The organism is Streptomyces sp. R-07 (genome assembly GCF_049913175.1).
Classification (GTDB): Bacteria; Actinomycetota; Actinomycetes; order Streptomycetales; family Streptomycetaceae; genus Streptomyces.
Genome location: NZ_CP183978.1, coordinates 5756549 through 5987234, shown reverse-complemented (window position 1 = coordinate 5987234; position 230686 = coordinate 5756549). Strand labels below are relative to the sequence as shown.

Annotated in this window: 191 protein-coding genes, 1 tRNA gene, 3 rRNA genes and 2 pseudogenes (2 of these 197 cut by a window edge); 70 read left to right on the top strand and 127 right to left on the bottom strand. The window is 71.7% G+C overall.

The features are described 5' to 3' along the window. Together ACN9M0_RS27560 and ACN9M0_RS27555 are read left to right on the top strand one after the other, a co-directional pair. Nucleotides 1-468: the end of a RecQ family ATP-dependent DNA helicase gene (locus ACN9M0_RS27560; protein WP_366038530.1), read on the top strand. 1716 nt of this gene lie to the left of the window's left edge; 468 of the gene's 2184 nt are visible here — the last part of the coding sequence; its start codon lies off the left edge, out of view; the stop codon is at nucleotides 466-468. Nucleotides 469-740: 272 nt separating this feature from the next. Then, nucleotides 741-1370 carry a hypothetical protein gene (locus tag ACN9M0_RS27555; protein WP_366038529.1) on the top strand — a complete coding sequence of 210 codons (630 nt, stop codon included), beginning with the start codon at nucleotides 741-743 and terminating at the stop codon, nucleotides 1368-1370. Nucleotides 1371-1428: 58 nt separating this feature from the next. On the opposite strand, the gene ACN9M0_RS27550 is transcribed toward ACN9M0_RS27555, so the two are convergent. The 3 genes from ACN9M0_RS27550 to ACN9M0_RS27540 form a co-directional block, all read right to left on the bottom strand. Further along, entirely contained in the window at nucleotides 1429-2067 is a 639-nt protein-coding gene (locus ACN9M0_RS27550) for a hypothetical protein (RefSeq protein WP_366038528.1), read from the bottom strand. Nucleotides 2068-2173: 106 nt separating this feature from the next. After that, nucleotides 2174-2884 (bottom strand): ribonuclease HII, encoded by a 711-nt coding sequence (locus ACN9M0_RS27545; protein ID WP_366038527.1) that lies wholly within the window; start codon nucleotides 2882-2884, stop codon nucleotides 2174-2176. A 94-nt stretch (nucleotides 2885-2978) separates the two neighbouring features. Beyond that, nucleotides 2979-3596, bottom strand: a complete 618-nt coding sequence (locus tag ACN9M0_RS27540) for a TetR/AcrR family transcriptional regulator (RefSeq protein ID WP_366038555.1) — start codon at nucleotides 3594-3596, stop codon at nucleotides 2979-2981. 134 nt (nucleotides 3597-3730) lie between these two features. On the opposite strand from ACN9M0_RS27540, the gene ACN9M0_RS27535 reads away from it, so the two are divergent. Continuing rightward, nucleotides 3731-5284 carry an MFS transporter gene (locus ACN9M0_RS27535; RefSeq protein WP_399698851.1) on the top strand — a complete coding sequence of 518 codons (1554 nt, stop codon included), beginning with the start codon at nucleotides 3731-3733 and terminating at the stop codon, nucleotides 5282-5284. A gap of 145 nt (nucleotides 5285-5429) precedes the next feature. Here ACN9M0_RS27535 and ACN9M0_RS27530 read toward each other — a convergent pair whose 3' ends face one another. The 4 genes from ACN9M0_RS27530 to ACN9M0_RS27515 form a co-directional block, all read right to left on the bottom strand. Beyond that, a complete protein-coding gene (locus tag ACN9M0_RS27530; protein WP_366038525.1) occupies nucleotides 5430-6338 on the bottom strand; it encodes an ADP-ribosylglycohydrolase family protein in 909 nt (302 codons plus the stop codon). Nucleotides 6339-6350: 12 nt separating this feature from the next. Further along, entirely contained in the window at nucleotides 6351-7010 is a 660-nt protein-coding gene (locus ACN9M0_RS27525) for a histidine phosphatase family protein (RefSeq protein WP_366038523.1), read from the bottom strand. Nucleotides 7011-7142: 132 nt separating this feature from the next. After that, a complete protein-coding gene (locus ACN9M0_RS27520; RefSeq protein ID WP_366038522.1) occupies nucleotides 7143-7748 on the bottom strand; it encodes a YdbC family protein in 606 nt (201 codons plus the stop codon). A 42-nt stretch (nucleotides 7749-7790) separates the two neighbouring features. After that, nucleotides 7791-8525 (bottom strand): arylamine N-acetyltransferase family protein, encoded by a 735-nt coding sequence (locus ACN9M0_RS27515; protein ID WP_426404362.1) that lies wholly within the window; start codon nucleotides 8523-8525, stop codon nucleotides 7791-7793. A 237-nt stretch (nucleotides 8526-8762) separates the two neighbouring features. Between ACN9M0_RS27515 and ACN9M0_RS27510 the strand changes: the two genes are divergently transcribed. Then, nucleotides 8763-9293: a TerD family protein gene (locus ACN9M0_RS27510; protein WP_366038520.1), complete on the top strand. Its 531-nt coding sequence runs from the start codon at nucleotides 8763-8765 to the stop codon at nucleotides 9291-9293. A gap of 188 nt (nucleotides 9294-9481) precedes the next feature. Here the strand turns inward: ACN9M0_RS27510 and ACN9M0_RS27505 are convergent, their stop codons facing one another. Next, nucleotides 9482-10159: a nitroreductase family protein gene (locus ACN9M0_RS27505; protein WP_399698845.1), complete on the bottom strand. Its 678-nt coding sequence runs from the start codon at nucleotides 10157-10159 to the stop codon at nucleotides 9482-9484. Between the two features lie 68 nt (nucleotides 10160-10227). Here ACN9M0_RS27505 and ACN9M0_RS27500 point away from each other — a divergent pair, with 68 nt between their 5' ends. Further along, complete coding sequence (locus tag ACN9M0_RS27500) at nucleotides 10228-10623, top strand: winged helix-turn-helix transcriptional regulator (protein ID WP_366038518.1); 396 nt, start codon at nucleotides 10228-10230, stop codon at nucleotides 10621-10623. A gap of 102 nt (nucleotides 10624-10725) precedes the next feature. On the opposite strand, the gene ACN9M0_RS27495 is transcribed toward ACN9M0_RS27500, so the two are convergent. The 3 genes from ACN9M0_RS27495 to nrdR all read right to left on the bottom strand — a co-directional run bounded on the left by ACN9M0_RS27495 (nucleotide 10726) and on the right by nrdR (nucleotide 16210). Then, nucleotides 10726-11700 carry a hypothetical protein gene (locus ACN9M0_RS27495; RefSeq protein WP_426404361.1) on the bottom strand — a complete coding sequence of 325 codons (975 nt, stop codon included), beginning with the start codon at nucleotides 11698-11700 and terminating at the stop codon, nucleotides 10726-10728. Nucleotides 11701-12632: 932 nt separating this feature from the next. Next, nucleotides 12633-15527, bottom strand: a complete 2895-nt coding sequence (locus tag ACN9M0_RS27490; protein ID WP_366038515.1) for a vitamin B12-dependent ribonucleotide reductase — start codon at nucleotides 15525-15527, stop codon at nucleotides 12633-12635. Between the two features lie 173 nt (nucleotides 15528-15700). Beyond that, nucleotides 15701-16210: a transcriptional regulator NrdR gene (nrdR, locus tag ACN9M0_RS27485; RefSeq protein ID WP_366038514.1), complete on the bottom strand. Its 510-nt coding sequence runs from the start codon at nucleotides 16208-16210 to the stop codon at nucleotides 15701-15703. A gap of 438 nt (nucleotides 16211-16648) precedes the next feature. Between nrdR and lexA the strand changes: the two genes are divergently transcribed. Then, nucleotides 16649-17437 (top strand): transcriptional repressor LexA, encoded by a 789-nt coding sequence (lexA, locus tag ACN9M0_RS27480; RefSeq protein ID WP_209497163.1) that lies wholly within the window; start codon nucleotides 16649-16651, stop codon nucleotides 17435-17437. Between the two features lie 145 nt (nucleotides 17438-17582). Here lexA and ACN9M0_RS27475 read toward each other — a convergent pair whose 3' ends face one another. From ACN9M0_RS27475 to ACN9M0_RS27455, 5 genes are read right to left on the bottom strand one after another with little or no spacing between them, the layout of a single operon-like run. Beyond that, nucleotides 17583-19556 (bottom strand): ATP-dependent DNA helicase, encoded by a 1974-nt coding sequence (locus ACN9M0_RS27475; RefSeq protein WP_399698841.1) that lies wholly within the window; start codon nucleotides 19554-19556, stop codon nucleotides 17583-17585. A gap of 50 nt (nucleotides 19557-19606) precedes the next feature. Next, nucleotides 19607-21499, bottom strand: a complete 1893-nt coding sequence (locus ACN9M0_RS27470) for an IucA/IucC family protein (RefSeq protein ID WP_366038512.1) — start codon at nucleotides 21497-21499, stop codon at nucleotides 19607-19609. Between the two features lie 58 nt (nucleotides 21500-21557). Then, a complete protein-coding gene (locus tag ACN9M0_RS27465) occupies nucleotides 21558-22214 on the bottom strand; it encodes a GNAT family N-acetyltransferase (RefSeq protein WP_426404360.1) in 657 nt (218 codons plus the stop codon). Between the two features lie 56 nt (nucleotides 22215-22270). Further along, a complete protein-coding gene (locus ACN9M0_RS27460; protein ID WP_426404359.1) occupies nucleotides 22271-24409 on the bottom strand; it encodes an IucA/IucC family protein in 2139 nt (712 codons plus the stop codon). A 39-nt stretch (nucleotides 24410-24448) separates the two neighbouring features. After that, nucleotides 24449-25894, bottom strand: a complete 1446-nt coding sequence (locus tag ACN9M0_RS27455; RefSeq protein WP_366038509.1) for a diaminobutyrate--2-oxoglutarate transaminase family protein — start codon at nucleotides 25892-25894, stop codon at nucleotides 24449-24451. Between the two features lie 320 nt (nucleotides 25895-26214). Between ACN9M0_RS27455 and ACN9M0_RS27450 the strand changes: the two genes are divergently transcribed. Together ACN9M0_RS27450 and ACN9M0_RS27445 are read left to right on the top strand one after the other, a co-directional pair. Next, the gene (locus tag ACN9M0_RS27450) at nucleotides 26215-27387 is read left to right on the top strand and encodes a trypsin-like serine peptidase (protein WP_366038508.1); all 1173 of its coding nucleotides are present in this window, start codon (nucleotides 26215-26217) and stop codon (nucleotides 27385-27387) included. A 113-nt stretch (nucleotides 27388-27500) separates the two neighbouring features. Further along, nucleotides 27501-28673 (top strand): trypsin-like serine peptidase, encoded by a 1173-nt coding sequence (locus ACN9M0_RS27445; RefSeq protein WP_366038507.1) that lies wholly within the window; start codon nucleotides 27501-27503, stop codon nucleotides 28671-28673. A 77-nt stretch (nucleotides 28674-28750) separates the two neighbouring features. Here the strand turns inward: ACN9M0_RS27445 and hflX are convergent, their stop codons facing one another. The 6 genes from hflX to miaA form a co-directional block, all read right to left on the bottom strand. Continuing rightward, nucleotides 28751-30244, bottom strand: coding sequence for a GTPase HflX (gene hflX / locus ACN9M0_RS27440; protein ID WP_366038506.1), 1494 nt, complete (start codon nucleotides 30242-30244; stop codon nucleotides 28751-28753). Between the two features lie 122 nt (nucleotides 30245-30366). Next, nucleotides 30367-31857 carry a M1 family metallopeptidase gene (locus ACN9M0_RS27435; RefSeq protein ID WP_426404358.1) on the bottom strand — a complete coding sequence of 497 codons (1491 nt, stop codon included), beginning with the start codon at nucleotides 31855-31857 and terminating at the stop codon, nucleotides 30367-30369. 326 nt (nucleotides 31858-32183) lie between these two features. After that, complete coding sequence (locus ACN9M0_RS27430) at nucleotides 32184-34325, bottom strand: RelA/SpoT family protein (protein ID WP_426404357.1); 2142 nt, start codon at nucleotides 34323-34325, stop codon at nucleotides 32184-32186. Nucleotides 34326-34500: 175 nt separating this feature from the next. Further along, complete coding sequence (dapF, locus tag ACN9M0_RS27425) at nucleotides 34501-35388, bottom strand: diaminopimelate epimerase (protein WP_366038500.1); 888 nt, start codon at nucleotides 35386-35388, stop codon at nucleotides 34501-34503. A 253-nt stretch (nucleotides 35389-35641) separates the two neighbouring features. Then, complete coding sequence (locus tag ACN9M0_RS27420; protein ID WP_366038554.1) at nucleotides 35642-36154, bottom strand: hypothetical protein; 513 nt, start codon at nucleotides 36152-36154, stop codon at nucleotides 35642-35644. A 108-nt stretch (nucleotides 36155-36262) separates the two neighbouring features. Then, entirely contained in the window at nucleotides 36263-37201 is a 939-nt protein-coding gene (gene miaA, locus ACN9M0_RS27415; protein WP_366038499.1) for a tRNA (adenosine(37)-N6)-dimethylallyltransferase MiaA, read from the bottom strand. Between the two features lie 140 nt (nucleotides 37202-37341). Between miaA and ACN9M0_RS27410 the strand changes: the two genes are divergently transcribed. Both ACN9M0_RS27410 and ACN9M0_RS27405 read left to right on the top strand, forming a co-directional pair. Then, nucleotides 37342-37617: a hypothetical protein gene (locus tag ACN9M0_RS27410; protein ID WP_366038498.1), complete on the top strand. Its 276-nt coding sequence runs from the start codon at nucleotides 37342-37344 to the stop codon at nucleotides 37615-37617. Between the two features lie 84 nt (nucleotides 37618-37701). After that, complete coding sequence (locus tag ACN9M0_RS27405) at nucleotides 37702-37959, top strand: antitoxin (RefSeq protein WP_366038497.1); 258 nt, start codon at nucleotides 37702-37704, stop codon at nucleotides 37957-37959. A gap of 83 nt (nucleotides 37960-38042) precedes the next feature. Here the strand turns inward: ACN9M0_RS27405 and ACN9M0_RS27400 are convergent, their stop codons facing one another. Both ACN9M0_RS27400 and miaB read right to left on the bottom strand, forming a co-directional pair. Further along, nucleotides 38043-38759: a class III extradiol dioxygenase subunit B-like domain-containing protein gene (locus tag ACN9M0_RS27400; protein ID WP_426404356.1), complete on the bottom strand. Its 717-nt coding sequence runs from the start codon at nucleotides 38757-38759 to the stop codon at nucleotides 38043-38045. Nucleotides 38760-39257: 498 nt separating this feature from the next. Beyond that, a complete protein-coding gene (gene miaB, locus ACN9M0_RS27395) occupies nucleotides 39258-40787 on the bottom strand; it encodes a tRNA (N6-isopentenyl adenosine(37)-C2)-methylthiotransferase MiaB (protein WP_426404355.1) in 1530 nt (509 codons plus the stop codon). Between the two features lie 183 nt (nucleotides 40788-40970). Here miaB and ACN9M0_RS27390 point away from each other — a divergent pair, with 183 nt between their 5' ends. From ACN9M0_RS27390 to ACN9M0_RS27380, 3 genes are all read left to right on the top strand, one after another. Further along, nucleotides 40971-41681 (top strand): DedA family protein, encoded by a 711-nt coding sequence (locus tag ACN9M0_RS27390; RefSeq protein ID WP_366038494.1) that lies wholly within the window; start codon nucleotides 40971-40973, stop codon nucleotides 41679-41681. A 178-nt stretch (nucleotides 41682-41859) separates the two neighbouring features. Next, a complete protein-coding gene (locus tag ACN9M0_RS27385) occupies nucleotides 41860-43029 on the top strand; it encodes a sensor histidine kinase (RefSeq protein WP_366038493.1) in 1170 nt (389 codons plus the stop codon). Then, the gene (locus tag ACN9M0_RS27380; RefSeq protein ID WP_366038492.1) at nucleotides 43020-43664 is read left to right on the top strand and encodes a response regulator transcription factor; all 645 of its coding nucleotides are present in this window, start codon (nucleotides 43020-43022) and stop codon (nucleotides 43662-43664) included. Before ACN9M0_RS27385 ends, ACN9M0_RS27380 begins: the two co-directional genes overlap by 10 nt. A 188-nt stretch (nucleotides 43665-43852) precedes the next feature. Here ACN9M0_RS27380 and ACN9M0_RS27375 read toward each other — a convergent pair whose 3' ends face one another. From ACN9M0_RS27375 to ACN9M0_RS27365, 3 genes are all read right to left on the bottom strand, one after another. Next, the gene (locus ACN9M0_RS27375; RefSeq protein WP_426404354.1) at nucleotides 43853-44272 is read right to left on the bottom strand and encodes a tautomerase family protein; all 420 of its coding nucleotides are present in this window, start codon (nucleotides 44270-44272) and stop codon (nucleotides 43853-43855) included. 73 nt (nucleotides 44273-44345) lie between these two features. Next, entirely contained in the window at nucleotides 44346-45275 is a 930-nt protein-coding gene (locus ACN9M0_RS27370) for a DMT family transporter (protein ID WP_426404353.1), read from the bottom strand. 252 nt (nucleotides 45276-45527) lie between these two features. Further along, complete coding sequence (locus ACN9M0_RS27365; protein WP_426404352.1) at nucleotides 45528-46460, bottom strand: LysR family transcriptional regulator; 933 nt, start codon at nucleotides 46458-46460, stop codon at nucleotides 45528-45530. A 1089-nt stretch (nucleotides 46461-47549) separates the two neighbouring features. On the opposite strand from ACN9M0_RS27365, the gene ACN9M0_RS27360 reads away from it, so the two are divergent. Further along, complete coding sequence (locus ACN9M0_RS27360) at nucleotides 47550-47762, top strand: hypothetical protein (protein ID WP_426404351.1); 213 nt, start codon at nucleotides 47550-47552, stop codon at nucleotides 47760-47762. 257 nt (nucleotides 47763-48019) lie between these two features. Continuing rightward, nucleotides 48020-49018, top strand: a complete 999-nt coding sequence (locus ACN9M0_RS27355; protein WP_399699021.1) for a TAXI family TRAP transporter solute-binding subunit — start codon at nucleotides 48020-48022, stop codon at nucleotides 49016-49018. Nucleotides 49019-49201: 183 nt separating this feature from the next. Here ACN9M0_RS27355 and ACN9M0_RS27350 read toward each other — a convergent pair whose 3' ends face one another. After that, nucleotides 49202-50611 carry a sensor histidine kinase gene (locus tag ACN9M0_RS27350; protein WP_366038487.1) on the bottom strand — a complete coding sequence of 470 codons (1410 nt, stop codon included), beginning with the start codon at nucleotides 50609-50611 and terminating at the stop codon, nucleotides 49202-49204. A gap of 18 nt (nucleotides 50612-50629) precedes the next feature. Further along, nucleotides 50630-51343, bottom strand: coding sequence for a response regulator transcription factor (locus tag ACN9M0_RS27345; protein WP_366038486.1), 714 nt, complete (start codon nucleotides 51341-51343; stop codon nucleotides 50630-50632). Between the two features lie 275 nt (nucleotides 51344-51618). On the opposite strand from ACN9M0_RS27345, the gene ACN9M0_RS27340 reads away from it, so the two are divergent. The 8 genes from ACN9M0_RS27340 to ACN9M0_RS27305 all read left to right on the top strand — a co-directional run bounded on the left by ACN9M0_RS27340 (nucleotide 51619) and on the right by ACN9M0_RS27305 (nucleotide 58005). Further along, nucleotides 51619-52404 (top strand): amino acid ABC transporter ATP-binding protein, encoded by a 786-nt coding sequence (locus ACN9M0_RS27340; RefSeq protein ID WP_366038485.1) that lies wholly within the window; start codon nucleotides 51619-51621, stop codon nucleotides 52402-52404. A 53-nt stretch (nucleotides 52405-52457) separates the two neighbouring features. Beyond that, the gene (locus ACN9M0_RS27335; RefSeq protein WP_366038484.1) at nucleotides 52458-53279 is read left to right on the top strand and encodes a glutamate ABC transporter substrate-binding protein; all 822 of its coding nucleotides are present in this window, start codon (nucleotides 52458-52460) and stop codon (nucleotides 53277-53279) included. A 119-nt stretch (nucleotides 53280-53398) separates the two neighbouring features. Beyond that, complete coding sequence (locus ACN9M0_RS27330) at nucleotides 53399-54073, top strand: amino acid ABC transporter permease (protein ID WP_366038483.1); 675 nt, start codon at nucleotides 53399-53401, stop codon at nucleotides 54071-54073. Then, nucleotides 54070-54960: an amino acid ABC transporter permease gene (locus ACN9M0_RS27325; protein ID WP_366038482.1), complete on the top strand. Its 891-nt coding sequence runs from the start codon at nucleotides 54070-54072 to the stop codon at nucleotides 54958-54960. Before ACN9M0_RS27330 ends, ACN9M0_RS27325 begins: the two co-directional genes overlap by 4 nt. Nucleotides 54961-55152: 192 nt before the next feature. Continuing rightward, a complete protein-coding gene (locus tag ACN9M0_RS27320) occupies nucleotides 55153-56829 on the top strand; it encodes an FAD-dependent monooxygenase (protein WP_426404350.1) in 1677 nt (558 codons plus the stop codon). 71 nt (nucleotides 56830-56900) lie between these two features. Continuing rightward, nucleotides 56901-56948: a hypothetical protein gene (locus ACN9M0_RS27315; protein ID WP_309506048.1), complete on the top strand. Its 48-nt coding sequence runs from the start codon at nucleotides 56901-56903 to the stop codon at nucleotides 56946-56948. Between the two features lie 98 nt (nucleotides 56949-57046). Then, complete coding sequence (locus ACN9M0_RS27310) at nucleotides 57047-57598, top strand: cysteine dioxygenase (RefSeq protein ID WP_399698814.1); 552 nt, start codon at nucleotides 57047-57049, stop codon at nucleotides 57596-57598. Further along, a complete protein-coding gene (locus tag ACN9M0_RS27305) occupies nucleotides 57595-58005 on the top strand; it encodes a rhodanese-like domain-containing protein (protein WP_366038479.1) in 411 nt (136 codons plus the stop codon). The genes ACN9M0_RS27310 and ACN9M0_RS27305 overlap by 4 nt, the downstream gene beginning before the upstream one ends. Nucleotides 58006-58138: 133 nt before the next feature. On the opposite strand, the pseudogene recX reads toward ACN9M0_RS27305, so the two are convergent. The 3 genes and pseudogenes from recX to ACN9M0_RS27290 all read right to left on the bottom strand — a co-directional run. After that, nucleotides 58139-58831 (bottom strand): annotated as a pseudogene (recX, locus tag ACN9M0_RS27300) (recombination regulator RecX); the annotation flags it as partial. An 85-nt stretch (nucleotides 58832-58916) separates the two neighbouring features. Continuing rightward, nucleotides 58917-59840 (bottom strand): annotated as a pseudogene (gene recA / locus ACN9M0_RS27295) (recombinase RecA); the annotation flags it as partial. A gap of 258 nt (nucleotides 59841-60098) precedes the next feature. Further along, entirely contained in the window at nucleotides 60099-60884 is a 786-nt protein-coding gene (locus tag ACN9M0_RS27290) for an SGNH/GDSL hydrolase family protein (protein ID WP_399698812.1), read from the bottom strand. A 112-nt stretch (nucleotides 60885-60996) separates the two neighbouring features. Between ACN9M0_RS27290 and ACN9M0_RS27285 the strand changes: the two genes are divergently transcribed. The 4 genes from ACN9M0_RS27285 to ACN9M0_RS27270 all read left to right on the top strand — a co-directional run bounded on the left by ACN9M0_RS27285 (nucleotide 60997) and on the right by ACN9M0_RS27270 (nucleotide 65195). After that, a complete protein-coding gene (locus ACN9M0_RS27285) occupies nucleotides 60997-62244 on the top strand; it encodes a sensor histidine kinase (RefSeq protein ID WP_399698810.1) in 1248 nt (415 codons plus the stop codon). Continuing rightward, nucleotides 62241-62909, top strand: a complete 669-nt coding sequence (locus ACN9M0_RS27280) for a response regulator transcription factor (RefSeq protein WP_366038476.1) — start codon at nucleotides 62241-62243, stop codon at nucleotides 62907-62909. Before ACN9M0_RS27285 ends, ACN9M0_RS27280 begins: the two co-directional genes overlap by 4 nt. A 157-nt stretch (nucleotides 62910-63066) precedes the next feature. Beyond that, complete coding sequence (locus ACN9M0_RS27275) at nucleotides 63067-64383, top strand: cytochrome ubiquinol oxidase subunit I (protein ID WP_366038475.1); 1317 nt, start codon at nucleotides 63067-63069, stop codon at nucleotides 64381-64383. 32 nt (nucleotides 64384-64415) lie between these two features. Continuing rightward, nucleotides 64416-65195 (top strand): cytochrome d ubiquinol oxidase subunit II, encoded by a 780-nt coding sequence (locus ACN9M0_RS27270; RefSeq protein ID WP_366038474.1) that lies wholly within the window; start codon nucleotides 64416-64418, stop codon nucleotides 65193-65195. Nucleotides 65196-65207: 12 nt separating this feature from the next. Here the strand turns inward: ACN9M0_RS27270 and ACN9M0_RS27265 are convergent, their stop codons facing one another. Both ACN9M0_RS27265 and ACN9M0_RS27260 read right to left on the bottom strand, forming a co-directional pair. Next, nucleotides 65208-66338, bottom strand: a complete 1131-nt coding sequence (locus ACN9M0_RS27265) for an AI-2E family transporter (RefSeq protein WP_399699019.1) — start codon at nucleotides 66336-66338, stop codon at nucleotides 65208-65210. A 262-nt stretch (nucleotides 66339-66600) separates the two neighbouring features. Then, nucleotides 66601-66795: a DUF3046 domain-containing protein gene (locus ACN9M0_RS27260; RefSeq protein ID WP_366038473.1), complete on the bottom strand. Its 195-nt coding sequence runs from the start codon at nucleotides 66793-66795 to the stop codon at nucleotides 66601-66603. Between the two features lie 79 nt (nucleotides 66796-66874). Between ACN9M0_RS27260 and ACN9M0_RS27255 the strand changes: the two genes are divergently transcribed. Then, complete coding sequence (locus ACN9M0_RS27255; protein WP_366038472.1) at nucleotides 66875-67804, top strand: hypothetical protein; 930 nt, start codon at nucleotides 66875-66877, stop codon at nucleotides 67802-67804. A 112-nt stretch (nucleotides 67805-67916) separates the two neighbouring features. On the opposite strand, the gene ACN9M0_RS27250 is transcribed toward ACN9M0_RS27255, so the two are convergent. The 3 genes from ACN9M0_RS27250 to ACN9M0_RS27240 are packed head-to-tail and all read right to left on the bottom strand — an operon-like array spanning nucleotide 67917 to nucleotide 69878. Next, entirely contained in the window at nucleotides 67917-68225 is a 309-nt protein-coding gene (locus ACN9M0_RS27250; RefSeq protein WP_366038471.1) for an AzlD domain-containing protein, read from the bottom strand. After that, nucleotides 68222-68962 (bottom strand): AzlC family ABC transporter permease, encoded by a 741-nt coding sequence (locus tag ACN9M0_RS27245; RefSeq protein ID WP_426404349.1) that lies wholly within the window; start codon nucleotides 68960-68962, stop codon nucleotides 68222-68224. Before ACN9M0_RS27245 ends, ACN9M0_RS27250 begins: the two co-directional genes overlap by 4 nt. 10 nt (nucleotides 68963-68972) lie before the next feature. Next, on the bottom strand, nucleotides 68973-69878 hold the full coding sequence (locus tag ACN9M0_RS27240; protein ID WP_366038469.1) for an AraC family transcriptional regulator: 906 nt from the start codon (nucleotides 69876-69878) through the stop codon (nucleotides 68973-68975). Nucleotides 69879-70072: 194 nt separating this feature from the next. Between ACN9M0_RS27240 and ACN9M0_RS27235 the strand changes: the two genes are divergently transcribed. From ACN9M0_RS27235 to ACN9M0_RS27225, 3 genes are all read left to right on the top strand, one after another. Further along, nucleotides 70073-74722 carry an Lhr family ATP-dependent helicase gene (locus ACN9M0_RS27235; protein ID WP_426404348.1) on the top strand — a complete coding sequence of 1550 codons (4650 nt, stop codon included), beginning with the start codon at nucleotides 70073-70075 and terminating at the stop codon, nucleotides 74720-74722. Nucleotides 74723-74761: 39 nt separating this feature from the next. Next, nucleotides 74762-75565 carry a DNA-formamidopyrimidine glycosylase family protein gene (locus ACN9M0_RS27230; protein WP_399698802.1) on the top strand — a complete coding sequence of 268 codons (804 nt, stop codon included), beginning with the start codon at nucleotides 74762-74764 and terminating at the stop codon, nucleotides 75563-75565. A gap of 77 nt (nucleotides 75566-75642) precedes the next feature. Further along, entirely contained in the window at nucleotides 75643-76440 is a 798-nt protein-coding gene (locus tag ACN9M0_RS27225; RefSeq protein ID WP_399699017.1) for an SDR family NAD(P)-dependent oxidoreductase, read from the top strand. Here the strand turns inward: ACN9M0_RS27225 and ACN9M0_RS27220 are convergent. The 9 genes from ACN9M0_RS27220 to ACN9M0_RS27180 all read right to left on the bottom strand — a co-directional run bounded on the left by ACN9M0_RS27220 (nucleotide 76388) and on the right by ACN9M0_RS27180 (nucleotide 90768). Next, on the bottom strand, nucleotides 76388-76738 hold the full coding sequence (locus ACN9M0_RS27220; protein ID WP_366038466.1) for a hypothetical protein: 351 nt from the start codon (nucleotides 76736-76738) through the stop codon (nucleotides 76388-76390). The genes ACN9M0_RS27225 and ACN9M0_RS27220 overlap by 53 nt on opposite strands. Nucleotides 76739-76937: 199 nt before the next feature. Further along, nucleotides 76938-77321 (bottom strand): helix-turn-helix domain-containing protein, encoded by a 384-nt coding sequence (locus tag ACN9M0_RS27215; protein WP_366038464.1) that lies wholly within the window; start codon nucleotides 77319-77321, stop codon nucleotides 76938-76940. A gap of 109 nt (nucleotides 77322-77430) precedes the next feature. Beyond that, nucleotides 77431-77952 carry a CinA family protein gene (locus tag ACN9M0_RS27210; RefSeq protein ID WP_426404347.1) on the bottom strand — a complete coding sequence of 174 codons (522 nt, stop codon included), beginning with the start codon at nucleotides 77950-77952 and terminating at the stop codon, nucleotides 77431-77433. Then, nucleotides 77949-78623, bottom strand: coding sequence for a CDP-diacylglycerol--glycerol-3-phosphate 3-phosphatidyltransferase (gene pgsA / locus ACN9M0_RS27205; protein ID WP_366038462.1), 675 nt, complete (start codon nucleotides 78621-78623; stop codon nucleotides 77949-77951). Before pgsA ends, ACN9M0_RS27210 begins: the two co-directional genes overlap by 4 nt. Then, nucleotides 78620-80125 (bottom strand): 30S ribosomal protein S12 methylthiotransferase RimO, encoded by a 1506-nt coding sequence (gene rimO, locus ACN9M0_RS27200; protein WP_399698797.1) that lies wholly within the window; start codon nucleotides 80123-80125, stop codon nucleotides 78620-78622. Before rimO ends, pgsA begins: the two co-directional genes overlap by 4 nt. Nucleotides 80126-80249: 124 nt before the next feature. Further along, the gene (locus tag ACN9M0_RS27195; RefSeq protein WP_366038460.1) at nucleotides 80250-81077 is read right to left on the bottom strand and encodes a helix-turn-helix domain-containing protein; all 828 of its coding nucleotides are present in this window, start codon (nucleotides 81075-81077) and stop codon (nucleotides 80250-80252) included. 264 nt (nucleotides 81078-81341) lie between these two features. Next, nucleotides 81342-84176: a DNA translocase FtsK gene (locus ACN9M0_RS27190; RefSeq protein WP_366038459.1), complete on the bottom strand. Its 2835-nt coding sequence runs from the start codon at nucleotides 84174-84176 to the stop codon at nucleotides 81342-81344. Nucleotides 84177-84302: 126 nt separating this feature from the next. Then, nucleotides 84303-84977, bottom strand: coding sequence for a response regulator (locus ACN9M0_RS27185; RefSeq protein ID WP_093873786.1), 675 nt, complete (start codon nucleotides 84975-84977; stop codon nucleotides 84303-84305). A 304-nt stretch (nucleotides 84978-85281) separates the two neighbouring features. Continuing rightward, nucleotides 85282-90768: a HAMP domain-containing protein gene (locus ACN9M0_RS27180; RefSeq protein ID WP_366038458.1), complete on the bottom strand. Its 5487-nt coding sequence runs from the start codon at nucleotides 90766-90768 to the stop codon at nucleotides 85282-85284. A gap of 268 nt (nucleotides 90769-91036) precedes the next feature. Here ACN9M0_RS27180 and ACN9M0_RS27175 point away from each other — a divergent pair, with 268 nt between their 5' ends. After that, nucleotides 91037-93682, top strand: a complete 2646-nt coding sequence (locus tag ACN9M0_RS27175) for a SpoIIE family protein phosphatase (RefSeq protein ID WP_366038457.1) — start codon at nucleotides 91037-91039, stop codon at nucleotides 93680-93682. A 95-nt stretch (nucleotides 93683-93777) separates the two neighbouring features. Here the strand turns inward: ACN9M0_RS27175 and ACN9M0_RS27170 are convergent. From ACN9M0_RS27170 to dapA, 6 genes are all read right to left on the bottom strand, one after another. Then, nucleotides 93778-93850, bottom strand: a tRNA-Thr gene (locus tag ACN9M0_RS27170). Nucleotides 93851-93854: 4 nt separating this feature from the next. Then, nucleotides 93855-93971 (bottom strand): 5S ribosomal RNA (rrf, locus tag ACN9M0_RS27165). Between the two features lie 85 nt (nucleotides 93972-94056). Next, a 23S ribosomal RNA gene (locus tag ACN9M0_RS27160) occupies nucleotides 94057-97175 on the bottom strand. A gap of 287 nt (nucleotides 97176-97462) precedes the next feature. After that, a 16S ribosomal RNA gene (locus ACN9M0_RS27155) occupies nucleotides 97463-98988 on the bottom strand. Together the 16S, 23S and 5S rRNA genes with 1 tRNA gene alongside form the textbook arrangement of a ribosomal RNA operon. A gap of 504 nt (nucleotides 98989-99492) precedes the next feature. Continuing rightward, nucleotides 99493-101178 (bottom strand): ribonuclease J, encoded by a 1686-nt coding sequence (locus tag ACN9M0_RS27150; protein ID WP_366041842.1) that lies wholly within the window; start codon nucleotides 101176-101178, stop codon nucleotides 99493-99495. A 100-nt stretch (nucleotides 101179-101278) separates the two neighbouring features. Continuing rightward, a complete protein-coding gene (dapA, locus tag ACN9M0_RS27145; RefSeq protein ID WP_366041843.1) occupies nucleotides 101279-102178 on the bottom strand; it encodes a 4-hydroxy-tetrahydrodipicolinate synthase in 900 nt (299 codons plus the stop codon). A gap of 346 nt (nucleotides 102179-102524) precedes the next feature. On the opposite strand from dapA, the gene ACN9M0_RS27140 reads away from it, so the two are divergent. Beyond that, on the top strand, nucleotides 102525-102764 hold the full coding sequence (locus ACN9M0_RS27140; protein ID WP_366041844.1) for a hypothetical protein: 240 nt from the start codon (nucleotides 102525-102527) through the stop codon (nucleotides 102762-102764). A 54-nt stretch (nucleotides 102765-102818) separates the two neighbouring features. Next, nucleotides 102819-103379, top strand: coding sequence for a hypothetical protein (locus ACN9M0_RS27135; protein WP_366041845.1), 561 nt, complete (start codon nucleotides 102819-102821; stop codon nucleotides 103377-103379). Here ACN9M0_RS27135 and ACN9M0_RS27130 read toward each other — a convergent pair. From ACN9M0_RS27130 to eccD, 6 genes are all read right to left on the bottom strand, one after another. Beyond that, nucleotides 103369-103821, bottom strand: a complete 453-nt coding sequence (locus ACN9M0_RS27130) for a hypothetical protein (RefSeq protein WP_366041846.1) — start codon at nucleotides 103819-103821, stop codon at nucleotides 103369-103371. The two genes, ACN9M0_RS27135 and ACN9M0_RS27130, sit on opposite strands and share 11 nt — an antisense overlap. Before the next feature lie 5 nt (nucleotides 103822-103826). Beyond that, complete coding sequence (gene dapB / locus ACN9M0_RS27125; RefSeq protein ID WP_366041847.1) at nucleotides 103827-104579, bottom strand: 4-hydroxy-tetrahydrodipicolinate reductase; 753 nt, start codon at nucleotides 104577-104579, stop codon at nucleotides 103827-103829. A gap of 25 nt (nucleotides 104580-104604) precedes the next feature. Then, nucleotides 104605-105984, bottom strand: a complete 1380-nt coding sequence (locus tag ACN9M0_RS27120) for a M16 family metallopeptidase (protein WP_399695965.1) — start codon at nucleotides 105982-105984, stop codon at nucleotides 104605-104607. Next, the gene (locus tag ACN9M0_RS27115; RefSeq protein ID WP_366041849.1) at nucleotides 105981-108197 is read right to left on the bottom strand and encodes a polyribonucleotide nucleotidyltransferase; all 2217 of its coding nucleotides are present in this window, start codon (nucleotides 108195-108197) and stop codon (nucleotides 105981-105983) included. The genes ACN9M0_RS27120 and ACN9M0_RS27115 overlap by 4 nt, the downstream gene beginning before the upstream one ends. Before the next feature lie 282 nt (nucleotides 108198-108479). After that, the gene (gene rpsO, locus ACN9M0_RS27110; protein WP_056565800.1) at nucleotides 108480-108770 is read right to left on the bottom strand and encodes a 30S ribosomal protein S15; all 291 of its coding nucleotides are present in this window, start codon (nucleotides 108768-108770) and stop codon (nucleotides 108480-108482) included. A gap of 204 nt (nucleotides 108771-108974) precedes the next feature. After that, nucleotides 108975-110447 carry a type VII secretion integral membrane protein EccD gene (eccD, locus tag ACN9M0_RS27105; protein WP_366041850.1) on the bottom strand — a complete coding sequence of 491 codons (1473 nt, stop codon included), beginning with the start codon at nucleotides 110445-110447 and terminating at the stop codon, nucleotides 108975-108977. Nucleotides 110448-110630: 183 nt separating this feature from the next. On the opposite strand from eccD, the gene eccCa reads away from it, so the two are divergent. Together eccCa and ACN9M0_RS27095 are read left to right on the top strand one after the other, a co-directional pair. Continuing rightward, nucleotides 110631-114584, top strand: a complete 3954-nt coding sequence (gene eccCa, locus ACN9M0_RS27100) for a type VII secretion protein EccCa (RefSeq protein ID WP_366041851.1) — start codon at nucleotides 110631-110633, stop codon at nucleotides 114582-114584. Between the two features lie 63 nt (nucleotides 114585-114647). Further along, nucleotides 114648-114932, top strand: a complete 285-nt coding sequence (locus ACN9M0_RS27095; RefSeq protein ID WP_366041852.1) for a DUF397 domain-containing protein — start codon at nucleotides 114648-114650, stop codon at nucleotides 114930-114932. A gap of 66 nt (nucleotides 114933-114998) precedes the next feature. Here the strand turns inward: ACN9M0_RS27095 and ACN9M0_RS27090 are convergent, their stop codons facing one another. The 4 genes from ACN9M0_RS27090 to eccB all read right to left on the bottom strand — a co-directional run bounded on the left by ACN9M0_RS27090 (nucleotide 114999) and on the right by eccB (nucleotide 118691). Then, on the bottom strand, nucleotides 114999-115289 hold the full coding sequence (locus ACN9M0_RS27090) for a WXG100 family type VII secretion target (protein ID WP_366041853.1): 291 nt from the start codon (nucleotides 115287-115289) through the stop codon (nucleotides 114999-115001). 53 nt (nucleotides 115290-115342) lie between these two features. Further along, the gene (locus ACN9M0_RS27085; RefSeq protein WP_366041854.1) at nucleotides 115343-115681 is read right to left on the bottom strand and encodes a WXG100 family type VII secretion target; all 339 of its coding nucleotides are present in this window, start codon (nucleotides 115679-115681) and stop codon (nucleotides 115343-115345) included. A 190-nt stretch (nucleotides 115682-115871) separates the two neighbouring features. Then, nucleotides 115872-117134, bottom strand: a complete 1263-nt coding sequence (gene mycP / locus ACN9M0_RS27080) for a type VII secretion-associated serine protease mycosin (RefSeq protein WP_426404346.1) — start codon at nucleotides 117132-117134, stop codon at nucleotides 115872-115874. Between the two features lie 12 nt (nucleotides 117135-117146). Further along, entirely contained in the window at nucleotides 117147-118691 is a 1545-nt protein-coding gene (gene eccB, locus ACN9M0_RS27075) for a type VII secretion protein EccB (protein WP_426404345.1), read from the bottom strand. Between the two features lie 189 nt (nucleotides 118692-118880). On the opposite strand from eccB, the gene eccE reads away from it, so the two are divergent. The 9 genes from eccE (at nucleotide 118881) to ACN9M0_RS27030 (ending at nucleotide 130535) form a co-directional block, all read left to right on the top strand. Next, nucleotides 118881-120185: a type VII secretion protein EccE gene (eccE, locus tag ACN9M0_RS27070; protein WP_366041857.1), complete on the top strand. Its 1305-nt coding sequence runs from the start codon at nucleotides 118881-118883 to the stop codon at nucleotides 120183-120185. Next, nucleotides 120185-120958, top strand: coding sequence for a hypothetical protein (locus ACN9M0_RS27065; RefSeq protein WP_366041858.1), 774 nt, complete (start codon nucleotides 120185-120187; stop codon nucleotides 120956-120958). Before eccE ends, ACN9M0_RS27065 begins: the two co-directional genes overlap by 1 nt. Before the next feature lie 227 nt (nucleotides 120959-121185). Continuing rightward, nucleotides 121186-121506: an SCO5717 family growth-regulating ATPase gene (locus ACN9M0_RS27060; protein ID WP_426404344.1), complete on the top strand. Its 321-nt coding sequence runs from the start codon at nucleotides 121186-121188 to the stop codon at nucleotides 121504-121506. Between the two features lie 191 nt (nucleotides 121507-121697). Next, complete coding sequence (locus tag ACN9M0_RS27055) at nucleotides 121698-124577, top strand: AAA family ATPase (protein ID WP_426404343.1); 2880 nt, start codon at nucleotides 121698-121700, stop codon at nucleotides 124575-124577. A 192-nt stretch (nucleotides 124578-124769) separates the two neighbouring features. Beyond that, nucleotides 124770-126602: an ABC transporter substrate-binding protein gene (locus tag ACN9M0_RS27050; protein WP_426405330.1), complete on the top strand. Its 1833-nt coding sequence runs from the start codon at nucleotides 124770-124772 to the stop codon at nucleotides 126600-126602. Between the two features lie 3 nt (nucleotides 126603-126605). Next, nucleotides 126606-127667, top strand: a complete 1062-nt coding sequence (locus ACN9M0_RS27045; protein WP_366041860.1) for an ABC transporter permease — start codon at nucleotides 126606-126608, stop codon at nucleotides 127665-127667. Continuing rightward, entirely contained in the window at nucleotides 127664-128572 is a 909-nt protein-coding gene (locus ACN9M0_RS27040; RefSeq protein ID WP_366041861.1) for an ABC transporter permease, read from the top strand. The genes ACN9M0_RS27045 and ACN9M0_RS27040 overlap by 4 nt, the downstream gene beginning before the upstream one ends. Next, a complete protein-coding gene (locus tag ACN9M0_RS27035) occupies nucleotides 128569-129534 on the top strand; it encodes an ABC transporter ATP-binding protein (RefSeq protein ID WP_366041862.1) in 966 nt (321 codons plus the stop codon). Before ACN9M0_RS27040 ends, ACN9M0_RS27035 begins: the two co-directional genes overlap by 4 nt. After that, nucleotides 129531-130535 (top strand): ABC transporter ATP-binding protein, encoded by a 1005-nt coding sequence (locus tag ACN9M0_RS27030; RefSeq protein WP_366041863.1) that lies wholly within the window; start codon nucleotides 129531-129533, stop codon nucleotides 130533-130535. Before ACN9M0_RS27035 ends, ACN9M0_RS27030 begins: the two co-directional genes overlap by 4 nt. A gap of 195 nt (nucleotides 130536-130730) precedes the next feature. On the opposite strand, the gene ACN9M0_RS27025 is transcribed toward ACN9M0_RS27030, so the two are convergent. From ACN9M0_RS27025 to rimP, 9 genes are all read right to left on the bottom strand, one after another. Continuing rightward, nucleotides 130731-131684 (bottom strand): bifunctional riboflavin kinase/FAD synthetase, encoded by a 954-nt coding sequence (locus ACN9M0_RS27025; protein WP_366041864.1) that lies wholly within the window; start codon nucleotides 131682-131684, stop codon nucleotides 130731-130733. 39 nt (nucleotides 131685-131723) lie between these two features. Continuing rightward, nucleotides 131724-135407 (bottom strand): trypsin-like peptidase domain-containing protein, encoded by a 3684-nt coding sequence (locus tag ACN9M0_RS27020; RefSeq protein WP_426404342.1) that lies wholly within the window; start codon nucleotides 135405-135407, stop codon nucleotides 131724-131726. Nucleotides 135408-135639: 232 nt separating this feature from the next. Beyond that, on the bottom strand, nucleotides 135640-136539 hold the full coding sequence (gene truB, locus ACN9M0_RS27015; protein ID WP_366038648.1) for a tRNA pseudouridine(55) synthase TruB: 900 nt from the start codon (nucleotides 136537-136539) through the stop codon (nucleotides 135640-135642). Continuing rightward, a complete protein-coding gene (rbfA, locus tag ACN9M0_RS27010) occupies nucleotides 136536-136976 on the bottom strand; it encodes a 30S ribosome-binding factor RbfA (RefSeq protein ID WP_329850685.1) in 441 nt (146 codons plus the stop codon). The genes truB and rbfA overlap by 4 nt, the downstream gene beginning before the upstream one ends. A gap of 29 nt (nucleotides 136977-137005) precedes the next feature. Continuing rightward, nucleotides 137006-137299, bottom strand: a complete 294-nt coding sequence (locus tag ACN9M0_RS27005; RefSeq protein ID WP_019889861.1) for a DUF503 domain-containing protein — start codon at nucleotides 137297-137299, stop codon at nucleotides 137006-137008. A gap of 147 nt (nucleotides 137300-137446) precedes the next feature. Then, complete coding sequence (infB, locus tag ACN9M0_RS27000) at nucleotides 137447-140545, bottom strand: translation initiation factor IF-2 (protein WP_366038649.1); 3099 nt, start codon at nucleotides 140543-140545, stop codon at nucleotides 137447-137449. Between the two features lie 151 nt (nucleotides 140546-140696). Beyond that, nucleotides 140697-140978, bottom strand: a complete 282-nt coding sequence (locus ACN9M0_RS26995) for a YlxR family protein (protein WP_366038650.1) — start codon at nucleotides 140976-140978, stop codon at nucleotides 140697-140699. Nucleotides 140979-141052: 74 nt separating this feature from the next. Beyond that, entirely contained in the window at nucleotides 141053-142048 is a 996-nt protein-coding gene (gene nusA / locus ACN9M0_RS26990) for a transcription termination factor NusA (RefSeq protein WP_366038651.1), read from the bottom strand. Nucleotides 142049-142050: 2 nt separating this feature from the next. Further along, nucleotides 142051-142548: a ribosome maturation factor RimP gene (rimP, locus tag ACN9M0_RS26985; protein WP_366038652.1), complete on the bottom strand. Its 498-nt coding sequence runs from the start codon at nucleotides 142546-142548 to the stop codon at nucleotides 142051-142053. Between the two features lie 168 nt (nucleotides 142549-142716). Between rimP and ACN9M0_RS26980 the strand changes: the two genes are divergently transcribed. From ACN9M0_RS26980 to ACN9M0_RS26965, 4 genes are read left to right on the top strand one after another with little or no spacing between them, the layout of a single operon-like run. Further along, on the top strand, nucleotides 142717-143295 hold the full coding sequence (locus ACN9M0_RS26980) for a hypothetical protein (protein ID WP_426404341.1): 579 nt from the start codon (nucleotides 142717-142719) through the stop codon (nucleotides 143293-143295). Next, nucleotides 143292-143708: a ferritin-like domain-containing protein gene (locus ACN9M0_RS26975; protein ID WP_426404340.1), complete on the top strand. Its 417-nt coding sequence runs from the start codon at nucleotides 143292-143294 to the stop codon at nucleotides 143706-143708. Before ACN9M0_RS26980 ends, ACN9M0_RS26975 begins: the two co-directional genes overlap by 4 nt. A 30-nt stretch (nucleotides 143709-143738) precedes the next feature. Further along, nucleotides 143739-144638, top strand: a complete 900-nt coding sequence (locus ACN9M0_RS26970) for an aminoglycoside phosphotransferase family protein (protein WP_366038655.1) — start codon at nucleotides 143739-143741, stop codon at nucleotides 144636-144638. Nucleotides 144639-144684: 46 nt separating this feature from the next. Next, complete coding sequence (locus ACN9M0_RS26965; protein ID WP_366038656.1) at nucleotides 144685-145578, top strand: slipin family protein; 894 nt, start codon at nucleotides 144685-144687, stop codon at nucleotides 145576-145578. Between the two features lie 516 nt (nucleotides 145579-146094). Here the strand turns inward: ACN9M0_RS26965 and ACN9M0_RS26960 are convergent. The 8 genes from ACN9M0_RS26960 to ACN9M0_RS26925 all read right to left on the bottom strand — a co-directional run bounded on the left by ACN9M0_RS26960 (nucleotide 146095) and on the right by ACN9M0_RS26925 (nucleotide 156838). Further along, a complete protein-coding gene (locus tag ACN9M0_RS26960) occupies nucleotides 146095-147798 on the bottom strand; it encodes a proline--tRNA ligase (RefSeq protein ID WP_366038657.1) in 1704 nt (567 codons plus the stop codon). A 71-nt stretch (nucleotides 147799-147869) separates the two neighbouring features. Further along, nucleotides 147870-148415 carry a GNAT family N-acetyltransferase gene (locus ACN9M0_RS26955; RefSeq protein WP_399695972.1) on the bottom strand — a complete coding sequence of 182 codons (546 nt, stop codon included), beginning with the start codon at nucleotides 148413-148415 and terminating at the stop codon, nucleotides 147870-147872. A 43-nt stretch (nucleotides 148416-148458) separates the two neighbouring features. Then, nucleotides 148459-149304 (bottom strand): GNAT family N-acetyltransferase, encoded by an 846-nt coding sequence (locus tag ACN9M0_RS26950; protein WP_366038660.1) that lies wholly within the window; start codon nucleotides 149302-149304, stop codon nucleotides 148459-148461. Nucleotides 149305-149467: 163 nt separating this feature from the next. Then, nucleotides 149468-150625, bottom strand: a complete 1158-nt coding sequence (ispG, locus tag ACN9M0_RS26945) for a flavodoxin-dependent (E)-4-hydroxy-3-methylbut-2-enyl-diphosphate synthase (protein ID WP_366038661.1) — start codon at nucleotides 150623-150625, stop codon at nucleotides 149468-149470. Between the two features lie 103 nt (nucleotides 150626-150728). Next, complete coding sequence (locus ACN9M0_RS26940) at nucleotides 150729-152036, bottom strand: M50 family metallopeptidase (RefSeq protein ID WP_366038662.1); 1308 nt, start codon at nucleotides 152034-152036, stop codon at nucleotides 150729-150731. Further along, a complete protein-coding gene (gene dxr, locus ACN9M0_RS26935) occupies nucleotides 152033-153283 on the bottom strand; it encodes a 1-deoxy-D-xylulose-5-phosphate reductoisomerase (protein WP_366038663.1) in 1251 nt (416 codons plus the stop codon). The genes ACN9M0_RS26940 and dxr overlap by 4 nt, the downstream gene beginning before the upstream one ends. Nucleotides 153284-153317: 34 nt before the next feature. Further along, entirely contained in the window at nucleotides 153318-154553 is a 1236-nt protein-coding gene (aroA, locus tag ACN9M0_RS26930) for a 3-phosphoshikimate 1-carboxyvinyltransferase (RefSeq protein WP_366038664.1), read from the bottom strand. 362 nt (nucleotides 154554-154915) lie between these two features. Then, nucleotides 154916-156838 (bottom strand): acyl-CoA dehydrogenase family protein, encoded by a 1923-nt coding sequence (locus tag ACN9M0_RS26925; RefSeq protein WP_366038665.1) that lies wholly within the window; start codon nucleotides 156836-156838, stop codon nucleotides 154916-154918. Between the two features lie 134 nt (nucleotides 156839-156972). Between ACN9M0_RS26925 and ACN9M0_RS26920 the strand changes: the two genes are divergently transcribed. After that, nucleotides 156973-157275 (top strand): putative quinol monooxygenase, encoded by a 303-nt coding sequence (locus tag ACN9M0_RS26920; RefSeq protein WP_366038666.1) that lies wholly within the window; start codon nucleotides 156973-156975, stop codon nucleotides 157273-157275. Nucleotides 157276-157350: 75 nt separating this feature from the next. Here ACN9M0_RS26920 and ACN9M0_RS26915 read toward each other — a convergent pair whose 3' ends face one another. Together ACN9M0_RS26915 and ACN9M0_RS26910 are read right to left on the bottom strand one after the other, a co-directional pair. Next, nucleotides 157351-158796 (bottom strand): aldehyde dehydrogenase family protein, encoded by a 1446-nt coding sequence (locus tag ACN9M0_RS26915; protein ID WP_366038667.1) that lies wholly within the window; start codon nucleotides 158794-158796, stop codon nucleotides 157351-157353. 221 nt (nucleotides 158797-159017) lie between these two features. Continuing rightward, on the bottom strand, nucleotides 159018-160001 hold the full coding sequence (locus tag ACN9M0_RS26910; protein ID WP_366038668.1) for an EamA family transporter: 984 nt from the start codon (nucleotides 159999-160001) through the stop codon (nucleotides 159018-159020). A gap of 152 nt (nucleotides 160002-160153) precedes the next feature. Here ACN9M0_RS26910 and ACN9M0_RS26905 point away from each other — a divergent pair, with 152 nt between their 5' ends. Continuing rightward, nucleotides 160154-160363, top strand: coding sequence for a hypothetical protein (locus tag ACN9M0_RS26905; protein ID WP_426404339.1), 210 nt, complete (start codon nucleotides 160154-160156; stop codon nucleotides 160361-160363). A gap of 90 nt (nucleotides 160364-160453) precedes the next feature. Here ACN9M0_RS26905 and ACN9M0_RS26900 read toward each other — a convergent pair whose 3' ends face one another. Then, nucleotides 160454-162007 carry a PucR family transcriptional regulator gene (locus ACN9M0_RS26900; protein ID WP_366038670.1) on the bottom strand — a complete coding sequence of 518 codons (1554 nt, stop codon included), beginning with the start codon at nucleotides 162005-162007 and terminating at the stop codon, nucleotides 160454-160456. Nucleotides 162008-162151: 144 nt separating this feature from the next. Next, entirely contained in the window at nucleotides 162152-164443 is a 2292-nt protein-coding gene (locus ACN9M0_RS26895; protein ID WP_399695975.1) for an ATP/GTP-binding protein, read from the bottom strand. A gap of 920 nt (nucleotides 164444-165363) precedes the next feature. Between ACN9M0_RS26895 and gabT the strand changes: the two genes are divergently transcribed. The 4 genes from gabT to ACN9M0_RS26875 all read left to right on the top strand — a co-directional run bounded on the left by gabT (nucleotide 165364) and on the right by ACN9M0_RS26875 (nucleotide 171361). Further along, complete coding sequence (gabT, locus tag ACN9M0_RS26890) at nucleotides 165364-166698, top strand: 4-aminobutyrate--2-oxoglutarate transaminase (protein WP_366038672.1); 1335 nt, start codon at nucleotides 165364-165366, stop codon at nucleotides 166696-166698. Between the two features lie 160 nt (nucleotides 166699-166858). Beyond that, complete coding sequence (locus tag ACN9M0_RS26885; RefSeq protein ID WP_399695976.1) at nucleotides 166859-167677, top strand: phosphatase PAP2 family protein; 819 nt, start codon at nucleotides 166859-166861, stop codon at nucleotides 167675-167677. After that, nucleotides 167620-170082: an AAA family ATPase gene (locus tag ACN9M0_RS26880; protein WP_426404338.1), complete on the top strand. Its 2463-nt coding sequence runs from the start codon at nucleotides 167620-167622 to the stop codon at nucleotides 170080-170082. The genes ACN9M0_RS26885 and ACN9M0_RS26880 overlap by 58 nt, the downstream gene beginning before the upstream one ends. Nucleotides 170083-170086: 4 nt before the next feature. Next, nucleotides 170087-171361: an McrC family protein gene (locus tag ACN9M0_RS26875; RefSeq protein ID WP_366038675.1), complete on the top strand. Its 1275-nt coding sequence runs from the start codon at nucleotides 170087-170089 to the stop codon at nucleotides 171359-171361. A gap of 9 nt (nucleotides 171362-171370) precedes the next feature. On the opposite strand, the gene ACN9M0_RS26870 is transcribed toward ACN9M0_RS26875, so the two are convergent. From ACN9M0_RS26870 to ACN9M0_RS26835, 8 genes are all read right to left on the bottom strand, one after another. Then, the gene (locus tag ACN9M0_RS26870; RefSeq protein WP_426404337.1) at nucleotides 171371-173188 is read right to left on the bottom strand and encodes a chitinase; all 1818 of its coding nucleotides are present in this window, start codon (nucleotides 173186-173188) and stop codon (nucleotides 171371-171373) included. Nucleotides 173189-173330: 142 nt separating this feature from the next. Beyond that, a complete protein-coding gene (locus ACN9M0_RS26865; RefSeq protein WP_426404336.1) occupies nucleotides 173331-173810 on the bottom strand; it encodes a hypothetical protein in 480 nt (159 codons plus the stop codon). Between the two features lie 123 nt (nucleotides 173811-173933). Beyond that, nucleotides 173934-175352 carry an NAD(P)/FAD-dependent oxidoreductase gene (locus ACN9M0_RS26860; RefSeq protein ID WP_366038679.1) on the bottom strand — a complete coding sequence of 473 codons (1419 nt, stop codon included), beginning with the start codon at nucleotides 175350-175352 and terminating at the stop codon, nucleotides 173934-173936. 37 nt (nucleotides 175353-175389) lie between these two features. Next, nucleotides 175390-176184, bottom strand: a complete 795-nt coding sequence (locus ACN9M0_RS26855; RefSeq protein ID WP_366038680.1) for an ABC transporter permease — start codon at nucleotides 176182-176184, stop codon at nucleotides 175390-175392. Continuing rightward, nucleotides 176184-177116: an ABC transporter permease gene (locus ACN9M0_RS26850; protein ID WP_366038681.1), complete on the bottom strand. Its 933-nt coding sequence runs from the start codon at nucleotides 177114-177116 to the stop codon at nucleotides 176184-176186. Before ACN9M0_RS26850 ends, ACN9M0_RS26855 begins: the two co-directional genes overlap by 1 nt. Further along, the gene (locus ACN9M0_RS26845) at nucleotides 177113-178261 is read right to left on the bottom strand and encodes an ABC transporter ATP-binding protein (protein WP_366038682.1); all 1149 of its coding nucleotides are present in this window, start codon (nucleotides 178259-178261) and stop codon (nucleotides 177113-177115) included. The genes ACN9M0_RS26850 and ACN9M0_RS26845 overlap by 4 nt, the downstream gene beginning before the upstream one ends. Nucleotides 178262-178304: 43 nt before the next feature. Next, on the bottom strand, nucleotides 178305-179552 hold the full coding sequence (locus ACN9M0_RS26840; RefSeq protein WP_366038683.1) for an ABC transporter substrate-binding protein: 1248 nt from the start codon (nucleotides 179550-179552) through the stop codon (nucleotides 178305-178307). Nucleotides 179553-179601: 49 nt separating this feature from the next. After that, complete coding sequence (locus ACN9M0_RS26835; RefSeq protein ID WP_366038684.1) at nucleotides 179602-181116, bottom strand: gamma-aminobutyraldehyde dehydrogenase; 1515 nt, start codon at nucleotides 181114-181116, stop codon at nucleotides 179602-179604. Between the two features lie 175 nt (nucleotides 181117-181291). On the opposite strand from ACN9M0_RS26835, the gene ACN9M0_RS26830 reads away from it, so the two are divergent. Beyond that, a complete protein-coding gene (locus tag ACN9M0_RS26830; RefSeq protein ID WP_366038685.1) occupies nucleotides 181292-181879 on the top strand; it encodes an NADAR family protein in 588 nt (195 codons plus the stop codon). A 61-nt stretch (nucleotides 181880-181940) separates the two neighbouring features. Here ACN9M0_RS26830 and ACN9M0_RS26825 read toward each other — a convergent pair whose 3' ends face one another. Continuing rightward, on the bottom strand, nucleotides 181941-182642 hold the full coding sequence (locus ACN9M0_RS26825) for a DUF4190 domain-containing protein (protein ID WP_366038688.1): 702 nt from the start codon (nucleotides 182640-182642) through the stop codon (nucleotides 181941-181943). Nucleotides 182643-182755: 113 nt separating this feature from the next. Beyond that, nucleotides 182756-183952, bottom strand: a complete 1197-nt coding sequence (locus ACN9M0_RS26820) for an RNA-guided endonuclease InsQ/TnpB family protein (protein WP_366038689.1) — start codon at nucleotides 183950-183952, stop codon at nucleotides 182756-182758. 117 nt (nucleotides 183953-184069) lie between these two features. Between ACN9M0_RS26820 and ACN9M0_RS26815 the strand changes: the two genes are divergently transcribed. The 6 genes from ACN9M0_RS26815 (at nucleotide 184070) to ACN9M0_RS26790 (ending at nucleotide 189707) form a co-directional block, all read left to right on the top strand. Continuing rightward, nucleotides 184070-185101, top strand: coding sequence for an adenosine deaminase (locus ACN9M0_RS26815; protein WP_366038690.1), 1032 nt, complete (start codon nucleotides 184070-184072; stop codon nucleotides 185099-185101). A gap of 19 nt (nucleotides 185102-185120) precedes the next feature. After that, nucleotides 185121-185810, top strand: coding sequence for a glycerophosphodiester phosphodiesterase (locus tag ACN9M0_RS26810; protein WP_426404335.1), 690 nt, complete (start codon nucleotides 185121-185123; stop codon nucleotides 185808-185810). Next, nucleotides 185807-186586 carry an SAM-dependent methyltransferase gene (locus ACN9M0_RS26805; protein ID WP_366038692.1) on the top strand — a complete coding sequence of 260 codons (780 nt, stop codon included), beginning with the start codon at nucleotides 185807-185809 and terminating at the stop codon, nucleotides 186584-186586. The genes ACN9M0_RS26810 and ACN9M0_RS26805 overlap by 4 nt, the downstream gene beginning before the upstream one ends. Then, complete coding sequence (locus tag ACN9M0_RS26800; RefSeq protein WP_366038693.1) at nucleotides 186586-187743, top strand: sensor histidine kinase; 1158 nt, start codon at nucleotides 186586-186588, stop codon at nucleotides 187741-187743. The genes ACN9M0_RS26805 and ACN9M0_RS26800 overlap by 1 nt, the downstream gene beginning before the upstream one ends. Continuing rightward, a complete protein-coding gene (locus ACN9M0_RS26795; protein WP_366038695.1) occupies nucleotides 187740-188444 on the top strand; it encodes a response regulator transcription factor in 705 nt (234 codons plus the stop codon). Before ACN9M0_RS26800 ends, ACN9M0_RS26795 begins: the two co-directional genes overlap by 4 nt. Nucleotides 188445-188540: 96 nt before the next feature. Next, nucleotides 188541-189707, top strand: coding sequence for a serine hydrolase domain-containing protein (locus ACN9M0_RS26790; RefSeq protein WP_426404334.1), 1167 nt, complete (start codon nucleotides 188541-188543; stop codon nucleotides 189705-189707). Here ACN9M0_RS26790 and ACN9M0_RS26785 read toward each other — a convergent pair. The 4 genes from ACN9M0_RS26785 to ACN9M0_RS26770 form a co-directional block, all read right to left on the bottom strand. Further along, the gene (locus ACN9M0_RS26785; protein ID WP_426404333.1) at nucleotides 189673-190209 is read right to left on the bottom strand and encodes a hypothetical protein; all 537 of its coding nucleotides are present in this window, start codon (nucleotides 190207-190209) and stop codon (nucleotides 189673-189675) included. The genes ACN9M0_RS26790 and ACN9M0_RS26785 overlap by 35 nt on opposite strands. A gap of 63 nt (nucleotides 190210-190272) precedes the next feature. After that, nucleotides 190273-190803: an HXXEE domain-containing protein gene (locus tag ACN9M0_RS26780; protein ID WP_426404332.1), complete on the bottom strand. Its 531-nt coding sequence runs from the start codon at nucleotides 190801-190803 to the stop codon at nucleotides 190273-190275. Between the two features lie 12 nt (nucleotides 190804-190815). Beyond that, nucleotides 190816-191979, bottom strand: coding sequence for an ABC transporter substrate-binding protein (locus tag ACN9M0_RS26775; protein WP_366038700.1), 1164 nt, complete (start codon nucleotides 191977-191979; stop codon nucleotides 190816-190818). Nucleotides 191980-192120: 141 nt separating this feature from the next. Next, the gene (locus ACN9M0_RS26770; RefSeq protein WP_366038701.1) at nucleotides 192121-193557 is read right to left on the bottom strand and encodes a gamma-aminobutyraldehyde dehydrogenase; all 1437 of its coding nucleotides are present in this window, start codon (nucleotides 193555-193557) and stop codon (nucleotides 192121-192123) included. Between the two features lie 190 nt (nucleotides 193558-193747). Between ACN9M0_RS26770 and ACN9M0_RS26765 the strand changes: the two genes are divergently transcribed. From ACN9M0_RS26765 to ACN9M0_RS26740, 6 genes are all read left to right on the top strand, one after another. Next, complete coding sequence (locus ACN9M0_RS26765) at nucleotides 193748-194254, top strand: Lrp/AsnC family transcriptional regulator (RefSeq protein ID WP_366038703.1); 507 nt, start codon at nucleotides 193748-193750, stop codon at nucleotides 194252-194254. Then, complete coding sequence (locus tag ACN9M0_RS26760) at nucleotides 194239-195618, top strand: aspartate aminotransferase family protein (RefSeq protein WP_426404331.1); 1380 nt, start codon at nucleotides 194239-194241, stop codon at nucleotides 195616-195618. Before ACN9M0_RS26765 ends, ACN9M0_RS26760 begins: the two co-directional genes overlap by 16 nt. A 203-nt stretch (nucleotides 195619-195821) precedes the next feature. Then, entirely contained in the window at nucleotides 195822-196550 is a 729-nt protein-coding gene (locus ACN9M0_RS26755; protein WP_366038706.1) for an ABC transporter ATP-binding protein, read from the top strand. Further along, nucleotides 196532-197683, top strand: coding sequence for a hypothetical protein (locus ACN9M0_RS26750; protein ID WP_366038707.1), 1152 nt, complete (start codon nucleotides 196532-196534; stop codon nucleotides 197681-197683). Before ACN9M0_RS26755 ends, ACN9M0_RS26750 begins: the two co-directional genes overlap by 19 nt. Nucleotides 197684-197732: 49 nt before the next feature. Then, nucleotides 197733-198869 carry an LOG family protein gene (locus ACN9M0_RS26745; RefSeq protein WP_366038708.1) on the top strand — a complete coding sequence of 379 codons (1137 nt, stop codon included), beginning with the start codon at nucleotides 197733-197735 and terminating at the stop codon, nucleotides 198867-198869. A gap of 78 nt (nucleotides 198870-198947) precedes the next feature. Next, nucleotides 198948-199922 (top strand): hypothetical protein, encoded by a 975-nt coding sequence (locus ACN9M0_RS26740; protein WP_366038709.1) that lies wholly within the window; start codon nucleotides 198948-198950, stop codon nucleotides 199920-199922. A gap of 7 nt (nucleotides 199923-199929) precedes the next feature. Here the strand turns inward: ACN9M0_RS26740 and ACN9M0_RS26735 are convergent, their stop codons facing one another. The 10 genes from ACN9M0_RS26735 to rpsB form a co-directional block, all read right to left on the bottom strand. Next, the gene (locus ACN9M0_RS26735; RefSeq protein WP_399695984.1) at nucleotides 199930-200577 is read right to left on the bottom strand and encodes a dihydrofolate reductase family protein; all 648 of its coding nucleotides are present in this window, start codon (nucleotides 200575-200577) and stop codon (nucleotides 199930-199932) included. A gap of 91 nt (nucleotides 200578-200668) precedes the next feature. Further along, entirely contained in the window at nucleotides 200669-201691 is a 1023-nt protein-coding gene (locus ACN9M0_RS26730; protein ID WP_366038711.1) for an ABC transporter ATP-binding protein, read from the bottom strand. Next, nucleotides 201691-203304 carry an ABC transporter permease gene (locus ACN9M0_RS26725; protein ID WP_426405329.1) on the bottom strand — a complete coding sequence of 538 codons (1614 nt, stop codon included), beginning with the start codon at nucleotides 203302-203304 and terminating at the stop codon, nucleotides 201691-201693. The genes ACN9M0_RS26730 and ACN9M0_RS26725 overlap by 1 nt, the downstream gene beginning before the upstream one ends. Nucleotides 203305-203342: 38 nt before the next feature. Then, nucleotides 203343-204440, bottom strand: a complete 1098-nt coding sequence (locus tag ACN9M0_RS26720) for a thiamine ABC transporter substrate-binding protein (protein WP_366038712.1) — start codon at nucleotides 204438-204440, stop codon at nucleotides 203343-203345. Between the two features lie 210 nt (nucleotides 204441-204650). Further along, nucleotides 204651-205763 (bottom strand): 23S rRNA (adenine(2503)-C(2))-methyltransferase RlmN, encoded by a 1113-nt coding sequence (gene rlmN / locus ACN9M0_RS26715; RefSeq protein ID WP_366038713.1) that lies wholly within the window; start codon nucleotides 205761-205763, stop codon nucleotides 204651-204653. A gap of 172 nt (nucleotides 205764-205935) precedes the next feature. After that, a complete protein-coding gene (locus ACN9M0_RS26710) occupies nucleotides 205936-207039 on the bottom strand; it encodes a phosphatidate cytidylyltransferase (RefSeq protein ID WP_366038715.1) in 1104 nt (367 codons plus the stop codon). After that, nucleotides 207039-207596, bottom strand: coding sequence for a ribosome recycling factor (gene frr / locus ACN9M0_RS26705; protein ID WP_317874017.1), 558 nt, complete (start codon nucleotides 207594-207596; stop codon nucleotides 207039-207041). The genes ACN9M0_RS26710 and frr overlap by 1 nt, the downstream gene beginning before the upstream one ends. 94 nt (nucleotides 207597-207690) lie before the next feature. Continuing rightward, on the bottom strand, nucleotides 207691-208455 hold the full coding sequence (pyrH, locus tag ACN9M0_RS26700; protein WP_366038717.1) for a UMP kinase: 765 nt from the start codon (nucleotides 208453-208455) through the stop codon (nucleotides 207691-207693). Nucleotides 208456-208620: 165 nt separating this feature from the next. Next, nucleotides 208621-209457 carry a translation elongation factor Ts gene (gene tsf, locus ACN9M0_RS26695; protein WP_366038719.1) on the bottom strand — a complete coding sequence of 279 codons (837 nt, stop codon included), beginning with the start codon at nucleotides 209455-209457 and terminating at the stop codon, nucleotides 208621-208623. Nucleotides 209458-209559: 102 nt separating this feature from the next. Next, nucleotides 209560-210462 carry a 30S ribosomal protein S2 gene (rpsB, locus tag ACN9M0_RS26690; RefSeq protein WP_366038720.1) on the bottom strand — a complete coding sequence of 301 codons (903 nt, stop codon included), beginning with the start codon at nucleotides 210460-210462 and terminating at the stop codon, nucleotides 209560-209562. A gap of 255 nt (nucleotides 210463-210717) precedes the next feature. On the opposite strand from rpsB, the gene ACN9M0_RS26685 reads away from it, so the two are divergent. Continuing rightward, complete coding sequence (locus ACN9M0_RS26685) at nucleotides 210718-211167, top strand: murein hydrolase activator EnvC family protein (RefSeq protein ID WP_366038721.1); 450 nt, start codon at nucleotides 210718-210720, stop codon at nucleotides 211165-211167. Between the two features lie 90 nt (nucleotides 211168-211257). Here the strand turns inward: ACN9M0_RS26685 and ACN9M0_RS26680 are convergent, their stop codons facing one another. From ACN9M0_RS26680 to ACN9M0_RS26600, 17 genes are all read right to left on the bottom strand, one after another. Continuing rightward, the gene (locus ACN9M0_RS26680) at nucleotides 211258-211806 is read right to left on the bottom strand and encodes a TetR/AcrR family transcriptional regulator (RefSeq protein WP_366038757.1); all 549 of its coding nucleotides are present in this window, start codon (nucleotides 211804-211806) and stop codon (nucleotides 211258-211260) included. Between the two features lie 72 nt (nucleotides 211807-211878). Next, nucleotides 211879-212715 (bottom strand): RNA polymerase sigma factor WhiG, encoded by an 837-nt coding sequence (whiG, locus tag ACN9M0_RS26675; protein WP_366038722.1) that lies wholly within the window; start codon nucleotides 212713-212715, stop codon nucleotides 211879-211881. 239 nt (nucleotides 212716-212954) lie between these two features. Beyond that, a complete protein-coding gene (gene dprA, locus ACN9M0_RS26670) occupies nucleotides 212955-214124 on the bottom strand; it encodes a DNA-processing protein DprA (RefSeq protein WP_366038723.1) in 1170 nt (389 codons plus the stop codon). Further along, complete coding sequence (locus ACN9M0_RS26665; RefSeq protein ID WP_426404330.1) at nucleotides 214121-215734, bottom strand: YifB family Mg chelatase-like AAA ATPase; 1614 nt, start codon at nucleotides 215732-215734, stop codon at nucleotides 214121-214123. Before ACN9M0_RS26665 ends, dprA begins: the two co-directional genes overlap by 4 nt. Next, entirely contained in the window at nucleotides 215734-216099 is a 366-nt protein-coding gene (locus tag ACN9M0_RS26660; protein WP_399695986.1) for a YraN family protein, read from the bottom strand. The genes ACN9M0_RS26665 and ACN9M0_RS26660 overlap by 1 nt, the downstream gene beginning before the upstream one ends. Before the next feature lie 147 nt (nucleotides 216100-216246). Continuing rightward, a complete protein-coding gene (locus ACN9M0_RS26655; protein ID WP_005311352.1) occupies nucleotides 216247-216555 on the bottom strand; it encodes a DUF2469 domain-containing protein in 309 nt (102 codons plus the stop codon). A 55-nt stretch (nucleotides 216556-216610) separates the two neighbouring features. Then, nucleotides 216611-217138, bottom strand: coding sequence for an NUDIX hydrolase (locus ACN9M0_RS26650; protein ID WP_426404329.1), 528 nt, complete (start codon nucleotides 217136-217138; stop codon nucleotides 216611-216613). Next, nucleotides 217135-217902, bottom strand: coding sequence for a signal peptidase I (gene lepB / locus ACN9M0_RS26645; protein ID WP_426404328.1), 768 nt, complete (start codon nucleotides 217900-217902; stop codon nucleotides 217135-217137). Before lepB (ACN9M0_RS26645) ends, ACN9M0_RS26650 begins: the two co-directional genes overlap by 4 nt. Nucleotides 217903-217976: 74 nt before the next feature. Then, a complete protein-coding gene (lepB, locus tag ACN9M0_RS26640; RefSeq protein ID WP_366038758.1) occupies nucleotides 217977-218906 on the bottom strand; it encodes a signal peptidase I in 930 nt (309 codons plus the stop codon). Further along, a complete protein-coding gene (lepB, locus tag ACN9M0_RS26635; protein ID WP_399695987.1) occupies nucleotides 218875-219864 on the bottom strand; it encodes a signal peptidase I in 990 nt (329 codons plus the stop codon). Before lepB (ACN9M0_RS26635) ends, lepB (ACN9M0_RS26640) begins: the two co-directional genes overlap by 32 nt. Next, a complete protein-coding gene (lepB, locus tag ACN9M0_RS26630) occupies nucleotides 219857-220717 on the bottom strand; it encodes a signal peptidase I (RefSeq protein ID WP_426404327.1) in 861 nt (286 codons plus the stop codon). The genes lepB (ACN9M0_RS26635) and lepB (ACN9M0_RS26630) overlap by 8 nt, the downstream gene beginning before the upstream one ends. 69 nt (nucleotides 220718-220786) lie before the next feature. Beyond that, a complete protein-coding gene (gene rplS, locus ACN9M0_RS26625) occupies nucleotides 220787-221137 on the bottom strand; it encodes a 50S ribosomal protein L19 (RefSeq protein WP_015036473.1) in 351 nt (116 codons plus the stop codon). A gap of 127 nt (nucleotides 221138-221264) precedes the next feature. After that, on the bottom strand, nucleotides 221265-222086 hold the full coding sequence (gene trmD / locus ACN9M0_RS26620; protein ID WP_426404326.1) for a tRNA (guanosine(37)-N1)-methyltransferase TrmD: 822 nt from the start codon (nucleotides 222084-222086) through the stop codon (nucleotides 221265-221267). Then, nucleotides 222083-222649, bottom strand: coding sequence for a ribosome maturation factor RimM (gene rimM / locus ACN9M0_RS26615; protein ID WP_366038732.1), 567 nt, complete (start codon nucleotides 222647-222649; stop codon nucleotides 222083-222085). The genes trmD and rimM overlap by 4 nt, the downstream gene beginning before the upstream one ends. 111 nt (nucleotides 222650-222760) lie before the next feature. Next, nucleotides 222761-223000, bottom strand: a complete 240-nt coding sequence (locus ACN9M0_RS26610; protein WP_020868149.1) for an RNA-binding protein — start codon at nucleotides 222998-223000, stop codon at nucleotides 222761-222763. Nucleotides 223001-223002: 2 nt separating this feature from the next. After that, a complete protein-coding gene (gene rpsP / locus ACN9M0_RS26605) occupies nucleotides 223003-223446 on the bottom strand; it encodes a 30S ribosomal protein S16 (RefSeq protein ID WP_053644511.1) in 444 nt (147 codons plus the stop codon). 154 nt (nucleotides 223447-223600) lie between these two features. Then, nucleotides 223601-224194, bottom strand: coding sequence for a hypothetical protein (locus tag ACN9M0_RS26600; RefSeq protein WP_030690647.1), 594 nt, complete (start codon nucleotides 224192-224194; stop codon nucleotides 223601-223603). A gap of 376 nt (nucleotides 224195-224570) precedes the next feature. Here ACN9M0_RS26600 and ACN9M0_RS26595 point away from each other — a divergent pair, with 376 nt between their 5' ends. Continuing rightward, nucleotides 224571-225296 (top strand): methyltransferase domain-containing protein, encoded by a 726-nt coding sequence (locus tag ACN9M0_RS26595; RefSeq protein WP_426404325.1) that lies wholly within the window; start codon nucleotides 224571-224573, stop codon nucleotides 225294-225296. A 56-nt stretch (nucleotides 225297-225352) separates the two neighbouring features. Here the strand turns inward: ACN9M0_RS26595 and ftsH are convergent, their stop codons facing one another. From ftsH to ACN9M0_RS26580, 3 genes are all read right to left on the bottom strand, one after another. Beyond that, a complete protein-coding gene (gene ftsH / locus ACN9M0_RS26590; RefSeq protein WP_426404324.1) occupies nucleotides 225353-227272 on the bottom strand; it encodes an ATP-dependent zinc metalloprotease FtsH in 1920 nt (639 codons plus the stop codon). A gap of 176 nt (nucleotides 227273-227448) precedes the next feature. Beyond that, nucleotides 227449-229002, bottom strand: coding sequence for a signal recognition particle protein (gene ffh, locus ACN9M0_RS26585; protein ID WP_366038735.1), 1554 nt, complete (start codon nucleotides 229000-229002; stop codon nucleotides 227449-227451). A 118-nt stretch (nucleotides 229003-229120) separates the two neighbouring features. After that, nucleotides 229121-230686, bottom strand: partial view of a [protein-PII] uridylyltransferase gene (locus ACN9M0_RS26580; protein ID WP_426404323.1) — the 3' portion only. It continues 900 nt past the right edge of the window; only the last 1566 of its 2466 coding nucleotides appear in the window; its start codon lies off the right edge, out of view — the gene reads right to left on this strand; the stop codon is at nucleotides 229121-229123.

The window sequence follows — 230686 nt, the reverse complement described above, 5'->3', positions numbered from 1 at the left end:
GGCACACCGGACGGGCCCGTGCCGGACGATGTCGTGCAGGCCGTGGTGCACGTGCTGGCCGACTGGGCCAAGGGGCCCGGCGGATGGGCCTCCGGGGCGCCGGACGCGCCGGCCAGGCCCGCCGGCGTGGTCACGGTCGCCTCCCACCGCAAGCCGCGCCTGGTGGGTTCGCTCGGGCAGCGGATCGCCGAGATCGGCAGGATGCCCCTCCTCGGCATGGTGGAGTACGCGCCGGAGGCGGAGGAGCTCCGGCTCTCGCGGACCAACAGCGCCCAGCGGGTCGTCGGTCTGCAGCGGACGCTGACGGTCCCTCCGGAGCTGGCCGGGCGGCTGGCGGGCGCCGGCGGGCCGGTTCTCCTCGTGGACGATCTCTCCGACACCGGCTGGACGTTGGCGGTGGCGGCCCGGCTGCTGCGGCGGGCCGGAGCGGAAGGGGTGTTGCCGCTGGTGCTCGCCGTCCAGGGGTGAGAGGGGAAAGGGTGTTTCCGCTGGTGCTCGCCGTCCAGGGGTGAGACAGGAGTGGAAACGGGGAGTGAACAATGGGCAACTGGGCAGGGATATGAGTGGCATACCGACTCATTCCCGTCAGCGGCCTCAATTGCTCGTTGCCGCTCGCGCACGGGCCAGCAAGAATTGGGAAACCGCCCCGCACGGCCCGTCAGCGGCCCGGAAGGACTGTGCCGTGGTGCGCCCTCACCCGACCTTGCCCGCCCAGCGGGCGCGTATCCGAAGGGAGGACCGTGACCCTCGGATTCGCTCCGCCCACAGCCACCTCGCTCAGATCGTCGTCCGAGTCCGCCAGCCGCCTCGCTCGGATGCTCGAACCCTCCGAGTGGGCCGCGGCGGGAATTCCCTTGCTGCGCAACCCGCGTGAGGTCGTCAGCGGCCTCCATTCGCGCCACGCGCCCACACCCTCGACGGCGGTCCTCGCCGTCCTGGACCACGAGGAACGGCTCGCGGCCAGCGCCTCGTTCGTCCGCCGCCCCGTGGCGGCGGACGGCTGGGAGTTCCGCAACGCGCTCCTGGCGCACCTGCGGCGGGTCATTCCGCACGACCTGCGGAGACGGACTCCCGTGCGGACCGCGGTCCTGCTGTACTGCCGCGAGGGCGACGAGCGCTGGACGGAGGAGGACGGAGCCTGGATGTGGGGGCTCCGGGACGCCTGCACACTGCACGGGCTCCGCTGTGGCGCGTACATCACGCTGACCGGGGGCGGCTGGCAGGTGCTCGGCGAGGGCCGGGGAGGCCGTCGGCCGAGCTCCGACTCGCTGCCCCTCCCGCTGGGTGAGGGGCCGGCCGAGCTCGGCCGGCTCACACCGAGAACCGCGAGTGGCGCGACAGAACCCCTGCGCCGGGCCGCCGCACGCTGATCGGGCGGGCGGCGCCGGACCCCGCCGGACCCGGTGGGTCCGGCGGAGGAGTGGTCGGTCAGACGCCGGCGCCTGCTCCGAGGAGTGCCGTGACGCGCTGCGGGTCACCGCAGACGACGAGCAGCGCGCCCGCGCGGGTCATCGCCGCCGGAAGGGCCCGGGCGGACGCCTCCTCGTCTCCGCCGTTGACGGCGACGATCACCACGGGGCGGGCGGTGGCCCGCTCCACGGCGGAGGTGTGGGCGAAGAACACGTCGTCGCCGTTGTCCTGCTGGGCCCAGTAGGCGGCCTCGCCGAAGGACAGCTCGTGAGCCGCCCACGGGTGTGGGTCGCCGGTGGTGAGCACCAGGATCTCGCCGGGCGCTCGGCCGCTCTCCAGGAGCAGGTCGAGGGCCTCCTCGGCGGCGTCGAGCGCGCCGTCGACGGGGGCGGGGATCAGCTGGAGCTGCGGGGTGGACCGCTGGTCGGAACGATTCTCCGGGCGCTCGGCCGGAGACTGCTCGGCACCGGGGTTCGGCTGCGGCGCCGGCGCGGCGGGCCTGACCGGACCGGGGCCGGGACGTCCGGGACGCGGAGAGGCCGCGGAACGCGGGCCGGGTACGGGACGGGGGGTCGACGCGGGGCGGCCGGCGGCCGCGGTGGCGCGGGGACCCTGGGCGCTCTCGTGAATCTGAGGCTCCTCGGGGATGAGAGGCATGAATGGATGTCTATCAAACGCCGCTGCGCTGAGCACCGGCGGGTGGGCACACATGTGCACCCCGGCCGCGTGGAAGGCCCCTGAGCAGGGCCCCGTGACCGGAAGTTCAGAAGTCGAAGCCGAGTTGGCCCCCGCTTTCCAGCGCGGCCGCCTCGGCGGAGAGGCGGACCTTTTTGAGGTGGCGCCATTGGGGCAGCGCGTCCAGGTACGACCAGGAGAGTCGGTGGTACGGGGTGGGCCCCAGCTCTTCGAGCGCCGCCTTGTGGACCGGCGAAGGGTAGCCCGCGTTGGCACCGAAGGCGTACGCCGCGTACGCGCCGCCCTCGGCCTCGAGCTCCGCCATGAGGGCGTCGCGCCGGACCTTCGCGATGACGGAGGCGGCCGAGACGGCGATGCAGGACTGGTCGCCCTTGATCACCGTGCGCACCCGCCAGGGGCTACCGAGGTAGTCGTGCTTGCCGTCCAGGATCACCGCGTCGGGCCGCACGGGAAGGCCTTCGAGGGCCCGGACGGCCGCGAGCCGCAGGGCCGCCGTCATCCCGAGCTCGTCGATCTCCTGCGGAGAGGCGTCGCCCAGCGCGTACGCGGTGACCCATCCCTCCAGCTCCGCGGCCAGCGCGTTCCGGCGCTTGGGGGTGAGCAGTTTCGAGTCGGTGAGCCCCTCGGGGGGCCGGCGGAGGCCGGTGACGGCCGCGCACACCGTGACGGGGCCGGCCCACGCTCCGCGTCCGACCTCGTCGACCCCGGCGACGATCTTGGCGCCGGTGGTGGCTCGGAGCGACCGCTCGACGGTGTGGGTGGGAGGTTCGTACGGCATGGCGCCAGACAGGTTACGCCGCCTGACGCCACCCGCGATACCCGGATTCGCCACAGACGTCCACGGGCCCGTCCACCCAGGCCTCCGACCCCCGTCAGGCGCGCAGCAGGGGCACCATGATCCGGTCGATCACGTCGGCGATCTCATTGTCCGGCCATTCGCTTCCGCACACCTTGGAGCGGTACATCATCATGGCGGGCATGACATCGAGGACGAGGTCGTCGATCGCGTCGGGCCGTACCTCTCCGCGCGAGATTCCGCGCTCCAGCACGTCCCGGAAGAGGCGCTTCGACGGTTCGATCACCCCGGTGACGATCAGCCCGTGGAAGCGCTCGGAGGACTCGGCGTCGCATTCGTGAAGGACCGCACGGAGGGCGAAGCCGGGCTTGGAGAACATCACGTCCCGGACCCGGAGACACAGCTCGTACAGGTCCTGACGCACAGAGCCACCGTCCGGGGCCTCGTCGAGCGTCGGCAGTCCGGCCCGGAGGGCGTCCGCGACGAGGTCTTCCTTCGACTGCCACCGCCGGTACACCGCGGCTTTGCCCGTCTGCGCGCCGACCGCGACACCCTCCATCGTGAGGCCGTTCCAGCCGACGCTGCCCAACTGGTCGAGCGCGGCTTCCAGAATCGCCTGCTCGAGGACGGGCCCGCGGCGCCGCAGCGCCGCCCCCTCCGGCCGGGCGGCGGCCGTGGAGCGCGAAGTAACCATCAGGATCTCTCCGTTGACGCGATGTCGATTCTTCGGCAGCGCCCAGTGAACGGTTGCGTTCACTGAGGGGGACTCACTACCGTGACGAACAGTGAACGGGTGCGTTCACTAATTCTTTCCGTGGGGGATCCATAGTGACAACTTCTCCGGTGGACACACAGACCAAGGACGAGCCGGCGCGCTCCGGGGGTCGGCCGGGCATCGCCCTGGCCGTCATCGCCGCATGCCAGCTGATGGTCGTCCTCGACGCCACCATCGTGAACATCGCGCTGCCGCACATCCAGGACGCGCTCTCCTTCTCCACCACCGACCTGTCGTGGGTGCTCAGCGCCTACACGCTCACCTTCGGCGGACTCCTGCTCCTCGGCGGCCGGGCCGGCGACATCCTGGGCCGCCGCCGGGTGTTCATGGCCGGCATCCTGCTCTTCACGTTCGCCTCGCTGCTCGGGGGCTTCGCCCAGGAGCCGTGGCAGCTGCTCGCGGCGCGGGCCCTCCAGGGCGTGGGCGGCGCGATCGCCTCACCCACCTCGCTCGCGCTCATCACCACGACGTTCCCCGAAGGACCGGAGCGCAACCGGGCGTTCGGCGTGTTCGCCGCCGTCTCCGCCGGCGGTGGCGCGATCGGTCTGCTCGCCGGCGGAGCGCTCACGGAGTGGCTCGACTGGCGATGGGTCCTCTTCGTCAACGTGCCGATCGGCCTGCTGATCGCCTTCCTCACCCCGCGCTACATCGCCGAGTCGGAGCGCCACCCGGGACGGTTCGACATAGCGGGCGCGGCGACGTCGACGCTGGGCATGGCGGCACTGGTCTACGGATTCATCCGCGCGTCCGAGAAGGGGTGGAAGGACGGGCTGACCATCGGCTCCTTCGCCGCGGCCGTGGTGCTCCTCGTGGCGTTCGCCGTGGTGGAGTCGCGGGCCAAGGAACCGATCACCCCGCTCCGCATGTTCGCGGACCGCAACCGCTCGGGCACGTACGTCATCATGCTCAGCCTGTCGGCCGCCATGTTCGGCATGTTCTTCTTCATCGTGCTGTGGGTGCAGAACGTCCTGGGCTACAGCCCGGTCCAGTCCGGACTGGCCTTCCTTCCGGTGACCGTCGCGATCGGCGGCGGCGCGGGACTGGCCCAGCGGCTTCTGCCGGTCCTCGGCCCCAAGCCGTTCATGGTGGCGGGCTCGACGCTCACCGGCGTGGGCCTCTTCTGGCTGACGTTCATCTCGTCGGACAGCAGTTACGTCGGCGGGGTCCTCGGCCCGATGGTCGTGTTCGGCTTCGGCATGGGCCTCAACTTCGTGACGCTCACGCTCACGGCCGTCTCCGGAGTGGCCCAGCACGAGGCGGGCGCCGCCTCGGGTCTGCTCAACGCGACGCAGCAGGTCGGCGGCTCACTGGGGCTCTCCATCCTCGTCACCGTCTTCGGCACGGCCAGCCGCGAGGAGGGCGAGAAGCAGCTGCCGGACTTCCTCGCGCACTCGACGCCCGAGCAGCAGGCCGAGGCCCTGAAGGCGAAGGAACTGCCCGCGCCCTGGGGCCACGAGGTCCTGACCTCCGGCATCTCCTCGGCCTTCACGGCCGCCGTCGGCATGGTGCTGATCGCGCTGGTCACGGCCGTCCTGGTGATCCGGGTCCGCAAGAGCGACCTGGAAGCACTGAGCGGCCGCGCCGAGGCCGCGGGACCGGTGGCCTGATCACGCCACCCGACAAGGCCTGCACACGCACTGGCGCGCCCTGCACACATGCCGACGCACCCTGCGCACGCGCCGATGTCCCCTGGACCCGAACAGGATCCAGGGGACATCGCGCTGTGTCACGCCACAGGGAGGTCGCGGTGCCTCAGGCCGTCCCGTCCGGGACCCACTCCGGAAGGTCCTCGGTCTGCCGCAGCCAGTCCGCCGGCGGCGTGCCGGCCGCCGTGGAGGCGACCACTCCCCCGGCGATGGCGCAGGTCGTGTCGACGTCGCCACCGACCTGCGCGGTCGTCCAGAACACCCGCTCGAAGTCGCCGAGCCCGCGCGCGGCCGACCAGAGCGCGAAGGGGACGGTGTCGTGGGCGCTCGTCCGGCGTCCGCTGCCGAGCACCGCGGCGACCGTGCTCGCGTCGCCGTAGTCGAGCATGTCGCGGGCCCTGCGCAGGCCCGCCCCGACCGCGCTCCGCGGCACCAGCGCGATGACCCCGTCGAGCAGCGCCTCGGGCGTGGGCGGTCCGGCCGGGTCGGCGGCGATCGCGGCCGCGGCGGCGACGGCCATGGCTCCCACGACGGCTTCCCGGTGCTGGTGGGTCGTGTACGCGGAGATCTCGGCCTGGTGTGTCGCCTGCTCGGGGTCGTCGGCGTACCAGGCGCCCAGCGGGGCGATCCGCATCGCGGCGCCGTTGCCCCAGGAGCCCTGCCCCTTGAAGAGCGCGGCGGCCAGTTCCCGCCAGTCGCCGCCCTCCCGGATGAGCCGGAGCATCCGGTTGACCGCCGGGCCGTAGCCCCGGTCGAAGTCGTGGTGGTGTGCGAAGGACAGGGCCAGGGCGTCCTGGTCGATCCGGTCGTGGTGGACGAGGACGGCCAGGACGGAGCAGGCCATCTCGGTGTCATCGGTCCACTGCCAGGGGCCGGCGGGCAGCTCACGCCGCTTCAGCAGGGGGTAGTGGGCGGGTACGAAGAACTGGGAGCCCAGGGCGTCTCCCACGGACAGCCCGCGCAGGCTGGCCAGGGCGCGGTCGAAGCGCCGGTCGGGTGAGGAGTCAGCGGTCATCGGTCTGCCACTCTATCCGGTAGGGCCGTACGGTTCCGGGGTACGCCAGCGTTCGAACGGCCTGTCCAGGCGGTATCTGCCGTCCTCGCCGAGCAGGAGCGTGCGGGTCTCGGCGTTGCCGGGATTCGACAGCGACTCGAAGTCGGCGACCGTCCAGTGGAACCAGCGCATGCAGAACAGCCGCATGGTCAGCCCGTGGGTGACGAGGAGGACGTTCGGCGGATGGTCGGGCGCCTCGAAGCTGCGGTACAGGCTCTCCAGGAAGGCGCCGACGCGGTCGTAGACGTCGGCACCCGACTCGCCCTGGGCGAAGCGGTAGAAGAAGTGCCCGTACGCGTCCCGATAGGCCTTCTGCAGGCGCACGTCCTCCCGCTCCTGCCAGTTGCCCCAGTCCTGCTCCCGCAGCCGCGGCTCCTCCCGCACCCGGACCTGCTCCGCGGGGAGCCGGAAGGCCCGGAGGGTCTCGTGGGTGCGGCGGTACGGCGACACGTAGACGCTGACCGGCTCCTCCCCGAAGAGCTCCCGCAGCCGCTCCCCCGTCTCCTCCGCCTGCCGCCACCCGGTCTCGGTCAGCCGCAGGGCGTGGTCGGGCTCCCGTTCGTACACCGTGTCATCGGCATTGCCCTCGGACTCTCCGTGCCGTACGAGAACGATGCGCCGCGGTCGTGCCATACCCCGACCCTAGATCGCCGCTCTCCGGCAGGCGCAGCCGAGGCGGCGCCCGGAGTCCATCCGGGGTAGCTGCCCGGCCCGCGGCGACGCCGACGGACTCGCACCACCCAGGCCCGTCGAGCGCGGTGGGACTCAGACCGTCCAGGCCGATTCGAGCTGCACCACGTCCCCGTTCAGGGCCGCCACGTCGGCCGCGGTACGGGCCCGCAGCCCGAGCCGCTCCACGCGCTCGACCCGGTACTTCCCGTGCTCGGCCGCGGACTGCCACATCGACAGCACCAGGAACTCGCTGCCGGGCGCTTCGCCGAACAGGCCCCGCAGCATGCCGGGAGACCCGGCCATGGCCGGGTTCCACACCTTCTCCTGCATGAGCGCGAAGTGCTCGGCACGGTCCTCGTGGACACGGCAGTGCGCCACCCGTGCCACGTCGGCGTCGGCGAACCGGGGCTCGAAGCCCGTCTTCACGTCGAAGCGGTGGTCGAAGAGCTTGACCTGGACGTCCTTGAACGTGCCCACCTGCGCGGCCGCCAGACGATCGTGCGACCGCGCCATGAACGAGTCGTAGAAGGCCCGGCTCTCCCAGAACGCGAAGATATGGGCGACGTCCGGGCGACCCCGGCTCCACCCGCCGCCCTGTCCCCGGAATCCCGGCTCACCGAGCAGCCCCGCCCATTTCCGCTGTCCCCGCTCGAACCCTCGACGGTCCACCACGGTGCAGCGAATCCACTTGACCAGCACCGCGCCATCGTACGGGGCCGGAGACCACCCCGGCAGACCTCGTCAGACTCCCGCGGCCTGCAGTCGCTCCAGTCCCGCGCGCTCCTCGGCGTCCAGTTCGATCCCGAACTCGGCCTCCAGGGTCGCCGCCAACTCGGCGACGCCAACGATCCGTTCTCCGGTGGATCCGTCCGTTCGCACCGTCGAGAGGCTGTCACGCAGCAGGGCCCTGCGCACGCCCGCGGAGGGCTGCTGGACCACGACCTGGCCGAGGAATCGTGACTGCGGATGGCTGGAGCTGTAGTGGTTCATGACGGTGAAGTCACCGGGGTAGAGGCTCTGCGGCGCGAACGCGTACAGATCCTGCCAGCCCTCCGGCCGCAGCGAGCGGAGCACGTGAACGCCTTCTTCCTCGACGCCGATACCGAACGTCCAGCCGCCCTGTTCCACGCGGGCACCGTCCCGCAGTGGCACGGGCTCCAGCGGCCCCTGCCAACCGAACCCGACGTCGGCGAGCCACTGTTCGCCCTCGACCGTGACGGCCAGGAGCGCGTGCGTGACCGGCGGCAGCGTCGTGCCCCGCGAGCGGTTGCGCGCGCCGCGGCCGGCCACCTGGAAGCCGATCTGTTCGAGGGCCGCCGCGAACAGGGAGTTCTGCTCGTAGCAGTAGCCTCCGCGGCGCCGCTCGACGAGCTTGGCCTGAAGGCTCTTCAGATCCAGCGGGATCTGCCTTCCGAGGGCGACGTCGAGGTTCTCGAAGGGAACGGCCGCGACGTGCGCCCGGTGAAGGGCCGTCAAGGTCCGTAGGTCAGCGGCGAGTTCTCCGTCCTGCCCGATGTCGTATCCGATTCGAGCCAGATATGCGTCGAGATCCAGCTCGTCACCGCTCCACAAACCGCTCTCCCCCTCAGCGCCGGGTCCTCTGTCGTAGGCACATGACACCATGAGTGATCGGCCCACGACCACGGGCTTTTGAACGGGTCGACGGTACGAGACGAGGTGTGCGCGGGGGCGCACGCGGAGAGGGGAAGCACCATGAGCGGACTCAACAAAGGAGTGCGACGCGTCGAGGTCACGCTCAGGTGGGACCCCGCCCCGGCCGGCGCCCCGGCCCACGACCTGGATATCGTCGCCGGGGTCTTCGCCGCGGGCGACCCGCACGGCGCTCCGGTCCATCTGGTGCACTTCGGCAGCCGCTCCCCCGACGGCACGATCACGCTCCACCGCGACAGCCGCACGGGGCAGGGATTCGGCTACGACGAGGCCATGACGCTGGAGCTGGACCGGCTGGACCCGCGGTACGCGCGCGTGGTGGTGGGCGTCGCCATTCAGCAGGGCGGCGGGCGGCTGACCTTCGGGGCCATAGCGAACACGGGCATACGGGTCCGCGAGGGCTACACCGACCTGCTGACCCACGACTTCGCGGACGTCTCCGGGGCCCGTGCGGCGACGGTCGTGGAATTCACCCGTGACGGAGCGGACGGCTGGTCCTTCCGCGCGATCAGCCGCGGCTTCGACGCCGATCCGCAGGCCTTCGGCGCGCTCCTGGGCTCCGCGGTGTCCTGAGGTCCGACGGCGCAGGCGAAAGGGTGGCGAAGGTCCGCCTCCGGCGCACACGAAAGGGTGGCGAAGGTCCGCCTCCGGCGTACGCGAAAGGGGCGCCGACCGGTGGTCGGCGCCCCCTCACGGGCGATCCGGCGGGCTCAACGGCTTCCGCCGCTCAGCCCGCCGGCCGGTGTATTGGTGGAGATCAGTTATTCCTGGCGTGCGGTATTCCCCGCGTCGCGGGTCCCGTGCGATCCGCGGAAGACGTTGCGCTCCACGGCACGCCGGCCTGGATGGCGCCGTTCCTCCGCCGGGTAGCCGACCGAGACCAACAGGGCGATGGCCAGATCGTCACGGCCGTCGATCCCGATCACCTTCTTCACCTTGGCCTCGTCCCACCCGTTCATGGGCGAGGTCGCCAGACCCATCTCCGTAGCAGCGAGCATCAGGAATGAGGCCGCGATCATGGCGTCCTTGACCGCGTACTCCCGAAGCAGACCGCGCCGATCGAGATCCTCCTGGAAGGCCCTCGACGCGGCGGAGAACATCGCGATGAACTCGTCGTTCCATGCTCCGCCGCGCCGCGCCTGCTCATAGACGTCGCTGTGGTCCTCGCGCCAGGACTGCGGCTCGGCGACGAAGACCAGTACGACCGGCGCCTCTTGGGGCTGGGGCTGGCCTCCGGTAGCCCATGCCAGCCCCGCACGGCCTTCTTCTCCGGACACCACGACGATCGACCGGTCCTGCAGGTTCCAGCTGGTGGGCGCCTCGACCGCGAGATCAAGGAGCGCTTCGAGCGTGCTCGGCGGAATCGGGTCGGGCCGGTAGTGGCGGACGGTGCGGCGGGTGCGGATCGCTTCTGCGACAGACATCGTGTGGCTCGTCATGTCACTCACTATTGGAGAGTGACTCTCCATCGGGAAGAGGGCACCTTTTTGTGCGCTACTCTCCCGGCATGAAGACCACGGTGGAAGCATCCGGACTACCTGCCGACGTCTACTCCGCAAAGTGCCCGACGCGCCAGGTCCTCGACCACATCTCCGGCAAGTGGACGATCCTCGTCGTGGACGCCCTCCTCGAAGGGACCCTGCGCTACACCGACTTGATGCGGCGCATCGAGGGTGTCTCACAGAAGATGCTCACCCAGACGCTGCGCGGCCTGGAGGCCGACGGGTTCGTCACCCGCACCGTGTACCCCACCATCCCGCCCCGGGTCGAATACGACCTGACGGAGCTCGGCCGCAGTCTGGCGGAGCCGATCACTGCACTCCGCCACTGGACCGAAACCCATATCAACGAGATCGAGCGGGCCCGGGCCCGGAGCACCTCGGAGGCGGCGGAAGCCACCTGAGCAGTTGCATCGGATGCAACGGGCAATGCCGCCGACGGGGAGCCGGCGTTTCGCCGACTCCCCCGCTTTGACCAGGCACGTCATGCTTGGTGGGCGCCTACTTTACTGGCGGAGGGTAGGCGTTCCTGGCGTGCGCCATTCCCCGCCGGGTGTCGGCCGGTCGGCGAACGCCCGCAGCTGACGGCCTGACACCGTCTCTACGAGCCGGACGATCCCGGGGTCCCTGGCCGTGAGGGCATCCCTTGCCACCTCGCACCAGTCATCACGCTCGAGAAGAGCCAGGTAGTCGTCCCTATAGGGCTGCCATCGCTGAACAGGCCCGATCGAACCTGCGTCACCGTGTTCCCCCAGGCTGCTCGCCAACCACGCGGCGATGCAGTAGCGGCTGGCGGAAGGCCCCAAACGCTCGAGGTGGCGAAGATGCGCAGCCAGCACCGCCTCGGCATGGGGATAGCGCGAGAGGGTCGTTCCCATGCCTTGGCTGTAGGTCATCACCAGGAGCAGCCGTCCGGTGTGGTCGGTGACCTCGTCATCCACGATGGGCTCGGCGAGGGCTTCGTGAAGGCCGGCAGTCTGGGCCACGCTGCCGACGAAGTACGCGTTGAGGAAATCGCCATCGCATGCTCTGCGGAGGAGCCAGGGCCGAGCAACGGGATCGTCGAGTCGACAGAGGGCTTCGACGACGTAGACCCGTCCCCAGCCGGTGACTCGATCAGCCAGCCAAATGAGGGCGTCGGTGCCTCGAGGCAGTCTTTCCAAGGCGTGTGCTGCAAGGGGACCGAAATGGTCGGACAGCAGGCCGATAGTTTGGATCAGCGGGATATCGTCGACGGTTCCCACGGCGGCGACCAGGGCGAGCCCCACGGTGACCGAGCAACGATCGGTTCCGTGCCGGACCAGCCACCGGCCCGTCTCGCGAACGCGGCGCCTATTCGCCCGCTCCGCCGCGGAAGCGATGTGTTCGTTGGGGTGAATCGGAACGTAGATGTCGCGGAAGGCACCGACCAGTTCGCTTGGAAGGGCAGAGGTACGGGCGAAATGCGCGTCCAGGACGAGCGCGGCGTCCTTGCCGGCCAAGCACCGATCCTTCGGCGCCTTCGGCTGAGGCCAGCGACGGTGCAATGCATCGTCGGGGTACGGCTCCCCGTCCCGCGGTAGCGGCTCGCCCGGCGCCTGCTGGTGCAGTTGTAGCGCGTGTTCGAACAGGGTTGTCTGTGATCCGGGCAGTTGCATCCCGGCCGTCTCGCTCATCGGCGGACGCAGGACTCGATTCTCTTGATCATGTCGGGGAGCATGACAGGGCCCGTCGCCGCCTGCAAGGCTTCTCACCGGCCGCATCTCATGGCCGTGGGGCTTCCGCACCTCCTTCAGCCAACCGACTCTCGATGGAGGCCGTCCAGTCTCGTGCTGTGTTCTTGGACGCGCGAACGGGACTTCCGTGAGTGCTGACCGACTGGCCAACGGGGTGGCGCCGGTCGGTCTTCCCGCTAAGTTCCCTGGAAAGAGCCACCGTTGCCCTCCCACCGCTCGCCCCACACTGATCGTGGCTGGCCGGCACGCTTGTTCCTTCACAAGCGCCGCAAAAGCCGGTGACATCAGGACGGACTGTGTCCCCAGGGAAAGACAGGTGCCGTCCCTGCGCTCACCCACGTGGTCCAAGGTCCGTTGTGCAATACGGCTGACTGGGACTCCGTACAGCAGCACCAGCACCCCTGCAACCCGAACATTCACAGGAAGATCGACCCCCGCACATGGGCCGCAGCACCGACCGCTCTCAGCAACACCGATGAGAGGGCGCACGCTTCGGCACAACGGACACTCGGCCGCCCTGCCTCGAACTCGTTCGTAACAGGTGATGCGAACCGGCCCAACCGGCCAACGGGCCGTTACGCCCTGGTCACAGACGCGACGAAGGGGATCGACCCATGGTCGATCCCCTTCGTGAGCTGCCGGTCAGCTACGTGTGCGGGCTACGTCGGTTGTTGCATCCGACGCGATTCCGCCCAGTTTCAGCTGCAGCCGCTGGTCGAGCCGCAGCCCTCGCAGATGTAGCAGGAGCCGGCCCGCTGCATCTTCGTACCGCAGGAGAAGCAGAGCGGGGCGTCGGCGCTGATGCCGAGCTGCATCTCGACGAGCTCCGCGGAGGTGTGGGCCTGCTTCGGGGCCGGGACCTCGGCCTTGGGGGCCGGGGCGGCGACGGCCTTCAGCTCCTGGGTGCGGGGCGCGGACTGGGCCAGCGCCTCGACGTCGACGTCCTCGTCCTCGGGCTGCTCGTACGAGCCGGTGTCCAGGTGACGCTGGCGCTCCTCGGCCGAGTGGATGCCGAGGGCGGACCGGGTCTCGAAGGGCAGGAAGTCGAGCGCCAGGCGGCGGAAGATGTAGTCGACGATCGACTGCGCCATCCGCACGTCCGGGTCGTCCGTCATGCCGGCCGGCTCGAAGCGCATGTTGGTGAACTTCGAGACGTAGGTCTCCAGCGGGACGCCGTACTGCAGGCCGACCGAGACGGCGATGGAGAAGGCGTCCATCATGCCGGCGAGGGTGGAGCCCTGCTTGGACATCTTCAGGAAGACCTCGCCGAGACCGTCGTCCGGGTAGGAGTTGGCGGTCATGTAGCCCTCGGCGCCACCGACGGTGAACGAGGTGGTGATCCCCGGACGGCCCTTGGGCAGACGCTTGCGGACCGGGCGGTACTCGACGACCTTCTCGACGGCCTCGCGGATCGTCGCCTCGGACTTCGCGGTGACCTCGGCCTTCTCGCTCTCCTTCTTCTTGGCGGAGAGCGGCTGGCCGACCTTGCAGTTGTCGCGGTAGATCGCGAGCGCCTTCACGCCCATCTTCCAGGCCTCGAAGTAGACCTCCTCGACGTCCTCGACCGTGGCCGTCTCCGGCAGGTTCACGGTCTTGGAGAGGGCGCCCGAGATCCACGGCTGGATGGCGGCCATCATGCGGACGTGGCCCATCGCGGAGATGGAGCGCTCGCCCATGGCGCAGTCGAAGACCTCGTAGTGCTCGGTCTTCAGGCCGGGGGCGTCGATCACATTGCCGTGCTCGGCGATGTGGGCGACGATCGCCTCGATCTGCTCCTCCTGGTAGCCCAGGCGGCGCAGGGCCTGCGGGACGGTGCCGTTGACGATCTGCATCGAGCCGCCGCCGACGAGCTTCTTGAACTTGACCAGGGCGAGGTCGGGCTCGAGGCCGGTGGTGTCGCAGGACATCGCGAGACCGATGGTGCCGGTGGGGGCGATGACCGAGGCCTGGGCGTTGCGGAAGCCGTTCTTGGCGCCGAGGCGGATCACGTCCTGCCAGGCCTCCGTGGCGGCGGCCCAGATCGGCGAGTCCAGGTCGTCCATGCGGACGGCCTTGGTGTTCTCGTCGGCGTGCTGCTGCATGACGCGCTGGTGCGGCGCGGCGTTGCGGGCGTAGCCGTCGTACGCGCCGACGACCGCGGCGAGCTCGGCGGAGCGCTTGTACGAGGTGCCGGTCATCAGGGAGGTGATGGCACCGGCGAGGGCTCGGCCGCCGTCGGAGTCGTACGCGTGGCCGGTCGCCATCAGCAGGGCGCCGAGGTTGGCGTAGCCGATGCCGAGCTGGCGGTAGGCGCGGGTGTTCTCGCCGATCTTCTCGGTGGGGAAGTCGGCGAAGCAGATGGAGATGTCCATCGCGGTGATGACGAGCTCGACGACCTTGGCGAAGCGCTCGACGTCGAAGGACTGGTTGCCCTTGCCGTCGTCCTTGAGGAACTTCATCAGGTTCAGCGAGGCGAGGTTGCAGGACGTGTTGTCCAGGTGCATGTACTCGCTGCACGGGTTCGAGCCGTTGATGCGGCCGGACTCGGGGCAGGTGTGCCAGTGGTTGATCGTGTCGTCGTACTGGATGCCCGGGTCGGCGCAGGCCCACGCGGCCTCGGCCATCTTGCGGAAGAGCGACTTGGCGTCGACCTCCTCGATGACCTCGCCGGTCATGCGCGAGGTGAGGCCGAACTTCCCGCCGGACTCGACGGCCTTCATGAACGTGTCGTTCACGCGGACGGAGTTGTTGGCGTTCTGGTACTGGACGGACGTGATGTCGTCGCCGCCCAGGTCCATGTCGAAGCCCGCGTCACGGAGGGCGCGGATCTTCTCCTCCTCCTTGACCTTGGTCTCGATGAAGTCCTCGATGTCGGGGTGGTCGACGTCGAGGATGACCATCTTGGCCGCGCGACGGGTGGCGCCGCCCGACTTGATCGTTCCCGCGGAGGCGTCTGCGCCGCGCATGAAGGAGACCGGACCGGAGGCGTTGCCGCCGGAGGAGAGCAGCTCCTTGGAGGAGCGGATACGGGAGAGGTTCAGGCCGGCGCCGGAGCCGCCCTTGAAGATCATGCCCTCTTCCTTGTACCAGTCGAGGATCGACTCCATGGAGTCGTCGACGGACAGGATGAAGCAGGCGGAGACCTGCTGGGGCTGCGGCGTGCCGACGTTGAACCAGACCGGCGAGTTGAAGCTGAAGATCTGGTGCAGGAGGGCGTAGGCCAGCTCGTGCTCGAAGATCTCGGTGTCGGCGGGCGAGGCGAAGTAGCCGTACTCCTCGCCGGCCTTCGTGTACGTCTTCACGATCCGGTCGATGAGCTGCTTGAGACCGGTCTCGCGCTGCGGGGTGCCGACGGCGCCCCGGAAGTACTTGCTGGTGACGATGTTGACCGCGTTCACCGACCAGAAGTCGGGGAACTCGACGCCACGCTGCTCGAAGTTGATCGAGCCGTCGCGCCAGTTGGTCATGACGACGTCACGGCGCTCCCACGCCACCTCGTCGTACGGATGCACGCCAGGGGTGGTGTGGATGCGCTCGATACGCAGGCCCTTGCTCGCCGACTTGGCTCCCTTGGTGCGGGAACCACGTGCCGGGCCGCTCGCCGTCTCTGTCATGCCGCCTCCCATATACGGGCAAAACACACTTTGGCACCCAGATAGTCCCAGGGCACCGTCTTCTGTACGTCGTTCTGTACTGCTGCCACAGGGACCACAGGGGTCGCCCGGGGCACGTCTGCCGGGCCGCACGGCGGCCGGTCGCCGGGCCGTCGAGCGGCCCGGACCGCCGATCAGTCGGCGGCGGTGGCGGGAACGGGGACCTCAGGGGTCGCACCGGTCCCGCGGTTCTCAGCGGGAGGCCGCACACGGAGTTCCGTGATGGCGGCCTCGAAGTCTTCGAGGCTGTCGAAAGCCTTGTACACGGACGCGAAGCGCAGGTACGCGACGAGGTCGAGCTCCTGCAAGGGGCCGAGGATGGCCAGGCCCACATCGTGGGTGGTCAGCTCGGCACTCCCGGTGGCGCGCACCGCCTCCTCGACCCGCTGGCCGAGCTTGGCGAGGGCGTCCTCGGTGACCGGTCGCCCCTGGCACGCCTTGCGGACGCCGGAGATGACCTTGGTACGGCTGAAGGGCTCGGTGACGCCGGAGCGCTTCACCACCATGAGCGAGCACGTCTCCACCGTCGTGAAACGACGGGAGCAGTCGGGGCACTGGCGACGACGTCGGATCGACGTCCCGTCGTCGGTGGTGCGACTGTCGACGACACGGCTGTCAGGGTGCCTGCAGAAGGGGCAGTGCATTGGTTCCGACCCTCCTCATGGCACGACTGACGAGCCTCACCAGGCCCGTCAAGGCCCTGCGAAGCGACCACCAGCATAGGCGATACGGGCACCTCCGGCAGACCGGGGACCACTACCCCTGGGTGGCCGATGCCATCCAACCACTAGATCTTGGGTTGGGGGGACTTCCGGGCCCTCCGCGTGTCGCAGGGCGGGCGCTCCCGCGGATCCACGCCTCCGGGTGCGACACTGGGGCGGTGCACCGGGTGCTCGCGGCCCAGCGGCGAAGGCTACCGCAGCGACCGATTCGGGGCGGCGACGTGAGCGTGCTCATACACCCCCGCACATACACGCGTAAGGCAATCTGCGAATTTTCACTCGAACGTGTGTTTGGCGCAACCTTTCGAAAGCCACTACCGTTGTGCCAGCCAGGGAGACCATTCGAGAGGGGCCGACGACGTGACCACCACCGCAGACAGTGCCACCATCACCGCCCAGGACCGCTCCCAGGGCCGACTCGAGCCGGTGCACGCCATGAATGACACAAGCATGAACGGTGAGGAGCCCGGGCGACCTGCCCGCGCCCTCCCCGGGCGACCTCCAGGCATCCGAGCCGACAGCTCCGGTCTCACCGACCGGCAGCGCAGGGTCATCGAAGTCATCCGCGACTCGGTCCAGCGGCGCGGCTACCCGCCGTCGATGCGGGAGATCGGGCAGGCGGTCGGCCTCTCCAGCACCTCCTCGGTGGCGCACCAGCTCATGGCGCTGGAGCGCAAGGGCTTCCTCCGCCGCGACCCGCACCGGCCCCGCGCCTACGAGGTCCGCGGCTCCGACCAGCCGAGCACCCAGCCGACGGACACGACCGGCAAGCCGGCCGCGTCGTACGTCCCGCTGGTCGGCCGGATCGCGGCCGGTGGCCCGATCCTGGCCGAGGAATCCGTCGAGGACGTCTTCCCGCTTCCCCGCCAGCTGGTCGGCGACGGCGAGCTGTTCGTCCTGAAGGTCGTCGGCGACTCGATGATCGAGGCCGCCATCTGTGACGGCGACTGGGTCACCGTCCGCCGCCAGCCCGTCGCGGAGAACGGCGACATCGTCGCCGCGATGCTCGACGGCGAGGCCACCGTGAAGCGCTTCAAGCGCGAGGACGGCCACGTCTGGCTGCTCCCGCACAACGCGGCGTACCAGCCCATCCCCGGCGACGAGGCCACGATCCTCGGCAAGGTCGTGGCGGTGCTGCGGCGGGTGTGACACTCCCCGCCGGCTCTGACCGGGCCCCGGGACCCACTGCGCCGGTCCCGGGGCCCTGCCACGTCGTGACGTGACCCGCTGGGTCCTGTCCGGCCGGATCAAGGCCTGTCCGGCCCCTGATCCGGCCGGACCGGCAGGGCACCCCCTAGGCGTCCGCCGTCTTCGAGGCGGCGTCGATGGCGGCGAGGGACCTCCGCACCTGGTTGCGGTCCGTCGTGTACCAGAAGTCGGGCAGCGAGGCCTTCAGATAGCTGCCGTACCGGGCGGTGGCCAGCCGGGGATCGAGGACCGCCACGACGCCCCGGTCACCGGTGGCCCGCACCAGCCGGCCGGCGCCCTGGGCCATCAGCAGGGCCGCGTGGGTAGCCGCGACCGCCATGAAGCCGTTCCCGCCGGCCTCCTCGACGGCCTTCTGCCGTGCGCTCATCAGCGGGTCGTCCGGGCGCGGGAACGGGATCTTGTCCATGACGACCAGCTGACAGCTGGGCCCCGGGACGTCCACGCCCTGCCAGAGCGAGAGCGTGCCGAAGAGGCAGGTCTTCGGGTCGGCGGCGAAGTTCTTGATCAGCTCGCCCAGCGTGTCCTCGCCCTGGAGCAGGATCGGCAGCTCCGGGATCCGGGTCCGCAGCTCCTCCGCCGCCTGCTGCGCGGCACGCATGGAGGAGAAGAGACCGAGGGTCCGCCCGCCGGCCGCCTGGATCAGTTCGGTGAGCTCGTCGAGCATGTCGCCCCGCTCCCCGTCGCGCGCGGGACGCGAGAGGTGCTTGGCGACGTACAGGATGCCCTGCTTCGGGTAGTCGAACGGGGAGCCGACGTCGATGCCCTTCCAGACGGGCAGGTCGTCCCCCGTGGTGCCCTCGGGAGCCAGTCCGAGGGAGGCCCCGACCCCGTTGAAGTCGCCGCCCAGCTTGAGCGTGGCCGAGGCGAGCACCACGGAACGCTCCGTGAACAGCTTCTCCCGCAGCAGGCCCGAGACGGTCAGCGGCGCGACCCGCAGCGAGGCTCCGAACCGGTCGTGACGCTCGTACCAGACGACGTCGTACTCCGAGCCGTGGGTGATCCGCTCCGCGACGCCGTGCACGGTCTCCACGGAGGCCATGGCCTGCTTGCGCACCGCGTCCTCGTCCTGCACCGCCCGGTCCCGGGTGTTGCCCAGAGCCGTGATCACGGCGCGGGCCGCGTCCCGCAGCGCCATCAACGCGTACGCCAGGTCCTCCGGGATCTCCTCCAGGCGGCCCGGCAGCGCCAGCTCCATGACGCGCTCGAAGCCCTCCGCAGCGGTCTGCAGCTGGTCGGCCGTCTTCTCGTCCACGAGCTTCGCGGACCGGCGCACGGCACGGTTGACCTGGCCGGGCGTGAGCTCGCCGGTGGCCACACCTGTGACCCGGGAGACCAGCTCGTGGGCCTCGTCGACGATCAGCACCTCGTGCTGCGGAAGCACCGGGGCGCCCTCGATGGCGTCGATGGCGAGCAGCGCGTGGTTGGTGACGACGACGTCCGCGAGCTTGGCGCGCTCACGTGCCGCCTCGGCGAAGCACTCCGGCCCGTACGCGCACTTGCTCGCGCCGAGGCACTCCCGGGAGGAGACCGAGACCTGGGCCCAGGCCTTGTCGGAGACGCCCGGCGTCAGGTCGTCCCGGTCGCCGGTCTCCGTCTCGTCCGACCAGTCCCGCAGCCGCAGCAGGTCCTGGCCCAGCTTGCTCGTGGGCGCGGCCGCCTCGAAGGGGTCGAAGAGGCCGTCCTCCTCGTCCTGCGGGACGCCTTCGTGGAGCCGGTGCAGACAGAGGTAGTTCGACCGGCCCTTGAGCATGGCGAACTGCGGCCGGCGTCGCAGCTGCGGATGCAGCGCGTCGACCGTCCGGGGAAGATCGCGCTCGACGAGCTGGCGCTGGAGCGCCAGGGTGGCCGTGGCCACCACCACCCGCTCGCCCTGGGCCAGCGCCGGCACGAGGTAGCCGAGCGACTTGCCCGTGCCGGTGCCGGCCTGGACGAGGAGGTGGGAGTTGTCGTCGATGGCCTCGGCCACGGCCTCGGCCATGGTGACCTGGCCGGGCCGCTCCGTGCCGCCGACGGCGGAGACGGCGGCGTGGAGGAGGTCGGGGAGGGATGGCTTCGTCATAGCCCTTCCACCCTACGGGGCGCCACTGACAGCCGGGGCACGCGAGCACCTCACGCGAGCGGGTTGGGGACGGTGCCGTGGACGGCCGCGTGCGGACGCTCGGAACGGTCCCGGTAGCCGTCCAGGTGCAGACGGTTGCGGTTGAGACAGAGCCGCTCGATGCGCGGTGTCAGGAGGTCGAAGAGCTCGAAGCGTTCCTTCAGCTCGGGGAAGCGTGCCTGGTGCCGCAGGATCTCCGCCCGGACGAGATCCCAGAAGTCTTTTTCGGGCACTCCGAGTTGTTCCTCGCAGAGCGGCGCCAGGTAGCGGAAGACGCCGACGAAGAGCCCCGAATGGATGAATTGGATCAGGAATTCGGGTTCCTCGGTGAGGAGGACGTCGCGGACGTCGTCGGGGAGCGTCTCGTGCTCGGGGAGCGGCTGCGCGCTGATGTTCACGTCGTCGACGAAATCCTTGATCGCGAGACGGACGGGGACGTCCTCGCCGTCGTAGACGACGATGGCGTTCTCGCCGTGCGGGGAGAAGACCGTGCCGTAGCGGTAGAGGAAGTGCAGCAGCGGGGGCAGCAGGGCGGCGAAGAGGCGCTGGAGCCAGACGGCGGGGGCGAGGCCGGAGCGCTCGACGAGCTCGGCGACGAACGCCCGCCCGTCGGGGTCGGTGTGGAGGAGGGAGGCGAGGGTGCGGGCCCGCTCGCCCGGGGGCAGCCTCAGCGGCTCGCGCCAGATCGCGCCGAGGAGTTCCTTGTACTGGTACGGGACTTCCGGCAGCCGGTCGTACAGGGGGTGCTCGACCGTGACGGAGGCGACCTCGCCGAGGAGGATCACCCCGCACTCGTCCCGCAGGAACGGGTCGGATGCGCGCAGGCCGTGGACCCAGGCCGTCACGGCGGGCGCGGCGAGGGTTCGTTCTGTGGGCAGTCCGCGCCAGACGAGGGTGTTGAGCACCGACAGCGGCAGCTTGACGGTGTGCCGGTCCGGGCGGCTGGTGTTGAGGAAGGTACGGACGGACTGCTGCGGCAGACGGAGGTCGCCGTCGGCGGGGAGCGGGACGACGGTCCCGGCGGCGATGGCCGGGGCGTAGAGCGGCAGCAGGATCTCGTCCCACTGCCAGGGGTGGACGGGCAGCAGGAGGTAGCCGTCGGGCTCGTGGCCGCGGGCGGACAGCGCCGAGCGGAACGCGGCGTGCACCTCGGGGTCGAGCTCCCGGGCGTACAGCCGGTCGGGGGTGTCGAGGCCGGCCACGCCCCGGTAGGCGGCGAGGCGGTTGCTGACGGCGATCCAGGGCAGGCGGGTCGCGCGGCGGGCCTCGGGGGCCCAGCGGGCGGCGTCGGTGGCGGAGAAGCCGATGCGGCCCTTGTTGAGGACGAGCCAGGGGTGGCCGGTCTGGTGTCCTTCGAGTTCCGCGTAGGAGAGCTCGGCGAGCCGGTCGGCGGTGACGGCCGTGTGGTCGAGGCGGGCGTCCGCGGCGAGGGTGGTGGAGAGCTCGCGGATGAGGTGGCCGAGGGTGGCTCCGTCGAGCCCGAGGAGGTGGCGGGCGCGGACCAGGAAGTCGAGGGGGTCGGTGAGGGGCCGGCCCTCGTGGGTGACCGAGCCGGCGGTGACGTGCCAGCTGCCGTAGGCGCCGCGTCGGGCACGGAAGGTGAGCGTGGTGCCGTCGTCGAGTCGCAGCTCGTGGCGGTCGGGGTCGCCGTCGTCCACGGGCACGGGCTCGATGATCTCCTCGTAGGCGAACTCGGAGAGGGCCTTGGCGAGGAGACGCGCGGACGCCCTGGTCCAGGCGGCGGCGTTCAGCTCGGGGGGCGCGAGCAGTTCGGGCGCCGGGGCCGGGCCGGTGGTGTGAGCCTGGACAGGGCCGGTGGTGTGAGCCGGGCCGGAGCCGGTGGTGGTTGCCGGGGCTGCGGGCGTGGGTCGTGCGGAGTCGTGAGGTGCAGGGGACGTCGACACGAGGACTCCTCGGGGTGGGAACCGCTGTGGGTGGAGCGGCGTTTACAAGGCAGGGTGTTCACAGAACGTGACGAAGGGCCCGGTCACGGATCATGAGCGCGGCTCTCTTTTCGGGGAGGTCGACTTCCGCCGCGTAGCGGAAGCCGCCACTGAGGAACGCGGAGACGGAGGGGGTGTTGAGGATGTCGGGTTCGGCGACGACGCGGGTACAGCGGGGACGGTGGTTGAGGACCAGATCGGCGACGGCGCGCAGCAGCGTGGTACCGACGCCGCGGCCCCGATCGGTGACGCCCCCGATCAGCAGGTGGATACCCGTGTCGTGGGGAAGCGCCGGGTAGTACCGGGCGAGCGGGTCGAGATCGGCACGGTAGATCTCGAAGTAGCTCATGGGCGTTCCGTCGAGGTGGCCGAGACAGGGGACGCTCCGGCCGTCGCCCTCGAGTTGGGCGCGGACATGCTCGGCGGTGACGCTGTCGGGTCCGGCGAGCTCCCAGAAGGCGGCGACGGCAGGGTCGTTCATCCAGCGGGCGAGCAGCGGCAGATCCCGTTCGAGTCGCACGGGTGCGAGTCGGAAGGAGCCCAAAGGGGTTTCGGTGGCCCCCCAGGCGGCGACGGAGTCGAGCAGATCGCCGTCGAGGAGGGCGACGAGGTCGTCGACCCTCAGGTCCAGGGTGTCGTCCCCGGGCGGGTCGACCGGTGGGCTGGTCGGTGACACGGTGTCGCTCTCCTCTCGGCGGTGGGGTCGGTGCGGGCGTGGGGCGGCGCCGCGGGTCAGGTACGGAGGGGGTTGGTGACGGTGACGTAGACGGACTGGGTGTCGACGGGCCCGACGAGCTCGTCCAGGCCGTGCAGACGGGTGAGGAGATTGGCCTTGCTGCGCAGGGTCGCGGCTTCCAGGAGCCGGTGCGGAAGAGGGGAGCCCAGGGTGGTGGCGGAGCTGAGGAAGCTGCGGAAGGCGGCGAGCAGGACGCGTTCGTCGGCGAGGTGCTGGGCGCCGAAGGCGCCGATCAGACCGAGGACGTTGTTGATGCCGAGGTAGTAGGCGAAGCGCTCGTCGGTGACCTGGTCGGAGACGAAGGTGTCGCTGTCGGCGCCGATGCCGGGGAGGCGGCTCTCCAGCTCGCCCCGGTGGGACTCGCGGAAGTAGTAGCCCTGGTTGTCGCGGTAGCGGCCGCCGACCGGCCAGCCGTCCGGGTCCAGGAGCACCAGGGTGTTCTGCTGGTGCGCCTCCAGGGCGATGCCGGCGTGGCCGTCGAGCCAGAGGACGGGGCGGACGACCTGGTCGAGGTACCGGAGGAACCACTCGGCGGAGACGGCGGTGCTGGGACGGCCGGTGCGGGCGGAGAGGCGGCCGATCACGTCGGCGAGCCGGGAGCGCATGGTAGTGGCTCCTGGCCAGGGGCGGGGGGCCGTCAGGGAGGCGATGCAGACGGCGTCGTCGCCGGGGCCGAAGGGGTTGTGGCGGATCATGACGTCGAGGCCGGGGACGGGGGCGCCGTCCGGGGCGTCGACGGCGAGCCAGGCGGGGTCGCGGACGATGTCGAAGCCGGGGTGGGCGGCCTGCCACTCGTCGACGAGGCCGGTGCGGAGCAGCCGGTGGACCTCGACGCCGCGGTGGAGTTCCTTGCGGAGGTTCTCGCGGCGGGAGTTGGTGATGCGCAGGCCGAGGGAGAGCTTGAGCATGGCCCGGGCGCCGGGGCGGTGCACGGTGCGGACGGAGGAGGTGGGGTGCCAGGGGCTGCCGTGGAGGCCGAGGTCGTGGAGGAGGCCGTCGTCGAGGAGGGCCCGGACGTCGGGGCGGTGCAGGAGTTCGCGGGCCTGCCAGGGGTGCAGGGGCAGGGGCGCTGTGCCGGTGGGGAGGGTGAGTCCTTCGGCGAGGCCGGAGGCGAGTTGTTCGGCGGTGACGGGCCGGCCTTGTTCGGTCCAGGCGGAGTCGGTGGCCAGGAGGGTCTGGTCGACGGCGATCCAGTGGAGGGGGAAGGAGCCGTGGAGTTCGGGTGAGTAGAGCCGGCCCTCGGCCTCGGAGAGTCCTTCGCGGCTCTTGGGGGTGGGGTGGAGCGGGTGGCCGAGCAGCAGGGACTGTTCGGCGGCGAGGAAGAGGTCGGCGTCCGGGTGCGGCTGGGGCCGGCGGCGGCGCTCGGTGAGGAAGTCGGCGGTGCGGCGGGCGGAGTCGGCGACCCTGCCGACCAGGTCGGCGCCCTCGGAGCGGCCGGACTCACGGCTGAGCAGGGCGGCCACCGTGACGGCGTCGGCGGCCGGCGCGGAGGCCGGGAGTCCTTCGAGGGCGGGGGCGCCGAAGCGGTGCCAGCCGGTGGGCGACCAGTAGCGGACGGGAACGAGGAGGGCGGTGCCGCTGGAGTCGAGAGGGATGCGCAGGGTGGTGGAGCCGGGGGCCTGGAGGTTCTTCTCGCGGACCCAGCAGCGGAGGAGGTTCTCGACGGCTGCGGCGTCGGCGGCGCGCTGCGGGTCGGGGTCGTCCAGCGGGTCGGGGGTGCCGGCCGGGCGAGGCGTCCGGGGCTCGTACGGGCCGGTGTGCTGGCGCGGGACGGTGGGTTCCTCGGGGCCGAGCGGATCCGGGCCGAGCTCCTCGGGCCGGAGCGCCTCCGGGAGGAGGTCCTGGCTGCCCCGGTGCTCGACGCGACGGGCCTCGGAGCGACGGGCCTCGACGTGGAGGACCTCCGGGCGGAGGGCGTCCGAGTGGAGGGCCTCCGGGTGGAAGGAGTCCGAGTGGAGGGCCTCCGGGTGGAGGGAGTCCGAGTGGAGGGCCTCCGGGTGAAGGGCGTCGGCGCGGAAGGCATCGGGGCGGAGGGCCTCGGCGTGGAGGGACTCCTGGTGGAAGGAGTTGGGGGTGTGGAGGTGGTCGGTGGCGGGGGGCGGGGAGGTGGGGGTGGGGGTGGGGGTGGCGTTCACGGGGGCTTCCTTGGGGGTGGGGCCGGGGCGTTCCGGGGGTCAGTGGGACGGGCCGGAGGCGTTCCGGGGGGCCGTGGCCCGGCGGGAGGCGGGCGGGTGGGGGGTGTGGGCCCGTTCGGCCGCGGCCAGGGCGTCGGCGAAGCGGTCCAGGACGGCGGCGGCCTGCTCGTCGGTGAGGGTGAGCGGGGGCAGGAGCCGGACCACCGCGGAGTGGCGGCCGCCGAGTTCGACGATGAGTCCGCGGGCGAGGCACTCCTGCTGGACGGCGAGGGCCAGGGCGGGGGCGGGGGGCGGGACGGGGTCGTCCGGTCCGGCCGCGTCGGGATCGACGAGTTCGACGCCGATCATCAGGCCCCGGCCGCGGACGTCGCCGACGCAGGGGTGGGCGGCGGCGAGGCCCTGGAGTCGGCCGAGGATACGGGCGCCGAGGGTGCCGGCCCGTTCGGCGAGCTTGTTCTCGCGGACGTAGGCGAGGGTGGCCGTGCCGGCGGCCATGGCGAGCTGGTTGCCGCGGAAGGTGCCGGCGTGGGCGCCGGGTTCCCAGGCGTCGAGCTCCGACCTGTAGACGATGACCGCGAGCGGGAGGGAGCCGCCGATGGCTTTGGACAGCACCATCACGTCGGGCACGACGCCGCTGTGCTCGACGGCCCAGAAGGTGCCGGTGCGGCCGACCCCGGTCTGGACCTCGTCGACGATCAGCGGGACGGAGCGGTCGGCGGTGATGCGGCGCAGGCGGCGCATCCAGTCGTCGGGGGCGGGCATGACCCCGCCCTCGCCCTGGACGGCCTCGACGATCATTCCGGCGGGCGTGGTGACGCCGCTCTTGGGGTCGTCGAGGAGGTTCTCGGTCCAGCGGGCGGCCAGTTCGGCGCCGCGCTCGCCGCCGACGCCGAAGGGGCAGCGGTACTGCTGCGGATAGGGCAGCCGGGTCACGCGGACGTCGGTCGCTCCTCCGGAGGCGTCGAGGGCTCCGGCGGTCATGCCGTGGTAGGCGCCGGTGAAGGCGAGGAGCCCGCTGCGGCCGGTGGCCGTCCGGACGAGTTTGAGGGCCGCCTCGACGGCGTCCGTGCCCGCCGGTCCGCAGAACTGGATGCGGGCGTCGTCCGCGAGTTCGCCGGGAAGGGTGGCGAACAGTTCGGAGGTGAAGGCGTCCTTGACGGGGGTGGCGAGGTCGAGGACGTGGAGGGGCGCCCCTGAGTCGAGGACCTTCCTGATGGCTTCCAGGACCACGGGGTGGTTGTGGCCGAGAGCGAGCGTCCCGGCTCCGGACAGGCAGTCCAGGTAGCGGCGGCCGTCGGCGCCCTCGATGGTCAGTCCCCTGGCCCGTACGGGGACGATCGGCAGGGAGCGGGCGTAGGTGCGCGCGGCGGACTCGCGCTGGGACTGGCGGCGCAGGATGCCCTCGTACTCGCCCCCTCGGTCCGTCGGCCTGGTCTGCGTGCGCGCGGCCGGTGGGACGGCCGGAGCTGATTCGGTCACGGCCACGGCTCGGTGTCCTCCCGCGGTAACAGTTGCGTTGCACATCGGGGCGTCGCGGAGCCGCCGCAAGGGCCGCCCTGAACGCCACCGTTGTGTCCCCCGTACGTACCAACGACGGGAACTGCCGGGGATCACGGGCCGGAGGGCAGGAAGTTGGCGTGTCCCGGATCACGGCACGACAACGGCTGAACGATGTCCGGAACCGCCGGCGGGGCGCGTACCGTCCCCTCCGGCACCGGCATAGTGGGGGCGGTCGGCCGTGTCCGCGAGGACACGGCCGCTGTTCGCCCATGCACAAGTTGACGTAGTCCCAGGGGGATCACGAGATGCGATCGATTCGTCCGCTGCTGATGGCGGCTTCCGCCGTCGCGGCGCTGACGCTCACCGTCACGGCCTGCGGTCCGAGCGAGGAGAACGCGGGAGACAAGCCCGTCGCGCCCGTAAGCCTGGACCCGGACAAGATCAAGATTCCGGAGGACCTGAAGGACCGCCTGAAGGAACACGGGATCGACCTCGACAAGTGGCGGGGTGGCGAGTGGAAGAACTGGGACCGCGCCAAGTGGCTGCGTGAGGCCAAGGACTTCGTCAACCCGATCATCGAGGACCTCTGGGACCCGGACCGGATGCGCGAGGCCGAGCGGCCCGACAAGCCGGTCGAGGAGGAGGACATCTCGGGCGACAAGGGTGTCACCGACCCGACTCCGGCCCCGGTGCGGGCGAAGGCGGTGGCGGCGAAGTACCACGACAACGCCGCCGAGTCCGGCAAGGTCTTCTTCGACGGTCCCGAGGGCTCGATGGTCTGCTCGGCCACGGTCGTGAAGGACCCGGCGCACCCGGGCAAGTCCAACCTGGTCTGGACGGCCGGGCACTGCGTGCACAAGGGCAAGCAGGGCGGCTGGTACCGCAACATCGCCTTCGTGCCCTCGTACAACGACGCGGCGCTGGCGACCTCGGACCTGGAGAAGGCGACGCGGGAGCAGATCGCCCCGTACGGCGTCTGGTGGGCGGACTGGGTCAAGACCTCCGACCAGTGGATCTCCGAGGGCGCTTCCACCGGCGGTGCCGGCGCTCCCTACGACTTCGCGGTCATCAAGGTGACCCCGGAGAAGGGCGCTTCGGGCAAGTCGCTGGAGGAGACGGTCGGTTCGGCGCTCCCGGTGGAGTTCAACGCTCCCGCGGTGCCGAAGATCGCGAGCCTGACGGCGACCGGCTACCCGGCGGCGCCGCCGTTCGACGGCCAGAAGATGTTCCAGTGCACGGACAAGCCGGGCCGGCTGTCCCTGAAGGCGGAGCAGCCGACGATGTACCGGATCGGCTGCACGATGACCGGTGGTTCCTCCGGCGGCGGCTGGGTCGCCGAGGGCAGTGACGGCAAGCCGGCGCTGGTGTCGAACACCTCGATCGGCCCGTCGACGGCCGGCTGGCTCGCCGGCCCGCGCTTCGGTCCCGAGGCCAAGGCCATCTTCGAAGAGGTCAGCAAGAAGTACGCCGGCCAGTAGGCACGGTTCGGAGGCGGGGCCCCCGGGTCCCGCCTCCCCCCATGTCCGGCCCGACCGGCATACTGTGCACCGCTTATGACACGTCCATGGCAATACCAACGGGGAATACATTCATGCGTTCCGTACGGCTCATACCCGCCGCTCTCGGCCTGGTCACCGCGCTCGCGCTGACCGCCACGGCCTGCGGCCCCACCGAGACCCCGGCCGACGGCAAGCCGGCCGCCGGGGCGAGCAGCTCCGCGCCCGCCGCGGACGGCGGCGACGCCGGCGCCGACCTGACCAAGGACCTCGCCGACAAGCTCAAGAAGCACGGCGTCGACCTGGACAAGTGGAAGAGCGGCGAGTGGAAGAACTGGGACCAGGACACCTGGCTCCGTGAGGCCGAGGACTTCGTCAACCCGGTCATCGAAGGACTCTGGGACCCGGCGCGCATGCAGTCGGCGAAGAGCCCGGACCAGACGATCACCGCGCAGGCCGGCAGCGGCGGCACCGACCCGACGCCCCGGCCCGTCAAGGCGCAGCGTGAGAAGACGCCGTACCACCGCAACGCGGCCCCGGTCGGCAAGATCTTCTTCGACTCGCCCGAGGGCCACATGGTCTGCTCCGGCACCATCGTGAAGGACCCGCGCCGCCCCGGGAAGTCGAACCTGGTCTGGACGGCCGGCCACTGCGTCCACGCGGGCAAGAAGGGCGGCTGGTACCGCAACATCACCTTCGTCCCGGCCTTCAACGACCTGGGCAAGTCCCCCGCCGCGCTGCAGAACGCGCAGCCGCAGGAGGTGTACCCGTACGGCCAGTTCTGGGCCGACTGGGCCGTCACCTCGGGCGAGTGGATCAACGCGGGCGGCACCAACCAGGCCTGGCCGTACGACTACGCCGTGCTGCACGTGCAGCCGGAGCGCGGCGCGAAGTCCCTGGAGGAGACCGTCGGCGTCGCCCTGCCGGTCGACTTCTCCGCCCCGTCGGCCGCGCAGTCCGGGACGATGGGCGCCTGGGGCTACCCGGCGGCGCCGCCGTACAACGGCATGATCATGCACAAGTGCCTCGACCGTCCGACCCGACTCACCACGGCTCCGGCCACGCCGACGATGTACCGGATCGGGTGCACGATGACCGGTGGCTCCTCGGGCGGCGGCTGGTTCCGCGTCCTGCCGAACGGCACGACGGCCCTCGTGTCGAACACCTCGATCGGCCCGGCCGGCAGCAACGGCTGGCTCGCCGGACCGCAGCTGGGTCGCGGCGGCAAGGCCGTCCACGAGATGGTCAGCAAGAAGTTCGCCCGCTGACGCTCTGAGCAGCTCGGACACAGCAGAAGGCGCCGGGCTCCTCCCGAAGGGGAGGAGCCCGGCGCCTTCGCCTTTCGTCAGTGCGCGGCGGGCACGTACGGCGCGAGCATCGCCGCCAGTTCCTCGTGGACCCGGGCCTTGAGCAGGGTGCCTTCCGGGGTGTGCTCCTCGGACTCCACCTCGCCCTCGGCGTGCACCCGCGAGACGAGACCGCCGTGCGTGTAGGGCACGAGGGCCTCCAGCTCGACCTGCGGACGCGGCAGCTCGCTGTCGATGAGCGCGAGCAGCTGGTCCATGCCCTGGCCCGACCGGGCCGAGACCACGATGGAGTGCTTCTCCATCCGCAGCAGGCGCTGGAGCACCAGCGGGTCCGCCGCGTCGGCCTTGTTGACGACGACGATCTCCGGCACGTTCACCGCGCCGACGTCGCGGAAGACCTCGCGCACGGCGGCCAGCTGCTCCTCCGGGGCCGGGTGCGAGCCGTCCACCACGTGCAGGATGAGGTCGGACTCGGCGACCTCCTCCATGGTGGAGCGGAACGCCTCGACCAGGTGGTGCGGCAGGTGCCGGACGAAGCCGACGGTGTCGGCCAGGGTGTAGACCCGGCCGGTGGGCGTCTCGGCCCGGCGAACCGTCGGGTCGAGGGTGGCGAACAGCGCGTTCTCCACGAGGACGCCCGCGCCGGTGAGCCGGTTGAGCAGGGAGGACTTGCCGGCGTTGGTGTATCCGGCGATGGCGACCGACGGCACCTTGTTCCGGCGGCGCTCCTGCCGCTTGATGTCACGGCCGGTCTTCATCTCCGCGATCTCCCGGCGCATCTTCGCCATCTTCTCGCGGATGCGGCGCCGGTCGGTCTCGATCTTGGTCTCACCGGGACCACGGGTGGCCATGCCGCCACCGCCGCCGCCACCCATCTGACGGGAGAGCGACTGACCCCAGCCGCGCAGCCGCGGCAGCATGTACTGCATCTGCGCGAGCGCGACCTGTGCCTTGCCCTCTCGGGACTTGGCGTGCTGGGCGAAGATGTCGAGGATGAGGGCGGTCCGGTCGACCACCTTCACCTTGACGACGTCTTCGAGGGCGATGAGCTGGCCGGGGCTGAGCTCGCCGTCGCAGACCACGGTGTCGGCACCGGTCTCGAGCACGATGTCGCGCAGCTCGCGCGCCTTGCCCGAGCCGATGAACGTGGCCGGGTCCGGCTTGTCGCGGCGCTGGATCACGCCGTCGAGCACGAGGGCGCCCGCCGTCTCGGCGAGGGCCGCGAGCTCCGCGAGGGAGTTCTCCGCGTCCTGCACCGTCCCCGAGGTCCAGACACCGACCAGCACGACGCGCTCCAGACGCAGCTGTCGGTACTCGACCTCGGTGACGTCCTCGAGCTCGGTGGAGAGGCCGGCGACACGGCGCAGGGCCGCACGCTCGGAGCGGTCGAACTGCTCGCCGTCCCGCTCTCCGTCGATCTCGTGGCTCCAGGCGACGTCCTCTTCCATCAGGGCATCAGCCCGAAGGCTCTCGGTACGGTTCGTCTCCGCGAAGCTCTGCTCGTCCTGGGAAGGGGAAGAAGAGGAGGTCATTGGATCCTTACGTCGATGAAGAGATATGTCTCTGCCGGTCACAACGCCTGCGGACGCCGGAAGATTCCCGGCCGCGGCCGCGTCGCCGACCTGAAGATGGTGACACGGCCCCGCCGGGCCCGTCACCCGGGTTTCGGCGCGGTCCTCGCGGCCTCGACGGGACGGCTGCGCCAGTCCGGGTGCCCGGGCATCGCCGGGGTCTTCGCCTCGTACAGCCAGCCGCGGAAGAAGGCGGTGAGGTCCCGTCCGGCGACCTCGCCGGCGAGCGCGACGAAGTCGGCGGTGGTGGCGGTCCCGTCCCGGTGTTCGGCGACCCAGCGGCGCTCCAGGGTCCGGAAGGCATCGGTGCCGATCGTCCGGCGGAGCGCGTAGAGGACGAGGGCGCTGCCGTCGTAGACCACGGGCCGGAAGAGGCTGATCTTGTGGGTCGGCGAGGGGGGCTCGGGGGCGGCCGGCGGCCCGCCGTCGGCCCGCCACCCGTCGGAGGCCGCGTAGGCGGCCTTCATGCGCCGCTCCATGGACTTACCGGCGGTCTCCTCGGCGTACAGCGCCTCGTACCAGCTGGCGTGCCCCTCGTTGAGCCACAGGTCTGACCAGGCGCGGGGCGAGACGCTGTCGCCGAACCACTGGTGGGCCAGTTCGTGGACCATGACGGAGTCGACGTACCACTCCGGGTAGGCGGGCTCGGTGAAGAGGCCGCGCTCGAAGAGCGAGAGGGTCTGGGTCTCCAGCTCGAAACCGGTGTCCGCGTCGGCGATGAGCACGCCGTACGTCTCGAAGGGGTACGGGCCGACCTGCCGCTCCATCCATTCCAGGTGGCCGGGGGTGCGGCGCAGCCAGGGCTCCATGCGCTCCCGGTCGGCGGTGGCCACCACGTCCCGGACGGGCAGCCCGTGGGGGCCGTCGCGGTGGACGACGGTGGAGCGGCCGATGGAGATCTGGGCGAGCTCCGTGGCCATGGGGTGTCGGCTGCGGTACGTCCAGGTGGTGGTGGCGCCGTGGTCGACGCGGCCCGCGGGGAGCCCGTTGGCGACGACGGTGAGCTCGCTGGGGGCGGTGATCCGGAAGGTGAACCAGGCCTTGTCCGACGGGTGGTCGTTGGAGGGGAAGACCCGGTGGCCGGCGTCGGCCTGGTTGGCCATGGCGAGGCCGTCGCCGGTGCGGACCCAGCCGCCGGTCTCGGCGGGGCCGGCGGGGTCGCTGGTGTGGGTGACGGTGATCTCGACCTCCTCGCCCGCGTCGATCGGGACGGCGGGGGTGACGACCAGGTCCTCGCCGCTGCCGGTGTACTCGGCGGGCAGGCCGTCGACGGTGACGGCGGAGACCGTGCCGTGGGTGAAGTCGAGGTTGAGCCGCTCCAGGTCGGCGGTGGCGCGCGCGTCGATCCGGGTCACGGCGGCGAGGGGCTTGGTGTTGACCCCCGGATAGGTGAAGTCGAGCGTGTACGCGAGGACGTCGTAGCCGGGGTTGCCGAGGTGCGGGAAGAGCGGGTCCCCGATGCCGAGCGGCGCCGGGGCGGGCAGCGCGGCGGCGACGAGCCCGGCCGAGGCGGCGACCAGGACGGCGGAGCGGAGCCACCGCGCGCGGGGCAGGGGGGTTCGGACGAGCGGCATGGGCCAGGGCCTTTCCGGAGGACTGGCCCTACGGCTACCAGGGAGGCCGCCGCTCACCGGGGCGGCGCGCGCGCCGGCCACCCGAAGGGGGTCGTCGGCTCAGGCCGCGCGAGTGGCGGGCGCGGGTGTCGTCCCAAACCCCGGGGCGCCGCGACTCACGCCGTTCACCCCAAAGGGCCTCGTCGACTCAGGCCGCGCGAGTGGCGGGCGCGGGTGTCGTCCCAAACCCCGGGGCTCCGCGACTCACGCCGTTCACCCCCAGGGCGTCGTCGGCTCAGGCCGCGCGAGTGGCGGGCATCGCTGTCGCCTTACACGTCAGGGCGCCGTCAGCCCAGGCCGCCGGCGTGGCGGGCGCGGCTCACGTCGTACACACCGGGGACGTCCCGCATGGCCTTCATGAGGACGGTGAGGCCGGCCACGTCGGGCAGGTGGAGGGTGTACGTGTGGCGGACCCGCTGCTCGCTGGGCGGCTCGACGTTCGCGGAGACCACGGCGGCGCCGAAGGCGGCGATGGCTTCGGTGAGGTCGGCGAGCAGCCCGGGCCGTCCGAAGGACTCGGCGACGAGGGTGACCCGGCCCTGGGGGGTGTCGCCCCAGCGGACGGTGACGGGCTCGCGGCCGAGACCGCGCATGGCGTCGGCGGCCGAGCAGCGGGCGCGGTGGACGGTGACCGATCCGCCGCGCACCCGGAAGCCGGTGATCTCGTCGGGCGGTACGGGGGTGCAGCAGCCCGCCGGGCGGACGGCCGCGGGCGGCTCGCCGTCCAGGTCGGCGTGGAGTTCGGCGCCGGAGCGGCGGTCGGCGGCGACGCTGACCTGCGGCCGGGGGTCGGTGGGGGCGGCGGGGGCCGCGGCGCTCTCGGGATGGGCCGTGAGCCAGCCGGTGATCGCGATCCGGGCGGCGGGGGTACGGGCGTGGTCCAGCCATTCGGGGGACGGCCCGGACACGGTGTCCTGGGCGAGCAGCAGCTGGACGGTGTCCCCGTCGCCGAGGACGGTGCTGAGCGGGGCGAGGCGGCCGTTGACGCGGGCGCCGAGGCAGGCGTGGGCGCCCTCGCCGTGCTGCGCGTAGGCCGCGTCGACGCAGCTGGCGCCGGCGGGCAGGCTGATCGTGCCGGGGGCGCTGCCGTCGGCGCGGAAGACGGTGATCTCGTCGTCCTCGGCGAGGTCGGCGCGGAGCGAGGTCCAGAAGGTGTCGGGGTCGGGGGCGGACTGCTGCCAGTCGAGGAGCCGGGAGAGCCAGCCGGGGCGGGTGGGGTCGACGCGCTCGCCGTCGTCGGTCTGCGGGACGGCGGCGTCCGGCTCCTGGCCCACGTGCGGGTTGCCGAGGGCGACGACTCCGGCCTCGGCGACCTTGTGCATGCGGTGGGTCCGGATGAGGACCTCGGCGACGGCGCCGTCGGGGGCCGCGATCGCGGTGTGCAGCGACTGGTAGAGGTTGAACTTGGGGGCCGCGATGAAGTCCTTGAACTCGGAGATCACCGGGGTGAAACAGGTGTGGAGCTCGCCGAGGACCGCGTAGCAGTCGGCGTCCTCGGCGACGAGGACGAGGAGCCGCCCGAAGTCGCAGCCGCGCAGGTCGCCGCGCTTGAGGCGGACCCGGTGGACGGAGACGAAGTGCCGGGGGCGGACGAGGACCTCGGCACCGATGTCCGCCTCGCGCAGGACGGCGGTGACCTGCTCGGCGACGGAGCCGAGCGCATCCGTGGCACCCGGGTTGCCGGCGATGAGCGCGCGGGTGGTCTCGTACTCCTCGGGGTGGAGGATCGCGAAGACCAGGTCCTCCAGCTCGGTCTTGAGGGCCTGGACGCCGAGCCGCTCGGCGAGCGGGATGAGGACGTCCCGGGTGACCTTGGCGATCCTGGCCTGTTTCTCGGGGCGCATCACGCCGAGGGTGCGCATGTTGTGGAGGCGGTCGGCGAGTTTGATCGACATGACCCGGACGTCGCTGCCGGTGGCGACGAGCATCTTGCGGAAGGTCTCGGGCTCGGCGGCGGCGCCGTAGTCGATCTTCTCGACCTTGGTGACGCCGTCGACGAGGTAGGCGACCTCGTCGCCGAACTCGCGGCGCACCTGATCGAGCGTCACCTCGGTGTCCTCGACGGTGTCGTGGAGGAGGGAGGCGGTCAGGGTGGTGGTCTCCGCGCCGAGTTCGGCGAGGATGAGGGTGACCGCGAGCGGGTGGGTGATGTACGCCTCGCCGCTCTTGCGGAACTGGCCGCGATGCGAGGACTCGGCGAGGACGTACGCCCGGCCGAGCACCGTCAGGTCGGCCTCGGGATGGTGGGCGCGGTGCGCCTCCGCCACATGGCCGATGGCGTCGGGCAGGCGGTCACGGGGTGCCGGTCCGGCGGTGGCGTTCAGCAGGGCGGCGCGGCCGAGGCGGCGCAGGTCGATCCGGGCGCGTCCGCGTCTGCGGACGGCCACGTCGGTGGGGGCGGCCTCGGGGTTGGTGGCCTCTGCGCTCATGGGGCACCTCCGGCAACATGGACCGGCGGTGGGCGGGCCAGGCGTGCCCGGGGGGCCGGTGCTTGATGCTACCGACCCCACCACGCGGCGCAGTCACGCTCTCGCTCAGCGTGAACCGGATCACCCATTCGAGCGACAAATCAGTCGTTGACAGTTTCGATTCCGTCGCTCGCGATCACGTGGTCGCGGTCAGCCACGCCGGGTCGACGGCGCCCTCGGCGACGATGACCGCGGGTCCCGTCATGTCGATCCGGCCGTCGGGGTGCTCGGTGATCACCAGGGTCCCGCCGAGCACGTCGACGGTGTACGTGACGGGGGTGCCGCTCTCGGCGGGGTCGACGCCGTCCCGGCGGGCGGTGGCGACGGCGACGGCGCACGCGCCGGTGCCGCAGGAGCGGGTCTCGGCGGCACCGCGCTCGTGGACCCGCATGGCGACGTGGCGGGGGCCGCGGTCGGCGACGAACTCGATGTTCACCCCGTCCGGGTAGACCGCGGCGGGCTCGTACGGCGGCTCGGTGAACAGGTTCCCGGCGTGGTCGAGGTCCTCGACGAAGGCGACCGCGTGCGGGTTGCCCATGTTCACGTTCCGCGCGGGCCAGCTGCGGCCGTCGACGGTGACGGTGACCCCGGCCTCGGCGAGCACGGCGCGGCCCATGGCGACGGTGACGGAGCCGTCCTTGTCCAGGTGGACGTGCTTGACCCCGCCCCGGGTGGCGACCGCGACCTCGCCGGCGCTGACGTGCCCGGCGTGCTCCAGGTAACGGGCGAAGACCCGGACCCCGTTCCCGCACATCTCGGCGACCGAGCCGTCGGCGTTGCGGTAGTCCATGAACCACTCGGCCTCGTCGGCCAGGTGGCGCGCCTCGGGATGCGCGGTGCTGCGCACGACGTGCAGCAGCCCGTCGCCCCCGATGCCGGCCCGCCGGTCGCAGAGCCGCGCGACGACGGTGGGGGGCAGGTCGACGGCGTTCTCCGCGTCGGGGACGATCACGAAGTCGTTCTCGGTGCCGTGGCCCTTGAGGAAGGGGAGCGGCGAGGTCGGCGAGGTCTGCGTGCTGGTCACGCGATCAACTGTACGGGGCGGGCCCGACAGGCGACTCGACCTGTCCACAGGGCGGCCCTGCGGGTACGGCCGCGCTCGGCTCTCATCCGCCCGGGCCCCGTTCCGTACGGGGCCGGGCCGGGCCGCGTACAAGGCGAGGCCACGTCACATACGGGCGCGGCCGCTTTCGCAGTGGCAGTCGCGGGTCGCAGTCGCAGTCGCAGAAGGAGAGACCACGTCCCGCTCCGGCGCCTCGGCCGGCTTCGTACGGGGCTCAGCGCAGGCGGGCGACGCGCCAGACGGCGAGGGCCACCAGGGCCGCGATCGTCGACACGTACAGCGCGAGGACGCGCCAGTTCGGGCGCTCCCCCGAGCCTCGCGGCGGAAGTCCCGGCCAGGTGTAGCCGACCTTGCGGGCGGCCATCATGCCCCAGCCCGCCGCGCAGGAGCTGATGAGCAGTCCGAGCATCGCGACGACGGCGCCGCCGTCCCCCGAGCCGAAGGCGAGCGGGAAGGCGAACATCAGCGAGCCCACGGCGGCCAGGCCCACGATCGGGGCGAGCTGCCAGATCCTCAGGCGGCGCTGCGGACGCAGCTCGACCTGGACCTCGTCGGCGTCGACCTCGACGGCGGTGCCCACGGCGTCGTCGGGACCGTCCGGGGTCAGGCCCGGGGCGCCGACGGGAGCGTCGTCCGTCGGATGGCCCGGAGTGTCGCCCGACGGATCCGCCGTCGGGTCACCCAGGGCCGCCTCGTGCTGTTCTCTGTCGCGAGGGCCGGCCTCCATCGCCACGCGCCCTCCCCACTCGGACTCCACTTGGTCGATCGATGCTCGATGATGGCACGCTCATGACCGCCGAAATGACGGGCAGTGCGTCCCGATGCCATCACGTGATCAGGCTGTAACCGCTCGTTCGACCAACGACAGCGCCTCCCGCGGGAGTTCCCCGCGGTGATCTGCGGCTCCACTGAGCCAGTGCACCCGCGGGTCACGGCGGAACCACGAGTCCTGGCGGCGGGCGAAGCGCTTCGTGGCGCGCACGGTCTCGGCGCGCGCCTCGTCCTCGGTGCACTCCCCCGCGAGCGCCGCGAGGACCTGCTGGTAGCCGAGCGCGCGGGCCGCAGTGCGCCCTTCGCGCAGGCCACGCGCCTCCAGGGCGCGCACCTCGTCGACGAGGCCGGCCTCCCACATGCGGTCCACGCGCGTGGTGATGCGTTCGTCGAGCTCGGGGCGGGCCACGTCGACGCCGATCTGGACCGTGTCGTAGACGGAGTCGGGGCCGGGGAGGTTGGCGGTGAAGGGCTTGCCGGTGATCTCGATCACCTCCAGGGCCCGGACGATGCGGCGTCCGTTGCTGGGCAGGATCGCGCGGGCCGCGTCGGGGTCGGCGGCGGCGAGCCGGGCGTGCAGGACGCCGGAGCCGCGCTCCTCCAGTTCCGCCTCCAGGCGGGCCCGGACGGCGGGGTCGGTGCCGGGGAACTCGAGGGCGTCCACGGCCCCCCGTACGTACAGCCCGGAACCGCCGACGAGGACCGGGGTGCGGCCGGCGGCGAGCAGGCGGTCGATCTCGGCGCGGGCGAGGCGCTGGTACTCGGCGACGCTGGCGGCCTCCGTCACGTCCCAGATGTCGAGGAGGTGGTGCGGGATGCCGCCGCGCTCCTCCGGCGTCAGTTTGGCGGTCCCGATATCCATCCCCCGGTAGAGCTGCATCGAGTCGGCGTTGACGACCTCGCCGCCGAGCTGCTGGGCCAGGAATACACCCAGATCGGACTTTCCGGCCGCCGTGGGGCCGACAACGGCGATGACCCGCGGGGCGGGAGCTGCGCTTCTCACTGTCCCAGTCTCGCAAACCTCCCGGCCCGTCCCCGAATGAGCTACGTGACGGGGCCTCATCCGGCTTCGTTGCCTGTTGCGAGGTTCCGGCCGTCGTTCACCGCCGAGCCCCTCCCATCCGAGTACGCTATGGAGTGAATATGGGCGTTTTCGCAATGTTTCGCCGTAAGAAGCAGGACGCGATCGAGGCCTCCCCGGAGGAGACCGAGGCCGTTGCTCCGGCGGAGGACGGGGTCGAGGCCCTGACCGCTCAGGCGGCTCCGGCGGCCGACGAGGCCGGGAGTGCGGACGGTGCCGAGGGCGTCGAGAAGGACGAGGTGACGGCCGGAGCGGTCCCCGAGGCCGTGGAGATCCCGAAGCAGCAGTCGGCCGAGGCCGCCGCCGACAACGAGGCGGGCGAAGGCGCCCGCAGGTAGGCCCCCGGGGTCCTGGGGGCGGCAGGACACGGAAGCACGACACGGAACACGGACCCCCGAGGGTCCGCGGAGGGAAGGTGCCCCATGGGTCTCCTGGATTCGTTGAAGGCCAAGCTCGCCCCGGCCAAGGACAAGGTCGCCGACCTCGCGCAGCAGCACGGGGAGAAGATCGACCATGGTCTGGACAAGGCCGCGAAGCTGGTCGACGAGAAGACCAAGGGCAAGTACAGCGACAAGATCCATTCCGGTACGGGCAAGGCGAAGAACGCCATCGACCGGATGGGTCACAAGGACGACGGCACGCCCGGGAGCGGTGCCGCGACGCCGCCGCCGGCCGCCTGACGAGCGGCGTCACCCGACAGTCCCTCCGCACGGCGGACGGCCGCGGAGCATCACGCTCCGCGGCCGTCCGCCGTTCTGTCTCCTCAGGACCAGGCGGCCACGAAGTACCCCACGCCGTACGGGGCGTCCTCGAAGAGCAGCCGGCCGTCGAGGCCGGCGCCCTCGGCGGCGCCCGCGAGGATCTGCCAGGGGGCGCGGCCGGCCGCCTTCAGCTCCGACGCGAGCCTTGCGTCGAGGGCCAGCAGCGCGGCCACGTCGGCCGTGCCCAGCGCCCGGGCGGCCTCCGCGTCGAAGCCGGCGGCCCGCTCGTCCAGGTAGCCGGGGGCCTTCACCGTCCGGCAGGCGCTGCCGTCGCCCAGTACGAGGAGGGCGACGCGCTCGGCGGAGGCCGCGAGTTCCCGTCCCGTCCCGGCGCAGTCGTCCGCCGTCGTCGCCTCGGCCACGCCCAGGCCCTCGATGGGCGCGTCGGCCCAGCCGGCCCGGGCCAGGAGCCAGGCGCCGACGGCGAGGGAGGTCGGGAGAGGGCGGCGGGCGGCGCTCACGGTCGGGGCTTCGCCGAGTCGTACGGAGAGGTCGACGCCGAAGCCGGCGAAGGAGCCCGTCGCGCCGGCCGGGTAGGCGCCGTGCGCGCCCTCGTCGGCCGGGCCGACGACGTACAGCCGGTCGGGGCGGGCGGCGGCGAGCAGCCCGACGGCGTCCGCGCAGGCCGTCCGCGCGGCGTCCAGCTCGGGGGCGGCGCCGGTCGCGACCTCGGGCACGAGGAGGGGCGGGCAGGGGCAGACGGCTGCGGCGACAAGCATGATCCGCAGCCTACTGCCCTACCGGGACGCGCCTCCGGCACCGCCGCCCCCGCCCACGCCCGTTGTGGGCATTCGTTCCGCTGGGGCGTTGGGGGTGCCTTCTGCTCGAGCGAAGCCGAGAGCTCGGGGGAGGGTGGGCACAACGGACGGCGCCCTCTGCCGGGCCCAGGCTCCCGCGCCCGAACCCGCGCCGCAGGTACGGCGCGCAACGTGGTGCGGGTCAAGGCGCAGAGGGCGGAGGCGCCCGCAAGGGCGACGTCCCGTGTGCCCACCCTCCCCCAAGCTCTCGGCTTCGCTCGAGCAGGGGGGACCCCCATCGCCCCAGCGGGACGATTGCCCACACGGGCGGTGGGCGGAGGCGGGAACCCGGAGCGGGCTCGGCGCCCCGCGGGCACGGCCCCCGCGCCCCGGCGGGCGGCGAGCCCGCAGACGGGTGCGGGCCCGCGCCGGGGGCCGTTCGGCCGGGTTCCGCGGAGGCCGGGTCCCGGCCGTGGTGCGTCAGTGAGTGCCGCAGGCCGGGGCGTCGGACGGCGGGAGGGGGGCCGGGGCGCCGATGGTCGGGAGGCCCAGGAGGACACCCGCCGGCTTCGCGGTGGCCGCGTTCGTGCGCTTCTCCCAGGCGTCGCCCGCACGAGTGCGGCGTACCGATGCGACGGGCCCCTCGGCGAGCAGGTGGTGCGGGGCGGCGTAGGTGATCTCGACGGTCACCACGTCGCCGGGGCGGACGTCCTCGTCCGGCTTGGTGAAGTGGACGAGCCGGTTGTCGGGGGCGCGGCCCGAGAGGCGGTCGGTGGCGCCGTCCTTGCGGCCCTCGCCCTCGGCGACCATGACCTCCAGGGTGCGGCCGACCTGCTTCTTGTTCTCCTCCCAGGAGATCTCCTCCTGGAGCGCGACGAGCCGCATGTAGCGCTCCTGCACGACCTCCTTGGGGATCTGGCCCTCCATGTCGGCGGCCGGGGTGCCGGGGCGCTTGGAGTACTGGAAGGTGAAGGCGTTCGCGAAGCGGGCCTCGCGGACGGCGTGCATCGTCTGCTCGAAGTCCTCCTCGGTCTCGCCGGGGAAGCCCACGATGATGTCGGTGGAGATGGCGGCGTGCGGAATGGCCGCGCGGACCTTCTCGAGGATCCCGAGGAAACGCTCCTGCCGGTAGGAGCGGCGCATCGCCCGGAGGATCGAGTCCGAGCCGGACTGCATCGGCATGTGCAGCTGCGGCATGACGTTCGGCGTCTCGGCCATGGCCGCGATCACGTCGTCCGTGAAGTCACGCGGGTGCGGGGAGGTGAAGCGGACGCGCTCCAGGCCCTCGATCTGCCCGCAGGCGCGCAGCAGCTTGCTGAAGGCCTCGCGGTCGCCCAGGTCGGAGCCGTACGCGTTGACGTTCTGGCCGAGCAGGGTGATCTCGCAGACGCCCTCGGCGACCAGCGCCTCGATCTCGGCGAGGATGTCGCCGGGGCGGCGGTCCTCCTCCTTGCCGCGCAGGGCGGGGACGATACAGAAGGTGCAGGTGTTGTTGCAGCCGACGGAGATCGAGACCCAGGCGGCGTACGCGGACTCGCGGCGGGTGGGCAGCGTGGAGGGGAAGGCCTCCAGGGACTCGGCGATCTCGATCTGCGCCTCTTCCTGGACGCGGGCGCGCTCCAGGAGGACGGGCAGCTTGCCGATGTTGTGCGTGCCGAAGACCACGTCGACCCAGGGGGCCTTCTTGACGATGGTGTCGCGGTCCTTCTGGGCGAGACAGCCGCCGACGGCGATCTGCATGCCGGGGCGCGTGGTCTTCATCGGGGCGAGCCGGCCGAGGTTGCCGTACAGCTTGTTGTCGGCGTTCTCGCGGACCGCGCAGGTGTTGAAGACGACGACGTCGGCGTCGCCGTCCGCGCCCTTGGGGGCCCGGACGTAACCGGCCTCTTCCAGCAGACCGGAGAGCCGCTCGGAGTCGTGGACGTTCATCTGGCACCCGTAGGTCCGGATTTCGTAGGTCTTGGATCCGTCAACGCTCACTGCGGTGCTCCGGTCGCTGCTGCTCGTCATGCGTCCAAGGGTAGGCGGTCCGGGGAGAGGCCCTGTCCCACGCGGGAGCCCGTCCCGCCCCTGCGGTTTTCCGCAGGGAGGCCGGGCGGGAAGCCTCGTACCGGGGGCGAGCTGGGATTTCTAGCGTGAAGGGGTGCCGGGGCGAGGGCCCCGGGAAGCCGCTCGTCACCCTGGAGACCCACCGTGCCGATCACCGCGCTCGTCTCTCACCCCACCCTTCCCCTGGCCCTGGCGGGGGAGCCCGCCGGCGGATTCGCCGGGTGGGCCGCGGGGCTCGTCGACACGATGGGCGGGCCCGGCGCCGGGCTCGCCATCGCGCTCGAGAACCTGTTCCCGCCGCTGCCCAGCGAGGTGATCCTGCCCCTGACGGGCTTCGCCGCCGGGCAGGGGGTGCTCAGCCTCGCCTCGGCGCTGTTCTGGACGACGCTGGGTTCGGTGGTCGGGGCGGTGGCCCTCTACTGGATCGGCGCGCTGTTCGGGCAGCGGCGGATGCACGCGCTCTGGGCCCGGCTGCCCCTGGTGAAGGTCTCCGATCTGGAGCGCACCGAGCGGTGGTTCGCGCGGCACGGCACGAAGGCCGTGTTCCTGGGCCGGATGGTGCCGATCTTCCGCAGTCTCATCTCCGTCCCGGCGGGGGTCGAGCGCATGCCCATGCGTGTCTTCCTCACGCTGACGACGCTGGGCAGCCTGATCTGGAACAGCGTGCTCGTGCTGGCCGGCTACTGGCTCGGGGACCGCTGGGACCTGGTCGAGGGGTATGTGGGCGTGCTGTCCAAGGTCGTCCTGGTCCTGGTCGTCGTGGCCCTGGCCGCGTTCCTCGCCGTACGGCTCCGGGGGCGCGGGCGGGTCGCCGAGCACGCCCGGGGCCGCGCCCAGCACCGGCGCAGCTCGTGACGGGGAGTGGGGCCCGTACCGTACCGACGCCCATGACCGGCGAGCCGGCGACCGTACGGACGCGCGTGGCCGGGAAACCGGCCCCCGTACCGTACCGACGCTCATGACCGGCGGGCCGGCGCCCGTCCCGTACAAACGATCTTGTACGGGTACGGAGCCGGCACTAGGCTCCGGGAGCGTGCGAGGCGACGAAGAGGACGGCGTGGGCGCCCGGTTGACGGGCCGGAGCCTCGCCGGTGTCCTGCTCGGCTGCCTGACCGCTCTCCTCGGCGCGCTCTTCTTCCTGGTCGCCGGAGCCGTCCTCGGCCCCTTCCTCCTCCGGCCCCGCACCCGGTCCCGCGCGCGGCGCGTCCTGGTGGCCGGGGCCCGGCGGCTCGCGGCCCTGGAGCGGGGGCGCCGCTCGGCCTTCTTCGGCGACCGGTTCCCCGGTCCGTACGAGGTCCCCGACCGGCGGCTCCTGCGCTACCTCGCGGCCCGTGTGGGGGCGGGCCTGGTGTCCGGGATCGTCCTCGGGCTCCTCGGTTTCGGCGTCGTCCTCGCGGTCCTGCTCGTCCGGGGTGTGGTCCGGGGCTCGCTCGACTGGTCCGAGCTCCTCGGTCAGCTGCTGCTCGGCGGCGTTCTGCTCTTCCTCGACGTCCAGGGCCTGTACGCGCTGACCGCGCTCGACGCCCGCCTCGCGCGTGCGTGCTTCGGGCCGTCCGAGCAGGAGCTGCTGCGGCGGCGGATCCACGAACTCGCCGTCAGCCGGGCCGCCGTGGTCCAGGCCGTGGACACCGAGCGCCGGCGGATCGAGCGCGATCTCCACGACGGCGTCCAGCAGCGGCTCGTGGCCCTGGCCATGCTGCTGGGCCGGGCGCGCCGGGGCCGGGAACGCGACCCGGAACAGGCCGATGCCCTGCTGCTGCAAGCACATCGGGAGGCCCGGGACGTGCTGGCCGAGCTGCGGGACGTGGCCTGGCGGGTGTACCCCGCCGCGCTGGACAGTCTCGGCCTCGAAGAGGCGCTCGGCGGGGTGGCGCAGCGCTGCGGGATCCCGCTGCGCGTCCGCTTCGAGGCGGGGGACGCGCCGCTGCCCCGGCCGGTGGAGACCGCCGCCTACTTCGTGGTGTCGGAGGCCGTCACCAACGCCGCCAAGCATTCCGCCGCCTCCGCCGTCTCCGTGCGCGTGACGCGGGTCGGCCCGCTGCTCACCGTGCGGGTCGAGGACGACGGCAGGGGTGGCGCGGACCCGGCCGGCAGCGGTCTGACCGGGCTGCGCAGCCGGGTCGCCGCGCTCGACGGGACCCTGCGCGTCGACAGCCCCCTCGGGGGACCCACCACTCTTGTCGCGGAGCTGCCGTGCGCGTGATCCTGGCCGAGGACTCGACCCTGCTGCGGGAGGGCCTGGTGCGGCTGCTCGTCGAGGAGGGCCACGAGGTCCTCGCGGCGTTCGGCGACGCGGAGAGCCTCGTCGCCGAGGTGGAGGCGCGGCGCCCGGACGTCGTGGTCGCCGACATCCGGATGCCGCCGACCCACACCGACGAGGGGCTGCGGGCCGCCGTGGAGATCCGCGAGCGGCTGCCGGAGACGGGGGTGCTCGTGCTCTCGCAGTACGTCGAGCGCAGCTACGCGGCCCGGCTCCTGGCCGCCGGCGCGGAGCGGGTCGGCTACCTCCTCAAGGACCGGGTCGCCCAGGTCGAGGAGTTCCTCGACGCGTTGGAACGGATCCACGCGGGCGGGGCGGCGATCGACCCGGAGGTCGTGCACCAGCTCGTCGTACGCAGCGCCCACGCCGATCCGCTGGCCCGGCTCACCCCGCGCGAGCGGGAGGTCCTGGAGGTGCTGGCCCAGGGGTACACGAACGCGGCCATCGCCCGGCAGCTGCACCTCTCGCTCAGCGCGGTGGAGAAGTACCTCAACGCCGTCTTCGACAAGCTGGAGCTCCACCGGACCGACGGCTACAGCCGACGGATCCTGGCCGTGCTGCGCTACCTGGAGGCCTGAACCCATTCGGTCAGCACCTCGCCGGTGAGCCGTTCTCCAGGGGCCGACCGGCGTTCGGGGCGGTCGCGGCGGCGGGCGTCCTGTCGGCCCTTACAACATCGGGCGCACGCCGCGTGGGGACGGAAATGCAACGGCGCCCCCACCGTGAATGCGCGGTGCTGCACCGTTCGCCGACAGGGATACGGAGTTCAGCTCTCCAGGGCTGCCTCGGCGACGAGTTCGCCGATCTTCGCGCGGCGGGTCAGTCCGCCGTTCACGGCCCAGTTCCCCTCCGGGATCTCGTTGACGACGAGCCAGACGAGGGTGTCGGGCCCCGTCGCCTCGCGTACGTGCCGGGTGACCTCGACGGACAGCGCCTCGTTCCGCTCGGGCGTGAGGAAGCCCTCCAGGGGCGTGACCTCGACCAGGACGCCCGGGGGCCGGCCGGCGCCGGTGGTCGCGAGCCCCTTGGCGGCCTCGCGGACGTACAGCCAGGTGGCGGCGGCGAAGAACTCGGTACGGGGCAGCTCCATGGCCGTCAGCACGGCGTCGGCGACCTGCTGCTGCAGGACCTCCGCGGCGGCCTCGGAGAGGGTGCCCTCGGGAACGGTTATCTCGACCAGCGGCATGACGACTCCCCAGCGTGTGGTGGACAAGTGCGGGTAGGGCGGACGGATCAGCAGGCCGGCGCAACGCGTGCGGCTAATCGGCGGCGGCCGGTACGGGTACGGGTGCGGCCTCGGGCGCCGGTTCGGCCGCCGGGCGGGGCTTGCGGCGGAGCAGACCGGTGGCGGTGAGCACGGCCACCGCGCCCAGCCACACGGTCCAGCCGAGCGGCTCGCGGAGCACGACGGCGCCGAGCACCACGGCCACGGCGGTCATCAGGTAGGCGACGGTGGAGGCCACGGTGGGCCCGTCCTTGGTGATCAGCTCGAAGTTGAGCAGCGCGGCGAAGCCGGTGCAGACCACGCCGAGGACGAGGACCGAGACCACCGAGTCGACCCGCCAGGTCACGGCCTGGAGCCCCAGGAACGGGAACGCCGCGAGCAGGAGCACGGTCGCCGCACCGAGCTGCCCGCCCGCCAGCATCAGCGGCGGAATGCCCTTGCCCACGAGGAACTTGCCCATGTACGCGAAGCTGGCGCCGAAGCTGATCGAGCCGAGGACGAAGCAGAGGATGCTCCCGCCGGTGCCCGCCGAGACCGCGTTCCACGGAGAGGCGATGAGCGCGGTGCCGCCGAGGCCGAGCAGCACCCCGCCCGCCTTGAAGGCGGAGACCCGCTTCTCCTGGCCGAGGAGCAGTGCGGCCGCGAGGGTCCAGATGGGCGCGCTGCCGTTGACGACGGCGGCGACGCTGCTGGAGCCGGCGATCTCCCCCTCGGCGTACAGGGTCCACGGGACGGCGTTGCCGAGGAGCGCGGCGACGGTCAGATGACCCCAGACGGCCGGGGCCTTGGGCAGCCGCAGCCCCTTCGCGTATCCGATGGCGAGGATGACGACGGCGCCGAGGGCGAGCCGGATGAGGACCATCTGCACGGGCGAGAAGCCGTATCCGGCGATCTTGATCCACAGGAAGACGGAGCCCCAGATGAGGCTCAGCGCGGCCAGCCGCGTGTACGTGGCTTTGGACATGGGTGAACCCGATCCAGGAGGAGAGAAGTCGGCGGAGGAGGGGCGCGGGAAGTGGTCCGCGGCACGGGATCGAGCCTCGCAGCGGCGGCCGGACGGGTCCAGCAACGGCTCGTGGACGGTACCTTCCACGAGCCGTGGCGAATCGTGTCCGCCGGCGGTGGCGAATCGCGCTCCACCGGCCGTGGGGACTTATGCTCCGCCGGCCGTGGCGGACCATGTCCCGCCGGCCGTGGCGAATCGTGTTCCGCCAGGTCAGACTGCGACGGCCGCCCTGGCCACCGTGCGGAGCGCGTCCAGGACGGCGGCGATCTCCGGGGAGGTCTGGCTGCCCTCCCGTACGGCCGCGAAGACCGTGCGGGACGGGGCGTGTTCGCTGAACGCGCGGATCGTCACCTCGGGCCGTGGCGCCGGCTTGGCCATCCGCGGGACGAGCGCGACCCCGAGGCCGAGCCGCACCGCCGTGAGCGTGGCGTCCCAGTCACCGATGGTGTGGGAGGCCCGCGGGGCGAACCCGGCGGCCGTACAGGCGGCGACGCCGATGTCGTGGCACATGCCCGTGGTCGCGAAGATCCAGGTCTCCTCGGCGAGGTCGGCGAGGAGCAGCCGGGAGCTGCCGAGAAGCCGGTGGCCCTCCGGCAGGGCGATGTCGAAGGGGTCTTCGCAGAGCGCGACCCGGTGGAACCGCGCGTCGAAGCGCCCGTCCTCGCCCACCGCTCCGGGGCGGTGCGCGGTGTCCGTGGAGATGACGACGTCGGTCTCCCCGCGGTGCAGCAGGGAGAAGCTCTCCGGCGGGTCGACCTCGGCGAGCGAGGTCCGCAGCAGCGGCCGGGTCTCCCGCAGGCTCGCGACGGCGGGCAGGATCAGCGCCGAGAGGGTGGTGGAGAAACCGGCCACCGCCACCTCGCCGCGCTCGCCGCTCTGGTGCGCGGCGAGCTCCGCGCGCATCTGCTCGACCTGGGTGAAGACGGCGTCGGCGTGCCGGAGCACGATCCGCGCGGCGCCGGTGAGGCGCAGCCGGCGTCCGGACGGTTCGGTGAGTGGGACGCCCAACTCCCGTCCCAGGGCGCTGATCTGCTGCGAGACGGCCTGCGGGGTGAGGTGGAGCGCCTCGGCGGCCGCGCTGACGGTGCCGCGCTCGCTGAGCTCCCTGAGCACGCGCAGCTTCCGCAGGTCCGGATCGGCCACGTTCCGCACCCCCTCCCCCTCACCGTCTCGTCATCGTACGCAGCCGGTGTCCACGTCGATGGCCTCCTTGACGAGTGCCTCCAGGACGTCGAGGTCCCATGCGGTGCGGCCCTCCTCCCGACAGCCGCCCGGACAGGTGGGGTCGAGGACGACGGCGCCGTCCCCGCGCGGACTCCGCGGAGCCGCTGCCGGAGGGTGTTGCCGTCCTTCTGGAGCCGGTCCGGTCGGCGCCCCCTCCTCGACGGCGCCGGAGACGGTGGACGGGGCGAGGGGGGCCGTGAGGCCGAGGCTCAGGGCGCGCGCGGGCGGCAGGGCGCGGGGAGTCGGGCTTGCACTCCTCGCCGCACGCGACCGGGGCCAGGGGGGTGACAGGGACAGCAGCCGTCGGCACACGACGTGCCGATGCCTTCACTGCCGGCATGGAAACTCCCTTGGGACAGGGGTGAGTTGGTGAGCTCGGATGGGGACGCCAGGGGCGGACAGGGGACTGTCCTCAAGATCACCGAGCGGGATTCGACGCTAGCCGCCGGGGCCCCTGCGGCCCGGCACGACACACGGCGCGGCGCGCTCCGACGGGCCCGCTCACCGCTTCGGCGGAGCGCACTCGGGGCCACCCCGAGCGGGCGGATCCGGTGTGTCCGCGGACCGCTCCCGGGGCCCGCGGGTCCACCCGTTCGTAGGGAATCCGGAACACGGAGGAGAGGGCGGGCGACCGTGCGCGACGGGGCGCTCACTCCCCCGGCCGCCGCCGTACGGCCGCCCGCCGGGCCCGGCCACGAGGACCCCTTCGGGGCGCGGCCGGAGCGCGAAACACGCCCCCTGGACGCGACCCTGAACGGGCGTCCGTCAGACGGGTGTTTCAGCGGTGCCGGCTCGCCGCGGTGATCATTCTCGGCCAGTCCGATCTTGTGCCCGGCGGCCCGTCCCGGTCGCCGCACCCGCCGTGGGCGCCCCATGCCCACGCGCCCCGGCACGGCCTGTCCGCATGCCCCACGCCCCCGGCCCGCGCGCACCTCCGCCCTGCCCGCGGAGCCGCCGTCCGACCGGGCGGAGCGCTCCCGCAGGTCCCCGCCGAAGGAGAGCAGAGCCATGTCCCGTACACGCCGCGGTCCCCTGCGTACGCCCTTCCGCGGCCTACCGCTCGCCGCCGCCGTCCTCATGGCCGCCGCCGCAATCGCCGCCGCGCCGGCGCTCGCCCCGGCCGCGAACGCCGACGAGGGCAATCCGACCGTCCTGAGCCGGGGCGCGGGCCGCACCGGCCGGCTCGGCAACGGAACGACGGTCTCCGGTTCGAGTCGGTGAAGATCATCGACGAGGGCTGGGCGATCAGGGACGTCGCCGTCTCCCTGGGCGGCAGCACGACGTACGCGTACTGAGGCCGGCGCCGGGGGCACCCGCCCGGGGCCCCTTACCCCCAGGCCGGGGCCTCACCGCCGGGCCAGGCGGACCTCTCTCCGGGGACCGCGCGGGCCCCTCGGCGGGGGCGACGCGGCCCCTCGGCGGCGGCCTGGGACCGGCGATCCTGGCCAGGGGCGGCGGTGAGCTGGCAGGATCGCTGCATGTTCGCCTCGCTCTCCCGTGCCGCCCGCCGCCGTGTCCTCGCGGTCTCGGCCGCGCTGCTCGCGCTGTGCGGAGTCCTTGCGTGGTGGCTGATTCCCTTCGGTTCCTCCGTACCCAGCGGCTCGGTCACCTTCAGTACGGGGGTCCCCACCGGCGTGTACCAGAGGTACGGGCGGCTCCTCAAGAACGCCCTGGCGCAGGACCTGCCCGAGGTGTCGATAAAGCTCAAGGACAGCGAGGGCTCCCAGCAGAACCTGGCCAGGGTCGCGACGGGCGAGGCCGACTTCACGATCGCGACGGCCGACGCGGTCGCCCAGTACCAGCGCGAGCGCAGGCCCGGCTTCGAGCGGCTGCGCGGCTGCGCACGGCTCTACGACGACTACGTACAGCTCGTCGTGCGCAAGGGTTCCTCGGTGCATAAGGTCCAGGACCTGCGCGGGCTGCGGGTCGGCGTGGGCCAGGACGGGTCCGGCGTACGGCTGATCGCCGACCGGGTCCTCGCGGCCGCGGGCCTGACCCCCGACCGGGACGTCGTACCGGTCTCGGCGGGCATCAACACGATGCCGGGGCTCCTGGAGCGGGACCAGCTCGACGCCTTCTTCTGGTCGGGCGGACTGCCCACCCAGGCCGTGCAGGAGCTGTCCGAGCGCTTCCCGGTCCGGTTGATCCCGCTGGACGCGCACCTGGTCGACCGGCTGCACGACGTCGGCGACTCGACCCGGCACTACCGGTCGGCGGCGATCCCGGCGGACACGTACGCGAAGGCCCAGGACGGGCGGCCGATCGAGACCCTGGCGGTGGCGAACCTCCTGGTCACCACGGTGGACGCCGACGAGGACCTGGTGGAGGGCTTCACCCGTACGGTGATCAGGAGCCGGGACGGGATCGGTCGCCAGGTCCACCCGGCCCAGCTGGTGGACCTGCGCACCGCGGTCTACACCGAGCCCCTGAAACTCCACGACGGCGCCCGCCGCTACTACCGCTCGGTGAAGCCCTGACGGCTGTCTCGTACACCGCTCGGTGAAGCCTGACGGCTGTCTCGTACACCGCTCGGTGAAGCCCTGACGGGGCTGTCTCGTACCACCGCCCGGTGAAGCACTGACGGCCCTCCCGTGGCCACCGCCCGGTGAAGCCCTGACGGCTCCCCCGTACCACCGCCCGGTGAAGCCCTGGCACCGCTCTCAGTGGAGCGTCTCGCGCTCCGCGGGCGCGTGCCGGGGCACCGTGACCGTCACCCGGAGGCCGTGCGGCTCGTTCGGGGCGAAGGTCACTCCTCCCCCTCCCGCCGTGAGCAGCACGCGCGCGATGGAGAGGCCGAGCCCCGAACCCTTGATGTTCTGGTGCCGGCCGGAGCGCCAGAAGCGGTCACCGACCCGGCCGAGCTCCTCCTCGGTGAGGCCGGGCCCCTGGTCGGCGACGACGACGGCGACGGTCGACCGGCCGGGGACGACCGTGACCGTGACCTCTTCCCCGGCGGGGGTGAACTTCAGCGCGTTGTCGATCACCGCGTCGAGGGCGCTGGAGAGGGCCACCGGATCCGCCCAGGCGGTGACCGCCCCGCACTCGCCGGTCAGCGTGACGCCCTTGTCCTCGGCGACGGGACGCCAGGAGGCGACCCGCTCGGCGGTGAGCGCGCCGACGTCGGTGAGCCGCAGCTCGGCCTCCGCGTGCTCGGCGAGGGCCAGGTCGAGAAGGTCGTCGAGGACCTGGGCGAGGCGCTTGCCCTCGGTCCGTACGGAGGCGATCTCCTCGTTGCCCTCGGGGAGCTCCAGGGCGAGGAGCTCGATGCGCAGGAGCAGCGCGGCCAGCGGGTTGCGCAGCTGGTGGGAGGCGTCGGCGACGAAGGCCCGCTGCTGTTCGAGCGCGTCCTCGACGTTGTCGGCCATCTCGTTGAACGAATGGGCGAGGCGGCGCAGTTCGGGCGGCCCGCCGGTGGCGGCGACGCGGGAGTTCATCCGTCCGGTGGCGATGTCGTGGGTGACGGCGTCGAGGACGCGGACGGGTCGCAGCACCCAGCCGGTGAGCCGGAAGGCGGCGCCGACGGCGAGGAGCATCGCGGCGGCCTCGCCCGCGAAGATCAGCAGCCAGCCGCGCAGGATGCGGGAGCGGAGCTGTCCGGTGGGCGAGTCGGTGACGACGACGGCGACGACGTCCCCGTCGCGGACGACGGGGGAGGCGATGGTGAGCCGTGCGTCCGGATGCCAGGGCCAGACCTGGGGCGGGTCGTGACTGCGGCGTCCGAGCAGGGCCTCGTTGAACGCGCGCCGGCTCTCCCCTTCGTACGGGACGACCCAGTCCTCGGGGGCGGCGGCCATGGCGCGGTTGTCGCGGTAGAAGATCCCGGCGCGGATGCCGTACACGTCGTGGTAGCTGGCGAGTTCGCCGCTGAGGGTGGTGCTCCGCTCGTCGGTGCCGGGGCTGCTCTCGCTGACGAACTGGGCGAGGGCGGCGAAGCGCGCGGCGTCGTCGAGCCGGTCGACGACGACCCGCTGCTGCTCGGAGGCGGCGAGGCTGGCGGCGAGCGGGAAGCCGAGGGCGAGCAGGACGCCGGCCATCAGGACGATGAGCAGCGGGAGGAGTCGGGTGCGCACGAAGGGGCCGTCCGGCGGTTACGCGGCGGGGACGACGAGGCGGTAGCCGACGCCGCGCACGGTCTCGATCAGGGCGGGCATCCGCAGCTTGGAGCGCAGGGAGGCGACGTGCACCTCCAGGGTGCGGCCGGTCCCCTCCCAACTGGTGTGCCAGACCTCGCTGATGATCTGCTCGCGGCGGAAGACGACTCCGGGGCGCTGGGCGAGGAGGGCGAGCAGGTCGAACTCCTTGCGGGTGAGCGGGACGCTCTCGCCGTCGACGCTGACCCGGCGGGTGGGCAGCTCGACGGTGACGGCGCCGAGCCGCAGCAGGGTCCCGTCGGCGGCGCCCGCGGTGCCGGTGGTCTCCTCGGTGCCGGCGTTGCGGCGGCTGACGGCGTGGATGCGCGCGAGGAGCTCGCCGGGGTCGTAGGGCTTGACGACGTAGTCGTCGGCGCCGAGGTTGAGCCCGTGGATCCGGGAGCGCACGTCTCCGCGCGCGGTCACCATGATCACCGGGGTGGTGGTGAGCTTCCGGATGCGGCCGCAGACCTGGTAGCCGTCCTGGTCGGGCAGGCCGAGGTCGAGCAGGATCACCCCGTACGAGGGCCGCTCGCCCTGGGCGGTGGGCAGGACGGCCTGGAGGGCCTCCTCGCCGTTGCGGGCGTGGGTGACCGTGAAGCCGTGCTTCGCGAGGATCGCGGAGAGGGCGGCGGCGACGTGGTCGTCGTCCTCGACGAGCAGCAGTCGCATGCGTACCTCCTCCGTGATGGTTGTTCCTGATGGCGGCTCTCTGTGTACCAGGTGGTACCAGGGCATGAACACCGAACATGGGTGTCACAGTCAAGTGTCCCCCTGTTACGCCGCCGTTTCCGTTATGGACCCGGTACGGCCCGGGGAGTCGGCTTCACACACTGTGTCCGGTTGCGGCCGTATCGTTATCCTCAATTTCCGCTCAGATGTGATGACGCTCATCACATCGGGTCTCTAGTGTCCTCCCCAACCGAGGAGGACGGAGCAAGAGGCCGATGAGCGGAGAGTCAGTGTCCAAGGGTCCCGAGGACACCCCGCGCGTCGCAGACGACCTGGTCGTACTGTCCGACGTGAACAAGCACTTCGGCGCACTGCATGTCCTCCAGGACATCGATCTGACGATCACCCGCGGCGAGGTCGTGGTCGTCATCGGACCGTCCGGGTCCGGCAAGTCGACGCTGTGCCGCACGATCAACCGGCTGGAGAGCATCGACTCCGGCACCATCACCATCGACGGCAAGCCGCTGCCGGCGGAGGGCAAGGAGCTCGCCCGGCTGCGTTCCGACGTCGGCATGGTCTTCCAGTCCTTCAACCTCTTCGCGCACAAGACGGTGCTCGAGAACGTGATGCTGGGCCAGATCAAGGTCCGCAAGACGGAGAAGAAGGCCGCCGAGGCGAAGGCCCGTGCCCTGCTCGACCGGGTCGGGGTCGGCACCCAGGCGGACAAGTACCCCGCTCAGCTCTCCGGTGGCCAGCAGCAGCGCGTGGCGATCGCCCGCGCGCTCGCGATGGGCCCGAAGGTCATGCTCTTCGACGAGCCGACCTCGGCCCTGGACCCGGAGATGATCAACGAGGTCCTGGAGGTCATGCAGCAACTGGCACGGGACGGCATGACGATGGTGGTCGTGACCCACGAGATGGGCTTCGCGCGCTCCGCCGCCAACCGGGTCGTCTTCATGGCCGACGGAAAGATCGTCGAGCAGGCCACCCCCGAGGAGTTCTTCAGCAACCCGCGCAGCGACCGGGCCAAGGACTTCCTCTCCAAGATCCTTCACCACTGAGCGAGTTCGGACCTATTCTTCCGAACTCACGCCTACTCAAGGGACTTTCCTCCATGAAGCTTCGCAACGCCTCCGCCGCCGCCGCGGCCGCCGTCGTCCTCGCCCTGACCGCCACCGCCTGTGGCAGCGGCTCGGACTCCGGCAGCAACGGCGACAAGATCAACGTCGGCATCAAGTTCGACCAGCCGGGCCTCGGCCTGAAGACCCCGGACGGCACGTACGCCGGTTTCGACGTCGACGTCGCCAAGTACGTGGCCAAGGAGCTCGGTTACTCCGAAGACAAGATCAACTGGAAGCAGGCGCCGAGCGCCGAGCGCGAGAACCTGATCAAGAACGGTGACGTGAAGTTCGTCGTCGCCAGCTACTCGATCAACGACAAGCGCAAGAAGGAGGTCGACTTCGCGGGCCCGTACTTCCTGACCCACCAGGACCTCCTCGTCCGCGCCGGCGACAACTCGATCACCAAGGTCGAGGACCTCAACTCCAAGAAGCTCTGCTCGGTCACCGGCTCGACCTCCGCGCAGAACGTCAAGGAGAAGCTCGCCCCGAAGGCCGACCTCCAGCAGCTCGGCGGCTACTCCGAGTGCCTCACCGGCCTGGAGAACAAGGCCGTCGACGCCCTGACCACGGACGCCTCCATCCTCGCGGGCTACGCCTCGCAGAAGGAGCACCAGGGCAAGTTCAAGCTCGTCGGCCTGAAGATGAGCGACGAGAACTACGGCATCGGCCTGAAGAAGGGCGATGAGGAGCTGCGCGGCAAGATCAACAAGGCGCTGGAGAAGATGGTCTCCGACGGCACCTGGGAGAAGCTCGTCAAGCAGCACTTCGGCCCCTCGGGCTACAAGTACGAGCCCGCGCCGGCGATCCAGAAGTAACCCGCCCGCCTCCGCCGTGACGGCCGCCCCACGTGCGGGCGGCCGTCGCACCGGCACCGGCCGCCGCCCACACGGCGGCCTCCACACCGACCGACCACCAGGGGAGAGCGCGGGGCATCGTGTTCGACTTTCTTGATTCCGGGCAGTACGACCTGCTCGGCGCCTTCTGGGTGACGGCTCAGCTCGCCCTCTACTCGGCGATCGGCTCACTGGTCTGGGGCACCGCCCTGGTCGCCATGCGGGTCAGCCCGGTCCCGCTCATGCGGGGCTTCGCCACCGCGTACGTCAACATCGTCCGGAACACTCCGCTGACGGTGGTCCTCGTCGCCTGCCTGCTGGGCCTCAACCAGACCCTGCTCGTCACGCTCGGCGGGAAGGGCTCCGAGGGCATCGGCTTCCGGCTCGCCGTCCTCGGCCTCGTCGCGTACACCGGCACCTTCGTCTGCGAGGCGCTGCGCTCGGGCATCAACACCGTCCCGCCGGGCCAGGCCGAGGCCGCCCGCGCGCTGGGCATGACCTTCACCCAGGTCCTGACCGTGGTGGTCCTTCCGCAGGCCTTCCGCGGCGCGGTGACCCCGCTCGCCAACGTCCTGATCGCCCTCACCAAGAACACCACCGTGGCGGCGGCGATCGGCGCCGCCGACGCGGCGTTCCTGATGAAGGAGATGATCGAGAACGAGGCCGACGCGCTCTTCACGGTCTTCGCCATCTTCGCCTTCGGCTTCATCGTCCTCACCCTCCCCACCGGCCTCATCCTGGGCTGGGCGGCCAAGCGACTGGCGGTGAAGCGATGAGCTCCGTCCTGTACGACACTCCCGGCCCGCGCGCCAAGCGGCGCAATGTCGTCTACACGATCGCCTTCCTGGCGGTCCTGGCCCTGGTGGCCTGGTGGGTGCTGGCCGCCCTGGCCGAGAAGCACCAGCTGGACGCCGCCAAGTGGAGCCCGTTCGTCACCGACTCCCGGGTCTGGACGACGTATCTGCTGCCCGGCCTGACGGAGACCCTCAAGGCCGCCGCGCTCGCCATCGTGATCGCCCTGCCGCTCGGCGCGGCCCTCGGCATCGGCCGGCTCTCCGACCACCGCTGGGTGCGTGTGCCCGTCGGCGCGGTCGTGGAGTTCTTCCGCGCCATCCCGGTGCTGCTGCTGATGATGTTCGCGAGCCAGGTGTACGCGCAGTTCACGACCGTCAGCTCCGACTTCCGCCCGCTGTACGCGGTCGTCACCGGCCTGGTGCTCTACAACGCCTCCGTGATCGCCGAGGTCGTCCGGGCCGGCGTGCTCTCGCTGCCCCGGGGGCAGGGCGACGCGGCCGTGGCGCTCGGCATGCGCAAGGGCCAGACCATGCTGTACGTCCTGCTGCCGCAGGCCGTGACCGTCATGCTCCCGGCCCTGGTCAGCCAGCTCGTCGTGATCGTCAAGGACACCGCGCTCGGCGGCGCCCTGCTCGGCTTCGGAGAGCTGCTCAGCCAGAACCGGCAGATCACGGCCAACTACGGTGCCAACACGATCGCCACGTTCGTCGTGATCGCGCTGATCTACATCACCCTCAACTTCCTCCTCACCACCTTCGCCGGCCGCCTGGAGAGGCGGCTGCGCCAGGGCAGGAAGTCCCCCTCGGTGACCCTCCCGGCCCAGGCCGGACCCACCGAGGTGAAGTCGGACGCCGTCAGCGGCGCCTGACCCCGAAGGGGTCCCCGGGACAACAGGGGTGGGCCGGAGCGGTACTGACTTGAGGTCAGCCGCACCGCGCCCACCCCGTCGCTTGACGCGGGCACCCTCAGTGGGTTGCATACGGTCTGTGATCAACCACCGGGCTCGTGCCACACTCAGCTGTGCTGCCCCCATGACCGTCCGGCCTTCAGGAGCCGCGCCGTGGACCCGGTGATCATCGTGGGCGCGGGGCCGGTCGGCCTCGCGCTGTCCCTCGCGCTCGCCGCGCAGGGAGTGCCCAGCGTCGTCCTCGACGAGGGTGCCGGCAAGGAGGAGTCCCGCCCGGCGCGCAGCGTCGTCCTGCGCGCCGACATGGCCGCGATGGTCGAGCGGCTCGGCTGCACGACCCTCCGTGACGAAGGCGTCCGCTGGATCGGCTGGCGCGGGATGCGCCGCCGCCAGGAGGTGCGCCGCCTGACCCTCGACCTGGGGCTCGGCGGTACGGAGGAGTGGTCCGAGGACCCCGACGCGCCCGCCTCCCCGGCCGCCCCGCTGCACATCCCCCAGCACGCCCTGGCCCGCGGACTGCGCGACGCCATCTCCCGCCAGAAGCTGATCCGGCTCGTCACCGAGGCCCGGCTCGACACCATCGAGCAGGACCGGGACGGGGTCGTCGCCCACACCCGCGGCCCGGCGGGCACCTGGTGGCGCGGCAGCCACCTCGTCGGCTGCGACGGGGCCCGTTCGACCGTACGCAAGCTGCTCGGGATCCGCTTCCCCGGCCGCACGGCGGTGGAGCGGCACGCCGTCGCCGCGCTGCGCACCGAACTCCCCTGGCCCGGTGAGGCCCTGTTGCACCGTCAGCCCCCGTGGCGCGGCGCCGCCGAGGAGATCACCGCCCGCCCGCTGCCCGACGGGGTGTGGCGGATCGACTGGCTGCTGCCGCCCCGCGGCGACCTGGTCACCCCGGACGCGCTGGTCGCCCGGATCCGCGAGACCCTGGCCGGCTGGTGCGACGGGGTGACACCCCCGTACGAGCTGATCGACACCGGCGTCCACACCCTGCACCACAGGCTCGCGCGCCGCTGGCGGGTGGACCGGGTCCTCCTCGCCGGGGACGCGGCGCACCTGCTCGGCGCGGTCGGCACCCAGGGCCTCGACGAGGGGCTGAGGGACGTGGACAACCTCGCGTGGAAGCTCGCCCACACCTGGCACCACGGCGGCTCGGACCGGCTGCTCGACAGCTACCAGAGCGAGCGGCGGACGGCCGTCGCGACCCGGCTGCGCGCCGCGGACCAGTCGCTGCCGGTGCTGCGCGGCGGCGGGGGCCTGCGGACGTACCTCCCCGGGGCCGCCCGCGGCCACGACGCCCTGCTGACCGACGGCCACGTGGGGCGCGGCCCGCTCGGCGCGCCCCCGGCGTACCCCCACTCCCCCCTCGCACCCCCGTACACCGAGGGGCAGACTCCCGTGGGCACCCCGGCGGGTGCCCCGGTCGAGGACGTCCGCGTGACCGCCCCCGACGGCACGACCGTACGGCTCCGGGACCGGCTCGGCCAGGGCCGCCTCCTGGTCCTCCTGGTCGCACCCGGCACCGGGGTGTGGGACCGGCGCCACTGGCGGAGCGCGGGAGTGATGCCCCGGCTCGAAGAGGCGGTCCAGGCACTCCCGGTGAAGGCCGAGGTCCTGGTGACGGAGGCCTATCCGGGCGCTCCGGCCCACACCGTCCTGCTCGTACGGCCCGACGGGCACCTCGTCGCCTCCTTCTCCGGGGTCCGTCCGGAGGAGCTGTACGCGGCGGCGGACGCGGCCCGCGGCGGCCCGGCCGCCGAGGAGACGCCCGCGGAGGAGGCCCCGGACGTGCCCGCGGAGAGCGACCGCACGGCGGACATGCATTGATTCCCGCGGGCGCGCATGGTGTACTCCGGAGCGTGACCGACACCGATGTGCGCCTGTGGCGGAGGGTCCATATGGACCTCGTCCGCTATGCGGGCTGCGTGTGTCGCCCGTCCTGCTGATCTCGCCCCTTTCCCCGCGCGCGCCCCACCACCGCCACTGACGCACGTCCGTGTGCCGTGTGCCGCCGCGCCCTTCGCGAACCTCAGGACGGTCACCCGTGCCACTTCCCCCTGCCCTCCCCTCCGACCTCCCCGCCCCTGCCGCCGCCCACGTCTCCGCCCCGACCTCGGCGGAACTCCTCGACTTCGTCCGGCGTACGGCTGCCGACCGGGAACTGGTCGACTCCCTGCCGCTCGACCCCGAGGGCCGTACCTGGGTACGGCTCGACGGTCCCGGCGGCAGCGAGGCCTGGCTCATCGGCTGGCCTCCCGGCACCGGTACCGGCTGGCACGACCACGCCGAGTCGCAGGGCGCCTTCGCGACCGCGCGCGGCACGCTGACCGAGAACGCGCTCGCGGTGCGGCTGCCGGCGGACGGCTGGAAGACCCTGGAACTGGCCGACGGCCTCGACCGCTCCCGGCGACTGCCGGAGGGCACCGCCCGGACCTTCGGCCGCCACCACGTCCACGAGGTGCTCAACGAGTCCACGGACACCCACGCGGTGTCGGTGCACGCCTACTATCCGCCGCTCCCGCTGATCCGGCGGTTCAGCCGGACGGGCGCGGTGCTGCGTCTGGAGCAGGTCGAGCGTCCGGAGGACTGGCAGTGAGCGAGGAGCGGGTGGGCATCGACGAGCTCCTGGAGCGGGTCAGGTCGGGCTTCGACCGGATCGAGCCCCGGGCCGCCCACGAGGCGTACGAGGCGGGTGACGCGCTCCTGGTGGACACGCGCTACGCGGCCCTGCGGGATCGGGACGGCCTGATCCCGGGCGCGCTGATCGTGGAGCGCAACGAACTGGAGTGGCGGCTCGACCCCCTGGGCAGCCACCGCGCGGCGGAGGCCGACAGCCACGACCTGCGGGTGGTGGTCCTCTGCAACGAGGGCTACGCCTCCTCCCTCGCGGCCGAGTCCCTGCGCCGCCTGGGCCTGCACCGGGCGACGGACGTCATCGGCGGCTTCCAGGCCTGGAAGGCGGCCGGCCTCCCGGTCCTCCTCCCGGCCACCCGCACCCCCTGACGGCCGGCCACTCCGGCCGCGCCCCCGCGCCGGGCCACGGGTCCCCCGACCCGTACCTGACGAGACGAGTCCTTCTGTCCCCCCGCGTCAGAAGGGCTCGTCCCGGAAAAGCTCGTCCTCCGACGAGGTCGCCTCAGAAGGGCTCGTCCAGCCCGTCCGTGTCCTCGCCCTCGGCCTCCAGGGCCTGGCGGACGACGCGGAGGGCCATGCCCTCGGGGTATCCCTTGCGGGCGAGCATCCCCGCGAGCCGTCTCAGGCGCCGGTCGCGGTCGAGACCGCGGGTGGCCCGCAGCTTGCGGTCCACGAGCTCGCGCGCCGTGGCCTCCTCCTGCTCGGAGTCGAGCCGCTCCACCGCCTCCTGGATGAGGGTCGGCTCGACGCCCTTGGTGCGCAGCTCCCTGGCGAGGGCCCGCCGGGCTAGGCCCCGGCCGTGGTGGCGGGACTCCACCCAGGCCCCCGCGAAGGCGGCGTCGTCGATGAGACCGACGTCCTCGAAGCGGGAGAGGACCTCCTCCGCCACCTCGTCGGGGATCTCCCGCTTGCGCAGCGCGTCGGCCAGCTGCTTGCGCGTGCGGGGGTTCCCGGTGAGCAGGCGCAGGCAGATCGCGCGCGCCCGCTCAGCCGGATCCTGGGGTGACAGCTCCTTCTCGGCCCTCGACGAGTCGGGGCTGTCACCCGGCCATTCGGTGCGACCGGTCACCGGTTCAGCTCTTGACCGCGGTGGCCTTGGTCGCCTTCGCGGTCTTGCTCGCGGGAGCCGGGACGCTCTTGGCGGCGTCGTCCGTCGCGTCGGCGGCGCCCGCCGCGTCCGCGCCGGGCTCGGCCGACGGCGCCTCGGGCCGGACGCCGACGCCCAGCTTCTCCTTGATCTTCTTCTCGATCTCGTTGGCGAGGTCGGGGTTGTCCTTCAGGAAGTTGCGGGCGTTCTCCTTGCCCTGGCCGAGCTGGTCGCCCTCGTACGTGTACCAGGCACCCGCCTTGCGGACGAAGCCGTGCTCCACGCCCATGTCGATCAGGCCGCCCTCGCGGCTGATGCCCTGGCCGTAGAGGATGTCGAACTCGGCCTGCTTGAACGGCGGCGCGACCTTGTTCTTGACGACCTTGACGCGGGTGCGGTTGCCGACCGCGTCCGTGCCGTCCTTGAGGGTCTCGATGCGACGGATGTCGAGGCGCACCGAGGCGTAGAACTTCAGGGCGCGACCACCGGTCGTGGTCTCCGGCGAGCCGAACATCACGCCGATCTTCTCGCGGAGCTGGTTGATGAAGATCGCGGTGGTCTTGGACTGGTTCAGCGCGCTGGTGATCTTCCGGAGGGCCTGGCTCATCAGGCGGGCCTGGAGACCCACGTGCGAGTCGCCCATCTCGCCCTCGATCTCCGCACGCGGGACGAGCGCGGCGACGGAGTCGATGACGATCAGGTCGAGGGCGCCGGAGCGGACCAGCATGTCGACGATCTCGAGGGCCTGCTCGCCGTTGTCCGGCTGGGACAGGATGAGGTTGTCGATGTCGACGCCGAGCTTCTTGGCGTACTCGGGGTCGAGGGCGTGCTCGGCGTCCACGAAGGCGACCTGGCCGCCGGCCTTCTGTGCGTTGGCCACGGCGTGCAGGGTCAGGGTCGTCTTGCCGGAGGACTCCGGTCCGTAGACCTCCACGACACGGCCGCGCGGCAGACCGCCGACGCCGAGCGCGATGTCGAGGGCGGTCGATCCGGTGGAGATCACCTCGATCGGCTCCTGGACGCGGTCACCCATGCGCATCACGGCGCCCTTGCCGAATTGGCGTTCAATCTGTGCGAGCGCGGCGTCGAGCGCCTTCTCGCGGTCGGTTCCTGCCATGGGTTCCACCCGGTTTGCTTGAGTCGATCGCTTCATGTGAAAGACGCTAACCCCTGCCACTGACAATGGGCCCCGACGTCCCCTCCGGCCTGTGGACAACTCGGCGACAAGCCCGTGTTTCCAAGGGTCGGACTCCCATGAGAATGGATGTTCGATTTTAGTGTCAAGCGCACCACGCGGCCTCCCGAGGAGCACTCTGAAGCGTCAGAGGTGCCGGGCAGGGGGCCCGTGGGACCCGTCCCGGTCGGAGCGGATCTCCTACCGGGGGACCCGGGCCACCGGCAGCAGTTCCGGCCGCTTGGCGCGGCGGGCGTCGCCGGACGAGCGGCCGCGCAGGCGCCTGCCGAGCCAGGGGCCGAGGAAGGACCCGGCCCAGCGGAGTTCGGCGGTCACCGCGCCCCACCCCGCGGGGAGGGCCTGCGGGGGCAGGGGGCGGGTCCAGGAGTCGTCGGAACCGGGCAGTGCGAGCGCCTGGGCGACGGCGGCGGCGATCCGCGCGTGGCCGATCGGCCCGGCGTGCAGCCGGTCGGGGCTCCACAGCCGGGGGTCGGTGACGACGGGATGGTGGGAGGTCTCGACGACGGTGACGCCGTGCCGGCGCGAGGCGGCGCGGATCCGCTCGTTGAGGGCCTCGACGCGGGGCCCGAGCGGCCGGGCCAGCGGGGTGATCCGGCCGACGTCGGGGAAGGTGAGGGTGGCGACGCGCGCCCCCTGCCCGGTCAGCGCGGCGAACATCGCCTCCAGGTGGCCGGCCGTCGCGTCCACGTCGAAGCGGGGCCGCAGCAGGTCGTTGACGCCGGCGACGACCGTGGCGAGGTCCGGCCGGAGCGCGAGCGCGGGACCGAGCTGTTCGGCGCGCACCTGGCCGGAGAGACGGCCCCGAACGGCCAGGTTGGCGTAGAGCACGTCGGGGCACTCGCGCGCGAGCAGCTCCGCGAGCCGGTCCGCCCACCCGCGCAGCCCGACGGCGTCGTCACCGTCACCGAGCCCTTCCGTCTGACTGTCCCCCAGGGCGACGTACCGCAGAAACGTGCCGTCCGACATGGACCCCGCCTTCCCTCGACCCTCTGCGCACCATCCCCATCATAGTCACTTCCTTTACTAACCAACTTGACTACAAGGGTCCGGAGGCGCCCTCCGGCCTATCCTTCGACCCATGCCCCTCCCCCTCCACGCCCCCGCCGGCGGCCGCCTGTCACCCAGGGCCGCCGACGCCGTCGTGGCGGGTGTCGTGCTGCTCGTCGTGGCGGTCTGGACGCTCGTCTCGGCGCAGTACACGAGCGAGCCCGCGCTCCGCACGGCGCTCGGCTGGGCGCTGATCCTGACCGGCTGCGGGGCGCTGTACTTCCGGCGGCGGCAGCCGGTCGCCGTGGCCGTGGTCACGCTGCTCGCCTGCGTCGTCTACTACCCGCTGTCCACCCAGGACGGCCCGCTCATGATCGCCTTCGCCCTCGCGCTGTACACGACCGCCGCCGAGGGCCGGTTCGCCGCCGCCGTCGCGCTCGCGGCCGTCACGCTGCTCGCGGTCGGCTTCGGCGAGATCCGGCAGCAGCCCGGCCACCGGCAGATCGACGACACCTCGCTCGCCATGCTGGCCGGCTGGCTGATCAGCCTCGTCGCCGTGGGCCGGGCCCAGCGCACCCGGCTCGCCTACCTCCACGAGGTGGAGCAGCGGGCGCTCGCCGCCGAGCGGGAACAGGAAGCCCGCGCCCGGCAGTCCGCCACCGAGGAGCGGCTGCGGATCGCCCGGGAGGTGCACGACGTGCTCGGGCACAGCATCTCGCTGATCAACGTCCAGTCCGGCGCGGCCCTGCACCGGCTCGGCAAGAAGCCGGCCCCCGAGGTCGGTCTCGTCATCGCCACCGAGGCCCTGGAGGCGGTGAAGGCGACCAGCAAGGACGCGCTGCGCGAGCTGCGGGCGACCCTCGGGGTGCTGCGCCGGGCCGACGAGGCCACACCGACCACGCCCTCCTCCGGTCTGGCGCTCCTCGGCGACCTCGCGGAGCGCGCCCGGAGCGCGGGCCTCGACGTCCGTACGCGCACCACAGGCACGCCCGTACCGCTGCCGCCGCCCGTCGACCTCGCCGCGTACCGGATCGTCCAGGAGTCGCTGACGAACGTCACCCGCCACGCGGGCGCGAGGACCGTGTCGATCACCCTGGACTGGGGCTCCGACGCGGTACGGCTGCGGATCGCGGACGACGGCGAGGGCGCGCCGGAGGGCCGGCCGACGGGCAGCGGCATCCGGGGCATGGCGGAGCGGGCCCGCGCGTTCGGCGGGGAGCTCACCGCCCGGAACGAGGACGGCGGCGGTTTCCTGGTGGACGCCCGCCTGCCCCTGGCCACACCCACCGCGTCGACCGAACCCACCGATCCCACCACGTCCGAGAGGGACTCCCGATGATCCGTGTCGTGCTCGCCGACGACCAGACCCTGGTCCGGGCCGGCTTCCGGTCGATCCTCTCCGACGAGGAGGACATCGAGGTCGTCGGCGAGGCCGGGGACGGGGAGGACGCGATCGGGCTCGCCCGCGAACTGCGCCCGGACGTCGTCCTGATGGACATCCGCATGCCGGTGCTCGACGGCCTCGAAGCCACCCGCCGCATCACCGCCGACGCGCGGCTCGAAGGGGTGCGGGTGGTCATCCTGACCACGTTCGACGCGGACGACCACGTGTACGGGGCGCTGCGCGCCGGCGCCTCGGGCTTCCTCGTCAAGGACACCGAGCCGATGGAACTGCTGCACGCGGTACGGGTCGTGGCGCGCGGCGACGCCCTGATCTCCCCGGCCGTGACCCGCCGTCTGATCTCCGAGTTCGCCGGGCTCGCCGGCCGGCAGCCGGACCCGAGCCCCCGGCTCAACGCCCTCACCGAGCGGGAGCGCGAGGTGCTCGGCCTGGTGGGCGCCGGGCTCTCCAACGACGAGATCGCAGGCCGGCTCGTGCTCTCCCCCGCCACCGCCAAGACCCATGTCAGCCGCATCATGACCAAGCTGGCCGTGCGCGACCGGGCGCAGCTGGTGATCCTGGCGTACGAGTCCGGGATGATCACCCCGGGCTGGCTGGCCTGACACGGCCGTCACCGGCCCGGCACGTCCCTTAGGGGACGGAGCACCACGGGGACAACTCAGGGGGTACGCCCGCGTGGGGCGGCGCAACCTCCGGGGTACGGCCGGTGTCCACCCCGGGGGGACGCCGGCCCCCTGACCGTACGCCCACGCTGACCGGGTGAATCAGGACGTACTCGATCTCGCGCGGCTGCAGTTCGCCCTCACCGCGGGCGGCCACTTCCTCTTCGTGGCCCTCACCCTGGGGCTCGCGACCGTCGTGGCCGTGCTCCAGACCCGGGCGACGTTCAGCCGGAAGCCGCTGGACGCGCGCATGGTGCGGTTCTGGGGCCAGCTGTACGTGATCAACTACGCGGTCGGGATCGTCACCGGCCTCGTGATGGAGTTCCAGTTCGGCATGGCCTGGAGCGGGCTCACCCACGAGGCGGGCAATGTCCTCGGGGCATCGCTCGCCGTCGAGACGATCGTCGCCTTCTTCGTCGAGTCGACCTTCCTCGGCCTGTGGATCTTCGGCTGGAACCGGCTCAACCGCTGGGCCCATCTGGCCGCGATCTGGATCGTCGTCCTGACCGCCTACGTCTCGGCGTACTGGATCCTCGTCTCCAACGGCTTCCTCAACCACCCCGTGGGGTACGGCTCCGAGGACGGCGAGCTCGTCCTCGACGACCCGCTCGCGGTGCTGACCAACCCCTCCGCGCTCCTCGCCTTCGGGCACGTCCTGGCGGGCGCGCTGCTCACCGCGGGCTTCTTCATGGCCGGGGTGAGCGCGTACCACCTCTTCCGGCGCACCCCGGAGTGGGAGTTCTTCGGCCGCAGCCTGCGCATCGGAGTCTTCCTGTCGGCGCCCGCGCTGATGGCGGCGGCGGTCTTCGGCGGGCTGCAGTTCGGCGCCCTCACCACCTTCCAGCCCATGAAGTCGGCCGTCTTCAGCGGGAAGGCGGCCGAGATCGCGCGGATCCAGGCGGAGATGACGGACCGCTTCGGGCCGGGCGACTACGTGCCCTCGGAGGCGTGGACGCGGGGCGGCGGTCTGGTGATGCTCATCTGCTTCGCGCTGATGATGTACCTGTGCTTCGCCGGGGTGATCCTGGCCTGCTTCAAGAAGGTCGTCTTCCGGTTCCGGCTCTGGCACCTCGTCCTGATGGCGGCCGTGCCACTGCCGTACCTCGCGATGATCAGCGGCTGGGTGTTCCGGGAGGCGGGACGGCAGCCGTGGGTGGTCTACGGGCTCCTCAGGACGGAGGACGCGGTCTCGGACCTCTCCCCCGGCACCATGCGCCTCTCCCTCACCGTCTTCACCACCGTCTTCGTCCTGCTCGCCCTCCTCAACGCCTGGCTCCTCGCCCGGCACGCCCGCCGCGGCCCCGTCGAGGCAGGCCTCGGCCACGACGAGCGCCGGTCCGCCGGGGCGGCCGGCGGAGAGGAAGAGGCGCCGCCGGCCGACCCGGCGGACTCGCTGCCCGCTCCCCGCTACTGAACAGCCCGCACCACCGATACCGAGGAGCCCTCGTGGAGACCCTGGCCATCGCCCTGCTCGCCTTCTTCACCGTGGGCTGGTTCGTCCTCGCCGGAGCGGACATCGGCACCGGCATGCTCACCCCCTGGCTCGGCCGGAACGACCGCGAGCGGCGCCTCGTCCTCGCCTCCTTCGCCCCCTTCTTCCTGGGCAACGAGGTCTGGCTGGTCGCCGCCGCCGGCGTCCTCGTCGGCTGCTTCCCCGCCCTTGAGGGGGAGCTCCTGAGCGGCCAGTTCCCGGTCCTCGTGGCCCTCCTCACCGGCTGGATCCTCCGGGACGCGGGGCTCTGGTCGCGCGGCCGGGGCCCCGGGCCCCGCTGGCGCGCGGGCTGCGACGCCGCCGTGGCGTGCGGCAGCTGGACCGTCGCGCTCTCCTGGGGATGGCTGCTCGCGGCCCTGCTGACCGGGCATCCGTACGCCCCGGCGACGGGCCCCACGGCGGTGCTCACCGCGCTCGCGGTGGCCGCGCTGTTCGCCGCGCACGGGCTCGGATTCGCCGCGCTGCGCCTCACGGACGTGCCGTACGAGCGGGCCCGCCGGCTCGTCGGACGCGCCGGGCGCCCCTGGCAGTCCTTCGCGCTCACCGGCGCCCTGCTCGCCGGGCTGCCGCTCTGGGCGGGGACGGCGCTGCCGCTGGCCGGGCGGACGGCCTCCGCCGCCACGCTCGTCCTGCTGGTGCCCGCCCTCCTGGTCGTCACCCCGCTCCTGGTGGCCGTCCAGGCGTGGATCTGGCACGCCTTCCGGCACCGGGTGACCGGCCCTTCGTACCTCTGAGTCCGCGAAGGCTCAGGACTCCCCCTGCGAGGACTCCTTCTTGTGGTGCAGGGCCTTCTGCAGCCGGGCCACGACCGCCTCGCCGTATCTCCGGTGGCCGTGCACGCGCGGGTCGTCCGTGACGTCGTACCGCTTCACGTACGCGCCGAGGAAGGCCTGGAGGGTGGCGACGGCCGGAATGGCGATCAGCGCGCCGACGGCCCCGAGCAGCGCCGTGCCCGCGATGACCGAGCCGAAGGCCACCGCCGGGTGGATGTCCACGGTCTTCGAGGTGAGCTTCGGCTGCAGCACGTAGTTCTCGAACTGCTGGTAGACCACGACGAAGCCGAGCACCCACAGGGCGTACCAGGGGTTGACCGTGAAGGCGATCAGCATCGGCAGGGCACCCGCCAGATAGGTGCCGATGGTCGGGATGAACTGCGAGACCAGGCCGACCCACACGGCGAGCGCCGGGGCGTACGGCACGCCCAGGATCTCGAAGAGCACGAAGTGCGCGATGCCCGAGATGAGGGCCATCAGGCCGCGCGAGTAGAGGTAGCCGCCGGTCTTGTCGACGGCGATCTCCCACGCCCGCAGGACCTCGGTCTGCCGGGCCGGCGGCAGGACGGAGCAGAGCGCGCGCCGCAGCCGGGGCCCGTCGGCCGCGAAGTAGAACGAGAACAGGAAGATCGTGAGGAGCCGGAAGAGTCCGCCGAGGACGGTGGCGGAGACGTCGAGGACGCCGGACGCGCTGTTCTGCACGTACTTCTGCAGCCAGTCGGAGCTCAGCACGCTGTCCTGGACCTCGACGCGGGAGAGCTCCGTGTGGAAGTTCTGGTTGATCCAGTTGATCAGCGAGTCGAGGTACTTGGGGAAGTTCTCGACCATGTCCACGATCTGGCCGGCGAGCATCGAGCCGAGGAGCACGACGAAGCCGACGCCGAAGACCGTGACGGCGAAGAAGACGAGGAAGGTGGCGAGGCCGCGGCGCATCCCGCGCGCCGCCATGCGCCCGACCGCCGGTTCGATGGCGAGGGCGAGGAAGAAGGCGAGCAGGATGTTGACGAGGAGGCCGACGAGCTGGTGGAAGGCCCAGTTGCCCAGCTGGAAGACGGCGTAGAGCGCGAGGGCGAGCACGATCGCGCGGGGCAGCCAGCGCGGCATCCGCGCGGCCCCGGCGGCCGGCGCGGTCGCCGGGGCCGCCGGCACGGCCGCCGGAGCGGCGGGCACGGCGACCGCGACGCTCCCTCCGGCCGCGGCTCCGGCGGCCGGAGACGCCGTCGCGTCGGTCACATCGGGCACATCGTCGGGTTCGGTCTTGTCGGTGTCGTCAGTCGGGGCCACCCCGCCAGTCTCGCGCACCGCTCGGACATTCCGCCCGGGCCCCCGCACATCCCCTCCGGTCACCCCGCGGTTCGCCTTCCGGTCACCGCTTGTCGGCCGGTACGTCGAGGGCCGCGCAGACGGCACGCCACACGTCCTTCGCCTCCCAGCCGGCGTCCAGCGCCTCCCGTACCGTCCGGCCTCCGAGCTCGGCCATCACATGGTCGCGCGCGAAGGACTCGGCGTAGGACCCGCCGAAGTGGTCGGACATCCGCTCCCAGAAAATCGTCAACCGCATGACCCCAGTATCCCGCTCCCAAGAGTGCAGCCCGCTCCTCAGGCCTTGTCACCGCGCTTTTCCGCCCTACCGTCGGAGCATGGCCGAAAACCCCCTCCCCTCCCCGCCCTCGACTCCCCTGGCGCGCGCCGAGCGTTTCGTCTGGCTGACGGCCCGCGTCCTCGAACAGCGCCGGTTCGCCTACCACTTCCTGCGCGGTGGCGCGGACCACGTCGAGACGGCCCTCATGGCGTACCTCAACGAGGACGGCGGCTACGGACACGCGCTGGAACCGGATCTGCGCGGCCCGGTGAGCCAGCCGCTGCACACCGCGCACGGGCTGCGGGTCCTGGACTCCATCGGCCGCTGCGGCGGACTGCGCGTGGAGCGGATCTGCCGCTACCTCACGGACGTGTCGACGCACGAGGGGGCGCTCCCGGCGATCCACCCGTCCCAGCGCGGCTACCCCTCGGCGCCCTTCGTCCCGGTCGTCGACTCCCCCCCGAGCGCCCTGCTCTCGACCGGCCCGGTGGTCGGGGTGCTGCACCGCAACCAGGTGTGGCACGCGTGGCTGTTCCGGGCCACCGAGTTCTGCTGGTCGGCCGTGGAGTCGCTGGAGAAGTCCCATCCGTACGAGATCCAGGCCGCCGTCGCCTTCCTGGACGGGGCCCCCGACCGGCCGCGCGCGGAGGCGGCCGCCGACCGGCTCGGACGGCTCGTCCGCGAGCAGCGGCTCGCCGTCCTGGACCCCGACCGGCCGGAGGACTACCCGGTCGCGGACGGGTACGCGCCCGGCGAGCACCACTACCCGCACGACTACGCGCGCGTGCCGGACTCCCTGGCCGGGCGCTGGTTCACGGACGAGGAGATGGCCCGGTCGCTCGACCACCTCGAAGCCGAGCAGCAGGAGGACGGCGGCTGGCCCATCCACTGGCGTGCCTGGGCGCCGGGCTCGGCCCTGGAGTGGCGCCCGATCGTCACCGTCGAGGCACTGCGCACCCTCCGGGCACACGGCCGCGCCATCGGCTGAGCCGACCGGCACCGAGGTCCCGGGGCAGGCCGTGGGCCGCCGCCCCCGGGACCCCCGCCTGACCGGCAGCGAGGTCCCCGGGCCCGCCCTGGCCCACCCCGGGACCCGCCCGTCACCAGCCCAGGGCCCGTACCCCCGCCGTGACGGCGACGGCCGCGCCCACGACGACCAGGAACGGCGCGCGCAGGACGAGGGCGACGGCGGCCGCGGCGAGCCCTGCGGCGCGGGCGTCCAGGACGAGGTCGCCGCCCGTGCTGAAGGTCTGCTGGGCGGTGAGCGCGGCGAGCAGCGCGACGGGGAGCAGGGCGGCGAGCCGCTGGACGAGCGGGCGCTCCAGCGCTCCGGCGGGCACGAGCAGGCCGATCAGCTTGACGAGGTAGCACCCGGCGGCGGTGAGGGCGATCGCGATCCACACGTTCATCGGGAGTCCTTCTCTCGTCCGGTGGGAGCCGTGCGCCGGCCCTGGGCCCAGAGCACGGCGGGCGCGGCGAGGGCGGCGGCGAGGACGGGGACGCCGGCGGGCAGGACGGGCAGCAGCCCGAGGCCGAGCAGCACGGCGATCCCGGCGGTGGCGCGCTCGGTCGCGGACTTCAGCATGGGGGCGAGCAGGGCCAGGAAGACGGCGGGCCCGGCCGCGTCCAGCCCCCAGGCCGCGGTGTCGCCGATCGCCTCGGCCCCGAGGGCCCCCAGGAACGTGGTCAGGTTCCACAGGACGTACAGGGTGAGCCCGGTGACGGTGAAGCCGAGCCGGGCGGTCCGGCGGGACGGCTGGGCGAGCGCGACGGCCGTGGTCTCGTCGATCACCCAGTGCGCGGCGAAGGGCCGGACGGACCTCGGCAGGGCGAGGAGCTGGGAGAGCCGCAGCCCGTAGAAGGCGTTGCGGGTGCCCAGGAAGAAGGCGCCGGCGGCGGCCGTGAAGGGGTTGCCGCCCGCGGCGAGCGCTCCGACCAGGGCGAACTGCGAGGCGCCGGTGAAGACGAGCAGGCTGAGGACGCAGGTCTGGAGGAGGCTGAGGCCGGAGCCGGCCGAGGTCACGCCGAAGGCGAAGCCGGAGAGCCCGACGGCGACGCCGACGCCGAGCGCGTCGCGGACGACGGCCGCGTCGGGCTTGGCCGGGGTGCCGTCGCGTATGACGGGAGGTGCTGTCTGTTCTGCCACGTCAAGGACGTTACGGAACGGGTTGCGCCCCGGTCTTGTACGTTCTTGCGCCGGCCTGCGGGCCCGGGCGTCCGGCACCCCGCGCGCGCTGGTAGGCGCCCGGGGGCACCCCGACGCTGCGGGTGAAGTGCCGGCTGAGGTGCGACTGGTCGGTGAAGCCGACGGCGGCGGCCGCCTCCGCCGGGGCCGTCCCGGTGTCGAGGAGCTGCCTGGCCCGCCGTACGCGCGCGTCGGTGAGCCAGGTGTGGGGAGGCATCCCGTACGCCTCGCGGAAGGCGCGCAGCAGGGCGAACGGGCTGGTGCCGAGGTCGGCGGCGAGCCGCTCCAGGGTGGGCGGCTCGACCATCGCGGCCTCCAGGACGTCACGCGCGCGTGCCGCGTTCCTGGCACCGGCCGAGCGGGGCGGGAGCGGGGTGACGAGGCCGCCGTGGCTGCGCAGCATCCGGGCCGTGACCAGCCGCAGGAGGCTGTCCGCGGCGAGCGCGTTGCCCTCCTCGGCGGCCCGGTGGACGCCGACGACGAGCCGTGCGGCGTACGGGTCGTCGACGACGGGCGAGGTGAAGCCGGCCGCGCCGCGCAGGCCGAAGGAGTCGGCGGCGATCGACCGGACGATCTCCGCGTCGGGGTAGATCGTCCGGTAGGTCCAGCCCTCGGGCACGCCCGCGTGCCCGGTGTGCGGGGTGTCCGGGTTGACCAGGGCGATCTGTCCGGGCCCGGCGTGGACGAGCTCGTCGCGGTAGTGGAAGGCCTCGACGCCCTCGGTGATCGCGGCGAAGACGAAGGTCTCGTGGGTGTGCCGGGAGAAGGCCTTGCGGATGTAGTGGGCGTGCAGCAGGTCGACCCCGGGCAGCTCGGCGTACTGCCAGTACCGTGCCCGCTCCCCGCTCGCGCCGTCCCTCTCCGTGCCCCTCGCCATTCCCCCATTCTGCGCCCCTCCCGCGCCCGGCGACGATCGGGATTCCCCAGGTCCGGGCGGTCGCCCGCGGTCGGGCGCACCCGGTCGTCGCGGTCAGGTCCGGGCGGTCGCCCGCGGTCGGGCGCACCCGGTCCCGGACGGTCGTCGCGGTCGGGTGCGCACGGTTGTCAGTGGCCGGGTGCACGATGGGGGGCATGGTCAGGTCCGCGCTCGACTCGTTCTCCCCCGCGACCCGTGGTTGGTTCACCGGGGCCTTCACCGCGCCCACGGCGGCGCAGGAGGGCGCCTGGCAGGCCATCGGCGCGGGCTCCGACGTGCTCGTCGTCGCGCCGACCGGCTCCGGCAAGACCCTGGCGGCGTTCCTCGCCTCCCTGGACCGGCTCGCGTCGGCCCCGCCGCCCGCCGAGGCGAAGAAGCGCTGCCGCGTGCTGTACGTGTCGCCGCTGAAGGCCCTGGCCGTGGACGTCGAGCGGAACCTGCGCTCGCCGCTGACCGGCATCCGCCAGGAGTCGGTCCGGCTCGGCCTGCCCGAGCCGGACGTCCGGGTCGGGATCCGGTCCGGTGACACCCCGCCCGCCGAGCGCCGGGCGCTCGCGACCCGGCCGCCGGACATCCTGATCACCACCCCCGAGTCCCTGTTCCTGATGCTGACCTCCGCCACCCGCGAGGCCCTGTCGGGCGTGGAGACGGTCATCCTGGACGAGGTGCACGCGGTCGCGGGCACGAAGCGGGGCGCGCACCTGGCCCTGTCCCTGGAGCGGCTCGACGAGATCCTGCCCCGCCCCGCGCGCCGGATCGGCCTGTCGGCCACGGTCCGCCCGGTCGACGAGGTGGCCCGCTATCTCTCGCCGGGGCGCGCCGTGGAGATCGTGCAGCCGCCTTCGGGCAAGGAGTTCGACCTCTCCGTCGTCGTCCCCGTCGAGGACATGGGCGAGCTGGGCGGCTCCCCGGCCTCCGAGGGCAAGGACGGCGGGGACAAGCCGTCGATCTGGCCGCACGTCGAGGAGCGGATCGCCGACCTCGTCCAGTCGCACCGCTCCACGATCGTCTTCGCGAACTCCCGCCGGCTCGCCGAGCGCCTGTGCAACCGGCTCAACGAGATCGCCTACGAGCGGGCGACCGGCGAACCGCTCCCGGAGGGGGCTCCGCCGGCCCAGGTCATGGCCCAGTCGGGGGCGGCGCAGGGCGCCCCGCCGCTGCTCGCCCGGGCCCACCACGGCTCGGTGTCGAAGGAGCAGCGCGCCCAGGTGGAGGAGGACCTGAAGGCGGGCCGGCTGCCCGCCGTGGTGGCCACCTCCAGTCTGGAGCTGGGCATCGACATGGGCGCGGTCGACCTGGTCGTGCAGGTCGAGTCGCCGCCCTCGGTCGCCTCCGGGCTCCAGCGCGTGGGCCGGGCCGGGCACCAGGTCGGCGCCGTCTCGACGGGCGTGGTCTTCCCCAAGTACCGGGGCGATCTGGTGCAGGCGGCCGTGGTCACCGAGCGGATGCGTTCGGGTGCGATCGAGTCCATGCGGATTCCCTCGAACCCGCTGGACGTCCTCGCGCAGCAGCTGGTCGCGATGGTCGCGCTCGACACCTGGCAGGTGGACGACCTGCTCGCGACGGTCCGCCGGGCGGCGCCCTTCGCCTCGCTGCCCGAGTCGGCGTTCACCGGCGTCCTCGACATGCTGGCCGGCCGCTACCCCTCGGACGCCTTCGCCGAGCTGCGCCCGCGCGTGGTGTGGGACCGGGTCGCCGGGACGGTCACGGGCCGCCCGGGCGCGCAGCGCCTCGCCGTCACCTCGGGCGGCACGATCCCCGACCGCGGCCTGTTCGGCGTCTTCCTGGCGGGCTCGGACCCCAAGAAGGGCGGGGGCCGGGTGGGCGAGCTCGACGAGGAGATGGTGTACGAGTCGCGGGTCGGCGACGTCTTCACGCTCGGCACCACCTCCTGGCGGATCGAGGACATCACCCGGGACCGGGTGCTCGTCTCCCCCGCACCCGGCGTGCCGGGCCGACTGCCGTTCTGGAAGGGCGACCAGCTGGGCCGGCCCCTCGAACTGGGCCGTGCGGTCGGCGCGTTCCTCCGCGAGGTCGGCGCCCTCGGGGACGAGGACGCGCGCCTGCGGCTGCTCGCCGCGGGCCTGGACGCCTGGGCCGCGGAGAACGTCCTGGCGTACCTCAAGGAGCAGCGCGAGGCCTGCGGCCACGTGCCGGACGACCGGACGATCCTGGTCGAGCGCTTCCGCGACGAGCTCGGGGACTGGCGGGTCGTCATCCACTCCCCGTTCGGGGCGCAGGTCCATGCCCCGTGGGCGCTGGCGCTCGGCGCGCGGCTCGCCGAGCGGTACGGCATGGACGCGCAGGTGATGCACGCGGACGACGGCATCGTGCTGCGCCTGCCGGACGCCGACCTGATGGGCCTGGACATGGGCCTGGACCTCCTCGACCACGAGCCGGTCGATCCGGGCCGGCACCTGGACACGACGTACGACGCGGACAAGGCGCCGGTCGGCGCGGCCGACGCCCTGTTCGACAAGGCCGAGATCGGGCAGATCGTCACCGACCAGGTGGGCGGCTCCGCGCTGTTCGCCTCCCGCTTCCGCGAGTGCGCCGCCCGCGCCCTGCTGCTCCCCAAGCGCAACCCCGGCAAGCGCACCCCGCTGTGGCAGCAGCGGCAGCGCGCGGCCCAGCTCCTCCAGGTGGCGAGCGAGTTCGGCTCGTTCCCGATCGTCCTGGAAGCGGTCCGCGAGTGCCTCCAGGACGTCTTCGACCTTCCCGGCCTGACGGAGCTGATGGGGGACATCGAGGCCCGCCGGGTCCGGCTCGTCGAGGTCACCACCCCCGAGCCCTCGCCCTTCGCCCGCTCGCTGCTCTTCGGTTACGTGGCGCAGTTCCTGTACGAGGGCGACTCCCCGCTCGCCGAGCGGCGGGCGGCGGCGCTGTCCCTGGACTCCCGGCTGCTCGCGGAGCTCCTCGGCCAGGCGGAGCTGCGCGAACTGCTCGACCCCGAGGTCCTGACGGAGCTGGAGCGGGAGCTCCAATGGCTGACCGAGGACCGTCGGATCAAGGACGTGGAGGGCGTCGCCGACCTGCTGCGGGTCCTGGGTCCGCTGACGGACGCGGAGCTGGCCGAGCGCGGCGCCGAGGCCCACTGGGCGCCCGAGCTCGGGGCCGCCCGGCGCGCGATCCGGGTGCGGATCGGCGGCGTGGACCACTGGGCGGCGATCGAGGACGCGGGCCGGCTCCGGGATGCCCTGGGCACGGCCCTGCCGGTCGGCGTGCCCGAGGCCTTCACCGAGCCGGTCAAGGAGCCGCTGGGCGACCTGCTCGCGCGGTACGCGCGCACGCACGGCCCGTTCACCTCCTCCCAGGCCGCCGCCCGCTTCGGCCTCGGCGCGGCCGTCACCGACGGCGGCCTCCAGCGCCTCGCCGCCTCGGGGAGGGTCGTGCAGGGCGAGTTCCACCCCTCCGGCATCGGCCAGGAGTGGTGCGACGCGACCGTCCTGCGCCGGCTGCGGCGCCGCTCCCTGGCGGCCCTGCGGCAGGAACTGGAGCCGGTGCCCCCGGCGGCCCTCGCCACCTTCCTGCCGCAGTGGCAGCACGTGGGGAGCAACGGTCTGCGCGGCATCGACGGCCTCGCGCGCGCGATCGAGCAGCTCCAGGGCGCTCCGGTCCCGGCCTCGGCCCTGGAGAAGCTGATCCTGCCGTCGCGGGTCCGGGACTACTCCCCTGCCCTGCTCGACGAGCTGACGACCACCGGTGAGGTGGTCTGGGCGGGCGCGGGTTCGCTGCCCGGCAAGGACGGCTGGGTCTCGCTCTACCTGGCGGACGCGGCCCCCCTGCTCCTCCACGCACCGCACCCGCTGGAGCTCTCCGCCCTCCACGAGTCGGTCCTCCAGACCCTCTCCGGCGGGTACGGCCTGTTCTTCCGGCAGATCGCCGACCAGATCCGGGCCACCACCCACCCGGACGCCACCGATCCGCAGCTCGCCGACGCCCTCTGGGACCTGGCCTGGTCGGGCCGGCTCACCAACGACACCCTGGCCCCGCTGCGCGCGCTCCTCGGCTCGGGCCGGACGGCGGGCTCGACCGCCCACCGCGCGCGGCGCACGGTCCCGCGCGGCCGGTACGGCACGCTGACCGCCGCGGCCCGCCCCGTCTCCCGTACGGGTCCGCCGACGGTCTCCGGCCGCTGGTCCCTGCTTCCGCCCGCCGAGCCGGAGCCGACGCACCGGGCGCACGCCCTGGCCCGCACCCTCCTGGACCGGCACGGCGTGGTCACCCGCGGGGCGGTGGCCGCCGAGGGCGTGGAGGGCGGCTTCTCGGCCACGTACCGGATCCTGGCCGCCTTCGAGGACAGCGGGCAGGCCCGGCGCGGCTACGTCGTGGAGGGGCTCGGTGCGGCCCAGTTCGCGATGGACGGCGCCGTGGACCGGCTGCGGGCGGCGGCGACCGCCCGCGACCGCGGCGCCGAGGCGGCGGCAGGACCCCGCGCCCTGGTCCTCGCGGCGGCCGACCCGGCGAACGCCTACGGTGCGGCGCTGTCCTGGCCGGAGCCGCCGACGGACGCCGGGCACAAGCCGGGCCGCAAGGCGGGCGCGATGGTCGTCCTGGTCGACGGCGAGCTCACGCTGTACATGGAGCGCGGCGGCAAGACGCTCCTCTCCTGGCCGACGGACCCGGACGACCCGGCCCTGGGGGCGGCGGCGGACGCGCTGGCCGCGTCGGCGAAGGCGGGCGCGCTGGGCACGGTCACGGTGGAACGCGTCAACGGCACCCCGGCCCTGACGTCCCCGCTGTCCCGCCCCCTGGAAGCAGCCGGCTTCGTGGCCACCCCCAGAGGCCTCCGCCTCCGCCCCTGACGCCCGGCGGCGGCGCCGCCCACCCGCCACAATGGACCCGTGCCCGAAGGAGACACCGTCTGGCAGGTCGCCCACCGCCTGCACACCGCGCTCGCCGGCCGGGTCCTCACCCGCGCGGACCTCCGCGTGCCCCGGTTCGCGACCGCCGACCTCACCGGCCGTACGCTCCTCGACGTCACGCCACGCGGCAAGCACCTGCTGGCCCGGATCGAGGGCGGGCTCACGCTCCACTCGCATCTGCGGATGGACGGCGCCTGGCGGGTGTACGCCACCGGGGAGCGCCCGCACGGAGGCCCGGAGCACCAGATCCGGGCGATCCTCGGGAACGCCGAGTCCACCGCGTACGGCTACCGCCTCCCCGTCCTTGAGCTCCTCCGTACCGCCGAGGAGTCCCGCGTCGTCGGCCACCTGGGCCCGGATCTGCTCGGCCCGGACTGGGATCCCGAGGAGGCCGTGCGGCGGCTCGGCGCCGACCCGGAGCGCCCCCTCGGCGACGCCCTGCTGGACCAGCGCAACCTGGCCGGCATCGGCAACGTGTACAAGTCGGAGCTGGCCTTCCTCGCCGCCGTCACCCCCTGGCTCCCGGTCGGCGAGCTCGCCCCGGAGGTCCCGGCCCGCCTGGTCGCCACGGCCCGTCGCCTGCTGGAAGCGAACAAGGACCGTCCGGACCGGCGCACCACGACCACGCGCCGACCCGGCACCCCGCTCCATGTCTACGGCCGCGAGGGCCGGCCCTGTCTCCGCTGCGGCGCCCCGATCCGCAAGGCGGAGCTCGGCGACCGGGTCACGTACTGGTGCCCGGGCTGCCAACGCGGTCCCGAAGGAGACCCCCACACCAATTGACGGTCCGTCAGATCCAGTCGTACGGTCCGGACATGACGAACACGCCGAGCACGCCGGACCTGACGAACCCGACGAACATGCCGAGCACGCCGGACACATCAAGCAGAACGCCAACCCTCCCGGCTTACGACCTGACCGGCCGCACCGCGTTCGTCACCGGCGCCGCGAGCGGCATCGGCCGCGCCAGCGCGGCCCTTCTCGCCCAGGCCGGCGCCACCGTCCACTGCGCCGACCGGGACGAGGACGGTCTCAAAGAGACCGCGGCCCTCATCGCCCGGCAGGGCGGCACCGCGCACACCCACCCCCTGGACGTCACCGACCGCCGCGCGCTGGCGGCGGCCGTCCGCGCCGCCGGCCCGCTCCATGTGATGGCCGCCATCGCCGGGATCATGCACACGAGCACGGTCCTGGACACCCGGGACGAGGACCTGGACCGCGTCCTCGCCGTCAACTTCAAGGGCGTGCTCTACGCGTGCCAGGAGGCGGCCCGTTCGATGATCGCCTCCGGTGTCCCCGGTTCCATCGTGACGATGGCGTCAGGTGCGATGGACACCGCGAGCCCCGGCCTGCTCTGCTACAGCGTCACCAAGGCGGCCGTCGTCCAGCTGACGAAGACCCTGGCGACGGAGGCGGGTCCGCACGGCATCCGGGTGAACGCGATCGCCCCGGGCTGGATCCGCACCCCGATGACGGACCGCCACGAGCCGGCCGCCCAGGAGCAGGCCGAGGCCGCGATGGTCCGTCACTCGCCGCTCCGTCGGGTCGGTGAGGCCGGGGACATCGCGCACGCGGTCCTGCACCTGGCGTCCGACGCCTCAGCGTTCACGACCGGCCAGATCCTCCGCCCCAACGGCGGCGTCGCGATGCCCTGGTGACGCCCCGCTCACCCCCACCGAATCGCCCCACGGAACCCACCACGCCCGACCGCCCCACGGAACGCACCACGCCCGACTGCCCCACCGAACGCACCACGCCCCGCCGCCCCGCCGAAGCCGCCACATGCACCGGCAGCAGGCTCAGCCCCCAGCCGCCCGCGGCCACCGCCCCCTCGACCGGCCCGGCCTCCCCCGGCAGGAGCAGCAGGCGCAGCACCGCCCACCACCAGAGCGCTCCGGCCGCGAGGCCGCACGCCAGCAGCGCGAGCGTCACGAGCGGAACCCGTCGCCGTACCATGGCCGCCTCCTGCGGTCGACGCTAGACCGGCAGGATCACCCTGCGGGAGGGCGCACCGGTGGCAAACCCGGCGCACACGGCCCAGTCGTACGTCCCCCCCACCATGGCACGCCACCCCGGAACCCGGCATCTCCACAGAACAAAGCCCCGGTCAGCGCCCCATGAAAGGGCACCGACCGGGGCTTGGCCCCACTTCGGTTCAGGCAGCGACGACGTCCACCGCTTCGGCGGGCGCCTTGATGGTCACCCGCCCGGTGGTCACACCGGCCACCGACGTCACCGACACCGAATTGAGCATCGGGCGTACCGGCGTCGGCACCGGTGGGCTCGCCGCTGCCGACTCGGCCAGTTCGGCCAGCGACAGCTCGTCGCTCACTTCGCGCATGAGCTCGGACATCCGTACGTCCAGCGCGTCGCAGATCGCGGAGAGCAGCTCGGAGGAAGCCTCCTTCTGCCCCCGCTCCACCTCGGAGAGATAGCCGAGCGAGACTCGGGCCGACGAGGAGACTTCGCGCAGAGTACGGCCCTGGCGCTGGCGCTGCCGACGCAGCACGTCACCCAGCAGGCGACGGAGCAGAATCATCGGTGGCTCCCTCCTCGGACCGCGTAGCCGCATCCTTCACGCCCCACCGTACCGCCTCGCGCTGCGGCCGTGCGGGGAGCGATGTCGTGTTCTCTCAGGGCTGCAAACATCAATTCCCCCCGTTGTGTTCCGTATCCTGTGCCCGCGCATTTCCCGAGAGTTCCTCATGGAGCAGCTCCAGCACGCTCCGTACGCTCTCTCTACGGATGTCCGTACGGTCGCCGTTCAACCTCAACGACACCACTTTCCCGGCCCGGGCGCTCGTCGCGGCCGGTCCGGCGACCGCCACGTAGACGGTTCCGACGGGCTGCCCGTCCTGCGGGGCGGGTCCCGCGACCCCGGTCGTCGAGATGCCCCAGTCGGCACCGAGCCGGTCCCGCACACCGGCCGCCATCTGCAGCGCGACCTCGGGATCCACCGCTCCGCGCTCCGCGAGGAGGGCACCGTCGACACCGAGGAGCCCGCACTTGAGGGCCGTGGCGTAGGCCGTGACCGACCCCAGGAAGGACGCCGAGGCGCCCGGTACGCCGGTGAGCTCGGCGGCCACCAGACCACCCGTGAGCGACTCCGCCACGGCCAGCGTCTGATCACGCTCCGCGAGCAGCGCCAGCACCCGGGCGGCCTCGGTCATCGCGTCGCCGTCTCCGACCGTGCCGCCGCCCGCTCCGCCGCGAGCCCCTGGCGCCGCAGGACGACCGCCTGTCGGACGTAGTCCAGACCGGTGACGACCGTCAGCACGACGGCCACCGCCATCACCCAGAAGCGGAGGGTGGCCAGCGGCCCGGTGAGCATGAGGACGTACATGCCCACGGCGGTGCCCTGGGCGAGCGTCTTCACCTTTCCGCCGCGGCTGGCGGGGATGACCCCGTGCCGGATGACCCAGAACCGCATCAGGGTGATGCCGAGCTCCCGGGCCAGGATGACCGAGGTCACCCACCACGGCAGGTCACCGAGCAAGGACAGCGAGATGAGGCCGGCCGCCATGATCGCCTTGTCGGCGATCGGGTCGGCGATCTTCCCGAAGTCGGTGACCAGGTTGTACGTACGGGCGAGGTGCCCGTCGAAGACGTCCGTGATCATGGCCACCGCGAACGCCGCCCACGCCCAGGCCCGCCACGCCGGGTCGTGCCCGCCGTCCTGGAACAGCAGGATCACGAAGCCCGGCACGAGCACGAGCCGGATCATGGTGAGGATGTTGGCGATGTTCCAGAGGCTGGCCTGGTTGACGGCCGCCGCGCCCAGCTTGCCGCGGGGCGCCGGCCTACCGGTCCCGCCCGTCGCGGATGCCGGGACTCCGGTCATCTGCCTGCCTCCTCGAAAAGACACTCGGCCACCAGGTCGACGCCCTCCGTGCCGACGACCTTCGCCCTGACCATACGGCCCGGAGCCAGGTCGGGGCCCGCACCGCCGTCCGCGGTGAGCAGCAGCACCTGTCCGTCGGTCTCGGGCGCCTGGTGGGCCGCGCGGCCGATCCAGCCGCCCTCCTCGTCCTCGTCGTCCGACTCGGACTCGACGAGTACTTCCAGGATCTCTCCGATCCGCTCCTCCGCGCGCTGCGCGGTGAGCTCCTCGGCGAGCCGGGAGAGGTGGGCGAGCCGCTCGTCGACGACGTCCTGGTCGAGCTTGTGCTCGTAGGTGGCGGCCTCGGTGCCGTCCTCGTCGGAGTAGCCGAAGACGCCGATGGCGTCGAGGCGGGCGTGGGTGATGAAGCGTTCCAGCTCGGCGAAGTCGGCCTCGGTCTCGCCGGGGAAGCCGACGATGAAGTTGGACCGGGCACCGGCCGTGGGGGCCTTGGAGCGGATGGTCTCCAGGAGCTCCAGGAAGCGGTCGGTGTCGCCGAAGCGGCGCATGGCCCGCAGCACGTCCGGGGCGCTGTGCTGGAAGGACAGGTCGAAGTAGGGCACGACCTTCTCGGTCGACGTGAGGACGTCGATCAGGCCCGGGCGCATCTCGGCGGGCTGGAGGTAGCTGACGCGGACGCGCTCGATGCCGTCCACCGAGGCCAGCTCGGGCAGCAGGCTCTCCAGGAGCCGGATGTCGCCGAGGTCCTTGCCGTAGGAGGTGTTGTTCTCGGAGACCAGCATGACCTCCTTCACGCCCTGCTCGGCGAGCCAGCGCGTCTCGTTCAGCACGTCGGAGGGACGGCGCGAGACGAAGGAGCCGCGGAAGGAGGGGATGGCGCAGAAGGAGCAGCGGCGGTCGCAGCCGGAGGCCAGCTTGACGGAGGCGACGGGGCTGGTGTCCAGACGGCGGCGGAGAGGCGCGCGAGGCCCGGAGGCGGGCGCGAGGCCGTCGGGCAGGTCGCTCGGCACGTTCTCGGGGGCGTCCACGACGCCGTGTCCCGGCAGGGCCACGGCCGCGGCGGCCTCCTGGCGCTCCACGGGGGACAGCGGCAGCAGCTTGCGCCGGTCACGCGGGGTGTGGGCCTCGACACTGCCACCGTTGAGGATGGTCTGGAGGCGGTTGGAGATGTCGGCGTAGTCGTCGAAGCCCAGGACGCCGTCGGCCTCCGGGAGGGCCTCGGCGAGCTCCTTGCCGTACCGCTCGGCCATGCAGCCGACGGCGACGACGGCCTGGGTCCGGCCGTGGTCCTTCAGATCATTGGCTTCGAGGAGGGCGTCGACGGAGTCCTTCTTGGCTGCTTCGACGAATCCGCAGGTGTTGACGACGGCGACGTCCGCTTCCTCGGCGTTCTCGACGAGCTCCCAGCCGTCCGCTGCCAAGCGGCCTGCGAGCTCCTCCGAGTCCACCTCGTTACGGGCGCAGCCAAGAGTGACAAGGGCGACGGTACGGCGTTCGGGCATGGGCTCAAGACTACTTCGTCCCGGCCGTTCCCCCGTCGCGCAGGGTTCACCTGCGCGACAGAGGTCACATCACGGCCTGGGGACGATCACCGGGCGGCGGCGCGGGCCGCCGTCCGGTGCGGGCTCATCCGGCCTCGGGGTCGCCCTTGGTGTAGCTGAGCCGCTCGACCTGGCCGGATTCGAACTTGTCCGCGAGCTTCTTGCCGTTCACGTAGAGCTCGATCGCTCCGGCGTTGCCGAGGACGAGGTCGACGCGCTCGTCGTCCTGGAAGGTCTTGGACTCGCCCTTGAGGAGGAGACCGTCGAAGAGGAGCTTGCCGTCGTGCGCCTTGGCCGAGATCCAGCTCTTGTCGTCGATCGCGGAGAGCTTGACCGTGACCTTGTCCTGCGGGACCGCGGCGATCGCGCTCTCGGTGGGCTTGGGCGGGGCGGGCTTGACCGGCTTCGGCTTGCCGGCGGAGCTCGCCTTGTCGGGCGCGGGGGCCGGGCCGCCGTCGGCCACGGCGGTCCCCTTCGGGGCCTCGTTCCCGTTGAACATCGTGAAGCCGACGAAACCGACGACGGCGACGATGGCCGCGACCATCGCGGCGGTCCAGTTGGGCCGCCGCGGCTCGGGGCGGATACGTTCCGCCTCGAAGAGCGGAGCGGCGGGGGTGGGCGCGGGACGGCCACCGTGCTCGGCGTCGTACTGCTCGATCAGCGGAGCCGGATCGAGCCCGACGGCGCGCGCGACGGTACGGATGTGGCCGCGTGCGTAGACGTCGCCGCCACAGCGCGAGAAGTCGTCCTCCTCGATCGCGTGCACGATCGGAATCCGGACACGGGTGGAGGCACTGACCTCTTCGACGGTGAGACCGGCGGCGATTCGGGCCTGCTGGAGAGCGCGACCGATCGAGTCCCGGTCGTCTGCCGGGAAGGTCCGGTCGTCTTCGGGGGAGTTGCCGATGGACACGAGAGCGCCTTTCGAGCGTGTAGCCACCTGCTGGACGTTCAGTCTATGGGTGGTACGAAAGGGTGGGGCAACCGGGCGGGTGCTGTTTGTACGCCATGAGGCTGGGACATCCTTCTGTCCCTCCCTCCAACTTGACGTACGGCCAGGGGAAACGGTTGCCCACCGTTCCCTTACGAGTGAGTCTCGACCCGGTCTCGAACGTGCAGCCCCGCCCCTCCCGGAGACGGCTCGAACGGGCGGCCCCGCCCCTCTCGGGAGCGGGCGCTACGCCCCCGACTCCCCCCGGATCACGGCGAGGACCCCGTCCAGCTCGTCCGGCTTCACGAGCACGTCCCGCGCCTTCGACCCCTCGCTCGGCCCGACGATGTTCCGCGACTCCATCAGGTCCATCAGCCGGCCGGCCTTCGCGAAGCCCACGCGCAGCTTCCGCTGGAGCATCGAGGTGGAGCCGAACTGGGTCGAGACGACCAGTTCGGCGGCCTGGCACAGCAGGTCGAGGTCGTCGCCGATGTCCTCGTCGATCTCCTTCTTCTGCCGCTGGCCGACGGTGACGTCCTCCCGGAAGACCGGGGTCATCTGGTCCTTGCAGTGCTGCACCACGGCCGCGACCTCGGCCTCGGTGACGAACGCGCCCTGCATGCGGACGGGCTTGTTGGCGCCCATCGGCAGGAAGAGGCCGTCGCCCTTGCCGATCAGCTTCTCGGCGCCGGGCTGGTCGAGGATGACCCGGCTGTCGGCGAGCGAGGAGGTGGCGAACGCGAGCCGCGAGGGCACGTTCGCCTTGATCAGACCGGTGACGACGTCCACGGACGGCCGCTGGGTGGCGAGCACGAGATGGATGCCGGCCGCGCGGGCCAACTGGGTGATCCGGACGATCGAGTCCTCGACGTCCCGCGGCGCGACCATCATCAGGTCGGCCAGCTCGTCGACGATCACCAGCAGGTACGGGTACGGGTTGAGCTCGCGCTCACTGCCCTCGGGCAGCTTGATCTTCCCGTCCCGGATGGCCTGGTTGAAGTCGTCGATGTGCCGGTAGCCGAAGGCGGCCAGGTCGTCGTAGCGGAGGTCCATCTCCTTCACCACCCACTGGAGCGCCTCTGCGGCCCGCTTGGGGTTGGTGATGATCGGCGTGATCAGGTGCGGGATGCCCTCGTAGGCGGTGAGCTCGACCCGCTTGGGGTCGACCAGCACCATCCGGACGTCCTCGGGGGTCGCTCTTATCATGATCGACGTGATCAGGCAGTTGATGCACGAGGACTTTCCGGAGCCCGTGGCACCGGCGACCAGGACGTGCGGCATCTTCGCCAGGTTGGCCATCTCGTAGCCGCCCTCGACGTTCTTGCCGAGCGCGACCAGCATCGGATGGTCGTCCTCCGCCGCGGCGGCGAGCCGCAGCACGTCGCCGAGGTTGACCATCTCGCGGTCGCTGTTGGGGATCTCGATGCCGACCGCGGACTTTCCGGGGATCGGCGAGATGATCCGCACGTCGGGCGAGGCCACGGCGTAGGCGATGTTCTTGGTGAGGGCCGTGATCTTCTCGACCTTCACGGCGGGGCCGAGCTCGACCTCGTACCGCGTGACCGTCGGACCGCGTGTGAAGCCGGTGACGGCCGCGTCGACCTTGAACTCGGTGAAGACGTTGGAGAGCGCGTCGACGACCGCGTCGTTGGCGGCGCTGCGTGTCTTGCCCGGGCCGCCGCGCTCCAGGAGGTCGAGCGAGGGCAGGGAGTACGTGATGTCGCCCGCGAGCTGGAGCTGCTCGGCGCGGGGCGGCAGGTCGGTCGGCTCGGGCGCCGGCTTCGTCAGATCGGGTACGCCCCCGCCGGCGCGGTCTCCCCCACGGGCAGGCGGTACGGGCGCGGCCGGAGCCGACTTCCCGGCGGCACCGGCGGCTCCTGTCCCGACGGCTTCGGACGCGGCCACGGCGGCGTTCCGCTCGGCGGTGACGTCCTTGGTCAGGTCGGCGACGATCGGCGAGGGCGGCATGCCGTTCAGCACGGCGCCGTCGAGCGCGGCGGCGGCCGCCGCGGCGACGTCCACCGGGTCCAGGCCGGAGTCGAAGTCCTCGCGCCCGGAGGTCCGGCGGGCCGAGCGGCCGCGCCGCTCCAGCATCTCCGCCTCGGCCCGGTCCACGTCGTACGGCTCCGCGGGCCCGCCCGAGCGGCGCCGGACGGGCCGCGCGGGTCGCGGTCCCGCCTCCCGCCAGTCCTCGTCGTACCCCTCGTGCTCCGGCCGTTCCGCGTACCCCTCGGCTTCCGCCGGGTCGTACGGGGGCTCGACGATGCCCAGCCTGGCGCCGAGCGTGCGCAGCCGCTGCGGGATCGCGTTGACCGGGGTGGCGGTGACCACGAGGAGCCCGAAGACGGTGAGCAGCACCAGCATCGGGACGGCGAGGACCTCGCCCATCATGAAGACGAGGGGCTGGGAAGCGGCCCAGCCGATGAGCCCGCCGGCGTCCTGCATGGCCGCGCTGCCGTCGCCGCGCCCCGGCGAACCGCAGGCGATGTGCACCTGGCCGAGGACGCCGATGACGAGTGCGGACAGGCCGATGCTGATCCGGCCGTTGGCCTCGGGCTTCTCCGGGTAGAGGATGAGCCGGATGCCGATCGCGCCGAGGAGCAGCGGTACGAGCAGGTCGAGCCGGCCGAAGGAGCCGGTCACCAGCATCTCGACGAGGTCGCCGACCGGGCCGCGCAGGTTGGACCAGGTGCCGGCGGCGACGATCAGCGCGAGGCCGAGGAGGAGCAGCGCGAGCCCGTCCTTGCGGTGTGCGGGGTCGAGCCCCTTGGCGCCGCGCCCTATCCCCCGGAACATCGCCCCGATGGCGTGGGCGAGGCCGAGCCAGGCGCCGCGGGCGAGCCGGTAGACGCCGCCGGTCGGGGACGGGGCGGGGCGGGGCGCGGCCTTCTTCGCGGCGGTCTTCCGCGCGGGCGCGCGCTTGGCTGGCGCGGCCTTCTTGGCCGGCGCCTTCTTCGCGGGCGGCTTGGCGGGGGACTTCGCGGGCGCCGCTTTCTTCGCGGCGCCCGTCGTCCGGCCGGCGCGCGGCTTTGCGGTGCCCGCCGTGCCCTGGGAACCCTTGCCGGACGTACGTGAAGCCATGATGCCGAGGTTACCGGTGTGGGGACCGGCTGTCCGCCTCACCCGTTCGTGTCGTCCGCGCCGGGGCGCGCTGCTGACGCCGCATCACGCCGATCCCCACCGCGCGGACAGGGCGATGACGGTACGTCAGCTCTGCGCGGGCAGCGTCGGCGCGGCGCCCGTCCCCGGCTCCAGCGCGTCCAGGGCCCGGCGCAGCCCGGTGAGCTTGCGCTCCAGGTGCGCGGCGGTGGCGACGGCGGCCGCGTCCGCGGAGTCGTCGTCGAGCTGCTTCGACAGGGCCTCGGCCTGCTCCTCGACGGCCGCGAGCCGGGCGGAGAGCTCGGCGAGCAGCCCTGCGGACTCCTTGCCGTGACCGCCCTCGCCGCCGCCCTCCAACTGCAGCCGCAGCAGGGCGGCCTGCTCGCGCAGCTTGCAGTTCTTCATGTAGAGCTCGACGAAGACGGAGACCTTCGCGCGCAGCACCCACGGGTCGAAAGGCTTGGAGATGTAGTCGACCGCCCCCGCCGCGTACCCCCGGAAGGTGTGGTGGGGGCCGTGGTTGATCGCGGTGAGGAAGATGATCGGGATGTCCCGGGTCCGCTCCCGCCGCTTGATGTGGGCGGCGGTCTCGAAACCGTCCATGCCCGGCATCTGGACGTCGAGCAGGATGACCGCGAAGTCGTCCGTCAACAGCGCCTTGAGCGCTTCCTCCCCGGACGATGCCCGCACCAGCGTCTGATCGAGCGCGGAGAGAATGGCCTCCAGCGCCAGCAGATTCTCCGGCCGGTCATCGACCAGGAGGATCTTGGCCTTCTGCACCATGCCCCGTCCTCCTCGTCCCGGCAACGGCTCTCCCCGGACCCCCGAACCGGGGGAAGCACCGGGCGCCGCCCCAGAAGACGACTCCCTAGCGCCGTCCGTCCTTGTGCCGGTCATCGTAGCCGCACCCCGCCCGTCGCCACACCCTGTCACCGCGATGTCACTGTGCACGTAGCAGAAACGCGGTGGGAGACCAGAAGGTTCCCCGTATCCCGCCCTCTCACACGCCCCTGGCGACAGTCCGTCAGTGGGCGCCGGCGGAGCCCGGGGATCCGCGCCGCGCACGGCACGGACCCCCGGCGCGGAGTCACGCCCCCCGCATCCACTGCTCCATCACGGACAGCAGGTGATCGGGGTCGACCGGCTTGGTCACGTAGTCCGAGGCACCCGACTCGATCGCCTTCTCCCGGTCGCCCTTCATCGCCTTCGCCGTCAGCGCGATGATCGGCAGCCCGGCGAACTGCGGCATGCGCCGGATCGCGGTCGTCGTCGCGTACCCGTCCATCTCCGGCATCATGATGTCCATCAGGACGACCGTCACGTCGTCGTGCTGCTCCAGGACCTCGATGCCCTCCCGCCCGTTCTCGGCGTAGAGCACCGCGAGCCCGTGCTGCTCCAGGACGCTGGTGAGCGCGAAGACGTTCCGGATGTCGTCGTCGACGATGAGCACCTTCTCGCCGGAGAAGCTGAAGGTACGACGCGGCTCGGGCTCCGCCCCGTGCTCCTCCCGGTCCGCCGCGCTCTGCTGGCCGGACTGCCCGGGGACCGCGCCCCGCATTCCGGTCGCCTCCGCCGCGGCCTTCCGCCGGTGCCGGAAGAGCGCCCCGGCCCCGGACCGCGCCTCCGTCCGTACGGGCGGCGGCGGGAAGTGCGGGAACGAGTTGACGGCCCCGGCCGAACCCTCCTCGGCGCCCTGCTGCGGATCGTCGGCGTCCTGTGCGCCCTGCCCGTAGCCGCTCGACGGCAGCTCCGTGGGGCTCAGCGGCAGGTAGAGCGTGAACGTGGAACCGCGGCTCGGCTCGCTCGCGGCGAAGATCTCGCCGCCGAGCAGCCGCGCGATCTCCCGGCTGATCGACAGCCCCAGGCCCGTACCGCCGTACTTCCGGCTGGTCGTGCCGTCGGCCTGCTTGAACGCCTCGAAGATGACCCGCATCTTGCTCGCCGCGATCCCGATCCCGGTGTCGGTGACCGAGAAGGCGATCAGGTCGGCCTCCGGATCGCGCAGCGAACCGGCCTCCAGGAGCTGCTCGCGGATCGACTGCGGCACGTCCGCGCCCGCCGGGCGGATCACCAGCTCCACCGCGCCCGTGTCGGTGAACTTCACCGCGTTGGACAGCAGGTTGCGCAGGACCTGGAGCAGCCGCTGCTCGTCGGTGTGGAGCGTGGCCGGCAGCTCGGGCGAGACCCGCACCGAGAAGTCGAGCCCCTTCTCCGCCGTGAGCGGCCGGAACGTCGCCTCCACGTAGTCGACGAGCTGGACCAGCGCGATACGGGTCGGCGAGACGTCCATCTTGCCCGCCTCGACCTTCGACAGGTCGAGGATGTCGTTGATCAGCTGGAGCAGGTCGGAACCGGCGCCGTGGATGGTCTCCGCGAACTCGACCTGCTTCGGCGTCAGGTTCGTCTCGGCGTTGTCCGCGAGCAACTTGGCGAGGATCAGCAACGAGTTGAGCGGCGTGCGCAGCTCGTGCGACATGTTGGCGAGGAACTCCGACTTGTACCGCATGGAGACGGCGAGCTGTTCCGCCCGCTCCTCCAGGACCTGCCGGGCCTCCTCGATCTCGGTGTTCTTCACCTCGATGTCGCGGTTCTGCCGGGCGAGGAGCTCGGCCTTCTCCTCCAGCTCCAGGTTGGAGCCCTGGAGCTCCTTCTGCCGGTGCTCCAGCTCGGCCGACCGCTCCTTGAGCTGCTCGGTGAGCTCCTGCGACTGCTGGAGCAGCACCTCGGTCTTGGTGTTGACGCTGATGGTGTTGACCGTGGTCGCGATCAGCTCGGCGATCTGGTTGAGGAAGTCCCGCTGGATCTGCGTGAACGGCTGGAACGAGGCCAGCTCGATCACCCCGAGGACCTTGCCCTCGAACAGGACCGGCAGGACGATCACATGCGCCGGCGAGGCCTCGCCGAGCCCGGAGGAGATCTTCAGATAGCCGGGCGGCACGCTGAGCTGGATGGTCCGCTTCTCGTCGGCCGCCGTCCCGATGAGGGTCTCACCGGGCCGGAACGAGGTCGGCATGGACCCGGCGGAGTATCCGTAACTCCCCCGCATCCGCAGCTCGTACGAGCCGTCGCCCTCACCGACGAGTTCGGCGTCGCTGTGGGCGGACCCGGTGGGCATGGCCACGAAGAAGGCACCGTGCTGGGCCGAGACGACCGGGGTCAGCTCGCTCATGATGAGCGAGGCCACGTCGTCCAGGTCCCGGCGCCCCTGCATGAGGCCGGAGATGCGGGCCAGGTTGCTCTTGAGCCAGTCCTGCTCGTCGTTGGCGAGGGTGGTGTCGCGCAGGTTGGCGATCATCGTGTTGATGTTGTCCTGGAGCGCCTGGATCTCGCCGGCCGCGTCCACTCCGTCGATCTTGACGTTGAGGTCGCCGCGCGTCACCGCGGTGGCGACGGCCGCGATGGCCCGCACCTGACGGGTGAGGTTCCCGGCCATCTCGTTCACGGACTCGGTGAGATCGCTCCAGGTGCCCTCCACGTCCCGGACCCGGGCCTGGCCGCCGAGCTGACCGTCGGTGCCCACCTCGCGGGCCACACGCGTGACCTCCTCGGCGAAGTTCGACAGCTGGTCGACCATCGTGTTGATGGTGTTCTTCAGCTCCTGGATCTCACCGCGCGCGTCGATGTCGATCTTCTTGGTGAGGTCGCCCTTGGCGATGGCGGTGGTGACGGCCGCGATCTGCCGCACCTGACCGGTGAGGTTGTCGGCCATCGAGTTCACCGACTCGGTGAGGTCCTTCCAGGTGCCCGAGACACCGGGAACCCGTGCCTGGCCACCCAGTTCGCCCTCCGTGCCCACCTCGCGGGCCACCCGGGTCACCTCGTCGGCGAACGACGACAGGGTCGTCACCATGGTGTTGACGGTGTCGGCGAGCTCGGCGACCTCGCCGCGCGCCTCGACCGTCACCTTCTTCGTCAGGTCGCCGTTGGCGACGGCCGCCGAGACCCGGGAGATGTTCCGCACCTGACTGGTCAGGTTGTTGGCCATCAGGTTGACGTTGTCGCTGAGGTCCTTCCACGTGCCGGTGACACCGCGCACGCGTGCCTGGCCGCCGAGGATGCCCTCCGTACCCACCTCGCGGGCCACACGCGTGACCTCGTCGGCGAAGTTCGACAGCTGGTCGACCATGGTGTTGACGGTCGTCACCAGCTCCAGGATCTCGCCCCGGGCGTCGACCGTGATCTTCTTCGACAGGTCGCCCATGGCGACCGCCGTCGTGACCTCGGCGATGTTCCGCACCTGGATGGTGAGGTTGTTCGCCATGAAGTTCACCGACTGGGTGAGGTCCTTCCAGGTGCCGGAGACCCCCTGCACCTCGGCCTGGCCGCCCAGGATGCCCTCGGTGCCCACCTCGCGGGCCACCCGGGTCACCTGCTCCGCGAAGTTCGAGAGCTGGTCCACCATCGTGTTGAGGGTGTTCTTCAGCTCCAGGATCTCGCCCCGCGCGTCCACGTCGATCTTCTGCGACAGGTCACCGCGCGCCACCGCGGTGGCGACCTGCGCGATGTTGCGGACCTGGGTGGTGAGGTTGCCGGCCATGCCGTTCACCGAGTCCGTCAGGTCCCGCCACACGCCGGCCACGCCCGGCACCTGCGCCTGACCGCCGAGCCGCCCGTCGGTGCCCACCTCGCGGGCCACCCGGGTCACCTGGTCCGCGAAGGCGGAGAGCTGGTCCACCATCGTGTTGATGGTGTTCTTCAGCTCCAGGATCTCGCCCCGCGCGTCCACGTCGATCTTCTGCGACAGGTCACCGCGGGCCACGGCCGTCGTCACCTGTGCGATCTGCCGCACCTGCGAGGTCAGGTTGCCGGCCATGAAGTTCACGGAGTCCGTGAGCTCCCGCCAGCGTCCGGAGACCCCGTCCACCCGCGCCTGACCGCCGAGCCGGCCCTCGGTGCCCACGTCCCGGGCCATCCGGGTCACCTGGTCCGCGAAGGACGACAGCTGCGACACCATCGTGTTGACGGTGTTCTTCAGTTCCAGCATCTCGCCGGCCACGTCGACCGTGACCTTCTGCGACAGGTCGCCGTTGGCGACCGCCGTCGTCACCTGCGCGATGTCCCGCACCTGACCGGTCAGGTTGCGGAAGGCCGTGTTCACCGAGTCGGTGAGGTCCTTCCACGTCCCCGCCGCACCCGGCACCTCGGCCTGACCGCCGAGAAGACCCTCGACGCCGACCTCCCGGGCCACCCGGGTCACCTCGGAACCGAAGGCCGAGAGCTGGTCCACCATCGTGTTGACGGTGTTCTTCAGCTCCAGCATCTCCCCGGCCACGTCGACCGTGACCTTCTGCGACAGATCGCCGTTGGCGACCGCCGTCGTCACCTGCGCGATGTCCCGCACCTGCGTGGTGATGTTCCGGAAGACCGTGTTGACGGAGTCCGTGAGGTCCTTCCACGTCCCCGCCGCACCCGGCACCTGCGCCTGACCGCCGAGCAGACCCTGCGCGCCGACCTCGCCCGACACGCGGGTCACCTCGTCGGCGAACGTCCGCAGGGTCTCGGTCATCTGGTTGATGGTGTCCGCGAGTTGAGCGATCTCACCGCGCGCGGAGACCCGCACCTTCTGCGACAGGTCGCCGTTGGCGACCGCCGTCGTCACCTCGGCGATGCCTCTCACCTGATTGGTGAGATTTCCCGCCATCGTGTTGACGGAGTCGGTGAGGTCCTTCCACACACCGGCGACCCCGGCCACCTCGGCCTGACCGCCGAGCTCGCCCTCCGTGCCCACCTCGCGCGCGACGCGGGTCACCTCGGAGGAGAACGACGACAGCTGGTCCACCATCCGGTTGACGGTGTTCTTCAGCTCCAGCATCTCGCCGGCCACGTTCGCCGTGACCTTCTGCGACAGATCGCCGTCCGCGACCGCCGTCGTCACGAGCGCGATGTCCCGCACCTGGGCCGTCAGCCGGTTCGCCATGGTGTTGACGGAGTCCGTGAGGTCCTTCCACGAACCGGACACCCCGCGCACCTGCGCCTGCCCGCCCAGCTTGCCGTCGGTGCCCACCTCGACGGCGACCCGGGTCACCTCGGAGGCGAACACCGACAGCTGGTCGACGAGGTTGTTGGCGGTACGGGCGACCTTCAGGAACTCCCCGCGCAGCGGCCGCACCGCCCCGTCGGAACCCTCCGAACGCAGGTCCATCCGCTGGTCCAGATCGCCCTCGGCCACCGCCGACAGGACCCGGCCCACCTCGGACACCGGCCGGGCAAGGTCGTCGACGAGCGCGTTCGCGGCCTCGATCGCCGCCGCCCACGCCCCCTCGCTGGCCCCCGCCTCGAGCCGCTCGGACAGCTTGCCCTCACGGCCGACCACCCGCCGGACCCGCGACAGCTCTCCCGTCACGTGCATCTGCCGGTCGGCGACCTCGTTGAACACGGCGGAGATCTCCGCCATGACCCCGTCGCCGGAGACCGTCAGCCGCCGACGGAAGTTCCCGTCCCGCATCGACACCAGCGCGGCCAGCAACCGCTCCATTGCCGCCGCGTCCACCTGGACCGTCCCCCCACGGGAACGTCCGCCCCTCGCGCGCGTGCCACTGCCTCCGCCGCGCCGCGCCGCCGTGCCAGACTCCACCGTGTCCCTCCCGAAAGGGGTCGACCGTACCGCTCCGGCTCTCGCCGTCAGCCTGCCCAGTGTTTCACCGTGACCGAACCAGGCGATAACAGTTCGGCAGCTTCGCACAGCGTCTCTACCCCGAGGGACGGAATCAGCGGTGACCGGCATCCGCTCGGACAGCGAAGGTAAGTAACCTGGCATCCGGCTGTCCAACCGCCCCGGTCCGCCCGGCGGGGGCGGTCTGGTGCGCGCACGACCACCGGGCAGTGGGAGGGACAGACCGAGCATGGCAGAGCCGGGCGTCGAGACGCGTACGAGGAGTGCTGTGATCACCGCGCGGGCGACTGCCAGCTTCGAGCCCGTCGGGCGGTCCGTCGCGGCCGCACGCGCGTTCGTCCGGGACACCCTCCAGGGCTGGGGACACCCCGAACTCGTCGACGACGCCGTCGTCCTCACCAGCGAGCTCGTCACCAACGCCGTCATCCACGCCGGCACCTCCGCCGAGGTCCTCTGCCTCCGCTCCGACGACAGCGTCCGCGTCGAGGTCGCCGACCGCTACCCCGAGCGCGAGATCCCCGTCCAGAGCGGCCGCTCCCTCGGCAATCCGGACCGCGAGAACGGCCGCGGCCTGCTGCTCTGCGCCGCCCTCGCCCACCGCTGGGGCGTCGACTACTCCCCCACCCGCAAGCACGTCTGGTTCCACCTCGACCTCCCCCAGCGCCCCGTCGGCACCCGCTCCGCCGGTCCGGTCCTTCCCGAGGCCCTCCTCCCGGTCGCCGAGAGCCGTGTCCGCGTCGCCGTCGTCCAGATCGACCGCGGCGGCCAGATCACCGCGTGGAACGAGGACGCCGAGGAACTCTTCGGATACGGCTCCGAGCAGGTCACCGGCAAACCCCTGGGCGACTTCGCCGCCTGGCCCCACACCCCCGGCATCGGCACCGGCCTCGCCGAGGCCCTCCGGCTCTCCCGCTGGGAGGGCAGCTACGGCATCCGCTGCGCCGACGGCCGCGTCATCCCCGTCTACGCCTCGCACCTCCGGGTCCGCGACACCCAGGGCGAACCCTCCACGGTCTGCCTCCTGGTACGGGAGCACGAGCGCGCCGTCCTCCAGACCCCCCAGCGCCCCGTCGCCGAACCGGGCTCCGAGAGCCGTGCCGCCGACCCTTTCGAGGTCTTCATCGGCTCCCCGGCCCCCGACGACCTCGACGGCCTCCTGCAGCGCACGGTCGAGCGCGCCCGCGACATGCTCGACGGCGACGCCGCCTTCCTCCTGCTCGCCACCGACGACGAGACGGAACTGGAGGTACGGGCCACCACCGGACTCCCGGCCGCCCGCCAGCGCTTCGCCCGCGTCCCCGTGGAGACCGGCGCCAGCCGTTACGGCTCCGCCCGCATGCCCGCCGTCCACGAGGACCTGGCCGCCGTCCCCGGCGCCGTCCCCCTCCTCGAAGGCACCGGCATGCGCTCGGTCGTCACCGTCCCGCTCAAGGTCGAGGGCCGGCTCACCGGCTCCCTCGGCGTGGCCGCCGAGACCGCGAACCGCTACTCCAACGAGGAGGCGCTCCGCCTCCAGTTCGCCGCCGACCGCATCGCCCTCGCCGTGGAGTCCGCCCGCCTCGGCGAACTGGAGCGCCTGCGCCGCGGCTCCCTCAGTTTCCTGGTCGAGGCCTCCGACCTCCTGGCGGGCACCCTCGACCGCGACCAGACCCTGGCCCTGATGGCCCAGATGACGGTCCCCACCCTCGCCACCTGGTGTGCGGTCTACACGATCGCCGACCAGGCCTCCGACCCGTACCTCTCGTACGTGCTCCACGAGGACGAGGACCGCATCGACGGCCTCAAGGCCCTGCTCTCCTCCATCGCCCCGCCCGACCCGGTGCCGACCCCCGGCGCCCGCGTCTGGTCCGCCCCGGGCGACGCCGCGCACCGCGCCGCGCTGACGGCCTCGGTGCGCGCCCTCGACCACCCCGCGAGCCCGCTCTCCTCCGGCATCGACACCACCCTGGCCACCGCGAGCACGGTCGCCGGCGAGACGGTCGTCCTGCCGCTGGTCGCCCGCAACCGGGTCATCGGCATGCTGACCCTCGGCAGGCCCTCGGAGGACCACTTCCGCCAGGAGATCCTGGAACTGGCCGAGGACCTCTCGCGCCGGGCCGCCCTGGCCCTGGACAACGCGCGCCTCTACTCGGAGCGCGTGGCGATCAGCCAGTCCCTCCAGCGCAGCCTCCTCCCGCCCGGCCTCCCCACGATCCCGGGCGTCGAGGTCGACGTCATCTACCGCGCGGCCGGCGAGGGCAACGAGGTCGGAGGCGACTTCTACGACGTCTTCCCCATCAGGGACGACGTCTACGGATTCGCCATCGGCGACGTCTGCGGTACGGGACCGGAGGCGGCCGCCGTCACCGGCCTGGCCCGCCATGCCCTGCGTCTCCTGGCCCGCGAGGGCTTCGGCGGCCCCGCCGTCCTGGAGCGGCTGAACGCGGCGATCCTGGACGAAGGCGCCCGCAGCCGCTTCCTGACCCTCCTGTACGGCGAGATGCGCCCGCAGGAGGACGGCTCGGCGATCCTCAAGGTCGTCTGCGCCGGCCACCCCCTCCCACTGCGCCTCCGCCCGGACGGCACGGTCGAGTCCGCGGCCGAGCCCCAGCCGCTCCTGGGCGTCATGGAGGACCTGGAGCTGTACGAGCAGACGATCACGCTCGACCCCGGCGACGTCCTCCTCTGCGTCACGGACGGCGTGACGGAACGCCGCGAGGGCACCCGCATGCTGGGCGACGACGGCCTCGCCGAGGTCCTCAGGACCTGCACGGGCCTCACGGCCGGCGCGGTCGCCTCCCGCGTCCTGCGCGCGGTCGAGCGCTTCGCACAGGCCCCCGCCTCCGACGACATGGCCATCCTCGCGATGCGCCTCCGCGAACCGGACCCCAGCTGACGGACCCCGGCGCCTCCCTTCGGGGAGGCGCCGGCTCCACAGACACCGGAAACACAAAAAGGCCCCCGCCAAGAGGCGGGGGCCTTTTCATTATGAGCCCTTTAACGGAATCGAACCGTTGACCTTCTCCTTACCATGGAGACGCTCTACCGACTGAGCTAAAAGGGCAGGTGTTCGGCGGTGTCCTACTCTCCCACAGGGTCCCCCCTGCAGTACCATCGGCGCTGAAAGGCTTAGCTTCCGGGTTCGGAATGTAACCGGGCGTTTCCCTAACGCTATGACCACCGAAACTCTATGAAGATATGAACCGCCGCACCACCCGAAAGGGGGGCGTGTTCGTTACTTCAGAACTAACACAGTGGACGCGAGCAACTGAGGACAAGCCCTCGGCCTATTAGTACCGGTCAGCTCCACCCATTACTGGGCTTCCACATCCGGCCTATCAACCCAGTCGTCTACTGGGAGCCTTACCCTCTCAAGGAGGTGGGAATACTCATCTCGAAGCAGGCTTCCCGCTTAGATGCTTTCAGCGGTTATCCCTCCCGAACGTAGCCAACCAGCCATGCCCTTGGCAGGACAACTGGCACACCAGAGGTTCGTCCGTCCCGGTCCTCTCGTACTAGGGACAGCCCTTCTCAATATTCCTGCGCGCGCAGCGGATAGGGACCGAACTGTCTCACGACGTTCTAAACCCAGCTCGCGTACCGCTTTAATGGGCGAACAGCCCAACCCTTGGGACCGACTCCAGCCCCAGGATGCGACGAGCCGACATCGAGGTGCCAAACCATCCCGTCGATATGGACTCTTGGGGAAGATCAGCCTGTTATCCCCGGGGTACCTTTTATCCGTTGAGCGACGGCGCTTCCACAAGCCACCGCCGGATCACTAGTCCCGACTTTCGTCCCTGCTCGACCCGTCGGTCTCACAGTCAAGCTCCCTTGTGCACTTACACTCAACACCTGATTACCAACCAGGCTGAGGGAACCTTTGGGCGCCTCCGTTACCCTTTGGGAGGCAACCGCCCCAGTTAAACTACCCATCAGACACTGTCCCTGATCCGGATCACGGACCGAGGTTAGACATCCAGCACGACCAGAGTGGTATTTCAACGGCGACTCCACCATGACTGGCGTCACGGCTTCAAAGTCTCCCACCTATCCTACACAAGCCGAACCGAACACCAATATCAAACTGTAGTAAAGGTCCCGGGGTCTTTCCGTCCTGCTGCGCGAAACGAGCATCTTTACTCGTAGTGCAATTTCACCGGGCCTATGGTTGAGACAGTCGAGAAGTCGTTACGCCATTCGTGCAGGTCGGAACTTACCCGACAAGGAATTTCGCTACCTTAGGATGGTTATAGTTACCACCGCCGTTTACTGGCGCTTAAGTTCTCAGCTTCGCCACACCGAAATGTGACTAACCGGTCCCCTTAACGTTCCAGCACCGGGCAGGCGTCAGTCCGTATACATCGCCTTACGGCTTCGCACGGACCTGTGTTTTTAGTAAACAGTCGCTTCTCGCTGGTCTCTGCGGCCACCCCCAGCTCAGGAGGAAAACTCCATCACCAGACGTGGCCCCCCTTCTCCCGAAGTTACGGGGGCATTTTGCCGAGTTCCTTAACCATAGTTCACCCGAACGCCTCGGTATTCTCTACCTGACCACCTGAGTCGGTTTAGGGTACGGGCCGCCATGAAACTCGCTAGAGGCTTTTCTCGACAGCATAGGATCATCCACTTCACCACAATCGGCTCGGCATCAGGTCTCAGGCTTCATGTGTGACGGATTTGCCTATCACACGCCCTACACCCTTACCCCGGGACAACCACCGCCCGGGCTGGACTACCTTCCTGCGTCACCCCATCGCTTACCTACTACCACCTTGGGTCGACGGCTCCACCACTCCCCTTTGCCCGAAGGCTCCGGGGCGGCTTCACGGCCTTAGCATTAATGGGCTCGATATTGGGCGTTTCAAAGCGGGTACCGGAATATCAACCGGTTGTCCATCGACTACGCCTGTCGGCCTCGCCTTAGGTCCCGACTTACCCTGGGCAGATCAGCTTGACCCAGGAACCCTTAGTCAATCGGCGCACACGTTTCTCACGTGTGTATCGCTACTCATGCCTGCATTCTCACTCGTGAACCGTCCACAACTCGCTTCCGCGGCTGCTTCACCCGGCACACGACGCTCCCCTACCCATCACAGCGGGCGTTGGCCCTATTGCTGCAATGACACGACTTCGGCGGTACGCTTGAGCCCCGCTACATTGTCGGCGCGGAATCACTTGACCAGTGAGCTATTACGCACTCTTTCAAGGGTGGCTGCTTCTAAGCCAACCTCCTGGTTGTCTCTGCGACTCCACATCCTTTCCCACTTAGCGTACGCTTAGGGGCCTTAGTCGATGCTCTGGGCTGTTTCCCTCTCGACCATGGAGCTTATCCCCCACAGTCTCACTGCCGTGCTCTCACTTACCGGCATTCGGAGTTTGGCTAAGGTCAGTAACCCGGTAGGGCCCATCGCCTATCCAGTGCTCTACCTCCGGCAAGAAACACACGACGCTGCACCTAAATGCATTTCGGGGAGAACCAGCTATCACGGAGTTTGATTGGCCTTTCACCCCTAACCACAGGTCATCCCCCAGGTTTTCAACCCTGGTGGGTTCGGTCCTCCACGAAGTCTTACCTCCGCTTCAACCTGCCCATGGCTAGATCACTCCGCTTCGGGTCTTGAGCGTGCTACTGAATCGCCCTATTCGGACTCGCTTTCGCTACGGCTTCCCCACACGGGTTAACCTCGCAACACACCGCAAACTCGCAGGCTCATTCTTCAAAAGGCACGCAGTCACGAGACATAGCAAGCTATGTCCGACGCTCCCACGGCTTGTAGGCACACGGTTTCAGGTACTATTTCACTCCGCTCCCGCGGTACTTTTCACCATTCCCTCACGGTACTATCCGCTATCGGTCACCAGGGAATATTTAGGCTTAGCGGGTGGTCCCGCCAGATTCACACGGGATTTCTCGGGCCCCGTGCTACTTGGGTGTCTCTCAAACGAGCCGTCAATGTTTCAGCTACGGGGGTCTTACCCTCTACGCCGGACCTTTCGCATGTCCTTCGCCTACATCAACGGTTTCTGACTCGTCTCACAGCCGGCAGACTGTGAAAGAGAGATCCCACAACCCCGCATGCGCAACCCCTGCCGGGTATCACACGCATACGGTTTGGCCTCATCCGGTTTCGCTCGCCACTACTCCCGGAATCACGGTTGTTTTCTCTTCCTGAGGGTACTGAGATGTTTCACTTCCCCTCGTTCCCTCCACATGCCCTATGTGTTCAGGCATGGGTGACAGCCCATGACGACTGCCGGGTTTCCCCATTCGGAAACCCCCGGATCAAAGCCTGGTTGACGGCTCCCCGGGGACTATCGTGGCCTCCCACGTCCTTCATCGGTTCCTGGTGCCAAGGCATCCACCGTGCGCCCTTAAAAACTTGGCCACAGATGCTCGCGTCCACTGTGTAGTTCTCAAACAACGACCAGCCACCCATCACCCTGCCGCATAAGCAACAAGTTCACTGGGGCCGGCATCCTCGAAGGCATGACCATGACGGCCGTACCCTCAGACACCCAACAACGTGCCAAGCGTGAGCTGCCCTCCGTATCTTCTTTCCACGCCGAAGCAGTACTCGAAGACCATCAGGATCGCTCACGCCAACTAATCAACGTTCCACCCATGAGCTGACCGTGCAGAACATTTGCCTGCAATCGGTACTGTGCTCCTTAGAAAGGAGGTGATCCAGCCGCACCTTCCGGTACGGCTACCTTGTTACGACTTCGTCCCAATCGCCAGTCCCACCTTCGACAGCTCCCTCCCACAAGGGGTTGGGCCACCGGCTTCGGGTGTTACCGACTTTCGTGACGTGACGGGCGGTGTGTACAAGGCCCGGGAACGTATTCACCGCAGCAATGCTGATCTGCGATTACTAGCAACTCCGACTTCATGGGGTCGAGTTGCAGACCCCAATCCGAACTGAGACCGGCTTTTTGAGATTCGCTCCGCCTCACGGCATCGCAGCTCTTTGTACCGGCCATTGTAGCACGTGTGCAGCCCAAGACATAAGGGGCATGATGACTTGACGTCGTCCCCACCTTCCTCCGAGTTGACCCCGGCGGTCTCCTGTGAGTCCCCATCACCCCGAAGGGCATGCTGGCAACACAGGACAAGGGTTGCGCTCGTTGCGGGACTTAACCCAACATCTCACGACACGAGCTGACGACAGCCATGCACCACCTGTATACCGACCACAAGGGGGGCACTATCTCTAATGCTTTCCGGTATATGTCAAGCCTTGGTAAGGTTCTTCGCGTTGCGTCGAATTAAGCCACATGCTCCGCTGCTTGTGCGGGCCCCCGTCAATTCCTTTGAGTTTTAGCCTTGCGGCCGTACTCCCCAGGCGGGGAACTTAATGCGTTAGCTGCGGCACCGACGACGTGGAATGTCGCCAACACCTAGTTCCCAACGTTTACGGCGTGGACTACCAGGGTATCTAATCCTGTTCGCTCCCCACGCTTTCGCTCCTCAGCGTCAGTAATGGCCCAGAGATCCGCCTTCGCCACCGGTGTTCCTCCTGATATCTGCGCATTTCACCGCTACACCAGGAATTCCGATCTCCCCTACCACACTCTAGCCTGCCCGTATCGGATGCAGACCCGGGGTTAAGCCCCGGGCTTTCACACCCGACGTGACAAGCCGCCTACGAGCTCTTTACGCCCAATAATTCCGGACAACGCTTGCGCCCTACGTATTACCGCGGCTGCTGGCACGTAGTTAGCCGGCGCTTCTTCTGCAGGTACCGTCACTTTCGCTTCTTCCCTGCTGAAAGAGGTTTACAACCCGAAGGCCGTCATCCCTCACGCGGCGTCGCTGCATCAGGCTTTCGCCCATTGTGCAATATTCCCCACTGCTGCCTCCCGTAGGAGTCTGGGCCGTGTCTCAGTCCCAGTGTGGCCGGTCGCCCTCTCAGGCCGGCTACCCGTCGTCGCCTTGGTAGGCCATTACCCCACCAACAAGCTGATAGGCCGCGGGCTCATCCTTCACCGCCGGAGCTTTTAACCAGCCCCCATGCAGGAGCCGGTGTTATCCGGTATTAGACCCCGTTTCCAGGGCTTGTCCCAGAGTGAAGGGCAGATTGCCCACGTGTTACTCACCCGTTCGCCACTAATCCACCCCGAAGGGCTTCATCGTTCGACTTGCATGTGTTAAGCACGCCGCCAGCGTTCGTCCTGAGCCAGGATCAAACTCTCCGTGAATGTTTACCGGTAATCCGGTGAGACACTCGCGTTGAGCGGGACAGTCATGCCGGAATATGGCCGACCGTCCACAGCGTCCTCGCTGTAGTGTGCCACCCCGAGGGGTGGACTTTTTCAAAGGAACCTCGACCATCCGAAGATGGACGGGGTATCAACTAATCTGGCGTTGATTTTTGGCACGCTGTTGAGTTCTCAAGGTGCGGACGCTTCCTTCGTTCCTGTTTCCAGGCCCTCCGGGCGCTTCCTTCGTTTCCGACTCTATCAGATCTTTCCGATCCGATTTCCTCGGTGCTTTCCGGTCCCGAATTTGTTTTCTTCGAGGCCTTCCGGCGTGTTCCGACTTTATCAGAAGTTCTGAGTCGGATTTCCCGCCTACCGGTTCATCCTCCTGGCGCACGGCGGCGCCGGGGGCTTCCCGATCTGGCGGAGCCGTAAACGTACTGGAGCGGGGCGCCCCGATGCAAATCGAGGGGCCCCGCTCCGGTGGTGCGCTGGTCAGGCGTCTCAGACCTCGACGACGACCGGGAGGATCATCGGCCGGCGGCGGTAGGTGTCGGAGACCCACTTGCCGACGGAGCGGCGGATCAGCTGCTGAAGCTGGTGGGGTTCCACGACGCCGTCCTGGAACGACTTGTTGAGCGCCTGGTCGATCTTCGGGATCACCGCGTCGAACGCGGCGTCGTCGATCCCGGAGCCGCGGGCGTGGACGTTCGGGCCGCCCACGATCTTGCCGGTCGACGAGTCGACCACGACGAAGACCGAGATGATGCCCTCCTCGCCGAGGATCCGGCGGTCCTTGAGGTGCACCTCGGTGACGTCGCCGACCGAGAGGCCGTCGACGTACACGTAACCCGCCTGGACCTTGCCGGTGATGCGGGCGCGGCCGTCGACCAGGTCGACGACGACGCCGTCCTCGGCGATGACGATGTGGTCCTTGGGGATACCCGTCATCGCGCCGAGCTCGGCGTTGGCACGCAGGTGGCGCCATTCGCCGTGGACCGGCATGAGGTTCTTCGGCTTGCAGATGTTGTAGAAGTACAGCAGCTCGCCGGCCGAGGCGTGGCCCGAGACGTGGACCTTGGCGTTGCCCTTGTGGACCACGTTCGCGCCCCAGCGGGTCAGGCCGTTGATCACGCGGTAGACCGCGTTCTCGTTGCCCGGGATGAGCGAGGACGCGAGGATCACCGTGTCGCCGGGGACGATGCGGATCTGGTGGTCGCGGTTGGCCATGCGGGACAGGGCCGCCATGGGCTCGCCCTGGGAACCCGTGCAGACGAGCACGACCTCGTCGTCCGGCAGGTCGTCGAGGGTCTTCACGTCCACGACGAGGCCGGCCGGGACCCGGAGGTAGCCCAGGTCACGGGCGATGCCCATGTTGCGGACCATCGAGCGGCCGACGAAGGCGACCCGGCGGCCGTACTCGTGGGCGGCGTCGAGGATCTGCTGGATGCGGTGCACGTGGCTGGCGAAGCTGGCCACGATGATGCGCTTCGGGGCGTTCGCGAAGACGTTCCGCAGGACGTTGGAGATGTCCTTCTCCGGCGGGACGAAGCCCGGGACCTCGGCGTTCGTCGAGTCGGACAGCAGGAGGTCGATGCCCTCCTCGCTGAGCCGCGCGAACGCGTGGAGGTCCGTGAGACGGCCGTCCATCGGGAGCTGGTCCATCTTGAAGTCGCCGGTGGCGACGACCATGCCCGCGGGGGTGCGCACGGCGACCGCGAGGGCGTCCGGGATGGAGTGGTTGACCGCGATGAACTCGCAGTCGAACGGGCCGAGGCCCTCCCGGTCTCCCTCCTTCACCTCGAGGGTGTAGGGGCGGATGCGGTGCTCCTGGAGCTTGGCCTCGATCAGCGCGAGGGTCAGCTTGGAGCCGATCAGCGGGATGTCCGGCTTCAGGCGGAGCAGGTAGGGGACGGCACCGATGTGGTCCTCGTGGCCGTGCGTGAGCACGATGCCTTCGATGTCGTCGAGACGGTCCCGGATGATGGTGAAGTCCGGCAGGATCAGGTCGACGCCGGGCTGCTCCTCCTCGGGGAAGAGGACGCCGCAGTCGACGATCAGCAGGCGGCCCTCGTACTCGAAGACCGTCATGTTGCGGCCGATCTCGCCGAGCCCGCCGAGCGGGATGACGCGCAGGGCGCCCTTCGGCAGCTTCGGCGGCGCGCCGAGTTCAGGATGCGGATGACTCAAAAGACTCTCCTCACCACGCACGCCACGTACCGGTCGGGCACGTGGCGTGCATGACATTCGTGCACTTGCTGTTGTCAGTGTTCAGTTGTGAAGTCCGATGTCAGAGTTCTACCCCGCCGGCCGCCAGGTCGACCTTGAGCTGCGCCGTCTCCTCCGGGGAGAGCTCGACGAGCGGGGGTCGCAGCGGGCCGGCCGGGAGGCCCTGGAGGGCGAGGGCGGCCTTGGTGGTCATGACGCCCTGGGTGCGGAACATGCCGGTGTAGACCGGGAGCAGCTTCTGGTGGATCTCGGTGGCCTTCTGGACCTCGCCGCCGAGGTGGGCGTCGAGGAGGGCGCGGAGCTCCGGGGTGACGACGTGGCCCACGACGGAGACGAAGCCGCAGGCGCCGACGGAGAGCAGCGGCAGGTTGAGCATGTCGTCGCCGGAGTACCAGGCGAGGCCGGAGCGGGCGATGGCCCAGCTGGCGCGGCCGAGGTCGCCCTTGGCGTCCTTGTTGGCGACGATGCGCGGGTGCTCGGCGAGGCGGACGATCGTCTCGGTGTCGATCGGGACGCCGCTGCGGCCGGGGATGTCGTACAGCATCACGGGGAGGCCGGTGGCGTCGGCGATGGCCGAGAAGTGCCGGTACAGGCCCTCCTGCGGGGGCTTGTTGTAGTACGGCGTCACGGCGAGGAGGCCGTGGGCGCCGTCGCGCTCGGCGGTGCGGGCGAGTTCGATCGAGTGGCGGGTGTCGTTGGTGCCGATGCCGGCGACGACGTGGGCGCGGTCGCCGACCGCCTCCAGTACCGCTCGTACGAGCTCCGATTTCTCCGCGTCGCTGGTGGTCGGGGACTCGCCGGTGGTCCCGTTGATGACGAGGCCGTCGTTGCCTGCGTCCACCAGGTGGGTGGCCAGTCGCTGGGCACCGTCGAGGTCGAGTGCGCCGTCCGCCGCGAAGGGCGTGACCATGGCGGTGAGGACCCGCCCGAAGGGGGTCTGCGGAGTGGAGATCGGAGCCATGGGTAACACGCTACTCGTTGCTCAGCGCCGGGTGCCCCTGAGGGGGACAGGTGAAAGGGAGCCCGGCGCTGTCTGCTCGGGGGTTCAGGCAGCGCCGGGTCCGTTTGATCAGCCTAGATGAACTTCGTGAAACGTCGCAATACGGACACTTCCCATGGTGTGTTCGGACATGTGTGCCCTGTGGGGCCACATGGCCGCTCCCGCCGGAGGCGGCGGGGGCGAATCCGCACCGATGGGGTCCTACTGGAGGATGAGATTCGGCCGCTTTGATGAAAAAGGGCACCAAAACGTCGGTTCCGTCGTCTGTACCTGTGACGCAGCACGACGAAGAAGGAGAGTGGCTCTGATGTTCCGCCGGGGAGAGGCCGTACCGTTCGCGTTCGTCGCGGAGGCCGACCATTTCCGCAGTAACGTCACTCCACCGCCCCGGGAGCGCCTCAGCGCCTCGCAGATCGTGGGCCGCACCCTGCTCGGGCTGACCGTCGTGGCCGGCCTCGCCGGGTCCCTCGTCTTCGGGATGCCCTCGCTCCAGTCGGGGGACTCGGCCACTCGACAGCAGCAGTCCGAGGCCTCCGACAACCGCTGAGGTAGCCTCACCGGGCACTGCCCCTTCGAGCGTGCTTGTGAGTGAGGACCTGTCGTGCCCCTGCCCTTTCTGACGGCCGACCGTGCTTTTGACACGACCGACCATGTCGCCCTGCCGTTCGACGACCACGATCAGTGGCGTCGTCCGTACCGGCCGGGGTCGTGGCGGGTGGGGTCGGCGGCGCTCGCGCTGCTGCTCGCCTCTTTCGTCCTGCTCGCCGCCGTGATCATCGGGGTCGCCGGAGCCTTCGGCGGCGCGGGTGTCACGCTCGGCATCGCCGTGCTCGTGATCGTGGCCGCCCTGCGGACGCTGCGCATGGGCACCTGGGTGAGCCGCGCCGGAGTGCGGCGCGTGGGCTTCTTGTCGACCGTCACCGTGCCCTGGGCCAAGGTGACTTCCGTACGGACCGTCCAGCAGCCGGTGCGCTGGCTGGGGCTCCCCCGCACCGTCCAAGGCCAGGCCCTGGTGCTCGACCGGCAGGGTGGTGAGCAGCTGCAGCTGCTCACCGACCACAACGCCGACTTCCTCTCCCGTGTCGAGGCCTTCGACCGGGCGGCCGACACGGTCGAGGCCTGGAACGCCGAGTACGGCACGGCCCCGGCCGCTACACGCTGACCGGACGCCCCTCGTGGAGCGCGATGGCCCGCTGCATCGCCTTGCGGGCCCGGGGGGTGTCCCGGGCGTCGTGGTAGGCCACCGCGAGCCGGAACCAGCAGCGCCAGTCCTGGGGTGAGTCCTCCGTCTCGGCCTTGCGCCGGGCGAAGACCTCGTCGGCCGAGTCCCGGTCGATCCGGCCGCCCTCGGTGCGCTTCAGCTCGTCGACCGGCAGGCCGCCCTCGGCCTCCAGCTCCGCGGCCAGCCGGTTGGCCCGGCGCGCGAAGCCGGTGTTCTTCCAGAGGAACCAGCCGCCGACGGCGGGGAGCAGGAACGCGACCGCGCCCATGCCCATGGCGGCCGGCTCGCCCGTGAGGAGGAGCAGGACGCCCTCCATCGCCACCACGCCGAAGACGAGCACCAGCACGGTGGCCAGGAAGACGTACGTGATCTTTCCGCCCATGACCGTCAGCCCAGGTCCAGGAAGTGCTCAAGGCCGAAGGTCAGGCCCGGAGTCGTGGTCACGCGGCGCGCGCCCAGCAGGATGCCCGGCATGAAGCTGGAGTGGTGCAGGGAGTCGTGCCGGACGGTGAGGGTCTCGCCCTCGCCGCCGAGCAGCACCTCCTGGTGGGCCAGGAGCCCCGCCAGGCGTACGGAGTGGACGCGGACGCCGTCGACGTCTGCCCCGCGCGCTCCGTCCAGGGCGGTGGTCGTGGCGTCGGGCTGCGGGGCGCAGCCTGCCTTCGACCGGGCCTCGGCGATCAGCTGGGCGGTGCGGGTGGCCGTGCCCGAGGGGGCGTCCACCTTGTGCGGGTGGTGCAGTTCGACGACCTCGACCGACTCGAAGTAGGGGGCCGCGATCTGCGCGAACTTCATGGTGAGGACAGCGCCGATGGAGAAGTTCGGAGCGATGAGGACGCCGGTCTCCGGGGAGGCGGCGAGCCAGCCGTTCAGCTGCGCGAGGCGCTCCTCGGTCCAGCCGGTGGTGCCGACGACCGCGTGGATGCCGTGGCGCACGCAGAAGTCGAGGTTCTCCATCACGGACGCCGGGGTGGTCAGCTCGACGACGACCTGGGCGCCCGCCTCGGTGAGCGTGTCCAGCTTGTCGCCGCGGCCGAGGGCCGCGACCAGTTCCATGTCCTCGGCGGCCTCGACGGCCCTGACCGCCTCGGAGCCGATGCGGCCCTTGGCTCCGAGGACCGCCACGCGCAGCTTGCTCATTGCTCTTCCTTAGGAGACTTGTGGGTCAGGAGACCGCTTGGTGGAGGCGGTCCGCCTGCTTGTCCTTCAGCGGGCCGATCACCGAGAGCGAGGGCCGCTGCTCCAGTACATCGCGGGCGACCTCGCGGACCTCGTCCGGGGTGACCGCCGCGATGCGCGTGAGCATGTCGTCGACCGACATCTGGGTGCCCCAGCACAGCTCGCTCTTGCCGATGCGGTTCATCAGCGCGCCGGTGTCCTCCAGGCCGAGCACGGTCGAGCCGGAGAGCTGGCCGACGGCGCGGGTGATCTCCTCGTCCGTGAGGCCGTCGGAGGCGACCTTGTCGAGCTCGTCGCGGCAGATCTTCAGGACGTCGTGGACCTGGCCCGGCCGGCAGCCCGCGTACACCCCGAAGAGGCCGCAGTCGGCGAAGCCCGAGGTGTACGAGTACACGCTGTAGGCCAGGCCGCGCTTCTCGCGGACCTCCTGGAAGAGGCGGGAGGACATGCCGCCGCCGAGGGCGGTGTTCAGCACGCCGAGGGCCCAGCGACGCTCGTCGGTGCGGGCCAGGCCCGGCATGCCGAGGACCACGTGGGCCTGCTCGGTCTTGCGGTTCAGGAGCTCGACGCGGCCCGCCGTGCGCAGGGTGCGCGCGCCGTCGCGGGGGGCGACGGGGACGGCGTCGGTACGGGTGAGGGCGCCGGCCTTCTCGAAGGCGCGGCGGACCTGGCGTACCACCGTGGCGTGGTCGACGTTGCCGGCGGCGGCGACGACCAGGTGGGTCGGGTCGTAGTGCTTCTTGTAGAAGCGGGCGATCTGGCCGCGGCTGAGCGCGTTGATGGTGTCGACGGTGCCGAGGACCGGGCGGCCCAGCGGGGTGTCGCCGAACATCGTCTGCGCGAACAGCTCGTGCACGACGTCACCGGGGTCGTCCTCGGTCATCGCGATCTCTTCGAGGATGACACCGCGCTCGGCGTCCACGTCCTCTTCGCGGATGAGCGAGTCGGTGAGCATGTCGCAGACGACGTCGATCGCCAGCGGCAGGTCGGTGTCGAGGACCCGGGCGTAGTAGCAGGTGTACTCCTTCGCCGTGAAGGCGTTCATCTCGCCGCCGACCGCGTCGATCGCGGCGGAGATGTCGAGGGCGGACCGCTTGCGGGTGCCCTTGAAGAGGAGGTGCTCCAGGTAATGGGTCGCGCCGTTGAGCGTCGGGGTCTCGTCGCGGGAGCCGACGTGCGCCCAGATGCCGAAGGTGGCGGAGCGCACGGAGGGGAGCGTCTCGGTGACGATCCGCAGGCCGCCGGGGAGGGTCGTGCGGCGGACCGTGCCGATGCCGTCCTTGCCCGGGAGAAGCGTTTGGGTACGGGCGACGGCCCGCCCCTCCGAAGAGGGGCGGGCCGTCGCGCGGGAACTACGGGACGTCACTTGGCAGCGTCGTCCTTGTCACCCTCGGCGTCCTCGTCCGCGACCACGGGGATCAGGGAGAGCTTGCCGCGCTGGTCGATCTCGGCGATCTCGACCTGGACCTTGGAGCCGATCGCCAGCACGTCCTCGACGTTCTCCACGCGCTTGCCACCGGCGAGCTTGCGGATCTGCGAGATGTGCAGCAGGCCGTCCTTGCCCGGGAGCAGGGAGACGAAGGCACCGAAGGTGGTGGTCTTGACGACCGTACCCAGGTAGCGCTCGCCGACCTCCGGCATGGTCGGGTTGGCGATGCCGTTGATCGTGGCGCGGGCGGCCTCGGCCTGCGAGCCCTGCTGGGCACCGATGTAGATGGTGCCGTCGTCCTCGATCGTGATCTCGGCGCCGGTGTCCTCCTGGATCTGGTTGATCATCTTGCCCTTGGGGCCGATGACCTCACCGATCTTGTCCACCGGGATCTTGACGGTGATGATGCGCGGCGCGTTCGGGGACATCTCGTCCGGAACGTCGATCGCCTCGTTCATCACGTCGAGGATGTGCAGACGCGCGTCGCGGGCCTGCTTCAGCGCGGCGGCCAGGACCGAGGCGGGGATGCCGTCGAGCTTGGTGTCGAGCTGGAGGGCGGTCACGAACTGCTTCGTGCCGGCGACCTTGAAGTCCATGTCGCCGAAGGCGTCCTCCGCACCGAGGATGTCGGTGAGGGCGACGTAGTGCGTCTGGCCGTCGATCTCCTCGGAGATCAGACCCATGGCGATACCGGCGACGGCGGCCTTGAGCGGCACACCGGCGTTCAGCAGCGACATGGTGGAGGCGCAGACCGAGCCCATGGACGTCGAGCCGTTGGAGCCGAGGGCCTCGGACACCTGACGGATCGCGTAGGGGAACTCCTCGCGCGTCGGCAGCACCGGCACGATGGCGCGCTCGGCGAGCGCGCCGTGGCCGATCTCGCGGCGCTTGGGCGAGCCCACGCGGCCGGTCTCACCGACGGAGTACGGCGGGAAGTTGTAGTTGTGCATGTAGCGCTTGCGGGTCACCGGGGAGAGGGTGTCCAGCTGCTGCTCCATGCGGAGCATGTTGAGGGTGGTGACGCCCAGGATCTGGGTCTCGCCACGCTCGAACAGCGCGGAACCGTGCACGCGCGGGATGGCCTCGACCTCGGCCGCGAGCGTACGGATGTCCGTGAGGCCACGGCCGTCGATGCGGACCTTGTCCTTGATGACGCGCTCGCGGACGAGCTTCTTCGTCAGCGCGCGGTAGGCGCCCGAGATCTCCTTCTCGCGGCCCTCGAAGGCCGGGAGGAGCTTCTCGGCGGCGAGCTCCTTGATGCGGTCGAGCTCGGCCTCGCGCTCCTGCTTGCCGGCGATGGTGAGCGCCTTGGCGAGCTCACCCTTCACGGCGGCGGTGAGCGCCTCCAGGACGTCGTCCTGGTAGTCGAGGAAGACCGGGAACTCGCCGGTGGGCTTGGCGGCCTTGGCGGCGAGGTCCGACTGGGCCTTGCAGAGGACCTTGATGAAGGGCTTCGCGGCCTCGAGACCGGCGGCGACGACCTCCTCGGTCGGCGCCTCGGCGCCGCCCTTGACGAGCTCGATGGTCTTCTCGGTGGCCTCGGCCTCGACCATCATGATCGCGACGTCGCCGTCCTCGAGGACGCGACCGGCGACCACCATGTCGAAGACGGCGTCCTCGAGCTCGGTGTGCGTCGGGAACGCGACCCACTGGCCCTTGATCAGGGCGACGCGGGTGGCGCCGATGGGGCCGGAGAAGGGCAGGCCCGCCAGGATCGTGGAAGCGGAGGCGGCGTTGATCGCGACCACGTCGTACAGGTGGTCGGGGTTGAGCGCCATGATCGTCTCGACGATCTGGATCTCGTTGCGCAGGCCCTTCTTGAAGGAGGGGCGCAGCGGCCGGTCGATCAGGCGGCAGGTGAGGATCGCGTCCTCGGAGGGGCGGCCCTCCCGGCGGAAGAAGGAGCCGGGGATCTTGCCGGCGGCGTACTGCCGCTCCTCGACGTCCACCGTGAGGGGGAAGAAGTCGAGCTGGTCCTTGGGGCGCTTCGAGGCGGTGGTCGCAGAGAGGACCATCGTGTCGTCGTCCAGGTAGGCGACGGCGGAGCCGGCGGCCTGCTTGGCCAGACGGCCGGTCTCGAAGCGGATCGTGCGGGTACCGAAGGTGCCATTGTCGATGACGGCCTCGGCGTAGTGGGTCTCGTTCTCCACTATGGGTTTCTCCTACGTGTTCGTCTTTGCGTCCATCGACCCGTGTGGCCGGGGACGGTGTGCGACGGGGGCGGAGAGCTCGCCTCAGGTGCGGGCCGGTCTTCGATCGAAGCACCCGGGAATTCGGTTCCGGGGGCCACTACCGAGGACCGGCGGCTGGCCGGCGGCTTCACGCTCGTCGTATGGGGTTGTGCGACCAGACTAAGTGCCGATGCGCACTTTGTGCACGTACAGCAAAGGGAGCGGCCCCCTGAAAGTGGGAACCGCTCCCTTCACGGCGTCTTACTTGGCGCCGCCGGCCGCACCGCGGCGGATGCCGAGGCGGTCGACCAGCGCACGGAAGCGCTGGATGTCCTTCTTGGCCAGGTACTGCAGCAGGCGGCGGCGCTGGCCGACCAGGATCAGCAGACCACGACGGGAGTGGTGGTCGTGCTTGTGCTGCTTGAGGTGCTCGGTCAGGTCCGAGATGCGACGCGACAGCATCGCGACCTGAACCTCGGGAGAGCCGGTGTCGCCCTCCTTGGTGCCGAACTCGGTCATGATCTGCTTCTTGACAGCGGCGTCGAGAGCCACGCGGATCTCCTCATAGGTGTTCGTGCGCCCGCGAGTGCCCCTGGTCTAGGTCTCAGGGGAAGCTTCCGTGACTCGACGGGCGAAGGTCCGATGGGCGCAGCTTCCAGAGGCTTCCGAGTGATCTCGGGGGCTTTCCGGGAGCGCGTACACAAACGGCCGTCACACAGCGTACCAGGGCGGCGGAGGGGCCCGTCGCCCGGTCCCTCATTTGCTGGTGAGGGAGCGGACCTGGGTGAAGACGTCGAGCACCGCGAGGCTGAGCGGGACGAGGGAGAGCAGGACGAAGCCCTCGGCCAGGTCGAGGAGCCGGCCCCAGAAGGGCGAGAGGCCCTTCCTCGGGATGATCAGGCCGATCGCGGTGATCAGCGCGGCGCCGGCGGCGACGGCGGCGGTGAGCCAGACCGTCCGGATGTCGAGGCCGCCCCGGTCCCCGTACATCAGGAAGTCCTTGATCAGGTCGGCCGGCGGGTTGAGGGAGAGGCCGAGGACGAGCAGCGCGATGGCGGCGATGCCGGCGACGAGGACGCAGACGACCTGCGAGGTGTACCGGAAGAGGCGGGCGCGCAGCAGCATCGCGAGGCCGGCGGCGAGGGCGAGGAGCTGGCCCCAGACGTTCCCGGCGAAGCCGAGGACGGCGGCGGAGCCGACGACGACGGCCGCGCAGCCGCCGACCAGGCCGAGGAGCATCTCGTGGCCGCGGCGGGCCTGGAGCGCGATGCGCTCGCCGTCGACGGGCTGGGCCTCCTCGCCCTGCTGCGGGTCGGTGGCGAACTCGTCGTCGGCGGCGCTGCGCGGGGCGGCGTAGCCGATGGGGAGGCGGGCGAAGCGGGCGGAGAGGCCGGGCAGGAAGGCGACGAGGCCGATGGCGACGGGCGCGCAGACGGCGGCGGTCTCGGTGGCCGAGGTGTCGGTGAGGATCTCCAGGAAGGTGGCGAGGGTGCCGACGCCGGCGAGGAAGGTGGCCGCGACGAACGGCGCGTCGCCGCTGGGCGTGAGCGCGACGAGGGCCACGGAGGCGACCAGGACGGTCACGCTGCCCAGCAGGAACTGCAGCCGGCCGGGGCCCTGGCCCGGGTCGGCGGCGATGATGCCGGAGCCGGCGATGAGCAGCAGCGGCAGGGCGCCGAGGCCGAGGGCGACGGCGGTCGCCCGGTCCGCGTAGACGCGGGCGCGGACGCCGGCGAAGGCGGTGAGGAGGAAGCCGGCGGCGCCCGCGATGATCCCGGGGAGGCTGTGCATGTCGTGGCGGACCGGGTCGGCGAACCAGAGGACGAAGCCCATGAGGACGAGGAGCAGCACGCCGCCGAGGAGTCCGGCGCCGCGCAGCAGCTCGTCGCTCCACAGGTGCCGGTCGCGGGTGACGGCGGAGGCGACGGCGTCGGAGACGTCGTCGTAGACGGCCGGCGGCAGGGACTGGGCGAAGGGGCGCAGGGAGAGCACCTCGCCGTCGAGGACCTGCTGGGCGGCGAGGGTGCGGGCGCCGTCGAGGACGGATCCGTCGCGGCGGACGAGGTGGTAGCCGGTCGGGGTGCCCGCCGCCTGGGTCTGCCCGGTGAGGCGCAGGATCTCCGGGTAGACGTCGGCGACGGCGATGTCCTCGGGGAGCGCGACGTCGATGCGGCTGTCCGGCGCCACGACGGTGACGCGGCAGAAGCCGGTCGCTGCGGTCGTACTCACGTGTGTGGACCCCCTGATTCGCGGTTGCGCACGATGCGCGCGCCACCCTACCGGGGACGGCCGGTGGGGGCTGCAAGTAGGATCGCCGTCCCATGGGGGAAGTCCGCGCACTCGGCTGCCGACAGGGGTGGCGTGCGGATGCTCCCGCCACGAGCCCGCCTCCAACGAGGGATTGATGCGCCGGTGAGCCAGATCGTCGTCAAACGCCCGCCGAGGTCTCTTCCTCCGGAAGTGCCCGGTGAGGAACTGGTCCTGGAGTCTCCGCCGGAACTTCCGCGGGGACAGCAGGAGTCGGCGTTGATGCAGCTCCTGCCGATGCTCGGCATGGGCTCTTCGGTCGTCTTCTTCTTCATGACGCCGTCGCCGATCATGCGGATCATGGGCACGCTGATGCTCGCGTCGACGGTCGGCATGGCCATCGCCCAGTTCGTGAGATTCCGTCGCGGTACGCAGGGGCAAATGGCCGATGTCCGCCGCGACTACCTCAAATACCTCGCGCAGACCCGGCGTACGGTCCGGCGGACGGCGCGCAAGCAGCGGGACGCCCAGCTGTTCCTGCACCCCTCCCCCGAGCAGCTGTGGTCGGTGGTGGCCGAGGGCTCGCGGGTGTGGGAGCGCCGGGTCGGCGACCACGACTTCGGGCAGGCGCGGGTCGGGCTCGGAGCACAGCAGTTGTCGACCCCGCTCGTGGCGCCGGACACGGCTCCGGTGGACGAGTTGGAGCCGCTGTGTGCGGGTGCGATGCAGCAGTTCCTGGCGGTGCACGGCACGCTGGACGGGCTGCCGATGGCGGTCTCGATGCGCGCCTTCTACCACGTGACGGTGTCGGGCGACCCGGAGTCGGCGCAGGCGGCGGCACGGGCGCTCGTGGCGCAGCTGGTGACGCTGCATTCCCCCGAGGACCTGATGCTCGCGGTGGTGGCCGCGCGGCCCGCGCAGGAGCGCTGGGACTGGACGAAGTGGCTGCCGCACACCCAGGTGCCGGGGCAGGTCGACGGGGCGGGCACGAAGCGCCTGTTCGGCGACGACCTCGGTGACCTGGAGCAGCTCGTGCGCTCCCGGCTGGACGGGCGGCCGCGGTTCTCCCGGGAGAACCAGCCGGTGCTCGACCAGCCGCACGTGGTGGTGGTCCTGGACGGCGGGATGGTGCCGCCGGACTCGCTGCTCGCGGCCCCCGAGGGCCTCCAGGGCGTGACGATCGTGGAGGTCGTCTCCGGCGAGCTCGACGAGCCGCGCGGTGGTCTCTCGGTGGTGGTACGGCCGGGCCGGCTGCGCCTGGAGTCGGGCGGCGGCTTCGCGTACGAGGGGCTGCCGGACGGCATCTCGCTGCCGGCGGCCGAGGCGCTCGCCCGGCAGCTGGCGCCGCTGCGGATGGGCGGCGGGGACGACGACGAACCGCTGCTCGCCAACCTGGACTTCACGGATCTGCTGAACCTGGGCGACGCGGCCTCGGTGGACGTGACGCGGACCTGGCGGCCCCGCTCGGTGGCCGAGCGCCTGCGGGTGCCGATCGGTGTCGGCGAGGACGGCCAGCCGGTCATGCTGGACCTGAAGGAGGCCGCGCAGGAGGGCATGGGCCCGCACGGTCTGTGCGTCGGCGCGACGGGTTCCGGCAAGTCGGAGCTGCTGCGCACGCTGGTGCTCGGTCTGGCGGTGACGCACTCCTCGGAGACGCTGAACTTCGTCCTCGCGGACTTCAAGGGCGGCGCGACCTTCGCCGGCATGTCGCAGATGCCGCACGTGGCGGCGGTCATCACCAACCTCTCCGACGACCTGACGCTCGTCGACCGCATGGGCGACGCGATCCGCGGCGAGCTCCAGCGGCGGCAGGAGCTGCTGCGCTCGGCGGGCAACTACGCGAACATCCACGACTACGAGAAGGCGCGGGCGGCTGGTGCTCCCCTGGAGCCGCTGGCCTCGCTGGTCCTTGTGATCGACGAGTTCTCCGAACTCCTCACCGCCAAGCCTGACTTCATCGACATGTTCATCCAGATCGGCCGCATCGGCCGATCGCTCGGCGTGCACCTGCTGCTCGCCTCGCAGCGCCTGGAGGAGGGCAAGCTGCGCGGCCTGGACACGTACCTCTCGTACCGGATCGGTCTGCGGACCTTCTCGGCCGCGGAGTCGCGGACGGCGATCGGCGTGCCGGACGCGTACCACCTGCCCTCGGTGCCCGGTTCCGGCTATCTGAAGTTCGGTACGGACGAGATGACCCGCTTCAAGGCGGCGTACGTCTCGGGGACGTACCGGACGGGCGGGCCGCGTCTGGAGATCGGGCAGCTGCCGGTGGAGCGGCGGCCCGCGCTGTTCACGGCGGCGCCGGTGCCGGTGGTGTACGCGGCGCCGGACCCGGCCTATCTGACGGCGCAGCGCGCCGAGGAGGACGACGCGCTCGCGGACACGGTCCTCGACGTGATCGTGCGGCGCCTGGAGGGCCAGGGCGTGCCGGCGCACCAGGTGTGGCTGCCGCCGCTCGACCAGGCGCCCTCGCTCGACCAGCTGCTTCCCGGCCTGGCGCAGACGGCGGACCGGGGGCTCACGGCGACGGAGTACACGCGTCAGGGCGGGCTCACGGTGCCGCTGGGGCTCATCGACAAGCCGTTCGAGCAGCGGCGCGAGGTGCTGTACCGGGACTTCTCGGGCGCGGCCGGTCACATGATGGTGGTCGGCGGTCCGCAGTCCGGCAAGTCGACGATCATGCGGACGCTGGTCTCCTCGTTCGCGCTCACCCACACCCCGGCCGAAGTGCAGTTCTACTGCCTGGACTTCGGTGGCGGCGGCATGATCTCGCTGGCCGATCTGCCGCACGTCGGCGGGGTGGCGTCCCGGCTCGACCCGGAGCGGGTGCGCCGGACGGTCGCCGAGGTCATGGGCGTCCTGAACCGGCGGGAGGAGTTCTTCCGCTCGCACTCCATCGACTCGATCGCGACCTACCGGCGCAAGCGGGCGGCGGGCGAACTGCCGGGCGAGGCCTGGGGCGACGTCTTCCTGATCGTGGACGGCTGGGGCGGCTTCCGCAACGACTACGACACCCTGGAGCCGATCGTCGCCGACATCGCGGCGCGCGGTCTGGGCTACGGCATCCACGTGGTGATCACCGCAGCCCGGTACATGGAGGTGCGGGCGGCACTCAAGGACCAGATGCTGGGCCGGCTCGAACTGCGGCTCGGTGACGTCATGGACTCCGAGTTCGACCGGAAGGTCGCGGCGAACGTGCCGACCGGCGTGCCGGGGCGCGGCCAGGTGCCGGAGAAGCTGCACTTCATGGGGGCACTGCCGCGCATCGACGGGTCGAGCTCGGCGGCCGACCTGGCGGACGGCACGGCGGCGTTCGTCCAGGCGGTGAAGGCGAGCTGGACCGGGGCGCCGGCCCCGGCGGTGCGGCTGCTGCCGCGCAGGCTGCCGGCGGAGCAGCTGCCGAAGGGCTTCGAGTACCCGCAGCACGGCATCGCGATCGGCATCGACGAGACGAACCTGGAGCCGGTGTTCGTCGACTTCGAGTCGGATCCGTTCTTCCTGGTCTTCGGCGAGAGCGAGTCTGGCAAGACGGCGCTGCTCCGGCTGATCGCCAAGCAGCTGTGCGAGCGGTACTCGCCGGACCAGGCGCGGATCGTGGTGGGTGACTACCGGCGGACGATGCTGGAGGCCGTGGCGCCCTCGCACCTCCTGGAGTACGCGCCGATGGCCTCGGCCATGCAGATGCACATGGACGCGATCAACACGGTGATGACGAAGCGGGCGCCGAAGCCCGACATCACGCCGCAGCAGCTGCGGGACCGCAGCTGGTGGTCGGGTCCGCAACTGTTCGTCATCGTCGACGACTTCGAGCTGGTGGCCACCAACTCGGGGAACCCGCTGGCGGTCCTGGTGGAGAACCTGCCGTTCGCGCGGGACGTCGGCATCCGGTTCATCGTGGCGCGCAGCCAGGCGGGTGCCTCCCGGGCGATGTACGAGCCGTTCATGCAGCGGGTGCGGGAGCTGGGCGCGCAGGGCGTGATCCTCTCCGGCGATCCGCAGGAGGGCGACATCCTGGGCAGCGTCCGGGCGCGGCCGATGCCTCCGGGCCGGGGCACGTTCGTGTCGCGGAAGCGCGGGACGCCGCTGGTGCAGCTGGGCTGGCTGCCGGAACAGCACTGAGCGGAGCGGTCCCTCCCACTACTGTGGGAGGGACCGCCGTACCACCGCGAAGGGAACGCGCCGATGACCGACGCCCACGAGACCATCACCGAGAGCGCGGACGCCGCTCTGGCCGCTGAGAAGCAGCGCCAGAAGGAGGAGCTGTACGCGCTCGACATCTCCGGCGTCGAGTGGGAGGGCGCCCCGGGGACGAGCCCGGACGAGGAGCGCGTGGAGATCGCGCGGCTGCCCGAGGGCGCGGTGGCGATGCGCTCGTCCCTCGACAAGGAGACGGTGCTGCGCTACACGAAGGCCGAGTGGGACGCGTTCGTGCTGGGGGCCCGTGACGGCGAGTTCGACCTGCGCTGACCGCGGGTACGCGTGAGGGGGTGGCCCGTCGGAACGGGCCACCCCCTCACGCGCGTTCGCGGGGACTCACATCATGCGGAAGCGAGCCGCGTTGCCCTTGTCGGTGTCCTGGTAGCCGGAGACCGACTCGTCGAGGAGCCGGGCGATGCGCGCCAGGTCCTGGTTCATGCCGGCCATGTCGCGGGTCAGGCGGTCCTGGCTCTCGCGGTAGGCGATCTTCGCTTCACCTTCCCAGTTGGAGGCGACGCGGTTGACCTCGGCCATGAGGTCGTCGAGCTTCTGGCTCAGCGTGCTGGAGGTGAGGCGGGTGTCGGCCGCCGCCTGCGTCACGGTGTCGTAATTGACCGCAGTGGTCATGGTGATGACTCCTGGAGTGAGAGTGGCGCGGAGGACTGGTCGGGTCGGACGGCTCAGGCCATGCCGAGGATGGCGCTCTGGCCGCCCGAGCTGTTGTCCATCTGACGGAAGGACCGCAGACGGTCCTCCTCCTCCTGCGTGAACCCGTCGGCGCTCATGCGCATGATCTCCTCGAGCTTCGAGAGCTCGGCACGCATGTTGCGCAGGCGCTGGTTCAGGTCGTTCTGGACCCGGTCGTACTCCTTGCTCGCAGCGCCCTGCCAGCCCGCCTGGATGCGGTCCACCACGCCGTTGAGGGAGGTGATGCGGGCCTGGAGCTCGTCGGAGAAGTCCTGGATCCGGCCGGCGAGCTTGACTTGTTCGGCACTGGTTACGTTCAGGTCTTTCGACATCTTGCCCCTTCTTCCTTCGGTGGCTGCGACGGACGGGCCGTCGGGCCTTCCGGTCGTGATGCGGACGGGAATCTTCTGATGCCGCCCCCGTGCTGGGTTCGCACTGCCGTGCCCCCAGCGGTCACTGTAGCCATTGACGGCGACAGTTCCAACTGCAAAGGAAGGTCCCGATACTTGACCGATACGCGCGTCACCGGGCCTCCCTCCTGCGGCGGCTGTCGCGGATCACGGTGGCCGTCCCGGCGACGACGGCCACCAGGACACCTCCGATCCCCAACGTGTAGGTGGCGAGCCGTTCGGAGCGCTCCTGGGGCGTCTCCGACAGCGCCAGACGGGCCGGCTCGGGAGCCGGCGGCTTGGGCGGGCCCGGGTCGGGCACGGGCGAGGAGGGCGGCGTCCCGGGGAAGTCGGCGAGCGCCCTGACCGGGTCGACGACACCCCAACCGACGTGGTCGTCCCGGCCGTTGATCGAGCGGACGGCGGTCTGCTCGATCCGGGCGACGATCTGGGCCGCGGTCCACTTCGGGTACTTGGCGCGGAGCAGGGTGGCGACGCCGGCGACGTACGGGGCGGAGAAGCTGGTGCCGTTGTCGACGCACTGGCCGCCGCCGGGGACGGTGGAGACGATGTCGACGCCGGGCGCGGCGACGCCCACCATGGGGCCGGACTGGGAGAAGACGGCGCGTTCGTTGTTGCGGTCCGAGGAGGCGACGGCGAGGACGCCGGGGAAGGCGGCCGGGTAGGTCTTCTTGCGGGCGCCGTCGATGCCGTCGTTGCCGGCGGAGGCGACGACGACGACGTCGTTCCCGATCGCGCGGGCCACGGCCTTGGCCATGGGCGAGTCGGGGCCCAGCGGCTGGGTGGTGTCCTGCGAGATGTTGATGACCTTCGCGCCCTCCAGGACGGCGTGGTCGATCGCCAGGGCCATCGTGTCGGACTTGCCGCTGTTCTTCTCGTCGTTCTGCCGGATCGGGATGATCTTGGCCTCGGGGGCCAGGCCGACGAACCCGGTGCCGTTGCGGGGGCGGGCGGCGATGATGCCGGCGACCTTGGTGCCGTGACCGACCTCGTCGACGGTGCCGTCGGTCTTGCCGCGCTTCTCGTCGCCGTAGGACGGGTTCTTCTTGTCGGGCTTGAGGTAGTCCTTGCCCGCCTTGGCGTCGACGGCTTCGCGCAGCTGCGGATTGACGTCGTCGACTCCGGTGTCGATGACGGCGACCCGGACGCCCTTGCCCTTGGTGTCCTGCCACAGCTCGTCCAGGAGGACCCGCTGGAGCGGCCAGGGGGTGCCCTCGATCTGCTTCTTCATGGGGAAGGTGCACTCGCCGCTGCCGTCGAGGGCCGGGCCGTCGTGGCCCGCCCGATCGGGGGCGGCGGCCGCGGCGGGAGCGGTCAGCAGGGCCGTGAGGGTGCCCGCGGCGAGCAGGGCGACCGTACGGTACGTCGTCGTCACCGGTGCCACCCCCTAGGAACCCTGCGGCTGACGCGCGCTGTTGGTGTCGAGCCGGGGGCCCTTCGACAGGAACTCCGACCATTCGATCGGGACGAGGACCGGCACGACCTTCTCGTACCCGAGACGCTTCTGGGCGTCGCTGGGTTCCGGCCGGTCGTCGGTCTGCTTCTGCCCGCCGGCGCCGATCTCGGAGCGGGCGGAGTCGCTGTCGCCGTTGGCCTGGACGGCGTACCGCAGACCGGTGTCGGTGACCAGGAAGAGGGAGCCGTCGGGCGTCTTCTGCCGGCCCTGGATCTGCGTGTAGAGGAGGCCGGTGCCGGGGGTGACGTACGTGCTGGTGCCGCCGGCCGTGATGTCGGCGGGGTACTCGGTGCCGGCCCAGGTGGTGACCTTGGTGTTCCCCTTCTCGTCGACGTCGTCGAGGACGCTGCAGACGGTGTCGCGGGCGCCCACGCCGGTGGTCGCATTGACCTGTTGGGGCTTCCACGCCGTCGGCCAGTGGGCGCCGGCGTGGAAGAAGGTGGGGTCGGGGACGAAGGAGGAGGCGTCGACGGTGGTGGGCTCGCCGTCCATGTCGAGGCTGCCGGAGTCAGGGGAGCTGATGAGCAGCCAGGCGATGAAGGGGGTGACCGGCTGGACCTTGCCGGGCAGCACCACGTAGTACTGGGGGCCGGAGCCGGTCTGGGCGAGGAGGACCAGGCCGACGCGGTTCTCGGTCCCGTTGAGGTTGCTGCCGGGGATGTCGGTGGCGGAGCCGACGGTCCCCTCGATCTTCGGGAAGTCGATCTCGTCGCCGGTCTTCAGGGTGGCGAGCCAGTCGTCGGTGACGGCCTGCGGCTTGCCGAGACCGACGAGGGCGTTGAGGAGCCCGGGGCGGTCGGCCTTCACCGGGTACTTGGTGCCGGTGTGGTCGACGAGGAACTGGGCGTTCCCCTTCTGTCCCTTGACGTAAAGGATCTTGCCGTTCTTCAGCTCGTGGCCGTCCTCGGTCCGCTTCATGTCGCGCCGGGCGAAGAGGAACGTCGCCTTCTGGACACTGGCGCCCTTGCCGCCCCCGGGCTGCTCGCAGACGGCCCAGCGCTTCTTCGTGCCCGCGTCGTCCGCGACGGGCAGCCGGTCGGGGGCGTACGGGATGCCGAGGATGGGGCCGCGCGGCGGCGTGCCCTCGTCGAGCTTCTTGTCGTCGACCTGGATGACCTGGAACTGGTCCGGGTTGAGCAGGAGCCGGGCGGAGGCGAGGTTGAGGACGGGGTGGAGCAGGGCCTTCGCGTCCTTGCCCTTGCCGGTCTCCAGGACGACGTACCGGGTCGTCGACTGCTTGCCGACGATGACCCGGGTGCCGGGGGTGTCCCAGCCCTTGGGTGCGGTGGGCTTGAACATGCCCCAGGCGCCGAATCCGGCGACCACGAGCGCGGAGACGATCAGACCCGGGATGACCGCCTTCAGCGGCTTCGGCGCCCCCTCCTCCGTACCGGAGGGCGAGGGTTGGAGGAATGCCGCCACCGTGCGCTTCTTCGCAAAGGTGTACGCGTTGAGCTCGTCCCGCCGCGATGCCATGAGTCCCCATTCTCGTCAGGCGCGATCTTCGCGCGGGGCTCCTGGGGTGTGCACCCGGGCCCCGGCCTTCGGACCGGCCCCCTACTATGCCTGCTGTCCCGTGGGGTTCGTGGGGCGGGTAGGGTGATCCGGCCGCCAAAGCCCTGGCGGGCCAGGGTCATCGGGACGAATTGAGGGGGATTCTCCATCATGGCTTCCGCGAGGCGGAGGCGGTCGGCCGCGGCCGCTGCCTCCACACCCCCGTCCACGGGGCCCGTCCCCGCGGTCTCACCGAGACTCCAGGCACGCCCTGGACACTTCGGTTCGTTCCGATTGCAACAGCTCGTACTGATCGAGGTGGCGGCGGCGCTGCTGCTGCTCGCCTGGGTCGTCGAGCCGATGCTGCTCGTGCCCGCGGGCGTGGTCGCCGTCGTGCTCGTTCTGCTCGCCGTGGTGCGCCGGCACCGGCGTTCGCTGCCCGAGTGGCTGGGCACCTTCCTCGCGCTGCGCGCCCGCTCGCGCCGGGCCTCCTCGCTCGCGGTGCCGGAGGGCACCGAGCCGGGGCTCGCGCCGCTCGTGGAGTGCGATCCGGCGCTGCGGACCTACGCGTACAGCGACCGTGACCGGCGCCCGGTCGGGATGGTCGGTGACGGCACCTTCCTGACCGCGGTCCTGCGGGTCGAGTCGGACGGCACGGCGCTGCGCCCGGAGCGGGCGGCGAAGCCGCTGCCCGTCGGGCTCGTCCGCGACGTGCTGAGCGTGGACGGCATCCGCCTGGAGTCGGCGCAGATCGTGCAGCACACGCAGCCGGCGCCCGCGCCGCACCTGCCCGCGCAGTCGATGGCCGCCCGCAACTACGGGCCGCTCCAGGCGCAGACGGGTTCGCCCGCGGTGCGCATCACCTGGATCGCGCTCAAGCTCGACCCCGAGCTCTGCCCGGAGGCGGTCGCCGCGCGCGGCGGCGGCATGACCGGCGCCCAGAAGTGCGTGGTGCGGGCGGCGGACCAGCTGGCGAGCCGGCTCGCGGGCGCCGGGTTCCGGGCGAGCGTGCTGACGGAGCAGGAGCTGACCTCGGCGCTCGCCACGTCGAGCTGCGCGAGCCCGATGGCGATCGCGCAGGCGGGCCGGGGGCAGGCGCAGGGGCGCCGGACCCAGGAGACCGCGCGGACCTGGCGGGTCGACGACCGGCGGCACACGACGTACTGGGTGGGGCGCTGGCCCCAGTTGGGCGGCCGGAGCGGCGGCGCGGGCGCGTCGATGCCGCAGCTGGTGGCCCTGCTGACCTCGCTGCCCGCGCTCGCGACGACGTTCAGCCTGACGCTGAGCGGCGGGGACCGGCAGGAGGTGACGGTGACCGGACACGTACGGATCACCGGACGCAGTGACGAGGAACTGGTGGCCGCGCGGCACGAACTGGAGCGTGCGGCGCGCGGAGTGAGGACGGGTCTGGTGCGCCTCGACCGCGAACAGGTGCCCGGCATCCTGGCGACGCTTCCGCTGGGGGGTGCGCGCTGATGTCCACCGCCTCCTTCGGTACGTCACCGGCCTCGGGCGCGCCTTCCTCCCGGCGTGCGGGGCGGGTCACGCGGCCCCGGTTCGGATTCGGGCTCGTCGGGCCGCGCCGCGACCGGCACTCCGTACCTCTGGAACAGCTGGAGGCGCTGGCCCTGCCGGTCGGCGACGACGGCATGGTGATCGGCGTGGACGCCGAGGGCCGCCCGGCCGTGCTCGGCATCAACCGGCCCGTCCCGTACGACGTCACGCTCATCGGCGGTCTGTGGACCGCCCAGGTGCTGGCCCTGCGGGCGGCCGCGACGGGCGCCCGGGTGGCGGTCGAGACCGGCCGCGCTCAGGCGTGGACGGCCCTCGCGCAGGCCGCGGGCGGCGGGCAGCCGTGCATCACGCTGCACGACGTGGGCCGGGTGCCGCCGCAGGGCGCGTCGGCGGGCAGTCCGGTGGTCGTGGTGCGCGACTGCGGCATGCGGCCGCCGCGCGGCCGTGTCGTGTCGGCGCCCTGGCAGTCGGTGGTGACGCTGCTGCCTTACCTGAGCCCGGTGGCACCCCGGCTCCTGGAGAAGTCCTCCCTGGTCGGGGTCCAGCGGGTGTCCCCCGACGAGGCGGCCCAGATCGGCCGCATCATGAGCCTGCCGCAGCACGAGTACGAGGCGCTGTCCACGCTCGCCGACGGGGTGACCCTCTGGTGCACGCCGAGCGACCGCCAGTTCGTCATGACACAGGCGACGGACGCCGAGACCGGATTGTTGGGCGGCGCGCGCCGGATGGACTGAGCGGCCTCGCCAGGCACGAGTTCGCTCAAGTGCGTCCGTTTTTGCATCGTTTTGAACGGTGGGGGTTCTCACTCTGCGGCGCGGCCGGACCACTTGGGGCCCGGACCGGGTCGCGGGGGCGGGCGCGGAGGGGCCGTCGGCCCTGCCCGGGGGCGGCCCGTGGCGATTAGGGTGGAAGGGCCCCGCCCACAACGGCACAAGGGTGCTCGACCACACCAGGAGGCATAGTGAACAGCGATCGCGACGAGATCCACGGGGGTTGGAATCCGCCCGCCGACGATCAGTCCGACGCGGATCCCGCCGAGATGACGGGTGAGTTCACCATCGACTACACCCCGCCCGCCTGGTACACGCAGAACGCGTCGGGCGGTACGGGGGCGGGCGGTGCCACTCCCCCGCCGCCGAGCGGAGCGCCGGTCGCCGTGCCGGGGCTCCCGGCGGGGAGCGGCTTCGAGCCCAGCTGGAACATCGCGCCGCCGGCCCGCCGGCGGCGCCCGCCGCCGTTCCCCCGGCCGCCGCTCCCCCGGTGTCGCCCGTTCCTCCGGTGACGCCCGTCGCGCCGGCGCCCGTTCCTGCTCCGGCGGTCGAGCCGGTCGCGCCCTTCACTCCCGCTCCGGTACCGCCGGCCGCCGCTATGCCTCCGGTCGGGGTCCCCCCGGTCGGCGCGCCGGGCGCGCCTGTGGCGGGTGCCTCGCTGCCTGGTGGTGCGGTGCCTGGTGGTGCCGTGCCTGGTGGTGCCGTGCCGCCCGCTTCCCTGCCGTCCGTCCCGGCGCCCGCGCCGGAGACGACCGCGCCCGCGGCCTCGCTCGGGGGCCGGGACGTCGAGAGCGGCGCCACGATGCGCTTCTCACCCGCCGCCCTCCAGCGCGAGGTCGAGGAGCGCGCCGCGGAGAACGCGAAGAACTCCGCCGGGTCCACGACGTCCGGCACCGCCGAAGAGGCGGACGCCGCCGAGCCGTCCGGTGCGACGACGGATGCCGGCCAGGACTCCCCCGCGGCCCCTGACGAGTTCGCCGCCACGGAAGCGGCCGAGACCGGGACCGCCGCCGAACTCTCTGACGAGCCTTCCACGAGCGCCGACGACGAGGCCGTGGCCGTCGACGCGACCGAGCCGACCGCGTCGGACACCTCGGGCGGCGAAGAGACGACCGAGGCCACCGACGACACCACGAGCCCGGAGGTCGAGCCGGCCGCACCCGTCGCGGAGACGGAGACGGAGACGGGCACGGACACGGACACGGACCCGAGTGCGGAGACCGGCCCCGAGGCCGGCGCCGAGACCGCGGCCGCCGCTCCCGGCGCCGTCCCCCTCCCCGCCGCGTACCCGGCCGCCGACGCGCCGCAGGGCTTCGGTCCCGGTCCGGTTCCCGGTCCGTACGACACCGCCGGACAGCAGGCGGGCGGCCCGGCCACCGCTCCGGGTCCCTTCCCCGGCGCCCCGTACCCGGACGCCGCCGCCGCTCCCGGGCCGTACTCCGCGCCGTACCCGCCCGCGGGCCCGCACGCCGGAGCCGCGGCCGGAGCGGGGCTGCCTCCGCTGCCCCCGTCGTTCCAGCCGGCCGCCCCCGAGCCCGCGCAGCAGTGGCCCGCGCAGCCCGCCCCGGGGGCCCAGCCGGTGCCGCCGGCCGCGCCGCTGCCGCCCACCGCCGCCTGGCCGGCCCAGGCGCCCGGCACGCCCGGTCCCGTACCGCCGCAGGCTCAGCCCCAGGCACCGGGCGCCTACGGCTACCCGCAGGCGCCGCAGGAGTCCCAGGCCCCGCAGCCCCCCCAGCCCCCGGCCCCGGCCCCGCAGGGCGGTTACGGCTTCCCGCAGCCCGGGACGCCTCCGCAGCAGGCCGGTTACGGCTATCCGCAGCAGCCCGGGGCGCCCGGCGGTGTGCCGCCGCAGGCGCAGGGCGGCTACGGCTACCCGCACCCCGGAGCCGTACCCCCGCAGGCCGCTCAGGCCCCGCAGCCGATGTACGACGGTCAGCCGCCCGTGGATCCCCGGACCGGCGGTGCCTGGCCCTCGCCGGTGACGCACGACCAGCGGGAGCGGTCCGTGCCGGGCGCTCCGCTCGGCTACAACGCGGCCGTCGAGCTCTCCTCGGACCGGCTGCTTCGCAACAACAAGCAGAAGCCCAAGTCCAGCCGGAACCCCGGGGCCGCCAACCGCTTCAAGCTCGGCGGCAAGAAGGAGGAGGCGGAGCGGCAGCGGAAGCTGGACCTGATCCGGACGCCGGTCCTCTCCTGCTACCGGATCGCGGTCATCTCGCTCAAGGGCGGCGTCGGCAAGACCACGACGACCACCGCGCTGGGCGCGACCCTGGCGACCGAGCGGCAGGACAAGATCCTGGCGATCGACGCCAACCCGGACGCCGGCACGCTCGGCCGACGCGTGCGGCGCGAGACCGGGGCGACCATCCGCGACCTGGTGCAGGCGATCCCGTACCTGAACTCGTACATGGACATCCGCCGGTTCACCTCGCAGGCGCCGTCCGGTCTGGAGATCCTCGCCAACGACGTGGACCCGGCCGTCTCGACGACCTTCAACGACGAGGACTACCGGCGGGCGATCGACGTCCTCGGCAAGCAGTACCCGATCATCCTCACCGACTCGGGTACGGGTCTGCTCTACAGCGCCATGCGCGGGGTCCTCGACCTCGCCGACCAGCTGATCATCATCTCCACGCCCTCCGTGGACGGCGCCTCCAGCGCCTCGACCACCCTGGACTGGCTCTCCGCGCACGGCTACGCGGACCTGGTGCAGCGCTCCATCACGGTCATCTCGGGTGTCCGTGAGACCGGCAAGATGATCAAGGTCGAGGACATCGTGCAGCACTTCCAGACCCGCTGCCGCGGTGTCGTGGTCGTGCCCTTCGACGAGCACCTGTCGGCCGGCGCCGAGGTGGACCTCGACATGATGCGGCCGAAGACCCGGGAGGCGTACTTCCACCTCTCGGCGATGGTGGCCGAGGACTTCGTACGGGCGCAGCAGGCGCAGGGGCTGTGGACCGGTGACGGCCAGGGGGCGATGCCTCCGCACATGGCCCCGCCGATGCCGGGCCAGGCGATGCCGGAGCAGTACGGGCCGGGTCAGCCGATGCCGGGTCAGCCCATGCCCGGCCAGCCGGTGCCGGGGCAGTTCGCCCCCGGTCAGCCGATGCCGGGTCAGATGCCCGGTCAGGCGCCCGGCCCGATGCCCGGCCAGCCCGGGCCCGGTCAGCCCCTGCCCGGCCAGTTCGCGCCGGGCCAGCCGGTGCCCGGTCAGTTCGCGCCCGGGCAGCCGGTTCCCGGGCAGCCGTACGCGCCCCAGCCGCCGCAGCCCGGTCAGCCGTACCCGCCGCAGCCGCAGGCGGGGCAGCAGCCCTACCCGCCGCAGGCGTACCCGCCGCCCGGTCAGCCGATGCCGGGTCAGATGCCCGGTCAGGCACCCGGCCCGATGCCGGGTCAGTTCGCGCCCGGCCAGCCCGCCCCCGGTCAGCCGTACGACCCCCAGGCGGGTCAGCCGTACCCGTCGCAGCCGGGTCAGCCGGGCATCCCGCAGAACTGGCAGCAGCAGCCCCGGACGCACGACGAGGGCGAGGCCCAGCCGGGCCAGGCGCTGCCTCCGCAGGCGCCGCCAGCCCCTCAGCAGTAGGGCGTCACAGGATTAGACCAATGAGGCTCCGTATCGGCTCACCGATACGGAGCCTCTTGGCGTTCCCGCAGTCCACAAGGGGTTTGAGGGATCGTTGACGACGGCAGACCACCGCTGATACACCTTCGCTTCACCCATCGTCAGCCCAAGATCCACGACAGTAACTCCGACGCGAGGTCACGTCCCATGGTCATGGTCACGAAGGTTCCACCCCGCCCCACCCCTGCCCGAAGAGCCCTCCGACTGCTGCTCGCCACCGGTCTCGCCGCGGGCTCCCTCGTCGTCGTCCCCGGCACCGCGCAGGCGGAGGACGAGAAGTCCGGCGGCACCACCCTCACGGTCGCCGTCTCCCAGAGCATCGACTCGCTGAGCCCGTTCCTCGCCCAGAAGCTCACCTCGACCAGCATCCACCGGCTGGCGTACGAGTACCTCACGAACTACGACCCGAAGGACGCCCATACGGTCCCGGGTCTGGCGACGGCGTGGACGTCCTCGGCCGACAAGCTGACGTGGACGTACACGATCCGCAAGGACTCGACCTGGTCCGACGGGCAGCAGGCCACCGCCGAGGACGCGGCCTGGACCTTCAACAAGATGATGACCGACCCGAACGCCGCCACCGCCAACGGCAGCTTCACGGCCAACTTCGCGCAGGTCTCCGCACCCGACCCGCAGACGCTGGTCATCCGGCTGAAGAAGCCGCAGGCGACGATGACGGCCCTCGACGTGCCGATCGTGCCGAAGCACGTCTGGGAGAAGGTCACCGACTTCTCGAAGTTCAACAACGACAAGACCTTCCCGATCGTCGGGAACGGCCCCTTCGTCATCACGGACTTCAAGGTCGACCAGTACATCAAGCTCAAGCCGAACAAGAAGTTCTGGCGGGGCGCGCCCAAGTTCGACGAGCTGGTCTTCAAGTACTACAAGGACGGGGACGCCGCCGTCGCGGCCCTGCAGAAGGGCGAGGTGTCCTTCGTACCGAACCTGACGCCGGCCCAGGCCGCCGCGCTGAAGACCCAGAAGGACATCAAGGTCAACGACGCCCCCGGCCGCCGCTTCTACGCCCTCGCCACCAACCCCGGCGCGAAGGCCCAGGACGGCAAGACCTTCGGCAACGGCAACAAGGCGCTGCTCGACCCCGAGGTGCGCAAGGCGCTCTTCCTCGCCGTCGACCGCGCCACCCTCGTCGACAAGGTCTTCCAGGGCCACGCCGTCGAGGGCGAGGGGTACATCCCGCCGCGCTTCGGCTCGTACTTCTGGAAGCCGGAGACCGCGCAGAAGCGCGCGTACGACCCGGCCGCGGCGGAGAAGGTCCTCGACGCCGCCGGATACCGGAAGAACGCCGACGGCAAGCGGGTCGGCAAGGACGGCAGACCGCTGGAGCTCCGGATCCTCTGTCACGCCACCGACCCGAACGACAAGGCCGTCGGCAAGTACCTCCAGGAGTGGTGGGGCAAGCTCGGCATCGGCCTGAAGGTCGAATGCCTGGACAGCGTCTCCGACCCCTGGGTCAAGGGCGACTACGACCTCGCGTTCGACGGCTGGTCGGTCAACCCCGACCCGGACTACGTCCTGTCCATCCACACCTGCGGGACGCTCCCGGCGACCCCGAAGGACTCCGGCGCCACCGACAACTTCATCTGCGACAAGCAGTTCGACGGGCTCTACGCGCAGCAGGCGGTGGAGTACGACGCCGCCAAGCGGGCGGATCTGGTGAAGCGGATGCAGTCCCGGCTGTACGACACGGGGTACATGAACGTCATGGCCTACCCGAACGCCCTGGAGGCGTACCGCACGGACCAGATCAGGTCCATCACGACCATGCCCGAGGCCGCCGGAAACCTCTGGGGCCAGGACGGCTACTGGAGCTGGTGGTCGGCCGTGCCCACGGCACAGGCCGAGGACTCCGGCGGCGGCTCGTCCACCGGGGTGATCGTCGGCATCGGCGCGGCCGTGGTGGTCGTGGTCGGCCTCGGCGTCTTCCTCGGTCTGCGCCGCCGCTCCACCGCCGACGACCGCGAGTAGTACGTGACGACGGCAAGCACCCCCGCCGACGTGGCGCGGGCCGAGAAGGCCCGCGCCACGGACGGCGCACCTCGCACCGGTTCCTCCCTCGGCTATCTCCGCCACGCGGCGGGGAAGCTGGGCGGCGCGCTCGTCTCGCTCTTCGCCGTACTGGTCACCAGCTTCTTCCTCTTCCGGATCATCCCCGGTGACCCGGTGAAGGCGATGACCCACGGCGTGCCCACCTCGGCCGAACAACTCGCCACGCTGCGACGCCAGTTCGGGCTCGACCTGCCGTTGTGGCAGCAGTTCACCGACTACTGCGCCAAGGCGCTGAGCGGTGACCTCGGCACCTCGTTCCAGTTCCGCGCCCCCGTCGGGGACCTGATCGCGGAGAAGCTCCCGGCGACACTGCTGCTCACGGGGGTCGCCGTGGTGATCTACTCGGCGCTCGGGCTGTGGCTCGGCACCCGCTCGGCCTGGCGGCACGGCGGTCTCGGCGACAGGCTGAACACCGGGATCGCGCTGACCCTGTGGTCGGTGCCCTCCTTCTGGCTCGGACTGCTCCTCATCATCGTCTTCTCCGTGGGCATGGGGCCGATCCCCGGAATGTTCCCGACCGGCGGCATGGAGTCGGGCACGGGCGAGACCGGCTTCGCGTACGTCCTGGACGTCGCCCACCACCTGGTCCTGCCCGTGGTCACGCTCGTCGCGGTCGGCTACGCGCAGACCCTGCTCGTGATGCGCTCCTCGCTCCTCGACGAGATGGGCGGCGACTACCTGACGACGGCGCGGGCGAAGGGGCTGCGGGACGACGCCGTGCGGCGCCGGCACGCCGTGCCGAACGCGCTGCTCCCGACCGTCACCATGATCTTCATCAACCTGGGCCATGTGGCGGCCGGCTCGATCCTGGTGGAGACGGTGTTCTCCTGGCCGGGGCTCGGCGGGCTCTTCTACCAGGCGCTCAGCGTGCCCGATCTGCCGCTCGTGCAGGGCCTGTTCGTGGTCTTCGCCGGAGCGATGATCCTGATGAACCTGATCGCCGACCTGCTCTATCCGCTGCTCGACCCCCGGGTGGGCCGATGACCTCTCCGACGACTTCTCCGAAGACCTCTCTGGCCTGGGAACGCCGCAAGAGCTCCGTGTCCCGCTTCTGGCGCGGCTACCGCACGCACCGGGCCGGGCTCTACGGTCTCGCCGGCCTCGCCCTGATCGCCCTGCTCGCGCTCGCCGCCCCACTGATCGTCGGCTCCGACGTGCAGTCGGTGACGGAGGCGCCGGGTACGGCCCTGGAGCCGCCGAGCGCCGAGTTCCCGCTCGGCACCGACCAGTTCGGGCGCTCGCTGCTCGGCCTGCTGATCTGGGGCGCCCGGATCTCGCTGCTCGTCGGCCTGCTCGCGGCGGCCCTCTCCGTCGCCATCGGGACCCTGGTGGGCATCATCGCCGGCCACTACGGCGGCTGGTTCTCGACCGTCGTCATGCGGATCACCGACTGGTTCCTGGTGATGCCGACGCTGGTGCTCGCGATCGTGCTCGCCACGGTCATGTCCCGGTCGATGTGGACGGTGGTCCTGGCGATCGGCGTGACCTCCTGGCCGACCACGGCCCGCCTGGTGCGGGCGCAGACGATCGCGGTGGAGTCCCGCCCGTACATCGAGCGGGCGACGGCACTCGGCGGTGGCCACCGGCACGTCATGACCCGGCACGTGCTGCCCAACGTGATGCCGCTGGTGCTCGCGCAGACCACCCTCGGCATCTCGACCGCCATCCTCACCGAGGCGACCCTCGCCTTCCTCGGGCTCGGCGACCCGACGGTCGTCTCCTGGGGCGGGATGCTCCAGGACGCCCGTGAGGCGGGCGCCGTCTCCTCCGGGCACTGGTGGTACCTGGCCCCGCCCGGCATCGCGATCGCCCTGGTCGCGCTCGCGTTCACGCTCTGCGGCCGGGCCGTGGAGTCCGTACTGAACCCGAAGCTGGGGGTGGGGCGATGAGCCTCCTGGAGGTACGGGACCTGAAGGTGACGTACGGCTCCGGCGCGAGCGCCGTGCCCGCCGTGCGCGGGGTCGACCTGACCCTGGAGCCGGGGACCAAGCTGGGCGTGGCCGGCGAGTCGGGCTGCGGCAAGTCCACGCTCGCCCTCGCGCTGCTGCGGCTGCTTCCGGCCTCGGCACGGATCGAGGGCGAGATCCTGCTCGACGGCGACGACGTCCTCGCCATGGCGTGGGGGCGCCTGCGGGCCGTCCGCTGGGCGGGCGCCTCGATCGTCTTCCAGGGCGCGATGCACTCGCTGAACGCGGTGCACCGCATCGGGGACCAGATCGCCGAACCGCTGCTCGTGCACGGCCGGGCGACCCCGGGGGCGGCCCGCAGGAGGGTCGGCGAGCTGCTCGAACACGTCGGGCTTCCGGCGGCCCGTGCCGCCGCCTATCCGCACGAGCTGTCCGGCGGGCAGCGGCAGCGCGTGATGATCGCGATGGCGCTCGCCTGCGACCCCCGCCTGATCGTCGCGGACGAGCCGACGACCGCGCTCGACGTGATGATCCAGGCGCAGATCCTGCGGCTGATCGAGCGGCTCGTCGCCGAGCAGTCCATCAGCCTCCTGATGATCAGCCACGACCTGGCGGTCCTCGCCGACACCTGCGACCGGCTCGCCGTGATGTACGCGGGCCGGGTCGTCGAGGAGGGACCGGCGCGGGCGGTGTACGAGGCGGCCGAGCACCCGTACGGGCGGGCGCTGTCCTCGGCCTTCCCGCGCATCGGTGACCCGGCGTCCCGGCGGGCGCCGCGCGGTCTGCCGGGCGACCCGCCGGACCCGGCCGACCTGCCCGGCGGCTGCACCTTCCATCCACGCTGCCCGGTGGCGGTGGACGCCTGCGCGGAGCACGACCAGGAACTGCGGGAGGCGGGCGCGGGGCGCCGGGCCGCCTGCGTACACGTGGGGAGCACGTCATGAGTGACCTCGTGGGCGACGTCATCAGCACCGAGGCCCCCGCGCGCCCCCTCCTGTCGGCGCGCGGACTGCACGTCACCTTCCCCGGGCGGCGGGGCGCACCGCCCGCGCGCGCGGTGGACGGCGTGGACCTGGACATCGGTGCGGGCGAGATCGTGGCCCTGGTCGGCGAGTCGGGCTGCGGCAAGACGACGCTCGCCCGCTCGCTGCTCGGCCTGGTCCGGCCGACCTCGGGGGCGGTCGCCTTCGACGGGAAGCCGCTCACCTACTCCTCCGGGGCGCTCAGGGCCTACCGGAAGCGGGCGCAGCTGGTCCTCCAGGACCCGAGCGGGTCGCTGAACCCCCGGCACACCGTGTACGACGCGGTGGCGGAGGGGCTGCGGATCCACGGCTACGAGGGGGACGAGCGGGCGGCCGTCGCCGGGGCCCTCGCGCGGGCGGGTCTGCGGCCCCCCGAGCGGTTCTTCCTCCGGTACCCGCACGAGCTGTCCGGCGGCCAGCGGCAGCGCGTGGTCATCGCGGGCGCGCTCGTCCTGGAACCCGAACTGATCGTCGCCGACGAGCCGGTGGCGTCCCTTGACGCGTCCGTACGGGGCGAGATCCTGGCGCTGCTGCTGCGGCTGCGCGACGAACTGGGCCTGTCCGCGCTGGTGGTGACGCACGACCTGGGGCTCGCGTGGAACATCGCGGACCGGGTGGCGGTGATGTACCTGGGCCGGGTCGTGGAGACCGGCACGGTGGAGTCCGTCCTGACGAACCCTCAGCACCCGTACACGCGGGCGCTGTTGTCGGTGCTCCCGGAGTCGGAGGGCGCCCCGGTGGTCCTGACCGGCGAACCGCCGGACCCGTCCCGGATCCCCTCGGGCTGCCGCTTCCACGCCCGCTGCCAGCTCCTCGCTTCGGGCGAGGCGGCGGCGGTGGCGTCCCGCTGTCGCGGCGAGGACCTACCCGTCCTCCCCGGCGACGGGGCACAGGCGGTGGCCTGCCACTGGGTAACGCGCTGAGCCCCCGCGTTGTGGGCCCGCGCCCCGAGGCTCCCGAGCCTGGACCCGCACCGCGAGTGACGGGGCACTGGTGGTGCGGGTCAGGGCGCGGAACGCGGAGGCGCCGCTGAAGGGCGCCGTCCCGTGTGCCCACCCGTCCCGCCCTGCGGGACGATTGCCCACACGGGCGGGGGCGCGGGCCCACACGGGCGGGGGTCAGGCGCGGTCGTACTCCTCCGTCAGTTCGCGGCAGCGCTTCACGTCGCCCGCCATCGCCTGCAGCAGATCGTCCAGCGTGTCGAACTTGAGCATGCCGCGCACGTACGCCAGGAAGTCCACGGCCACGTGCAGCCCGTACAGGTCGAGCCCCTCACGGTCGATCGCGTACGCCTCGACCGTCCGCTCCGTACCGTCGAACTGCGGGTTCGTGCCGACCGAGATCGCCGCCGGCATCCGCTCCCCCGCGGCCGTCAGCCAGCCCGCGTAGACGCCGTCCGCCGGGATCGCCGTGTGCGGCAGGGTCTCGACGTTGGCCGTCGGGAAGCCGAGCTCGCGGCCGCGCTGCGCGCCGCGGACGACGATGCCCTCGACCCGGTGCGGGCGGCCGAGGATCTCGGCCGCGCCGGTCATGTCGCCCTCGGAGACGAGGCGGCGGGTGAGGGTGGAGGAGAAGGGCTGACCGCCGCCGGCGGCCCCGCTGACGTACAGGTCGATGACCTCGACCTCGTAGTCGTAGGTGGCGCCCAGCTCGGTCAGGAAGGCGACGTTGCCGGCGGCCCGGTGCCCGAAGCGGAAGTTGGGGCCCTCGATGACGGCCTTCGCGTGCAGCTTGTCGACGAGCACCTTGACGATGAAGTCGGCCGGGGACAGCTGGGAGAACTCCGCCGTGAACGGCAGCACCAGCACCGCGTCCACGCCGAGCTCCGCGATCAGCTCGGCGCGCCGGTGGTGCGGGGCGAGCAGCGGCGGGTGGCTGCCGGGGCGCACGACCTCGGAGGGGTGCGGGTCGAAGGTGACGAGGACGGAGGGAACGCCCAGCTCACGGGCGCGCTCGACGGCACGCCCGATGATCAGCTGGTGCCCGCGGTGCACCCCGTCGTAGGAGCCGATGGTGACGACGCTGCGTCCCCAGTCCTGGGGAATGTCCTCCAAGCCACGCCAGCGCTGCACTGTGACCGCTCCTCGTCCGCCTGTTCGCCCTGTTCGCCTTTACGCAGGTCTAAGACTGCCATGTCCACGGCCGTCGGTACGCATCGGCATGGCAGTGCCGGGACTTCGCAGCGCCCGGAGGGTCTCCGGGCCGAGCAGCGGGGCCCACTCACCGGGGGCGGCGACCGTCCAGGCGGCGAGGAGCACGGCGAAGGCGGGCAGCTCGCGGACGGCTCCGGCCAGCGTCCGGTCGAGTCGCCAGGCCCCCTCGGGCGTACGGACGCACAGGGCGCCGGCCCGGTGGGCGAGCTCCCGGGTGCGCGGCGCGCTGCGGCGCTCGGCGCCCTCCGCGGCGGCCCGCAGGAGCGCCTCCAGGACGGAGAGCTCCCCGGTCTCGGCCTCGTACCGCTCGTGTTCCAGGAGTACGTCGAGCAGCTCGCCCCGCAGATGACGGGAGGCCCCGGTGCCGGGGGCGGCGAGGACGGGGGCGAGGGCGCGCCGGAGCGGCGCGGGGCGACCTCGGATCAGGCCCGTGACCAGCGGGAAGAGGATCGCCCTGGCCGCCGGGCCGTCCTCCAGACGACGGTCGACGAAGGCGGCGACGAGCGGCGCTCCCTCGGGGTGCCGGGCGGCGTAGTCGCGGACGAGGGCGGCGATCCGGCGGGCCAGGGCGGGCGTGTCGACCTCCGCGAGGGCCCGCAGGGCGCCGGCCGGCGCCTCGCCGGTGCCGATCAGCCGGGCCCGGAAGGCGGCGAGGACCCCGTCGGGGTGGGTGGCGAGGGCCTCGACGAGCGCTGCCGCGGGCACCCGGGGCTCGGCGAGGGCGCGCGGCAGGTGGCGGGCGCGGCTGTGCGGGTCGCGGACGAGGAGTCCGAGTGCGGCGCCGTGGAGGGTCTGGTCGCCGGGGCGGGCCAGCAGGGCGAGGGCGGCGTAGCGGAGGAGCTCGCGGTCGGCGGAGGTGGTGGCGTGCCCCGCGGCCAGGTGTCCGTACGCGGCGGCCGCGACGCGCCGCTCCGGGCGTCCGTCGTCGTGGGCCCAGCGGTCGACGGCCCGGCAGAGGGCGGAGGGCTCGTCCTCGGCCAGTGCGGCGAGGAGGCCGTCGGCGAGGGGGTGGGCGGTGGCGACGAGCGCCTCGCACAGGTCGTCGACGGCGAGCCCCCGGTGGGTGTGCAGGAGGGCCTGGGCTGCGGTGGCGACGGTCGCGTGGGGGGCGGCGGGGAGGGGCCGGTCGTCGCCGAACCAGCGGCAGAGGAGCGGCTGGACGCCGCGGGGGTCGGCGGCCAGCGCCGCCGCGACGGCGTCGAGGCTCCGGTCGCCGCCGTCCCGCTCCGCGCCCGGGATCGGGTCAGCCGGGACGAGCCGCCGCAGCAGGTCGATCCGCTCGTCCTCGCCGAGCGGCAGGCCCAGCCAGAACGCGGACCCGAAGGCGGCGAAGACCGGGTGCCGCTCGGGGCGGGCCCCGATCAGATCGGCGAGCAGCCGCAGCACGGGCAGGTACGGCCTCGGGTCCGGCAGCCGACGCACGCTCTCGCCGAGGAGCCGCGCGGCCCACCAGGCCCCGTCCCCGCCCCGCCCCTCACCGGCGAACCGCCCGAGCGCCTCGGCGAGCCCCCCGAGCCGCGGCGCGAGCCCGGCGGGCCCGCGCTCCCGGTGCAGCAGGAGCAAGGCCTGCAGCACGGGCCCGATCCGATGCCGGGGCACGGGCAACTGCCCACCCCCTCCCTCGCCCCCACGGCCCCGCTGCCGGGGAACGTCGACGAGGGGGCTCGCGCCGGAGGAGGCGGAGGTGCCGGAGGAGGCGGAGGTGCCGGACGAGGCGGGCGTGCCGGGTGCGGCGGCCGCATCGAGCTCGCCGGGCGGACCCGGCTCGGGTGCACGAGGGCCCGCCGTCGCCGGGCCCTCGTCGCGGCCGTGGACCAGGGCGTGCAGGGCCGTGTCCAGGTCGAGGTGGGCCGCCTGGACCCAGTCGGCGAGTTCTTCGTGGGCGAAGCGGTAGCCCGCGCCCGCCGGGACCAGCAGGCCCTCGGTGAGGACGGCCGAGGCCCAGCCCTCCCGCCAGGGGAACAGCTCCTCGAAGGAGGCCCGGTCGAGGACGCCGTGCCCGGGGCCGAGGCACCGGCGGGCCGCCTCGTGCAGCCGGCCGGTCACGCGCGCGGCGAGCCGGCGGACGGCGGTCCCCCGGGGCAGCGGCCGGGAGCCCGCGGCGATCCGGACGGCGGCCCGCAGGCACATCAGGTCCAGGTAGGCGGTGAAGATCTCCTCGCGCCCGGGCCGCCCGGGCACGTCCCCCGGCAGCGCGGCCCGCACCTCGGCGAGCAGCCGCAGGGCGAGCGGGTGCCGGGCGTCCGCCTCGGCAAGGTCCGTCTCCCCGATCCCGTACCCCTCGCGTACGGCACGGGCCTCCGTCGCGGAGTACGGCCCGAGGACGACGGCGGCGGGCAGCCCGGGACCGGTCGCGGCAGCGGACGGCCCGGAGCCGGTCGCGGCAGCGGACGGCCCGGAGCCAGTCGCGGCAGCGGACGGCCCGTCGCCTGGGTCCGGCGCGGGGCGGTGCAGGGCGCCGGGGGTGTAGAGCGCGCCGGCCTGTTCCCAGTGCTCGGGGCGGCAGGCGGTGACGAGGTGGACCTCGTGGGTGCGGAGCCACCGTTCGGTGGCCGTCGTCCAGTCGGCGAGCCGGTGGGCGAGGAGCGGCGGCATCTCCTCGGGGCCGTCGAGGACGACGAGGAGCGGGCGGCCGGCGTCCCGGGCGAGGGCGGCGGCCCGCTCCGGGGTGGCGGTGGTGGTGTCGCCGAGCGCCCCGGAGGCGGCGACGATCCGGCCGGCCTGGTGCAGGGCGCGGCCGACGGCGTCGGCGAGGGAGTGGTCCTCGGCGCGCAGGTCGGCGCCGCGCAGCCGGACGGTGGGGGCGGGGGCGACGCCCCGGGCGCGGCGGGCGCAGAGCGCGGCGAGGGCGGTGGTGCGGCCGGTGCCGGGGGCACCGACGAGGGCGAGGACGGGTACGCGGCCGGCCGTGAAGCGGGCGAACTCACGGACGCAGTCGGGCCGTTCGACGGGTTCGGGCCAGGGGTCGGGCTCACGGACGGGCGCGGTGGAGGTGGCGGTGAGCTCCAGGATCGCGGCGAGGTTGAGGTCGGGGCCGTACGCGGGGACGGTCGCGGCGTTGCGGCGCAGCAGGGCGGTGAGCGGGCCGGTGGGCCGGAGCGGCACGGCGTACCCGGCGGCCGGGCGGTCGCCGTGCAGGGCGGTGCCGAGGACGGCGAGGACGGTGCCGGTGACGGTGTCGAGGACGGGGCCGCCGGCGGCCTGTCCGCCGCGGCGGAGCGCCTCGGCGCCCTCGGTGCCGATGGCGAGTTCGAGTGCGTCGGCGAGGGCGTGGAGGCGATCGGCGGCGGTGTACGTGACGGCGGCGGGTCCGAGGACGCGGGCCTCGCGCCAGCCCTGGGCGGCGATCCGTACGTACGTGCCGGGTTCGATCTCGGGCCGGGTCGCGAGCGGCAGCGGGCGGCCGCCGAGCCCTTCCGTGCGGACGAGCGCGAGGCCGCTCTCGGGCAGCGGGGTGACGGCCTCGGCCTCGGCGAGCCAGGTCCGGTCGCCGGGGGCGTGCAGGACGACACGGCTGAGTCCGTCGACGGCTTCGTGGCTGGTGACGACCGTTCCGTGGTGGTCGGCGAGGAAACCGGTGCCGCGTGGCCGGCCCGCCAGATCGCAGATCCGTACCAGCGTCGCCAGGTCCCCGCGTCCCATGGTGTCGACGGTAGGCGGCCGGTGATCACCCGGAGGTGCCTGCGGGGAAACACGCCCCCCGGCACTCCCCCGTTCACTCCGAGCGCCTCCCTGATGGGGTGAATTTCCGCGGTTCCGCCGGACAGACACTCCACTGGGGAACCCGAGGGGGAAAGCCGTGGGGCGGGCACGCGTGCGCGTGCCCGCCCCACGATGGGCGCAGAGGAACCGGCCCCGGCCGGAGGAACCACCCTCAGCCGAAGACGGCGAGGCTCTTGGCCTTGCCCCGCTGGTCCTCGACGAGCGCCAGCAGCCCGCCCTCGGGGCCGTAGACCGCGACGGGCCCCTTCGGGTACTCCGGCATCTCCAGGCGGACGCCGTTGAGCAGCAGCTTGGCCCGCTTCTCGTCGACGTCCCAGCGCGGGAACGCCGCCGCGGCCGCATCGGCGACCGGCATGACCGTGAGGTCCTCCTGGAGCTGGTCCAGGGTCCTGGCCGAGTCCAGCTTGTACGGGCCGACGCGGGTGCGGCGCAGCGCGGTCAGGTGACCGCCCACGCCGAGGCCGGCGCCGAGGTCCCGGGCGAGCGCCCGGATGTACGTACCGGAGGAGCAGACCACCGAGACGACCAGGTCGACGACGGGGGTGCCGTCCTCGGCGGTCGCCTCGCGGACGTCGTACACCTGGAAGGAGGAGACGGTGACCGGGCGGGCCGGGATCTCGAACTCCTCGCCGCCGCGCACGCGCGCGTACGACCGCTTGCCGTCGATCTTGATCGCGGAGACCTTCGACGGCACCTGCATGATGGCGCCGGTCAGTTCGGCGACGCCCGCGTCGATCTGCTCCCGGGTGACCTTCGAAGCGTCGACCGACGCCGTGATCTCGCCCTCGGCGTCGTCGGTGATCGTCGTCTGGCCCAGGCGGATGGTGCCCAGGTACTCCTTCTCGGTCAGCGCGAGGTGACCGAGGAGCTTGGTCGCCCGCTCCACGCCGAGGACGAGGACGCCCGTGGCCATGGGGTCGAGCGTGCCGGCGTGGCCGACACGACGGGTCTTGGCGATCCCGCGCATCTTGGCCACGACGTCGTGCGAAGTGAAGCCCGACGGCTTGTCGACGATGACAAGCCCGTCGGGCGTCTTTCCCGAGGTGCTCATTCGGCGGCTTCGTCCTCGCCCGGCTTCTTGTAGGGGTCGGCTTCGCCCGCGAAGGCGGCGCCCGAGGACGCCTCCCGCACCTGGGCGTCCGAGGCCCGCGCCTTGTCGAGGAGGTCCTCGATCGTCTTGGCGTTCTCCGGGAGGGCGTCGGCCACGAAGGTCAGGGTCGGGGTGAACTTGGTCCCCGCCGCCCGGCCCACGGCCGAACGGAGGATGCCCTTGGCGCTCTCCAGGCCGGCCGCGGCGCTCGCGCGCTCCTCGTCGTCGCCGTAGACCGTGTAGAAGACCGTGGCCTCCCGCAGGTCACCGGTGACGCGGGTGTCCGTGATGGTCACGTGCGTACCCAGGCGGGGGTCCTTGATGCCGCGCTGCAGCTTCTCGGCGACCACCTCCCGGATGAGGTCTGCCAGCTTCTTCGCCCGCGCGTTGTCGGCCACTGGTCCTTCTCCTTCTTTGCCTTGCTCAATCAGTCTTCATCAGTGTGGAGCCTGCGGCGCACCGACAGCAGCTCCACCTCCGGACGTGCGGCGACGAGCCGCTCGCAGCGGTCGAGCACGTCCGATACGAACCCCGGGTCCCCGGACACCAGCGCGACGCCCAGCCGGGCCCTGCGGTGGAGGTCCTGGTCGCCCACCTCGGCCGCGCTCACGGAGAACTTGCGCTGGAGCTCGGCGACGATGGGCCGGACGACGGAGCGTTTCTCCTTCAACGAATGAACGTCGCCGAGGAGCAGATCGAAGGACAGAGTCCCCACATACATGTGTATCCGGATGTCCCGCCGGTTCGGGGTCAGTGGCCCCGCCGTTCACCCGGCGGGGACACCAGAACCGTACACGCAACGGCCGGGGCCGATCGACGGAATAACTTCCGCCGACCGGCCCCGACTCAGTGCTGCGATCGGACGCGATCAGGCGCGCGGCTTCTCGCGCATCTCGTACGTCGCGATGACGTCGTCGATCTTGATGTCGTTGTAGTTTCCGAGGTTGATACCGCCCTCGAAGCCTTCACGAATCTCGGTGACGTCGTCCTTGAAGCGGCGCAGACCGTGGATGGTGAGATCCTCGGCGATGACCTTGCCGTCGCGGAGCAGTCGCGCCTTGGTGTTGCGCTTGACCTCGCCGGAGCGGATGAGAACACCGGCGATGTTGCCCAGCTTGGACGAGCGGAAGACCTCGCGGATCTCCGCCGTACCGAGCTCGACCTCTTCGTACTCCGGCTTGAGGAGGCCCTTGAGCGCCGCCTCGATCTCCTCGATCGCCTGGTAGATGACCGAGTAGTACCGGACGTCGACGCCCTCGCGCTCCGCCATCTGCGCGGCACGGCCGGCCGCACGGACGTTGTAGCCGATGACGATGGCGTCGGAGCCCATGGCCAGGTCGATGTCCGACTCGGTGACCGCACCCACACCGCGGTGCAGGACACGGATGTCGACCTCTTCGCCGACGTCGAGCTGGAGCAGCGAGGCCTCGAGGGCCTCGACCGCACCGGACGCGTCGCCCTTGATGATGAGGTTGAGTTCCTGGACGAGACCGGCCTTGAGCACCTTGTCGAGGTCCTCGAGGGACACCCGGCGGACGCGCTTGGCGAAGGCGGCGTTGCGCTCACGCGCAGCGCGCTTCTCGGCGATCTGACGGGCCGTACGGTCCTCGTCGACAACCAGGAGGTTGTCGCCGGCACCCGGGACGTTGGTGAGACCCAGGACCAGGACGGGAGTCGACGGGGTCGCCTCCTCGACGTTGTTGCCCTTGTCGTCGAGCATCGCCCGGACACGGCCGTACGCGTCGCCGACCACCACGGTGTCGCCGATGCGCAGCGTTCCGCGCTGGACCAGGACGGTCGAGACGGCACCGCGACCACGGTCGAGGTGGGACTCGATCGCAATACCCTGCGCGTCCTGGTTCGGGTTGGCCCGCAGGTCGAGCGAGGCGTCGGCGGTGAGGACGACGGCCTCGAGCAGGGAGTCGATGTGCAGACCCTGCTTGGCGGAGATGTCGACGAACATCGTGTCGCCGCCGTACTCCTCGGCCACCAGACCGAACTCGGTCAGCTGACCGCGGACCTTGGTCGGGTCGGCACCCTCGACGTCGATCTTGTTGACCGCGACGACGATCGGGACGCCGGCGGCCTTGGCGTGGTTGAGCGCCTCGATCGTCTGCGGCATGACGCCGTCGTTGGCCGCGACCACGAGGATCGCGATGTCGGTCGACTTCGCACCACGGGCACGCATGGCGGTGAACGCCTCGTGACCCGGGGTGTCGATGAAGGTGATGCGACGCTCTTCGCCGTTGACCTCGGTACCCACCTGGTAGGCACCGATGTGCTGGGTGATGCCACCGGCCTCGCCCGCGACGACGTTCGTCTTGCGGATGGCGTCGAGCAGTCGGGTCTTACCGTGGTCGACGTGACCCATGACGGTGACGACCGGCGGACGGGAGACCAGAGCCTCTTCGCCACCCTCGTCCTCGCCGAACTCGATGTCGAAGGACTCGAGCAGCTCGCGGTCCTCCTCCTCGGGCGAGACGATCTGAACCTGGTAGTTCATCTCGTCGCCGAGCATCTGCAGCGTGTCGTCGGAGACGGACTGCGTCGCCGTGACCATCTCGCCGAGGTTCATCATCACCGCGACGAGCGACGCCGGGTTGGCGCCGATCTTCTCGGCGAAGTCGGTGAGGGAGGCACCGCGCGACAGACGAATGACCTCGCCGCCACCGCGGGGAAGCATCACGCCGCCCACGGACGGGGCCTGCATGGCCTCGTACTCCTGACGCCTCTGACGCTTCGACTTGCGACCACGACGCGCGGGACCGCCGGGACGACCGAAGGCGCCCTGCGTGCCACCACGGCCACCCGGACCGCCGGGACGGCCACCGAAGCCACCGGGACGACCGCCGAAGCCGCCGCCACCGCCGCCGGGACCACCCGGACGACCGCCGCCGCCACCGGGACCACCGGGACGACCGGCGAAGCCGCCGCCGCCACCGCCGGGACCGGCCGGACGACCGGCGAAGCCGGGACGACCGCCGCCGCCACCGCCGGGACCACCCGGACGGCCGCCGGGGCCACCGGGACCACGGCCACCGCCGCCAGGACCGGGACGCGGACCGGCAGCGGGACGCTGCGGCATCATGCCCGGGTTCGGACGGTTACCGCCGGGCGCGCCGCCCGGACGGGGAGCCTGCGGGCGAGGCATGCCACCGGGGGTGGGACGGGCACCGCCCTGACCCTGCGGACGCGGGGCGCCACCGGGGCCACCCTGCGGACGCGGGGCGCCCGGAGCGGCACCGGGGCCGCCGGGACGGGGAGCGCCGCCACCCGGACGGGGCGTCTGCGGACGCGCCATGCCGGTGGAGCCACCCGAGGTGAAGGGGTTGTTGCCCGGACGGGGACCGGCCGGACGGGCACCGCCCGGACGGGGAGCGCCCTGGCCCTGCGGACGCGGGGCACCCTGGCCCTGCGGACGCGGAGCGCCCTGACCCGGACGGGCGGGACGCTCGCCGGCGGGACGGGGGCCCGAGGGGGCGCCACCGGGGCGCTGACCGGCGGCGGGAGCCGACGGGGGCGCGGTGAACTCCGGGGCGGCCGGAGCCGGGGTGACCGGCTTGGGCGCGGGCTTCGGGCCCGGGCGGGGGCCCGAGGCGGCCGGAGCCGGAGAGGGGGTGCTGCTCGCGGGCGCGGCCGGAGTGACCGGAGCCGGCGCCGCAGGCGCGGCGGGGGCCGGCTTGGGGGCCGGGGCGCCGGGCTTCGGAGCAGCGGGACGAGCCGCGGCGGCCGGAGACGGCGCCGCGGGGGAGGGCGCCGCCTTGCGGGGCGCGCCGGGCTTGGCAGCGGTCTTGCCGGCGTTGCCGCCGGGACCCTGCAAAGCGTCAGTCAACTTGCGCACGACCGGCGCCTCGATCGTCGAGGACGCCGAACGGACGAATTCACCGAGTTCTTGGAGCTTGGCCATGACGACCTTGCTCTCCACGCCGAACTCCTTGGCGAGTTCGTATACCCGGACCTTAGCCACTTTGCTCCTTTGTGAGGTCCGGGTTACCGCCGGACCGTCGCTACTTCATGGGCGTACTCATCGCGTACTCATCGAGTGCTCATCGCAATCTCGACCTACTTCCAACTCGCGAGGTACCTGACCGCACGGTGTTCCGTGCCGTACTCCTTGTTCACTGCGGTGCCGGCTGTTCGATGTGATGACGTAGTTCCGCTGTTTCGAGCGGCCCCTGGACCTTGAAGGCCCTCGGGAACGCTCGGCGGCGGACCGCCAGATCGAGACAAGCCACAGCGGGGTGCAGGTACGCACCCCGGCCGGGCAGCGTACCGCGATGATCAGGAACGCACTCGTCCTTGTTCACCACGATCCGCAGCAGATCGCTCTTGGCCGCTCGCTCCCGGCATCCCACACAGGTTCGCTCAGGGCACGCGCAGGCATGCGTCCGGCCAGACACGATTAAGTCTACCTCCCCGTACCGACCTCACCTGTTCGGGGCAAGAATCGAACACTTGTTGGCCAAAAACGGTCTCAGTCCCGGGGCTCGGCCGGCTCGGTGTCCGGGCGGATGTCGATCCGCCAGCCGGTGAGACGCGCGGCCAGGCGGGCGTTCTGGCCCTCCTTGCCGATCGCCAGCGACAGCTGGTAGTCCGGCACCGTCACCCGCGCGGAGCGGGCGGCCATGTCGACGACCTCGACCTTGGAGACCCGCGCCGGCGAGAGCGCGTTCGCCACCATCTCGGCCGGGTCGTCCGACCAGTCGACGATGTCGATCTTCTCGCCCAGCAGCTCCGCCATCACGTTGCGGACGCGGCTGCCCATGGGGCCGATGCAGGCGCCCTTGGGGTTCAGGCCCGAACGGGTGGCGCGGACGGCGATCTTGGTGCGGTGACCGGCCTCACGGGCGATGGCCGCGATCTCGACCGAGCCGTCGGCGATCTCCGGCACCTCCAGGGCGAAGAGCTTCTTCACCAGATTGGGGTGGGTGCGCGAGAGGGTGACGGACGGACCGCGGACACCCTTCGCCACCCGGACGACGTACGTGCGCAGCCGCAGACCGTGCGTGTAGTCCTCGCCCGGCACCTGCTCCTGCACCGGGAGGATGGCCTCCAGCTTGTCGTCGAGCCGGACGAGGACGTTCTTCGGGTCCTTGCCCTGCTGCACCACACCGGCGACGACATCGCCCTCGCGGCGCGCGTACTCGCCGAAGGTCACGTCGTTCTCGGCGTCCCGCAGACGCTGCTGGATGACCTGGCGGGCGGTGCTCGCCGCGATCCGGCCGAAGTCCGACGGGGTGTCGTCGAAGTCCTTGGGCTCCTGGCCCTCCTCCAGGTCGGAGGGGTCCTCCTTCGCCCACACCGTCACGTGGCCGGTGGCCCGGTTCAGCTCCACGCGCGCGTGGCGGCGGGCGTCGGGAGTCCGGTGGTACGCGATGAGGAGGGCCGACTCGATCGCCTCGACCAGCATCTCGAAGGAGATGTCCTTCTCCTGCGCCAAGCCCTTCAGAAGCTTCACATCGATGTCCACGGCTACGCCTCCTCTTCCTTCTTGTCCTTGCGGTTGAACTCGATCTCGACACGCGCCTTGACGATGTCGGCGAACGCGACCCGGCGGGCGGTGGGCTTGCGCCCCTTCACGCCCGGGACCTCCATGTCGAGGCCGTCCTCGTCCACGGCGAGGATGCGCGCGACCAGCTCCCCGTCCTCGGCCAGCTGGAGCTTCGCCAGGCGGCCGGTGGCGCGCACGTAGTGGCGGTGCTCGGTGAGGGGGCGGTCGGCGCCGGGGGAGCTGACTTCGAGGACGTACTCGCCCTCGCCCATCGCGTCGGTCTCGTCGAGCTTCTCGGAGATCGCGCGGCTCAGCTCGGCGCAGACGTCCAGCTCCACGCCCTCGTCCGAGTCGACGACGATCCGCAGCAGTCCGCGGCGGCCGGCCCGGGACACCTCGATCTCTTCCAGATCCAGGTCCTTCGCGGCGACGAGCGGCTCCACGAGTCCGCGCAGCCTGTCGCTCTGGGTGGTGCTCATCCGGGTGACTCCTCGGCCGCGTGTGCTGTTGTGGGTTCGTCGCGTGTCAGACCAAAGGGTATCCGGTCCGGGAGGGTGTTGCCGTCCATGCCCCCGGGGCCCGCGGGTACGCTCGCCTGCGGTGATCTCGACGATCTTCGACGACGGACGGCAGCCGAGGGAGAAGGCGTGACGACGACGGGCAGGCGCGCACTCCTCGTGGCGGGTGCGGCGGCGGGAGCGAGCGCCCTCGCGGGCTGCACCTCCCCTTCCGGCGAACAGCCCCGGCGGCCGAGCGCCGCCGAGCTGGAGGCCGAACGGGTGGCGCGCACCGAGGCGGCCCTGCGGCTGCGGTCGGTGACCGCCGCGCGCGGCCTGCTGGAACGTTACGACGCGGCGCTCGCCGCCCACCCCGTCCTCGCGCCCCGGCTGAACCCGCTGCGGCGCGCGGTGGCGGCGCACACGAAGGCCCTCGGCGAGGGCGGCACGACGGTGAGCCCCGCCACGACCGCCACCGCCTCCACCTCCCCGTCCGCCTCCGCCTCCGCCTCCGCCTCCGGGAAGCCCACGGCCTCCCCCACCCCCGTACGGGTGGCGACCGACCCCGGGGCCGCCCTCAGGGAGCTCGCCGCCGCCGAACGCACGGCCTCCGAAGGACACACGGCCGCGCTGCTCACCGCCCCGCCCGAGTACGCCCGGCTGCTCGCCTCGGTGGCGGCCTCCGGCGCCGCCCACGCCTACCTGCTGACCGAAGGAGCACGGGCATGAGCGCCCTCGACGCGACCCAGGCCGCACTGGCCGCCGAGCACGCCGCGGTGTACGGGTACGGGGTCGTCGGCGGCCGGATCGGCACGGAGCGGCGGGCCGAGGCCACCGCCGCGTACGAGGCGCACCGGGCCCGGCGGGACGCGCTGCGCCGGACCGTACGGGACCTCGGCGGGACGCCGGTGGCGGCGGAGGCCGCGTACGAGCTGCCCTTCCGGGTCACGGACCCGGCCGGCGCGGTGCGGCTCGCGGCGGTCCTGGAGGGCCGGGTGGCCGGGGTCTACTCCGACCTCGTCCGGGCCACCGAGGGCCCCGCGCGGGGCGAGGCGGCCGTCGCGCTCCGGGAGGCGGCGGTACGCGCCGTCCGCTGGCGCGGCAGCGACGTAACCTTTCCTGGGCTCGCCGAGCGGCTGTAGTCCCGCCCCGACCGAAGGAACAACGTACGCATGGGTTTCGAACCGCCGCAGCGACTGGCCAGGACGCTCGGTGAGACGTACGGGGACGCCGCGGCGGCCGCATGGCTCGGGAAGCTGCCCGAGCTCGCCGGCCAGGCGCTCGCCCACGCGTCCCTGGACGCCGAACGGGTGCTGGCCCCCGGCGGACGGAGCAGCCTGGTCGCACTCGTCCGGCGCTCCGACGGCTCCCCCGCCGCGCTCAAGATCGCGCCCCCCTTCACCCGGCCCGACCTGGAGCGGGACGCGCTGGCGCACTGGAACGGCTGGGGCGCGGTCCAGCTCCTCGACGAGGCCGGGGAGGGCGCGCTCGTCCTCGAACGGCTCCACTCCGAGGTCTCCCTGCGCTCCCTGCCCGAGGCGAAGTCGCTCCTGGAGGCGGCGGGCACCGTACGGAAGCTGTGGGTCGAGCCCCCGGCCGGGCACGGCTTCGAGACGGTGGCGGAGCGGACGGCGGCGCAGGCCTCCGCCATGGAGTATCACCGGGCCGACGCCGCCGCCGGGGAGCTGGCGGCGGCGGCGCTCGCGGCCCGCGAGGAGCTGGTGGCGGCCGACACCGAGACCCTGCTCCTGCACGGGAACTTCCGGCAGGGCAAGGTGCTCGCCGGCGACCGGGCGCCCTGGCTGGCCGTCGGCCCCGAGCCGCTGGTCGGCGAGCGGGCCTACGACCTCGCCCGGCTCGTACGCGACCGGGTCGAGGACCTGGTGGCCGCGTCCTCCGGCGCCTCCGCGGCCCGGCGACGGGTCAACAAACTGGCGGACTCCCTGGACCTGGACCGGGAGCGGCTGCTCGGCTGGACCCTGTTCCGCGCGGTCGAGTCGGGGACGCGGGCACTGACCGCGGGGCGTCGGCAGGATGCCGAGCTGCTCCTGGAGTTCGCGAGCTGGCTGTAGGGGAATACCCTTTTTGTAGCTTTCGGCTCGATTCCAGGGGGCCGTGATGATCCAAGAGCTTCTGACGGTAGCGGCCGGCGCGGCTGCGGCACTCGCGGTGTACGCGGGCGCGGCGGCGCGGGTCGTGAAGCAGTACGAACGCGGCGTCGTCTTCCGCTTCGGCCGGCTGCGCGACGACATACGGGCGCCCGGCTTCACGATGATCGTTCCGGTCGTCGACCGCCTGCACAAGGTGAACATGCAGATCGTCACGATGCCCGTGCCCGCACAGGAGGGCATCACCCGGGACAACGTGACGGTGCGGGTCGACGCGGTCGTGTACTTCAAGGTGGTCGACGCGGCGGACGCGGTGGTACGGGTCGAGGACTACAAGTTCGCCGTCTCGCAGATGGCGCAGACCTCGCTGCGGTCGATCATCGGCAAGAGCGACCTCGACGACCTGCTCTCCAACCGCGAGAAGCTCAACCAGGGCCTGGAACTGATGCTCGACAGCCCCGCGATGGGCTGGGGCGTCGCGATCGACCGGGTCGAGATCAAGGACGTGTCCCTACCGGAGACCATGAAGCGCTCGATGGCCCGGCAGGCGGAGGCGGACCGTGAGCGACGGGCGCGGGTCATCAACGCGGACGCCGAACTCCAGGCCTCGAAGAAGCTGGCGGAGGCGGCGGGAGTGATGTCGGCGCAGCCGGCGGCGCTGCAGCTGCGGCTGCTGCAGACGGTGATGGCGGTGTCGGCGGAGAAGAACTCGACGCTGGTCCTGCCGATCCCGGTGGAACTGCTGCGGTTCCTGGAGCGGGCGGCGCCGGAGCACGGGGCGGCATCGCTGCCGGTGGCGCCGCTGAGCGAGGCGTATCTGAAGGGCCGGGCGGCGGCGGAGGAGTCGATCGAGGACCTGACGGGCTCCTCGGTGGACCCGACGCCCCAGGAGAACACCCCCTGACCCCACGAAGCCCGTGCCGGGGCGGGTTGCGGGCCGCGCCCTGCCGGGCCGCCGGGTCGTGGGCCGCGCCCTCGCCGCACCGGGTTGTGGGCAGGCGTTCCGCCGGGGCGATGGTGGTCCCCCCTGCTCGAGCGAAGCCGAGAGCTCGGGGAAGGGTGGGCACAACCCACGACGGCGCCGCACGCCGGGCGCGGGTCCAGGCCCGGAAGCCTGGGCCCGGCACGGGGCGCCGTCCCGTGTGCCCACCCGTCCAGCCCTGGGGGTCCCCCGGACGAAGTCTGGGGGAGGGACGATTGCCCACACGGCGGTGGCGGGGGCGCCGCCCCCGCGGGGCGCGAACCCCGGAGCGGGGCAGCCCACGCGAGGTCACCACGTGCGCGGGCCCGCACCGGAGGTGGGCCGAGGGCACCGCCCCGCAGGCGCGGCCCGCACAGCGGTGGGCACCGTCCACGCAGGCGCGCGGTGGCGGGTGGCCGCGCAGGGGTGCGGGGCCCCGTGGGCCCCGCGTGGTGCGGGTTACGCCGTCAGGCGGGCGAGCGCCTCGTCGACCGTCAGTTCCTCGCGCTCGCCCGTGCGGCGGTCCTTCAGCTCCACGACGCCCTCGCCCGCGCGGCGGCCCGCGACGAGGATCTTCGGGACGCCCATGAGCTCCGAGTCGGTGAACTTGACGCCCGGGGAGACGCCCGCGCGGTCGTCGACCAGGACGCGGAGGCCGGCCGCGGAGAGCTTCTCCGAGACTTCGAGGGCCAGCTCGGTCTGGAGCGCCTTGCCGGCGGCGACGACGTGGACGTCGGCCGGGGCGACCTCGGAAGGCCAGCACAGGCCCTTCTCGTCGGCGGTCTGCTCGGCGAGGGCGGCCACCGCGCGGGAGACGCCGATGCCGTACGAGCCCATGGTGACGCGGACGGGCTTGCCGTTCTGGCCGAGGACGTCGAGCTTGAGGGCGTCGGCGTACTTGCGGCCCAGCTGGAAGATGTGGCCGATCTCGATGGCGCGGTCCAGCTTCAGGCCGGTGCCGCACTTGGGGCACGGGTCGCCCTCCTGGACGACGACGACGTCGACGTACTCGGCGACCTCGAAGTCACGGCCCGCGACGACGTTCTTCGCGTGCATGCCCTCCTTGTTGGCGCCCGTGATCCACGCGGTGCCGGGCGCCACGCGCGGGTCGGCGATGTAGGTGACCTTCTCCAGGCCCTGGGGGCCGACGTAGCCGCGGACGAGGTCGGCGCGCTGCGCGAAGTCCTCCTCCGTCACCAGCTCGACCGTGGCGGTCGGGCCGAAGTGCTCCTCGACCTTGCCCATGTCGACCTCGCGGTCGCCGGGGACGCCGATGGCGACGATCTCGCCGTCGACCTTCACCAGGAGGTTCTTCAGGGTCGCGGAGGCGGGCACGCCCAGCGAGGCGGCGAGCGTCTCGATGGTGGGGGTGTCGGGGGTCGGGATCTCCTCGGCGGCGGGGACCGCGGCGCCGTCGACCGGCTTCACCGTCTGGTGCACCGCTTCGGTGTTCGCGGCGAAGTCGCAGTTCGGGCAGTCGGCGAAGGTGTCCTCGCCGGCCTCGGCCGGGGCGAGGAACTCCTCGGACTTGGAGCCGCCCATGGCGCCGGCGGTGGCGGCGACGATGCGGTAGTCGAGGCCGAGGCGCTCGAAGACGCGCTGGTAGGCCTGGCGGTGCCGGGCGTAGGACTGGGCGAGGCCCTCGTCCTCCGTGTCGAAGGAGTACGAGTCCTTCATCAGGAACTCGCGGCCGCGCAGGATGCCGGCGCGGGGGCGGGCCTCGTCGCGGAACTTGGTCTGGATCTGGTACAGGATGACCGGCAGGTCCTTGTAGGACGAGCACTGGTCCTTGACCAGGAGGGTGAAGATCTCCTCGTGGGTGGGGCCGAGGAGGTAGTCGCCGCCCTTGCGGTCCTGGAGGCGGAAGAGCTCGGCGCCGTACTCGTCCCAGCGGCCGGTCGCCTCGTACGGCTCGCGGGGCAGCAGCGCGGGCAGGGAGACCTCCTGCGCGCCGATGGCGTCCATCTCCTCGCGGACGATCCGCTCGACGTTGGAGAGGACCTTCTTGCCCAGGGGCAGCCAGCTCCAGATGCCGGCGGCGGTGCGGCGGACGTAGCCGGCGCGGACGAGGAGCTTGTGGCTGAGGACCTCGGCGTCCGCCGGGTCGTCGCGCAGCGTCTTCGCCATCAACTGGGACATGCGCTGGACCGGTGCGTTGGCCATGGTTCTCGTACTCCTGAGGGGACGGACGGTGATGGCCCCGAGGTTAGCCGGGCCGCCCCTGGCAGGAGAAATCAGTTCCGGCGCTTGAGCGGCAGCGGGGCGCCCATCACCGCGTACGGGCGGGGGGCGCTCGGGAAGTGCACCTGGCGGGCGAGGTCCTCGTAGCCGAGGGCCCGGTAGAGGCCGCGGGCGGGGCTGTCGGTGTCGATCGCGGAGAGGATGGAGCGCGGTTCTGCGGCGCCGTCGGTGAGGGTGGTGATCAGCTCGCGGCCCACGCCCCGGCCCTGGAAGTCGGGGTGGACGTGGAGTTCGGTGATGACGAAGGAGTCGTCGAGCCAGTCGGCGGTGCCGGTGGCCCGCAGGTACGTCTCGACGACGGTGGACCACCAGTGGGTGCGGTCGTTGGGCATCCCGTACACGAATCCGACGAGCCGTCCGTCGGGGGTGGTGGCTCCGTGGGCGCGGGCGCCGGGGCTGAGGAGGTGGCGCAGCACGATGTGGCGGCGTACGGCGACCTCGCCGGCGTCCAGGCCGAAGGCGAGCGCCTGCACGGCGAGGGCCTCGTCCACCCGGGCGGCGAGATTGACCGGACCGATCACGACCTCTGCGTCATCCATGCGGCGCACCCTACAAGCGCCCGCCCGCCTCAGGACAGCACGTTCAGAAGAGCACGCTCATGAAGGCACCGGTCTCGCGGAAGCCGACCCGGCGGTACGCGGCCCTCGCCGGGGTGTTGTAGTCGTTCACGTACAGGCTGACGACGGGGGCGATGTCGGCCAGGGCGTACTGGAGGACGGCGGCCATGCCCGTCTCGGAGAGGCCCTTGCCGCGGTGTTCGGGGGCGACCCAGACGCCCTGGATCTGGCAGGCCTGGCGGGTGGCGGCGCCGATCTCGGCCTTGAAGACGACCTTGCCGTCCTCGATGCGGGCGAAGGAGCGCCCGGCGCCGACGAGTTCGGCGACGCGGGCCTGGTAGAGCAGTCCGCCGTCGTTGGCGAGCGGGGAGACGCCGACCTCCTCGGTGAACATGGCGACGCAGGCGGGCATGATCGCCTCCATCTCGTCCTTGCGGACGCGGCGCACCAGCGGATCGGGCGCGACGGTGGCGGAGGGCGCCTCGGCGACCATCAGCGGCTGTCGGGCGCGGACGTCCCTGGCCGGGCCCCAGCTGGGCTCCAGGAGCCGCCACAGCTGCGTGGTGGGCTCGACGGGGCCGACGATCGAGGAGCAGCGGCGGCCGACCCTGCGGGCCCGGTCGGCGAAGGCGCGGACGGCCTCGGGGGTGGCGCAGAGGGGGACCAGGTTGGCGCCGGAGTAGCAGAGCGAGCGCAGCCGGCCCTCGGTGTACCAGCCCCACATCTCGCCGCCGAGGCGCCAGGGGTCGAGCCCGGCGACCTGGACGCGGGCGGTCACGAAGGCGTTCTCGACGGGGGCGCTCTCCAGGACGGCGAGTGCGGCGCCGAGGTCGGCGGGTTCGAGGACCCGAGTGGTGGTCTCTGTCAGCACGAGGGGGCCTCACGGTACGGATCTGCTGGTCTCCGCACTGTACCCCCGTGCCCTGTGGCGGGTCCCGTCACCGGCGCGAAGCCCCTCCACCGGGTGGGGTGGAGGGGCTTCGCGGGAGTTCCGGGAGGGATCCGGGCGGCGTCCCGAGGGATTCCGGGCCGGGTCAGCCGGCGATGGCGACCGTCGGCTCGCCGCTGGCGACGCCGTCCTTCTCCATCTGCTCGGCGATCTTGAGCGCCTCTTCGATGAGGGTCTCGACGATCTTCGACTCGGGGACGGTCTTGATGACCTCGCCCTTCACGAAGATCTGGCCCTTGCCGTTGCCGGAGGCGACGCCGAGGTCGGCCTCGCGGGCCTCGCCGGGGCCGTTGACGACGCAGCCCATGACGGCGACGCGCAGCGGGACGGTCATGCCGTCGAGGCCGGCGGTGACCTCCTCGGCGAGCTTGTAGACGTCTACCTGGGCGCGGCCGCAGGACGGGCAGGAGACGATCTCCAGGCGGCGCTGGCGCAGGTTCAGCGACTCCAGGATCTGCATGCCGACCTTGATCTCCTCGACCGGCGGCGCGGAGAGCGAGACGCGGATGGTGTCGCCGATGCCCTGGGAGAGGAGGGCGCCGAAGGCGACGGCCGACTTGATGGTGCCCTGGAAGGCCGGGCCCGCCTCGGTGACGCCGAGGTGCAGCGGGTAGTCGCACTGGGCGGCGAGCTGGCGGTAGGCCTCGACCATGACGACCGGGTCGTTGTGCTTGACCGAGATCTTGATGTCGCGGAAGCCGTGCTCCTCGAAGAGGGAGGCCTCCCAGAGGGCGGACTCGACGAGCGCCTCGGGCGTGGCCTTGCCGTACTTCTTCAGCAGGCGGGCGTCGAGCGAGCCGGCGTTGACGCCGATCCGGATCGGGGTGCCGGCGTCGGAGGCCGCCTTGGCGATCTCCTTGACCTTGTCGTCGAACTGCTTGATGTTGCCCGGGTTGACGCGGACGGCCGCGCATCCGGCGTCGATCGCGGCGAACACGTACTTCGGCTGGAAGTGGATGTCGGCGATGACCGGGATGGAGGACTTCCGGGCGATCGTGGCGAGCGCGTCGGCGTCGTCCTGGGTCGGGCAGGCCACGCGCACGATCTGGCAGCCGGAGGCGGTCAGCTCGGCGATCTGCTGGAGCGTGGCGCCGATGTCGGAGGTGCGGGTCGTCGTCATCGACTGGACGGAGACGGGCGCGTCACCGCCGACGGCCACGCTGCCGACCTGGATCTGGCGGCTCTTGCGCCGCTCGGCGAGCCGGGTCGGAACGGTCGGGATACCGAGAGAAATCGCGGTCATCTTTTGTGCAACCTCAAGGTTGTGCGTCGGCGGGCTCAGGTCTCCGAGGTTACCGCCCCGGGGGCGGAGGGCCGGACACCACAGGGTCCGGCCCCCCAGGGAGCTACGTGATCTTCACCGGGTTGACGATGTCGGCGGCGAGCACGAGCAGCGTGAAGCAGACGAAGACGCCGGCCACCACGTAGGCGGCGGGCATCAGCTTGGCCACGTCGAACGGGCCCGGGTCGGGGCGCTTGAAGATCCGGGCCATGTGGCGGCGGACGGACTCCCACAGGGCGCCCGCGATGTGGCCGCCGTCGAGCGGCAGCAGCGGGAGCATGTTGAACAGGAACAGCGAGACGTTGAACATGACCAGCAGGTTCATGAACATCACGAGGATCGTCGTCGGCGGCGCCTCGACGGTCATCAGCTCGCCGGTGATCCGGGCGGCGCCGAGCACGCCGACCGGGGAGTCCTCGGCGCGCTCGCCGTCGCCGAAGGTGGCGTCCCAGAGGCCGGGGATCTTGCCCGGGAGGGCGATGACCGAGTGGACGCCGTTCTGCAGGAGATCGGTCATCCGGTCGGTGGTCTCGCCGAAGGAGAGCGGCGCGACCTCGGTCTTGGAGGCGAAGCCGAGGTATCCGGCGTCGATGTAGGTCACGGGCTGGACGACCTTGCCGTCCTCGTCCTTCTTCGGGACCTTGTTCGACACCAGGGTGGGGTGCAGGTCCACGCGCTGACCGGCCCGCTCGACCGTGACCGTCGCCGGGCCGATGGTGTCGCGGATGCGGTCGGAGAGGGTGTCCCAGTCGGCGACCGGGGTGCCGTTGAAGGCGACGATCCTGTCGCCGTCCTTCAGACCGGCCTTGAACGCCGGGGACACCGGGTCGCCCGCGGCGCACTTCTCGCGCTTCTCGCTCTGCTTGATGACGCACTTCTGGACGCCGGCGACCTGGGTCGTCTGGCCCTCGATGCCCAGGGTCATCATCGAGCCGAAGAACAGCGCCGCCGCCAGGACCAGGTTCATGAACGGTCCGGCGAACATCACGATCACGCGCTTCCACGGCTTGCGCGTGTAGAAGAGCCGCGTCTCGTCGCCCTCCTGGAGCTCCTCGTACGAGGCCTCGCGGGCGTCCTCGATCATGGAGCGCCAGGGCGAGGTGGAGCGGGCCTCGATCTTGCCGTCGTCGCCCGGCGGGAACATGCCGATCATGCGGATGTAGCCGCCGGCCGGGATGGCCTTGATGCCGTACTCGGTGTCGCCGCGCTTCCTCGACCAGATGGTGGGGCCGAAGCCGACCATGTACTGCGGCACGCGGATGCCGAAGAGCTTGGCCGTGGAGAGGTGGCCGAGCTCGTGCCACGCGATGGAGACGAGGAGGCCGAGGGCGAACAGCACGATGCCCAGGGCGTACAGGAGCATTTCGGTCATGCGCGGGCCTCCGCTGTTGCCTTCGCTGCGAGCTCTCGGGCCCGGGCGCGCGCCCAGGTCTCCGCTTCGAGGACGTCCGACACCGTGAGCAGGGTTCCCGCGGTGGGCTTTCCGTGCTCGGTGACGACCGCAGTGACCGTATCCATGATTCCGTTGAACGGCAGCCGTCCGGCGAGAAACGCCTCGACGCACTCCTCGTTCGCCGCGTTGAAGACGGCGGGGGCCGTGCCGCCCAGTCCGCCGACGTGCCGGGCCAGGCCGACCGACGGGAAGGCCTCCGTGTCGAGCGGGAAGAACTCCCAGGTGGAGGCCTTGGTCCAGTCGAAGGCGGGGGCCGCGTCCGGAACACGCTCGGGCCAGCCGATGCCGATGGCGATCGGGCCGCGCATGTCCGGCGGGGTGGCCTGGGCGAGCGTGGAGCCGTCAGTGAACTCGACCATCGAGTGGACGTACGACTGCGGGTGGACGACGACCTCGATGCGGTCGAACGGGATGTCGTAGAGCAGGTGGGCCTCGATGACCTCCAGGCCCTTGTTCACCAGGGTCGCGCTGTTCACCGTGATCACCGGGCCCATCGCCCAGGTCGGGTGGGCGAGCGCGTCCTCGCGGGTGACATGCGCAAGCTCCGCGCGCGTACGGCCGCGGAAGGGGCCGCCGGAGGCCGTGACGACCAGCTTGCGGACGTCGGCGCGGGTGCCGGCGGCGAGCGCCTGGAAGAGCGCCGCGTGCTCGGAGTCGACCGGGATGATCTGGCCCGGCTTGGCGAGCGCCTTGACCAGGGGGCCGCCGACGATCAGCGACTCCTTGTTGGCGAGGGCGAGGGTGCGGCCGGCTTCGAGGGCGGCGAGCGTCGGCGCGAGGCCGATGGAGCCGGTGATGCCGTTGAGGACGGTGTGACACGGGGAGGCAGCCAGCTGGGCGGCGGCGTCCGGCCCCGCCAGGAGCTCGGGCAGGGGCTCGGAGCCGTACAGCGCCTTCAGCGCCTCCCGCAGCTCGGGCAGCGCCTCCTCGCGGGCCACGGCGACCGCGGCGACCCGGAGGCGGTGCGCCTGCTCGGCGAGCAGTCCGATCCGGCCGCCGGAGGCCGCGAGGGCGGTGACCCGGAAGCGGTCGGGGTTGCGCAGCACCAGATCGATGGCCTGGGTGCCGATGGACCCGGTCGAGCCGAGGACGACGATGTCCCGGCGTCCTTCGGAGACGTCGAAGGCGATATGGGGGTCGGCGAGAGGAGAGGGGCGGTCGCTCATGCCCCCCATTCTTGCCGCAAACGCTGTGCGGTCTTCACGGGGTGTGGACGAACGCGTCGAACACCCGGTGGAAGTCGGGGAACGTCTTCTTGACGCAGCCGGGGTCGTCGAAGGTGATCCCGGGGGTGCGCAGCGCCGTGACCGCGAAGGACATGACGATCCGGTGGTCGCCGTGCGTGGCGATCTCGACGGGTCCGGCCGGGGCGCCGGGGTGGATCTCGATCCAGTCGGGGCCGGTCTCGACGGTGATGCCGAGGCGGCGGAGGTTCTCGGCGCAGGCGTCGAGGCGGTCGCACTCCTTGACCCGGGTGTTGGCGACGTCCTCGATGCGGACGGGTCCGTCGGCGAAGGGCGCGATCGCGGCGAGGGTCGGCATGGTGTCCGAGATGTCCCGCATGTTGACGGTGAGGCCGCGCAGGGTGCCGGTGGAGCGGACGGTCGTCCCGGCCTCGGTGATCTCGACCTCGGCGCCCATGCGGCGCAGCACGTCGACGAAGGCCAGATCGCCCTGGAGCGCGCCGGTGCCGAGTCCGGGGACGGTGACGGAGCGGCCCTTCTGCAGGGCCGCGGCGGCGAAGAAGTAGCTGGCGGTGGAGGCGTCGGGCTCGATGCCGTAGGTCAGCGCCCGGTAGCCGGTGGGGGCGACCCGGTACGTACGTCCCTCCTGCCGGATCTCGGCGCCGAAGCTCCGCATCATGGCGAGGGTGATCTCGACGTACGGCTCCGAGACCAGGTCCGTGACGGTGATGTCGAGGCCCTCGGCGGTGAGCGGGCCCAGCATGAGCAGGGCGGTCAGGTACTGGGAGGACTGCCCGGCGTCGAGGGTGAGCGCGCCGCCCTTCACGCCGTGGGCGTGGACGCTGAGGGGGTGGTGGCCGTCGCGCTCGCCGTGCCGCAGGTCGACGCCGAGGTCACGGAGGGCGGTGCTGAGCGGGCCGAGGGGGCGGCGGCGCATCTGCGCGGAGGCGTCGAAGCGGTACGTGCCGTGGCCGGCGGCGACGAGGGTCGGCAGGAAGCGGGCGGTGGTGGCGCCGTCCCGGCAGTACACGTCGGCCTCGGCAGCCCCGGGCCCGGCGGGCCGGCCCTCGATGTGCCAGGCGCCTGACTCGCGGCGGACCGCGTACCCGAGGGCGGCGAGCCCCTCGGCGAAGCCCTCGGTGTCGTCGGAGACGAGCGGGCGCAGGAGGGTGGTGGTGCCCTCCGCGGCGGCGGCGAGGAAGAGCGCGCGGGCGGTGACGGACTTGGAGCCGGGGATGTCGATGACGGTCACGGGGCCATCCTGCCGCCCCGGACGCCACGACCGCGGCCTGGTCCGCCACGTGGACGGCACCTGTGCGGCCGCGTGCGCCCACGCAGGGGGCGCCGGTGCGGGGCTCCCCGCCCGTGTGGGCAATCGTCCCGCAGGGCGGGACGGGTGGGCACACGGGACGGCGCCCTCGGCGGCGCCTCCGCGCTCCACGCCTGGACCCGCACCACCAGGGTGCCGCACACAGGGGTGCGCGTCAGGGCGCGGAAGCCTCTGGCGCCGGCAAGGGCGCCGTCCGTTGTGCCCACCCGTTCCGCCCCGGCGGAACGCATGCCCACAACGGGGGTGGGTGCGGCGAAGCCGTGGGGGGCGGAGGTGTCGCGTTGTCAGTCGATCTTGCGGTGGACGTTTCGCTCCCGGGACGGGCCCGGTGTGGCGTCCGCGATCCACGCTCCCTCGCCGCTCGGGTCGACGATGCCCGCCTCCAGCCAGGTGTAGCGGCCCGCCAGTACCCCGTCGACGATCCGCCGGTCGAGGTCGTCCGTGTTGGACCAGAGGCGGTCGAAGAGCTCCTCGATCCGGAGCCGCGCCTGGTGGCAGAAGGCGTCGGCGAGTTCATGGGCCTCGCCGCCGTGGTCGGTCGTGGTGCGGAGCAGCTCGGCCCGTACGCACGCCGCGCTCATCGCGAAGAGCTCCGCCCCGATGTCGACGATCCGCCCGAGGAAGGCCTGCTTGAGCTCCATGCGGCCCTGCCAGCGGGACATCGCGTAGAAGGTGGACCGGGCGAGCTTGCGGGAGGTCCGTTCGACGTACCGGAGGTGGCCGGCGAGGCCGCCGAACTCTCCGTACGCCCCCGGCAGCTGCCCCGGTCCCGTGACGAGTCCCGGCAGCCAGCGGGCGTAGAAGCCGCCGGCCCGGGCGCCCGCCCTGGCCTTGTCCGCGAGGGACTTGTCCGGGTCGATGAGGTCCCCGGCGACGGAGAGGTGGGCGTCGACGGCCTCGCGGGCGATCAGCAGGTGCATGATCTCGGTGGAGCCCTCGAAGATGCGGTTGATGCGGAGGTCGCGGAGCAACTGCTCGGCGGGGACGGCCCGTTCGCCGCGGGCGGCGAGCGAGTCGGCGGTCTCGTAGCCGCGCCCGCCCCGGATCTGGACGAGTTCGTCGGCGATCAGCCAGGCCTTCTCGGAGCCGTACAGCTTGGCGAGGGCGGCCTCGATGCGGATGTCGTTGCGGTCCTCGTCGGCCAGCTGGGAGGCGAGGTCGACGACGGCCTCCAGGGCGAAGGCGGTGGCCGCGATGAAGGAGATCTTGGTCGAGACGGCTTCGTGGCGGGCGATCGGCCTGCCCCACTGCTCGCGCTCGCCCGACCACTCCCGGGCGATCTTCAGGCACCACTTGCCGGCGCCCGCGCAGGCGGCGGGGAGCGAGAGCCGGCCGGTGTTGAGGGTGGTGAGGGCGATCTTGAGGCCGGCGCCCTCGGGGCCGATGCGGTGGGCGGCGGGGACGCGGACGCGGTGGAAGCGGGTGACGCCGTTCTCCAGGCCGCGCAGGCCCATGAAGGCGTTGCGGTGCTCGACGGTGATGCCGGGCGCGTCGGCCTCGACGACGAAGGCGGTGATGCCACCCGGGTGCCCGTCCGAGGCGGGCACCCGGGCCATGACGACGAGCAGGTCGGCGACGACGCCGTTGGTGGTCCAGAGCTTCACGCCGTCGAGGACGTACTCGTCGCCCTCGGGCACGGCGGTGGTCGCGAGGCGGGCCGGGTCGGAGCCGACGTCGGGCTCGGTGAGCAGGAAGGCGGAGAGGTCGGTGCGGGCGAGCCGGGGCAGGAAGGCGTCCTTCTGCTCCTGGGTGCCGAAGAGTTTCAGGGGCTGCGGTACGCCGATCGACTGATGCGCGGAGAGCAGGGCGCCGACGGCGGGGCTGGCGGAGCCGACGAGGGCGAGGGCCCGGTTGTAGTACAGCTGGGTGAGGCCGAGCCCGCCGTACGCGGGGTCGATCTTCATCCCGAGCGCGCCGAGTTCCTTGAGTCCGGTGATCGTCTCGTCGGGGATGCGGGCCTCGCGTTCGATGCGCGCGCCGTCGATCCGGGTCTCGCAGAACTCGCGGAGGACGGCGAGGAAGGCCTCGCCGCGGCGGACGTCCTCGGCGGCGGGGAGCGGGTGCGGATGGACGAGGTCGAGGCGGAAGCGGCCGAGGAAGAGCTCCTTGGCGAAGCTGGGTTTGCGCCAGTCCTGCTCGCGCGCGGCCTCGGCGACCTGCCGGGCCTCGCGCTCGGTGACCTTGGGCCGCTGGGCGGGTGCGGACATGGACACCTCCTTGGGCTTCCTGTCCGTCGTACCCGATTCCGGCGGGTCCGGAAAGAGGAGGCGATCCCTCCGGGTATGTCCTTCTGGTGAGACGCCCCGACCGTACGCAAGGGGCCGCGCGTAGGGTCCGCGGCATGTCTCAGCCGATCAAGCTCATCGTCCTCGTCGCCACCCTGCCCGGCCGTGGCGCGGAACAGGTCGCCGCCTTCGAGGCGCTCGCACCCCTCGTACGGGCCGAGGAGGGCTGCCTGCAGTACGACCTCCACCGGGTGGCCGACGACCCCGACCGCTTCGCCCTGGTCGAGCGCTGGGCCTCGGCGGAGGCCCTCGCCGCGCACGACGTCGCCCCGCACATGCTCGCGGCCGACGTCACGAACAAGGCCTTCCGGGCGGGGCCCGCCGAGGTCGTCCGGCTGGTCGACACTCCCGTGGCATGACGCGTCGCACGACGAAAGACGGCCCGAGCCCCCGCACAGTGGGCTCGGACCGCCTGGTCTCGTGAGGCGTACGCCTTACAGGGCGAGGCCCGTCAGGACGAGCACGCGCTCGTAGGTGTAGTCGTCCATCGCGAACTTGACGCCCTCGCGGCCCACGCCGGAGCGCTTGGCGCCGCCGTACGGCATCTGGTCGGCGCGGTAGGAGGGGACGTCGCCGACGATCACGCCGCCGACCTCCAGGGCGCGGTGCGCGCGGAAGGCGGTCTGCAGGTCGTGGGTGAAGACGCCCGCCTGGAGGCCGAAGTCCGAGTCGTTGACCGCGGCGAAGGCCTCGGCCTCGCCGTCCACCTTGGCGATGGTCAGGACCGGGCCGAAGACCTCGGCGCGGGCCAGGGTGACGTCGGCCGGGAGGTCGGCGAGGACGGTCGGGGCGTAGGTGGCGCCCTCGCGCTTGCCGCCGGCGAGGAGCTTCGCGCCGGCCGCGACGGCCTCGTCGACCCAGGACTCGACGCGCTTGGCGGCGGCCTCGTCGACGAGCGGGCCGACGTCGGTGGCGGCGTCGGACGGGTCACCGGTGACCTGGGCCTCGACGGCCGCGACGATCTTCGGCACCAGGCGGTCGTAGACCGAGGCGTCGGCGATCACGCGCTGCACGGAGATGCAGGACTGGCCGCCCTGGTAGTTGGAGAAGGTGGCGATGCGGGTCGCCGCCCAGTCCAGGTCGGCCTCGGAGGACCAGTCGGGCAGGACGACGGCCGCGGCGTTGCCGCCGAGCTCCAGGGTGCAGTGCTTGTGGGGCACCGACTGCTGGATGGCGTAGCCGACCTTGTCCGAGCCGGTGAAGGAGATGACCGGGAGGCGCTCGTCCTGGACCAGGGCGGGCATGCGGTCGTTCGGCACGGTCAGGATCGACCAGGAGCCGGCCGGCAGGTCGGTCTCGGCCAGGATCTCGCCCAGGATCAGGGAGGAGATCGGGGTCGACGGGGCCGGCTTGAGGATGATCGGGGCGCCGACGGCGATGGCCGGGGCGACCTTGTGGGCGCTGAGGTTCAGCGGGAAGTTGAACGGCGCGATGCCGAGGACGACGCCCGTGGGGATGCGGCGGGTGAGGGCGAGGCGGCCCGCGCCGCCGGCCTCGGTGTCCAGGCGCTGGGCCTCGCCGGCGTTCCAGCGGCGGGCCTCCTCGGCGGCGAAACGGAAGACGGAGACGGCACGGCCGACCTCGCCGCGGGCCCACTTGATGGGCTTGCCGTTCTCGGCGGAGATCAGGAGGGCGATCTCCTCGGTGCGCTCGGCGAGCCGCTTCGACACGTGGTCGAGGGCGGCGGCGCGGACGTGCGCCGGGGTCGCGGCGAACTCGTCGACGACGGCGTGCGCGGCGGCGACGGCCTCCTCGACCTGGGCCTCGGTGGGCACGCTGACCTTGCCGACCAGACGTCCGTCGTACGAGTTCGTGACGTCGAAGGTGGCGTCGCCGGTGGCCTCGCGGCCGGCGAGCCAGAAGGCGTGGGTGGTCGTCATTGCGTCCCGGCCCTTTCCGTTTCGGGGAGCGAGCGATTGCTCTGGTGACACGTTAGGGCCGGGACGGCGGCCGCGGGCTTGTCCGGTATGGAGTAGTGGGGGTGGCGGCCCTGTCCGCTTCGGCCGAAGCGGACAGGGCACCGGCGTCACGTACTCCGGTTACGGGTGATCATCCGCCCCGCTGGGTCGAGACGGTCAGCCCCGCCGCTCGGCTGGGACGGTCAGCCCCGCCGCTCGGTCGAGACGATCAGGCAGACGCCGCCGACGACGATCGCGCCGCCGAGCAGGATGGGCCACGTCAGGGCCTCGTTCAGGACGAGGGCGCCGAGCAGGACGGCGACGACCGGGTTGACGTAGGCGTAGGTGGCGGCGAGGGAGACCGGTGCGGCCTGGAGGAGCCAGGCGTACGCGGTGAAGGCGACGAGCGAGCCGAAGACGATCAGGTAGGCGAGGGCGGCCCAGGAGCGGCCGGAGACGGCACCCAGGTCGAGGCCGTGCTGTTCGCCGCGCACGAGGCCGAGGGTGAGCGCGGCGAGGCCGCCGGCCAGCATCTCGTACGCGCTCGCGGTGAAGGGATTGGCGGGCATGGGCAGCCGGGCGGAGGAGACGGAGCCGACGGACCACAGCAGGGCCGCGACGAGGACGAGCAGCACGCCTCCGATCTTCACCTCGCCGCTCAGGCCGGGGACGGTGAGGACGCCGAGGCCCGCGAAGCCGAGCAGGACGCCGCCGAAGGCGCCGAGGCCGGGGCGGTCGCCGAAGGCCGTACGGAGCAGGACGACCCAGACCGGGACTGCGGCGACGAGGAGCGCGGCGAGGCCGGAGGGGATGGAGGTCTCGGCGAGGACGACGAGGCCGTTGCCGCCGAGGATGAGGAGCAGGCCGACGAGGGCGGCGGAGCCGAGTTCCCGGCGGGTGACCTTGAGGGCGGCGGGGCCCTGGCGCCAGGCGACGATCGCGGCGAGGAGCAGGCCGGCGGTGACGAAGCGGGTGCCGCCGGAGAGGAAGGGCGGGAGGGTCTCGACCACGATCCGGATCCCGAGGTACGTGGACCCCCAGACGACGTACACGATGCCGAGCGCGGCCCAGACGGCGCCGGTGATCCGGCGGGTGGAGGCGGCGGGGGCGGTGGCCTTGTCGGCGGTACGGGGTTCGGGGGCGGCCGGGGGCGCCTCGGGGGCCGGGTCGACGGCGGGTCTTGTCATGAGCAGGAGAGTATGGAGTGCGGGCCCCGACGACCAAGAGAATTGCCCGAATCCGGGCAGGGTCAGCGGAATTCGGACGGATCGAGGGTGCCCGGGGGCCTTGCGGAGGGGTGGGAGGATGGCCGGGACCGCACGACCCCAGGGGGAACAGCATGATCTTTTACGTACTGATCGGAGTCCTGGTCCTCACCGTCGCCGGGTGCGGCGCCGTGGTGTGGGCGTCGCGCGGCGGCCCCCGCTGGGTCCGCGCGGTGGCCACCGTGACCCTGCTGGGCGGCGAGGTGGTCCGCGACGGACGGCGCCGGAGCGTCCGGGGGTCCGGCGGGGGCGACGACGCCGGAGGCGACGGCGGCTCGGACTAGATCGTCCCGCTCGCCAGAACGTCCCACCACGACGCCCCACCACCCAGGACGCCCCAGCACCCAGGACGCCCCACTCCCCGGGACATCCCGCTACTGCTCGCCCTCGCCCGTCGCCTTCAGCGCCAGCCACAGCTCCATCCGGACGTCCGGATCGTCCAGGGAACGGCCGAGGATCTCCTCCACCCGGCGCATCCGGTAGCGCAGCGTGTGCCGGTGGACGCCCAGGTCCGCCGCCGCCGCGTCCCACTGGCCGTGCCGCGAGAGCCAGGCGCGCAGCGAGGCCACCAGGTCGCCGCGGCCGGTCGCGTCGTGGTCCCGGAGCGCGCGGAGCATCCCGTCGGCGAAGGCGCGGACGGCGTCGTCGGCGAGGAGTGGAAGCACCGAGCCCGCCGCCAGGTCCTGGTGCTCGACGAGCGCCCTGCCCCGCCGCCGGGCGACCGAGAGGGCCTGCTCCGCCTGCTTGTACGCGGCTGCCGCACCGCTCGGGCCGGCCGGGGCCGAGAGGCCCACGACGACACCCGCGTCCTCCGCCTCCCGCTCCGCGTACCCCTCGCAGGCGGCGACGACCGCGCCCCCGTCCCCGGCGAGGACGACGAGCCGCTGCCCGCTCTCGGCGACGGTGAGGACCGCCTCGCCCGCGCGGGCGGCGGCGGCCTCCAGGGCCTCGGCGAGCACCGGCAGCGGCGGCTCACCGGTCGGTTCTCCCCCGGCGGGCTCGGCGACGAGCAGCCGGTACGGGGCGCCGAGCAGTCCTCCGTAGAGGTCGCCGGCCACCGACTGGGCGGGCTCCGGCTGGCCCGCGAGCATCAGGCGCAGGACCGCCGCGCCGAGCCGCTGCTCCGCCGCCTGGAGCGAACGGGAACGTTCCGTCGTGAGCGTGAGCAGGGCGATCGCCGAGTGCACCGCGTACCGCTCGGCCGTGCCGAGGGGCGCGCCCGTGCCGACGGCGAGGGCGCCCCGGACCCGGCGCCCGGTGCCGAGCGACTGGAGTTCGACGCGGTCGTCCGTACCGCCGACGACCGCGCTGGCGGGCGCGGGCCGATCGCGCAGCCGCTCCACGTCGGGGGTGAGCCGGGCGGCCCGGCGCGCCGCCCATTCGGGCGAGACGGCGATGACGGCGCCGGAGGTGTCGTACAGCGCGGCCCAGCCGTCGACGTGCGCGGCGAGCCGGGCGACGACGGCCTCGGGTCCCTCGGCGAGCGCGGCGCGGGTCATTTCGCGCTGGGCCTCGAAACCGGCCGTGACGGCCCGGTACTGGTCGGCGGAGATGGCCGCCGACACCGCCTTGCTGATGGCCAGGAACGGGGTCCTGCGCGGCACCTCCAGGAGCGGCAGGTGCTCCTCGCGCGCCGCGTCGAGGAGGGCCGGCGGGATCTCCTCGTAGTTGACGCCGACGGCGAAGCCGAGCCCGACCACCCCGGCACCGAGCAGCCGCCGCGCGTAGCGGCGCATCGCCTCCAGGTCCTCCGCGTCGAGCGTGAGCGCGGTGGTGAGGAGGAGTTCACCGCCCTCCATGTACGGCACGGGGTCGGCGAGCTCGCTGACGTGGGCCCAGCGGACGGGGGTGTCGAGGCGGTCCTCACCGGCGCGGACGATGAGCTTGAGGGCGGAGTGCTGCACGAGCGAGGCGAGGGTGGGCGGCATTGGGGACCGTCGGACCTTTGAGCGAGGACCGCGCGCGGGGGGAGCCGTACGCGGCGGCGGGGGGACGCCGCTCAGCCGAGCGGCGTCCCCGATTGTGCCAGGGCGGCCGGGTGGCCGCTCAGGCACGAGGGCCGACGGGGCCGCTCAGCCGCGCAGATCCACCAGGAGCGGCGGGGTGTGCGCGCCCTGGGCCGTGGTCAGGGACACGACGGCGTGGCCGGGCGGCACGGAGTGCGCGAGTTCGGAGGCGGACCACCGCTCGCGTTCGACCTTCCGGGTCGTGACGGCGTCGGTGGTGACGGCCTGGCCGGTGACCTTCTTGCGCAGGAAATGGATGAACCGGGTCATCGGCTGGTGCGCGAAGACCGTGTGGTGCGCCACCTCGGTGGTCTCCACCCACTCCTTGCCCCACGTCTCGGCGAAGCCCCGGCCGTCCCACGTGGTGATGCCGGAGAGCGCCACCCGGCAGCCGACGGCGCCGAGCAGCGGGCCGTGCAGGGCCTCGGGCACCTCGCCGAGGGTACGGAGCCCCAGGACGACCCCGGCGTTGTGCGGGCGCAGCCGCTGGAGGGAGCGGACGGTGCCGGTGGTGAGCGCCCCGGTGGCGTCGTCGAGGACGAGGGAGACGAAGTGCGGGCGCCTGGCGCCTGTCCGGGCCGCCGCCAGGAACTGGGCGAGGACCAGCCGGGTGAGGAGCCGCGAGGCCTCTTCGTGGCCGCGCTCGGGCAGCTTGATGCGGACCCGCAGCGGGTGGTGGACGACGGACTTCAGCGAGAAGGGCCGCACGTCGCTCCCGTCGGCGCCGAAGAACTCGGCGAAGGCCGGCCGGTCGAGGGGCGACAGGCGGTCCGCGAGGAGCGGCCCGGCGTCGGCGGCGGTGCCGGCCTGCCGGATCCGGGCCTCCAGCTCGCGTCGCATGGCCGCGGCGTCGGCCGGGAGCCGGTCGAGGAGCGCCGTCAGCGTCTCCGGGCCCGCTTCGAGGAGTTCGCGGAGCGTCCGTACGGAGGGGAAGCGGCCGTGCGCCGCCCGGTAGGGGCCGATGAGCTGGGCGAGGACGGTGGCGGCCCGCCGGGTGTCGAGGTTCTCGACGTCGCCCACGAGGCCCTCCGCGAGCAGCTCCGCCGCCTCGTCGGGGTCGGTGAGACCCGCGTACAGGTCGAGGTCGTACGGCGAGGCCGGGTCGCCGGGACGGACGACGACGTCGTAGGCGGCGTCAGGGCCGAGCGACGCGTCCGCCGTGCCCACGGCGACGACCGCGCAGGCGCCGGTGAGGGCCTGCAGGGTGAGCGACTCGACGACCGGGCCGGTCAGGCGCGCGGTCTTCCCGGCGCCGGAGGGGCCGACGACGAGCAGCGAGGTGGCGAGCGCGGCCGGGTCGAGGGCGAGGCCCACGCCCCGGTAGGCGGCCGGATTCCGCTGTTCGGCGGCGCAGCGGCCGATGCGGACCTGACCGAGGAGGAGGTCGTGGGTGGCGGCGCGGCCCGGCAGGTCGCGGTCGCCCGAGGGGTGCGCCCCGGTCGCGGCGCCCTGCCGGAGGACGGTGTCGACGAAGGAGGCGAGGCCGGCCGCGTGCGTCCGTCCCGGCTCCAGGCTCCGGCGGACCCGGGCGCAGTCCACGTCGTTCATGCGTCCGGCGAACAGCTCGGCGGCGAGCAGGTCGGCCGCCCGCCGTTCCCCGGCGGCCCGCAGTTCGGGCCACTGCGAGAGGGGTACGGGGGCTGCCGGGTCGAGCGGCGGCGGTGTGCCGTCCGCCGTGGCGGCGGCGCGGGCCCTGAGCCATCCGCGGACCAGGCCGGGCCAGCCGCCGAGGCGCGCGAAGGGCCAGAGCACGGCGGCCGTGATCAGGGCGTACAGGGTGTAGACGAGGACCGGGGAGGCGAGGACGTCGTACCCGCCGCCGACGAGCACCACGAGGGAGAGCAGCGGGGCGACGACCGGCAGCGCGTCCCAGCCGACACCGGGGAAGGCGTCCGGCCAGACGAACGTCAGGGCGATCAGCGCGGCGCCCGCGGTGAGCGCGGCGCGGACGGGCGGGCGGCGGTCGGCGAGGAGGTGGCGGGCGAGTTCGGCCCAGGCTCCGAGGCGGGCGATCGTGTAGAGCAGGACGGCGAAGAAGAGCCCGTCGTAGACGACGTGGGCCTCGGCGCCGTGCCAGTCGCGGGGCGAGGTGCCTCCGGCGTACCACCAGTCGGCGGGGGTGAAGGTGGCGAGCGGGATCCACTCGTAGGGGACGGCGCCGCGCCGCCAGGCCGACCAGAGCAGCAGCCCCACGACGAGCGGGATCAGCAGCCCGGCCACGGTGACGGGCGCGAGCTTCCGCGCCTCCCGGGGCGGTGGCGGCGGCACGTGCCGGAACCGCCAGATGCCGGGCTCGGCCTCGGGCCGCGGGGCGTCGAGCCAGGCCACGACGGGGGCGCCGGGAGCGGGCGCGGGCACGGCTGCCGGTGCCCCCGCGGGCGGAGGGCCTACGTCCGGGGCACCCGGCCCCGCCGCCCCGGGCGCCGCCACCGGCCTCGGCGGCACGCGCGGGGGCGCGGGCAGGCGCGCGGAACCGCCGGCGTCCGCCGGCCGGCTGTGGGAGGGCACGGCCCGACCGTCAGGGTGGGCAGCCCGACCGTCAGGGTGGGCAGCCCGACCGTCAGGGTGGGCAGCCCGACCGTCAGGGTGGGCAGCCCGACCGTCAGGGTGGGCAGCCCGACCGTCAGGGGCCGCCGTCAGCCCGCCGGTAGGCACGCCCGGGCCGTCGGAGTAGGCGGTCCGGCCGTCAGGATCCGCCGCCCGACCGTCGGTAGGCACGCCCCGGCCGTCGGAGTAGGCGGCCCGACCGTCAGGATCCGCCGCCCGACCGTCGGAAGGCACGCCCCGGCCGTCGGAGTAGGCGGCCCGACCGTCAGGATCCGCCGCCCGACCGCCGGAAGGCACGCCCCGGCCCTCAGGATCCGCCGCCCGACCGTCGGCCGGCGGCACGGACGGCGGCACGGACGGCGGGGCCGCCGGGCGCGGGACCGCGCCCCCCTTGGTGTCGCGTGACTCGTACGTGCCGTCGGTCTCCATGAACCCCTGCCCCCTGACCAGCCAGGTCGCCGCGTCTGTGCCACCGTCAATCTAGTGGGCCCGGAGCCACCGGGAGGGGATTCGACCACCCGTACGGCCGATGACCTGCCGGACTCGTCGGGCGACCCGCCGGGGGACCCGCCCGCCGCCCCGCCTGCGTGTGGAACCGGAGCCGCCATGTCCATCCCGGACAACGACACACCCGCCACCACTCCCGATCGGCGCATGCCTCTCCCCCTCCCCCGCGCCTAGCCTGCGGAGGAAACCCGCAAGTGCGTCCAGAACACCCCCAGGAGCCCCGCATGAACGCTGTCCCGCAGGAGCGGCGCGTCGTCACCGCCATCCCCGGTCCGAAGTCGCAGGAGCTTCAGGCCCGCCGTCTCGACACGGTCGCCGGTGGCGTCGGCTCCACGCTGCCCGTCTTCACCAAGCGGGCCGGTGGCGGCATCATCGAGGACGTCGACGGCAACCGTCTGATCGACTTCGGCTCCGGCATCGCCGTGACCTCGGTCGGCGCCTCCGCCGAGGCCGTCGTGCGCCGCGCCTCCGCGCAGCTCCAGGACTTCACCCACACCTGTTTCATGGTGACGCCGTACGAGGGTTACGTGGAGGTCTGCGAGGCGCTGGCCGAGCTGACCCCGGGCGACCACGCCAAGAAGTCCGCGCTGTTCAACTCGGGCGCCGAGGCCGTCGAGAACGCGGTGAAGATCGCCCGCTCGTACACCAAGCGCCAGGCCGTCGTCGTCTTCGACCACGGCTACCACGGCCGTACCAACCTCACCATGGGCATGACGGCGAAGAACATGCCGTACAAGCAGGGCTTCGGCCCGTTCGCCCCCGAGGTCTACCGCGTGCCGGTCGCCTACGGCTACCGCTGGCCCACGGGTGCCGAGAACTGCGGCCCCGAGGCCGCCGCCCAGGCGATCGACAACATCACCAAGCAGATCGGCGCCGAGAACGTCGCCGCGATCGTCATCGAGCCGGTCCTCGGCGAGGGCGGCTTCATCGAGCCGGCCAAGGGCTTCCTGCCGGCGCTCGTGAAGTTCGCCAACGACAACGGCATCGTCTTCGTCGCGGACGAGATCCAGGCCGGCTTCTGCCGTACCGGCCAGTGGTTCGCCTGCGAGGACGAGGGCATCGTCCCGGACCTCATCACCACCGCCAAGGGCATCGCGGGCGGTCTGCCGCTCGCCGCCGTCACCGGCCGCGCCGAGATCATGGACTCCGTCCACGGCGGCGGTCTGGGCGGCACCTACGGCGGCAACCCGGTGGCGTGCGCCGGTGCGCTCGGCTCCATCGAGACGATGAAGGAGCTCGACCTCAACGGCAAGGCCAAGCGCATCGAGGAGGTCATGAAGGCCCGCCTCACCGCCATGCAGGAGAAGTTCCCGGTCATCGGTGACATCCGCGGCCGCGGCGCCATGATCGCCATCGAGCTGGTGAAGGACCCGGCGACGAAGGAGCCGCACGCGGAGGCCGCCGGCGCGCTCGCCAAGTACTGCCACAACGAGGGCGTCCTGGTCCTCACCTGCGGCACCTACGGCAACGTGCTGCGCTTCCTGCCGCCGCTGGTCATCGGGGAGGACCTGCTGAACGAGGGTCTGGACGTCATCGAGGCCGCGCTCGCCACGATCTGACACCGGATCCGGCACCAGATCCGGCATCAGCTCCGAGGCCAGGTCAGGCACCGGATCTGACAGCGGTTCTGACACACCGTGTGAAGACTGTGTGGGGGGCCGATGGCGGGATGCGTTTCCCGCTGTCGGTCCCCTCTTCTCTGACGTACGGTTTCCGCAGATGAGAGAAACACCCCGGGCGGAGCCTCCCCAGCCCCGTCCACACCGTGCCTTCGCGCACACCCCTGGAGCTTCATGCTCCGGAACTCCTCACCGATCGGATGGCCGCCCGCCCCACACCCCCCGGGGCGCGCGGCAGCCCGATCCCCTCGGCCGCCCTGGAACCACCCCCCCTGTTCCAGGGCGGCCGGCTCTCTTCTCGGCGCTCGTCGCCCTCGTCGTCGTGACCTGGCAGGTGCTCGTCCACGGCCCCTTGGCCAGGCTCGACGAGCGGGTGTCCCGGTCCCTGGTGGACACGGTCCCCCGGCCTCTGAGCGAGCTCGCCTCCGACCTCGGCAACATGACCGTCGCCCTTCCCGTCCTCGCCTGTGCGATGGCGTACGCGGTGTGGCACGGCCGACGGCTCGCCGCCCTGTACGCGGGACTCGCGATGGCCGCGGTCCCGCTCCTGGTGATCCCCCTGAAGGAGTGGACGGCCCGCCCCGGCCCTCTGGAGCCCTGGGCCCACGGCTACTACCCCTCGGGCCACACGGCCACCGCGGCGGTCGCCTACTTCGGCGCGGCCTTCCTCGTCTCGAACCGCCTGATCCCCGTCGCCGCCGTACTGACGGCGGCGACGGGAACCGGTCTGATCCTGCGGGGTTTCCACTGGCCGCTGGACGTTCTGGCGTCGGTCGCCCTGTCCGTGGTTCTTCTGCGGTGGCCCGTCCTGGCGACACGGTACGGTCGACCTTCACCGGGCGGTGGCAAGGGGGAGGACGTATGGGAGACGGAGCACTGCGGTTCGCCGTCACGGTCGGAGGACGGGCGTTCGAGCTGATCCCGTCGGGCGGAGAGGTCATCCTCCCCACCCACGGCAGCAAGATCCATCACGACGCGGGCTGTACGCATCTGACGGACCCCGACCGGCTCCCGCGCCACCCCGATCCGGACGGGCTCCTATGGCGGCGGCTGCTCGACGCGGAGGACCCCGCCGCCCACGCGCTCTCCATCGGACTGCGCAACCAGCGGGGCCGACCGGTCACGGGCGTCTGCTCCTGCGCTCTGCGGCCGGTCGCCGAGAGCCATGCGGAGACCCTTCCGTACTGGCCGATCGACGATGCGCTGCGCGTCTTCGATCCCTCGCGCCACCAGGCGGCCGTCGAGGCGGCGGACCGCGAGGCGGAGGAGATCCGGGCCGCCTTCCCCTGGGAGGAGTGGCCCACGCTGTCCCTCGACCGCTACGCCTTGGGACAGCCGGACAGCCCGGGCCAGGTGTACAGCCATGCGCTCGAGTTCGGCAGCAAGGCGCTGGGCAGCATTACAGGCGGCACCGCGAAGAAGCACTTCGTGTACCGGCAGAACCACGGCACCTGGTGGCACGACAAGCGGTACGGGAACGTCACCGAGGCATGGGAGCAGGTGCGAGCGGGGATCGTCGCCGCCGTGACGGCGGCCCGCGAGGGCCGGGTGCGGGACATCGACGACATCGTCGCGGTGCGTTCCGGGATCATGGTCGTGGCGAAGACCCTGCGTGTGTACGCGCCCGAGGCGACGCTGCCGGTGTACTCGGACAGCTTCGCTCATCACTACCTGGACCGGCTCTCGCCCGGATCGGCGGCGAAGCTCCAGCCGTTCGCACGCAAGGAGCTGCTCAAGTCCCTCGTCGACGCCGACCCGCGGTTCGAGGGCTGGCCGCCCCAGCTCGTCTGGCACTTCCTCGACTGGTGGGCGCCCGCACGGCGGACGGCCGCCCAGGTGGTCAGGATCGGCACGTCCGATGTCCGGGGTGACTGGGACCACTTCGTTGCCGGCGAGATCGCCGCTGTCGACATGGACCGCGTCGGCGATCTGCACGGGTACGCCGACCAGGAGGAGTTCACCTCCGCCTATGTCGAGGCGTACGCGGACACCGGCCTGTCCGGGCAGAAGCTCTCGGCGCGGGCAGCGGAGATCTGGCGCCTGCTCGACCTGCGGGTCGGCGACCGTGTGGTCGCGACCACCGGCAGAAGCGAGGTCCTAGGCGTCGGTCGGGTCGTTGGCGACGGCTACGCGTGGCTCGCCCACCTCGACTCCGAGCGCCCTCCGTGGCACGCGGTCACGGTGCGGTGGGACGAGGAGTACGCGGGCAAACTGGACGAGCCGGTGGCCGACTGGGGCACGAGCGTCGTGACGGACGTCCCCTCGGCTCTCTGGCGGAAGATCCAACGCCTTCCGCTCGCCCGGCATGTCGGGGCCTCGGGCGAAGCACCCGAGGACTCCGGTGAGACGGTGGAGATCCCGGCCCTCGACGAAGACCTCCAGCTCATCGACGACGCCTTGGAGCGGCGTGGCCAGACCGTTCTGTTCGGCCCGCCGGGAACCGGGAAGACGTTCCACGCCCTCCGCTACGCCGTGCGACGGCTGGGCGAGCTGTCCGAGGACCTGCCCGGGGTCGACCCCCTCGCGGAGCCGGGCAGCAAGGAGTTCGGCGCGACCCTTGAGTCGCTGAGCGAGTCCGGGCGCCTGACCGTGGTCACCTTCCATCCGAGCTACGGCTACGAGGACTTCGTCGAGGGTCTGCGGCCGGTCAAGGGCACCACCGGACTCAGCCTGGAACCCACCGCGGGCGTCTTCAAGCGGGTCTGCGAGACCGCGGCCGGCCACCCCGGCCAGTTGTACCTGGTGATCGTCGACGAACTGAACCGGGGCAACCTCCCCCGCATCCTCGGCGAGCTGATCACCGTCCTCGAGAAGGACAAGCGCGGGCTGCCCGTCACGCTGCCGCTGACCGGTGACATCTTCCGCGTTCCTCCGAACGTCCGCCTCCTCGGCACGATGAACACCGCCGACCGTTCGGTACGGATGCTCGACTCGGCCGTCCGCCGACGGTTCGCCTTCGTCGAGCTCCTCCCCGACTCGCGGCCGCTGCGGGACCGCAGGGTGGACCAGCTGCACCTCGCGGACTTCCTCGACGAACTCAACCGGCGCATCAGGACCCACCTCGACCGGGAGAAGCAGATAGGCCACGCCTTCTTCCTGCCGGAAGGCACGGCCGTCTCCACCGCCGCCGAGTTCGCCGCGATCATCCGGGGCGAGATCCTTCCGCTGCTCCAGGAGTACGCCTACGACGACTACGGTCTTCTCGCCGCCTTCCTGGGCGAGGGCCTCGTCGACACCGTCGCCCACACGCTGCGGGACGTCTCCGACGAGACGCTGGTCACCCTGCTGTACGAGGAGCTCCAGGTCGGCACCGGTGCGGAGTGACGGCGTGCTCGAACTCGTCGAGTACGACACCGAGGTCTTCAGAGACGTCAGCCTCACGGACACCGACCGGTGTCTCCTGACCGACACCCCGCTCCGTTCGCGCCTGCGGGTGCGCGAACTCTCCGGCGGCCGGGTGGAAGTGACCGCTTACCAGTACGTGGGAACCGTCCGGCTGGAGAGCTGCGAGATCCGTGTCCTCCCGAAGTACCTGGGGACCGACCTCGACGTGCTGCGGATGCTGGACCACGCGTGGGGAGGTGCGCGCGACCTGCTGCCCACGGCCCAGAGCTTCGTGGGCGGCGCGCCGAACCTGCGCGACCTGGTGTGCCTCATGGTCACCGAGCACGGTGAGCGGCTGCTGCGCCACGGGGTGCGGCGCGACTATCTGACCGTGGAGGACGATCTGCGGGTGGTCCGCGGCAGGCTTCTGCCCGATCGCCAGGTGCTGCGCCACCACAGCCGGCTGGACCGGCTGGCCTGCCGGTTCGAGGAGCACGACGCCGACATCACTGACAACCGTCTCTGCGCCGCCGCGCTGGCCGTGGCCGCGCGGACCGCGCGTTCCCCCGAGGTCCGGGCCCGTGCCCGTCGTGCCGCGGGCCGGTTCGCCCAGCACGCGCCGACCTCGCCGGGAGACGTCCGGGCGGTGATGTCGGCCTTGGAGTACCACCGTCACAACGAGCACTACCGGCCGGCGCACCTCTGGTCCGGCCTGCTCCTGTCGGGTGGCGGCATGGACGATCTGTTCACGTCCGGGCCGCTGGCCTCACAGGCGTTCCTCGTGGACATGAACCGGCTGTTCGAGGCATTCACGACCCGGCTCCTCGAGCAGGGCTCGGCCGGATCGGGGCTGCGGGTGGACAGCCAGTCCCGGCAGTCGAAGGTGCTGTACGACGAGCACACGGGCCTGAGCCACGGCACCGTGCGGCCGGACGTGCTGATCTCCGGTCAGCGGGCCGACGGGCCGTACCGGCTGCCGGTGGACGTGAAGTACAAGCTCTACGACGAGAAGAGGCTCTCTCCCGGGGACCTGTACCAGGCGTTCTTCTACGCCCACGCGCTCGGCCGGCTGGGCGACGCGGAGGCTCCCGTCTGTGTGCTGCTCCACCCCGGTGAGGCCTCGGCGGATCGGGGGCGGGTCGCCGTGCGCACGATCGACGGACCGGTGACGGCCCGGGTCCGCTCGGTCCCGCTGGACCTCCGCTCGGTTCTGGCGGAACTGGCCGGGCCGGAACCCCATCGGGTTCCGGCCCGACTGTTCCAGGACGTTCTGCCCTAGGGCGGCAGGTCAGCTCAAGCCGGCAGCGTTCCCGAAATACGAATCGAAGTTCTGCGAGAACTGCCACTGGTTGTACCGGTCCCAGTTGACCGACCAGGTCATCAGGCCGCGCAGGGCAGGCCAGGTGCCGTGGGTCTGGTAGGTGCCGCAGTTCGTCTTCTTCGTCAGGCAGTCCAGGGCCTTGTTCACCTCGGCCGGGGCGGTGTGGCCGTTGCCCGCCTGGGTGGAGGCGGGGAGGCCGATGGCGATCTGTTCGGGGCGGAGGGGCGGGAAGATGCGGTCCGTGTTGCCGGCGACCGGGAAGCCGGTGAGGAGCATGTCGGTCATGGCGATGTGGAAGTCGGCGCCGCCCATCGAGTGGTACTGGTTGTCGAGGCCCATGATGGAGCCCGAGTTGTAGTCCTGGACGTGGAGCAGGGTCAGGTCGTCGCGCAGGGCGTGGATGACGGGCAGGTAGGCGCCGGCGCGCGGGTCCTGGCCGCCCCAGGGGCCGGAGCCGTAGTACTGGTAGCCGAGCTGGACGAAGAAGGTCTCCGGGGCCATCGTGAGGACGAAACCGGAACCGTACTTGGCCTTGAGGGTCTTGACCGCCTGGATCAGGTTGACGACGACCGGGCTGGTCGGGTTCCGGAAGTCGGTGTCGCCGGTCTGGAGCGAGAGGGAGTGGCCCTCGAAGTCGATGTCCAGGCCGTCGAGACCGTACTCGTCGATGATCTTCGACACCGAGGTGACGAAGGTGTCGCGGGCCGCGGTGGTGGCGAGCTGGACCTGGCCGTTCTGGCCGCCGATGGAGATGAGGACCTTCTTGCCGGCGGCCTGCTTGGCCTTGATCGCCGCCTTGAAGTCCGCGGGTGATTCGACGTTCGGGCATTCCGTCGCCGGGCAGAGGCTGAAGCGGATGTCGCCCGAGGTCACCGAGGTCGGTTCCCCGAAGGCGAGGTCGATGACGTCCCAGGAGTCGGGGACGTCGGCCATGCGGGTGTAGCCGGAGCCGTTGGCGAAGCTCGCGTGGAGGTAGCCGACGAGGGCGTGCGCGGGCAGGCCGCCGCCTCCGCCTCCGCCGCCGGAGGTCGTGGTCGCGGTGACGGCGGTCGACTTCGGGGACTCACCGGCGCTGTTCACGGCCGTGACCTGGAAGGTGTACGGGGTGGAGGCCGTGAGTCCGGTCGCGGTGGCCGTGGTGCCGGTGACCGTCTGGATCCGCGTGGCGCCCTGGTAGAGGTTGTACGAGGTGGCGCCGGGGACCGCGGTCCAGCTCAGCGGCACGGAGGTGGAGTTCGGGGAGCCGGCCGTGAGGCCGGTGGGGGCGGCCGGGAGCTGGACCGGGTCGCCGCCGGGGCCGTACAGGGAGAGGTCGTCGGCCTGGTAGGCGGGGGTGCCGTACCAGCCGTGGGTGTAGATCGTGACCGAGCTGGTGGAGGCGCCCGTCGTGAACGTGGTGGTGAGCTTCTGCCAGTCGGGGGCGGAGGCCGTCCAGGTGGAGACGTCGGTGGTGCCGGTGCCGGAGGCGCCGAGGTAGACGTAGCTGCCGCGCACCCAGCCGCTCAGCGTGTACGAGGAGTTGGGCTTCACGGTGACGGTCTGGGAGCACTTGGCGTTGTCGCTGCCGGCCGGGGTCGCCTGGAGTGCCTTCGTCCCGCCGTGCACGGGTGACGGGACGACGGCGCCGCTGCCCGCCGTACAGGTCCAGCCGTCGAGGCCGGCCTCGAAGCCGCCGTTGCGGGCGAGTTCGGTGTCGGCGGCCTGGGCCGCGGGGGTGAGCGCGAGGAGCCCGCCGGCGGCGAGGGAGCCCGCCAACAGCAGGGTGAGGGGTCTGGTGCGGTCCACAACTGCCTCCGGGGGTGGGGGAATCGAGGTGGAGCGCGCCACAGCATGGTCCAGACCAATCAAGTGGTCAAGACCTCTGTCCGGGATCGCGGCTCCGCTCGGATCGGCCCGGAGTTCCGCTCCGATCGGCTCCCGGCTCCGCTCAGATCCCGCCCTCCCCCCTTCCCCCCCTGGCCAGTTGACCCGCCGCCTCGTGCATCGCCAGCTCCAGGAGCGAGGCGTCGGTGAGGGTGCCCAGGCCGTCCGGCGCCACCAGCCAGCGCACCCGGCCGGTGACCCGCCCCGGGTACGGGACCACGATCCAGGTGCCGGAGCCCGCGCCTCGTACGCCGGTGCCGAGCCAGCGGGCGGCGGTTCCCGGCGGGACGAGGAAGCCCATCCGGGCCTCGCCGAAGTCGGCCAGGACCGGGCCGGGCCGGTCGACCAGCCGGGTCAGCACGTCGAGCGTGGGGTAGCCGAGCTCCCCCGGCAGGATCAGCACGTCCCAGCGCCGGCCGGCGGGCAGCAGCGCGACCCCGTGGGGGTTGCGCTCCCACTCCCACCGGCAGGCGTCGGGATCCGGTGCGACCGAGGCGAGCCACTCCACCGCGGCCTTGACGCCAGAAGCCCCCGTACCAGTCATCGCGACGATCTCCTCTCCGTGCGGACACGGTGGACACGGTGTCCACACGGAGAGAGCGGGTGCGGGGGCTTCTCTTACGCGGTTTCACCTACTCGTCGATTGTGACCTGCATCACATCGGGCGTCAGCTGTCGAAGCCGAGGCCGAGCCGGTCCATGGCCTTCAGCCACAGGTTGCGCCGGCCGCCGTTCTCGTCGGCGCGCGCGAGCGACCACTTGGTGATGCCGATGCCGGCCCAGGCGACCGGCTCGGGCGGGAACGGCAGCGGCTTGGAGCGGACCATCTCCAGGTCGGTGCGCTCGGTGCGCTCCCCCGCGAGCAGGTCGAGCATCACGTCGCCGCCGAAGCGGGTGGCGCCGACACCGAGGCCGGTGAACCCGGCCGCGTACGCCACCTTCCCCTGGTGCGCCGTGCCGAAGAAGGCCGAGAAGCGCGAGCAGGTGTCGATCGCGCCGCCCCAGGCGTGGCTGAAGCGGAGCCCTTCCAGCTGCGGGAAGCAGCGGAAGAAGTGCTCGGCGAGCTTGAGGTACGTCTCCGGGCGGTGGTCCATCTCGGCGCTGACCTTGCCGCCGTACGGGTAGATCGCGTCGTAGCCGCCCCACAGGATGCGGTGGTCGGCGGTGATCCGGAAGTAGTGGAACTGGTTGGCGGAGTCGCCGAGTCCCTGCCGGTTCTTCCAGCCGATCGAGGCGAGCTGCTCGGGGCTGAGCGGCTCGGTCATCAGGGCGTAGTCGTAGACCGGGACCGTGTACGCCCGGACGCGCTTGACCAGCGACGGGAAGACGTTGGTGCCGAGCGCGACCCGGCGGGCGAGCACCTTGCCGTACGGGGTGTGGACGCCCATGCCGGCGCCCACCGAGGCCATCCGCAGACCCGGGGTGTTCTCGTAGATCCGTACGCCCAGGTCGAGGCAGGCCCGCTTCAGGCCCCAGGCCAGCTTGGCGGGGTGGAGCATGGCGACCCCGCGCTTGTCCCACATGCCGCCGAGGAAGGTCGGCGAGTCGACCTCGGCCCGTACGGCGTCCCGGTCGAGGAGTTCCACGCCGTCCGCGAGTCCGAGCCGGTCGAGCTCCGCGTACGCCTCGGCCAGTTCCTCGACCTGGTACGGCTCGGTCGCGACGTCGATCTCGCCGGTGCGCTCGAAGTCGCAGTCCAGGGAGTAGCGGGCGACCGCCTCCTCGATGCCGTCGAGGTTGCGCTCGCCGAGCCGCTCCAGCTTCGGCAGCTCGCCCGGCCAGCGGGCGAGCCCGTTGCCGAAGCCGTGGGTCAGGGAGGCCGCGCAGAAGCCTCCGTTGCGGCCCGAGGCGGCCCAGCCCACCTCGCGGCCTTCGATCAGTACGACATCCCGGGAGGGATCGCGCTCCTTGGCGAGGAGCGCGGTCCACAGTCCGCTGTATCCGCCGCCGACCACGAGGAGATCGCACTTCTCGGTGCCGGTGAGGGCGGGCAGGGCTCCGGGCTTGCCGGGGTCTTCCAGCCAGAAGGGGACGGGCTGGGCGTCGGAGAGAGATCGTGCAGCGAGACGCATGGCGACTGGGGCCATGGTTTCCAACTCCTTCGGTGCCTGAGCTGCCTATTGCTCAGGCCGTTGCTGTCTTCTTGCGCCGGTTCGTAATCATTTGCCCGGCCACGACCATCAGTACCGCGAGGACGAACATCGCGGTGCCGATGACGTTGATCTGGACGGGGGTTCCACGCTGCGCCGAGCCCCAGACGAACATGGGGAAGGTGACCGTGGAGCCCGCGTTGAAGTTGGTGATGATGAAGTCGTCGAACGAGAGCGCGAAGGCGAGCAGCGCGCCTGCGGCGATGCCGGGCGCGGCGATCGGCAGGGTCACGCGCAGGAAGGTCTGCGTGGGCCCGGCGTAGAGGTCGCGCGCGGCTTCCTCCAGGCGCGGGTCCATGGACATGACCCGGGCCTTGACCGCAGTCACGACGAACGACAGACAGAACATGATGTGGGCGATCAGGACCGTCCAGAAGCCCAGCTCGATCCCCATGTTGAGGAAGAGCGTGAGCAGCGAGGCGGCCATGACGACCTCGGGCATCGCCATCGGCAGGAAGATCAGCGAGTTGATCGAGCCGCGCGCCCGGAAGCGGTAGCGGACCAGCGCGAAGGCGATCATCGTGCCGAGGAGGACGGCGCCGAGCGTCGCCCAGGCGGCGAGCTGGAGCGAGAGCGAGAGCGACTCGCACATGTCGGCGACGCCGCAGGGGTCCTTCCAGGCGTCGAGCGAGAACTCCTGCCAGGAGTAGTTGAAGCGTCCCTTCGGCCTGTTGAAGGAGAACGCCATCACGACGAGGTTGGGCAGGATCATGTACGCGAGCGTCAGCAGGCCCGCGATGACGACGAGGTTCTTCCGCAGCCAGCGCATCAGACCAGGTCCTCCGTTCCGGCACGGCGGATGTACACGGTGACCATGCCGAGCACGATCGCCATGAGGATGAAGGAGAGCGCGGCCGCCGTCGGGTAGTCGAGCACCCGCAGGAACTGCGACTGGATGACGTTGCCGACCATCTTGGTGTCGGTCGAGCCGAGCAGTTCGGCGTTGACGTAGTCGCCGCTCGCCGGGATGAAGGTGAGCAGGGTGCCGGAGACGACGCCGGGCATCGACAGCGGGAAGGTCACCTTGCGGAAGGTGGTGGCCGGGGAGGCGTACAGGTCCTGCGCGGCCTCGTGCAGCCGGCCGTCGATCCGCTCCAGGGAGGTGTAGAGGGGCAGGATCATGAAGGGCAGGAAGTTGTACGTGAGACCGCAGACCACCGCCATCGGGGTGGCGAGGACGCGGTCGCCCTCGGTCCAGCCGAGCCAGCTGGTGACGTCCAGGAAGTGCAGCGCGTTCAGGGCGTCTACCACGATGCTGTCGTCGGCCAGGATCGTCTTCCAGGCCAGCGTCCGGATGAGGAAGCTGGTGAAGAAGGGCGCGATGACGAGGACGAGGAGCAGGTTCCGCCAGCGGCCGGCCTTGAAGGCGATCAGGTACGCCAGCGGGTAGCCGAGCAGCAGGCAGAGCAGGGTCGCGGTCCCGGCGTACAGCAGGGAGCGGACGAACTGCGGCCAGTACTCCTGGAAGGCGTCCCAGTAGGTCTGGAAGTGCCAGGTGACCTCGAAGCCCTTCTCCAGGGAGCCGGTCTGCACCGAGGTCGAGGCCTGGTAGACCATCGGCAGCGCGAAGAAGACGAGCAGCCAGATGATGCCGGGCAGCAGCAGCCAGTACGGGACGAGGCGCTTGCGGGTGGAGGGCTTGCGCAGAACCGGTTCCTCTATCGGGTCCGCCGCCTCTTTCGTGAGCGTGGAAGTACTCATCCGGCGTCCTCCACCGTCTCCACGCCCGCGTCGATGTCCTGCGCCGCGTCGAGCCCGAAGGTGTGCGCCGGGTTCCAGTGCAGGACGACCTCGGCACCCGGGACGAGCCGGGTGTCGCGCTCGATGTTCTGCTCGTAGACCTGGAGCTCCGCGCCGGCCGGCGAGTTCACCACGTACTGGGTGGAGACGCCGATGAAGGAGGAGTCGACGATCCGGCCGGTGACCCGGTTGCGGCCGTCGGCGATCGAGCCCGCGTCGTCGGCGTGCGCGAGCGAGATCTTCTCGGGGCGGACGCCCACGAGCACCTTGCCGCCCTGGCGGACGGCGGAGGTACAGCGGTCGCCGGGCACCCGGAGCTTGCCGCCGCCGGCCGTGACGAGCACGTCGCCGCCGGTCTCCAGGACCTCCGCCTCGATCAGGTTCGAGGTGCCGAGGAAGTTGGCGACGAAGGTGGTCTGCGGGTTCTCGTACAGGTCGGCGGGGTTGCCGAGCTGCTCGACGCGGCCGCCGTTCATCACCGCGACCTGGTCGGCCATCGTCATGGCCTCCTCCTGGTCGTGGGTGACGTGCACGAAGGTGATGCCGACCTCGGTCTGGATCCGCTTGAGCTCCAGCTGCATCTGGCGGCGCAGCTTGAGGTCGAGGGCGCCGAGGGGCTCGTCGAGGAGCAGCACCTGCGGGTGGTTGATGAGCGCGCGGGCCACGGCGACGCGCTGCTGCTGGCCGCCGGAGAGCTGGTGCGGCTTGTGGCGGGCCTTGTCGCCGAGCTGGACGAGCTCCAGCATGTCGTCGACCTGCTTCTTCACCGACTTGATGCCGCGGCGGCGCAGGCCGAAGGCGATGTTCTCGGAGACGTCCATGTGCGGGAAGAGCGCGTAGGACTGGAAGACGGTGTTGACCGGCCGCTTGTACGGCGGCAGGTCGGTGACGTCCTTGTCGCCGAGGAAGACGGTGCCGGTGCTCGGGTCCTCCAGGCCGGCGATCATGCGCAGCGTGGTGGTCTTTCCGCAGCCGGAGGCGCCGAGCAGGGCGAAGAAGGAGCCCTGCGGGACGGTCAGGTCCAGCGGGTGGACGGCCGTGAAGGAGCCGTACGACTTGCTGATCCCGGTGAGACGGACGTCGCCGCCGGTGTTCTTGTCAGTCATGGGTTCTGGTCCCAGGGAGTGAGAGAGGTGGACGAGGGCGGACTCAGGCGCCGATGAGCTTGGCGAACTTCTCCTCGTACGCCGTCTCCTCCGCGCTGCTGAGCGAGCGGAAGGCGTGCGACTTCTTGGCCATGGCCTTGTCCGGGAGGATCAGCGTGTTGCTCGCGAGCTCGGGGTCGATCTTGGCGAGCTCGTCCTTCACCCCGTCGACGGGGCAGACGTAGTTGATGTACGCGGCGAGCTGGGCGGCGACGGGAAGCTCGTAGTAGTAGTCGATGAGCTTCTCGGCGTTCGTCTTGTGCCGGGCCTGCGCGGGGACGAGCAGGTTGTCGCTGGACGTGATGTAACCGGCGGACGGGATGGCGTACTTGATGTCCGGGTTGTCCGCCTGGAGCTGGATGATGTCGCCGGCCCAGGCGAGGCAGGCCGCGATGTCGCCCTTGTCCAGGTCGGAGGTGTAGTCGTTGCCGGTGAAGCGGCGGATCTGCTTCTTGTCGACGCCCTTCTGGAGGCGCCCGATGGCCGCGTCGTAGTCGGCGTCCGTGAACTTCCCCGGGTCCTTGCCCATGTCGAGCAGGGTCATGCCGACGGAGTCGCGCATCTCGGTGAGGAAGCCGACCCGGCCCTTGAGCGAGGGGTCGTCGAGGAGCTGGCTGACCGAGTCGACCTTCTTGCCGCCGGTCGCCTTGACGTTGTACGCGATGACGGTCGATATGCCCGTCCACGGGTACGAGTAGGACCGGCCCGGGTCCCAGTCGGGACGACGGAACTGGGCGGACAGGTTCGCGTACGCGTTGGGCAGGTTGGCCGGGTCGAGCTTCTGGGCCCAGCCGAGCCGGATGATGCGGGCGGCCAGCCAGTCGGTGACGCAGATCAGGTCGCGGCCGGTGTCCTGGCCGGCCGCGAGCTGCGGCTTGATCTTGCCGAAGAACTCGACGTTGTCGTTGATGTCCTCGGTGTACTTGACCTTGATCCCCGTGCGTTTGGCGAACGCCTCCAGGGTCGGACGGGACTTCTCGTCCTCGCTGACGTCCATGTACTCGGTCCAGTTGGAGAAGGCGACGCTCTTCTCCTTGGCCGAGACGTCGGTGGAGGCGGGACCCTGGCCCTCCCGCTTCGCCGGCGGGATGCCACACGCGCTCAGACCGGCGAGACCGCCGATCGTGAGTGCGCCGACGCCGCCCGCGCGCAGCATCGAACGGCGGCTGAGGGCGCCCCGGCCGCTCGTCATGCTGCGCCGTATCGCCGCCAGCTGCGCGGCGGACAGGCTGTCGGGCTCGTACTGCTCCATGCGCTGTGCCCTTTCGGGATGGGTGGGCCGCTGGTCGGGCGGCGAATTGCTATCGGTCCCCGAAGATCGTGCGGTGCCAGTCCTTGGCCGCCACCGCGGTGTTGTCGAACATCACGTGCTTGACCTGCGTGTACTCCTCGAAGGAGTAGGCCGACATGTCCTTTCCGTAGCCGGAGGCCTTGGTGCCGCCGTGGGGCATCTCGCTGATGATCGGGATGTGGTCGTTGACCCACACACAGCCCGCCTTGATCTCCCGGGTGGCACGGTTGGCCCGGTAGACGTCACGGCTCCACGCGGAGGCGGCGAGGCCGTAGGGGGTGTCGTTGGCGAGCCGGATGCCCTCGTCGTCACCGTCGAAGGGCAGGGCCACCAGGACCGGACCGAAGATCTCCGACTGCACGACCTCGCTGTCCTGCGCGGCGCCGGTGATCAGGGTGGGACGGTAGTATGCGCCGTTCTTCAGCTCTCCACCAGGGGCTTCGCCTCCGGTGACGACGGTGGCGTAGCCGCGGGCGCGCTCGACGAAAGCGGCGACGCTGTCGCGGTGGCGGTGGCTGACGAGCGGACCGAGGTCGGTGTCCGGTGCGAAGGGGTCGCCGACGCGGACGGTCTCCATGAGCTCGGCGACCCGGGCGACGAAGGCGTCGAAGAGCGGGCGCTGGACGTACGCGCGCGTGGCGGCGGTGCAGTCCTGGCCGCTGTTGATGAGGGAGGCGGCGACGGCGCCCCGGGCGGCGGCCTCCAGGTCGGCGTCGTCGAAGACGAGGAACGGGGCCTTGCCGCCGAGTTCGAGGTGGAGCCGCTTCACGGTGGCGGTGGCGACCTCGGCGACCCGCTTGCCGACCGGGGTGGAGCCGGTGAAGGACGTCATGACGACGTCGGGGTGGCCGACGAGGTGCTCGCCGACGACCCGTCCGGCGCCGCTGACGATGTTGATGACACCGTCGGGGATGCCGGCCTCCTTCGCCGCCTGCGCGAACATCAGCGAGGTCAGCGGGGTCAGCTCGGCGGGCTTCAGGACGATCGTGTTGCCTGCGGCGATCGCCGGGAGGATCTTCCAGGCGGCCATCTGGAGCGGGTAGTTCCAGGGGGCGATGGAGCCGACCACGCCGATCGGCTCGCGCCGGATGTACGAGGTGTGGTCGCCGGAGTACTCGGCGGCCGACTGGCCCTGGAGGTGGCGGGCGGCCCCCGCGAAGAAGGCCGTGTTGTCGATCGTGCCGGGCACGTCGAACTCGGTGGTGAGCTTGAGGGGCTTGCCGCACTGGAGCGACTCGACCCGGGCGATGTCCTCCGCCCAGTCGGCGAGCACGCCGGCGAGGCGGTGCAGCGCGTCGGAGCGCTCGCCCGGGGTGGCTCCCGCCCAGCCCGGGAAGGCGGCCTTGGCGGCGGCGACGGCCTCGTCCACGTCGGCGGTGGAGGCGAGGGTGTAGGTGTACACGCTCTCGCCCGTCGCCGGGTCGATCACGCTGTGTTCCCGATCTGAGGTTCCGGCGCGAAGCCTTCCGCCGATGTACTGCGCGCCGTCCGCGAAGCGGTCCGTCACCTGGAAGCGGTTGGTCATGACGCTCTCCGTTGTCCCAGCTCGAATTGAGTGCCGATCCTGACAGAGAGAGAACCCTCCAACAAGGGATTCCGTTGTTGCCTTTTGGTTACGCGACGGAATCGGTCGACCATGTGTCGAGACTGCCGGAAAATCTCCGTACGGAGTGTCCGTGGCGGATGCCAGACTCGCATGTATGAGCAAGATCGAAGAGCTGACGCAGCAGGTCAACAGGGGTGAGCGCAGCGAAATGGGGGTCCCCCCGGCCGGAGGCCGGGGGAGGGTCAAGTGGCTGCACTTCTGGGGGCACCGTCCACACCCGGACGGGCGGCTCTCGGCGAGCTGTCTGAGCCAGTGGTGGCCGGCCCCCTTCACGGTGGACGGAGTGCCGTACGCGACCGCGGAGCACTGGATGATGGCCGCCAAGGCCCGCCTCTTCGGGGACGCGGACGCCGAGCGGGCCGCGCTGACCGCCCCTACCCCCGCTCAGGCCAAGAACGCGGGACGGCTCGTGCGGGGCTTCGACGACGCGGTCTGGGAGCGGGAGCGCTTCGGGATCGTCGTCGAGGGCAGCGTCCACAAGTTCTCCTCGGACGAGGCCCTGCGCGCGTACCTCCTGGGCACGGGCGAGCGAGTCCTGGTGGAGGCCAGCCCGCTGGACCGCGTCTGGGGCATCGGGCTCGCCGCGGACGCCCCCGGCGCCCACGACCCGGCCCGCTGGCGCGGCCTGAACCTGCTGGGCTTCGCGCTCATGGAGGCCCGGGAGCGGCTGCGCGCCGCCTGACACGCGCGAGGGCCCCGCACCCCCTCGGGGAGGTGCGGGGCCCTCGCGGTGCGTACGGGCGTCAGCGGGCGCTCTGCTCGATCTGCAGGCTCGACGCGAACGGGTCCTCGTCGGTCCCCGAGTCGTCGAAGGACGTGGAGTCCTGGGAGATCGCCCAGATCATGAAGCCGAGGAAGACGGCGCTGACCAGGATGCCGATCGAGCCGAGGATGACGCCGGCCAGCGCCATGCCCCGGTTGGTCGCCTCGCCCCGGCCCGCCTTCTTCATGCCGATGATGCCGAAGATCAGCGCCAGGATGCCGAGGATCACCCCCAGTCCGTACATGCAGAAGCCCGCGACCGCGATGATGCCGAGCACCATCGCCGTCGTGCCCATGCCGTTGGACGGGGACTGCTGCCAGCCGGGCTGGCCGTATCCCGGATACCCGGGGTAGCCGTATCCCGAGGCGGTCGGCGGGGCCGGAGCCGCCGCCGGATAGCCGTAGCCGCCGGACGTGTCGGCCGGATAGCCGTAGCCGCCGGACGTGTCCGCAGGGTAGCCGTACCCGGGCGTGGCCGCCGGGCCGCCCGGGGCGACCGGCGGCGGCGGGAGCTGGCCGCCGGGCTCGGGCGTGAGCGGCATGGACGTGACGGTCTGCTGGTCGTGCACCGGCGCGGGCGACGGCGACGCCGGCTTGCTGAGTTCCACCCCGTCGCGGTTCGGCGGAGCCCACGGGTCCGTCGGGTCGTACCCGCCCCGCGACTGGTCTCGGTTGTCAGACATGGGCCTCCCCCATTGTGGTCACGTCATGTTACGGCCTCACCCCTACGGGGGATCCGCCCGCCCGGCCTACGATGATCGGTTGGCTTGCTTCCCCTCGTGAACGAGGGGGATTCCTACGGCTCGCGCCGTGGGGGTTTCTGCTTCGTCGCCGACCGCCCGCCCGGAGTTCTCCGTTGGGGTCTTACACCGGCTCCACAGACCGACACCGCCAGCCCGGCGGCCTTGAGGTTCTTCGCCGCGTTCACGTCCCGGTCGTGGGTCGTGCCGCAGCCCTCGCACGTCCAGGCGCGGACGTTCAGCGGCATGCGCTCGGCGAGCCTGCCGCAGTGGGAGCACAGCTTGGAGGAGGGGAAGAAGCGGTCGACCGCGATCACTTCCCGCCCGTACCAAGCGGCCTTGTACTCCAGCATGCTCCGGAACTCCGACCAGGCCGCGTCACTGATGGCGCGGGCCAGGCTCCGGTTCTTGACCATGTTGCGGACGGTCAGGTCCTCGATCACGAGCGTTTGGTTCTCACGCACGAGTCGAGTGGTCAGCTTGTGCAGCCCGTCGCGCCGCCGGTCCGCGATACGGGCATGGATCCTCGCGACCCTCCGCCGGGCCTTGACCCTGTTGGCACCCTCACCCGGAGCCTTGCGGGCAAGGTTCCGCTGGGCCCTGGCCAGAGCGGTACGGTCGCGGCGCTCGTGCCGCGGGTTGGAGATCTTCTCGCCAGTGGACAGGGTCAGTAGGTGGTCCAGGCCGACATCGATCCCGACCGCCGTGTCCGTGACGGGAAGCGACCGCACGGAGGCGTCCTCGCACAGCATCGACACGAACCAGCGCCCCGCCGCGTCCTGCGACACCGTCACCGTGGACGGAGACACGCCCTCCGGCAGAGACCGGGACCAAACGATGTCCAGCGGCTCTGCCATCTTCGCCAGAGTGAGCCGACCGTCCTGGTACCGGAACGCGCTGGTGGTGTACTCCGCGCTCCTGCGGGACGTCTTCCGCGACTTGAAACGCGGATACCTCGCCCTCTTCCCGAAGAAGTTGGCGAATGCCAGCTGCAAGTGCCTCAGTGCCTGCTGGAGAGGAACCGAGGACACCTCGTTCAAGTAGGCCAGTTCCTCAGTCTTCTTCCAGTCCGTCAGCATCGCCGAGGTCTGGTTGTAGTTGACCCGCTCCTGACGAGCCCACGCCTCTGTACGTGCGGCGAGCGCCATGTTGTAGACCTTGCGCACGCACCCGAACGTGCGCGACAGCTCCGCAGCCTGCGCATCCGTCGGTTTGAAACGGTACTTGAAAGCCCGCTTCACGTGATTCGACACAGCTCACAAACTACCATCTCAATTCGTGACCACCTCCGGGTGGTCGCGGCCGAGCCGGCTCCACCCGAGCTCCCTTCCCTCCCATCGCAAGGTGGGGCCATCCACCGAGGAGTCCCGATGACCGACCTCCACCCCTTCATCGCCGGCCTGCCCAAAGCCGAGCTGCACGTCCACCACGTCGGCTCCGCCTCCCCCCGCATCGTCGCCGAGCTCGCGGCCCGGCACCCGGACTCCAAGGTCCCCACGGACCCGGAGGCGCTGACCGACTACTTCACGTTCACGGACTTCGCGCACTTCATCGACGTCTACCTGTCGGTGGTCGACCTGGTCCGCACCCCCGAGGACGTGCGGCTGCTGACCTTCGAGATCGCCCGTGACATGGCCCGGCAGAACATCCGCTACGCCGAGCTGACCATCACCCCGTACTCCTCCACCCGCCGCGGCATCGACGAGCGCGCCTTCATGGCGGCGATCGAGGACGCCCGCAAGGCGGCCGAGGCCGAGTTCGGCACGATCCTGCGCTGGTGCTTCGACATTCCCGGCGAGGCAGGCCTCGTCTCCGCCGAGGAGACCGCGCGGCTCGCCACCACCGAGGGGCTGCGCCCGGAGGGCCTGGTCTCCTTCGGTCTCGGCGGCCCGGAGATCGGGGTCCCGCGCCCGCAGTTCAAGCCGTACTTCGACCTGGCCCGCGCGGCCGGCCTGCACTCCGTCCCGCACGCGGGCGAGACGACCGGCCCGGAGACCGTCTGGGACGCGATCCGCGAGCTGGGCGCCGAGCGCATCGGGCACGGCACCAGCTCCGCCCAGGACCCCGAGCTCCTCGCGTACCTGGCCGAGCACCGGATCGCCCTGGAGGTCTGCCCGACCTCGAACATCGCGACCCGGGCCGTGGCGACCTTCGAGGAGCACCCGATCCGGCAGTTCGTCGACGCGGGCGTCCTGGTCACCATCAACAGCGACGACCCGCCGATGTTCGGCTCGGACCTCAACAACGAGTACGCCGTCGCCGCCCGTCTCCTCGGCCTCGACGAGCGCGGTGTCGCCGCCCTCGCCAAGAACGCGGTGGAGGCCTCCTTCCTCGACGCGGCCGGCAAGGCCCGCATCGCCGCCGAGATCGACACGTACACGAACGACTGGCTGGCGCGCTGACGGCGACGAGAATGGGGCCATGCGCCCTGTCACTGTCGTAGCCCATCGCGGCGACCCGTACCGCGTCCGTGAGAACACGCTCCCCTCGATCGCCTCGGCGATCGAGCGGGGCGCGGACGCGGTCGAGATCGACGTCCGGCTGACGAAGGACGGGGTGCCCGTCCTCCTCCACGACGACACCCTGAAGCGCCTGTGGGGCCACGACCGGCCGCTCTCCGGTTTCTCGCACGAGCAGCTGCGCGAGCTGACCCTTGACGGGGTGCCGACCCTCCGGGACGCGCTGATCACCGCCGGGGACCACCGGCTGATGCTGGACCTGCCGGGCGGGAACGAGGACTCGGTCCGCTCGATCGTCCGCACGGTCCGCGAGTGCGGCGCCGGGGAGCGGGTCTACTACTGCGCGGGCGCCGTCGCGATGCTCCAGGTACGGGCCGCGGACCCGGACGCCGAGATCGCCCTGACGTGGACCAGCCTCGCCCCGCCCCGGCCGGTGCTGCTCGACGTCGTGCGGCCCCGGTGGCTCAACTACCGTTTCGGTCTGGTGAGTCGGGGACTGACCGAGCGGGTGCACCGGGACGGGCTGCTCGTCTCGGCCTGGACGGCGGACACGAAACACACCATGCGTAAGCTGATCTTGAACGGGGTGGACTCGGTCACCACGAACCGGGTCGACGCCCTCGCCGCCCTGCTGCGAAAGGCTCGCGAATGAACGACCGGATCCGGACCGACATCGCCCACAACGCCCGCGTGTGGAACTACTGGCTGGGCGGCAAGGACAACTATCCGGTGGACCGCGCGGTCGGCTCCCAGGTCACCGGCTTCTATCCGAGCATCGGCGAAGTGGCGCGCGCGGACCGGGCGTTCCTCGGCCGTGCGGTGACCCATCTGGCCGCCGAGGCGGGCGTCCGCCAGTTCCTGGACATCGGTACGGGCCTGCCGACCGCGGACAACACCCACGAGGTGGCGCAGCGGATCGCCCCCGACGCCCGGATCGTCTACGTCGACAACGACCCGATCGTCCTCACGCACGCCCGCGCGCTCCTGACGAGCGCGCCGGAGGGGGTCACCGAGTACGTCGACGCCGACGCCCACGACCCGGAGAAGATCGTCGCGGCGGCCGCCGGGACCCTCGACCTCTCCCGCCCGGTCGCGGTGATGATGCTCGGCATCCTCAACTTCGTCCTGGACACCGACGAGGCCCGGACGATCGTGCGGACCCTGATGGCCGCCGTCCCCTCCGGCAGCCACCTGGTGCTGACCCACCCGACCCTGGAACCGGCACTCGGCGGCGAGGGCAACAAGGCCGCGATGGCCTTCTGGAACGAGAACGCGACCCCGCCGATCACCGCCCGCACCCGGGAGGAGTTCACCTCCTTCCTCGACGGCCTCGACCTCCTGGAGCCGGGCGTCGTCTCCTGCGCGCGCTGGCGCTCCGAGGAGGGCGACGTGGTGGCGCAGTTCGGCGCGGTGGGCCGCAAGCCGTAATGGGCATACGGGGGGACGTACGGAACGGCTGGGAGCGGGCGCGGACCTGGGGCGCCGCCAACCCGTGGGCGGTGGACCTCGGGATCGCGCTGCTCGTCCAGGCGGCGATGACGATGCCGTTCGTGGTGCCGCGCGGGCCCGAGCTCGAACCGGCGACCTGGCCGGCGTACGGGCTGACGACGCTGACGGTGCTGCCGCTGGTCTGGCGGCGGCGCGCGCCGCTCGCGGTGCTGCTCGCGATCCTGGCGGCGAGCGCGCTGTACAAGCTGGCCCTGGAGGGGCCGGGGCAGCCGCTGCCGTACACCGGTCTCGTCGGCGTCTACACGATCGCCGCGCTGTCACCGACCTGGAAGCGGCTCACGACGGCGGGGCTCCTGCTGGTCGCGGTGCCGGCCTCGGTGTGGCTCAACACCCAGTCGGCGCGCGAACTCACCTTCTCCCTCTTCGTGTTCGGCGCCGCCTATGTCTTCGGTCGGCTCACGGACGCGCGGCAGCGGGCGCAGCGGGTGGAGGCCGAGCGGGCGGCCGCGCGCGAACGGGCCAGGATCGCCCGGGAGATGCACGACATCCTGTCGCATGCGGTGAGCCTGATGGTCGTGCAGGCCGAGGCGGGCCCGGTCGCGGTGCGGGCGGCGCCGGAGCGCGCGGAGGCCGCGTTCGAGGCGATCTCGGAGACGGGCCGGGAGGCGATGGTCCAGCTGCGGCAGATGCTGGGACTGCTGCGCGAGGGCGGCGAGACGGCCGCCCCGAGGGAGCCGCAGCCCGATCTCGCGGACGTCCCGGCCCTCCTGGAGCGGGTGCGGGCCGGAGGTCTGGCCGTCGGGTACGCGACGGAGGGCGGGGTGCGGGCGCTGCCCGCGGCGACGGGCGCGAGCGTCTACCGGATCGTCCAGGAGGCCCTGACGAACGTGGTGAAGCACGCGCGGGCCCGTACGGTCGACGTCCGGCTCGCCCACGCCGACGGCGTCCTGCGGGTCACGGTGACCGACGACGGGCGCGGCCCGCAGGGCGGCCCGGGCGGGCACGGCCTGCTGGGCATCCGGGAGCGGGCCGCCGCGCACGGCGGTACGGCGCAGACGGGCCCCGGCCCGGGCGGCCGGGGGTTCGAGGTGCGGGTCCTGCTGCCCGTACAGGCCACCAAGGAGGGGGAGAGATGACGATCCGGGTGGTGGTCGCGGACGACCAGGAACTGGTCCGCAGCGGCTTCGCGATGATCCTGGACGCGCAGCCGGACATCGAGGTGGTGGCGGAGGCCGGGGACGGCACGGAGGCCGTCGAGGCGGTGCGCCGGCTCGCACCGGACGTGGCGCTGCTCGACATCCGGATGCCCCGGACGGACGGCATCGAGGCCTGCCGGACGATCAGCGCGGAGTCCGCCTGCCGGACGGTGATGCTGACGACCTTCGACACCGACGCGTACGTGTACGAGGCGCTGCACGCGGGCGCGAGCGGTTTCCTCCTGAAGGATGTGCGGCGGGACGACCTGGTGCACGCGGTACGGGTGGTGGCGGCGGGCGACTCGCTGCTCGCGCCGTCCGTGGCGCGGCGGCTCGTGGAGCAGTACACGGCGGGCGGCCCGCGCAGGACCGATCCCCGCCTCGACGTCCTCACCGGACGGGAGCGCGAGACGCTCCTGCTGCTCGCCAGGGGGCTGTCGAACGCGGAGATCGCGGCGGAACTGGTGGTCAGCGACCACACGGTGAAGACGCACGTGGGGAACGTGCTCGCCAAGCTGGGGCTGCGGGACCGCATCCAGGCGGTGATCTGCGCGTACGAGTCGGGTCTGGTCGCGGCGGGCTCTCCCCCGCCCGGGGGAGCCGCGGGCCCCGGCCTCTCCCCCGCGCCGGGGAGGAACTGACCCGCCGAAGACCGCCGGTGCGGGCGATCCGCCGATCGCCGCTGGTCAGCAGGATGGAGCCATCGAGAACAACGGCCCACACCACTGGAGTTGACCATGAGGAAGTCCACCCGCACCCTGCTCGCCGCCGCCCTGGTCCTGGGCGTCGCCGCCGGACCGGCGCTCACCCCCGCCTTCGCGGCGTCGCAGCCGGCGGCCACCGCCGAGGCCTCTACGCCCGATCTGTCCGCGGTGATCGCGGGGCTCCCCCGGGCCGACGCGACGGCCGCGCTGGTCCGGGTCGGCGGCACCGAGGGTTCCTGGCAGGGCAGCGCCGGCGTCCACGACCTGGAGTCGAACGCCCCGGCGGACCCGGCCGCCCGCTTCCGGGCGGGGTCGGTGACGAAGGTGTTCACGGCGGCGACCGTCCTCCAGCTGGCCGCCGAGGGCCGGATCGATCTGGACCGGCCGGCCCGCGCGTACCTCCCGGACCTGATCCCCGGCCGCTACGCCCGGGTGACCGTGCGTCAGCTCCTGAACCACACCCACGGCATCCCGGCCGCCGACATGCCGGGCGAGACGGTCGAGGAGTGGTACGCGAACCGTTTCGCGGTCCACAGCCCCGAGGAGCTGGTCCGCTCGGCGACGGCGCAGCCGCGCGAGTTCCGGCCGGGCACGAAGCAGCACTACCTGAACATCGGGTACACGATCGCCGGCCTGATCGTGGAGCGGGTCACGGGCGACTCGTACGAGCACCAGGTGGAGCGGCGGATCCTGCGGCCGCTCGGGCTGCGGGACACGTACTTCCCCGGCGCGGACCCGGAGATCCGCGGGCCGTACAACCACGGCTACCAGACGATGAGGCTCGACGACGGCTCGACCGGGCTGCGCGACGTGTCGGTGTGGGGGACGACGGACGGCTGGGCGGCGGGGGACCTGATCTCGACCACGGCCGACCTGGAGCGCTTCACTCAGGTCCTGTTCAAGGGCGGTGTGGTGCGCGGTCCGCTCCTGGAGGAGATGTTCACGCTTCCGAAGGTCCCGGACTTCGCGTCCGGCGCCCCGGCCGCGTACTCCGCCGGTCTGTCGATGAAGAAGCTCGGCGGCCGCGAGGTCTGGGGGAAGACGGGCGGCCGCTGGGGCTACAACACGGCCATCGCGTCGACCCGTGACGGCGCCCGCACCCTCGTCTACAGCGTCAACTCCACCGACGCCAAGGGGCAGGACATGCCCCGGACGGCCCTCGGCCTCATGCTGGCGACGTTCGGAACGCCGTCGGAGTGAGCGCCTCCAGGCGCTTGATCATGCGGCGTACGCGGAGCAGCGGCAGGATGCCGATGACGCCGAAGGACATGTCGATGACCGACCACCAGAAGGGGATGCCCCGGACGGGGCCGCAGATCAGGGCGAGCGGGATGATGCCGACGCAGGCGATCATGCCGAACTCGACGACCCAGACGTTGCGGACGGGGTCGCGGTACGGGCCGTAGAAGGCGACCGCGATGACGAGGTGCGCGAAGGCCAGCCAGTCGGTGCCGTAGAGCAGGTACGGGGCCTGGTCGTCGGCGGCCGCGACTCCCTCCCGTACCCGGTGGATCCAATCGGCGAGCCCGGGGAGAAGATCGGCCACGGGCGAGGCCCAGCCGGCCAGGGCGGAGTCGAGGAGCCGGAGTTCGGTGACGAGCGGGAAGGCGGTGGCCCCGCTCAGGACCAGGCAGACGACGAAGACGATCAGCCAGACGCGGATGTGCGTGAGAAGGGCTCTCGGCCCGTTCGTGTCGCTCATGGGAACAACGTACACCCCTATTGAACGTGTTCAGAAAAGTGGGGTGGTTGTTTTTGAGCACGTTCAGAAGCGGGCGGCGACCCTGCGGCCCACGGCGTGCGAGACCACCGTCGCCCCCGCCGCCACCGCGAGCCCCGCCACCACTTCTCCGGCCCCGACCGGCCGCAGCACCCCGGCCCGCCGCAGCCGGGCCCTGGCCCACAGGGAGAAGGGGATGACGACGAGCGGCGAGGTCGCCGCGCCGGGCGTCACGTCCCGCGCCACGGCGGCCTGCGCGAGGTGGACGAGGCCGTGGAGGCCGAAGCCGGTCACCGCTCCCTGGTAGAAGCCGGACCGGCCGCCGGAGCGCGCGCCCGACACGGCTGCTGAAGCGACGATCACCGCCATCACCCCGACCGCGGCGGCGAATTCACGCTCGTCGACGGACTCCATCGCCTTCCACACCCGCTCCGGAACTCCGGGGAAGCGTTCGCGAAGGCCCGGCAGGTTCTCCCGGAGCCAGCGCGGGCCGCGTGCGAGTTCTTCGGCGTCGTGCACCGCCCAGGCGAGGAACAGGCCGTAGGTGACAAGGGGGTTGAGGCGCGTGTCGGTCATGATCGTTCCAACTCACAGGCCCACGATCGAGTTCCACCTCTTGGCGAAGGCCTGGCGCTCCTCGGCGGTGATGTCCCGGGCGATGGCGAGCCGGTTCCGCATGCCGGCGTCGGGGAAGATCAGCGGGTCCTCGGCGAGCGCCACGAGCTCCGCGTCGCCGGAGTCCGCGAGGACGTCCTGGGCGGCGGGCACCGGGCAGACGTAGTTGACCCAGGCGGCGAGTTCGGCGGCGACCTCGGGCTCGTAGTAGTAGTCGACGAGCTTCTCGGCGTTGCCCTTGTGCTGGGCGAGGTTGGGGACCATGAGCGACTCGGCCCACAGTTCGGCGCCCTCCTCGGGGACGACGAACTCGATGTCCGGGTTGTCGGCCTGGAGCTGGATGACGTCGCCGGAGTACGCCTGGCAGGCGAGGACGTCGCCGGTGGACAGGTCCTTGATGTAGTCGTTCCCGGTGAAGCGCCGGATGTGCTTGGCCCGGACGAGCCCCTCGATCTGCTCGCACAGGGCGTGGAAGTCGTCGCCGGTCCACCGGGTCACGTCGACGCCGTTGCCCAGCATGAGCAGGGCGAACGACTCGTCGAGCCCGGAGAGCAGGGTGACCTTGCCGCGCAGGTCGTCGGCCCACAGCTCCTTGGTGGAGCGCAGTTCCCGGCCGAGCTTCTTCCGGTTGTACGCGATGCCGGTGATCCCGGACTGCCAGGGCACGCTGTGCAGCCGGCCGGGGTCGAAGGCGGGCGACCTCAGCTGCGGATTGAGGTTCTTCGCGACGTTCGGCTGGGCGGCGCGGTCCATCTCCTGGACCCAGCCGAGGCGGACGAAGCGGGCGGCCATCCAGTCGCTGACGACGATCAGATCGCGGCCGGTCTCCTGGTGGTTCATCAGGGAGGGGCTGATCTTGCCGAAGAACTCGTCGTTGTCGTTGATCTCCTCGGTGTAGCGGACGGAGATCCCGGTGCGCTTCCGGAAGGCGTCCAGGGTGGGCCGCTTCGAGGTGTCGTCGTCATCGGTGTCGATGTACAGCGGCCAGTTGGCGAATTCGAGTGTCCGGTCGCGCGCCGAGAGGTCCCGGCCGGTCCGGTCGCCCTCCTCGACGTAGGCGGCGGGGACCCCGCACCCGGCGAGCAGGGTGGCGGCCCCGGCACCGCCGATGCCGCGCAGCAGGGACCGGCGGGACATGTGTTTCCTGGCTGTCGCTCTCACCCGAGCAGCATCCCGGTCGGCCGTGACCTGCGGCAATGGACGGTCCGTCGAGCGACGGAGCGCGGCCCCGACACCCTGTCGATCAAGGTGCCGGGGCCGCGCGGGTCCGGGGCGGGATCAGCCCAGGGAGGTCATGACGTGCTTGATGCGCGTGTAGTCCTCGAAGCCGTAGGCGGAGAGGTCCTTTCCGTAGCCGGACTTCTTGTAGCCGCCGTGGGGCATCTCGGCGACGAGCGGGATGTGGGTGTTGATCCACACACAGCCGAAGTCGAGGGCCTTGGACATGCGCATCGCGCGCTGGTGGTCCTTGGTCCAGACGGAGGAGGCGAGGGCGTACTCGACGCCGTTCGCGAACTCCAGGGCCTGTGCCTCGTCCGCGAAGGGCTGGACGGTGATGACCGGGCCGAAGACCTCGTTCTGGACGATCTCGTCGTCCTGCTTGAGGCCGGAGACGACGGTCGGGGCGTAGAAGTAGCCCTTGTCGCCGACGCGGTGGCCGCCGGCCTCGACCTTGGCGTGGGCCGGGAGGCGCTCGATGAAGCCGGTGACCTGCTTCAGCTGGTTGGCGTTGTTGAGCGGGCCGTACAGCACGTCCTCGTCGTCCGGCTGACCGGTCTTCGTCTCGGCGGCGGCCTTGGCGAGGGCGGCGACGAACTCGTCGTGGATGGACTCGTGCACGAGGACGCGGGTCGCGGCCGTGCAGTCCTGGCCGGCGTTGAAGAAGCCGGCGACGGAGATGTCCTCGACGGCCTTCTCGATGTCGGTGTCCTCGAAGACGACGACCGGGGCCTTGCCGCCCAGCTCCAGGTGGACGCGCTTGACGTCCTTGGCCGCCGACTCGGCGACCTGCATGCCGGCGCGGACCGAGCCGGTGATGGAGGCCATCGCCGGGGTCGGGTGCTCGACCATCGCCTTGCCCGTCTCGCGGTCGCCGCAGACGACGTTGAAGACGCCCTTGGGGACGATCTGGCCGATGATCTCGGCCATCAGGAGCGTCGACGCGGGGGTCGTGTCCGAGGGCTTGAGGACGACGGTGTTGCCCGCGGCGAGCGCCGGGGCGAACTTCCACACGGCCATCATCATCGGGTAGTTCCACGGCGCGACCTGCGCGCAGACGCCGACGGGCTCGCGGCGGACGATGGAGGTCATGCCCTCCATGTACTCGCCGGCCGAGCGGCCTTCGAGCATGCGGGCGGCGCCCGCGAAGAAGCGGATCTGGTCCACCATCGGCGGGATCTCCTCGCTCGCCGTGATGGCGAGGGGCTTGCCCGTGTTCTCCACCTCGGCGGCGATCAGGTCCTCGGCGCGCTCCTCGAAGGCGTCGGCGATCTTGAGGAGCACCTTCTGACGGTCGGACGGCGTGCTGTCACGCCAGGCGGGGAAGGCGGCCGCGGCGGCCTCCATGGCGGCATCGACGTCGGCCTGCCCGGAGAGCGGGGAGGTGGCGTACACCTCGCCGGTGGCCGGGTTGACCACCTCGATGGTGCGGCCGTCGGCCGCGTCGCGGAACTCCCCGTTGATGTAGTTACGCAGCCGGCGCAGCTCGGTGGTCACTTGCCACCCCTCCTGTCACGTTCTGTCGTCGCACGTCCTTGTGCGGTGTCCCGATGGGCGAGACACCTCAGCCTAATCGCTCGACTGACGCTTTCAACAGCCCCGACCCCCCTCAACTTCGGATTCAGTGAGATTGAGAGCCGTTCGCAACGAATTACATCGCTCCGGGGTTGCACGACAGACAATCTCGGTGCACAGTGAAGGCGTGGCCAGTCGAAGCACAGACTCCAGAACCGGAACCGGTTCGTCCCCGACGATCGACGCCGTCTCCCTGGCGATCATCGAACAGCTCCAGGAGGACGGTCGCCGCCCCTACGCGGCGATCGGAAAGGCCGTCGGCCTCTCCGAAGCAGCCGTGAGGCAGCGCGTCCAGAAGCTGCTCGACCAGGGCGTCATGCAGATCGTCGCCGTCACCGACCCGCTCACCGTGGGTTTCCGACGGCAGGCGATGGTCGGCATCAACGTCGAGGGTGACCTGGATCCGGTGGCTGAGGCACTCACGGCCATGGCCGAATGCGAGTACGTGGTGATGACCGCGGGCTCCTTCGACCTGATGGTGGAGGTCGTCTGCGAGGACGACGACCACCTGCTGGATGTGATCAACAAGCGCATCCGCACCCTGCCGGGCGTGCGCTCCACCGAGAGCTTCGTCTACCTCAAGCTCAAGAAGCAGACCTACATGTGGGGAACTCGATAATCGTGACCCAGGACCTCTCCAAGACCGCGTACGACCACCTGTGGATGCACTTCACGCGCATGTCGTCGTACGAGAACTCGCCCGTTCCCACCATCGTGCGTGGTGAGGGCACCTACATCTTCGACGACAAGGGCAAGCGCTACCTCGACGGTCTCGCGGGTCTCTTCGTGGTCAACGCCGGACACGGCCGCCAGGAACTGGCCGAGGTCGCGTACAACCAGGCCAAGGAACTCGCGTTCTTCCCCGTGTGGTCGTACGCGCACCCCAAGGCCGTCGAGCTCGCCGAGCGCCTCGCGGACTACGCGCCGGGCGACCTCAACAAGGTCTTCTTCACCACCGGTGGCGGCGAGGCCGTCGAGACCGCGTGGAAGCTCGCCAAGCAGTACTTCAAGCTGCAGGGCAAGCACACCAAGTACAAGGTCATCTCGCGTGCGGTCGCCTACCACGGCACCCCGCAGGGCGCCCTGTCCATCACCGGCCTGCCGGCCCTGAAGGCCCCCTTCGAGCCGCTGGTCCCCGGCGCGCACAAGGTGCCGAACACCAACATCTACCGCGCCCCGATCCACGGCGACGACCCCGAGGCCTTCGGCCGCTGGGCCGCCGACCAGATCGAGCAGCAGATCCTCTTCGAGGGCGCCGACACCGTCGCGGCCGTCTTCCTGGAGCCGGTGCAGAACGCCGGTGGCTGCTTCCCGCCGCCGCCCGGCTACTTCCAGCGCGTCCGCGAGATCTGCGACCAGTACGACGTGCTGCTCGTCTCCGACGAGACGATCTGCGCCTTCGGCCGCCTCGGCACGATGTTCGCCTGTGACAAGTTCGGCTACGTGCCGGACATGATCACCTGCGCCAAGGGCATGACCTCGGGCTACTCCCCGATCGGCGCCTGCATCGTCTCGGACCGCATCGCGGAGCCGTTCTACAAGGGCGACAACACCTTCCTGCACGGCTACACCTTCGGTGGCCACCCGGTGTCGTCGGCGGTCGCGATCGCCAACCTCGACATCTTCGACAAGGAAGGCCTGAACCAGCACGTGCTGGACCAGGAGGGCAACTTCTTCGACACCCTGAAGAAGCTGCACGACCTCCCGATCGTCGGCGACGTCCGCGGCAACGGCTTCTTCTACGGCATCGAGCTCGTCAAGGACAAGGTCACCAAGGAGTCCTTCACGGACGAGGAGACCGAGCGCGTCCTCTACGGCTTCCTGTCCAAGGCGCTGTTCGACAACGGCCTGTACTGCCGTGCCGACGACCGTGGCGACCCGGTCATCCAGCTGGCCCCGCCACTGATCGCCGACCAGGGCACCTTCGACGAGATCGAGGGAATCCTGCGCTCGGTGCTCACCGAGGCGTGGACCAAGCTCTGATCGTCAGCGAGCCTCACGCCGCCCTCACGGCGTGACCCCGGCCCGGGCATGCCGCCATCCGAGTGGATGGCGACTGCCCGGGCCGTGTGCTGTCCGTACAACCGGATCTGAATCCTTACGGTGCCGAGTGACCGACAGGCCCGTCCCTTCGTTCCCCCGGGCGGGGGAAGGCGAGTATCGGATCCGACATCGAGGTGTACGCGATGGCCCCACCGGACAACGACGTGCTCTGGGCGCGTTCCCTGCACTGCGCCCTGGGCGGTTCGGACGCCCTCAGCGGCGTCTCCCTCGGCGTCCGCGACGGCGAGATCCTCGCCGTCGTCGGCCCCCGCGGCAGCGGCAAGACCACCCTCCTGCGCTGCCTCTCCGGCCAGCTCGTCGCCCAGCAGGGCGAGGTCTGGTTCAACAGCGGCCCCGTGCACACCCTGGGCCCCGCCCAGCGCGAACGGCTCCGGCGCGACCGCTTCGGCTGGATCGACCCCGAGCCCGGCCTCGTCCCCGAGCTCACCGGCTGGGAGAACACCGCCCTCCCCCTGCTGCTCCGCGGCGCCTCCCACCGGGCCGCGAAGACCACCGCCCTGGAATGGCTGGAGCGGCTCGACATCGGCGCCTGCGCCCGCAAGCGGCCGCACGCCCTCACCCAGTCCCAGCGCCAGCGGATCGCGATCGCCCGCGCGCTGGTCACCACCCCCTCGGTCCTCTTCGCGGACGAACCCACCGCCACCCTGCACCGGGCCGACGGCGCACAGGTCCTGCGCACCCTCACGGCCGCGGCCCGCTCGCACGGCATCACCGTGCTCCTCGCCACCCACGACGGCGAGGTCGCGGCGCTCGCCGACCGCACCGTCGCCCTCCTCGACGGACGCAGGGTCGCCGCCGTACCCCCGGCGTCAGGGGCGGAGGGCGTCGCCGCGTGCTCGCTCTCCGTCTAGCCCGCGGGACCCACCCCCTCGTCCTGACGCGCCGGCTCCTCGTCGCCGCCGCCGCCGCGGGGGTGGGCTTCCTCCTGCTCTGCACCCTCGGATACGCCGTCGGGCACCCCGCCCAGTCCTCGGCCTCGGCGCTGCGGCTGCTCTGGTGCGTCCTGCCGCTCGCCGCGACCGTCCAGTTCGCCGTCGCGGTGGCCCGCACCGACCCCAGCACCCGGCCGCGCCCCGGGCTGTCCGCCGTCGGCCTCGGCCCCGCCCGGCTCACGGCGATCGCCGCCGCCTCCACCGCCGTCGCCTGCACCCTCGGCTCCACGGTCGCGCTGCTGTTCTACCTGCACCTGCGCGGCGACATCACCGGCCTGCCCTTCGACGGGGCGGCCGCCGATCTCCTCGCCGCCGACCAGCCGATCCCCCTCGCGGCCGCCCTCACCCTGCTCGCCGTGCTCCCGGTCGCCGCCGCCACCGCGGCCGGCCTGGCGCTGCGCCCCCGCACCGCGCCCGCCGCACCGGAAGGCGCCGAGAAGGCGATGCCGTCCGGGCTGCCCTGGGGCGTCGCCCTGGTCGCGGTCGGCCTCGCCATCGAGACGTACGCGGGACGCGGCGGCGCCGGCAGCGGCCTCCCGCTGCCGGGCCGCTTCGACGGAAACCCGGCGGGCGTCCTCGCCGGCTGGGTCCTCACCGCCGTGGGCCTCGCCCTGGCGGGCCCGGGCCTCGCCCACGGCTGCGGCCGCCTCCTCCAGGCGGTCCGGCCCGGCGCCACCCGGCTGCTCGCGGGCCGCGTCCTGATGGACGAGTCCCGCCGCATCGGCCGCCCGCTCGGCGTGGTCAGCGCCGTGATCTCCGGAACGCTCGCGGCGGCCACCCTGTACGACGCGGACGCGGGCTCCGGCGCCTTCGGCCCGCTCACCGGCCTCGGCGCGGCCCTGATCCTGGCCTGCACCACCGCCACCCTCCTGACCGCCGCCCTCGAATCCCGGCAGGGCCGCGCCCACACCACCGAGGCCCTCCTCCGCATCGGCGCCCCGCCCACCGTCCTGCGCACGGCGGCCCTGCTGCGCGCCGGCGCGCTGCTCGCCGTCTTCGCACCGCTGACCTGGGCGGTCGCGGAACTGGCGGCGCTGCCGCTGACCGGCTGAGCCCCACGCACCGGGGGCCGTCCGGCGCGACGGCCCCTATCGTGGCTCCATGGCGACGCTTCCCCCGGCACACCGCCCGCCCGGACCGCGCGGGCACGGACGCGAGATCCACACCCTCGCCGAGTTCGACGCGGTGCTCGCGCGTCCCGGCTCGCTCGCCGGACACCGGATCCAGTCGATCGACCTCACCGACCGGACCTTCGCCCTGCTCACCGCGGTCACCACCGACGCCGTGTTCCTCGGCTGCCCCATGGAGCCGGAGGCCGCCGCCAAGGTCCGCGCCGACGGGGCGCTCGTCTTCCCACCCGTCCCCGAACTGCCCTTCGATCCCTACCGGGCACGGCTCTACACCCCCGGGGAACTCTTCGAGGGGATCACCGACGCCGGGTACGAGGGAACGCCGGACGCGCGCGCGTACGCGTGGTTCGGCCGGACCCGCGCCGACGGCGACATCCTCTCCTCGATGCTCCGCTCCCTCCACGACGACGCCGTCTCCGACGCCCTCGACGAGCACCTCGACGGGGCCCGGGTCGTCGGCGTCATGGGCGGGCACGCGATGGGCCGGGGCACCGAGGCGTACGCGGGCGCCGCCCGGCTCGGCAGGTCCCTGGCCCGCGCCGGGCTGACCGTGGCGACCGGCGGCGGACCGGGCGCGATGGAGGCCGCGAACCTCGGCGCGTACCTCGCCCCCTTCGACGACGCGGCCCTCGCCGGTGCGCTCGACCTCCTCGCCCGGACCCCGTCCTTCACCCCGTCGGTGACGGACTGGGCCCACGCCGCGTTCGCGGTCCGGGCCCTGTGGCCGCACGGCGGGGACTCGGTCGGCATCCCCACCTGGTTCTACGGCCACGAGCCGCCGAACCCCTTCGCGGACCACATCGCCAAGTACTTCGCCAACGCGACCAGGGAGGACGGCCTCCTCGCCCGCTCGACGGCGGGCATCGTCTTCCTCCCGGGCGCGGCGGGCACGGTCCAGGAGATCTTCGACAACGCGACCCCCAACTACTACGGGTCCCGTGGCACCCCGACCCCGATGGTCCTGGTGAACCGCGCCCACTGGACCACCCGCCTCCCGGCCTGGCCCCTCCTGGAGACCCTCGCCGCCGGCCGGCCGATGGCGGCCCGCATCGCCCTGGTGGACTCGATCGACGAGGCCCCGGCGGCGCTGGAGCGACTCGCGGCGTAGCGGGTCTCCGCCGTGCGGCGGAGCCGGTCCGGTCCTCGGCGTGACGCCGGCGGGAGCCCCCGGCGGAACGCTCGGGTCATGACACCGAAGACACTCCTCGCCTCGTGGCCGTCCTGGGCCGGCCGGGCCGCGCTCGTCTGGTCACTGCTGTACGCCACGGGCGCGGCCCTCGCCGCGCTCACCGGCCCCGCCTTCGGCTACGCGCTCCTGGCCAAGGGCACCGGCACCGGACCGGAGGCGGGCGCGGCGGTGCTGTACGGAGCCGCCGCGGTCCTGGCATACGCGATGCTCCGCCGCCCGGGCTCCCGACGGCTCTCGACGGCGGCCTGGGCGGTCGTCGCGCTCTGCCTGACCTCCGGCTTCCCGGCCCTCCTCAGCCCCGTCCACCTGCTGTTCTTCCTGTCCCGCAACCAAGAGCCGATCGACTGGGCGACCCTGGCCAACCAGTCCCTCGCCGTCCTCGGCGCGGTGCTGTGGGGCTGCGCGGCCCTCGCCCACCGCCGCCGCGCGCTGAGCACCTGCCCGTTCTGCGGCGGACGCGGCCACACGGCCGGGGGCCCGGACGCCGAGCCCGCCGGCCGCGCCGGGCTCGTCGCCGTCGCCTCCCTCGTCCCGTACACCGTGATGAAGACGCTCTGGGCGCTCGGCATCACCCCCGGCTTCACCGGCACCGGCCGGCCCGGCGTCGACCCCGAGTACACCAGCGACCTCGGTCTCTGGCTCTACGACCACGGGGTCGACGTCACGGCCGTCCTCGCCCTCCTCGGCATGGCCCTCGCGCTCGCGCTGACCCGACCCTGGGGCCGACGGCTGCCCCGGCTGCCGCTGCTCGCGCTCGGCTGGGCCGGGGCAGGCGCGCTCGCCCCGTTCGGGGCCTTCCTGGCCGCGCTCGGCCTGCTGACCTGGACGGGCGTGATCAGCGTCGGCATTGCGGACCACGCCCCCTGGGTGGTGGCCGTCGCCTACGGAGGCTTCAGCGGCTACGGCCTCGCCCTCGCCCTGGCCACCCGCCGCTACCAGCGGGCGACCCGCCGGGCGTGCGGCCGGTGCTAGCCGGACGTCACTTCCGCCAGTACAGGTGGTGCGTCACCAGGCCGCTCGGGCTGGGCACGACGTCCCGGTGGTACCGGTCCAGCAGCTCGTCGGGCGATTCCCAGAACTTCACCCCCGCCCCGAGCTTCACCGGCGACACCGCGACGTGCAGGGTGTCGACGAGATCGGCGTCGAGGAACTCCCGGATCGTGGTGGCCCCGCCACCGAGGCGGACGTCCTTGCCTCCCGCCGCCTCCCGCGCCATCCCGAGGGCCGCCGCCGGGTCGGCGTCGACGAAGTGGAACGTGGTGTCGGAGAGCGTGAACGAGGGCCGCGGGTGGTGGGTCAGCACGAACACCGGCGTGTGGAACGGCGGCTCGTCACCCCACCAGCCCTTCCACTCCTCGTTCTCCCAGGGCCCGCGCTGGGGCCCGAACTTGTTGCGGCCCATGATCTCGGCGCCGATGTTCCGCGCGAAGTCCCGCGTGAAGTAGTCGTCGAGGCCCCGGCTGCCCCCGGGGTCGGTGCGGTTCGGCCAGCTCGCCGTGGCCCCCGCCCACGAGAACATCGCCGCGGGATCCGCGTGCCCGAACGGCCGTTCAAGACTCTGGCCCTCACCGGTACCGAACCCGTCGGACGAGACCATGAAGTTCTGCACTCTGAGCAACTGACCCACGGCTTTTCCTCCTGTGTGGTCGACAAGGACGTCGACGAAGAGACGACGAACACCAAGGAGACTCCCCCCGCGGGGAAAACTCATCGCACCGCTACGGGGTGTCGTCCCCCAGCACCACCACGTCCTCCGACCGGAACTCCACGCCCACCCCGGCACCCTCCTCCGGCGCGTCCCGCAGCGGCAGCTCCGCCTCCAGGGCCGGGCCCTCGGCCGGGCGGAGCCGTACGAGGACGTGACCGCCCCGGAAGGTCCGGGACTCCACCGTCCAGACGGGCCCCTCCCCCACGAGCCGCACCCCGCCCGGGCGGACGAGCAGCCGCCGCTCCCCCTCCTGCGAACCGTCCGGGACCGGGACCTTCCCCCACACGGTCTGGGCGACCGACCCCGTCACCTGCGCCGCCACCACGTTGTCGAGGCCCAGGAACCGCGCCACGAACTCCGACGCGGGCCGCCGCCACACCTCGTCCGGCGCACCGGACTGGGCGATCCGCCCGTCCCGCATGACCACCAGCCGGTCGGCGAGCGCGAAGGCCTCGCCCTGGTCGTGGGTGACGGCGAGGACCGTCGTCCCCAGCCGCCCGAAGAGCTGCCGCAGCTCGACGACGAGCCGCTCCCGCAGGCCCCGGTCGAGCTGGCCGAGCGGCTCGTCGAGCATCAGGAGCCGGGGCCGGGGCGCCAGGGCCCGGGCGAGCGCCACCCGCTGCTGCTCTCCGCCGGAGAGCGCGGCGACGGACCGCCGCTCGGCCCCCGGGAGGCCGACGAGGTCGAGCAGCTCCCGGACCCGCTCCGCCTGCTCGGCCTTCCCCGCGCCCCGCATGCGAAGGCCGAAGGAGACGTTGCCGCCGACGTCCCGCTGCGGGAACAGCTGGTGGTCCTGGAACATCAGCCCGACGCCCCGCCGGTGCACCGGCACCCCGGACTGGTCGGCGCCGCCGAGCAGCACCCGCCCGCCGTCGAGGACCTGGAGCCCGGCGACGGCCCGCAGCAGCGTCGACTTCCCGGACCCGCTCGGCCCGAGCACGCACACGATCTCGTGCTCGGCGACCTCCAGGTCCACGGCGTCGAGCACGGCCCGCTCCCCGAACCGTACGGTCGCGTCCTCGATCGAAAGCATCAGAACTCCCCGGAGGTCCGGTCGGTGCGGAGCCGTTCGAGCAGCAGCAGGGACACCGCGCACACCACCATCAGAATCGTCGAGAGGGCCATCGCCTGGCCGTAGTTCAGCTCGCCGGGCCGCCCGAGCAGCCGGGCCACCGCCACCGGCAGCGTCGGTCTGTCGGGCCGGGCGATGAAGACGGTCGCCCCGAACTCGCCGAGCGACACAGCGAACGCGAACCCGGCGGCGATGAGCAGCGCCCGCCGCACCAGCGGCAGGTCCACCTCCCGCCAGGCCCGCCACGGCGAGGCCCCGAGCACGGCCGCCGCCTCCCGCAGCCGATCGTCCACCGCGCGCAGGACCGGCAGCATCGTCCGTACGACGAAGGGGACGCCGACCAGGGCCTGCGCGAGCGGTACGAGGATCCAGCTGGCCCGCAGGTCGAACGGCGGCTCGTCGAGCGTGATGAGGAAGCCGAAGCCGACGGTGACGGCGGAGACCCCCAGCGGCAGCATCAGCAGCGCGTCGAAGCCCCGCACGAGCCGCCCGGCCCGCCTGGTGAGCGCCGCCGCCGCGAGCCCGCCGATCAGCACCGCGATGGCGGTGGCGGCCACCGCGTACCGCAGCGAGTTCCCGATCGCCTCCAGGGGCGGGACGAGGAAGGTCCCGGACTCGTCGAGCGAGCCGAGCGCCCGGTAGTAGCCGAGCCCGTACCCGTGCGGCCCGGCGAAGGACCGCTCCACGAGCACGCCCAGCGGCAGCAGGATCAGCAGCGCCACGGACAGGAGCACGCCGGCGAGGAGCGCCCACTGCCCGGCGCCGCGCGGCCGGCGCGCGGTCCGCTCCGGCGCCACGAGCCGCAGCGCGGTCTCCCGCCTGCGGACGGCCCGGGCGTGCACGCCCAGGATGGCGCCGACGGCCGCGAACTGGACGAGGGTCAGGACGGCCGCCGTCGGCAGGTCGAGCAGCCGGGCGGTCTGCCGGTAGATCTCGGCCTCCAGCGTGGTGTACGCGTCCCCGCCGAGGATCTGCACGACACCGAAGGAGGTGAAGGTGAAGAGGAAGACCATCAGGGCGGCCGCCGCCACCGCCGGGACGAGCGCGGGCAGCGTCACCGTCCGCCAGGCCGTCCACCGCGAGGCACCGAGGACCCGGGCGGCCTCCTCCTGGCGCGGGTCGAGCTGCGACCATAGGCCGCCGACGGTGCGGACGACGACCGCGTAGTTGAAGAAGACGTGCGCGAGGAGGATCGCCCACACACTGGTGTCGAGCCGCAGCCCCCACAACTCGTCGGTGAGCCCGCCCCGGCCGACGAGCGCCAGGAACGCCGTGCCGACGAGGACGGTCGGCAGCACGAACGGCACCGTGACGACGGCCCGCAGCACGCTCTTGCCGGGGAAGTCGAAGCGGGCGAAGACGTACGCGCCGGGCAGCGCGAGGAGCAGCGTGAGCCCGGTGGAGGCGAGCGCCTGCCACACGGTGAAGCCGAGCACGTCGAGGATGTCCGGCCGGCTCAGCGTCTCGCCGATCCGACCGAACCGCCAGGCTCCGTCGGGGCGCAGCCCCCGGTCCACGATGGACACGACGGGCCAGGCGAAGAAGACCCCGAAGAACACGACGGGCAGGGCCATCAGCCCCAGCCGCGTCGCGTTCCCCCTGAGGTCGCGTGTCACTTCAGGACGAGCGACGACCACTGCTGGATCCACGGGTCACGCTTCTCGGCGATCTTCTCGGGCGCCATGGTCTCCGGCTTCTCGATCACCACGCCGTGCTTGGTGAAGAGCTCCGGCAGGGCCGCGTCCTTCGCCACCGGGTTGACGAACATCTGGAGCGGCATGTCCTCCTGGAACTTCTTCGAGATCAGGAAGTCGATCAGCGCCTTGCCGCCCTCGGGGTTCTTCGCGCCGTTCAGCAGGCCCGCGAACTCGATCTGCCGGAAGCAGGTGCCGGTGGAGACGCCGGTGGGCGCCACCTTCGGCTGCGGCTCGCCGTACAGCACCTCGGCCGGCGGGCTGGAGGCGTACGACACGACCAGCGGCCGGTCGGCCTTGGCCTGCTTGCCGCCGGCCGAGCCGGAGAACTCCTGGTTGTAGGCGAGCTCCCAGCTGTCGACGGTCTTCACACCGTTGGCCTTGAGCTTCTTCCAGTAGTCCTGCCAGCCCTCGTCGCCGTACTTCGCGGCCGTCCCGAGGAGGAAGCCGAGGCCCGGGGACGACAGCTCCGGGTTCTCCACCACCAGCAGGTCCTTGTACGCCGGCTTCGCCAGGTCGTCGAAGGTCACCGGCGGCGCCAGCTTCCTGTCGGCGAAGTACTTCTTGTCGTAGTTGACGCAGATGTCACCGGAGTCGATCGGAGTGACCCGGTGCTCCTTGGCGTCCAGCTGGTACGCGGCCGGGATCCGGTCCAGGCCCTTCGCCTCGTACGGCACGAAGATCCCGTTGCCGAGGGCGCGGGACAGCAGCGTGTTGTCGACGCCGAAGAAGACGTCGCCCTGCGGGGAGCCCTTGGTCAGGATCTCCTTGTTGACGGCCTCACCGGCGTCGCCGCTCTTCAGCACCTTGACGGTGAACCCGGTCTGCTTCGTGAAGTCCGCCAGCACCTCCTTGGAGGCGTTGAACGAGTCATGGCTCACGAGGGTGACGGTCTTGGGCGCGGGCGCGTCGGTCTTGCCGGCCGCCCCCCGGACCTCGTCGGTGCCGCACGCGGCGAGGGTGGTGACGCCGAGCGCCGCGACGAGCGCGGCGGCGGCTGCCTTCTTGATGCTCACTGGATTCCTCCTGGGTATGACCAGGAAGAGACGCGGCCCCGCCCACCCGAAGGTGGGCAGGGCGCAACAGCTTGAGTTACGACCGAACTTCCTACCCAGAATGACCTGGGCGAGGTTCAGAGGGTCTGCGGTCCTACGGTGACCGCACTCTCAGCGCTGTGGCGCTCCCCTGTCGGAATATGGAGATGTGTTCGAGCTCAGACTACAAGGTCAGCGCTCGGAGGCCGCGAGCTGTCCACAGGCACCGTCGATCTCCTGCCCCCGGGTGTCCCGCACGGTCACCGGCACACCGTGACGGGCGATGGCCTCCACGAAGGCCTTCTCGTCCTCCGGGCGCGACGCCGTCCACTTCGAACCGGGCGTCGGGTTCAGCGGGATCAGGTTGACGTGCACCCGCTTGCCCTTGAGCAGCCGGCCGAGCAGGTCGCCACGCCAGGCCTGGTCGTTGATGTCCCGGATGAGGGCGTACTCGATGGAGATCCGGCGACCCGACTTCTCCGCGTACTCCCAGGCCGCGTCGAGGACCTCCCGCACCTTCCAGCGCGTGTTGACGGGCACCAGGGTGTCGCGGAGCTCGTCGTCCGGGGCGTGCAGCGAGACCGCGAGCCGGCACTTGAAGCCCTCGTCGGCGAAACGGAGCATCGCGGGCACGAGACCGACGGTGGAGACGGTGATGCCGCGCTGCGACAGACCGAGCCCGTCCGGCTCGGGGTCCGTCAGCCGCCGGATCGCTCCGACCACGCGCTTGTAGTTGGCGAGCGGCTCGCCCATGCCCATGAACACGATGTTGGAGAGCCGCGCCGGTCCCCCGGGCACCTCCCCGTCCCGCAGGGACCGCATCCCGTCCACAATCTGGTGCACGATCTCGGCGGTCGACAGGTTCCGGTCGAGCCCCGCCTGCCCGGTCGCGCAGAACGGGCAGTTCATCCCGCAGCCGGCCTGCGAGGAGATGCACATCGTCACCCGGTCCGGGTAACGCATGAGCACCGACTCCACGAGCGTCCCGTCGTGCAGCTTCCACAGGGTCTTACGGGTGGTGTCCTCGTCGCACGAGATGTGCCGCACGACGGACATCAGGTCGGGCAGCAGCTCCCCGGCCAGCTTCTCCCGCGAGGCGGCCGGGATGTCGGTCCACTCGGCGGGGTCGTGCGCGTACCGCGCGAAGTAGTGCGTGGACAGCTGCTTGGCGCGGAACGGCTTCTCGCCGATCGCGGCGACGGCCTCCTTCCGCTCGGCGGGCGAGAGGTCGGCCAGGTGCCGCGGCGGCTTCTTGGCTCCGCGGGGGGCGACGAAAGTGAGTTCTCCGGGCACTGGACGGGCCACGATCGGGTGTCTCCTCAGACGGCACGAGGTCTGGCATCCCCGCGGCGGCGGGAAGGGCGGCATGACGATGCCGGAGCCAGGAGACCTCACTGGACCGTCCCCGCAGCGGCGGGGACGACGGAAGGGCCCGCGGCGCACGCGCCACGAGCCCTTCCAGAGTACCCGCTGTCCGTCAAGCCGTTCCGACGAACAGAGCCAGCAGCAGCCACACCACCGGCGCCGTCGGCAGCAGCGAGTCCAGCCGGTCCATGATGCCGCCGTGGCCCGGCAGCAGCGTGCCCATGTCCTTGATGCCCAGGTCACGCTTGATCATGGACTCGCCGAGGTCGCCGAGCGTCGCGCTCGCCGCCACCGCGAGACCGAGGATCAGACCCTGCCACCAGGCACCCTCGTCGATCATGAACTCCATGCACAGCGCGCCCGCAGCCATCGCGAACGCCACCGCACCGACCAGACCCTCCCGGGTCTTGCCGGGGCTGATCCGCGGGGCCAGCTTGTGCTTGCCGAAGCGCCAGCCGACCGCGTACGCCCCGGTGTCGCTGACCACGGTCAGGATCAGGAAGGTCAGCACCCGCTGCGGCCCGTCGTCCGCGGTCAGCAGCATCGCCACGAAGGTCGCGAGGAACGGCACGTAGAACGCGGCGAAGACCCCCGCCGTGACGTCCTTCAGATAGCCCTCGGGATGCTCCGTCATCCGCCACACCAGGACCGCGAGCGCCGTCAGCGCCATCGCCACCCAGGCGCCCTCGGCGCCCCGGACGTAGCCGGCGACGACCATCGCCGCGCCGCCGACCGCGAGCGGCACCAGCGGGGCCTTGATCGCCTTGCGCTCCTGGAGGCGCGAGGTGAGCTCCCACAGGCCGACGACCACGGCGACCGCTATCACTCCGACGAACGCCGGCTTCCAGATGAACAGCGACGCGATGATGACGGCGCCGAGACCGACCCCGACCCCTATGGCCGCGCCCAGGTCACGCCCCGCGCTCTTCTTCTGCCGTGGCGCCGTCGGCGCGGGCGGCGGAGGCGGGGTGGGGCTGGACATGGGCTCCTGCGGGTGCTCGTTCGGCGTCTCGTCACGGAACAGGGGACCGCTCGGGTGAGCGGCCCCCCGGCCGTGACCGTCCTGGAAGCCGCCGGGGGGAACGTCGGGCACGATGGGCATGGGCCGAGTCTGCGCCGCCTGCTGCCGATCGTGTGCGGGACCCGCCGGGGCGGGCCCCTGGTCGGGTCCCCCGTAGCCGGAACCGGCCGGGGCCCCCCAGGAAGAGTCGTTCATCAGACCTCGAGCAGCTCGGCTTCCTTGTGCTTGAGCAGCTCGTCCACCTGCGCGACGTACTTCGCGGTGGTGTCGTCGAGCTCCTTCTCGGCGCGGCGGCCCTCGTCCTCGCCGACCTCGCCGTCCTTCACGAGCTTGTCGATGGTCTCCTTGGCCTTGCGGCGCACCGAGCGGATCGAGATCTTCGAGTCCTCGGCCTTGCTCTTGGCGACCTTGATGTACTCGCGGCGGCGCTCCTCCGTCAGCTCGGGGAACACCACCCGGATGATGTTGCCGTCGTTGCTCGGGTTGACCCCGAGGTCCGAGTCCCGGATCGCCTGCTCGATGTTGCGCAGCGCGCTCTTGTCGAACGGCGTCACCACGGCCATCCGCGGCTCCGGGACGGAGAAGGACGCCAGCTGGTTGATGGGGGTGATGGCACCGTAGTAGTCGGCCACGATCTTGTTGAACATCGCCGGGTGCGCACGGCCGGTGCGGATCGCGGCGAAGTCCTCCTTGGCGACCACGACGGCCTTCTCCATCTTCTCCTCGGCCTCGAGGAGGGTCTCTTCGATCACCACATGCTCCTGCGTGTCGTCGCGTTGTGTCCTGCACGGTGTACGACCGGCAGGGCTCTGTCCAGCCCCTTGCGGGGCGGTTCCCCGGTTCGGGTCAGGCCCGGGTGCCCTGGTCGCTCACGAGCGTGCCGATCTTCTCACCCTTCACCGCGCGAGCGATATTGCCCTCGGTGAGCAGTTCGAAGACGAGGATCGGGAGGTTGTTGTCCCGGCACAGGGTGATGGCGGTGGCGTCGGCGACCTTGAGGTCGCGGGAGAGCACCTCGCCGTACTCCAGCGCGTCGAACTTGACCGCGTCGGGGTTGGCCTTCGGGTCGGAGTCGTAGACGCCGTCCACGCCGTTCTTGCCCATCAGCAGGGCCTCGGCGTCGATCTCCAGGGCGCGCTGGGCGGCGGTGGTGTCCGTGGAGAAGTACGGCATGCCCATGCCCGCACCGAAGATGACCACACGGCCCTTCTCCAGGTGGCGCACGGCGCGCAGCGGAATGTACGGCTCTGCGACCTGGCCCATGGTGATGGCGGTCTGGACCCGGGAGTCGATGCCCTCCTTCTCCAGGAAGTCCTGGAGGGCGAGGCAGTTCATCACGGTGCCGAGCATGCCCATGTAGTCGGAGCGGGCCCGGTCCATGCCGCGCTGCTGGAGTTCGGCGCCGCGGAAGAAGTTGCCGCCGCCGATCACCACCGCGATCTCCGCGCCGTCGCGGACGACGGCCGCGATCTCACGCGCGATGGCGTGCACGACGTCGGGGTCGACGCCCAGGCCCTTACCGCCGGAGAAGGCTTCTCCGGACAGCTTCAGCATGTAGCGGCCGGCCTTCTTGCCGTTGTTGTCGTCGCCCTGTACGGCGGCCTGGTTCATGGAGATCTCCTCGTGCACATACGAAGGAGGCCATTGCCTTGGGTCCTCGCGGTATCCCGTACGGCAATGGCCTCCTCGTCAGATCTGCGGTCGTCCTGCGCGTGCGCGGACGACTGCCTCAGACCCTACCGGGGTCCGGTTGTCCGTCGCGTTCGGCGTACGGACTCAGATGCCGACCTTGATGCGGCTGAAGCGCTTCAGGGTGACACCGGCCTCGTCCAGGATCTGCTGGACGGACTTCTTGTTGTCAAGGGCGTACGGCTGACCGAGCAGCGTCGCGTCCTTGAAGAAGCCGTTCACGCGACCCTCGACGATCTTCGGGAGCGCGGCCTCGGGCTTGCCCTCGGCGCGGGTGGTCTCCTCGGCGACGCGACGCTCGGTCTCGACGACCTCGGCCGGGACGTCCTCACGGGTGAGGTACTTCGGCGCGAAGGCGGCGATGTGCTGGGCGACACCCTTGGCGACGGCGGCGTCGGCCTTGTCGAACTCGACGAGGACACCGATCTGCGGCGGGAGGTCCGGCATCGTGCGGTGCATGTACGCGTAGACGAAGCCGTCGGCGTACTGCGCGAAGCGGTCCAGGACGATCTTCTCGCCGAGGTTGGCGTTGGCCTCGTCGACGAACGCCTGCACGGTCTTGCCGGCCTCGATCTCGGAGGCGAGCAGCGCCTCCAGGTCGGCCGGGGCGGTGGCGGCGACGTGCTTGGCCAGCTCGGCGGCGACGGCCTGGAACTTGTCACCCTTGGCGACGAAGTCCGTCTCGCACTTCAGCTCGACGAGAACGCCGGAGGTGTTGTCGTCGGCGATGAGGGAGACCACGGCGCCGTTCTCGGCAGAGCGGCCCTCGCGCTTGGCGACGCCCTTCTGGCCCTTGATACGGAGCGCCTCGACGGCCTTGTCGACGTTGCCGTCGGCCTCGTCCAGGGCCTTCTTGCAGTCCATCATGCCGGCGCCGGTGAGCTCGCGGAGCTTCTTGACGTCAGCGGCGGTGTAGTTCGCCATGAGTCTGTTTCTCTCTCGAAGTCTGAAAGATCGGGCGGGTCCACGGGTGGACGGCGGGGGCTTCGTGGGCCCCCGCCGTCGTCACCCGAAGGTCCTGAAGGGTCAGGCCTGCTCGGCGTCCGCGGCCGGAGCCTCGGCGACGACCTCGGCGACAACCTCGGCGGCCTCGGCGTCGGCGACCTTCTCGGTCTCCGCGGAGGTCTGAACCTCGGCCTCGTCGGCCTTCTTCTCACCCTCGAGCAGGTCGCGCTCCCACTCGGCGAGCGGCTCGCCGGCGGCCTTCTCGCCCGGCTTCGAGTCGCCGGTCGCGGCGCCGGAGCGGGCGATGAGGCCCTCGGCGACGGCGTCGGCGATCACGCGGGTGAGCAGGGTGACGGAGCGGATCGCGTCGTCGTTGCCCGGGATCTTGTAGTCGACCTCGTCGGGGTCGCAGTTGGTGTCGAGGATCGCGACGACCGGGATCTTCAGCTTGCGGGCCTCGCCGACGGCGATGTGCTCCTTCTTGGTGTCCACGATCCAGACGGCGCTGGGAACCTTGGACATCTCGCGGATACCACCGAGGGTCTTCTCCAGCTTGGCCTTCTCGCGCGAGAGCACGAGAAGCTCCTTCTTGGTGAGACCGGAAGCGGCGACGTCCTCGAAGTCGATCTGCTCGAGCTCCTTGAGGCGCTGCAGACGCTTGTAGACGGTGGAGAAGTTGGTGAGCATGCCACCGAGCCAACGCTGGTTGACGTACGGCATGCCGACACGCGTCGCCTGCTCGGCGATGGCCTCCTGGGCCTGCTTCTTCGTACCGACGAACATGATGGAGCCGCCGTGCGCGACGGTCTCCTTGACGAACTCGAAGGCGCGGTCGATGTACGACAGCGACTGGAGCAGGTCGATGATGTAGATGCCGTTGCGCTCGGTGAAGATGAAGCGCTTCATCTTCGGGTTCCAGCGACGGGTCTGGTGACCGAAGTGGACGCCGCTCTCCAGCAGCTCCCGCATCGTGACGACGGCCATGGCCGTATCTCCTTGGGTTTCTCGGTTGTGTTCCTGACGCCCCGGCGCGCCGTGCCACGAAGGACCGAAAGGCGCTGCCACCCGCCTCAGAGACAGGTGGCGGGGCGTGCGAAGTCGACCCGGTGACCCGAGTCGCCATAGGAAGTGTACGGGACCCCGGGAGCACTGGGTGACGGCACTGTCCACAACCGGCGAGTAGTCCACAGATACCGTCCGTGACCCCCACGAACCGGACGCTCCGGGGAGCCTTTCCCCATGAACCTCATGACCCTGATCCTCACCGTCGGGCTCCTATGGCCCGTGGGCCCCCCGCCGCCCGAGATCCTCCGCGGCTGGCAGCCCCCGCCCGGCCCGTACGCCGCCGGCCACCGCGGCGTCGACCTCGCCGCACCCCCGGGCACCCCGGTCCTGGCCCCGACCGCGGGGACGGTCACCTTCGCGGGCCCGGTGGGCGGCCGGGGCGCCGTCACCCTCACCCTTCCGGGTACGGGCACTCCCCCACTCCGCACGACCTTCACCCCGGTGACCCCCCTGGTACCCCCCGGCACCCGGGTCTCGGCGGGCACCCCGATCGCCCACGTCACCGAGAACCCCCACTGCCCGAGGACCTGCCTCCACTGGGGCCTCCTCCGAGGCCCCCACTACCTGAACCCACTCCTCCTGACCCGACGGGCCCCCTCACGCCTGCTCCCCCTCAGAAACTGACCACGAACGAGAGAAGAAGGGGCGGGGAGGGGGCGGGGCGGGGGGGGGGGGGGGGGGGCGGGGGGGCGGGGGGAAGCCCCCACCGATCGATCAGGCCGGAGGGCCGCCGACGCCGTTGAGGGCCATCGTGACCGCCGCCTCGGCGATGTCCGTCGGGTCTTCGGCCGCGCCGAGTTCGATGCGGCGGGCCGCGGCGTCGACGACGCCCTGGAGGAGCATGGCGCCCAGGCGGGGCTGGGGCTGGCCCAGGGCGGCGAGGGCTTCGACGATCATGGCGACGAGGCCGCCGTGGGCGGCGCGGATCTTCTCGCGGGCGCCGTCGTCCAGTTCGCCGGCCGAGATGGCGACGACCGCCCGGTGGCGGCGGTCCCCGACGAGGTCGAGCTGCTTGCGGACGTACGCCTCGACCTTGCCGCGGGGCGTATCGGCGCCGGCCATGGCGGCCTCGACCTCGGCGGCCCAGACGGGGAAGTCGACGGCGCACAGCTCTTCGACGACGGCGGCGCGCGACCGGAAGTACTCGTAGACCGACGAGCGGGCGAGGCCCGTGCGCTCGGCGAGGGCGGGGAAGGTCAGCGCCTCCGTACCGCCCTCGGACAACAGGGAACGTGCGGCGTCCAGGAGGGCGCCGCGCTGCATCGTCCGGTGCTCGGCCACCGAGGCCGCTCGAATCCTGGGCACGGCTCCACTGTACGACCGGCTCGGGCGCGGTCAGCGTCCGACGTCGGCCAGCTTGGCGCGGAGCTGGAGGACGGACTTGGTGTGGATCTGGCTGACGCGGCTCTCGGTGACGCCGAGGACGTGGCCGATCTCGGCGAGGGTGAGGCCCTCGTAGTAGTAGAGCGTGACGACGGTCTTCTCCCGCTCGGGGAGCGTGTTGATGGCGCGGGCGAGGAGCCGGCGCAGCTCGCGGTCCTCGGCGACCTCGACGGGGTTGTCGGCGGCGGTGTCCTCGAGGGTGTCCATGAGGGAGAGGCGGTCGCCGCCCTCGCCGCCGACGTGCAGCAGTTCTTCCAGGGCGACGACGTTCGCCAGGGACAACTGGCTGAAGACCGCGTGCAGTTCCTCCAGCGTGATCTCCATCTCCGCGGCGACCTCGGTCTCGGAGGGGGTGCGGCGGAGCTGGGCTTCGAGGGTGGCGTAGGCGCGTTCGACGTTGCGGGCCTTCTGGCGGACGGAGCGCGGGATCCAGTCCAGGGCGCGGAGTTCGTCGATCATGGCGCCGCGGATGCGGGTGATGGCGTACGTCTCGAATTTGATGGCCCGCTCGACGTCGAATTTCTCGATGGCGTCGATGAGGCCGAAGACTCCGGAGGAGACGAAGTCGGCCTGTTCCACGTTGGACGGCAGCCCCACGCTGACCCGTCCGGCGACGTATTTGACGAGCGGCGAGTAGTGCAGGATCAGCTGTTCCCGCAGCCGTTCGTCGCCGCTGTCCTTGTACGAGCGCCAGAGCTCGTCGAGGGAGGTCGGTGCGGGTGGTCGCACGGTGCCCCGGGCTGCTGGGGGCACCGCAGCGCGGTCAGACCCGGAGGTGTGCTGGGGCATGCGTTGCCTTGAGCCGTTCTGCTGTCGGGTGTGTCGGTGTGGGTGTCCTGGGGGGAATCCTGGTGAGCGTAGCGTGAGTGTGCTGTCGCGGTGAGCGAACATCGGCGGATCGCGCCGCTCCGGGTGGACGCGGTCGGCCACATCTTCGAACCCGGGCCGTGGCGCGTGTCGGCCCCTCGGGTGCGGCCGAGAGAACTCGATTGTTCATCGCCATCACCTTTTCACCCGAATGCCCCAGGTCAAGTACCGCCTCGCCGCGCGTTCGACGCTTGTGTCGCGGTGTTCGTCAACTGCCAGCCTTCTCCGCGCCGTTCGACGAAGCCGAGGGAGTGGAGTTCGTACAGCCTGGCGAGGGTGTCGTCGGGGGTGGTCGCGGCTCGGCGGGCGATGACGGTGGTGGGCGTGGGGCCGCGGGCGGGGACGGCTTCGAGGATGTGCGCGGTGGCGGGGGCGAGGAGGTCGCGGGGCAGGACGGGGCCGCGGCGTGCGGGGGCGAGCTGGCCGATGGCGCCGACGAGTTCGATGATCTCGTCGGCGTCGGTGACGAGCGTGGCGTCGCCGCGCAGGAGTTCGTGGACGCCGGCGGAGAGTGTGCTGGTGACGGGGCCGGGGACGCCCATGGTGTGGCGGCCGAGCCGGGCGGCGGCGCGGGCGGTGACGAGGGAGCCGCTGCGGTGCTGGGCTTCGACGACGACGGTTCCTCTGGTGAGGGCGGCGATGACGCGGTTGCGGAGGATGAAGCGGCTGGGGGTGGGGTGGCTGTCGGGTGGCAACTCGCCGACGACCAGGCCTTGTTCCGCGACGCGCCGGATGAGCCGGTCGTGGCCGCGGGGGTACGGGGTGTCGACGCCGCAGGCGAGGACGGCGACGGTGGCGCCGCCGGCGGCGAGGGCGCCTCGGTGGGCGGCGCCGTCGATGCCGTAGGCGGCTCCGGAGACGACGACCCAGCCCTGTCGGCTGAGGCCGGCGGCGAGGTCGGCGGCGGTGTGGGCGCCGTACGGGGTGCAGGCGCGGGCGCCGACGAGGGCGACGGACCGCAGGGCCCAGGTGCGGAGGTCGGCGGGGCCGCGGATCCAGAGGCCGATGGGGCGGGCGTCGCCGAGGTCGTCGAGTTGACGGGGCCATTCGGTGTCGCCGGGGACGAGGAAGCGGCCGCCGAGGGTGTGGATGGTGTCGAGGTCGTGGCGGGGGCGGGCGGCGGCGGCGCGTTGGCGCCAGGAGGTGACGCGTTTGGGTCCGGTGCCGGGGAAGGGGGTGGGGTCGTCCGTGGTGTGGAGGAGGCGGTCGAGGAAGCCGGTGGCGCCGTATTCGCGGAGCCACCGGCCGGCGTGTTCGTCGCCGGGTTCTACGGCGCGGCTGAGGGCGGCGCGGGCCAGGTGCTCGTCGGTGGCTGCGGGGGTGGTGTTCATGGGCGCTCTCCTGCTCCGACGGGTACGCCGCGGGCGATGCCGGTGCGCAGTTCGAGGGCGAGGGCGATGTCGTGGCTGTCGGGTCGGTCGTGTCCGGTCAGGTCGGCGACGGTCCAGGCGACGCGGAGTACGCGGTCGAGGCCGCGGGCGGTGAGCAGTCCGCGTTCGATGTCGCGTTCGGCCGTGGCGAGGGCTCCGGGTTCGGCGAGGTAGCGGGTGCGGAGTTCGTGTCCGGGGATCTCGCTGTTGACCTTCCAGGGGGTGTCGGCGAGGCGGGCGGCGGCTCGGGCGCGGGCTTCGTGGACGCGGGCGGCGACGGTGGCGGTGGTTTCGCCCCGGCCGCCCTCTCCGAGGAGGTCGGCGCGGGTGACGGGTTCGACTTCCACGCGGAGGTCGACGCGGTCGAGCAGGGGTCCGGAGAGCCGTGCCTGGTAGCGGCGGACGACGGAGGCGGGGCATTCGCAGCCGGCGCCGTGGAGGGTGTGCCGGCCGCAGGGGCAGGGGTTGGCGGCGAGGGTGAGGAGGAAGCGTGCGGGGAGGCGGACGACGCCGGCGGCGCGGGCGATGACGACGTGTCCGGATTCGAGTGGCTGGCGGAGTGCGTCGAGGGCCTTGCCGGAGAACTCCGGGGCCTCGTCCAGGAACAGGACGCCTCGGTGGGCGAGGGAGACGGCTCCGGGCCTGGGGAGGCCGTTGCCGCCGCCGACAAGGGATTGCATGGTGGCGGAGTGGTGGGGTGCGCAGTAGGGGGCGCGGCGGACGAGGGGTTCGCCGGGCGGGAGGATGCCGGCGACGGAGTGGACGGCGGTGACTTCCAGGGATTCCTGTCGGGTGAGGGGCGGGAGGATGCCGGGGATTCGTTCGGCCAGCATGGTCTTTCCGGCGCCGGGTGGGCCGGAGAGGAGCAGGTGGTGGCTGCCGGCGGCGGCGATCTCCAGGGCGAGGCGGGCTCGGTGCTGGCCTGCGACGTCGGCGAGGTCGGGTCCTTCGGTGGGGTCGGCGGCGAGTCCGGTGCCGAGGCCGGCGCCGGGGACGAGGAGTCCGGCGAGCATGGCGTCGGGTCGGCCTTGTTCGGTGGCTTCTTCGTCGGGGACGGGTTCGTCGGTGAGGACGGCGATCAGTTGGCGGAGGCTGCGGACGCCGAGGACGGAGACGCCGGGGACGAGTGAGGCCTCGCCGGCGGTCTGTTCGGGGACGACGACCTGGGTGTATCCGGCGTCGGCGGCGGCGAGGACGGCGGGCAGGACGCCGCGGACGGGCCGGACGCGTCCGTCGAGGCCGAGTTCGCCGATGAGGACGAGGTCGGCGATGGTGCGTGGGTCGATGCGCTCGGCGGCGCCGAGTACGGCGGCGGCGACGGCGAGGTCGAATCCGGAGCCGCCTTTCGGGACGGATGCGGGGCTGAGGCCGACGGTGAGCTTTTTCTGGGGCCATTCGGCGCCGGAGTTGACGACGGCGGCGCGGACTCGGTCGCGGCTCTCGCTGAGGCTTTTGTCGGGGAGGCCGACGAGGGTGAAGGCGGCCACGCCGGGTTCGAGGTCGGCCTGGACCTCGACGACGACGCCTTCGACGCCGACGAGGGCGACGGAGCAGGTGCGGGCGAATCCCATCAGGCCACCCCCTGGGCGTGGGTGAGGACGGGGGCGCCCTTGTGGGGCAGGACGATGCCGACGAGGTCGATGCGGACGCCGCCGGCGGGGGCCGGGGTGTCGTTGCGGTCGAGCCAGCAGGCGGCGAGGCGGCGGAGTCGTTCGGCCTTGCCGGGTGTGATGGCGGCCATGGGGTGTTCGTATGCGCCGTCGCGGCGGGTCTTGACCTCGCAGATGACGAGGGTGTCGCCGTCGCGGGCGACGATGTCGATCTCGCCGGTCCGGCCGCAGCGCCAGTTGCGGGCGAGGATGTGCATGCCGGTCGCGGTGAGCCGGCGGGTCGCCAGCTCCTCGCCGTACCGTCCGAGGGCTTGGGTCTTGTTCATGCGGTACCACCTCCGTCACCGACTGTGACGGAGTGCGGCGGGCCGCGTGTGGTGCTGTGGACGGTTGGGGGGCTGTGGAGAACCTCGTCACCCTTGCGGGTGGTTTCGGTCTGGGGTGACGGGAGAGGAGGCGGGAGTGCCGCCGCCTCAGCTGCCGGGGAGTTCGAGGTCGCTCTTGTTGAGTTCCTCGATGTTGACGTCCTTGAAGGTCAGGACGCGGACCTGCTTGACGAACCTGGCGGGCCTGTACATGTCCCAGACCCAGGCGTCGGCCATGCTGACTTCGAAGAAGACCTCGCCCTGTACCGAGTGCACCTGCATCTCGTAGTCGTTGGTGAGGTAGAAGCGCCGCTCGGTCTCGATCACGTATTTGAACAGCCCGACGACGTCGCGGTACTCCCGGTAGAGCTTCAGCTCCATCTCGGTCTCGTACTTCTCGAGGTCCTCGGCGCTCATGGCATGTTCCCCTTCAGCCGTGCGTCCCCCTATTGTGCGCCAGTCGTACGCGTCCCTAAACGATTTCCGGGGCGAGAACCAGCGGTGCACTCGGAGGTCCCTCGTCGAGCAGCGTGCGCAGCAGCTCGGCGAGTCTGGTCGGGTACACCGTCTCACGGGCCGCCGACAGTTCGGCGGAGGTCCACCATCTGAGGCCCGCGAGGCTGCGGGTCTCGAGTTCGGTGAGGGCCTGGGGCCGGGGTGCTGCCTCGCTCCGGCGGGTGCGGGCCAGGTAGTACCACTCGTCCTGGTCCCAGCGGCGCCCGTCGAAGGGGAAGGAGCAGTACCGCTTCCAGAGCACGGGGCCGAGGTCGACGTCGGTGATGCCGGTCTCCTCGGCGAGTTCGCGCAGGGCGGCCTCTTCCCGGGTCTCGTCGCCCTCCAGGCCGCCGCCCGGGGTGAACCACCAGTTGTCGTCCGGGTCGGTGGGCTCGTGGCCGTGCATGAGCAGGATGCGGTCGTCGGGGTCGAGCAGGACGATCCGCGCGACCCGTCGTGTGGCGGGTCCCGCTCCGGGGGCCGGCCCTGGCGCGGACGCTCTCATGCCCCCACCTTCTCGCGTGCGCCGGGCCGCGGCCCGGCGGGCCGCCGGCGGGTCAGACGGCGGGCCGCCGGGCCGTAGGCGGCTCCGAGGAGGATCAGCGCTGTGCCGGTCGTGATGGCCGTGAAGAGCGCCTTGAACGGCCCGGGTCGCGAGGTGCCGCCCGGGAGGTCGGCGAAGCCCTCGGGGGGCGCGAGGAGGCCCTTGGCGGGCCAGACGACGGCGTCGACCCTGCCGACGACCGTGGAGCGGGGCACGGTGCCCTGTCCGGCCTCTTCCATGTGCGTACGGGAGTCGAGCGAGGTGTGCCGGTCGTCGCCGAGGAGGAAGAGGTTGTCGCGGGGGACGGTCACGGAGAAGTCCGTGCCGGAGGCGACCGTCCGGCCGCCGGGTCCGGGCCGCAGGTAGGGCTCGTCGACGGGCTTGCCGTTCACGGTGAGCCGCCCGTCGCGGTCGCAGCAGGCGACGGTGTCGCCGCCGACGGCGGCGACCCGCTTGACCATGGGCGAGGAGCCCCAGAGGGGGTCGGTGAAGACGACGACGTCACCGCGTCGTACCTCGTCGCCGTCGATCCGCTGGGCGAGGATCTTGGATCCGACGTCGAGGGTGGGGGTCATGGAGTCGGTGGGGACGGTGTACGGCTGGTAGAGCACGGCTCCCCAGACGAATCCGCCGAGGAAGAGCACACAGCCGACGGCCACGGCCAGCCCCGACAGCGTGCTGCCGAGGCGGCCGTGGCCGCCTTTGGTCCGTATGGTTCCGCTCATGTGCGCACCCCGCAGGTCTGTCGGCGGACCGTAGGTCTGTCGACGGTCCGGGACGGCACCCTACCCGCGGGTCGCTACTCGGCGGTATGGCGTGCGGCCTGCTTCTTCCGGCGCCACAGCACGAGCGGGAGCGCTCCGGCGAGACCGGCCGCTCCGGCGGGGGCGGCGGCCATGGCCTTGTTGAGTGCGGGCTGGTCGAAGACGTCGGGGATGGGGAGCGTGGCCCAGCGGGTGACGGGCCAGGCGATCACGACGGCGCGGCCCACGACCTCGTCGTTGGAGACGGTTCCGCCGCCGGGGAGCTGCTGGTGGAAGCGGGAGTCCAGGGAGTTCTGGCGGTTGTCGCCCATGACCCAGATGCGGTCCTTGGGGACCTTGATCGGGCCGAAGGAGTCCTGGCAGGGCACGGCGCCGGGGGCGAGGTAGGAGCTCTCGTCGAGTGCCACGCCGTTGAGGACGACCTTGCCGCCCTCCTTGCAGGAGACGGTGTCGCCGCCGACGGCGATGACGCGCTTGATGAGGTCCTTCTCCTCGGCGGACGGCATGAGGCCGATGAAGCTGAGGAACTTCTGCACGACGTTCGGCTTGGGTGCTTCCTGGCCTTCCAGCCAGCCGCCCGGGTCGTGGAAGACGACGACCTCGCCGCGCTCGGGCTCGGAGCCGAACCAGGGGGTCAGTTTGTCGACGAGGACGCGGTCGCCCTTCTGGAGGGTGTTCATCATCGATTCCGAGGGGATCGAGAACGCCTGTACCAGGAAGGTCTTGATCAGCAGGGCGAGCACCAGGGCGATGCCGATGAGGAGGGGCAGTTCCTTCCAGAAGGAACGCTGCTTCTTCGGGCCCTTGCCGGACCCGCTCGCCGCGTCGTCGCCCTCGCCCGGCGTACCGCCCGGCGGCTGCGCCTGCTCGTCACCCGTCACGTCGTCACCCGTCGTGTCATCGCCGAAGGCCCCGTCGGCCCTCTTCTCGGGCTCATCGTGTCCGGATCGTGCGCCGACGGCCAAATCCCCCACATCCACTCCTCAGTCCGTGCGAACGCCCGCCCCGGGTCAGGGACAGGCCCACCACTCCCATAACGAGCAGAAGTTCCGCAGGGGTCGGGAGCCCGGGCAATCCGTTCAGATTCCGCTGGGACACACTATGCGACAGATCGGATGCGGTCGCGGACCTCGTACTGGCGTCCGGTACGGCGGAGAACGTCTCGCGCTCCTCCAGGCGGCGCCAGTGCCCGAAGGGCCAGGCGATCACCACGGCACGGCCGACGATCTGTTCCTCGGAGACGGTGCCGTGGTCCTTCTCGTCGAGGTGGAAGCGGGAGTCGGCCGAGTCGGAGCGGTGGTCGCCCATGACGAAGATGCGGCCCTGCGGGACCTTCACCTCGAAGGGGATCGTGGACGGCGGGTTTCCGGGATGCAGGTACGGCTCGTCCAGCGGGACGCCGTTGACGGTGAGCCGGCCGTCCTCGCCGCAGCAGCGGACGGTGTCGCCGCCGACGGCGATGACCCGCTTGATGAGGTCCCGGTCGTCGGCGGAGGGCAGCAGTCCGATGAAGGTGAGGGCCTGCTTGGCCTGCTTGATGCCGATCGGGTCGTCGGCGGGCGGCGTGGCCTCCTGCTGGAGCCAGTTGCCGGGGTCCTTGAAGACGACGACGTCGCCGCGCTGCGGGCGGGAGCCGAACCAGGGCGTGAGCTTGTCGACGAGGACCCGGTCGGAGATGCGGATCGTCTGCTCCATGGAGCCGGAGGGGATGACGAACGCCTGGACCAGGAAGGTCTTGAGGACGAGCGCGATGAGCACGGCCACGGTGATGAGCACCGGGATCTCGCGGATCGCGGAGCGCTGCCGGCGCCGTTTGACCTTGCGGGCGAGTCTGCGGCGCTCGGCCCGGCCGGGCAGGGTGGCGCCCGGTCCGCCGTCGGGGCCGTGGGCGGGCCCGCCGGGCGGACGGCCCCGGCTACCCATGGGCTCCCGCTCCGTGTCCGCCGGCCGGCGGGGCCGGTACGCGGGCGAAGGCGTCGGTGCCGGCCACGGTGGACCAGCGGCCGAAGGGCCAGGCGATCCAGTCGGCGCGGCCGATGACCTTGTCGACGGGGACCATGCCGCCGCCGGGGTTGCCGAGGTGGTCGCGGGAGTCGCTGGACTGGCTGCGGTGGTCGCCCATGACCCAGAGCCTGTCCTGCGGGACGACGATGTCGAAGGGCACGCTGGAGGGCCGGTCGCCGAGCATCACGTACGTCTCCTCGACGGGGACGCCGTTGACGGTGAGCCGGCCGTCCTTGTCGCAGCAGACGACCCGGTCGCCGCCGGTGCCGACGACCCGCTTCACGAAGTCGGTCTCGTCGGGCTCGGCGAGGCCGAGAGCGGCCGCCCCGTCGTGCAGGAGCCCGGTGACGGGATTGCCCTGCGGCTGTTCCCGTACGAAGGAGCCGGTGCCGTCGAAGACGACGACGTCACCGCGGGCCGGCTCGCTGCCGAAACGGTACGCCAGCTTGTTCACGAGGATCCGGTCGCCGACCTGGAGCGTCGGCTCCATGGAGCCGCTGGGGATCAGGAACGGCTGGATCACGAAGTGACTCAGGAGCAGCAGGAAGGCGACGCAGGCGCCGCCCACGAGGGCGGTGCGCCGCCAGGAGGGGGCGGGGTGCCGCTCTTCGGCCGCCGCGGGCTCCACGGGCTCCACGGGCTCCATAGGCTCTTCACGCCCGGAATCGCCGGAATCGTCGGAAACGCGCGCGGAGCGCGACCCTTCCTCCGTACCGGACGAATCCGTGTCGGAAGAGGGGTCGCGCTCCGTGTGCTGTGCTTCGGTGTCCATCGCTGGCAGAGCCTATCCGGCCTGCCTGTGCGGGGAGTCGGAAGCGTCGCGCGTGCCGGGAGCCTGAGCTCAGCGGTCGCGCTTCTCCTTGATCTTGGCAGCCTTGCCGCGCAGCTCGCGCAGGTAGTAGAGCTTGGCGCGACGGACGTCACCGCGGGTCACGAGCTCGATCTTCTCGAAGATCGGGCTGTTCACCGGGAAGGTGCGCTCGACGCCGACGGAGAACGAGACCTTGCGGACCGTGAAGGTCTCGCTGACGCCCGAGCCCTGGCGGCGGATGACGACGCCCTTGAACTGCTGGATACGGGAGCGGTTGCCCTCGATGACGCGCACGTGGACGTTCACGGTGTCGCCGGGACGGAAGGCGGGGAGGTCGGAGCGGAGCGAACCCGCGTTGACCTGGTCGAGCAGGGAGGCCATGGAGGTCTCTTTCCTCGCTGATGCCACAGGTCATCAGCGGTACGTTCGAATGATTGGGGGCGTCGTCCGTTTCTGGCGGCGTCGTTCCCCCTGTGGCAGGGGCGCGCGCCGGACGGACGACAGCGGCCTATTCTTCCACGTCCTCGACCCTGCGCCAAAATCGGCCGCCGGGCTCGGGCGCCCACCCCATCATGGAGAGGATCTCGCGGTCCTTCTTGTCGAAGGCGGAGGGGTCGCAGCGCTCGATGAGGTCGGGCCGGTGGGCCGCGGTGCGCCGGAAGGCCTCGTCGCGCCGCCAGCGGGCGATCTTGCCGTGGTGCCCGCTGAGGAGGACGTCGGGGATGCCCCGGCCGCGCCACTCGGGGGGCTTGGTGTAGACGGGGCCCTCCAGGAGGTTGGCCATGGCGCCGGGGGCGAAGGAGTCGTCCCGGTGGGACTCGGCGTTGCCGAGGACGCCGGGCAGCAGGCGGGCGACGGCCTCGGTGACGACGAGGACGGCCGCTTCCCCGCCGGCGAGGACGTAGTCGCCGATGGAGACCTCGTAAACGGGCATCCGGGTCGCGTACTCGTCCACGACGCGCCGGTCGATGCCCTCGTAGCGGGCCGGCGTGAAGATCAGCCAGGGCCGCTCGGAGAGCTCGACGGCGAGCTCCTGGGTGAAGGGGCGGCCGCTGGGGGTCGGGACGACGAGGACCGGGCCGTGCGCGCCCGCCTCGTAGCCGTCGGCGAGCGTCTGGTCGAGCGCCTCGCCCCAGGGCTCGGTCTTCATGACCATGCCGGGGCCGCCGCCGTAGGGGGTGTCGTCGACCGTGTTGTGCCGGTCGTAGGTCCAGTCGCGCAGGTGGTGCACGTGGACGTCCAGCTGTCCGCGCGCGCGTGCCTTGCCGACGAGGGAGACGTTCAGCGGTTCGAGGTACTCGGGGAAGATCGTGACGACGTCGAGCCTCATGCCTGCTCCTCACCGGCCGCGGCGCCGTCGTCGCGCGAGGAGACGATCTCGGCGCGGTCGTCGATCAGGCCGGGCGGCGGGTCGATCACGGCCCGCTGCTCCTCCAGGTCGATCTCGGTGACGATCTCCTCGACGAAGGGGATCATCAGCTCGGTGCCGTCGGGCCGCTCGACGATGAAGAGGTCCTGGGACGGCAGGTGGGAGATCTCGGTGATCCGGCCGATCTCGGTGCCGTCGGCGAGGACGACGTCGAGGTCCATCAGCTGGTGGTCGTAGTACTCGTCCTCCTCCTCGGGCACCTCCGTGGGGTCGACCTCGGCGATGAGGAGGATGTTGCGCAGGGCCTCGGCGCCGTTGCGGTCGCGGACGCCCTCGAAGCGCAGCAACAGCCGGCCGCTGTGGACGCGCCCGGTCTCGATGGTCAGCGGCCCGGCGGAGGCCGGGTCGGTGAGCAGGACGGCTCCGGGGCCGAGCCTGAGCTCGGGCTCGTCCGTCCGCACCTCGACGGTGACCTCGCCCTTGATGCCGTGGGCGCGGCCGATCCGCGCGACTACCAACTGCACTGCTCCACACTCTCCTGTCACACAGCTCGTACGTACGACAACGGGCCGGGGTGGGCTCTTCAGCCCTCCCCGGCCCGTGCCGGCACAACTAAGGTGATGCTGCCGGCCTGCTCAGCGGACCTGGTCCACGTCGACGAGGTCGACGCGGATCCCCCGGCCGCCGATGGCGCCCACGACGGTGCGCAGCGCACGCGCGGTGCGGCCGTTGCGGCCGATCACCTTGCCGAGGTCGTCGGGGTGGACCCGGACCTCCAGCACGCGGCCCCGGCGCAGGTTGCGCGAGGCGACCTGCACCTCGTCGGGGTTGTCGACGATGCCCTTCACGAGGTGCTCGAGAGCCTCCTCGAGCATGATCAGGCCTCGGTCGACTCGGTGGACGCGGCCTCGGCCTCGTCCGCCTTCTTGTCGGCCTTCTTGGCCTTCGGGGTGATGGCCTCACCCTTGTCGTCGCCGCTCTCGAGGGTCTTCGCGAACTCGTCGAACGAGGCGCGCTTCGCCTCCTTCGTGGCGGGGACGAGCAGAGCCTTCTCGGGGGCCGGCAGACCCTTGTGCTTCTGCCAGTCGCCGGTGAGCTTCAGGATGGCGAGAACCGGCTCGGTCGGCTGGGCGCCGACGGACAGCCAGTACTGCGCACGCTCGGAGTCGACCTCGATACGCGACGGGTTGTACGTCGGGTGGTAGAGGCCGATCTCCTCGATCGCGCGACCGTCACGACGGGTGCGCGAGTCGGCGACGACGATGCGGTAGTGCGGCTGGCGGATCTTACCGAGGCGCTTGAGCTTGATCTTGACTGCCACTGGAGTGGTGTCTCCTGGTCTTGACGTGGTTGGGCACTTGAGATGCCACGTGGGGTTGCGGTACTCGGATGCCCGATGGACGCGTCAGCCGGAGGAGAGAGGGGTCCTGTGCGACTGTCGAGTACAGCTAGCCATTGTGCCACACGCCGCCGACTCAGTTGGCGGCGCCCACCGTCTCCGGGATGCGGAAGGGCTTGCCGCAGCCGCCGCAGACGATCGGGGCCTGGGCCAGCACGGACGGCACCACGCGCACGTTCCGCCCGCAGTCGCAGACGGCCTTGACGCGCACGCCGCCGCCCGAGGAGCCGTGCCGGGCGGCCGGTCCGCGGAAGGAGCGCTTGGTGTCCGCCGCCGTGGCGACCGTGTGCGCCTTGAGGGCGCGCTGGAGCCGCTCGATGGTGGGCCGGTAGCGGCGCCTGGCCTCGGGGTTGAGCGTGACCAGGGAGAAGCCGCTGCTGGCGTGCGGCTCCTCGGGATGGTCGAGGCCCATCTCCTCGGCGATCGCGAGGAATCTGCGGTTGTGGTAGCGGCCGGCGCGGGAGGTGTCGCGGACACCTCGGGCGGCGGCGATGCCGTGGACTGCCTCGTGGAGCAGTCGTTCGAAGGAGAGTTCGGCGCCGCAGGCGGACGAGGACTCTCCGATCAGGGACTCGGGCGCGGCAAGATCGGGCAGCTCGGGGTGGTGCCGCTGAATGTCGGCCCACGCCTGTGCCAGCTCTGCGGCGAGAACAGGTGGTGTCGTGCTCACGTCGCGTACAACGAGCCGGAGTGCCCCCGGGTTCCATTCCGGGGCATCCCAAATATTTTGCACTTACCCGTCAGTTGCCCTTGATGTGTGCCGACGTGGGCCAGTGCCCCGATCTGCGGAGAAGTCACGCAGAGATCGTCAAGCCGGTGTGTAGTAGCGCATACGCCCCGGCGCGTGGCCGCGGTGCGCGCGCCCCCAAAAGGGGACCGGAGCGGTCCGGGCGGTGTCGCGAGGACCCTACCCGGTCCGGACGCAAGGCGGCGCACCGGCCCTCCCCGGGGCAATCGGTCCGGTGCGAGCACTGGACGCGGCCCGGGATGCGCAGTTCCCTGACTACGGGGGGCTGTCGTCCGAGCACGGATTGGGGCGCTTTTCCATGACACCTACGCTCGTCCCGCACCACCCCGCGCGCGACTGGGCCGAGATCCAGGAGCGGATGCTGGTCCCGCTCTACGAGGCGGTGTACGACCGGCTGGGCGTGGGCGCGGGCTGCCGGCTGCTGGGCCTGGGATGCGGCTCCGGCCTGGCGCTCCTGATGGCGGCGGCGCGGGGCGCCCGGGTGGCCGGCGCGGACCGGGACCACGCGCGCGCGGAGCTGGCGAGGGAGCGGCTGCCGGAGGGCGTCACGGTCACCGAGGAGCCGCCGGAGTCTGTCACGTACGACGTGATCACGGCCTTCCACGCGACGGACGGGATGCTCCCGGAGCTCCGGACGCTCACCCGTTCGGCCCAACCGGGCGCGGCGGTCGTCCTCGCCGGGTGGGGGCCGCCGGAGCGGTGCGCCACGGAGCCGGTGCTGCGGGTCGCGGCCCGGCTCGCGGACCGCGGGCCCGTGCCGGGGCCGGACCTGGACGCGCTGGTGGCGGGGGCGGGGCTGCTCCCGGCCGGTTCGGGCCGGGTGGCCTGCCCGTTCGGGTACGCGGACGAGGGCAGCGCGGTGCGCGGGCTGCTGTCGACGGGCGTCTTCGACGAGGCGGTCCTGGCGACGGAGCCGTCCCAGGTGGAGAAGGAGATCGAGGAGGCGCTCGCCCCGTACGTGCGTCCGGACGGGACGGTGTGGATGCCGAACGTCTTCCGGTACGTCGTCGCCCGGGTGCGATAGCCCCCTCTCAGAACCCCTCAGAACCCCTCCAGAACCCCTCAGAACCCCTCGGGACCTCAGGAGTCCTTCTTCAGGCGTGTGATGCCCGCCGCGCGGTAGGCCGCGTCCTCCTCCAGCGTCTCGTTGGCCAGGAGGGCGGCGGCCAGCGCGTCCAGCTGGTCGCGGTGCTCGCGGAGCTGCCGTACGGCGCTCTCGTAGCACTCGTCGACGATGCGGCGCATCTCGTGGTCGACGGCGTCGAGGGTCGCGGGGGCGGCCGAGAGGCCGTACGCCTGCTGGGCGTCGCTCGGGATGGCGGTGAGCCGGCCGACGCGCTCGCTCATGCCCCAGCGTCCCGCCATGCCCCGGGCGATGTTGGTGACCTGCTCCAGGTCGCTCTCGGCGCCGGTCGTGACGACGCCGAAGACGACCTGCTCGGCCGCCATCCCGCCGAGGGCGCCGATGATCCGGCCCCGCAGGTAGTCCTCGGTGTAGGCGTACCTGTCGGAGTCGGGGGTCGACAGGGTGACGCCGAGGGCGCGGCCGCGCGGCACGATGGTGATCTTGCGGACCGGGTCGGCGCCGGGCTGGAGCATGCCGAGCAGGGCGTGGCCGCTCTCGTGGTACGCGGTCCGGCGCCGTTCCTCGGCGGGCATCACGAGCGGCCGTTCGGCGCCGAGCTGGACCTTCTCCAGGGCGTCGGACAGATCGGACTGGGTGACGGCCCGCTGGTCGCGTTTGACGGCGAGGAGGGCGGCCTCGTTGGCGAGGTTGGCGAGATCGGCGCCGGTCATGCCGGGGGTCGTGCGGGCCACGTGGTCCAGGTCGACGTCCTGGGCGAGCGGGATCTCCCGGGTGTGGATCTTGAGGATGGCCTCGCGGCCGCCCCGGTCGGGCGGGTTGACGTGGACGATCCGGTCGAAGCGGCCCGGCCGGGTGAGGGCCGGGTCCAGGACGTCGGCGCGATTGGTGGCGGCGAGGACGATGACCCCCTCGGAGCCGGTGAAGCCGTCCATCTCGGTGAGGATCTGGTTGAGGGTCTGCTCGCGCTCGTCGTGGCCGCCCATCCCGGAGCCGCCGCCGCGGGCCCGGCCGATGGTGTCGATCTCGTCGATGAAGATGATCGCGGGGGCGACCTTGCGGGCCTCGGCGAACAGTTCGCGGACCCGGGAGGCGCCGACGCCGACGATCATCTCGATGAACTCGGAGGCGGAGGCCGAGAAGAACGGCACGCCCGCCTCGCCCGCGACGGCCCGGGCCAGCAGGGTCTTGCCGGTGCCGGGAGGGCCGGCGAGGAGCACGCCGCGGGGCATCTTGGCGCCCATCTCGCGGTAGGCCTGCGGGTTCTTCAGGAAGTCGACGACGTCGTTGAGCTCGCCCTCGACCTCGTCGATGCCAGCGACGTCCTCGAAGGTGGTGCGCTTGCCGCCCTCCAGCTCGACCGGTTTCGGCGGCTGCTTGCGGCCGAGCATCCCGCCCGCGCCGCCCATGCCGGCGCTCATCCGGCGGGCGATGAACACCCACAGGACGACGAGGAGCAGCATCGGCGCGAGCGAGATGAGGAGGTTGGCGAGGAAGCTGCGCTCCTGGACGACGGGCTGGGCGGTGACGGTGACGTTCTGCTTGGTCAGCTGGGCCCAGAGGTCGTCGTCGGCGAAGGCGGGCCGCTGGGTCTGGAACTTGGTGTAGTCGCCGTCGCCGTCGGGGACGGGCTGCTTGTTCTTCAGCTGCCCCTGGATCGCGTCGCCCTTGGAGTAGATCTTGGTCACGTTGCCGGCGGCGACCTGCTTGTCGAACTCGGTGTACGAGATCGTCGGTCCGTCGCCCTCGTTGAAGAACGACAGGATGACGTTGGCGATCAGGTACACGACGAGCGCGGTGAGGATGAGGCTGCCCCAGCCTCCCGGCATCCTCCTCTTCGGCGACGGGGGCGGCGGGGCCCCTTCCGAGCGCCAGGGCTGGTCGGTCCGGTCGCGCGGGGGTACGGGGTTGGCCACGTGGCTCTCCTCGGGGCAGCAGTGGCCCCAGTATCGAAGAACTGAACAATCCCGGCATTACGGGTGGTCCGACCGTACGAGAAGGGGCCCGGGGCGGTTTCGCACCGCCCCGGGCCCCTTCTCGTCAGAGCCAAGGGCGGTTTCGCACCGCCCCGGCCCCCTCACTCGTACGAGCGTCAGCCCATGAACTTCTTGAACTCGTCCGGGAGCTCGAAGTCCTTCGGGGTCTGCCCCGCCGCCGGGAGACCGAAGGCGCCGCCCGCCTGGCCCTGCTCGCGGCGCTCGGCCGCGGCCTGCTCCTCGGCCTTCCGCTTCATCGGGTTGCCGCTCTTGCGCTTGCCCTTGGCCTGCTTGACCTGCTTCTTCTGCCGGCCGGGGCCGCCGCCCATGCCCGGGATGCCGGGCATCCCCGGCATGCCGCCGCCCTGCGCCATGCGGGACATCATCTTGCGGGCCTCGAAGAACCGCTCGACGAGGCCCTTGACCGCGCTGACCTCGACGCCGGAGCCCTTGGCGATACGGGCGCGCCGGGAGCCGTTGATGATGGTCGGGTCCTGGCGCTCGGCCGGGGTCATCGACTTGATGATGGCGCCGACGCGGTCGACCTCCCGCTCGTCGATGTTGGCGATCTGCTCCTTCATCTGACCCATGCCGGGCAGCATCCCGAGGAGCTTCGAGATGGAGCCCATCTTGCGGACCTGCTCCATCTGCGCCAGGAAGTCGTCGAGCGTGAAGCCCTCGCCCTTCTTCGAGGCGAGCTTCGAGGCCATCTTGGCGGCCTCTTCCTCGTCGAAGGTCTGCTGCGCCTTCTCGATGAGGGAGAGCATGTCGCCCATGCCGAGGATGCGGGACGCCATGCGGTCCGGGTGGAACGCGTCGAACTCGTCCAGCTTCTCGCCGTTGGAGGCGAACATGATCTGCTTGCCGGTGACGTGCGCGATGGAGAGCGCGGCACCACCGCGGGCGTCGCCGTCGAGCTTGGAGAGCACGACGCCGTCGAAGCCGACGCCGTCGCGGAAGGCCTCTGCGGTGTTGACCGCGTCCTGACCGATCATGGCGTCGACGACGAAGAGGACCTCGTCGGGGCTGACGGCGTCACGGATGTCCGCGGCCTGCTGCATCAGCTCCTGGTCGATGCCGAGGCGGCCGGCGGTGTCGACGATGACGACGTCGTACATCTTGGTCCGCGCGTACTCGATCGAGTCCTTCGCGACCTGGACCGGGTCACCGACGCCGTTGCCCGGCTGCGGGCCGTAGAAGGCCACGCCCGCGCGGTCGGCGACGACGGAGAGCTGCGTGACGGCGTTGGGGCGCTGGAGGTCGCAGGCGACGAGCAGCGGGGAGTGGCCCTGGCTCTTCAGCCAGAGGCCGAGCTTTCCGGCGAGGGTGGTCTTACCGGCACCCTGGAGACCGGCGAGCATGATCACGGTCGGCGCGGTCTTGGCGAACCGCAGACGACGGGTCTCGCCGCCGAGGATGGCGACCAGCTCGTCGTTGACGATCTTGATGACCTGCTGGGCGGGGTTGAGGGCGTGGGAGACCTCCGCGCCCAGCGAGCGCTCCTTGACCTGCTTGATGAAGGCGCGGACGACCGGCAGGGCGACGTCCGCTTCGAGCAGTGCGATACGGATCTCGCGCGCGGTGGCGTCGATGTCCGCCTCGGACAGACGGCCCTTGCCGCGGAGGTTCTTGAAGGTCGCTGCAAGGCGGTCGGAGAGGGTATCGAACACGGCGGTCGCGGATCCTCAGGTGTCGGGGGCGGTCGGATTGCCCTCCAGGGTATCGGGCCGCTCGAAGTGTGTGCCCCCGCCCGCCGGATCCGGCGGGCGAAAGCGGTGTGGAACGGGTTCAGCGGAGCGCCGACTCCAGGGCCCGGGCCAGGTCGATCGCCTCCTCGTCGGTGAGGAGGGAGCCGTCCGGGCGGGTCACGTACAGGGTGTCGACGGCGTTGGCGCCCAGGGTGGAGACGTGGGCGCTCCGTACCCGTACCGCCGCGCCCTCCAGGGCGCGGCCGATGCGGTGGAGGAGGCCGGGGGCGTCCTGGGCGCGGACCTCGATGACGGTGGCGAGGCGGGAGTCGGCGGCGGCGACGGTGACGCGGGGCGGCGGGGCGGTGAGGCCCCGGCGGCGGGGGTAGGCGGCCTCGCGTTCGGCGAGGCGGGCGGGGATGTCGAGGGAGCCGTCGAGGGCGCGGACGAGGTCGGCGCGGAGCCGGGCGGCCTCGGGCAGGGAGCCGTACTCGGCGGCGACGCGCCAGTCGAGGACGAGGACGGGGCCGGAGCCGAGGCCGCCGGGGAGTTCGACGGCGCGGAGGTCGGCGGCGCGGACGGTGAGCCGGTGGAGGGCGAGGACGCCGGCGACGGCGGGGAGGACGCCGGGCCGGTCGGGCAGGGCGATGAGGAGTTCGACGCCGACGGGCTCGGGACCGTCGGCTTCCGCGGCTTCCGCGATCACGGGTTCGGTGCGCAGCGCCAGGACGGGTTCGCCGGTGCGCAGGGCCTCGATCGCGAGGCGTTCCTGTTCGGCGCTGGGGGCGGCGGCCTCGGGGTCGGGCAGGGGTGCGCCCGCGAGGACGCCGGCGACGCGTTTGACCAGGTCGGCGACGAGTGAGGCGCGCCAGGTGGACCAGGCGGCGGGGCCGGTGGCGAGGGCGTCGGCCTCGGTGAGGGCGTGCAGGAGCTCCAGGGTGCCGAGGGTGCCGACGGCGGTGGCGACGGACTGGATGGTGGCGGGGTCGTCGAGGTCGCGGCGGGTGGCGGTCTCGACGAGGAGGAGGTGGTGGCGGACGACGGTGGCGATGACGGCGGTGTCGGTGCGGTCGAAGCCGATGCGGGCGGCGAGGTCGCGGGCGATGGTCTCGCCGGCGACGGAGTGATCGCCGGGCCAGCCCTTGCCGATGTCGTGGAGGAGGGCGGCGACGAGGAGGAGGTCGGGGCGGCCGACGCGGCGGGTGAGCGAGGAGGCCCGTACGGCGGTCTCGACGAGGTGCCGGTCGACGGTCCAGGTGTGGACGGGGTTGCGCTGGGGGCGGCAGCGGACGCGTTCCCAGTCGGGGAGGAGCTGGGTGACGAGCCCTTCGGCCTCCAGGGCCTCCCAGACGGGCACGGTGGCCTCGCCCGCGCCGAGGAGGGTGACGAGTTCCTCGCGGGCCTCGGCGGGCCAGGGCGCCGGCAGGGGTTTGGCGGCGGCGGCGAGGCGGCGCACGGCGTGCAGGGAGATCGGGAGGGCGGACTGGGCCGCCGCCGCGGCGGCCCGGAGGGGCAGGACGGGGTCGCGTTCGGGCCGGGCGCTGCGGGCGAGGACGACCTCGCCGTCCATCTCGACGACGCCTTCGGCGAGCGGGGTGCGTTCGACGGGCGGTTTGGCGCCGCCGCGGCCGCCGCCGCTCCGGCTCAGGAGGGCGCGGAGCCGGGG

Coding starts and splice junctions, on each gene's coding strand:
- ACN9M0_RS27185 (WP_093873786.1), bottom strand. CDS start 84,977: ATGGTGCAGAAGGCCAAGATCCTCCTGGTCGATGACCGGCCGGAGAAT.
- ACN9M0_RS27345 (WP_366038486.1), bottom strand. CDS start 51,343: ATGCGACTGCTGCTCGTCGAGGACGACGACCACGTCGCCGCCGCCCTC.
- ACN9M0_RS27340 (WP_366038485.1), top strand. CDS start 51,619: ATGAGCGGAGAGTCAGTGTCCAAGGGTCCCGAGGACACCCCGCGCGTC.
- ACN9M0_RS27435 (WP_426404358.1), bottom strand. CDS start 31,857: ATGCCGCTCGTCCGAACCCCCCTGCCCCGCGCGCGGTGGCTCCGCTCC.
- lepB (WP_399695987.1), bottom strand. CDS start 219,864: ATGGGTAGCCGGGGCCGTCCGCCCGGCGGGCCCGCCCACGGCCCCGAC.
- dxr (WP_366038663.1), bottom strand. CDS start 153,283: ATGAGCGACCGCCCCTCTCCTCTCGCCGACCCCCATATCGCCTTCGAC.
- ACN9M0_RS27040 (WP_366041861.1), top strand. CDS start 127,664: ATGACCTCTCCGACGACTTCTCCGAAGACCTCTCTGGCCTGGGAACGC.
- ACN9M0_RS27525 (WP_366038523.1), bottom strand. CDS start 7,010: ATGGCACGACCGCGGCGCATCGTTCTCGTACGGCACGGAGAGTCCGAG.
- ACN9M0_RS26845 (WP_366038682.1), bottom strand. CDS start 178,261: ATGACTGACAAGAACACCGGCGGCGACGTCCGTCTCACCGGGATCAGC.
- ACN9M0_RS27355 (WP_399699021.1), top strand. CDS start 48,020: ATGTTCGCCTCGCTCTCCCGTGCCGCCCGCCGCCGTGTCCTCGCGGTC.
- ACN9M0_RS27260 (WP_366038473.1), bottom strand. CDS start 66,795: ATGCGGTTGACGATTTTCTGGGAGCGGATGTCCGACCACTTCGGCGGG.
- ACN9M0_RS26960 (WP_366038657.1), bottom strand. CDS start 147,798: ATGGCCAACGCACCGGTCCAGCGCATGTCCCAGTTGATGGCGAAGACG.
- ACN9M0_RS26860 (WP_366038679.1), bottom strand. CDS start 175,352: ATGGCCCCAGTCGCCATGCGTCTCGCTGCACGATCTCTCTCCGACGCC.
- ACN9M0_RS27130 (WP_366041846.1), bottom strand. CDS start 103,821: ATGGGCGGAAAGATCACGTACGTCTTCCTGGCCACCGTGCTGGTGCTC.
- ACN9M0_RS26610 (WP_020868149.1), bottom strand. CDS start 223,000: ATGCTCGAGGAGGCTCTCGAGCACCTCGTGAAGGGCATCGTCGACAAC.
- ACN9M0_RS27445 (WP_366038507.1), top strand. CDS start 27,501: ATGCGTTCCGTACGGCTCATACCCGCCGCTCTCGGCCTGGTCACCGCG.
- truB (WP_366038648.1), bottom strand. CDS start 136,539: ATGAGCACCTCGGGAAAGACGCCCGACGGGCTTGTCATCGTCGACAAG.
- gabT (WP_366038672.1), top strand. CDS start 165,364: ATGAACGCTGTCCCGCAGGAGCGGCGCGTCGTCACCGCCATCCCCGGT.
- ACN9M0_RS27490 (WP_366038515.1), bottom strand. CDS start 15,527: ATGACAGAGACGGCGAGCGGCCCGGCACGTGGTTCCCGCACCAAGGGA.
- ACN9M0_RS27410 (WP_366038498.1), top strand. CDS start 37,342: ATGGGCGTTTTCGCAATGTTTCGCCGTAAGAAGCAGGACGCGATCGAG.
- whiG (WP_366038722.1), bottom strand. CDS start 212,715: ATGCCCCAGCACACCTCCGGGTCTGACCGCGCTGCGGTGCCCCCAGCA.
- ACN9M0_RS26835 (WP_366038684.1), bottom strand. CDS start 181,116: ATGACCAACCGCTTCCAGGTGACGGACCGCTTCGCGGACGGCGCGCAG.
- eccB (WP_426404345.1), bottom strand. CDS start 118,691: ATGGCATCGCGGCGGGACGAGCTCAACGCGTACACCTTTGCGAAGAAG.
- lepB (WP_426404328.1), bottom strand. CDS start 217,902: ATGAGCGGAACCATACGGACCAAAGGCGGCCACGGCCGCCTCGGCAGC.
- ACN9M0_RS27545 (WP_366038527.1), bottom strand. CDS start 2,884: ATGCCGTACGAACCTCCCACCCACACCGTCGAGCGGTCGCTCCGAGCC.
- ACN9M0_RS27505 (WP_399698845.1), bottom strand. CDS start 10,159: ATGACGAGCCACACGATGTCTGTCGCAGAAGCGATCCGCACCCGCCGC.
- ACN9M0_RS26730 (WP_366038711.1), bottom strand. CDS start 201,691: ATGCTTTCGATCGAGGACGCGACCGTACGGTTCGGGGAGCGGGCCGTG.
- ACN9M0_RS27050 (WP_426405330.1), top strand. CDS start 124,770: ATGGTCACGAAGGTTCCACCCCGCCCCACCCCTGCCCGAAGAGCCCTC.
- ACN9M0_RS26815 (WP_366038690.1), top strand. CDS start 184,070: ATGACCGACCTCCACCCCTTCATCGCCGGCCTGCCCAAAGCCGAGCTG.
- ACN9M0_RS26905 (WP_426404339.1), top strand. CDS start 160,154: ATGATCTTTTACGTACTGATCGGAGTCCTGGTCCTCACCGTCGCCGGG.
- ACN9M0_RS27020 (WP_426404342.1), bottom strand. CDS start 135,407: ATGGGACGCGGGGACCTGGCGACGCTGGTACGGATCTGCGATCTGGCG.
- hflX (WP_366038506.1), bottom strand. CDS start 30,244: ATGACCTCCTCTTCTTCCCCTTCCCAGGACGAGCAGAGCTTCGCGGAG.
- nrdR (WP_366038514.1), bottom strand. CDS start 16,210: ATGCACTGCCCCTTCTGCAGGCACCCTGACAGCCGTGTCGTCGACAGT.
- ACN9M0_RS26840 (WP_366038683.1), bottom strand. CDS start 179,552: ATGGAGCAGTACGAGCCCGACAGCCTGTCCGCCGCGCAGCTGGCGGCG.
- ACN9M0_RS26900 (WP_366038670.1), bottom strand. CDS start 162,007: ATGCCGCCCACCCTCGCCTCGCTCGTGCAGCACTCCGCCCTCAAGCTC.
- ACN9M0_RS26805 (WP_366038692.1), top strand. CDS start 185,807: ATGAACGACCGGATCCGGACCGACATCGCCCACAACGCCCGCGTGTGG.
- ACN9M0_RS27250 (WP_366038471.1), bottom strand. CDS start 68,225: ATGAACGTGTGGATCGCGATCGCCCTCACCGCCGCCGGGTGCTACCTC.
- ACN9M0_RS27405 (WP_366038497.1), top strand. CDS start 37,702: ATGGGTCTCCTGGATTCGTTGAAGGCCAAGCTCGCCCCGGCCAAGGAC.
- ACN9M0_RS27090 (WP_366041853.1), bottom strand. CDS start 115,289: ATGACCACTGCGGTCAATTACGACACCGTGACGCAGGCGGCGGCCGAC.
- ACN9M0_RS26680 (WP_366038757.1), bottom strand. CDS start 211,806: ATGCAGCGCGGCGCCCTCCTGGACGCCGCACGTTCCCTGTTGTCCGAG.
- ACN9M0_RS27400 (WP_426404356.1), bottom strand. CDS start 38,759: ATGCTTGTCGCCGCAGCCGTCTGCCCCTGCCCGCCCCTCCTCGTGCCC.
- ACN9M0_RS26855 (WP_366038680.1), bottom strand. CDS start 176,184: ATGCGCTGGCTGCGGAAGAACCTCGTCGTCATCGCGGGCCTGCTGACG.
- ACN9M0_RS26655 (WP_005311352.1), bottom strand. CDS start 216,555: ATGAGCGCCGAGGACCTCGAGAAGTACGAGACCGAGATGGAGCTGAAG.
- ACN9M0_RS27265 (WP_399699019.1), bottom strand. CDS start 66,338: ATGCCGCGCTGGCTGCCCCGCGCGATCGTGCTCGCCCTCGCGCTCTAC.
- ispG (WP_366038661.1), bottom strand. CDS start 150,625: ATGACCGCGATTTCTCTCGGTATCCCGACCGTTCCGACCCGGCTCGCC.
- ACN9M0_RS27255 (WP_366038472.1), top strand. CDS start 66,875: ATGGCCGAAAACCCCCTCCCCTCCCCGCCCTCGACTCCCCTGGCGCGC.
- ACN9M0_RS26755 (WP_366038706.1), top strand. CDS start 195,822: ATGGCCCCACCGGACAACGACGTGCTCTGGGCGCGTTCCCTGCACTGC.
- ACN9M0_RS26710 (WP_366038715.1), bottom strand. CDS start 207,039: ATGAACGACTCTTCCTGGGGGGCCCCGGCCGGTTCCGGCTACGGGGGA.
- ACN9M0_RS27240 (WP_366038469.1), bottom strand. CDS start 69,878: ATGGCGAGGGGCACGGAGAGGGACGGCGCGAGCGGGGAGCGGGCACGG.
- tsf (WP_366038719.1), bottom strand. CDS start 209,457: ATGGCGAACTACACCGCCGCTGACGTCAAGAAGCTCCGCGAGCTCACC.
- ACN9M0_RS27235 (WP_426404348.1), top strand. CDS start 70,073: ATGGTCAGGTCCGCGCTCGACTCGTTCTCCCCCGCGACCCGTGGTTGG.
- ACN9M0_RS26940 (WP_366038662.1), bottom strand. CDS start 152,036: ATGACCGAAATGCTCCTGTACGCCCTGGGCATCGTGCTGTTCGCCCTC.
- ACN9M0_RS26795 (WP_366038695.1), top strand. CDS start 187,740: ATGACGATCCGGGTGGTGGTCGCGGACGACCAGGAACTGGTCCGCAGC.
- pgsA (WP_366038462.1), bottom strand. CDS start 78,623: ATGACCGGAGTCCCGGCATCCGCGACGGGCGGGACCGGTAGGCCGGCG.
- ACN9M0_RS26650 (WP_426404329.1), bottom strand. CDS start 217,138: ATGAGAGCGTCCGCGCCAGGGCCGGCCCCCGGAGCGGGACCCGCCACA.
- ACN9M0_RS27475 (WP_399698841.1), bottom strand. CDS start 19,556: ATGACGAAGCCATCCCTCCCCGACCTCCTCCACGCCGCCGTCTCCGCC.
- ACN9M0_RS27510 (WP_366038520.1), top strand. CDS start 8,763: ATGAGCGGACTCAACAAAGGAGTGCGACGCGTCGAGGTCACGCTCAGG.
- ACN9M0_RS27430 (WP_426404357.1), bottom strand. CDS start 34,325: ATGAGCGCAGAGGCCACCAACCCCGAGGCCGCCCCCACCGACGTGGCC.
- ACN9M0_RS27190 (WP_366038459.1), bottom strand. CDS start 84,176: ATGGCTTCACGTACGTCCGGCAAGGGTTCCCAGGGCACGGCGGGCACC.
- ACN9M0_RS26970 (WP_366038655.1), top strand. CDS start 143,739: ATGGGTTTCGAACCGCCGCAGCGACTGGCCAGGACGCTCGGTGAGACG.
- ACN9M0_RS27335 (WP_366038484.1), top strand. CDS start 52,458: ATGAAGCTTCGCAACGCCTCCGCCGCCGCCGCGGCCGCCGTCGTCCTC.
- ACN9M0_RS26955 (WP_399695972.1), bottom strand. CDS start 148,415: ATGGATGACGCAGAGGTCGTGATCGGTCCGGTCAATCTCGCCGCCCGG.
- ACN9M0_RS26775 (WP_366038700.1), bottom strand. CDS start 191,979: ATGTCCCGCCGGTCCCTGCTGCGCGGCATCGGCGGTGCCGGGGCCGCC.
- ACN9M0_RS26595 (WP_426404325.1), top strand. CDS start 224,571: ATGACACCTACGCTCGTCCCGCACCACCCCGCGCGCGACTGGGCCGAG.
- ACN9M0_RS27175 (WP_366038457.1), top strand. CDS start 91,037: ATGGCAGAGCCGGGCGTCGAGACGCGTACGAGGAGTGCTGTGATCACC.
- ACN9M0_RS26665 (WP_426404330.1), bottom strand. CDS start 215,734: ATGGGATTCGCCCGCACCTGCTCCGTCGCCCTCGTCGGCGTCGAAGGC.
- ACN9M0_RS26880 (WP_426404338.1), top strand. CDS start 167,620: ATGGGAGACGGAGCACTGCGGTTCGCCGTCACGGTCGGAGGACGGGCG.
- ACN9M0_RS26800 (WP_366038693.1), top strand. CDS start 186,586: ATGGGCATACGGGGGGACGTACGGAACGGCTGGGAGCGGGCGCGGACC.
- ACN9M0_RS27280 (WP_366038476.1), top strand. CDS start 62,241: ATGATCCGTGTCGTGCTCGCCGACGACCAGACCCTGGTCCGGGCCGGC.
- ACN9M0_RS26910 (WP_366038668.1), bottom strand. CDS start 160,001: ATGACAAGACCCGCCGTCGACCCGGCCCCCGAGGCGCCCCCGGCCGCC.
- trmD (WP_426404326.1), bottom strand. CDS start 222,086: ATGAGGCTCGACGTCGTCACGATCTTCCCCGAGTACCTCGAACCGCTG.
- dprA (WP_366038723.1), bottom strand. CDS start 214,124: ATGAACACCACCCCCGCAGCCACCGACGAGCACCTGGCCCGCGCCGCC.
- ACN9M0_RS26790 (WP_426404334.1), top strand. CDS start 188,541: ATGAGGAAGTCCACCCGCACCCTGCTCGCCGCCGCCCTGGTCCTGGGC.
- ACN9M0_RS26825 (WP_366038688.1), bottom strand. CDS start 182,642: ATGTCTGACAACCGAGACCAGTCGCGGGGCGGGTACGACCCGACGGAC.
- ACN9M0_RS26745 (WP_366038708.1), top strand. CDS start 197,733: ATGGCGACGCTTCCCCCGGCACACCGCCCGCCCGGACCGCGCGGGCAC.
- rimO (WP_399698797.1), bottom strand. CDS start 80,125: ATGCCCGAACGCCGTACCGTCGCCCTTGTCACTCTTGGCTGCGCCCGT.
- ACN9M0_RS27140 (WP_366041844.1), top strand. CDS start 102,525: ATGTTCCGCCGGGGAGAGGCCGTACCGTTCGCGTTCGTCGCGGAGGCC.
- ACN9M0_RS26925 (WP_366038665.1), bottom strand. CDS start 156,838: ATGTCCGCACCCGCCCAGCGGCCCAAGGTCACCGAGCGCGAGGCCCGG.
- ACN9M0_RS26725 (WP_426405329.1), bottom strand. CDS start 203,304: ATGGCCCTGCCCGTCGTGTTCTTCGGGGTCTTCTTCGCCTGGCCCGTC.
- ACN9M0_RS27375 (WP_426404354.1), bottom strand. CDS start 44,272: ATGCCGCTGGTCGAGATAACCGTTCCCGAGGGCACCCTCTCCGAGGCC.
- ACN9M0_RS27530 (WP_366038525.1), bottom strand. CDS start 6,338: ATGACCGCTGACTCCTCACCCGACCGGCGCTTCGACCGCGCCCTGGCC.
- ACN9M0_RS26965 (WP_366038656.1), top strand. CDS start 144,685: ATGATCCAAGAGCTTCTGACGGTAGCGGCCGGCGCGGCTGCGGCACTC.
- ACN9M0_RS26915 (WP_366038667.1), bottom strand. CDS start 158,796: ATGACGACCACCCACGCCTTCTGGCTCGCCGGCCGCGAGGCCACCGGC.
- dapA (WP_366041843.1), bottom strand. CDS start 102,178: ATGGCTCCGATCTCCACTCCGCAGACCCCCTTCGGGCGGGTCCTCACC.
- ACN9M0_RS26865 (WP_426404336.1), bottom strand. CDS start 173,810: ATGACTGGTACGGGGGCTTCTGGCGTCAAGGCCGCGGTGGAGTGGCTC.
- ACN9M0_RS27065 (WP_366041858.1), top strand. CDS start 120,185: ATGTCCACCGCCTCCTTCGGTACGTCACCGGCCTCGGGCGCGCCTTCC.
- ACN9M0_RS27095 (WP_366041852.1), top strand. CDS start 114,648: ATGACCGACGCCCACGAGACCATCACCGAGAGCGCGGACGCCGCTCTG.
- ACN9M0_RS27360 (WP_426404351.1), top strand. CDS start 47,550: ATGTCCCGTACACGCCGCGGTCCCCTGCGTACGCCCTTCCGCGGCCTA.
- rpsB (WP_366038720.1), bottom strand. CDS start 210,462: ATGGCCGTCGTCACGATGCGGGAGCTGCTGGAGAGCGGCGTCCACTTC.
- ACN9M0_RS27085 (WP_366041854.1), bottom strand. CDS start 115,681: ATGTCGAAAGACCTGAACGTAACCAGTGCCGAACAAGTCAAGCTCGCC.
- ACN9M0_RS26685 (WP_366038721.1), top strand. CDS start 210,718: ATGAACCTCATGACCCTGATCCTCACCGTCGGGCTCCTATGGCCCGTG.
- ACN9M0_RS26885 (WP_399695976.1), top strand. CDS start 166,859: ATGAGAGAAACACCCCGGGCGGAGCCTCCCCAGCCCCGTCCACACCGT.
- ACN9M0_RS27420 (WP_366038554.1), bottom strand. CDS start 36,154: ATGGAGGCCGGCCCTCGCGACAGAGAACAGCACGAGGCGGCCCTGGGT.
- pyrH (WP_366038717.1), bottom strand. CDS start 208,455: ATGAACCAGGCCGCCGTACAGGGCGACGACAACAACGGCAAGAAGGCC.
- ACN9M0_RS27225 (WP_399699017.1), top strand. CDS start 75,643: ATGCCGAGCACGCCGGACACATCAAGCAGAACGCCAACCCTCCCGGCT.
- ACN9M0_RS26830 (WP_366038685.1), top strand. CDS start 181,292: ATGAGCAAGATCGAAGAGCTGACGCAGCAGGTCAACAGGGGTGAGCGC.
- ACN9M0_RS26785 (WP_426404333.1), bottom strand. CDS start 190,209: ATGAGCGACACGAACGGGCCGAGAGCCCTTCTCACGCACATCCGCGTC.
- ACN9M0_RS26780 (WP_426404332.1), bottom strand. CDS start 190,803: ATGACCGACACGCGCCTCAACCCCCTTGTCACCTACGGCCTGTTCCTC.
- ACN9M0_RS27210 (WP_426404347.1), bottom strand. CDS start 77,952: ATGACCGAGGCCGCCCGGGTGCTGGCGCTGCTCGCGGAGCGTGATCAG.
- dapB (WP_366041847.1), bottom strand. CDS start 104,579: ATGAGCAAGCTGCGCGTGGCGGTCCTCGGAGCCAAGGGCCGCATCGGC.
- rplS (WP_015036473.1), bottom strand. CDS start 221,137: ATGGCCTCCCTGCTCGACCAGGTCAACGCGGGTTCGCTCCGCTCCGAC.
- ACN9M0_RS27450 (WP_366038508.1), top strand. CDS start 26,215: ATGCGATCGATTCGTCCGCTGCTGATGGCGGCTTCCGCCGTCGCGGCG.
- ACN9M0_RS27550 (WP_366038528.1), bottom strand. CDS start 2,067: ATGCCTCTCATCCCCGAGGAGCCTCAGATTCACGAGAGCGCCCAGGGT.
- rimP (WP_366038652.1), bottom strand. CDS start 142,548: ATGAGCACCACCCAGAGCGACAGGCTGCGCGGACTCGTGGAGCCGCTC.
- ACN9M0_RS26850 (WP_366038681.1), bottom strand. CDS start 177,116: ATGAGTACTTCCACGCTCACGAAAGAGGCGGCGGACCCGATAGAGGAA.
- ACN9M0_RS26740 (WP_366038709.1), top strand. CDS start 198,948: ATGACACCGAAGACACTCCTCGCCTCGTGGCCGTCCTGGGCCGGCCGG.
- ACN9M0_RS27285 (WP_399698810.1), top strand. CDS start 60,997: ATGCCCCTCCCCCTCCACGCCCCCGCCGGCGGCCGCCTGTCACCCAGG.
- ACN9M0_RS27325 (WP_366038482.1), top strand. CDS start 54,070: ATGAGCTCCGTCCTGTACGACACTCCCGGCCCGCGCGCCAAGCGGCGC.
- eccE (WP_366041857.1), top strand. CDS start 118,881: ATGGCTTCCGCGAGGCGGAGGCGGTCGGCCGCGGCCGCTGCCTCCACA.
- ACN9M0_RS26920 (WP_366038666.1), top strand. CDS start 156,973: ATGTCTCAGCCGATCAAGCTCATCGTCCTCGTCGCCACCCTGCCCGGC.
- ACN9M0_RS27500 (WP_366038518.1), top strand. CDS start 10,228: ATGAAGACCACGGTGGAAGCATCCGGACTACCTGCCGACGTCTACTCC.
- ACN9M0_RS27215 (WP_366038464.1), bottom strand. CDS start 77,321: ATGATTCTGCTCCGTCGCCTGCTGGGTGACGTGCTGCGTCGGCAGCGC.
- ACN9M0_RS27290 (WP_399698812.1), bottom strand. CDS start 60,884: ATGTCGGACGGCACGTTTCTGCGGTACGTCGCCCTGGGGGACAGTCAG.
- ACN9M0_RS27220 (WP_366038466.1), bottom strand. CDS start 76,738: ATGGTACGGCGACGGGTTCCGCTCGTGACGCTCGCGCTGCTGGCGTGC.
- ACN9M0_RS26810 (WP_426404335.1), top strand. CDS start 185,121: ATGCGCCCTGTCACTGTCGTAGCCCATCGCGGCGACCCGTACCGCGTC.
- ACN9M0_RS27030 (WP_366041863.1), top strand. CDS start 129,531: ATGAGTGACCTCGTGGGCGACGTCATCAGCACCGAGGCCCCCGCGCGC.
- ACN9M0_RS27540 (WP_366038555.1), bottom strand. CDS start 3,596: ATGGTTACTTCGCGCTCCACGGCCGCCGCCCGGCCGGAGGGGGCGGCG.
- ACN9M0_RS27370 (WP_426404353.1), bottom strand. CDS start 45,275: ATGTCCAAAGCCACGTACACGCGGCTGGCCGCGCTGAGCCTCATCTGG.
- ACN9M0_RS27005 (WP_019889861.1), bottom strand. CDS start 137,299: ATGTATGTGGGGACTCTGTCCTTCGATCTGCTCCTCGGCGACGTTCAT.
- ACN9M0_RS26975 (WP_426404340.1), top strand. CDS start 143,292: ATGAGCGCCCTCGACGCGACCCAGGCCGCACTGGCCGCCGAGCACGCC.
- lepB (WP_426404327.1), bottom strand. CDS start 220,717: ATGGACACCGAAGCACAGCACACGGAGCGCGACCCCTCTTCCGACACG.
- ACN9M0_RS27035 (WP_366041862.1), top strand. CDS start 128,569: ATGAGCCTCCTGGAGGTACGGGACCTGAAGGTGACGTACGGCTCCGGC.
- miaB (WP_426404355.1), bottom strand. CDS start 40,787: ATGACGAGCAGCAGCGACCGGAGCACCGCAGTGAGCGTTGACGGATCC.
- ACN9M0_RS26660 (WP_399695986.1), bottom strand. CDS start 216,099: ATGAACAAGACCCAAGCCCTCGGACGGTACGGCGAGGAGCTGGCGACC.